Consider the following 224,554-nt stretch of genomic DNA (forward strand, 5'->3'; position numbering starts at 1 on the left):
GGGGCGCTGCTGCGCGTGACGGTGCGCGCGGCGAGGATCTGGTGCACCAGCAGGGCGTCGCGCACGCTGCGCGTCATGGCGCAGGCGGTGTCCAGCGTGTGCGACAGCGGCACCGCGCCGGCCGTGGGCACCAGCCGGGCGGTGCTCTTGAAGCCGACGATGCCGTTGAGCGCCGCGGGGATGCGGATGGAGCCGCCCGTGTCCGAGCCCAGGCCCACGAAGGCGGCGCCCGCAGCGACGGACACGGCTGCGCCCGAGGACGAGCCGCCCGGCACGCGCACCGGACCCTGCAGCGCGCCAAAGCGCGCGTCATGCGCGGCCGGCGTGCCGTAGTGCGGGTTCACGCCCACGCCGGAGAAGGCGAACTCGGTCATGTTGGTGCGCGCGATGAAGGCCGCGCCCGCGGTGCGCAGGCGCGCCACGGCCGGGGCGTCGGCAGCGGCGGGCGGCGCATCGGCCAGCACCACGGAGCCGGCCGGCGTGGGCTGGCCGGCGATGTCGAACAAGTCCTTGACCGACACTGCCAGGCCCGCCAGCGGCAGGCGCGCGGCGGCGGGGTCGGCAGCGCGCGCGCGCGCCTCGTCGAACAGCGTGCGGGTGAAGGCGTGCCGGCAGGCAGGTGCCTGGGCCGCGGCGATGGCGCGCTCCATCTCCAGGGGGGCGCTGGTCTGGCCTGCAAGCAGCATGCGCCGGGTGGTGTCGAGGTCTTGGGCCATGCCTATGCTAGAATCCACAGGTTTTGCCGGGAGTCAATTTTCCCCCGGCGAAATAAATAGCAAACCAGTCCAAACAAGGTGTTGCGCCGTCAGCCAAGCAGCGGCGCAATGGTGGGGCTGGATTTTAGACCCAACCTTCGGAGAATTCTCATGGCAGTTACCATGCGCGAAATGCTGGAAGCCGGTGTCCATTTTGGCCACCAGACCCGCTTCTGGAACCCCAAGATGGCCCCCTACATCTTCGGCCATCGCAACAAGATCCACATCATCAACCTGGAGAAGTCGCTCCCGATGCTCCAGGGCGCTGCCAAGTTTGCCCAGCAACTGTCGGCCAACCGCGGCACCATCCTCATCGTCGGTACCAAGCGCCAGGCACGCGACATCGTCGCCGCCGAGGCGCAGCGCGCCGGTGTGCCCTTCGTCAACCAGCGCTGGCTGGGCGGCATGCTGACCAACTTCAAGACGGTCAAGAGCTCGATCAAGCGCCTCAAGGACATGAAGGCCCAGCAGGAAGCCGGCCTGGACGCCATGAGCAAGAAAGAGCAGCTCATGTTCGTGCGCGAGATCGAGAAGCTCGAAAAGGACATCGGCGGCATCCAGGACATGAACGCCCTGCCCGACGCCATCTTCGTCGTGGACGTGGGCTTCCACAAGATCGCCATTGCCGAGGCGCGCAAGCTGGGCATCCCGCTGATCGGCGTGGTGGACTCCAACCACTCGCCCGAAGGCATCGACTACGTGATCCCCGGCAACGATGACTCGGCCAAGGCGGTCGAGCTGTACGTGCGTACCATCGCCGACGCCATCGTCGAAGGCCGCAACAACGCCGTGGCCGAAGTGGTCCGCGCTGCCGCCGGCGAAGGCACCGACGAATTCGTCGAAGTGCAAGAGTCCGCCGCCTGACGAAGACACCAGGCCTCGCGATCCGTCGCGCAAGAAAAGCGGGGCTCGATCGGCCCCCTTTTTTTATCCCGAACATCTGCAACTGAACTGAATACGGAGAAACGACAATGGCTGCAATTACCGCAAGCATGGTGGCTGAACTGCGCGCCAAGACCGACGCCCCCATGATGGAGTGCAAGAAGGCCCTGACCGAGGCCGATGGCGACATGGCCAAGGCCGAAGAGCTGCTGCGCGTCAAGCTCGGCACCAAGGCCGGCAAGGCCGCCGCCCGCGTGACGGCCGAAGGCGTGGTCGCCAGCTTCATCGACGGCACGAACGGCGCGCTGATCGAAGTCAACAGCGAGACCGACTTCGTGAGCAAGAACGACAGCTTCATCGCCATGGCCAAGGCCGCGGCCGAACTCGTGGTCAAGCACAACCCGGCCACCATCGAGGCGCTGGGCCAGCTCCCCTACGCGCAGGACAGCTTCGGCCCCACGCTGGAAGACGTGCGCAAGGGCCTGATCGGCAAGATCGGCGAGAACATGTCGTTCCGCCGCTTCAAGCGCTTCAGCGGCGCCAACCTGGCCTCCTACCTGCACGGCACGCGCATCGGCGTGGTGGTGGAATTCGACGGCGACGCCGCTGCCGCCAAGGACGTGGCCATGCACGTGGCCGCCATGAAGCCCGTGGCCCTGACCAGCAGCGAGGTGCCCGCCGAGCTGATCGAGAAGGAGCGCTCCGTCGCCACGGCCAAGGCCGCCGAGTCGGGCAAGCCCGCCGACATCGTCGCCAAGATGGTCGAAGGCTCGGTGCAAAAATACCTCAAGGAAGTGTCGCTCGCCGACCAGGTCTTCGTGAAGGCCGCCGACGGCAAGCAGACCGTGGGCCAGATGCTCAAGGAGCGCGGCACCACCGTCAAGGCCTTCACCCTGTACGTGGTGGGCGAGGGCATCGAGAAGAAGCAGGACGACTTCGCCGCCGAAGTGGCCGCCCAGGTGGCCGCCGCCAAGGGCGCTGCCGCCTGATCCTTCCCGCACCGCCGCCGCCGCATTTCCCCCGTCATTTGTTCACACTATGGAGCCTGCCATGACCGCCACCCCAGCCTACAAGCGCATCCTGCTCAAGCTGTCGGGCGAGGCGCTCATGGGCGACGACGCCTTCGGCATCAACCGCGCCACCATCGTGCGCATGGTGCAGGAGGTCGTCGAAGTCACGCGCATGGGGGTGGAGGTGGCGGTGGTGATCGGCGGGGGCAACATCTTCCGTGGCGTGGCCGGCGGTGCCGAAGGCATGGACCGGGCCACGGCCGACTACATGGGCATGCTCGCCACCGTGATGAACGCCCTGGCCCTGGCCGATGCCATGGACAAGCAGGGGTTGACGGCGCGCGTCATGTCCGCGATCTCGATCGAACAGGTCGTCGAGCCCTATGTGCGTCCCAAGGCCCTGCAGTACCTCGAGGAGGGCAAGGTCGTGGTGTTCGCTGCGGGCACGGGCAATCCGTTCTTCACCACCGATACGGCCGCTGCGCTGCGCGGTGCCGAGATCGGCGCGGAGCTCGTGCTCAAGGCCACCAAGGTCGATGGCGTCTACACTGCCGACCCGCACAAGGACCCCACGGCCACGCGCTACGCCAAGCTCAGTTTCGACGAGGCCATGGTGCGCAACCTGGGCATCATGGATGCCACGGCCTTTGCGCTGTGCCGCGACCAGAAGCTGCCCGTGAAGGTGTTCTCGATCTTCAAACCCGGCGCGCTCAGGCGCGTGGTCATGGGCGAGGACGAGGGCACCCTGGTCTACGCCTGACACGGTCACTGTTCCCCGTCTGCCAGAGGAGTCAACATGTCGATTGCCGACACCAAGAAGAACGCCGAAGCGAAGATGGACCAGTCCATCGCCGCCTTCAAGAACCAGTTGGTCAAGATCCGCACTGGCCGTGCCAATGCGGCGCTGCTCGACACCGTGCAGGTGGAGTACTACGGCTCCATGGTGCCGCTGTCGCAGGTGGCCAACGTCTCCGTGCTCGATGCGCGCACGCTGAGCGTGCAGCCCTGGGAAAAGAACATGGGCGCCAAGGTCGAGAAGGCCATCCGCGAGAGCGACCTGGGCCTGAACCCCGCGAGCATGGGCGACCTCATCCGCGTGCCGCTGCCGGCCATGAGCGAGGAGCGTCGCCGCGAGATGACCAAGATCGTGCGCAACGAGGGCGAGGCCGCCAAGGTCGCCGTGCGCAACCTGCGCCGCGACGCCAACGAGGCGGTCAAGAAGATGGTCAAGGACAAGCTCGCCTCCGAGGACGACCAGAAGCGCGCCGAGGCCGACATCCAGAAGGTCACCGACAAGCACATCGCCGAGATCGACGCCCTGGTGACCGCCAAGGAGCAGGAGATCATGGCGGTCTGAAGGCCGCCATGCTCCGTACCGCATCCATGGCCGCCCCTCCGGTGCCACCCCGCCATGTGGCCATCGTCATGGACGGCAATGGCCGCTGGGCGCAGCGCCGTTTCCTGCCGCGCCTGGCGGGCCACAAGCAGGGCGTGGAGTCGCTGCGCCGCTGCGTGCGCGCCTGTGCGCAGCGCGGCATCGGCGTGCTCACGGTCTTTGCCTTCTCGTCCGAGAACTGGAACCGCCCGGCCGAGGAGGTCTCGGGCCTGATGGAGCTGCTGGCCAAGGCGCTCACGCGCGAAGTGCCGCAACTGAGCCAGGAAGGCGTGCGCCTGCATTTCGTCGGCGCGCGTGCGGGCCTGTCGGACAAGGTGCGTGCGGGCCTGGAGCTGGCGCAGAGCCAGACGGCGCACAACACCCGCCTCGTGCTCAATGTGTGCTTCAACTACGGCGGGCGCTGGGACATCGCCCAGGCCGCGGCGCAGCTTGCCGCGCGCGGCGTGCCCATCACCGAGGAGAGCCTGGACCGCGCCCTGGCGCTGGCCCATGTGCCCGACCCCGATCTGCTGATCCGCACCGGTGGCGAGATGCGCCTGAGCAACTTCCTGCTCTGGCAGGCCGCCTACGCCGAACTCTATTTCAGCGAGCGCCTGTGGCCCGACTTCGACGAGGCCGCCCTGGACGAGGCCCTCGCCGCCTACCATGCGCGCGAGCGGCGTTTCGGCCAGACCTCGGAACAGGTACAGGCCTGCGCCTGAAAGCCCCCATGCTCAAGCAGCGCATCCTCACTGCCCTGGTCCTGCTGGCCATTCTGCTGCCCGCCTTGTTCTACCCTGCGCCCGGCCCGTTCACGGCGGTGGTGCTGGTGCTCATGGCGGCCGCGGCCTGGGAGTGGGGCCGCTTGAACGGCTGCGGCGCGCTGGGTTCGGTGCTCGTCGGCGCCGTCTGCCTGGGCTTGTGCGCGGCCTCCTGGGCGCTGGGCCTGGCGCAGCGCCCGCTGGGCGGCCTGTGGCTGGCGGGCGGCGCCTTCTGGGTGCTGGGCAGCGCCTGGCTGCTGCATGCCGGGGTGCCGGGCTGGCCGCGCATTCCTGCGCCGCTGCGGCTCGCAGCAGGCATTGCCGCGCTGTGGCTGGCCTGGCTGGCCGTGGTGCAGGCGCGTGCACTGGGCGTCAATTTTCTGCTGTCGGTGATGTGCCTGGTCTGGATGGCCGACATCGCCGCCTACTTTGCCGGCCGGCGCTTCGGCCGCCGCAAGCTGGCGCCGGCCATCAGCCCGGGCAAGAGCTGGGAAGGCGTCTGGGGCGGTGTGGCCGGCGTGCTGCTGCTCGCCGGGGGCTGGGTGCTGGCCGATGCCCAGGGCCAGGCGCTGCAGCCGAGCTTCTACACGCGCGTGGCGGGCGGCGGCTGGGGGCTGCTGCTTGCCGTGGTGCTGGGCATGACGGCCATGAGCGTCGCGGGCGACCTGGTCGAGTCGCTCATCAAGCGCAGCGCAGGCGTCAAGGACAGCAGCCAGTTGCTGCCCGGCCACGGCGGCGTGCTCGACCGCGTCGATGCGCTGCTGCCCACCCTGCCGCTGGCCCTGATGGTCACCACGCTGCTCACCCCATGAAACAACGCATCACGGTGCTGGGGTCCACCGGCTCCATCGGCACGAACACCCTGGACGTGGTGGCGCGCCACCCCGACCGCTTCGAGGTCTTCGCCCTGAGCGCGGCCACACAGGTCGATGCGCTGCTGGCGCAGTGTGTGCGCTTTGCGCCGCGCTACGCCGTCATGGCCAGCCCGGCCCATGCGCGCCTGCTCGCGGAACAATGCAAGCAAAATGGGCTGGCAACGCAGGTACTGCAAGCGCCAGAAGCTATTGAAACAATAGCATCCCATCCGGACACCGATACCGTTATGGCGGCCATCGTGGGCGCGGCCGGGCTGGCTCCCTGCCTGGCGGCGGCGCGCGCGGGCAAGCGCCTGCTGCTGGCCAACAAGGAGGCGCTGGTGGTGGGCGGCGACGTCTTCCTGCAGGCCGTGCGCGCGGGCGGTGCCACGCTGCTGCCCATCGACAGCGAGCATTCGGCCATCTTCCAGTCCCTGCCCGAAGACCCGGCCACCTGGCAGCGGCGCGTGCACAAGATCATCCTCACGGCATCGGGCGGGCCGTTTCGCCAGCGCGATCCGCGCTCGCTGCGCGCGGTCACGCCGCAAGAGGCCTGCGCCCACCCCAACTGGGTCATGGGGCGCAAGATCTCGGTCGATTCGGCCACCATGATGAACAAGGCGCTGGAGGTCATCGAGGCGCGCTACCTGTTTGGCCTGGCGCCGCGCCAGCTCGACGTGGTGATCCACCCGCAGAGCATCATCCACTCCATGGTGCAGTACACCGACACCTCGGTGGTGGCGCAACTGGGCACGCCCGACATGCGCGTGCCCATCGCCTACGGCCTGGCCTGGCCCGAGCGCGTGGAGTCGGGCGCCGCGGCGCTGGACTTCCACGCCCTGGGCGCCATGACCTTCGAGGCCATCGACAGCCATGGCCACCCCGAGCGCTTTCCCGGCCTGCGCCTGGCCTGGGAGGCGCTGGAGGCGCCCGCCGGCACCACGGCCGTGCTCAATGCGGCCAACGAGGTGGCGGTGGCGCAGTTCCTCGACGGGTGCATACGCTTCGACCAGATCCACGCGCTGAACCTGGAAACTTTGTCCCGGATCCAGGTCTCCAAGCCCGCATCGCTCGGTGACCTGCTGGCGCTGGACCAGCAGGCGCGCCGCCTCGCGCAGCAGATCGCGCAGCAACTGGCCTGAGCGCCGCCTTTTTCAGCCACAGGAACGCGCATGCTCACTCTGGTTGCCTTTTTCGTTGCCCTGGGCGTGCTCATTGCGGTGCATGAGTACGGCCACTACCGCGTGGCCGTGGCCTGCGGCGTCAAGGTGCTGCGCTTCTCGGTGGGTTTTGGCAAACCCCTGCTGCGCTGGCAGCCGCAGGGCTCGCCCACCGAATTCGTGCTCGGGGCCTTTCCGCTGGGCGGCTACGTGCGCATGCTCGACGAGCGCGAGGCCCCGGTGCCGCCGGCAGAGCGCCACCGTGCCTTCAATACGCAGCCCCTGCGGTCGCGCGCGCTCATCGTGGCCGCTGGGCCGGTGGCCAATCTGGTGCTGGCGGTGCTGCTGTATGCGCTCGTCAACTGGCTGGGCGTGCAGGAACCCATGGCCTACCTGGCGCGGCCCGTGCCGGGCTCGGTGGCGCAGCAGGCCGGCCTGCAGGGGGGCGAACTCGTGCGCAGCGCCGCCCTGGGCAACGAAGACGAAGTGCCCGTGCGCTCCTTCGAGGAGTTGCGCTGGCTGCTGGCGCGCGGCGCGCTTGAATCGCAGGCGGTGCGCCTGACGGTCGAGCCCGCGCCGGGCGCTGCCGCGCGCAGCGTGCTGCTGCCGCTGCAGGAGGTCGATGTGCGCGACGCCGACAGCCGGCTGCTGCAGCGCATCGGCATCACCGGGCCCTGGACGCAGCCCGTGATCGGCGAACTCATGCCCGATGGCGCCGCGGCCCGCGCGGGGCTGCAGCCCGGCGACGTGGTGCTGCGCATCGGCACCGTGGAGGTGGGCGACGGCCAGCACCTGCGCGCACTGATCCGCGGCTCGGTGCAGGGCGGCCAGGCGCTGGCGCAGAGCTGGCGCATCGAGCGCGCGGGGCGCGTGCTCACGCTCGACGTGCTGCCCGAGCTGCAGCAGGACCAGGGCGAGACCGTGGGGCGCATTGGCGCCTACGTCGGCGCGCGCCCGCAGTTCGCCACCGTGCAGTACGGGCCGTGGGAGGGCCTGACCAAGGGCGCGCAGCGCACCTGGGAGGTCTCCACGCTCACGCTCACCATGATGGGGCGCATGCTCATCGGCGAGGCGTCGCTCAAGAACATCAGCGGCCCGCTCACCATTGCCGACTACGCGGGGCGCTCGGCCAGCCTGGGCCTGGTGCAATACCTGGGCTTTCTGGCGCTCATCAGCGTGAGCCTGGGGGTGCTCAACCTGCTGCCGCTGCCCGTCCTCGATGGCGGGCACCTGTTGTATTATCTTTGGGAGGGTGTGACGGGCAGGAGCATCTCGGACGCCTGGATGGAGCGCCTGCAGCGCGGTGGCGTCGCCGTGCTGCTCCTGATGATGTCCATCGCACTGTTCAACGATCTCTCCCGGCTATTTGGCTAACCTATCCGCTGCCCGCCGCCGTGCGGGCGCCGCACCGGTTTCATTCATGAAAAAACAACTCCATCGCTTCGGTGCGCGCACCGTGACGGCCGTTGCAGCCATGGTCTTTGCCGCCCAGGCGGCCTGGGCGCTCGACCCCTTTCAGGTCCAGGACATCCGCGTGGAAGGCCTGCAGCGCGTCGAACCCGGAACGGTGTTCGCGTCCATTCCCTTGCGCGTGGGCGACGAATACAACGACGAGAAGGGTGCTGCCGCGATCCGCGCGCTGTTTGCCCTGGGCCTGTTCAAGGACGTGCGCCTGGAGGCCGTGGGCGGCGTGCTCGTGGTCGTCGTCGAGGAGCGCCCGACCATCGCCGACGTGGACTTCGCCGGTGCGCGCGAGTTCGACAAGGACGTGCTCAAGAAGGCCATGCGCGACATCGGCCTGACCGATGGCCGCCCCTACGACAAGGCGCTGACCGACCGGGCCGAGCAGGAGCTCAAGCGCCAGTACATCAACAAGAGCTTCTACGGCGCCGAGGTCGTCACCACCGTCACGCCCATCGAGCGCAACCGGGTGAACCTCACCTTCACCATCACCGAGGGCGAGACGGCGCGCATCAAGGACATCCGCATCGTCGGCAACAAGGCTTTCAGCGAATCCACCCTCAAGGGCCTGTTCGACCAGGACACGGGCGGCTGGCTGAGCTGGTACACCAAGAGCGACCGCTATGCGCGCTCCAAGCTCAACGCCGACCTCGAAACCCTGCGCTCGTACTACCTGCAGCGCGGCTATCTGGAGTTCCGCGTCGATTCCACCCAGGTCGCCATCTCGCCGGACAAGCAGGACATCTCCATCACCGTCAACGTGACCGAGGGCGAGCGCTTCGTCGTCTCGGGCGTCAAGCTCGAAGGCAACTTCCTGGAGCGCGAGGACGAGTTCAAGTCGCTGGTCACCATCCGCCCCGGCGAGCCGTACAACGCCGACCAGGTGGCCGAGACCACCAAGGCCTTTGCCGAGCATTTCGGCAACTTCGGCTTTGCCTTCGCGCGCATCGAGGCCGTGCCCGAGATCGACCGCGAACACAACCGCGTGGCCCTGGTGCTGCAGGCCGACCCGGTGCGCCGCGCCTATGTGCGCCGCATCCAGGTGGCGGGCAACAACCGCACGCGCGACGAAGTGATCCGGCGCGAGTTCCGCCAGTTCGAGGCCTCGTGGTACGACGGCGAGAAGATCCGCCTCTCGCGCGACCGCGTGGACCGGCTGGGCTTCTTCACCGAGGTCAGCGTCGAGACGCAGGAAGTGCCGGGCGCGCCCGACCAGGTCGACCTGGTCGTCAACGTGGCGGAAAAGCCCACGGGCTCGCTGCAGCTCGGAGCCGGTTTCTCCAGCGCGGAGAAGCTCTCGTTCTCCTTTGCCATCAAGCAGGAGAACATCTTCGGCTCGGGCAACTACCTCGGGGTGGACGTGAACACCAGCAAGTTCAAGCGCACGCTGGTGTTCTCCACCACCGACCCGTATTTCACGCGCGACGGCATCTCGCGCACGCTCGACGCCTACTACCGCACCGACAAGCCCTACGACGACCAGGGCGGCAACTACGAGCTCGTCACCACCGGGGCGGGCATCCGCTTCGGCGTGCCCTTCACCGAGACCGACACCGTGTTCTTCGGCGGCAACCTGGAGGCCACGCGCATCAAGTCCGGCACCAACATCCCGGCGGCCTACCTGGCCTACGCCGACCGCTACGGCCGCAGCAATACGGGCGTGCCGCTGACCATCGGCTGGTCGCGCGACGGGCGCGACAGCGCGCTGGCGCCCAACTCCGGCGTGTACCAGCGGCTCAACACCGACTGGTCCATCGCCGGCGATGCCCGCTACGTGCGCGCCAACTACCAGTACCAGCAGTACATACCGCTGAACAAGAAGTTCACCCTGGCCTTCAACGGCGAGCTGGGCTGGGGCAAGGGCATGAACGGGCGTCCGTTCCCCTTCTTCAAGAACTTCTACTCGGGCGGTCTGGGCTCGGTGCGCGGTTTCGACCAGGGCACGCTGGGGCCGCGCGACGTCACTGGGGCGTCACTGGGCGGCCCCAAGAAAATCACCTTCAACACGGAACTCATGGTCCCGTTCCCGGGGGCCGGCAACGACCGCACGCTGCGGCTCTTTACCTTCCTGGACGTGGGCAATGTGTATGGCGACGGCGAGAAAATCCGCATGAACGAAATGCGTGCCTCCGTCGGCCTGGGTCTGAGCTGGATCTCTCCGCTGGGGCCGCTGCGCCTGGCGTGGGCCAACCCGGTGCGCAAGTTCCCGGGCGATAGAATCCAGAAATTGCAATTCCAGATTGGAACGTCCTTCTAATGAAACACCTCTCCCGTTCACTCGCGCTGGCGCTGGTCCTTGGCGGTTTTGCCGCGGCCGTGCCGGCCTATGCCCAGGCCTTCAAGGCGGGCTTCATCCACACCGATCGCGTGTTCCGCGAATCGAGTTCGGCCAAGACGGCGCAGTCCAAGCTGGAACAGGAATTCGCCAAGCGCGACAAGGAAATCACCGAGCAGGGCAATGCGCTCAAGGCCGCCACCGACAAGTTCGAGCGCGATGCGCCCACGCTGTCCGAGAGCCAGCGCCAGGCCCGCCAGCGCCAGCTCGTGGACCAGGACCGTGAATTCCAGCGCAAGCGCCGCGAGTTCCAGGAAGACCTCAACGCGCGCAAGAACGAAGAGCTCAACCTGCTGGGCGAGCGCATCAACAAGGTCGTCAAGCAACTGGCCGAGCAGGAAAAGTACGACATCATCGTGGACCAGGCGGTGTACATCAACCCGCAGCACGACATCACCGACAAGGTGATCAAGGCCCTCAATGGCGCGTCCAAGTAAGCGCGCCGCATCCCTGAAGGGGTGCGTGTGAGCGTGCGCCTGGCCGAGCTCGTCGAGGCACTGGGCGGCACGCTCGAAGGGGATCCGGAACAGCAGATCGACCGGCTTGCGCCGCTGGAGGCCGCTGGTCCGCGGGATCTGAGTTTTCTCAGCCACCCGCGCTACCAGCCGCAACTGGCCGCCTCCCGGGCGGCCTGCGTCATTGTGGCCCCGGCGATGCGCGCGGCTGCGGCGCAGCGCGGCGCCTGCATCGTGGCCGACGATCCCTACGTGTACTTCGCCCGTGCCACCCAATGGTGGCGGCGGCGGCATGCGCCGCCCCCGCCAGCCGGGGTGCACGCCAGTGCCGTCGTCCATCCCGAAGCCGTGGTGGACGCGAGCGCCTGCATCGGCCCGCTGTGCGTGGTCGAGCGCGGGGCGCGCATCGGCGCGGGCACCTGGCTCAAGTCGCGCGTCACCGTGGGCGAGGACTGCCAGATCGGCGCGCGCTGCATCGTGCATGCGGGCGCGGTCATCGGGGCCGACGGTTTCGGCTTTGCGCAGGAGAATGGCGTCTGGGTCAAGATCGAGCAGCTCGGCGCCGTGCGCATCGGTGACGACGTGGAGATCGGCGCCAACACCTGCATAGACCGCGGCGCGCTCGAGGACACCGTCATCGAGGACGGCGTCAAGCTCGACAACCTCGTGCAGATCGGGCACAACGTGCACGTGGGGCGCCACAGCGCCATGGCCGGCTGCGTGGGCATCGCGGGCAGCGCGCACATCGGCGCGCACTGCACCGTGGGCGGGGGCGGCATCGTGCTGGGCCACCTCACGCTGGCCGACCATGTGCACGTCTCGGCCGCCACCACGGTCACGCGCTCGATCCGCCAGCCCGGCCTGTACACGGGGATGTTTCCCATCGACGACAATGCGCGCTGGGAAAAGAACGCTGCCACACTCAAGCAGCTCCACAGCCTGCGCGAACGCATCAAGGCCCTGGAAGACCAGGTTCAGAACAACAAGACGGAACGTGCATGATGGACATTCACGCAATTCTCAAGCAACTGCCTCACCGCTACCCCTTCCTGCTGGTGGACAAGGTAGTGGAGCTCGAGCGCAACCAGCGCATCCAGGCGATCAAGAACGTCACGTTCAACGAGCCCTATTTCATGGGCCATTTTCCGGGCCGCCCCGTGATGCCGGGGGTGCTCATCCTCGAAGCCCTGGCGCAGGCCGCCGGCCTGCTGGCCTTCGACGCCATGGGCCAGGTGCCCGACGAGAACAACATCTACTACTTCGTCGGCATCGACGGCGCGCGCTTCAAGCGCCCCGTGGAGCCGGGCGACCAGCTCATCCTGGACATCACCATCGACCGCGTGCGCGGCGGCATCTGGAAGTTCAACGGCGTGGGCCGCGTGGGCGACGAGGTGGCGTGCGAGGCGCAGCTCATGTGCACCATGCGCCACGTGGGTTGAGGCGCAGGGGCGGGTTCGTGACTTCGGGGCGCAGCAGACCGTGAGCAACATCCATCCCACCGCCGTGGTCGATGCCCGGGCCTGCATCGACGCGGGCGTGGCCATCGGGCCCTATGCCGTGATCGGGCCGCACGTGCGCATCGGCGCGGGCACCACGGTGGGCGCGCATTGCGTGATCGAGGGGCATACGACCATCGGGCGCGACAACCGCATCTTCCCCTTCGCCTCGCTCGGCGCCGCCCCGCAGGACAAGAAGTACGGCGGCGAGCCCACCGAGCTGCGCATCGGCGACCGCAACACCATCCGCGAGTTCTGCACCTTCAACACTGGCACGGTGCAGGACAAGGGCGTGACCACGGTCGGCGACGACAACTGGATCATGGCCTACGTGCACATCGCGCACGACTGCGTGGTGGGCCACCACACCACCATGGCCAACAACGCCACGCTGGCCGGGCATGTGGAGGTGGGCGACTGGTCCACCATCGGCGGCCTGTGCGGTGTGCTGCAGCGCATGCGCATCGGCGCGCACACCATGGTGGGCTTCTCCAGCCACGTGGGCAAGGACGTACCGCCGTACATGGTGGTGGACGGCAATCCGCTGGCCGTGCGCGGCGTCAATCTCGTGGGCCTGCGCCGGCGAGATTTCTCCGACCAGCGCATCAGCGCCATCCGCGAGATGCACAAGCTCCTCTACCGCCAGGGCCTGACGCTGGAGCAGGCGCGCGCGGCCATCCAGCAATTGCCCGCCGCCTACCCCGAGGCGGCGCAGGACGTGGCCCTGATGGAAGCCTTCCTTGCCAGCTCGGCTGCGGGCATCGCCCGCTGAAAGACACAGGCATGGCGGCATCTCCTCGCGTCGCGATGGTGGCGGGCGAGACCTCGGGCGATCTGCTCGCGGGCCTGCTGCTCGATGGGCTGCAGGCCCTGTGGCCGGGCCTGGCCAGCCAGGGCATCGGCGGCCCGCAGATGCAGCAGCGCGGCTTCGAGGCCTGGTGGCCCAGCGAGCGGCTTGCGGTGCACGGCTACAGCTTCGAGCTGCTGCGCCGCCTGGCCGAGATCATCGGCATCCGCAAGCGGCTGCGCGCGCGCCTGCTGCAGGATCGGCCCGACGTCTTCATCGGCGTGGACGCGCCCGACTTCAACCTGGGCCTGGAGGCTGACCTGCGCGCCGCCGGCATCAAGACCGTGCATTTCGTCTGCCCGTCCATCTGGGCCTGGCGCGCCGAGCGCGTGGAGAAGATCCGCCGCGCCGCCGACCATGTGCTGTGCATCTTCCCGTTCGAGCCCGAGCTGCTGGCGCGCCACGGCATCGAGGCCACCTACGTGGGCCACCCGCTGGCGGCCGTGATCCCCCTGGAGCCCGACCGCCGCGCCGCCCGCGCCGCGCTAGGCCTGGACGCGGGCGACGCCGTGCTGGCCGTGCTGCCGGGCAGCCGCTCGGCCGAGGTGCAGTACATTGCTCCCAAGTTTTTTGCCGCTGCAGCGCTCATCCAGCAAGCGCAACCAGCTATCAAAATCGTAGTGCCGGCCGTGCCTGCGCTGCGGGCGCGCGTCGAGCAGGCGGCGCAGGCCGCAGGCCTGGCGGGGCGGGTGCAGATCGTCAGCGGCCAGTCGCACACCGTGCTGGCGGCCTGCGACGTGACGCTGATCGCCAGCGGCACGGCCACGCTGGAGGCCATGCTGTTCAAGCGGCCCATGGTCATCGGCTACCACATGCACCCGCTGAGCTGGCGCCTCATGCGCCGCAAGCAATTGCAGCCCTGGGTGGGCCTGCCCAACATCCTGAGCGGCGCATTCGCCGTGCCCGAGCTGATCCAGGACGCCGCCACGCCGCAGGCCCTGGCCGCCGCCGTGCTCGACTGGTTCGACGCCCTGGGCCACGACCCCGCACGCATGGCCGCGCTGCACCACCGTTTCACTGCGCTGCACGAGAGCCTGCGGCGCGACACCCCGAGATTGGCCGCCGATGCGATCCAGAAAGTCCTTGCCGCACGTGCAGCCTGAGCAGGCCGCGCTCGACTGGCATGCCCCCCAGGGCCTGGTGGCCGGCGTGGACGAGGCCGGCCGCGGCCCCCTGGCGGGCCCGGTGGTGGCGGCGGCCGTGGTGCTCGACGAGCTGCAGCCCATCGCGGGCCTGGCCGATTCCAAGAAGCTCACCGCGCTGCGGCGCGCGCGGCTGTACGACGAGATCCGCGCCAAGGCCCTGTGCTGCAGCATTGCCGAGGCCAGCGTGGAGGAGATCGACCGCCTCAACATCCTGCAGGCCACGCTGCTGGCCATGCGCCGCGCGGTGCAGGGCCTGCGCCTGCGGCCGGCGCTGGTGCTGGTCGACGGCAACCGCCTGCCGGTGCTGGACGTGCCTGCCGAGGCCATCGTCCAGGGCGACGCGCGCGTGGCGGCGATCTCGGCGGCGTCCATCCTGGCCAAGGTGCACCGCGACCGCTGGTGCGCCCAGGTGCATGCGCAGTACCCGCAGTACGGCTTCGACGCGCACAAGGGCTACGGCACGGCGGCGCACCTGCAGGCCCTGCGCGCGCACGGCGCCTGCCCGCTGCACCGCCGCAGCTTCGCGCCCGTGGCCCAATGCCTGGAGGGCCAGCCGTGAGCGTGCCGCCCGTCACCGTGGTGCGTTCGCGCGACAACGCCTTGGCCAAGGACTTGCGCCGTCTGGCGCAGGACAGCACGGCCTACCGCAGGCAGGCCCGCGTGTGGCTGGAGGGCGACCACCTGTGCCGCGCCGCGCTGGCGCGCGGCCTGCGCCCGGCACTGGCGGTGTTTTCAGAGTCTTTTTGGCCTCTGGCGCCCGTGGAATGGGCGCAAGCAGCTACCAAAACGATAGTGCTGGCCGACGCCTTGTTTGCCGAGGTGAGCGCGCTGGAGTCCCCCGCCGCCATGGGCTACGTGCTGGAGCTGCCCGCGCCGGGGGCGCCCGACCCGCTCGCGCCCAGCGTGGTGCTCGACCGGGTGCAGGATGCGGGCAACGTCGGCTCCATCCTGCGCAGCGCGGCGGCCTTCGGCTTCACCCAGGTGCTGGCGCTCAAGGGCACGGCCGCACTGTGGTCGCCCAAGGTGCTGCGCGCGGGCATGGGCGCGCATTTCGGCCTGCGCCTGGTCGAGGGCCTGGACGTGCCGGACCTGGACGCGCTGCAGGTGCCGCTGCTCGTGACCCATGTGCACGGCGGCGCCTCCCTGCACCGCGCCGCGCTGCCCTGGCCCTGCGCCTGGGTGCTGGGGCACGAGGGGCAGGGCGTCTGCGAGGCGCTGCTGGCGCGTGCGCACCAGCGCATCCGCATCGCCCAGCCCGGCGGGGAGGAGTCGCTCAACGTGGCCGCCGCCGCCGCCATCTGCCTGCACGCCAGCGCGGCCGCTCGCGCCTGAGCGCTGGCGCCCGGCGCGGCGCAGAAACGGGGCACGGCCAGGGGTTGGGCGCGGGCCGTGTCAGCGCGCCGCAACCGTCTGCGGGTACAATCAAGGGCTTTCCTCGCAACAGCGTCGCCCGGCCGCAACCAAAGCAATAACCCATCCGAAAGCAGCCGACGCGCCACCCTGGCACCCTGCTGCCGGTGGCCGCACAGGCACCGGGCGACCGTAACCAACCGGAGAACCCAGTGCTTTTGTCTCTACAGGGACGCTTCCCTCCCGCCATCCTGGCGCTCGCAGACGGCACGGTCTTTGTCGGCAGCTCGATCGGTGCCCCCGGCACCACCGTCGGTGAAGTGGTGTTCAACACCGCCATGACCGGCTACCAGGAAATCCTCACGGACCCCAGCTATTGCCAGCAATTGGTGACCTTCACCTACCCGCACATCGGCAACTATGGCGTCAACCCCGAGGATGTCGAGTCCGGCAAGATCCAGGCCGCGGGCCTGATCATCAAGGACCTGCCGCTGATCGCCAGCAACTTCCGCAGCACCGAGACGCTGCCCGCCTACCTCGCGCGCGAGGGCACGGTGGCCATTGCCGACATCGACACGCGCCGCCTCACGCGCCTGCTGCGCAGCCAGGGCACGCAGAACGGCGCCATCGTCGCCCTCGCCGCGGGCGAGAGCGTGACGCAGGCGCACATCGACGCCGCGGTGGCTGCCGCCCAGGCCGCGCCCAGCATGGCGGGGCTGGACCTGGCCAAGGTGGTCAGCACCCCCCAGGCCTACGAGTGGACGCAGACCGAATGGCAGCTCGGCGCAGGCTTCGGCACGCTGCAGGAGCCGCGCTTTCACGTGGTGGCCTACGACTTCGGCGTGAAGAAGAACATCCTGCGCATGCTCTCCAGCCGCGGCTGCCGCGTGACGGTGGTGCCCGCCCAGACCAGCGCCGCCGAGGTGCTGGCCATGAACCCGGACGGGGTCTTCCTCTCCAACGGCCCGGGCGACCCCGAGCCTTGCGATTACGCCATTGCCGCCACGCGCACCCTCATCGACAGCGGCATTCCCCTGTTCGGCATCTGCCTGGGGCACCAGATCATGGCGCTGGCCTCGGGGGCGCGCACCTTCAAGATGGCGCACGGCCACCACGGCGCCAACCACCCCGTCAAGGACCTGGACTCGGGCCGCGTCTCCATCACCAGCCAGAACCACGGCTTCGCCGTCGATCTGGACTCGCTGCCCGCCTGCCTGCGGCCCACGCACGTGAGCCTGTTCGACGGCACGCTGCAGGGCCTGGTGCGCACCGACAAGCCGGCGTTCTGCTTCCAGGGCCACCCCGAGGCGCTGCCCGGGCCGCACGACATCGGCTACCTGTTCGACCGCTTCACCCAGGCCATGCGCGTGGCCAAGGCCTGAACCAGCGAGCAAGGTCCCAGGCCATGAAACTCTTCAGCTTCCCCCAGGCGATGCTCGAGAAGGCGATCCACAAGCGCATGCTCACCCTGCCTGCGCCGCACCGCGAGTGGTTCGCCGAGCGCTGGCAGCAAAAGCCCTACAAGAAGGCCTTTCTGGAAAACAAGGCCATGCCGCTGGTCACCCTCGTGGCCAAGGGCAAGACCTGGGACGAAGCCACCTTCGCCGAGGCGCTGCAGGAGTGGAACGTCACGTTCCACCTTGCCGAGGTCGAGGTGCTGCGCCCCCTGGTGCAAGGCGATGGCCTGCTGCAACTGATGCAGAAGAACCTGCCTGCCGCGCGTGCGCAGGCCCTGCTGGACAAGCTCGATTCCCCCCGCCCTGGCGCGCTCCCCGCTGCCGCCGCCGCGACCGACTGAAACACACCATGCCAAAACGCACAGACATCCACAGCATCCTCATCATCGGCGCCGGCCCGATCATCATCGGCCAGGCCTGCGAGTTCGACTACTCGGGCGTGCAGGCCTGCAAGGCGCTGCGCGAAGAGGGCTACAAGGTCATCCTGATCAACAGCAACCCGGCGACGATCATGACCGACCCGGCCACGGCCGACGTCACCTACATTGAGCCCATCACCTGGCAGACGGTCGAGAAGATCATCGCCAAGGAGCGTCCCGACGCCATTCTGCCCACCATGGGCGGCCAGACCGCGCTCAACTGCGCGCTGGACCTGTGGAAGCACGGCGTGCTCAACAAGTACCGCGTCGAGCTCATCGGCGCCAAGCCTGAATCCATCGACAAGGCCGAGGACCGCCTGAAGTTCAAGGACGCGATGACGCGCATCGGCCTCGAATCCGCGCGCTCGGGCATCGCCCACAGCATGGAGGAGGCCTGGGCCGTGCAAAAGCGCGTGGGCTTTCCCACCGTCATCCGCCCCAGCTTCACGCTGGGCGGCACGGGTGGGGGCATTGCCTACAACCCCGAGGAGTTCGAGACCATCTGCAAGCGCGGCCTGGAGGCTTCGCCCACCAATGAGCTGCTGATCGAGGAGTCGCTGCTGGGCTGGAAGGAGTTCGAGATGGAGGTGATCCGCGACAAGGCGGACAACTGCATCATCGTCTGCTCCATCGAGAACCTCGACCCCATGGGCGTGCACACGGGCGACTCCATCACCGTGGCGCCGGCGCAGACGCTCACCGACAAGGAATACCAGATCATGCGCAACGCCAGCCTGGCGGTGCTGCGCGAGATTGGCGTGGACACCGGCGGCTCCAACGTGCAGTTCGCGGTCAACCCCAAGGACGGCCGCATGATCGTCATCGAGATGAACCCGCGCGTGAGCCGTTCCTCGGCGCTGGCCTCCAAGGCCACGGGCTTCCCGATTGCCAAGGTCGCGGCCAAGCTGGCCGTGGGCTATACGCTCGACGAGCTGCGCAACGACATCACCGGCGGCGCCACGCCGGCCAGCTTCGAGCCCTCGATCGACTACGTGGTCACCAAGGTGCCGCGCTTTGCGTTCGAGAAATTCCCCGCGGCCGACAACCGCCTGACCACGCAGATGAAGAGCGTGGGCGAGGTCATGGCCATGGGCCGCACCTTCCAGGAATCGTTCCAGAAGGCGCTGCGCGGCCTGGAAGTCGGCGTGGACGGCATGAACGAGAAGACCCAGGACCGCGAGCTGCTCGAAAAGGAGCTGGGCGAGCCCGGCCCCGAGCGCATCTGGTACGTGGGCGACGCCTTCGCCATGGGCCTGTCGGTGGACGAGGTGTTCGAGCTCACCAAGATCGACCGCTGGTTCCTGGTGCAGATCGAGCAGATCGTGAAGATCGAGCTGGACATCGACGCGCACACGGCGCAGCACGGTGAGCAGGCGCTCGCCATGCTCTCGAAAGAGGAGCTGCGCGCGCTCAAGGCCAAGGGCTTCTCCGACCGCCGCCTGGCCAAGCTGCTCAAGACCACCGAAGGCGCCGTGCGCGCGGCGCGCCACGCCCAGGGCGTGCGCCCCGTGTACAAGCGCGTGGACACCTGCGCGGCCGAGTTCGCGACCAACACCGCCTACATGTATTCCAGCTACGACGAGGAGTGCGAAGCGGCGCCCACCGGCAAGAAGAAGATCATGGTGCTGGGCGGCGGCCCGAACCGCATCGGCCAGGGCATCGAGTTCGACTACTGCTGCGTGCACGCGGCCCTTGCCATGCGCGAGGACGGCTACGAGACCATCATGGTCAACTGCAACCCCGAGACCGTCTCGACCGACTACGACACCTCCGACCGCCTGTACTTCGAGCCGCTCACGCTCGAAGACGTGCTCGAGATCGTGGACAAGGAAAAGCCGCTGGGCGTGATCGTGCAGTACGGCGGCCAGACGCCCCTGAAGCTGGCCCTGGGCCTGGAGGCCGCGGGCGTGCCCATCATCGGCACCAGCCCCGACATGATCGACGCTGCCGAGGACCGCGAACGCTTCCAGCAACTGCTGCACACGCTGAACCTGCGCCAGCCGCCCAACGCCACCGCGCGCACCGAGCAGGAGGCGCTGGAGAAGGCCGCCGCCCTGGGCTACCCCCTGGTGGTGCGCCCCAGCTACGTGCTGGGCGGCCGCGCCATGGAGATCGTGCACGAGCAGCGCGACCTCGAGCGCTACATGCGCGAGGCCGTGAAGGTGAGCAACGACTCGCCCGTGCTGCTGGACCACTTCCTCTCCAACGCCATCGAGTGCGACGTGGACTGCGTGCGCGACGCCTCCGGCGCCGTGTTCATCGGCGGCGTGATGGAGCACATCGAGCAGGCGGGCGTGCACTCGGGGGACTCGGCCTGCTCGCTGCCGCCGTACTACCTCAAGGCCGAAACGGTGGCCGAGATCAAGCGCCAGACCGCGGCCATGGCCCAGGGCCTGAACGTGGTGGGCCTGATGAACGTGCAGTTCGCCATCCAGGAAACGGAAGCCGGCGACGTGACCTACGTGCTCGAAGTCAACCCGCGCGCCTCGCGCACCGTGCCCTTCGTCTCCAAGGCCACGGGCATCCAGCTTGCCAAGGTGGCGGCGCGCTGCATGGCGGGCCAGACGCTGGCCAGCCAGGGCATCGCCAAGGAAGTGACGCCGCCGTACTTCAGCGTCAAGGAGGCCGTGTTCCCCTTCGTCAAGTTCGCGGGCGTGGACCCCATCCTCGGCCCCGAGATGAAGTCCACGGGCGAGGTCATGGGCGTGGGCAAGACCTTTGGCGAGGCCTTCATCAAGAGCCAGCTCGGCGCCGGCACGCGCCTGCCGTCCTCGGGCAAGGTCTTCCTCACGGTGAAGAACGCCGACAAGCCGCGCGCCGTGGCCGTGGCGCGCGAGCTCGTCGCCATGGGCTTCGAGCTGCTGGCCACCAAGGGCACGGCCGCGGCCATTGCCGCTGCCGGCGTGCCCGTGGCGGTGATCAACAAGGTCACCGAGGGGCGCCCGAACATCGTGGACATGATGAAGAACAACGAGATCGCCATGGTCATCAACACGGTCGAGGAGCGGCGCAACGCCATCGCCGACTCGCGCGCCATCCGCACCAACGCGCTGGCGGCGCGCGTGACGACCTTCACCACCATCTTCGGCGCCGAGGCCGCGGTGGATGGCATGCGCGCCATGGACCAGCAGGGCGTGATCTCGGTGCAGGAGATGCACGCGCAGCTTGCCGCCTGAGCGGCAATTCGCGGCATAATGGCGCCGATCTGAAGACCGCCGCGCGGCAACGCGCGGCGGTTTCCCTTTTGTTGGGGCCGCCTGCCTGCGGCGTGCCCGTTTGATGACCATGGAGACCGACTGTATGGCCACCCTTCCCATCACCAAGCGCGGCGCCGAGAAGCTCAAGGCCGAGCTGCAGCGCCTCAAGACCGTGGACCGCCCGGCAGTGATCAACGCCATTGCCGAGGCGCGCGCGCAGGGCGACCTGAGCGAGAACGCCGAATACGACGCCGCCAAGGACCGCCAGGGCTTCATCGAGGGCCGCATCCAGGAGATCGAGGGCAAGCTCTCGGCGGCGCAGATCATCGACCCCGCCGCCCTCGACGCCGGCGGCCGCGTGGTCTTCGGCGCCACCGTGGAGCTCGAGGACGAGGACACGGGCGACGCCGTGCGCTACCAGATCGTGGGCGAGGACGAGGCCGACCTCAAGCAGGGCCTGATCAACATCGGCAGTCCCATCGCGCGCGCCCTCATCGGCAAGGAGCAGGGCGACACCGCCGAGGTGCAGGCGCCCGGCGGCGTGCGCCGCTACGAGATCGTCGGCGTGCGCTATGTGTGAGAGGCTGCCGGGGGGAGGGCGCCATGCGTGAACGCCTTCCCGTGCTGGCCGCTGCGCTGTGGTGGGGCAGCCTGTCGGCCATCGGCTTTGTGGCGGTGCCGCTGCTGTTTGCGCACCTGCCCACGCCCGCGCTGGCCGGCCAGACCGCGGCGCGCCTGTTCGAGGCGCAGACTTACATTTCGATAGCGTGTTGCGCTTGCCTGCTCTTGCTTTCCAAGCGGAAACATGCTGAAACCGAAGAAAAATGGGCGCGAGAAGCTATGGTTTTCATAGTCCTCGGCCTGCTGCTGGCCCTGCTGGTGCAGTACGGCGTGGCGCCGCGCATCCTCGCGCGGCACAACCTCAAGCTCTGGCACGGCGCGGGTACTGCGATGTATGCGGCGCAGTGGCTGTGCGCCCTGGCCGTGCTGTGGCGCACCGCCAAGCCAGGGACAACACCCCCCTGAGCGGCTGCGCCGCTTCTCTCGCATCGCTTGCGCGCTGCGGGAAGGGGACGACGCCAGCGCGGCGCGGCGTCCCGCTCCAGCGGCCATGGCGCAGCGTATGAAGAACGGACAGGCTCTTATTCGTGCCAGTGCTCGGCCACCCAGGTGGCGGGCCGGATGAAGCGAAAGCGCCGATTGCGCCGGCCTGCCAGGGCGTCGGGCGGATTGCATTCGCCATGGAAGATCACCACGCGCGCGCCCGGGGGCACGAAGGGCGCCTTCCAGTAGTTGCTGGGCCAGCGCGGGATGCTGTGGTACTTGAAACTCGGGCACCAGTCCTTGGGCCAGTAGCGCAGCTTGCCCTGGCGGTGCAGAAAGTCCGACAGGTAGGCCTGCTCGTTGCGAAAGCGCTGGCGGATCTCGGCGAAATGGCCGCGGAAGTACTCCAGCACGTCCGGGTGCGCGCCGAGCTCGAAGCGGTACACCGAGGAGTTGCCCGTGATGCGCCAGGGGCGCTTGTAGTCGTGGATGATGAGGAACTCGCCCGGCTCGGTGAAGAACGGGTCCAGGCTGCCGGTGACGACCACGTCGACGTCCAGGAACAGGGCCGTACCGTGCAGGCCGTGCAGGTCAGCGCTGAAGGTGGCCAGCTTGTTCCAGCCGCGCTCGGGAATGCCCTCGGGCAGGTCCAGCGGCGGGATGGGCAGGCAGCGCACCTCGGGGCGGATGCCGTGGGCGTCGTCGGTGAGGCAGACGAACTGGAACTCGCCGCTCAGGTGGCGGCGCACCATGGCGTAGAGCCGGTTGACGTACTCGGGGCCGTACTTGGTGCCCCACTTCATGCACAGCACATGGCGCTGCGCCGCCTTGCCGGGGGTGTCCTGCATGGCGTCAGCCGTCTTGGCGCTTCTTCACGGACACGGGCTTGCGCTTCTTGGCGCGCTTGACCTGGCCGCCGGGCGTGAGGCGCTGGTTGCCCAGCACGCGCAGGTACTTGACTTCGGGGCGCTGGCCGCCGCGCGGGCTGTTCTTGACCACTTTCACGGTCTTGGGGCCGGGCAGGCGGTCTTCGGCGGCGCTGCGCTGCTTGTCGGGCTGGGGGCGCCACAGCACCAGCAGCTTGCCGATGTGCTGCACGGGCGCGGCGTTCAATTCGGCGGCCAGTTGCTGGTAGATCAGTTCGCGCGCGGCGCGGTCGTCGCTGAAGACGCGGATCTTGATCAGGCCATGGGCGTTGAGGGCGGCGTCCACCTCCTTGCGCACGCCCTCGGTCAGGCCGTCGGCGCCGATGAGCACGACGGGATCGAGGTGGTGCGCCTCGGCGCGGTGGGCCCGGCGCTCGGCCGGGCTGAGTTCGATTTGGGGCATAGCGGCATATTATCCGCCGCCCGGCGACAATGGCGTGCTATGAAAGCCAGGACGCAGAGCAAGAAAGTCAACAAGGCATGGCTGAGCGACCATGTCAACGACCCCTACGTGAAGCTCGCCCAGAAGGAGGGCTACCGCTCGCGCGCCGCCTACAAGCTGCAGGAGATCGATACGCTGTTCGACCTCATCCGCCCCGGCGCCACGGTGGTGGACCTGGGCTGCGCGCCCGGCGCGTGGTGCCAGTATGCGCGCCGCCGGCTCGCTCCCGAGGGCGCGGCCGCGGGGCAGCTCGGCGGCGCCATCATCGGGCTCGACCTGCTGCCCATGGAGCCCATCGAGGGCGTCAGCTTCCTGCAGGGAGATTTCCGCGACCCCGAGGTGCTTGCGCGCCTGGAGGCCGCGCTGGCCGGGCGGCCGGTGGACGTGGTCATCTCGGACATGGCGCCCAATCTGTCGGGCATTGCCGCCGCCGATGCCGCGCGCGCCGCCGACCTCGTGGAACTGGCCGTGGACTTCGCCTGCGCGCACCTGCGGCCCGGGGGGGCGCTGGTGGCCAAGGTCTTTCACGGCAGTGGGTACGACGCGCTCGTGCGCCTGTTCCGCAGCCGTTTCCAGCGCGTCAAGCCGGTCAAGCCCAAGGCCTCGCGTGACAAGTCGGCCGAAACTTATCTGGTGGGCATCGGTCCCATGCAGGATGGCGGCCCGCCTTGAGGCGCCAGGCGTGCGAAAACCCGCGCTTTTTCCATGGGTGAGCCTTGCAAGTCAAGGGGTTATGGATTGAAACGCCTAAAATCGCACCCATCTGGGTTCAGAAACCTTTTTCCGCCCCCTCTCGATCGGAGTCGCGCTTGAACAATCAGTGGTTTTCCAAAGTCGCCGTGTGGCTGGTCATCGCCATGGTGCTGTTCACCGTGTTCAAGCAGTTTGACACGCGGGGGATGAGCGCCGCGGGCCATGTCGGCTATTCCGAATTCCTGGAGGAGGTGCGCAACGGCCGCATCAAGAACGCCACCATCCAGGAAGGCGCGGGCGGCTCCGAAATCGTCGCCATCACGCAGGACGACCGGCGCATCCGCACCACGGCCACCTACCTGGACCGCGGCCTGATCGGCGATCTGATCAACAACAACGTCAAGTTCGACGTCAAGCCGCGCGAAGAAGGCTCGCTGCTCATGACCCTGCTCGTGAGCTGGGGCCCCATGCTGCTGCTGATCGGCGTGTGGGTGTACTTCATGCGCCAGATGCAGGGCGGTGGCAAGGGGGGGGCGTTCAGCTTCGGCAAGTCCAAGGCACGCATGCTCGACGAGAACAACAACACCGTCACCTTCGCCGACGTCGCCGGTTGCGACGAGGCCAAGGAGGAGGTCAAGGAGGTCGTGGACTTCCTGAAAGACCCGCAGAAGTTCCAGAAGCTCGGCGGCCGCATTCCGCGCGGCCTGTTGCTGGTCGGCCCGCCCGGCACCGGCAAGACGCTGCTGGCCAAGTCCATCGCGGGCGAGGCCAAGGTACCGTTCTTCAGCATCTCGGGTTCCGACTTCGTGGAGATGTTCGTCGGTGTGGGCGCGGCGCGCGTGCGCGACATGTTCGAGAACGCCAAGAAGAACGCGCCCTGCATCATCTTCATCGACGAAATCGACGCCGTGGGCCGCCAGCGCGGTGCCGGCCTGGGTGGTGGCAACGACGAGCGCGAGCAGACGCTGAACCAGATGCTGGTCGAGATGGACGGCTTCGAGACCAACCTTGGCGTGATCGTGGTCGCCGCGACCAACCGGCCCGACATCCTCGATGCCGCACTGCTGCGCCCCGGCCGCTTCGACCGCCAGGTCTACGTGACGCTGCCCGACATCCGCGGCCGCGAGCAGATCCTGAACGTGCACATGCGCAAGATCCCCGTGGGCCAGGACGTGAGCCCCGCCATCATCGCGCGCGGCACGCCCGGCATGAGCGGCGCCGACCTGGCCAACCTGTGCAACGAGGCCGCCCTCATGGCCGCACGCCGCAATGCGCGCGTGGTCGAGATGCAGGACTTCGAGAAGGCCAAGGACAAGATCATCATGGGCCCCGAGCGCAAGAGCATGGTCATGCCCGAGGAAGAGCGCCGTAACACCGCCTACCACGAGGCCGGCCACGCGCTCATCGGTAAGCTCCTGCCCAAGTGCGATCCGGTGCACAAGGTCACCATCATCCCGCGCGGCCGCGCCCTGGGCGTGACCATGAGTCTGCCCGAGAAGGACCGCTACTCCTACGACAAGGAGTACATGCTCAACCAGATCGCCATGCTGTTCGGCGGCCGCATTGCCGAGGAAGTGTTCATGCACCAGATGACCACGGGTGCCAGCAATGACTTCGAGCGCGCCACGCACATCGCGCGCGACATGGTCATGCGCTACGGCATGAGCGAGGCCCTGGGCCCCATGGTCTATGCCGAGAACGAGGGCGAGGTGTTCCTGGGCCGCTCGGTCACCAAGACCACCAACATCTCGGAAGAGACCATGCAGAAGGTCGATGCCGAGGTGCGCCGCATCATCGACGAGCAGTACGCCCTGGCGCGCCGCCTGATCGAGGAGCATTCCGACAAGATGCACGCCATGGCCAAGGCCATGCTCGACTGGGAAACCATCGACGCCGAGCAGCTCGACGACATCATGGCCGGCAAGGAGCCGCGTCCGCCCAAGGACTGGACGCCGCGCACGCCCCCGTCCGGCGGTGACGGCCCCAGCGGCGGCACGCCGGCCGTCAAGGCCGATCCCACGCCCACGGCGGCGTAAGATCAGGCCGAACCATTCTGCAACGGGGCCCAGCGCCCCGTTTTTCGTACCCCGGGCCCTTTCCATGCACTGGCAGACCTCCCGCTTTCGCCTCGACCTGTCGCGCCCGCTGGTGATGGGCATCGTCAACGTAACACCTGACTCGTTTTCCGACGGGGGGCGGCATGCCGACACCGCGGCGGCGCTGCGCCATGGCGAGCAATTGCTCAAGGACGGCGCCGACATCCTGGACATCGGCGGTGAATCCACCCGCCCGGGCAGTCCGCGCGTGCCACTGGAGGTGGAGCTGGCGCGGGTGCTGCCCGTCGTGCGCGCGGCCGTGTCCTGGGGGGTGCCCCTTTCGGTGGACACCTACAAGAGCGCCGTGATGCAGCAGGTGTTGGACCTGGGGGCCGACATCATCAACGACATCGCTGCCCTGCGCGAGCCCGGTGCCGCAGAAGCCGTGGCCGCTCACCCGGCCTGCGGCGTGTGCCTGATGCACATGCACCGCGACCCGCAGACCATGCAGGTGCAGCCCATGGCGGGCGATGTGCTCCCTCCGGTGCTCTCGTTTTTGGAGCTGCGGGCGCAGGCTCTGCAAGCGCTGGGGGTCGATAAGGCACGTATCGTGCTCGACCCCGGAATAGGTTTTGGCAAGACCGTGGAGCAGAACTTCGCGCTGCTCGCGCGCCAGGGCGAGCTGCTCGCGGCGGGCTACCCGCTGCTGGCGGGCTGGTCGCGCAAGTCTGCGCTGGGCGCCGTGACCGGACTGGACGCACCGCAGCGCACCATCCCCAGCGTGGCCGCGGCCGTGCTGGCTGCGGAGCGCGGTGCGCATGTGTTGCGCGTGCACGATGTGCGCGAGACCGTGCAGGCCCTGAAGATCCTGGCGGCGGTGCAGGCCGCCGCACCCCGGCCCGGTCCGCCATAGCGTACTAAATCGCTCATGTTTGCTTGCCGCCGGGCAAGGGGAGGAATAGCATGGTTTACCCTTATTTGAAAAAGGTCTTTATCATGCTAATCACCCGGCGACACTGGATGGGAGCTGGCGTAGCAGGTGCCATGAGCGCCCTGGCAGCAGGCTTCGAACTTTCTCCGGTATTCAAGGCCTTTGCGGCAGAGCCGGATGCCGCAGCCGAACTCGCCGCGCTCAAGACCTTCAGCGGCAAGGTGCACCATGCCACGCACTATGGTCCGCTGATCGCCACGGTCGAGCGCGGAAAAATCGTCAAGGTCGAGGCGCAGGCCAGTGACAAGCGCCCCACGCCCATGCTGACGGAAGGGGTTCTGGACCGCACCTACGACAAGACGCGCATCACCGGGCCCATGGTGCGCAAGTCCTACCTGGAGTGGGAGCAAAACGGCCGCAAGGGCAGCAACAAGCCCGAGCTGCGCGGCAAGGACGAGTGGGTGCAGGTGAGCTGGGACACGGCCCTGGGCCTGACCGCCAAGGCCATTCTCGACACCATCGAAAAGTACGGCAACGAAGGCTGCTTCTCCAGCTCCTACGGCGGCTGGTCGCACGCGGGCATCTTCCGGCCCAACGTGCTGCAGGGGCGCTTCTTCAACCTGCTGGGCGGCTCCTCCATCACCACCGGCGACTACTCGGCGGGCGCGGGCCAGCTCATCATGCCGATGGTGATCGGCGACATGGAGGTGTATTCCGCCCAGACGGCGTGGGAACAGTTGCGCGACAACACCGAGCTGGTGGTGTTCATTGGCTGCGACCCGGACAAGAACAACCGCATCGAGTACACGGTGTGCGACCACGAGATGTACGGCGGCTGGGACGCCATCAAGCAGGCGGGCTGTCAGTTCATGTCCATCAACCCGCAGGTGACCACCACGGACGAAAAGATGGGCTCGGAGTGGGTGCGCATCATCCCCAACACCGACACGGCGCTGTTCCTGGCCATGGGCTACCACCTCATCAGCCAGAACAAGCACAACCAAGCCTTCATCGACAAGTACACGGTGGGCTTCGACAAGTACCGCGCCTACCTGGAAGGCAAGGACGGCACGCCGCCCAAGACGCCCGAATGGGCGGCAAAAATCACCGGCATTCCCGCGGCCAAGATCCGCTCCATGGCCGAGCTGATGGCGTCCAAGCGCACGCAGTTGTGCGGCTCCTGGGCCATTCAGCGCGCGCACCACGGCGAGATGCCGTACTGGGCCATCGTCAACTTCGCCTGCATTCTGGGCAACATCGGTCTGCCCGGGCAGGGTGTGGGCTTTAGCTGGCACTACGGCGGCGGCGGCATGCCGCAGTCGGGCGGCACCGCGCCCACGGGCCTGTCGCAGGGGCGCAACCCGGTCAAGAAGATCTGCCCGGCCTCGCGCATCAGCGAGATGCTGCTCAACCCCGGCAAGGAATTCACCTACAACGGCAGCAAGTACACCTATCCCAAGGTCAAGCTGATCTACAACGCCGGCAACAACGTCTTCTCGCACCAGCAGGATCTGAACGAATTCGCCCGTGCCCTGCGCACGGTGGACACGGTGATCTGCCACGAGCCCTGGTGGAATGGCTCTGCGCGCTGGGCCGATATCGTGCTGGCCGCCACCACCACGGTGGAGCGCAACGATATTTCTTCGGCCGGCACCTACAGCATCGACAAGGTGTACGCGATGAAGCAGGTCATCGCGCCGCAGCACGATGCGCTGGACGATTTTGAAATCTTCCGCCGTCTGGCCGAGCTGTGCGGCATCGAGTACGCCTTCACCGAGGGCAAGACGCCAATGGACTACGTCAAGGCAGCCTACGAAGCGAGCTCGGCCGCCAAGGACACACCCTTCGAGAAGTTCTGGGCCGAGGGCATGGCGCGCATTCCGGTGCCGCCCGAGGCGCACAAGTGGGTACGCCATGGTGACTTCCGCGCCGATCCGGTGAAAAACCCGCTGCACACCAACAGCGGCAAGATCGAGATGTATTCCTCCACCATTGCGAAGATGAACATCCCCGACATGCCGCCCATGCCCCAATGGCAGGAACCCGGCGAGTACCTGGGCAATGCGCGCAAGGGCCAGGTGCATGTGGTCAGCCCGCACCCCTACTGGCGCCTGCACTCGCAGCTCAACAACTCCGAATCGCTGCGCAAGCGCTATACCGTGCAGACGCGCGAGCCCTTGACCATCAGCGTCGAGGACGCCAGGGCCCATGGCATCAAGGATGGCGATCTGGTCGAGCTGCGCAACGAGCGCGGCGCGGTGGTGGTGGGTGCGCGCGTGTCCGACAAGATCATGCCCGGCGTGGTCAGCCTGTACGAAGGCGCCTGGCCGCAGCTCGACAGCAAGGGCCGCTGCAACAACGGCCTGATCAACTTCCTGACCTCGAGCCGGCGCGCCAGTGGCCTGACGCAGGCCACCACGGCGAACACCTGCATCGCGTCGATGCGCAAATGCACCGATGCCGACCCGGGCGGTACCAAGGCCTTCGAGCCGCCGAAGATCATCAAGAGCGATATCCGCTTCGACGAGAAGTTCTACGGCGCCGAGCGGGCACAAGTCCTGCGCGAGAAGGCCACGGCCTCGCTCTCGCCTGCCGAGCAGATCTTCTACCAGCGCTGCACGGTCTGCCACGGCCCGCGCGATCCTGGCCAGTTCACCGAGAAACAGTGGCTGGGCATCACCCCCAGCATGTTCCAGCGTGCCGGCCTGACCGACGACGAGCAGAAGGTCGTGCTGGAATTCCTGCTCAAGAACGCCAAGCACTGAGCGCCACGCCCTGACCGAAAAACCCCGCTCTGCGGGGTTTTTTTCGTGGTGCGCCCGGCGCAGTGCGCGCCGCCGGGCGCGGCGCCCGCCGCTGGTAGACTGCCGGGCTTGAGCATCCAGCGCGCAGCGCCACCCAGAATGACACGCCAGTATTTCGGCACCGACGGCATCCGCGGCACCGTGGGCCAGCCCCCCATCACACCCGATTTCGTGCTGCGCCTGGGCCACGCCGTGGGCCGGGTGCTGCGCCGCAGCGAGGAGCGCCCCACGGTGCTCATCGGCAAGGACACACGCATCTCGGGCTACATGCTCGAATCGGCGCTGGAGTCGGGCCTGAACTCCGCCGGGGCCGACGTGGTGCTGCTCGGCCCCTTGCCCACGCCGGGGGTGGCCTACCTCACGCGCGCCCAGCGCGCCAGCCTGGGGGTGGTCATATCGGCCAGCCACAACCCGTATGCGGACAACGGCATCAAGTTCTTCAGCGCCACGGGCTGCAAGCTGCCCGATGCCTGGGAGCAGGCCGTGGAAGCCGCCCTGGGCGAGCCCCCGGTGTGGGCCGATTCCGCCGCCTTGGGCAAGGCGCGGCGCCTGGACGATGCCGCCGGGCGCTACATCGAATTTTGCAAAAGCACCTTCGCCAGCGACCTCACGCTCAAGGGCCTGCGCATCGTCGTCGATGCGGCGCACGGCGCGGCCTACCAGATCGCCCCCAAGGTCTTTCACGAGCTGGGCGCCGACGTGGTCGCCATCGGCTGCGCGCCCGACGGCTTCAACATCAACCACGAGGTCGGGGCCACCCACCCCGATGCACTGGTGCGCGCCGTGCGCGCCAACCATGCGGACTACGGCATTGCCCTGGACGGCGACGCCGACCGCCTGCAAATGGTCGACGCCAGCGGCCGCCTGTACAACGGCGACGAGCTCTTGTACCTGCTGGTGCGCGAGCGCATGGGGCGTGACGAGGTCGTGCCCGGCGTGGTCGGCACGCAGATGACCAATATGGCCGTGGAGCTGGCCCTGCGTGCGCGCGGCGTCCAGCTCGTGCGCGCCAAGGTGGGCGACCGCTATGTGCTCGAAGAGCTGCAGCGCCATGGCTGGCTGCTGGGCGGCGAGGGTTCGGGCCATTTGCTCGCGCTGGACAAACACACCACGGGCGACGGCCTGATCAGCGCGCTGCAGGTGCTGCAAAGCTGCGTGCGCAGCCAGCGAGGCATGGCCCAGCTCCTCGAAGGCGTGGAGCTGTTCCCGCAGGTGCTGGTCAACGTGCGCCTGCGGGCAGGGCAGGACTGGCGCGCCAATGTGCGCCTGGCGCAGGAGACCGCGGCCGTCGAGGCGCAGTTGGGCGATGCGGGCCGCGTGCTCATCCGCGCCAGCGGCACCGAGCCGCTCTTGCGCGTGATGGTCGAGGCGCGCGACCTGGCCCAGGCCAGCGCCAGCGCCGAGCACCTGGCGCGCGTGGCACGCGAGGGCTGAGCGCCCACAGGCTCAGGAGGAGGCCGCAGCCAGCCGCTGGCGCAGGCGCGGCCACAGCAGGTTCAGCGCCAGGCCGCCGATCACCAGGCCCGCGGCCAGCAGCTTCCAGCCGGGCAGCGGCTCGTGCAGCCACAGGGCCGAGCTGCCCATGCCGAACACCGGGATCAGCAGCGCCATGGGCGTGATGGTGGCGGCCGGGTAGCGCACCAGCAGCCAGCCCCAGGCGGCGTAACCGAACAGGCTGTTGCCCACGGCCTGCCAGGCCACGGCGGCCCAGGCGCTGGCGTCGGCGTGCAGCAGCGCGTGGCGCACGGGGCCCCAGCCCTCCTGCCACAGCGTGAGCAGCAGCAGCGGCGGCACGGCAAACAGGCTCGACCACACCACATAGGCCAGCATGTTCACGCGCCCGGCCTGACGCGACACCATATTGCCCCCGGCCCACGACAGCGCGGCCAGCAGGATGAGCGCCAGCCCGCCCGGGGTGGCGCTGCCGTCGGTGTGAAAAACAATGACGCCAATGCCCGCCGCCGCCAGCGCCAGCGACACCCCCTGCACCGGCAGGGCGCGTTCGCCCGAGAGCCACATGGCCAGCCCGATGGTGAAGAACACCTGCGTCTGCACCACCAGCGACGCCAGGCCCGGGGAGATCAGCCCGTTCATGGCCACGTACATCAGCCCGAACTGCCCCACGCCGATAAACAGGCCGTAGGCCGCCAGATTGCGCCAGCGCACCGCCGGCCGGGGAATCAGAAATATGGCCGGCAGCGTCACCGCCACAAAGCGCAGCGTGGCGAACAGCAAGGGCGGCATCTGCCCCAGCCCCAGCTTGATGACCACGAAGTTGCTGCCCCATACAGCCACCACCGCCAGGCCCAGCAGGAAGTGGCGCAGCGACAGGGTGGTGGGCATGGTGTGCGGGAGGGGTGCACACGCGGGGCAGGGCGCGTGCTGCGGGGCAAAAGCGCGAGTGTAACGGGCCTAGGCCCGGTGCGGTGCGCCCAGGGGCGCGGGGCTTTGCAGCAGGGCCAGCATCTCGCGCCCCCAGGTGATCTCGCCCTCTTCGTAGAGGATGCCCTTCTTCAGGATCATGTGCTGTATGGCCTGGGCGCGCGTGAGCGGCCGGCCGGGGGCGAAGTCGTGCGCCTCGATGTGGCGGTAGTGCGCGAGCTGCTGCATGTGCAGGGACAGGTGGCGTTGCAGTTCGGGCGCCAGGTCCACTTCGTCCAGTACCGCATCGGCGCGCAGCTTGACGGTGAAGGCGTCGCGCAAGTCCATGGGCGGCGTGGGCTCGGCCGCCCAGCGCGCCAGCTCCCGGCGGCCTGCGGGCAGCACGCGGTAGTGCTTTTTGCGCGTCTTGCCGGCGTCGGGCGGCACGAAGCCCTCGATCCAGCCCGCGGCCTCCATGCGCGCCAGCTCGCGGTAGATCTGCTGGTGCGTGGCGTGCCAGAAATAGCCGATGGACTTGTCGAAGCGCCTCGCCAGGTCGTAGCCCGAGGTGGTTTTTTCCAGCAGCGAGGTCAGGACGGCGTGCGGCAGCGACATGGCGCGCAGTCTATAGCGGGTATTCCATGACTGCAACCAGTTGCATAGATAAAAGAACGACCGTACACTTTTGTGCAACTGGTTGCATAGTGCGCCGTTACCCCGACCACGCAAAGGACACCCCATGACCACCGCTGCCGCACCTTTTCCCCACATGCTCGCCCCGCTGGACCTGGGCTTCACCACCCTGAAAAACCGCGTGCTCATGGGCTCCATGCACGTGGGGCTGGAGGAGGCGCCCAACGGCTTCGAGCGCATGGCCGCCTTCTACGCCGAGCGCGCGCGCGGCGGCGTGGGCCTGATCGTGACGGGCGGCATCGCCCCCAACGACCGTGCCCGGCCCATGCCCGGCGGCGCAGCCATGACCACGCAGGCCGAGGCCGACAAGCACAAGATCGTGACCCAGGCCGTGCACGAGGCGGGCGGCAAGATCTGCATGCAGATCCTGCACTTCGGCCGCTACGCCTACCACCCCGAGCTGGTGGCGCCCAGTGCCCTCAAGGCCCCCATCAGCCCCTTCCGCCCGCATGCGCTCACGACCGAAGAAGTCAGGCAGACCGTGGAGGACTACGCCAACGCCGCCGTGCTGGCGCAAAGCGCGGGCTACGACGGGGTGGAGATCATGGGTTCCGAGGGCTACCTCATCAACGAATTCATCGCCGCGCAGACCAACCAGCGTGACGACGAGTACGGCGGCAGCTACGAGAACCGCATCCGCTTTGCCCTGGAGATCGTGCGCCGCACGCGCGAGCGCGTGGGCCAGAACTTCATCATCATCTTCCGCCTGTCCATGCTCGACCTGGTCGAGGGCGGCTCCACGCAGGACGAAGTGGTGCAGCTCGCCCAGGCGTTGGAGCAGGCCGGGGTGACCATTCTCAACACCGGCATCGGCTGGCACGAGGCGCGCATCCCCACCATCGCCACCAAGGTGCCGCGCGCGGCCTTTGCCTGGGTCACGCAGCAGCTCAAGGGCAAGGTGGGCATTCCGCTGGTGGCCACCAACCGCATCAACACGCCCGAGGTGGCCGAAGAAGTGCTCGCTAAGGGCCAGGCCGACATGGTGAGCATGGCACGCCCCTTCCTGGCCGACCCGGAGTTCGTCAACAAGGCGGCAGCGGGGCGCTCGCAGGACATCAACACCTGCATCGGCTGCAACCAGGCCTGCCTGGACCACACCTTTGGCGGCAAGATCACCTCCTGCCTGGTCAACCCGCGTGCCTGCCACGAAACCATCCTCGTGCCCCTGCCGCTGCCGCGCAAGGAGCGCGTGGCCGTGGTCGGCGCAGGTCCGGCTGGCCTGGCCTTCGCCACCGAGGCCGCCGGGCGCGGGCTGGACGTGACCCTGTTCGATGCGGCCGGCGAGATTGGCGGTCAGTTCAACGTGGCCAAGCAGATTCCGGGCAAGGAGGAGTTCTACGAGACCCTGCGCTACTTCGGTGAGCGCCTGAAGCAGACCGGCGTGACCGTGAAGCTGGGCCAGCGCGTCAGCGCCGAGGACCTGGTTCAGCAGGGCTTCCAGCAGGTCGTGCTGGCCACGGGCATCACCCCGCGCCTGCCTGAGATCGAGGGCGTCGGCCACCCCAAGGTGCTGGGTTACCTGGATGTGCTGCGGGACAAGAAGCCGGTGGGCAAGACCGTGGCCATGATCGGCGCGGGCGGCATCGGCTTTGACGTGAGCGAATACCTGCTGCACGAGGGCACCAGCCCCAGTCTGGACAAGGCCAAGTTCTTCGCCGAATGGGGCGTGGACACCACCGGCAGCACGCGCGGCGGCCTCAAGCCGGCGCACATCGGCGCAGTGCCGCGCAAGGTCTACCTGCTGCAGCGCAAGACCAGCAAGGTGGGCGAGGGCCTGGGCAAGACCACCGGCTGGATCCACCGCACGGGCCTGAAGAACCGCGGCGTGGAGATGATCCCCGGCGTGCAGTACCGCCGCATTGACGACGCGGGCCTGCACATCACCGTGGGCGACAAGGACATGACCCTGCCGGTGGACAACGTCATCGTCTGCGCCGGCCAGGACCCCAACCGCGAGCTGCAGGCGGCACTCGAAGCGCAGGGCGTGCGCGTGCACCTGATCGGCGGCGCCGACAAGGCGGCCGAGCTGGACGCCAAGCGCGCCATCAAGCAGGGCACCGAGCTGGCCCTGCGCATGGACCTGAGCCCCGCCCCTGCAGCCGCGGCGCAGGCCGCGCCCGCAGCATCGCACCAGGCACCGCCTGCCGTGCAGGCCAGCCTGAAGGCCTGGCACGCCATGGTGGCGGCGGGCGACCTGAGCGAGCTGCCCAGCATCGTGCACCGCAAGGCAGTGTTCCGCTCGCCCATGGCGCACACGCCGTACCCCAGCGCCCAGGCGGTGCAAGTCATCCTGAGCACGGTGGTCCAGGTGTTCGAGGATTTCACCTACCACCGCCAGTACACCAGCGAGGACGGCATGAGCGCCATCCTGGAGTTCAGCGCCAAGGTCAACGGCAAGGAGCTCAAGGGCATCGACCAGATCCGCTTCGACGAGGACGGCAAGATCGTGGACTTCGAGGTCATGGTGCGCCCCATGAGCGGCCTGCAGGCCCTGGGCGAGGAGATGGCCACGCGCCTGGCGCCCTACATCGCCATGATGAAGGGCGCCAAGGGTTGAAAATACTATTGATTTGATAGCTGTTGGCGCTTATCCAGAAAGCGCTGCGGCCCAAAAACACTTGAAATTGGAGTTGCCCATGCCGACCTTTGAAACCCTGAGCGTCACGCTGCAGGACCACATCGCCACCGTGCGCCTGAACCGGCCGGAAAAGGCCAATGCCATGAATACCGCCATGTGGCAGGAGATCCGCCAGGCCTTCGACTGGGTGGACGCCACCCCCGAGGCCCGCGTGGCCGTGCTGCAGGCCGAGGGCAAGTACTTCACGGCTGGCATCGACCTGCAGATGATGATGGGATTGGGCGCCCATGTGGCCGACGACTGCGAAGGCCGCATGCGCGAGAAGCTGCGCCGCCTCATCCTCGACCTGCAGGACACCCTCACCAGCCTGGAGCGCTGCCGCAAGCCCGTGCTCGCCGCCATCCACGGCGGCTGCATCGGCGGCGGCATCGACCTCATCACCTGCGCCGACATGCGCTACGCGAGCAGCGACGCGAGCTTCACCATCAAGGAGATCGACATCGGCATGGTGGCCGACGTGGGCACGCTGCAGCGCCTGCCCAAGCTCATTGGCCAGGGCATCACGCGCGAGCTGGCGTACACCGGCCGCGTCTTCGGCGCCGAGGAGGCGCAGCAGATCGGCCTGGTCAACCGCGTGTTCCCCACGCGCGAGGCGCTCTACGCCGGGGTGCAGGAGATTGCCGCCAGCATCGCCGCCAAGTCGCCGCTGTCCATCCGCGGCACCAAGGAAATGCTCAACTACGCGCGCGACCACAGCGTGGCCGACAGCCTGAACTACATCGCCACCTGGAACGCCGCCATGCTGCAGAGCCAAGACCTCATGCAGGCCATGACGGCCCACATGGCGAAAAAGACGCCGAGCTTCAAGGACTGACCAGCGCTGCACGCGCCGCCTGCTGCACGCACTGGCCCAGGCGCTCCAGCGCGGGCAGGGGCAGGGTGGCCCACTGCCAGTACAGGGGCACGTCCAGCGGGCGGCCCGGCAGCAGCTCCACCAGCCGGCCGCTCTGCAGGTGCCCCTGCACCAGGTGCCAGGGGTTCATGCCCCAGCCGATGCCGGCCAGGCAGGCATCGACAAAGGCCTGGGTCGAGGGCAGGCGGTGCGCCGCCAGCGGCACCTCCTTGCGCACGGCGCGGCGCACCCAGCGCTGCTGCAGGCGGTCGTTGCGGTCGAACACCAGGCTCGGGGCCTGCGCCAGCGCGGCGGGGCTCACGCCCTGCGCAAACCAGCGCTGCACATACGCGGGCGAGGCCGTGGCCAGGTAGCGCAGCCCGCCCAGCTTGCGGCTGCGGCAGCCCTGGATGGGCTGCGCCAGCGAGGTCACGGCGCCCAGCACATGGCCGCGGCGCAGCCAGTCGCCGGTGTGGTCCTGGTCGTCCACGGCCACGTCCACCAGCGTGTGGTCCTCGGCGCTGAAGGCGTCGAGCGCGGTGATGAACCAGGTGGCCAGGCTGTCGGCGTTGATCGCAATGCGCACCGTGGAGCGCACCAGGCCCGCCTCCTGCCCGCCCACCCAGGGCAGGTCGCGGCGCAGCTCGTCCTCCAGCAGCGCCACCGTCTGCGCATGGCGGCACAGGCGCGCGCCCAGCTCGGTGGGCTCGCAGGGCTGGCCGCGCACCACCAGCACCGCGCCCGCGCGGTCCTCCAGCAGGCGGATGCGCTGCGACACCGCCGAGGGCGTGACGTGCAGCACGCGCGCGGCGCGCTCGAAGCTGCCCTCGCGTGCCACGACGGCCAGGGTGGTGAGCAGGGTGGGGTCGAGCATGGCAGCTTGAGAAATGCTTCACCCAGATTAGCAGAATTTGCTGGCAGGGCGCCGTGGGCCTGCCCATACTGCGCGCCATGCTCCCTCCCGCCGTTCCCGACGCCGCTGCGGCCGCCCCCGTCTTCGCCGCGGGCCTGGGCCTGACGCTGTCGCTCATTGCCGCCATTGGCGCGCAGAACACCTACGTGCTGCGCCAGGGTCTGCGCCGCGAGCATGTGGCGCTGGTGGTGGCCGTGTGCGTGCTGCTCGATGGCGCACTCATGGCGCTGGGCATCAGCGGCCTGGCGGCCTTTCTCGTCCGCAGCCCGGCCTTGCTGCGCGCCGTGGGCCTGCTCGGGGCGGCGGCCCTGGCCTGGTACGCCTGGCAGGCCCTGGGCCGCGCGCTGCAGCCCCAGGCCCTGCAGGCGCAGGCGCAAGGCGCGCGGCAGGCTCCGCGCCGCGTGCTGGCGCAGGTGCTGGGCATCAGCCTGCTCAACCCCCATGTGTACCTGGACACGGTGCTGCTGGTCGGCTCCCTGGGGGCGCAGCAGCCGGCGGGCCTGCAGGGCGTGTTCTGGCTGGGGGCGACCAGCGCCAGCGCGCTGTGGTTTGTGGGCCTGGGTTTTGGCGCGCGCTGGCTCGCCCCGGTGTTTGCGCGGCCGCAGGCCTGGCGCGTGCTGGACCTGGGTGTCGCCGCACTGATGGCCTACCTCGCCTGGGGCCTGGCGGCGCCGCTGCTGTGAAGCCGGCCAGGCCCGAGTCACCGGCGGGACAGTGCGCCTTGCCCCGCAGCGCGCAGGCGCGCTAAGGTGCCCGCATGAGCGATACCCCCCGCCCCGAACACCTGCAGCCCACGGCGTGCATCGACAGCGGCCACAGCGCCGTGCAGGCCTTTGCGCGCCAGCACGCCCAGGGCCAGGACGAGCGCGCGCGCGCCGTGGCCCTGTACCTGGCCGTGCGCGACGGCCTGCGTTACGACCCCTACCGCATCGACCTGACGGAGCACGGCATGCGCGCCAGCACCGCGCTGGCCCAGGGCCATGGCTGGTGCGTGCCCAAGGCCGTGCTGCTGGCGGCGGCCTGCCGAGCGGCGGGCCTGCCGGCGCGGCTGGGCTTTGCCGACGTGCGCAACCACCTGAGCACGGAGCGCATGCGCCAGACCATGCAGACCGATGTGTTCATCTGGCACGGCTATACCGACATCTGGATCGATGGGCGCTGGGTCAAGGCCACGCCGGCCTTCAACATCGAGCTGTGCGAGCGCTTCGGCCTCTTGCCGCTGGAGTTCGACGGCCTGAGCGATTCCCTCTACCACCCCTACGACCGCGCAGGCCAGCGCCACATGGAATACCTGCACCAGCGCGGCGCGCACGACGACCTGCCGCTTGCCGCCATCGTGCAGGACTTTGCCCGCGTCTACGGCCCGGGCATGATGGACCCGGCCGCCTGGCAGGGGGCGAGCTTCCAGGCCGACGTGCAGCAGGAGACCGGTGCATGACGACCGCCCCTACGCCGCCCGCCATTCCCCCGGGCTTTGCGCCCTTTCCCGCCGGGGGGCCGTACATGGACATCAACGGCCCGCTGTACCTGCGGCGCCAGGGGAGCGACGTGCGCTTTGGCCTGCGCGTGCAGCAGCGCCACGTCAACCCCATGGGCAACCTGCACGGCGGCATGATGGCCAGCTTTTGCGACATGCTGCTGCCCCTGTCGGTGCACTACCAGAGCGCGGCCCTGGAAAACCGCTTCCTGCCCACCATCAGCCTGCAGATCGACTACCTGGCGCCCGCCCCGCTGGGCTGCTGGCTCGAAGGCACGGCCCAGCTCCTGCGCGCCACGCGCTCCATGGTGTTTGCCCAGGGCCTGGTCACCGCCGACGGCGTGCCCTGCGCGCGTGCCAGCGGCGTGTTCAAGATCGGGCCGCAGCACGCGCCGGACCTGGCCGGGAGCGCGGCGGTCTGAAGTCCAGGGGCCGCAGCCCTTGCAGCGTGACCCCATCGCCGCCACAGGTGGTGCAGATCGATGACGAAGCTTTGCACGGTGGCCCGTTCGCTGGTGGTGGTGCCGCTCCAGCGCTGGATGACGGCGAGGGCGTTGGGGCTCAAGCCCCGCGCTGGGCGTGCTGGCGCAGACAGGCGGCCAAGGCGTCTTCGGCCAGATCGCCTTCGGCGGCGCTGAGCATGGTGAGCGTGGTGTCGGCCAGGTTGAACGGGCGGGCCAAGGCCTCCCTGGGCAGCCTGTGCTCAGGCGTAGGTATTGAGCTGCGTCCCCAGCGTACCGGAGGTGGCGAGCTGAGGCTGGGGCAGGGACTGCGCCATGGCACCCAGCATGGCAGCAGCGGTGGTTTCTTGCATGTCCAGTGCCTTTTTCAGCACGGCGATGTTGACGGCGTCCGAGTTCCTGGCGCTGGCCATGTGGGTGGCAGTCTGGATGATGGCGTTGGAGAGGGCGACGTCCATGGCAATGGTTTTCGGGCAGGCAATGCCTGAGTATCGGCGCTTGCGGCCGATTCTGTAGCGTTTGGGCTCGGTTATTGGACGTTCGGGGCGTCTTGCCAGCCTACGCGGCCCTGGCCGATGTCGTTGATGCGCTGCACAAAAGCGTGGGCCTGGGCTTGTGGCAGGCGCAGTTGCAGGGCGACGAGGCTGCCGTGCTGGACCTGGAGCAGTACGGCATGGGCGGCGTCGATCTCGCGCCGCAGCAGGCCTTCGAGGGAGTAGGGCACCTGGCAGTGCAGCGTGGCCATGCGCTGCAGCGGCACTTTCTGCGCCGTGAGCAGGGCCTGGGCCACGCTGTCGGTGTAGGCGCGCACCAGGCCGCCCGCCCCCAGCTTGACGCCGCCGAAGTAGCGCACCACGGTGGCCAGCACGCCTTCGAGGTCCTGGTGGCGCAGCACGTCGAGCATGGGGCGCCCGGCCGTGCCGCCGGGCTCGCCGTCGTCCACGGCGGCGGACTGGCCGCCCGCCAGCAGCGCCCAGCAGATGTGGGCGGCGCCGGGGTGCTCCTTCCAGAGTGCGTCCACATGGGCCTGGGCGCTGGCGCGGTCCGCCATGGGCTGCACGCAGCCGATGAAGCGGCTTTTCTTGATGATGAGTTCGCTGTGCGCGGGGGCAGCAAGGGTGTCGGGCATGGGGCCGCTAGCTTACTACCCCTGCCCGGATGGATGCCGGGTGCGGCCGGGCCCGGTGCTCAGCGCGGGGCGGCGCCCTGCACGATGGCCCGCACCAGGTTGCGGCTGTGCGCGCCGAAGTGGCGCATCAGGGTGGCGATGCTGCCTTCCAGCGCGGCCTGGGCCTGGGGGCCCTGGCGCGCGACTTCGGCCATGAGGTCGATGCCGCCGGCGTGCACGCCGAAGTCAAAGCCCGGGTCGTCCACGTAGCCCTTGGGCACGGTGGCCACCATTTGCGCGGTCACGGCCTCGCCCAGGCCGTGCGCTTCGCGGGACACGGTGTCGCGCAGGCTGGCGTCGGTCCAGGGGCCGTAGTGCGCGTCGGTGCTGGTGTCGCGCAGGGCCTGCTCCAGGGGGCTGGCCCGGCGCGTGCGGGCGTTGGCCTGGATCATCTGGCTTTCGTAGCGCTCGAGCACGAAGTGGCGGTTGGACAGCAGCACGATCATGTCGTTCTTGCCCCCGGGCAGGCCCATGAGCGCGAGCAACTGGATGGCTATGAGCCGCGCCGGCGAGTAGCCCGGTGCCAGGCTGGCGTGGTAGGGCTGCGTCAGGTCCTGCACGTAGTGCAGCGCCAGCCCCGCAAAGCGCCAGCCCCAGTAGGGGTGGCCGCTCTGGAAGGCCAGCTCCGACAGGCCCTGGTACTGGTGCAGGCGCAGAAGCGGGTAGGTGCGCTTGAGAAAGCCCGCCGCGGCGTAGATCAGCGGCGACTCGTGGTGGTAGGCCATGTGGAAGGGCGCCTGCGTCGCGAAGTCCAGGCTGGGGTTGCCGAAGGGGATCTTGCCGAAGCCGTATTGCGGCCCCCAGGTGGAGGGGCTGTCTTCCCAGAGGTTGAGGTCCATGCCGTAGTCGGGCTCGTCACTGGCCGATGCGAGCACGGCCAGCGGCGCCACGCGCTCGCCGGGCTGCAGGCGCACGAAGCGGTGCTTCTCGCCGTCCTTCTCGCGCAGGGGCAGGGCGTTGACCTCGTCGTGCGCCATGGGCGCGCCCTGCGGCGCGGGGCCCCAGGGGTCGGGCTGCACGTAGAGCGCCAGGCGGCTCTCGGGCGAGACGCGCAGCGCCATCAAAAAGGCCTTGCGCAGCGCCTGCGGGCCCTGGCTGGCCACGGCCGGGTCGAAGCGCAGCGCCGCGGGCAGGGGCGGGTAGTGCGCGATGTGCTGCTGCGCCCAGGCGTCCTGCGCGGCCAGCAACTGGGCAATGGGCTGGGCCTGGGCGGCCAGAAAGGCTTCCAGCGGCTCGGCGGGCACGGCCGGGGCCTGGGCCACCTCGGGCAGCACCTCGAAGGCGCGGTAGGCCGCCAGCGCATGGTTGCTCCAGGCCCATGCGGGGGCGGCGGTGGTCAGGGCCAGCGTGGCGGCAAGCAAAAGGCGTTTCATGGGCGTGTGCGGGTTCAGTCCGTGGAAGGGTAGCCGGTGATGGCGCGGATGTCGCGGTACAGCGGCTGCAGGCGATCGTACATGCGGCAGTACACGCGCCGGTAGAGCTGCTCGTAGGTGTGCGCATGCGCGGGCTCGGGCAGGAACACCTGGCCGGTGCGCGCCATGGCGCGCACGGCGCTGGCAAAGTCGGGGTGCAGCCCCAGGCCCACGCTGGCGATGATGGCCGCGCCCAGGCCGCTGGTTTCGTACAGGTGCGGGCGCTCGCAGGGCAGGTTGAAGATGTTGGCGGTGATCTGCATGGCCGCGTCGCTCTGCGAGCCGCCGCCTGACACGCGCACGCGCTCGATGCGCGCGCCGCCGCGCTTTTCGATGCGCTCCTTGGCCTCGCGCAGCGCGTAGGCCAGGCCTTCGAGAATGGCGCGGTACAGGTGGGCGCGGGTGTGCACGTCGCCAAAACCAATCACGGCACCCTTGGCTTCGGGGCCGGGCACCTTGATGCCGGGGTTCCAGAAGGGCTGCAGCATCAGGCCCTGCGCGCCGGGGGGCACAGCGTTGACCAACTCGTCGAACAGGCTTTCGGGCGGCACGCCGCGCTCCTCGGCCAGGCGCTGCTCATGCTGGCCGAACTGCTCCTTGAACCAGCTCACCATCCAGAAGCCGCGCGTGATCTGCACCTCGGTGTTGTAGTGGCCCGGCACCGCCGCCTGGTAGGGCGGGATGAAGGGCGTGGCCTCCAGGTAGCGCGGCGTGGTGGTGTTGATGGTGGCGGCGGTGCCGTAGGACAGGCAGGCGATCTCGGGCGTGAGGCAGCCCGCGCCGATCACCTCGCAGGCCTTGTCGGCAGCGCCCGCCACGATGGGCAGCCCGGCGGGGATACCGGTGTCCTGCGCGGCCTGGGGCGTGATGGCGCCAATCACCGTGCCCGCAGCCACCAGCTCGGGCAGCATGGACGGGCGCACGGGCAGGGCGTGCCACTTCCAGTCGTGCGGCGGCGCCCAGTGGCCTTTTTTGTAGTCGAACGGCACATAGCCGACCTGCGAGGCCACCGAATCGACCATGCGCCCCGCCAGGCGCCAGTGCAGGTAGCCCGAGAGCAGCAGGAACTTGTCGGTGCGCGCCCACAGATCGGGCTGGTGCTGGGCGATCCAGTTGGCCTCGGCCTCGCGCTGGAAGTGGCGCACCGTGTCGCGCATGCCGATGGCGGCAAATGCCGCCTCCCACCACCAGGGCAGGCGCGGAGCCTGATCGGCGCGGCGCTGATCCAGCCAGATCATGGAGGGGCGCAGCGGCCGCCCGTCAGCGTCCAGCGACACCGTGGTGCCGCGCTGCGTGGTGACGACCACGCCCGCAATCGATTCCTTGGGCACCGAGGAGCTGGCCCACAGGCGCTGGCAGGCCTGGCACAGGGTCTGCCAGAAGGCCTCGGGGTCGTTCTCCATCCAGCCGGGTTGGGGGGACTGGTAGGTGGTGATGGGCACCTGCGCTTTGTCCACCAGGTTGCCGTGCAGATCGAACAGCAGGGCCCGCACGCTCTGGGTGCCGTTGTCGATGGTCAGCAGGTAGGGCTTGGTCATGGGGTCTCCTGGGGTCGGACGCTATTGTTTTGATAGCTTTTTGCGCAATATGGATAAGCGCTAGAGGCCAATTCTGTTTAAATCTGGTAACTGGTAGTGGGTAGTGACCAGTGCGCGGTAGCGACCGATTTCCGTGTCCCAGCGCGCATCGCTCCATCCCAGGTGGGGCGCGCAGAGCTGGCGAATGCGCTCCAGCAGCGCCAGCGCGCCCTGCGGCAGCAGAATGCCCAGCCGCGTGCGGCGCAGCAGCAGGTCGTCCAGGTGCTCCACCGCTTCGTGGCGGGCGGCCAGGGGCAGCTCGATCCACAGCGTCTGCGTGCCGGGAATGCACTCCAGGTCTTGCGCGCGGGCATCCGCGCACAGATCGGCGGCCAGGCTGCCGTAGCGCGCCTGCAGGCGCTGGCGCACGGCGGGGCTCCAAAGGGGAGGCAAGGGCGGGGCGGGGGTGAACAGCGGCGCGTCGCTGCGCGCAAAGGGCTTGCCCACATGTGGCGCGGCCAGGGTCAGCGCGTCTTGCGCCATGGGGCGGAAGGTGGTGAGCTTGCCGCCGGTCAGGGTGATGAGGCCCGCTTCATCGCGCACCACATGGTCGCGCGTGGCCTTGGAGGCATCTTTCTGACCATCGTCGAGCACCGGGCGTACACCGGCGTAGCAGGCGCTGATGTCCGCCGGTGCGAGGCGCGCGCCGGGGAACTGGTCGTTCACGGCGTCCAGCAGATAGCCCACCTCGGCCGGGTTGATGCGTGCCTCGGCGTCCAGCGGCTCGCGGTGGTCCAGGTCGGTGGTGCCGATGAGCGTGGCGCCTTCCCAGGGGTAGAGGAACACTGGCCGCCCGTCGTGCGGGTGCATGAAGCTGATGCTTTGCGCCACCGGCAGGCGCCAGAAGGGCACGACCAGGTGGCTGCCGCGCAGCGGGCGCAGCAGGGGCGGGGCGCCCGTGCCGCTGCGCAGCCGGTCGGCCCAGGCGCCGGTGGCATTGACCACGCAGCGTGCGCGCACGCTGTAGCGCTGCCCGTCCAGGGCGTCTTGCAGCTCCAAGCCTGCCACACGGCCTTGTTCGATCGTCAGCCCCTGGGCCGCCAGGTAGTTGAGTGTGGTGGCGCCCAGCCGCCGTGCCTCCTGCAGCACGCGCAGCACCAGGCGGGCGTCGTCGGTCTTGGCGTCCTGGAAGACGAGCGCGCCGCGCAGGCCAGGGGGCGCCAGGCCGGGCGCCAGCATCTGCGTGGCGGCCAGGTCGGCGTGGAAGTGGCCGCCCCGCGAGCGGCGGTTTCCGGCCATCAGGTCGTACACCACCAGGCCGGTCTGCATGAGCCAGCGGCTGGGCTTGCGGCCCGCGCAGTCCGCAAACAGAAAGCTCTGCGGCTCCACCAGGCCGGGTGCCTCGCGCAGCAGGCGATTGCGTTCGCGCACCGAATGCAGGGTGGTCTTGAGGTCGCCTTCCTTTAGGTAGCGCAGCCCGCCGTGTACCAGTTTGGACGAGCGGCTGGACGTGCCCCAGGCAAAGTCGCGCTGCTCCACCAGCAGTACGCGCCAGCCCTGCGCGGCGGCCTGCTGTGCCACGCCCGCGCCGGTGATGCCGCCGCCGATGACGACCAGATCCCACTCCCGCCCGGAAAGCCCTGCCAGCGCCTGGGCGCGTGGCGGGAAGGCGCCGTTCAGTCCCTCCATGGCCCGCCATCCTGCAAGAGCTTGCCAGGGTTCATGATGCCGTGCGGGTCGAACTGGCGGCACAGCCCGGCCAGCGTTGCCATGCCCAGCGGGCCTTTCTCCTGCGCCAGGTGCGTGGCGTGGTCGCGCCCCACGCCGTGCTGGTGGCTCACGGTGCCGCCGTGCGCGGCAATCTGCGCGGCCACGGCTGTTTTGAGCGCGCGCCAGCGTTCAAAGTTGGGCGCAAAGCCGCCGGGTGCGGTGGGCCACACGTACTGCGCATAGATGCTGCTGCCCTGCGGGTACACATGCGACAGGTGGGTGAAGGCGTGCACCGGGGTGCCGAAGGGCACGAAGGCGTCGCGCGCGGCCTGTTCCATGGCCAGCATCAGCGGCTTGACCTGGGGCCAATCAACGGCGGTTTCGATGGTGTCCACGCTGTAGCCCAGGTCCCACAGGGTGTTGCGCAGGTAGGGGCCACGGAAGCGGTTGGCCGCCCATTTGCTGCCCAGGGCCGGGCCGATGTACACCGCGCCATGCCGCGCCAGCAGCTTGCGCGCGGCGCGCAGCGCGTGGCGTGCGGTGGCGGGGTCGGCGGTCACGCCCAGGGTCAGCAGGCATTTGCCCTGGCCGCAGCCGCGCCAGCCCAGGTAACGCTCCAGCAGGGCGATCTGGCGCTCATGGCCCGCCAGGCGCAGGTTGGTTTCGGTTTCGGTGCCGTTGGACAGGCGCAGCATGGACAGCGGCAGGCGCTGCTGCACCAGCGCGCGCACGGCGGCCTCGGCGGCGTCCCAGTCGGGCAGGAAGAGGGCGTGAAAGCTCTCGTGCCCCGGCAGGGGCGACACGCGCACGGCGGCTTCGGTCAGCACGCCCAAGCGCCCTTCGGAGCCGAGTACGATCTCGCGCAGGTCGGGCCCGGCGCTGGCGGCGGGCAGGGTGGGCAGGGCGAGCGTGCCCACTGGCGTCTCCATGCGGCCGCCGGCAAAAAGCTGTTCGATGCGCCCGTAGCGCAGCGACTGCTGGCCGCTGGAGCGCGTGACCACCCAGCCGCCCACGGTGGAGTATTCGAACGACTGCGGGAAATGCCCCAGCGTATAGCCTTGCGCGCGCAGTTGCGACTCCACCAGCGGTCCTGGCGTGCCCGCGCCGAAGGTGGCGAGCTGGCTGGTCTTGTCCAGGTGCAACAGGCGGTTCATGCGGCCCAGGTGCAGGGAGAGGATGGGCCGATCGCCCGCCGGGCAGTCCAGGTGGCCCGACACGCTGGTGCCGCCCGCGAAGGGAATCACCACCCAGCGCTGTGCATGCGCCAGGTCCAGCAGGGTGCGCACCTGCTCGCCCGACTCCGGGAAAGCCACGCCATCGGGCACCGGCGGCAGGTGGCCCAGGCGCTTGCGGATCCAGTCGGCATAGCTCTCGCCCCAAGCCACGGGGAGACGGGCCTCGGGGCTGCGGTCGATCAGCGGGTGCTCGGGCAGGCGCGAGGGCGGGATGCGCGCCAGCAGGTCTTCGCGTCGTGCGTCCTGCCCGGGGTGGCCCGGGCCGAGCCGCTCGGCCAGCATGGCGCGGGCGCCTTCGCCCAGGTTCATCGCGGTGGCGTCGTCGCCCCAGCCGTTCCAGCGTCGCATGACATACTCCCAACAATGGGCGCTACTGTAGGGATGGGGCGCCCGACTGCCATTCCGCAATGCCGCCAACCGATTGTTCCATCACGCCAAACATGCCCGCGCCCCGGGTCGTGGCGCCCTATGCGCGCACGCTGTGGGACGCCGCGCGCACTGAGGGCGTGCCCGCCGCCGCCCTGGCGCAGGCCCTGGGCCAGCACGCGCCGGGCGAGGACGACATGCCCGTCGCCACCTACCTCGCCCTGCTGCAGCAGGCGCTGGCGCATGCCGGGCCGGGATTTGGCTGGCGCTTGGGGCAAAGTGTCAAGCCCACCACCTACGGCGTCAACGGCATCCTGCTGCTGGCCTGCCCCACGCTGGGCGAGGCGCTGGCGCAGGTGCTGCGGTTCGAGTCGCTGGTGCACGACCTGGGGCGCTCGTCCTTCGCGCGCCAGGGCGACACCGTGGAGTACGCCTGGGCCAACCACTGGCCCGACCACCCGGCGGCGGCTGCGCTGGCCGAGTCGGTGTTCGCGGGCATCCAGACCTGCGCGCAGTGGCTGGTGGGCCAGCCCATCCACGGTTTTGTGCTGGAGTTTGCCCACACACGCGACGAGGCCACGGCCCAGGCCATCGCCCAGGCCAGCGGCGCGCAGCTGCGCTGGGGCGGTGCGGCGCACCGCACCGTCTTTCCCGCCGCGCTGCTGGACCTGCCCATTCCCCAGGCCAACAAGGCCCTGCTGCCGCTGCTGCAAAACCATGCCGACGAACTGCTGCAGGCGCGCCACCCGCGCGACACCGGCATCGTGGCCCAGGTGCGCCAGCGCATCTCGGCCCGGCTGGGGCAGGGTGCCGTCAAGCTGGCCGACGTGGCCGATGACCTGCACCTGTCCACCCGCACCCTGCAGCGCCGCCTGATGGATGCCGGCGTGGCCTACCAGGCCCTGCTGGACGCCACGCGCCATGAGCTGGCCTGCCATTACCTGGCCCATTCGGACATGCCCATCACCGAGGTCGGCTACCTGCTGGGCTATCAGGAGCCCTCGGCGTTCCACCACGCCTTCAAGCAGTGGCAGGGGCAGGGGCCGGGGCAGTACCGCGGCCGGGCGCGGCGGTCGGGCTGAGGCGCGCCATGTGACGTCCGTCACGTCCGGGAGCATCGGGTGGCTGGCGCGGGCGCCTGGAAGCCTGGAGATGTGCGTCCTGTCACATGCCGGTTGGCCTTGCTTTCCTACACTGGACTCCAGCCAGGCACATACGCCGTCGTTCAAGCCCCACTCTGCACTGGAGGACTGTCACCATGTTTGCAAGCCATCTTGTCATGCCGTTCCAGGAGCCACTGACCAGCCACGTGTGGGGCCGGTTCATGGGGCGCACCCTACCGGCAGGCCCGCCGGGCAGCGCCCCGGCCGCAGGCGGTGTCGCCGAGGCCGCGCCCGCGCGGCTGGCGGACGAGGAGCCGGATCTGGCGCAGCGCGTGCGGGAACTGGGCGAGTGGTGAGTCTGCGCCCCGTGCTGGGGCAGCGCAGGCCGGCCCTGCGGGCGCCAGGGGTTCAGGTCTTTGGCGGCTTGCCGGAGGCCATGAAGGCGATCAGCGCCATGCGCATGGCTTCTTCGACGGACATGTCCACCGGCACCGTCCAACTGCGGGGCACAAACACGGTGTACCCGCCGATCATGTAGCCCATGGGCAGATAGACGGCCACCTGGTCGTCCAGAGCGCCCAGGCCCCGGGGCAGGCCCTTCATGCTCTGGCGTGTGACCAGGCCGATGATGCCCAGCTCGTGGCCTGGCATCTTGAGCAGCACGACCTGTTGCGCGTCGTGCTCGTGGGGCGCGAAATAGTCGGCAAAGTTCTTGAGCGACGAGTAAATGCTTTTGACCACCGGCAGGTTGGTGAAAGGCAGCTCCACCCAGGACAGCAGGCGCGAGCTGATCGGCAGCGACACCAGCACGCCCAGCGCCAGGATCAGCATCGCGCCCAGGGCGATGCCCAGACCGGGCAGGTAGAACTCCCCGACGATGGGGCGGATCAGGGCCATGGCCAGGCCTTCGATCCAGGTGACGAAGAGAATCAGCACATAGACCGTGAGGGCAATGGGCAGGAAAGCGATCAGGCCACGGAAGAAGTACTGGGAGATGCGTTTCATGGTGGTTCGGGCGCCGCTGCGGGGGGGTGGATTCCAGCATAGCAGTGGCGCAGGGCCAATAGGGCCGCCATCCCTGCCCGCATGGCCGCCCACCGGCTTTCGCAGGAGCCGTTCTCCAGGCTGATACGGTCCGTGATGGGATAGCGGGCACCGCGCAGCGTTGTGGGGCTTATTCCGCCATGCCCTTGCCCGATGCCACGAACGCGATCAGGGCCGTGCGCAGCGCCGGCTTGTGGTGGGGGCTGATGGACAGGTGCGAGCTCAACCCGAAGACCGGGCCGACGCCGCGGACGAAGTCCTGAGCGGCGGAGGTCGTCAAAAAAGATAGCTGCTTGCGCTTATTCTGAAAGGGATTCAGGTATTTTTGTGTTTGAAAGCCTTGTGTGGCAAGCGGCGGCGACTATCGTTCTCGAACCATGCTGGCCGGTGTCGGCGCGATGAATGGCTCTGGCATGGCTCCATCGGCTGTGGTGCGCCGTCCCAGTGTGGCGCGAAAGAAATAGCCGCATGGCGGTGGACCCATGCAGCCTTGTCAGGAAGCAGATCCATAGGGAGTGAACTGGCTGCGGTTTTCGTCCACGGCGAGAGAGCGCCCCACGTAAGGAAATGCGCGCTGAGGGCAGTTTTCGCGCTCGCAGACCTTGCAGCCCATGCCGATGGGGGTGGCCGCCTCCGGGTCCTGCAGGTCCAGCCCCTGGGCATAGACCAGGCGCTGCGCGTGGCGAATGTCGCAGCCCAGGCCGATGGAGAAGTTCTTGCCCGGTGCGCCGTAGCCGCGCTGGCCGCCCGAGACGGTGCGTGCAATCCACAGGTAGCGCCGCCCGTCTGGCATGGAGGCGATCTGGCGCAACACGCGCTCGGGCTGGCTGAATGCCTCATACACGTTCCACAGCGGGCAGGTGCCGCCGGTGCGGCTGAAGTGGAAGTGCGTGGCCGACTGGCGCTTGCTGATGTTGCCCGCCCGGTCCACGCGCACCAGAAAGAACGGCACTCCCGGTGCGTCGGTACGTTGCAGCGTGGAGAGGCGATGGCAGACGGTTTCAAAGCCTACGCCAAAGCGCTGTTGCAGCAGCTCGATGTCGTAGCGCAGCGACTCGGCGGCGGCAAGAAAAGCGCCATAGGGCAGCAGCAGCGCCCCGGCGTAGTAGTTTGCCAGCCCGACGCGAGCGAGTTTGCGCGCGGGCTCGCCGGCCTGCGCCAGGAAGGGTTCGTCCAGGCAGCGCAGGAAGGTTTCTTCCTGCTCCAGCAGCGCCAGTTGCGTGGCCAGCTCAAAGGCTTGCTGGGCGGGCGTCAAGCCGTCGGCCAGCATCAAGGTGCGCGTGCCGGGGTCGAAGCGGCGTTTGCTGCCCCCTGCCGCGTCGCCGCTTTGCACGCTTACACCGTGGCTGGTGTGCAGGCGCTGCACCAGCCAGGGTGCCAGGGCACCGCTGGCCAGGCGGGGGGCTTGCGCGGCCAGGGCTTCGGCGGCGCGGTCTACGCTGTCCACATAGTTCCTGTGTGCGAAGAAGAAGTCGCGCACCACCTCGTAAGGCATGGCTGGGGCCAGCGCGGCCTGGCTGCGCCCGTCTCCCAGGCGCAGCGCCAGGGTTTCGATGCGCTCCTGGGCCTGCTGGCGTTGCTGCTGGAGCGCCACGATGGCCTGGCCCAGCGCAGGCATTTGCGTTACCACCTGCTGCAGTTCGGGCAGGGGTACGGGGGTGGGGGCGTCGGCCAGAGCCTCGCGCAGGGCAGCCAGCAGGCGCGCCTCCTCGTCTTCGGAGAACTGCTGGATGTCCACTCCCAGCACGCGGTGCAGCTTGAGCAGCACCTGCACGGTCAGCGGGCGCTGGTTCTGCTCGATCTGATTGAGGTAGCTGGGGGAGATTTCCAGCGCTTGCGCCAGCGCCGTCTGCGACAGGCCGCGCTCGGCGCGCAGGCTGCGCAATTTGACGCCCATGAAGATCTTTTTCATTTTTAGATCAAATTGGCCTGAAGGCTTTGTGTGGCAACCGCGGAGAGCTATCGAAAGAGAAGCAAGAGAAAGAACGGCGGCGCTTTCGGGCGGCAGACTTCAAAATGCATTTTATTTGCAAAATTGGCAAGCCCAGCGGTTGCTTTCCCGTCTTTGTATTGATCGAAGAAAGCGAATTTTGCGAAATTATCAGGTTCGCCGCAGTCCCGGCGGCCACCGCCAACTGCATGGGCCGCCTTGCGCACGTCAGCGAGGGGGGGGTAGGGGGCGCGCTCTGAACCCAGACGCTGCGCAGTCCTCTCCATGCATTTGATCCACAGCTCCCAAAAAAACACCATAGGTAGTGATTCGATGATGGGCGAAACACTATATAGTCGGCATGTCGGTAGTTGCTCCATGATCCGGAGTGACTTGAAAAGGGAATCTGGTGCAAGTCCGGAACTGCCCCGCAGCGGTAAGCGGAAACGAAATGTCTCAATGGCACTGGGTCTTCAAGGCCTGGGAAGCGGGGCAAAGTAGGTGTGCCCGAGTCAATCAGGTACGTGTCCGCACAGTCCGAAGACCTGCCGACACACCTGGCAGCCGCTGGTTCGTCTTGTGACGAGATGACGCAGCGCCGCAGGTGCGGGTGCATGCTTTCGCGGGAGAGCGCGCTGCCAGTCCGGAACGGTCCGGTGATGTGCAGTTGCCGCGCGAGTTCACGCTCGGTTGCGAGCTCGTTCTGCAGTACGGCGCGATCGAGCTCGACGTGGATTTCAAGCTCGTCCTGTGCAATTTTCTGGATCGCTTTGCCAATGGGCTGGAACAGGCCCGTGTCGCAAATGGCAAAGGTAATGGCAAAGCTCGCCATGAACTGGATGCGTTCCATGCACAGTAGCGCCACGATGGTCATGAACACCGCGTTGTAGGTGGCTTGGTCATTGGGTAACTGGCCGATCGCGTATTTGTGCGAGGCCTCGTAGCCGACGGCAAAGGCGCGCGCCACTTCGCTCAGGCGGTCGTGTGCTTCCTGAACACGCAGGATCTCATCCAGGATGACACTGGGGTCGTCGAACGAATTGCGCACGATCTCGGAGTAGGTGGCGGCGTGCACCACCTCGTTGTCGGAGATGCGTTGCCAAGCGGCCCAAAGCTCGCTGGACGTGATGAAGGGCGCGAGCACCGGGGCGATGGCGCGCGAAGCCACCGAGTCGGCCTCCCACTGCCAGGCCAGGGTCTTGATCATCATGTCGTAGGTGGCACGTGAGCAGGACTTGAACTCGGCATTGCAGGAGGAGTAGTCGAACTCGTTCTCGTCCCAGTCGAGCGATTTCTGCGCCTTGTACAGCTTCCAGATCTCGGGGTAGTGGCGATTGACGGTATCGAACAGCCCGGGGCGCTGGCCCAGCAGCAGCGAGGGCTTTTGGTAGTCGGTCTTGTCGTAGTTGAAGACGGTATCGGTCATGGTCGTAATCGGTTGGGGATCAGAGGGTGCAGGCTTCGCAATCGCTGTCGGTCGTATCGGCACTGACTGCCGCTTTGGCCGCGGGCATGGCCACGGCCGCCAGATCGGCCACCGCCTTCATGCCGTTGGAGGTCTTCTGGTTCATGTAGTACTTGGACTTCAGGCCCAGCTTGACGCGGTAGAGGTAGTCCTCGATCAGCTCGGTGGTGGCGATGGAGGCGTCACCGATCACCCGGCGGTAGAAGTCCGCCGAGATTCCTTGGTCGGTCCACTTCTGCACGATGGCATAGAGCTCGGTCATGTCGCGTGCAGGAATATCCCAGGCCGACTGGTACTGCCCGGCCAGCGTGTCGCTGTCGGGAGCGGCCCAGTAGTTCACGCGCTGGTTGTCGGTCTTGATGAGCGTGAGCTCGCGCACCGGGTACGGCAGCCTATGTGGGTGACTATGAGGCATTACGCCAGATGCTGAGGACCAGCACTGCACGTGCTTAAGTGGCGGCGTATTCAAGATGGACGCTGAAGCTTGTCTTCACACAGGGTCTTCCTGAAAAAATTCGCTAAATTTGCAAGACAAGGGGGTTTCGCTTTACAGGATTTCGCCTTTTTAACCCTGTTCCTGAGGTGATTTTCTGCGTAAATTGCGAAGCATGACAACACCCCATGGAACCGCAGAAACGCGCGAACTGGTGCTGCCGGCGCAGGCCAACCACCACGGCACCCTGTTTGCTGGGCAGGGCCTGCAACTGATGGCCCAGGCCGCCTTTCTGGCCGCGCGCGGCCTGGCGCAGCGCGAGGTGGTGATGGCCGGCGTGACGGGCGTGGACTTCCTCGCACCTGTGCCGGTCGGCAGCCAGCTCACCTTGCGCAGCTGGGTCAGCCGCGTGGGCCGCAGCTCCATGACCGTGTGCGTGACCGGGCTGGCCGACCAGCCAGGCATTGCGTCCGAAGAGGTGTTGAAAGGGGTGTTCGAGATGGTGGCGGTGGATGCCGCCCGCCGTCCCGTCGCCATCGCATGTTCTTATCGCAACCAGGAGACCCTCACATGAGCATCCCCACCGCCGAGACCGCGGCAGCACCCAAGGTGAAGAAGTCCGTCGCCCTCTCAGGCGTCACGGCTGGCAATACCGCCCTGTGCACCGTGGGCCGCACGGGCAATGACCTGCACTACCGCGGCTACGACATCCTCGACATCGCCGAGGTGTGCGAGTTCGAGGAGATTGCCCACCTGCTGGTGCACGGCAAGCTGCCCACACGCGCCGAACTCAAGGCCTACAAGGCCAAGCTGCGCGCCCTGCGCGGCCTGCCTGGCAGCGTGAAAGCAGCGCTGGAGCAACTGCCCGCCGCCAGCCACCCGATGGACGTGATGCGCACCGGCGTTTCGGCCCTGGGCTGCGCGCTGCCCGAGAAGGACGACCACAACCTGCCGGGCGCGCGCGACATTGCCGACCGCCTGATGGCCAGCCTGGGCAGCATGCTGCTGTACTGGTACCACTTCAGCAATTCGGGCCGCCGCATCGAGGTGGAGACGGAGGACGACTCCATTGGCGGCCACTTTTTGCACCTGCTGCATGGCGAAAAGCCGCCCGCGCACTGGGTGCGCGCCATGCACACCTCGCTCAACCTGTACGCCGAGCACGAATTCAACGCCAGCACCTTCACCGCCCGCGTCATCGCAGGCACGGGCAGCGACATGTATTCGAGCATCTCGGGCGCGATTGGCGCGCTGCGCGGCCCCAAGCATGGCGGCGCCAACGAAGTGGCCTTTGAAATCCAAAAGCGCTACGACAGCCCAGCCGAAGCCGAGGCCGACATCCGCCGCCGCGTGGAGGCCAAGGAGGTGGTGATTGGCTTTGGCCACCCGGTGTACACCGTGAGCGACCCGCGCAACGTCATCATCAAGGGCGTGGCCAAGCGCCTGTCCGACGAGGCAGGCAGCACCAAGATGTACGACATTGCCGAGCGGCTGGAGCAGGTGATGTGGGAGGTGAAAAACATGTTCCCCAACCTCGACTGGTTCAGCGCCGTGAGCTACCACATGATGCAGGTGCCCACCGCCATGTTCACGCCGCTGTTCGTCATCGCCCGCACCAGCGGCTGGGCGGCGCACGTCATCGAGCAGCGCGTGGACAACAAAATCATCCGCCCCAGCGCCAACTACACCGGCCCGCAAGACCAGCAGTTCGTGCCGATCGAAGAGCGCCGTTGAAGCAAAAACCATAGCTGCTAGCGCTTGATCAGCAGGATTTTCAGCCTGTTTTGGTGCTGAAAGTACCGCCAATCAAGCGCAAGCAGCTCATAAAAAAAGAGCAAGCCTGCCCGCCCCATGATGAACACCGCCCACCGCAAACCCCTGCCCGGTACCGCCCTGGATTACTTTGATGCCCAAGCCGCCGTCGAGGCCCTTCAACCCGGCGCCTGGGCCACCTTGCCCTACACCGCCCGCGTCCACGCCGAAAACCTGGTGCGCCGCGCTGAACCGGCGCAATTGAATAGCTACCTGCGCCAGCTCATCGAGCGCAAACGCGACATGGACTTTCCGTGGTTCCCGGTGCGCGTGGTGTGCCACGACATCCTGGGCCAGACCGCGCTGGTGGATTTGGCCGGGCTGCGCGACGCGATCGCCAAAGAAGGGGGCGATCCGGCCGCCGTCAACCCGGTGGTGCCGGTGCAGCTCATCGTGGACCACTCGCTGGCCGTGGAGTGCGGCGGCTTTGACCCCGATGCCTTTGCCAAAAACCGCGCCATTGAGGAGCGCCGCAACGAAGACCGCTTTCACTTCATCGAATGGACGAAGAAGGCTTTCGCCAATGTGGATGTGATCCCGGCGGGCAACGGCATCATGCACCAGATCAATCTGGAAAAAATGTCGCCCGTGGTGGCGGTGCAAGAGGGCGTGGCCTTCCCCGACACCTGCGTGGGCACCGACAGCCACACGCCCCACGTGGATGCGCTGGGCGTGATCGCCGTGGGCGTGGGCGGGCTCGAAGCCGAGAACGTGATGCTGGGCCGCGCGAGCTGGATGCGCCTGCCTGATATTGTGGGTGTGCAGCTCACGGGCCAGCGCCAAAGCGGCATCACCGCCACCGACATTGCGCTGGCCTTGACCGAGTTCCTGCGTAAGGAGAAGGTCGTCGGCGCCTACGTGGAATTCTTTGGCGCGGGCGCCGAGAGCCTCTCCATTGGCGACCGCGCCACCATCTCCAACATGTGCCCCGAGTACGGTGCCACCGCCGCACTGTTCTACATCGACCAGCAGACCACCGACTACCTGCGCCTCACGGACCGCAGCCCCGAGCAGGTGCGCCTGGTGCAAACCTACGCCCAAACCGCCGGCCTGTGGGCCGACACGCTGCGCGAAGTGCAGTACGAGCGCGTGCTGCGCTTTGACCTCTCCAGCGTGGTGCGCAACATGGCCGGGCCCAGCAACCCGCACCGCCGCCTGCCCACCTCGGCGCTGGTGGCGCATGGCATTGCCGGTGCCGTGAAGCTGGAGATGGCCCGCGCCGAGGAGGCCGAGGGCCTGCTGCCTGATGGCGCCGTCATCATTGCCGCCATCACCAGTTGCACCAACACCAGCAACCCGCGCAACGTCATCGCCGCGGGCCTGCTGGCGCGCAACGCCCGCCGCCGGGGTCTGACCCGCAAGCCGTGGGTCAAGACGTCGCTCGCGCCCGGCTCCAAGGCGGTGGAGCTGTATTTGAAGGAAGCGGGCCTGCTGGGTGATCTGGAAGCGCTGGGCTTTGGCATCGTCGCCTTTGCCTGCACCACCTGCAACGGCATGAGCGGCGCACTCGAGCCGAAAATCCAGCAGGAAATTATCGAGCGCGACCTGTACGCCACGGCGGTGCTCTCGGGCAACCGCAACTTTGACGGGCGCATCCACCCCTACGCCAAGCAGGCGTTTTTGGCCAGCCCGCCGCTGGTGGTGGCCTACGCGCTGGCGGGCACGGTGCGTTTTGACATTGAAAACGACGCCTTTGCCGTGGTCGATGGCCAGCCCGTGCGCCTGAAGGACCTGTGGCCCAGCGACGAAGAAATCGATGCCATCGTGGCCCAGGCCGTCAAGCCTGAACAGTTTCGCGCGGTGTACGAGCCGATGTTCGCCATCCGCCCCGACGACGGTGAAAAAGCGGCGCCGCAGTACGACTGGCGTCCCCAGTCCACCTATATCCGCCGCCCGCCGTACTGGGACACCGAGGGCGTGGGCGCGCTGGCGGCCTTCCCGCGCACGCTGAAAAACATGCGCCCACTGGCCCTGTTGGGCGACAACATCACCACCGACCACCTCTCGCCGTCCAACGCCATCTTGGCCGACAGCGCAGCAGGCGAATACCTGGCCCAGATGGGCCTGCCCGAAGAGGACTTCAACTCCTACGCCACGCACCGCGGCGACCACCTCACCGCCATGCGCGCCACCTTTGCCAACCCGCAACTGCTCAACGAAATGGCGGTGGTCGATGGCCAAGTGCAAAAAGGCTCGCTGGCGCGCATCGAGCCCGAGGGCCAGGTGGTGCGTATGTGGGAAGCGATTGAAACCTACCTGAACCGCCGCCAGCCGCTCATCATCATTGCCGGGGCCGACTACGGCCAAGGCTCCAGTCGCGACTGGGCCGCCAAGGGCGTGCGCCTGGCGGGTGTGGAAACCGTGGTGGCCGAGGGCTTTGAACGCATCCACCGCACCAACCTGATCGGCATGGGCGTGCTGCCGCTGGAGTTTCAGCCCGGCGTGAGCCGCCTGACGCTCCAGCTCGATGGCACCGAGACCTACGATGTGCAAGGCGCGCTGCAGCCGCGTGCCGAACTGATGCTGGTGGTGCACCGCCGCAGCGGTGAAACGCTGCAGGTGCCGGTGACCTGCCGCCTGGACACGGCTGAAGAAGTCTCGGTGTACGAAGCGGGCGGCGTGCTGCAGCGCTTTGCGCAAGACTTTTTGGCATCGAATCGGGCCTGAGCCCTTGCTAGACAAGCGCAAGCAGCTATCAAAATGGATATGACCCAGCACCTTCCCCAAATACGCATTCCCGCCACCTACATGCGTGGCGGCACCAGCAAGGGCGTGTTCTTCCGCCTGCAAGACTTGCCCGAAGCCGCGCAGCAGCCTGGCCCGGCGCGCGACAAGCTGCTGCAGCGCGTCATCGGCAGCCCCGACCCCTACGGCGCGCACATTGACGGCATGGGCGGCGCCACGTCCAGCACCAGCAAGTGCGTCATCCTCTCGAAAAGCACGCGGCCCGGGCACGATGTCGATTACCTCTACGGCCAGGTGTCCATCGACCAGGACTTTGTCGACTGGAGCGGCAACTGCGGCAACCTCTCCACCGCCGCCGGGGCTTTTGCCATTCACGCGGGTTTGGTGGATGCCAGCCGCATCCCCGCCAACGGCACCTGCGCCGTGCGCATCTGGCAGGCCAACATCGGCAAAACCATCATTGCCCACGTGCCGGTGACAGGCGGGCAGGTACAGGAAACCGGCGACTTCGCGCTGGATGGCGTGACCTTTGCGGCCGCGGAAATCGTGCTGGAGTTCATGGATCCGTCAGACGATGGCGAGGAGGGCGGTGCCATGTTCCCGACCGGCAACCTGGTCGATACGCTGGAGGTGCCTGGCGTGGGCAGCTTGCCGGCCACGCTGATCAACGCGGGCATTCCCACCGTGTTCATCAACGCGGCCGATCTTGGCTACCAGGGCACGGAGCTGCGCGAGGACATCAACGGCGACGCAGCGCAGCTGGCGCGCTTTGAGCAAATCCGCGTTGCCGGCGCGCTGCGCATGGGCCTGATCCAAACGCCCGAGCAAGCCGTGCAGCGCCAGCACACGCCCAAAATCGCTTTCGTCAGCCCGCCCAAGGACTACACCGCGTCCAGCGGCAAGGCCATCGCGGCGGCAGAGGTGGACTTGCTGGTGCGCGCCCTGTCCATGGGCAAGCTGCACCACGCCATGATGGGCACCTGCGCCGTGGCCATTGGCACGGCAGCGGCCATTCCTGGCACGCTGGTCAGCCAGGCCGCTGGGGGCGCACGCCCGGTGGTGCGCTTTGGCCACCCCTCGGGCCTGCTGCGCGTGGGCGCCGAGGCACGGCAGGTCAACGGCCAGTGGACGGTGACCAAGGCCGTGATGAGCCGCAGCGCCCGCATTCTGATGGAAGGCTGGGTGCGCGTGCCAGGCTAAGGCGCACGGCTGCCTGCCCCATCAAAACTCCTTATTTCATAGCTTCTTGCGCTTGCCAGGCAAGGGCCAGAGGCACTTTTGACCTATTTTTTTCACATGTCCACACGCCAACAACTCAAACAACTCGTCGAGGCCCGCAACGGCCTGCTCGTGCCCGGTGCCTTCAACGCGCTCTCGGCCAAAGTGGTGGCCGACCTGGGCTTTCAGGCCATTTACGTCACCGGCGCGGGCGTGACCAATATGTGGTTTGGCATGCCCGACCAGGGCTTTATGGGCCTGCACGAGATCGCCGAGCACACCGCGCGCATCCGCGATGCGGTGGAGGTGCCGCTGATCGTGGACGCCGACACCGGCTTTGGCAACGCGCTCAACGTCATCCACACCGTGCGCACGCTGGAGCGCGCCGGGGCCGACTGCATCCAGCTCGAAGACCAGGTGGCGCCCAAGCGCTGCGGGCATTTCAACGGCAAAGAGGTCATCAGCACCGCAGAAGCCGTGGACAAGATCAAGGCCGCTGTGGACGCGCGGCGCGACGGTGATTTGCTCATCATGGCGCGCACCGACGCGGCAGCCACCCACGGCTTCGAGGCCGCCGTGGAGCGCGCGCAGCGGTTTGCCGAGGCGGGCGCGGACATTTTGTTCGTCGAGGCCGTGACGCAAGCTGAAGAGGTGCGCGCGCTACCCCAGCGCCTGGCGCCCCCGCAGCTCATGAACATGGTGATTGGCGGCAAAACGCCGCTCTTCAACGCCGACCAACTGGGCGCGCTGGGCTACGGCATCGTGTTGTACGCCAACGCCGCGCTGCAGGGCGCAGTGATGGGCATGCAAAAAACGCTGACCACGCTGCGTGACGCCAAGGAGGTGCGCGAAGACAGCGGCCTGGTGACGCCGTTTGCCGAGCGCCAGCGCCTGGTGGGCAAGCCCGCCTGGGATGCGCTGGAGCAGCGCTACACCTGATCGGCGTTGCAAACCCTGCAGAAAGGGCGCGGGGCCAGCCCGTGCGCTGAACGGCGCTGCGTCAGGCAGGCAAGGGCTGGCGGGCCTGCGCGATAAAGGCCTGCAGGTAGTCGGTGGCCCGGTCCGCCTCGCGCACGCCCAGGTAGATGTGCTTGGCAATACCACGCGGCCCCAGCCGCACGGGCACCACATCCATTTTGCTGGTGTACTCCTGCACCAGCCAGCGCGGCAGTGCGGCCACGCCCCGGCCGCTGGCCACCATCTGTACCATGATGTCCGTGGTTTCGATGGTTTTGTGGCGCTTGGGCAGCACGCCGGCGGGCAGCAGAAACTGGGTGTAGATGTCCAGCCGATCCGTGGCCACCGGGTAGGTGATGAGCACCTCTTGCGCCAACTGGCGGGGATGGACGCAGGGCGCACCCGCCAGCGCGTGGCCGCGCGCCACCACCAGCACCTGCTCGTAATCGAACACCGGTTCAAAGTGCAGGCCCGGCTTGAATACCGGGTCGGGGGTGACCAGCAGGTCGATCTCGTAGCCGTACAAGGCGCCCATGCCGCCGAACTGGAATTTCTGTTTCACGTCCACGTCCACGTCGGGCCAGGCAGCGAGGTAGGGCGACACCACCTTGAGCAGCCATCGGTAGCACGGGTGGCACTCCATGCCGATGCGCAGGCTGCCACGCTCACCCTGGGCGAACTGGCGCAGGCGCTCCTCGGCCAGGTCGAGCTGCGGCAGCACGCGGCCGGCCACCGCCAAAAGGTACTGGCCCGCCTGCGTCAGGCGCAGGCTGCGGCCCTCGCGCAGCCAGATGGCCGTGCCCAACTGCTGCTCCAGCTTCTTCATGCTGTGGCTCAGGGCCGACTGGGTCACGCACAGCTTGTCGGCAGCCGCCGTGAGCGAGCCTTGCTTCTCGACCTCCTGCAGCACGGCGAGATGGATGCGTTCCAGCATGACGTATGAATAAAAGTAATTGGTTGTTGAAATAAGACCATTTTACTTCATCGAAAGCAGTGCCTACCATGCGCCCGATTCCTTCGTTTCCCTCCCATTCACTGCTTTGCTCAACACCGACATGACGACAATCCATAACCTCGGCTTTCCCCGCATCGGCGCCCGCCGCGAACTGAAGTTCGCGCTGGAGTCCTACTGGAAGGGCGCCTCCTCGCGCGATGAACTCACGGCCCTGGGCGCCCAATTGCGCCAGCGGCACTGGCAGGACCAGGCGGGCCTGGACCTCGTGCCCGTCGGCGACTTTTCGTTCTACGACCAGGTGCTGGACATGAGCTTCCTGCTCGGCAACCTGCCCGAGCGTGTGCATGGCTTTCACGGCGACATGCTGGACAACTACTTCCGCGTGGCGCGCGGCCGCTCGGCCCAGGGCCCCGAGAACCGCAGCGCCTGCTGCGGCGGCGTGGCGGCGGGCGAGATGACCAAATGGTTCGACACCAACTACCACTACATCGTCCCCGAGTTCAACGCCGCCACCCCGTTCAAGCTCGACGCCACACGCCTGCTGGCGCAACTGGCCGAGGCCCAGGCCCAGGGGGTGAAGGCCAAGCCGGTCATCATCGGCCCGGTCACTTACCTCGCCATCGGCAAGGCCAAGGACGGCTCGAACAAGCTGGCGCTGCTGGAGCGCCTGTTGCCGGTCTATGCCGAACTGCTCGATACCCTGGCCGCGCAGGGCGTGGAGTGGGTGCAGATCGACGAACCCATCCTGGTGACGGAGCTGGATGCCGATTGGCAGCACGCCTTCAACACCGCCTACCACCACCTCAAGGCGGTCAAGATCAAGATCTTGCTGGCGACCTATTTCGGCCCGTTGCAAGAGAACGCCTACCTGGCTGCCAACCTGCCGGTGGCAGGCCTGCATGTGGATGCCATCAACGACCGCGACGGCGTACAGCCGCTGATCAACCTGCTGCCCACGCACAAGGTGCTGTCGCTGGGCGTCATCAATGGCCGCAATATCTGGAAGACCGACCTCACGGCGGTGCTCGACTGGATCGAGCCGCTGGCCCAGCGCCTGGGCGAGCGCCTGTGGATCGCGCCCTCGTGCTCGCTGCTGCACGTGCCGGTGGACCTGGACAGCGAGCAGAAGCTCGACCCCGAGGTCAAGTCCTGGCTTGCTTTCGCGCTGCAAAAGCTGGGCGAACTGCGCGTGCTCGGCAAGGCGCTGCGCGACGGGCGCGACGCGGTACAGGCCGAGCTGGCGGCCAACGCCGCCGCGCTGGCCGCGCGCCGCGCCTCGCCGCGCGTGCACAACCCGGCGGTGCAGGCGGCGGTGGCACGCATCGGTGCCGGCCTGGGCCAGCGCGAGAGCACCCATGCCCAGCGCGCGGCCCAGCAAGCGGCGCACCTGAAGCTGCCGGCCTATCCGACCACGACCATCGGCTCCTTCCCGCAGACGGCGGAAATCCGCCACGCACGCAGCGAGTTCAAGGCCGGTCGCCTCGACTAGCCCCCTTTAACTACATGTGATTGGGCTGCCCACGTAAAATCCTGCACCCCCAGATTGGCCCGCCTGATGGCCGCACCCCCATGAACGCCTACGTCGACGTCTCGTTTTTCCCGCGTGCGGCCAAGCCGATCACGAGCTACAAGCCCTTCTGGGCCAAGCGCTTCGGTACGGCCCCGTTCCTGCCCACGAGCCGCGCCGAGATGGAGCAGCTCGGCTGGGACAGTTGCGACATCATCATCGTCACGGGCGATGCCTATGTGGACCATCCGAGCTTCGGCATGGCCGTGATCGGGCGCACCCTGGAGGCGCAGGGCTTTCGCGTGGGCATCATCGCCCAGCCGGACTGGCAGAGTGCCGAGCCCTTCAAGGTGCTGGGCAAGCCCAACCTGTTCTGGGGCGTGACGGCGGGGAACATGGATTCCATGATCAACCGCTACACGGCCGACCGCAAGATCCGCAGCGACGACGCCTACACCCCCGGCGCCGAGGGCAACCGCCGCCCCGACCGCGCTGCCATCGTCTACAGCCAGCGCTGCCGCGAGGCCTACAAGGACGTGCCCATCATCCTCGGCGGCATGGAAGGGTCCCTGCGCCGCATTGCGCACTACGACTACTGGAGCGACAAGGTGCGCCGCTCCATCGTGGTGGACGCCAAGTGCGATCTGCTGCTGTACGGCAATGCCGAGCGCGCGCTCATCGAGATCGCCCACCGCCTGGCGCGGCGCGAGCCGGTCGAGCGCATCACGGACGTGCGCGGCACGGCCTTCATCCGGCGCCCGGGCGACCCGACGGCCGAGGGCTGGCTGGAGCTCGACTCCACCGAGGTGGACCGCCCCGGCCCGGTGGAGGCGCACATCAACCCCTACCAGACCACCAGCGAGCAGGCGGCCGGCCAGGGCGCGAGCTGCACCAAGGAGGATGCTACCAATTCGGGAGCTGCTGGCGCTTGTGCTACAAGCGCTGCCGGCCAAAATGATGCAGGAAAACCGCTGCAATTCGTGCCCAACCCGGCGCTGCTGAGCAAAAAAGCCCTGGCGCGCGAGAAGACCGTGATCCGCCTGCCCAGCTACGAGCAGGTGAAAAGCGACCCCGTGCTCTACGCCCATGCCAGCCGTGTGCTGCACCTGGAGACCAACCCGGGCAATGCCCGTGCCCTGGTGCAGGCGCATGGCGAGGGCAGCACGGCGCGCGACGTGTGGATCAACCCGCCGCCCATTCCGCTCACCACGGCAGAGATGGACCACATCTTCGACCTGCCCTACGCGCGCAGCCCGCACCCGCGCTATGCCGACGAAAACGGCCGCCATGACGGCGCGACCAAGATCCCGGCCTGGGAGGTGATCCGCTTTTCCATCAACATCATGCGCGGCTGCTTTGGCGGCTGCACTTTCTGCTCCATCACCGAGCACGAGGGGCGCATCATCCAGAGCCGCTCGGAAGAGTCCATCCTGCGCGAGATCGAGGACGTGCGCGACAAGGTGCAGGGCTTCACCGGCACCATTTCCGACCTGGGCGGTCCCACGGCCAATATGTACCGCCTGGGCTGCCGCACGCCCGAGATCGAGGCCGCCTGCAGGAAGCCCAGCTGCGTCTACCCCGGCATCTGCCAGAACCTGACGACCGACCACGACCCCTTGATTTCCATCTACAAGAAGGGCCGCGCGATCAAGGGCATCAAGAAGATTCTGATCGGCTCGGGCCTGCGCTACGACCTGGCCATCCAGTCGCCCGAGTATGTGAAAGAGCTGGTGCAGCACCATGTGGGCGGGTATCTCAAGATCGCGCCCGAGCACACCGAAGCGGGGCCGCTGACCAAGATGATGAAGCCCGGCATCGGCAACTACGACAAGTTCAAGCTGCTGTTTGAAAAGTACACCGCCGAGGCGGGCAAGAAGCAGTTCCTCATTCCGTACTTCATCGCCGCCCACCCCGGCACCAGCGACGAGGACATGATGAACCTCGCCATCTGGCTCAAGAAGAACGGCTTTCGCGCCGACCAGGTGCAGACCTTCTACCCCAGCACCATGGCCACGGCCACGGCCATGTACCACACGGGCATCAATACGCTCAAGGGCGTGCACCGCGATATGGGTGAGGGCGGGCGCGGCGAGAAGGTGGACGTGGTGCGCGGCGAGAAGCGCCGCCGCCTGCACAAGGCCTTTCTGCGCTACCACGACCCGGCCAACTGGCCGCTCCTGCGCGAAGCCCTCCGGGCCATGGGGCGCGCCGACCTGATCGGCAATGGCAAGCACCACCTCATCCCCACCTACCAGCCCCTGCCGGGCCAGTGCCACAAGGCCGACAAGGCCAAGTACCACGTGATCCCGACCATGGCGCTGGACCAGGCGCGCAAGTCCGCCGCCCAGCCCCGGCCGGGCCAGGTGCTGACCCAGCACACGGGCCTGCCGCCGCGCGCAGGCACCCAGGGCCGCCCCGCCTCGCCCGCCAAGGGCAAGCGCCGCTGAGCGCGCTGCCCCGGGCAGCCGCGGCCCGGGGCGCCGGAGGCCTGGGCATGCAGGGTGCGGTGCCGGGCAGTGCGATCCGGGCAACAGCAGCGCGGCAGCGCAGGTATGCACCCTGTTCAAAGCCCCCTGGCAGTGCTACAACGGCCACAGCCGGTCGCAAAATGTTCTGCAACTTTGCGGCACTGCCGGTGTCCACTCGACAGTGCCGTCACAGGAGGGCCTTATGGATGCCATCAGCAATTTCGCTGCCCGCTACGCGCATGGCCGCGAAGAGGACATGTCCATCGACGAGTACCTCGCCGAATGCAAGCGCAACCCCATGGCCTACGCCACAGCCGCGCAGCGCATGCTTCTGGCCATTGGCGAGCCCGAGATGGTGGACACGCGCGACGACCCGCAGCTCTCGCGCCTCTTCGCCAACAAGGTGATACGGCGCTACCCCACCTTTGCCGAGTTCTATGGCATGGAAGACGCCATCGAGCAGGTGGTGAGCTTCTTCCGCCATGCCGCGCAGGGGCTGGAGGAGCGCAAGCAGGTGCTGTACCTGCTGGGCCCCGTGGGCGGCGGCAAGAGCTCCATTGCCGAGCGGCTCAAGTACCTGATGCAGAAGGTGCCGTTCTATGCGCTCAAGGGCTCGCCGGTCAATGAATCGCCCCTGGGCCTGTTCGACCCCATGGAGGACGGCCCCATCCTCGAAGAGCAGTTCGGCATCCCGCGGCGCTACCTGCAGCGCGTGCTCTCGCCCTGGGCCGTCAAGCGGCTGGAGGAGTATGGCGGCGACATCCGCCGGTTCCGCGTGGTCAAGCGCTTTCCCAGCATCCTGCGGCAGGTGGCCATCGCCAAGACCGAGCCCGGCGACGAGAACAACCAGGACATCTCCAGCCTGGTGGGCAAGGTCGATATCCGCAAGCTCGAGAACTTTGCCCAGGACGATACCGACGCCTACAGCTACAGCGGCGGCCTGTGCCTGGCCAACCAGGGCCTGCTCGAATTTGTGGAGATGTTCAAGGCCCCCATCAAGGTGCTGCACCCGCTGCTCACGGCCACGCAGGAGGGCAATTACAAGGGCACGGAGGGCTTTGGCGCCATCCCGTTCGACGGCATCGTGCTGGCGCACAGCAACGAGAGCGAGTGGAAGGCCTTTCGCAACAACAAGAACAACGAGGCCTTCCTCGACCGCATCTACATCGTCAAGGTGCCCTACTGCCTGCGCGTGAGCGAGGAGGTCCGGATTTACGAAAAGCTGATCCGCGAATCCTCCCTGGCCCAGGCGGTCTGCGCGCCGGGCACGCTCAAGATGATGGCGCAGTTCGCCATCCTCACGCGCCTGAAGGAGCCCGAGAACTCCAGCATCTACAGCAAGATGCAGGTCTACGACGGCATGAGCCTCAAGGACACCGACCCGCGCGCCAAGAGCTACCAGGAGTACCGCGACTATGCCGGGGTGGACGAGGGCATGAGCGGCGTCTCCACACGCTTTGCGTTCAAGATTCTCTCCAAGGTATTCAACTACGACAGCACCGAGGTCGCGGCCAACCCCGTGCACCTCATGTACGTGCTGGAGCAGCAGATCGAGCGCGAGCAGTTCCCCGCCGAGCTGGAGACCAAGTACACCGGCTTCATCAAGGAATACCTCTCGCCGCGCTATGCCGAGTTCATCGGCAAGGAGATCCAGACCGCCTACCTGGAGAGCTACAGCGAGTACGGGCAGAACATCTTCGACCGCTACGTGACGTATGCGGACTACTGGATCCAGGACAGCGAGTACCGCGATACCGACACCGGCGAGGTGTTCGACAGGAATGCGCTCAACGCCGAGCTGGAGAAGATCGAGAAACCCGCGGGCATCGCCAACCCCAAGGACTTCCGCAACGAGATCGTCAACTTCGTGCTGCGCGCCCGCGCCAACAACCAGGGCCGCAACCCGGCCTGGACGAGCTACGAGAAGCTGCGCCTGGTGATCGAGAAGAAGATGTTCTCCAACACCGAGGAGCTGCTGCCCGTCATCAGCTTCAACGCCAAGGCCAGCGCCGAGGACGCGCGCAAGCATGAGGACTTCGTCACGCGCATGGTGGCCAAGGGCTACACGGCCAAGCAGGTGCGCCTGCTGTGCGAGTGGTACTTGCGCGTGCGCAAGAGCAGCTAGGGCGCCGTGCTCCCCAGGGAGGGCAGATGGCAGTGCAGATCATCGACCGCAGGCTCGCCGGCAGGAACAAGTCGGTGGGCAACCGCGAGCGCTTCATCCGCCGCTACAAGCAGCAGATCGCCGAGAGCGTGCGCCGCGCCGTCGCGCAGCGCGACATCCGGAACATCGAGCAGGCCGAGAGCATCTCCATCCCGCAAAAAAGCATCCGTGAGCCGGTGTTCCGCCACGGGCCCGGCGGCATCCGCGACACCGTGCACCCGGGCAATGCCGACTATGTGCGCGGCGACCGCATCGCGCGCCCGCCGGAGGGTGGCAGCGGCCAGGGCGGGCAGGCCAGCGACGGCGGGGAGGGGGAGGATGACTTCACCTTCACCCTCACCAAGGAGGAGTTCATGCAGCTCTTCTTTGAAGACCTGGCCCTGCCGCACCTGCTGCGCACGCACATCGGCGACAACCCGCAGTGGAAGTCGCGCCGCGCTGGCTACAGCCAGGACGGTACGCCGCACAACCTGGCCGTGCTGCGCACCATGCGCGGCGCCCTGGGGCGGCGCATCGCGCTGACCAAGGCCGACCAGCGCGAATCGCAGGCGCTGCAGGCCCAGCTCGAGGCCCTGCGCGCCGCGGGCGATGGCGCCAGCGAAGCCGCCGCCGGGCTGGAGCGCCAGATCGACGCCCTGAGGCAGCGCATGGGCCGCGTGCCCTTCCTCGACCCCATCGACCTGCGTTTTCGTGCGCGCACCCAGGTGCCCGTGCCCAACAGCCAGGCGGTGATGTTCTGCGTCATGGACGTCTCGGGCTCCATGGACCAGGCGCGCAAGGACCTGGCCAAGCGCTTCTTCATCCTGCTGTACCTGTTCCTCACGCGGCACTACGAGACGATCGACATCGTCTTCATCCGCCACCATACCCAGGCGGCCGAGGTGAGCGAGGACGAGTTCTTCCACTCCACCGAGAGCGGCGGAACCGTGGTCAGCAGCGCGCTGGCGCTGCTGGGCGACATCGTGCGCGCGCGCTACCCGGCGCAGGACTGGAACATCTACGTCGCCCAGGCCAGCGACGGCGACAACTTCAGCAACGACAGCGGCAACTGCCGTGACCTGCTGGCCGACCGGATCCTGCCGCTGGTGCGCTACTTTGCCTACGTGCAGGTGGCCGAGGAAGAGCAGAACCTCTGGGAGGAATACAGCCAGTTGCTGCCCCTGTACCCGCACTTTGCCATGCGCAAGGTGGCCCAGCCGGGCGACATCTACCCGGTCTTTCGCGAACTCTTCAAGAAAGAGGGGGTGCAGGTATGAGCATGGTGCACTACCCGGTGCTCGAGCGCCGCGTGGGCGACAACCCCTGGAAGGCAGCCAGCACGGGCGAACGCCGCCAGCGCAGCGTGCCGCGCGAGCCCCTGCCCGCGGGCGCGCGCCCCGCACAGCCCCTGCCGGACCCGAGCGACTGGAGCTTCGAGCTCATCGAGCGCTACCACGCGGCCATTGCCGCCACCGCCGAGCGCTTTGGCCTCGATACCTACCCCAACCAGCTCGAGATCATCACCGCCGAGCAGATGATGGACGCCTACGCCAGCGTGGGCATGCCGGTGAACTACCGGCACTGGAGCTACGGCAAGGCCTTCCTCGCCACCGAGCGGCGCTACCGGCGCGGGCACATGGGGCTGGCCTACGAGATCGTCATCAACTCCGACCCCTGCATCAGCTACCTGATGGAGGAGAACACCACCGCCATGCAGGCGCTGGTGATCGCCCACGCCGCTTACGGGCACAACAGCTTCTTCAAGGGCAACTACCTGTTCCGCATGTGGACGGATGCCTCGTCCATCATCGATTACCTGGTCTACGCGCGCGACTTCGTCGCCCAGTGCGAGCAGCGCCACGGCATGGATGCGGTGGAGCAGGTGCTCGACTCCTGCCATGCGCTGGCCAGCTTCGGCGTGGACCGCTACCGCCGCCCGGTGCGCAAGACGCTGGCGCGCGAACGCCTGGAGCGCGAGCAGCGCGAGCACTACGCCCAGCAGCAGGTCAACGAGCTGTGGCGCACGCTGCCCGCGCGCCCGGGCAAGGACGCCCCCGCCCAGGCGGCCGAGCGCTTTCCCCGGGAGCCGCAGGAGAACCTGCTCTACTTCATCGAAAAGCATGCCCCGCTGCTCGAGCCCTGGCAGCGCGAGATCGTGCGCATCGTGCGCAAGATTGCGCAGTACTTCTACCCCCAGCGCCAGACGCAGGTCATGAACGAAGGCTGGGCCACCTTCTGGCACTACACCTTGCTGGGCACGCTGTACGACGAGGGCTGGCTGACCGATGGCGTCATGCTCGAATGGCTGGGCTCGCACACCAACGTGATCTACCAGCCTCCCGTCGGCCATCGCGCCTACAGCGGCATCAACCCGTACGCGCTGGGCTTTGCCATGTACCGCGACCTGCAGCGCATCTGCCAGCACCCCACCGAGGAGGACCGGCGCTGGTTCCCCGACATCGCAGGCGCACCGTGGCTCCCCACGCTGGACCACGCCATGCGCAACTTCAAGGACGAGAGCTTCGTCGGCCAGTTCCTGAGCCCGCGGCTCATGCGCGACATGCGCCTGTTTTCCGTGCACGACGACGCCAGCGCCAAGGAGCTGGTGGTCAGCGCCATCCACGACGAGGAAGGCTACCGCAGCCTGCGGCAACTGCTCTCGCAGCAATACGACCTGGGCACGCGCGAGCCCAACATCCAGGTCTGGAGCGTCAACCTGCGCGGGGATCGCAGCCTCACGCTGCGCCACACCCCCTACCAGGGCCGCCCCCTGGCCGAAGACACGCGCGAAGTGCTCAGGCACGCCGCCCGGCTGTGGGGCTTTGGCGTGCAGATCGAGAGCGTGGACGGCGAGGGCCGCCCGGTGCAGTTGTACGCAGTGCCTGCGCCGCCGGGCTGAGCGGCGCCGGTGCGCTCGCGCAGGGCGCGCTCATCCGCGGCTCAGGACGCCGCCTGTCCGTGCCGGCCCGCGCCCTGGGCAAAGCGCGCTGCGCCCGCCGCACCTTCCGCTGCCACCATGGGCACGCCCTGGCGGCCTTCCATGCGCAAGGCCTCGTGCAGCGGCAAATCCCACTGCGCATAGCATGCACTGCGGTCGGCCAGCATGCACTGCTGCGGAAAGGCGGCAATCTGCTGCGCCAGCTCCAGCGCCGCCGCCTGCGCGCCGCCCGGGGGCACGACGCGGTTGACCAGCCCCATGGCCAGCGCCTCATCGGCGGCCACCGCACGGCCCGTGAGGATCAGGTCCAGCGCCCGGCCCATGCCCACGATGCGCGGCAGGCGCACCGTGCCGCCGTCGATCAGCGGCACGCCCCAGCGCCGGCAGAACACGCCCAGCGTCGCATCGGCATCGGCCACGCGCAGGTCGGCCAGCAGCGCCAGCTCCAGCCCGCCGGCGACGGCGTAGCCATTGATGGCCGCCACCACCGGCTTGGACAGCGCCATGCGCGTGGGCCCCATGGGGCCGCTGCCGCCGCCCTCGGGGTCGAACTCGTTGCGCAGCTCTGGGTCCCCCACGGCCGCCAGGTCGGCGCCCGCGCAAAAATGCCCACCCGCGCCCTGCAGCACCGCCACGCGCAGCCCCGCGTCGGCCTCGAAGCGCTCAAAAGCCGCCCGCAGCGCCTCGGCCATGGGGCGGTGCACGGCGTTGCGCTTGGCCGGGCGGTTGAGGGTGATCAGGCACACCGGGCCATCGGTGGCGAACAAGACGTCGGACATGGTTCCTCCTGGGGGCTGCATCAGAAGCCATGGTACTGCCGCACAGGCGCGATCATCCGCAGGGCACCCGTAGCCGAAGCCCTGCGCCAGCGTGACGCCGCCGCCCGGCTGGTGCTGGTGCCTGATGTGGGCAAGGAAGAAAGCGCCGCAGAGATTGCCCAGGCCGTAGGGGCTGCCGTTGCCTACATGCCCCAGGGCGAGGCGCAGAACTTCGACGCGAACGACCTTGCCCAGCGTGACGGGTTTGATGTGCTGGCCTGCACGCTGGAAGCTGCGACAGAGCCCCCGAAGCCCGCGCCCCGCTACAAGCTGCTGGGAGCCGATGAACTGCGCGACCTGCCCCCGCTGGCGTGGCGTGTGCGTGGCGTGCTGCCTGCCGTGGGGCTTGCTGCGCTGTATGGCCCGAGCGCATCCGGTAAATCGTTCCTGGCCTTCGACATGGCCGCCGCCATTGCTGAGGGGCAACGCTGGTTTGATTGCCGGGTGGAAGCTGCGCCCGTGGTTTACGCCGCGTTGGAAGGCGAAGCCGGGTTCAAGCTGCGCGCCCAGGCATGGGAAGTAAGCCGGGGCCGTGCGCTGCCTGATGGCCTGCGCATGATGCTGCAACCGTTCAAGCTGACCGATGGGCAGGACGTGCTAGACCTGGCCGCCGTGGTGCCTGCTGGCGCTGTGGTGGTGCTGGACACGCTGAACCGTTCCGCACCGACCGCAGACGAAAACAGTTCACGCGACATGGGCGAGATTCTGGAAGCTGCCAAGACTCTGCAAACCCTGACCCGTGGGCTGGTGCTGCTGGTTCACCACACGGGCAAGAATGCCGCCGCTGGCCTGCGTGGGCACAGTTCGCTATTCGCTGCGATGGATGCCGCAATCGAGGTTTCACGCGAAGGCGACCGCCGGGAATGGAAGGTTGCGAAAAGCAAGGACGGGCAGGACGGAACCGCACACCCGTTCAAGCTGCAAGTGGAAACGCTGGGCGTGGAGGAAACCGGCGAGGCCATTACATCGTGCGTGGTGCTGCGCGACACCGCCGCCCAGGATGTGCGCGCCGTGAAGCTGCCCCAGGGTGGCAATCAAAAGATTGTGCTCACCGCCCTGCGCACCATGTTCAAGGACGGCACTACGGGCAAAGCCGGAGCGCCTGCACTGGCGAAGTGTGTGGAGCTTGAAGCCGCCGTGACGTTTGCCGCATCCGCGCTGCTGGTAGCTCCCGACCGCAAGGCAGAGCGCGCCAGAGAGGCAATCACGGGGCTCGTGGCGCGTGGTGTGCTGGGCTGCAATGAGGGGTGGATATGGCAAGCCTGACGCCCCGAAATTCCCCGTTTTCCCCGTTTTCGGGGATTCCCAGGCCCGAAATTCCCCGCCCCCCCTTTAAGGGGGGAGGTTTTCGGGGGACTTTTTCCGGTGGGGAGGTTTTGCGATGACTGCTGACCTTTTCGGACTGGAACAACAGACACCCCGAACCAACAGCCGCCCCGAAGCTGCCGCCCTGGTGGAAGTCTTGAAGGCACTGAGAACGCATCCCGCCGTGGCATGGGCCGAGCGCATGAACACCGGAGCCGCAAAGGTGGGCAACCGCTTTATCCGTTTCGGCTGGCCGGGCTGCCCTGACGTGCTGGGGCAATTGAAGGATGGCCGCTTTTTGGGTGTGGAAGTGAAAGCCCAGGCCGGACGCCTGCGCCCAGAGCAAGCCCTATTCCTGGCGCGCATCCGTGCCGCTGGTGGCGTGGCCTTTGTGGCGCGTGACCTGCGCGATGTGCGCGAGCAACTGAAAGAAAACAAATGACGTTCGCCTTACTCCACCTTGCCGGGCAGCTACGGCACAAACACACCCGCCGCAGGTTTGTCGAAAAGACCTTGCACCGCTGGGGCATGAGCCGCCGCCAATCCCAAAAAATCTCCCGTCACATCCCATGAAGAAAGACCAGACCATGACCATCGAAGAAGCAATTTTCCAAATCCAGCGACTGACCGAAATTTCCGAGGCAGAAACCGCCCGCATGGCGCTACTGGTCAAAGAAGTGGCGAGGCTTAACGACCGGCTAGACCGCCTGCGCGAACTGGTGAAAAACCTTTAAACGCTGGCGCTTTTTTTCCTATGTGCTACACTCGCGCCCAATGCCGCGATGCAAAAAACATCCGGCAGGCGCCGAGTGATTTTCTCGGGCTGGACAACAGAGTGATTCTGACCCTGCCAGCGAAAAGACACCCAATTGCTGACACCTGCGTGATGCTTGCGATGCGATGGATTTAGGCGACTTCCATCCAACATTGAAAGGCATCATCATGTCCATCGTTCAAGAAGTTCAAGAGGGCATCAAGGCCCTGCAAGACAAACTCAGCGCAGAAATCAAAGCCGCCAAGGCAGAGCAAGATGCAAAGATTGACGCGGCACTGACCGACCTAGCGCAAGGCGGCGTCACCATGAAGTCCATGCCCGGCGGCACTGCTGACAATCTCGGGGCGCAGGTGGCGACGCAGTTCGAGGCCAACCGCGAACTGTTCGGCAAAACCAAATCCCTGCGCCTGGAAATCAAAGCCGCTGCCGACCCTGTGACCACCACATCGGGCCGCAGCATCATCGCGGGCGGCGTGGGTGCCATTCAAGGCGGCATCATGGGCCTGCAAAACGCAATCCCGTCGCGCCGCGTGGCAAGCACTTCCGTTGTTGAGTATTCGCGGTTTACCGGCACGCAAGGCGCGGCAGCGGTTCAAGCTGGCGAAGGCGCTGCGAAGGCTGCAATCCGTCCTGACCACAGCCTCATCACGCAATCCGCTCTGACGGTTGCGGGCTATTGCAAGATGAGCAAACAAGCCCTGGCCGATTCCGAAGAACTCAAACGCGCCGTGGATATCACGCTGATGCGCTCTGTCTCGGCCGGCGTTGACGCGATGCTCTGGGGCGGCAACGTCGCCCCGGCATGGACGGGCCTGGCCACGCTGGCGACGGCGTTCAGCAGCAGCACCTACACCGCCTTGCCCGATGCGATTAGCGCGGGCGTGGCTGACATGCAAAGCGATGGTTTTGTGCCTGATGTTGTCTGCATGTCGCCTACGTCCTGGCTGGCTATCTGCACCGCGAAGGGCACTGCAAACGACCACTATCTATCCGGCTCCTACTTGGGCAGCATCGAGCCGAGCCTGCGCGGTTTGCGTGTGGTGCTGTCTCCCAGCGTGACCGCCGGTTCTGCGCTGCTCATGGATAGCGCACACAGCGAACTTATCGTGAGCGATGGTTTCAGCATCGAGGTCGGCTACGTGAATGATGACTTCACGAAAAACCTTGTGACCATTCTGGGCGAGGTGCGCGTGATTCCTATCTTCCGCACCGCCGGTTCCATGCTGGTCGTGAGCTAAGCGACAAAGAATTGCGGGGGTTAGTTTCACCCCTGGAAAGTGGCCCGTCGAGCCATCGCAATAAATCGACCGTCGGCAGCACTTTTTGCGGGGTGCGTGGCCGACACCTTCACACCCCAAGGGGCCATTCCAGAACGGGGTGCGACCCCACTGGAAACCGGCAAGCTCCCGCTGCGTTGCTAACCCTGTAGTTTCAAGGAGCCGCTATGGCCCGAAAATCCGCCGCCGCACTGGCAACCCCGAGCATTTTCAGCACGAAGCGCCCGCCGCCGCCCGATGGCCTGCCCCCAGGTGCTGCTGCGCTGTGGGTTTCAATCTGCGCCGGGCTTGATGCGAACTACTTTTCGACCGGCGACATGGTGCTGCTCGAGGCGCTGGTGATGGCAGACCACCAAAAGAGGCTTTGCGATGCGATGGTGCTGCGTGACGGGCCTATCACCGGCGATGGCGCAATCAACCCAGCCGCCAAGCTATCGAACCAGTACGCTGCCACGCTGGCCGCGCTATCGGGCAAGCTGCGATTGTGCAAAAGCGCCACGACGCGACCAGAAAGCGCCGGGCTGCGCAAGGCTCTGCACTCCGGGCCGAAGCCGTGGGAATCTAGCCCCGAGATGGCGGAGTATTTCAATGACTGAAACCCAATACGAAGCCATCATGCAAGCCCTGGCCCGGCTGGTGCAAGAGAGCGCGCAACTCAAAGGGTTGATGCTTGATGTGGTGGGCGACGTTGCCGACTTGCAAGCCCGCATCGAGGCCGTGAACATGCGGTTTGATGAGTAGGGGATGGGGCGGTGTCAAAGCCCTGGCAGCCTGAGCGCAAGACACCGCACGTACTCGCATGTGGACTTTAAATTCCCCCTTTTGAAATCAATCAAGTTTCAGCAAATCATGGCAGGACATGGAGGCCGCAGGAAAGGCGCTGGAAGGCCCGCAGGCAGTCGCAACAAGCCGCGCCTGATAGATGACCTGCCTGACACTGCCGACCCGCTGCAATGGCTTTTGGCAGCAATGAACCATGAAGCCCTGCCGCTGCGCCTGCGGGTGAATGCTGCGAAAGCCCTGATGCCGTTCATGCACCCGCCGGGCTGACAGACAAGCCCCAACCGAAGCCCCCGCCGTGGGGCTTTTTTGTTGGCTGCCGCAGGCGCTGCATTCGGGCAACTTGCCTACAGATTGCCTACAAGCCCACAATGGAAAAAGGGTTCACTACTATTTTCATAGCAATGAACCCTTGTCCATATTGGTGCCGGAGAGATGAATCGAACACCCGACCTTCTCATTACGAATGAGCTGCTCTACCGACTGAGCTACACCGGCCTAAGCCTCACATTATATACCATTATGGTAGCTTGTCACCCGCTCGACCTCATTTTTTGAGCCCAGGATGACGCTCACGCGCTCGTGCAGCTGCGTGGGCTGGATGTCCAGGATACGCTGCTTGCCGTTGGTGGCGGCGCCGCCGGCCTGTTCGACCAGCCAGCCCATGGGGTTGGCCTCGTACAGCAGGCGCAGCTTGCCGGGCTTGTGGGGTTCGCGCTTGTCCCACGGATACATGAAGATGCCGCCACGCGTCATGATGCGGTGCACGTCCGACACCATGCTGGCGATCCAGCGCATGTTGAAGTCCTTGCCGCGCGGGCCTTCCTTGCCCTGCAGGCATTCGTCGATGTAGCGCTTGACCGGCTCGTCCCAGTGGCGCATGTTGCTCATGTTGATGGCGAATTCCTTGGTGTCCTCGGGAATGCGCACGTTCTCCTGGATGAGCACGAAGGAGCCCTGCTCGCGGTCGAGCGTGAACATGGCCACGCCGTCGCCCACGGTGAGCACCAGTGTGGTCTGCGGGCCGTAGACGCAGTAGCCGGCGGCCACCTGGCGCTTGCCCGGTTGCAGGAAGTCGCCCTCGTCCACGCCGCGGTCGCCATCAGGCATGCGCAGCACGCTGAAGATGGTGCCGATGCTCACGTTCACGTCGATGTTCGACGAGCCGTCCAGCGGATCGAACAGGAGCAGGTATTCGCCCTTGGGGTAGCGGTTGGGCACGATGTAGATGCCGTCCATCTCCTCGCTGGCCATGGCCGCCAGGTGGCCGCCCCACTCGTTGGCTTCGATCAGCACTTCGTTGGCGATGATGTCGAGCTTTTTCTGCACTTCACCCTGGACGTTCTCGCTGCCGGCCGTGCCCAGCACGCCGCCCAGGGCGCCCTTGTTGACGGCCTGGCTGATGCTCTTGCAGGCGCGCGCCACGACTTCGAGCAGCAGGCGCAGTTCCGAGGGGATGTGGCCATGCACGCGCTGCTGTTCGACGAGAAAGCGCGTCAGGCTGATGCGTTTGGACATGGATGGGGCTCCTTATACGTTGGCCAGTGCGCGTGTGACGACCTCGCGCACGTCGTTGGAGAGGTCGGGCCGGGCGGCGACGCGCGCGATCGCCTCGCGCGCGGCCGTGCGCCAGGGTTCGGCGAGCTTGCTCCAGCGGTCGAGCGCGCGCGCCAGGCGTGCGGCCACCTGGGGGTTGATGGCGTCGAGTTCCATGACGCGCTCGCTCCAGAACACATAGCCCGCGGCGTCCTGGCGGTGGAAGGCGCCGGGGTTGGCGTTGCAGTAGCTGAAGATGAGGCTGCGCGCCCGGTTGGGGTTCTTGAGCGAAAACTGCGGGTGCTGCATGAGCTGGCGCACCAGGGGCAGCACATTGCCGCCGCGGTCGGGGCTGCCGGCCTGCAGCGCGAACCATTTGTCGATGACCAGCGCATCGTCCTTGAACAACTGGTGAAAGCGTGCCAGGGCGGGCTGGGCCAGCGCGTGGCCGCTGGCGACCAGGGCCGACAGGGCGTTGAAGCGGTCGGTCATGTTGCCCGCGTCCTTGAAGCGCTGGTAGGCCTTGCCGGGCCAGACGGTGTCGCCGCTCGCGCGCGCGGCCAGGCACAGCATGGCCAGGGCCAGGCCGGCGAGGGCGCGGCGGCCGGCCGAGGCGGCGTCGGGGCGGTAGGCGCCCGTGTGCTGGTGTTGCTCCCAGGCCCAGGCCCAGTCGGCCTGCAGGGCGGCGGCCAGCTCCTGGCGCATGGCTTCGCGCACGGCGTGCACGCGCTGCGGGTCCACCACGTCGAGCTGCTCGGCGATGTAGGTCTCCGAGGGCAGGGTGAGCACGAGCTCCTTGAAGGCCGCGTCCAGGCCGGGATGGCGCAGCACGCTGCGCATGGCCTCGATGTAGCTGGCAGGCAGGATTTTGGAGTCAATTTGGCCTTCAGCGCCCGTGGACAGTGCGCTGTCAGCTATCGCTTGTGTAGCAATGCGCAGCGCCAGACGCTGGCTGGCCTCCCAGCGGTTGAAGGCGTCGCTGTCGTGCGCGAGCAGGGTGAGCAGCTCGGCGTCGCTGTAGTCGCATTCGAGGATGACCGGCGCGCTGAAGCCGCGCAGGAGCGAGGGCACGGGGGCGCTGGGCACGTTGACGAAGCTCAGCGTCAGGCCGGCCTCCTGCAGCACCACGGTGCGCGAGAGGGTGCCGGGGGCGGCTTCGCCCTCCAGTTGCAGGGGCAGGGCGCTGCCGTCCTGCGCGAGCAGGCCGAGCTCGACCGGGATGACGAAGGGCCGCTTGTCCGGCTGGCCCGGCGTGGCGGGGCAGCTTTGCGTGAGCGTGAGCGTGTAGCGCTGGGTGGCGGCGTCGTAGGCGCCTTCGGCGCGCACGCGCGGCGTGCCGGCCTGGCTGTACCAGCGCTTGAAGCCATCCAGGTGCAGGGCCAGGGGGCTGGCGGGGTTGGCGTCGGCCATGGCCTGGGCGAAGTCGTCGCAGGTCACGGCCTGGCCGTCGTGGCGCTCGAAGTACAGCTTCATGCCGCGCGCGAAGCCCTTGCGGCCCACCAGGTTGTGCTGCATGCGCACCACCTCGGCGCCTTTTTCGTAGATGGTGACGGTGTAGAAGTTGTTGATCTCGACGTAGCTGTCGGGCCGCACCGGGTGGGCCATGGGGCCGGCGTCCTCGGGGAACTGCGCGGTGCGCAGCACGCGCACGTCCTCGATGCGCTTGACGGCGCGCGCGGACGGGCTGCCCGCCATGTCCTGGCTGAACTCCTGGTCGCGAAAGACCGTGAGGCCCTCCTTGAGCGAGAGCTGGAACCAGTCGCGGCAGGTGACGCGGTTGCCCGTCCAGTTGTGGAAGTACTCGTGCCCCACCACGGACTCGATGTGGGCGAAGTCGGCGTCGGTGGCCGTGGCTTCGCTCGCCAGCACGTACTTGGTGTTGAAGATGTTCAGGCCCTTGTTCTCCATGGCGCCCATGTTGAAGTCGCTGGTGGCGACGATCATGAAGCGCTCCAGGTCCAGGCTCAGGCCAAAGCGGGCCTCGTCCCAGGCGATGGAGGCCATGAGCGAGTTCATGGCGTGTTCGGTCTTGCCCAGGTCGCCCGGGCGCACGTAGACCTGCAGCAGGTGCGGCTGGCCCGCGCGGCTGATGATCTGCTGCTCGCGCGCCACCAGCTTGCCCGCCACCAGGGCGAAGAGGTAGCAGGGCTTCTTGTGCGGGTCCTGCCAGCGGGCAAAGTGGCGGCCCTCGGGCAGCGCACCCTGCTCGACGAGGTTGCCGTTGGAGAGCAGCACCGGGCAGGCCGCCTTGTCCGCGCGCAGCAGCACGCTGTAGCTGGCCATGACGTCGGGTCGGTCCAGGAAGTAGGTGATGCGCCGAAAGCCCTCGGCCTCGCATTGGGTGAAGAAGGTGTCGCCGCTCACGTACAGGCCCGAGAGCTGCGTGTTCTTGGCGGGCGCGCAGGTGGTGAAGATCTCCAGCTCGAAGGGCGCATCGCCCTCGGGCAGGTTCTCCAGCACGAGCTGGCCGCCCTCGAGCTTGAACGAGGTGCCTGCGCCATTGACCAGCACACGCGCCAGGTTGAGCTCCTCGCCGTCCAGGCGCAGCGGCTGGGCCGGTGCGTCCGGGTTGCGGCGCACGCGCATCTTGTTCAAGACGCGGGTCTTGGCCGGGTCGAGGTCGAACGTGAGATCCACCGTGTCGATCCAGTACGCCGGCGGGGCGTAGTCCAGACGGTGGATGGCGGTGGCTTGTCCTTCTTTCATCCTGATTCCTTAGCGTGCGTTTACACGCCTTGCTTGAGCGCGGCTTCGATGAACGCATCGAGGTCGCCGTCGAGCACCTTCTGCGTGGCGGAGATTTCGACGTTGGTGCGCAGGTCCTTGATGCGGCTGTTGTCCAGCACGTAGCTGCGGATCTGGTGGCCCCAGCCCACGTCGGTCTTGGTGTCTTCGAGCTTTTGCTGCTCTTCCATGCGCTTGTGCATCTCCAGTTCGTAGAGCTTGGAGCGCAGGCGCTGCCAGGCCACGTCGCGGTTGCTGTGCTGGCTGCGGCCGTCCTGGCACTGCACCACGGTGCCGGTGGGGATGTGCGTCAGGCGCACGGCCGAGTCGGTCTTGTTGATGTGCTGGCCGCCCGCACCGCTGGCGCGGTAGGTGTCGGTGCGCACGTCGGCGGGGTTGATGTCGATCTCGATGGAGTCGTCGATCTCGGGGTAGACGAACAGCGAGGCGAACGAGGTGTGCCGCCCGCCCGAGCTGTCGAAGGGGCTTTTGCGCACCAGGCGGTGCACGCCCGTCTCGGTGCGCAGCAGGCCGTAGGCGTACTCGCCCTCGATGTGGATGGTGGCGCTCTTGATGCCGGCCACGTCGCCCGGGGTCTCCTCATCGACCGTGGCCTTGAAGCCCTTGCGCTCGGCGTACTTGAGGTACTGGCGCAGCAGCATGCTGGCCCAGTCGCAGGCCTCGGTGCCGCCAGCGCCGGCCTGGATGTCGATGTAGCAGTTCAGCGGATCGGCCTCCTTGCTGAACATGCGGCGGAACTCGAGCTCCTCGATCAGCGGGCGCAGCTTGTCGGTCTCGGCCTCGATGGTCAGCAGGCCGGCTTCGTCATCCTCTTCGCGGCTCATCTCGTAGAGCTCGCTGTTGTCGGCCAGCTCGCGCGTGAGCTTTTCCAGCGTGACGACCACGCTGCTGAGTGACTTCTGCTCCTTGCCCAGCTCCTGGGCCTTTTTCGGGTCGTTCCAGACGGCCGGGTCTTCGAGCGAGGCGTTTACCGTGCGCAGGCGTTCAAACTTGGCATCGAAGTCAAAGATACCTCCGTAACTCGGCCGTGCGCGTGGCCAAGTCCTGGAGGGTGTTGCCGATCTGGTTGATGCGTTCTGCTTCCATGGTGTGCGATCCTGGGTTCTATTTGACTGAATAACCTCACATTTTCGCACGTGCGGCCTGTTGCGGGCTTTTCCAGCCGCGCTGCCGCGCACGGGGATGCTGTTGCTATCTTTGTGATAGCTACTGGCGCCCGCTTTACGGGTGCTGGAGGTCTTTCAGGCCGATAGCAGGAAACCTTCGATCAGCGCCGCCACGGCCTGGGGCTGGTCGTGGTGCAGCATGTGGCCTGCGTCCTCGACGCGCGCCGTGCGGCAGTCGGGCACGCTTTGCAGGCGCTGGTGGTATTCCTCCAGCGTGTAGCGGCCCTGCCACCACAGGCCCAGGCTGTCGTCGCTCGCCTCGATGCACAGCGTGGGCGCGGTGATGCTGGCGTAGAGCGCCAGCACCTCGTCCAGGCGAAAGAGCTGCGCGTTGACGATCTTGTGCGCGGCGTCGCCCAGGATCTCCCATTGCCCCTGGGCGTTGGGGCGCGCCCAGTGGCGCGCCAGCCAGGCGGCCTTGTCCTGGGGCAGGCGCGGGTTGGTCTTCATCAGGCGCCGGGCCACGCCGTCTGCGCTGTCGTAGGTCTTGAGGGCCATGTCGCCGCGCTGCAGGGCCTTGAGTTCGTCCATCCACTGGGCGTAGCGCTGCGGGGCCTTGGCGGGCTTGCTCGCGGGCATGCCGAAGCCCTCCAGGTTGACCAGGCGGCGGATGCGCGCGGGGCGCGACCCGGCGTAGAACATGGCCACATTGCCGCCCATGCTGTGGCCCACCAGGTCCACGGGGGTATCGGGCGCGAAGTGGTCGAGCAACTGGTCCAGGTCCGCCAGGTAGTCGGGGAAGAAGTAGTGGTCCGTGGGCACGGGCGGCGCCGTCAGCCCGAAGCCGCGCCAGTCCGGCGCGATGATGCGCCGCCCCTGCACAAAGGCCTGGGAGAAGGCATCGACCACGAACTGGTAGGACGCGGACACGTCCATCCAGCCGTGCACCAGCACCAGGGGCGGCAGCGTAGACGTGTCGGGCCCCCACTGGCGCACGTGGTAGTTCAGGTGCCGGATGGGGACGAAGGCGCTGCGCGCGGTCTGGTGTTCCTGGTACATGGTTTTATTATCACCAAGCAAATGCTTTGTGTATATCTGGGGCAGGGCGGCGGTTTGTCGCGCGGGCGACGCTGCGCTGCAGCACCGTACACTGGGCGGTTTGCGCCATTCACGGTCGCCATACTGCACATGACGAAACTTGCACGGGGCCAGAGCCGCCTGAGCGTCTCGCCCATTTGCCTGGGCACCATGTCCTTTGGCGGACCGGTGGCCGGGCCGTCGGTTTGCCTGCCGTTCCGGCGCGGTGATTTTGGGCAAAATAGGGGTGCAGCGCTTTACCATCAAGCGCAAGCAGCTATCAAAGCAATAGTAAAAATGGCCAAGAAAGAAGGCAAGACCGCGCACGTGAGCGAGACCCCCGCCACGCAGATGCTCAAGGCGCACCGGGTGGAGTTCACCGGTCACCCTTACGAATACGTCGAGCATGGCGGCACGGCCGAGTCGGCGCGTCAGCTCGGCCTGGATGAGCACACCGTGGTCAAGACCCTGGTGATGCAGGACCAGGACGCCAGGCCGCTGATCGTGCTCATGCACGGCGACTGCAAGGTCTCCACCAAGAACCTGGCACGCCAGATCGGCGCCAAGTCGGTCGAGCCCTGCACGCCCGAGGTGGCCCACCGCCACAGCGGGTATCTGGTGGGCGGCACTTCGCCATTCGGCACGCGGCGCGACATGCCGGTCTACATCGAGGAAAGCATCCTGGCATTGCCGCGCATCGCCATCAACGGCGGGCGCCGGGGCTACCTGGTGCAGATCGACCCCCAGGCCTGCGTGCGCCTGTTGAACGCGCGCCCGGTGCAGTGTGCGCTGCGCGATGAACCTGCGGGGGGCGCGTAGTGCGGCCGCAGGGGGCGCGCGGCGCGGGCCCGCGGCGACCGGGGCTGTCGGCGCAGGTGCAGGCCCGCGCGCTTTGCGGCAGGCGCTGACCCATGGGTGCGACCTTCATCGTCGGCATGCTGTGCGTGCACCTGCTGTGCTTCGGCGCCATGTTCCTGCTGATCGGCAGGCGGCTGCAGGGCAGAAGAATGGGCATGGACGTGTTCGCCCTCGGCCACCTCATGCTGGGCTCTGCCTACGTGCTGCAACTGCTGGGCGGGCCGCCGGGCTGGAACCTGATGAGCGTGGTCAACCATACGCTGACCCTGGGCACGCCCGCCGTCTACTGGGTGGGCGCCATGCGCTTCTTCGACCGCCCGGCGCCGCTGTGGCGCCCGCTGCTCGCCCTGGCGCTGGCCTACACGGCCGCGCAGGTGCTGGTGCAGTGGGCGTTGGGGCCGACGGCCCGCTATGCCCTGTTGTCGGGCATGTCGGCGCTGCTGTTCCTGGCCATGACCATCGCCGTGGTGCACGGCGCACGCAGCTTTGCCCGGGATCTGCGCGTCGAAATGCTGCTGTTCGCCGTGCTGATCGGCGGCATCTGCGTGCTCAACGTCCTGAAGTGCCTGCAGATCCTCTCCGCAGGGCTGCAGGCGCTGGACATGGACAGCGCGTTCCAGATGGCGTTCTACGCCTACATGTCCTTCCTGGCGACCGTGCTGGCGCCGTTGCTCATCTGGCTGCTGCTGCGCCGGCTGACGGACGAGCTGCGCGCTGCCGCCGTGCGCGATCCGCTGACGCGCCTGCTGAACCGGCGCGGCCTCACCGAGGGGCTGCAGGCACATTTCCGTGCGCGCACCGCGGGGCCCGCGCAGCTCTTGATCGTCGACATCGACCACTTCAAGCGCATCAACGACACCCACGGTCATGCGGCGGGCGACGCCGTGCTGTGCCAGGTGGCGGATCGCTTGCGCGCCGCGGTGCGCCAGGGGGACCTGGTCTGCCGCATGGGCGGCGAAGAGTTCGTCGTGATCTGCCTGGATACCGAGGACGCGGGGGCGACGCGCCTGGCCGAGCGCCTGCGTGCCGCCGTCGAAAGCATGGCGGTGCCCGTCGGTGGCCGCCCGGAGGCGATACGGTGCACCGTGACCATCGGGGTATCGCAGACGTTCGCCGGCGGCGAGGCGCTCGACCGCGCCCTGCAGCAGGCCGATGCGGCCCTCTATCGCGGCAAGGCCGCCGGGCGCAACCGGGTGGAGCCCAGCGACGAGGCCGCCACGGCCGCTTATCGCGGGGTGGCAGCGGTCTGAGGCCGACGCCGGCCTCCCGCGCCCGCGCCGGCGTCGGCCGCTGGCAGAATGTAGCGCTCCAGAGCGCGTGGGGGGAGACCGCGCGTCACCCAACAACATCCAGTCGTCGAGAGAGTCTTTCGTGTCCATTGTCTATTCCGTCCTGGCGGTCATTGCCGCCTACCTGCTGGGCTCCCTGTCGTTTGCCGTCATCGTCAGCCGCGTGATGGGGCTTTCCGACCCGCGCACCTACGGCAGCAAGAACCCCGGCGCCACCAACGTGCTGCGCTCGGGCAGCAAGGCGGCGGCGGTGGTCACGCTGCTGCTCGATGCCGTCAAGGGCTGGCTGCCCGTGGTGCTGGTGCGCTGGTTTGGCGAGCCCTGGGGGCTGGGGGAGTTCACGCTGGCCCTGGTCGGTCTGGCGGCCTTCCTGGGCCACCTGTGGCCGGTGTTCTTCCGCTTCGAGGGCGGTAAGGGCGTGGCCACGGCGCTGGGGGTGCTGGTGGGCATCAGCGGCTGGCTGGGGCTGGTGCTGGGCCTGCTGTGGCTGGCCGTGGCGGCGGTTTCGCGCTATTCCTCGCTGGCTTCTCTGTCGGCGGCGGTGCTGTCGCCGGTGGTGTACGTGCTGGCTTCGGGCCTGCTGTGGAACGCCGAACGTGCCGTCACCGGCGCCATCGTGGTGATGGCCGCATTGCTGGTCTGGCGCCACAAGGAGAATATCACCCGGCTCATCCAGGGCAAGGAGTCGCGCCTGGGCAGCAAGGGCAAGGACAAGGGCGCGCCTGCCGAAGCAGCAGCGAAGGCGCCGCACAAGAAGCACAAGCGCCACTGAGCGCAGGCACCGCGGTGCTGCGCAGGCCGGGTCACCAGTGGCGCACGCGGCCGGTGTCGATGTGCACGAACTGCTCGCGCGGATAAAAACCCACGCCGCCGCCGCGCAGTGAGCGCGCGGCATCGCGCAGATCGGCCAGGGACACGCCGGGCAGGCGCACATCGATCGCCTTGCCGTCCATGTGCAGGCTGTGCTTGGCCACGCCACCCCCACGCGTGCCGCGCAGCGTGGCGTTGGTGCCGGGGCTGCGGTAGCCGGAAATCACCTGGAAGGGCTGTTCCGTGCCCAGTTCCTGGCGCACCCGGTGCAGCAGGTGGAAGAGCTGCGGGTCCATGGGGCCCACCTCGCCGCTGTAGTGGTCGCGCAGGAAGTGGTTGAGGCTGGTCAGCGCCGGCGCGAGGAAGCTGTCGCCCAGGGCGTACACCAGCGCGATCTGCTCGCGGGTGTGCGTGTGCTCCAGCGCCAGGCTGCGTGCGTCGGGCAGGCTGGCCAGCACAGGGGCAGCCTGCGGCAGGGTCGCGCCGGCTGCCAGCCACCGGGCGCAATGGCCCAGGAAGCGGCGGCGCGGGGAAGGTGGTGGTGGGGTCATGGGGCTTCTGGGTGTCGTTCAGCGGGCCTGGCGCCGCGCCAGGGCGTTGCGGCGCAGCGTCTGGTCGAGCAGCCGGTCGTGGCCGTAGATGTCGGCAAAGAAATAGGGGCGGCCGTTCTTCACGATGGTGGTGCTGTAGGCCAGCACCACGGGCACGGGCCGGGGCAGGCGCACGGTGTGCGACTGGCCCTGGCCCATGGCCTCGCGGATGCGCTCGGGCGTCCAGGCCGGGTCGTCCTGGAGCACGAAGCGGGCCAGTGCCACGGGGTCTTCCACGCGGATGCAGCCGTGGCTGAAGTCGCGCCGCTCGCGCGCAAAGAGCTGGGTGCTGGGCGTGTGGTGCAGGTAGATGTTGCTGTGGTTGGGGAACACGAACTTGATGTCCCCCAGCGCATTGTGCGGGCCGGGCCGCTGGCGCAGGCGCATCTGGCCCTGCAGCACGGCGTTCAGATGGTCTGGCGTGAGGTCGGTGACGGCCTGGCCGCTGCCGTTGACGAACTCGAAGCCCTGCTGCGTGAAATAGGCGCTGTCGCGGCGCAGGCGGGGCACGGTCTCCTCGCGCGCGATCGACGGGGGCACATTCCAGTAGGGGCTGAACTCGATGAAGCGCATGGGCTCGTCGAACAGCGGGGTGTGCGTCTTCACGGACTTGCCGACGATGACCTTCATGCTCAGGGCCACGGTGGTGGCACCGCCATGCACCTCATAGGCGCGCAGCACGAACTCCGGCACGTTGACCACGATCATGCGGGGCGCCAGTTGCAGCGGCGTCCAGCGCAGGTGTTCCATGGCCAGCGTGATCTGCCGCGCGCGCTGGGCGGGCGCCACCTCCAGTTGGGCCAGCGTGCCTTTTCCCACCACGCCATCGGCCGCCAGCGCGTGGCGCTGCTGGAAGGCCTTGACGCCCTCTTGCAGCACAGTGTCGTAGGTCGGTGTGGGCTGCGTGCCTTCCGGCAGGTCGCCCAGTGCCACGAGCCGCTGGGTGAGCTGCGCCAGGCCGGCCCAGGGCTGGCCGGGTTCGAGCTTGCGTTTCCCGGGCAGCGGGGGCAGGGGCGTGGCCCAGGCGGCATGACCGGCCAGCGTGCGGTAATGCGCCAACAGGGCGCGCAGGCTGGCGTAGAGCGGCACACGGGGCGCGGCGGCGCGCAGCGCGTCGGCAAAATGCGGGGTGGCCAGAGCGGCCTGCAGGTAGGCGGCGGGGTCGAAGTCCCGTGCCGGCAAGGCCGTGAACTCTGCATGGATCTGGCGGGGATCGATGCGGCCGGCGTGCAGGTCAGCCAGGTAGCGGTGCAGCGCGGCGGTCAGGGCCGCGTCCAGCCGTGCGGCGCCGGCTTCGTCCAGGGCGGGGCCTTGGGCTGCGCCGGTGACGGCCTGCATCAGGGGCTGTGCGTCGTAATCCTGGGGCTCCAGGCCTTCGGCGTCCGCATCGGCCAGCACCTGGGCGGCCTGCAGTGCGGCGGGGGTGGGGCGCCCCCCGTCAAGGAAAACGCCCGCGCCCGCGGCCTGGCCCAGGCAGGCCAGGCACAGCGCCGTCAGGCCGCGCGCCAGGAGGGAGGGTGCCATGCGGGTGGGAGAAGAACGCATCGTGCGAAGCCGCGCTCACCAGAAGGTGGCGCCGCGTGGGCAACGCACACAAAAAGAAGTTGACGAGCCTTACCCCCGGCACTGGCTCCACAGTTAGGGCTGCTTGGTTCCCCACCTGACCCGGTTGGCCGCTTCACCATGCGGGGAGGCCCGTCAGGATGGGATTCTACCCTCTGAACGGCGGCGCTGTGGAGGATGGTGGACGCAGCACCCCTACCTTGCAGGCCATGGGCCGTAGAATCGTGCGGATGTCCTACCTCGTGCTCGCCCGCAAGTACCGCCCGCGCAACTTCACCGAAATGGTGGGGCAGCAGCATGTGGTGCAGGCGCTGACCAATGCGCTCACGCAGCAGCGGCTGCACCATGCTTATTTGTTCACGGGCACGCGCGGCGTGGGCAAGACCACGGTGTCGCGCATTCTGGCCAAGTCGCTCAACTGCCAGGGGCCTGACGGGCAGGGCGGTATCACCGCCACGCCCTGTGGCGTGTGCCCGGCCTGTACGGACATCGACAGCGGGCGCTTTCCTGACTATACCGAGCTGGACGCAGCCTCCAACCGCGGCGTGGACGAGGTGCAGGGCCTGTTGGAGCAGGCGGTGTACAAGCCGGTGCAGGGGCGCTTCAAGGTCTTCATGATCGACGAAGTGCACATGCTGACCAACACGGCTTTCAACGCCATGCTCAAGACGCTGGAAGAGCCGCCCGAGTACCTCAAGTTCGTGCTCGCCACGACCGATCCGCAGAAGGTGCCGGTCACCGTGCTGAGCCGCTGCCTGCAGTTCAACCTGCGCCCCATGGCGCCCGAGACGGTGCTGGAGCACCTGGCCCAGGTGCTGGCCACCGAGCAGGTGCCGGCCGAGCCGCAGGCGCTGCGCCTGCTGGCGCGCGCCGCGCGCGGCTCCATGCGCGATGCGCTCTCGCTCACCGACCAGGCCATTGCCTTCGGCAGCGGCCGCATCGAGGAAGCCACCGTGCGCCAGATGCTGGGCAGCGTGGACTGCAGCCATGTGCTGCACCTGATCGACGCACTGGCCCAGGCCGATGGGCGCAGCGTGGTGCACACCGTCGAGACCCTGCGGCAGAACGGCCTGTCCGCCGCCTCCACGCTGGAGGAGATGGTGACCGTGCTGCAGCGCATGGCCGTGCTGCAGGCCGTACCCGGCATGGACGCCGGCGCCGCCAGCGACCCCGAGGCCGCCGAGGTGCAGCGCCTGGCCGCGTTGCTGCCCGCGGACGAAACGCAACTGCTCTACAGCATCTGCCTGCATGGCCGCGCCGAACTGGGCCTGGCCCCGGACGAGTACGCTGCGCTCACCATGGTGCTGCTGCGCCTGCTGCCCTTCAAGGCCACCAGCGGTACGGCGGAAAAAAAAACACTGAAACCGGCTGAGGCCCCGCCCGCTGCGGCCGCCGCCCCCGCCGCGCCAGCGCCTGCCGGGCCTGCCCCGCATGCTGCGCCGGCTGCGCTGCAACCAGAGCCAAAAGAGGCTGCAGCGCCCGTGGTGCAAGCGCAACCAGCTATCGAATCCATAGCGGAGCAGACGCCAGCCCCCGCCCCGGAGGCCCCGTTCATGCCGGCCGCTGTGGCAGACGCGCAGCCGGCACCGGCAGAACCTGCCCAGGCCGCCGCCGGCGAACCCGAGGCCGAGCCTGCGCGGCAGGCGGCATCCGCCCGGCTGCGCGCCTTGCCCGTGCGCAGCCCCGAGGCCGCCGCGCCTGTGCCCCAGGCACCGGCCGCGGCGGCGCCCAAGGTGGCTCCCATTCCCGTGCGCGAGCCGCGCCAGGAGGGCGCCCGGCTCCAGCCCCGGCCGGCCGAGGGCGCTGCCGCCCGGCGCCTGGTGCCGACCGCCGAGGGCGAGGCCTGGCAGGCGGCCGTGCAGCAGCTCATCGCCAGCGAGGCCATCACCGCGCTGGTGCGCGAGCTGGCGCTGCAGTCCCAACTGGTGGCGCGCGACGGCGAGCACTGGCTGCTGCGCGTGGAGAGCGAGTCGCTCAACCAGGGCAGTACGCGCGAGCGCCTGCGCGCCGCGCTGGCCGCTGCGGGCCTGGCGCAGCAGATCAGCGTGGAGCTGGGCCCCGTGACGGACAGCCCGGCGCTGCGCAATGCGGCGCGGCAGAACGAACGCCAGCAGCGCGCCCTGGAGATCGTGCAGAACGACCCCTTCGTGCAGACCCTGGTGCGCGAGTTCGATGCGCGCATCGTGCCGGGCAGCGTGCAGCCGCTCTGAACATCCCCTCTTTCTTTTCCCACCCATTCAACGAAAGGTCTATCCATGTTCAACAAAGGACAACTCGCCGGTCTCATGAAGCAGGCCCAGGCCATGCAGGACAACCTGAAGAAGGCGCAGGACGAACTGGGCAGCATCGAGGTCGAGGGCGAATCCGGCGCCGGGCTGGTCAAGGTCGTCATGACCTGCAAGCACGACGTCAAGCGCGTCACCATCGACCCCAGCCTGCTGCAGGATGACAAGGACATGCTTGAAGACCTGGTCGCCGCCGCCTTCAACGCCGCCGTGCGCAAGGCCGAGGAGACCTCGGCCGAGAAGATGGGCAAGATCACCGCAGGCATGCCAGGCCTCCCCGGCGGCATGAAATTCCCTTTCTGATGCTGGCTACTGCGCGGGCGATCCGCGTCGTTGGGCGGTGCTCGCAATCCTCACGACCAGAAAGGTCGTTCCGGTTGCTGCGCTCCGTCCGCCTCGCGGCTCATCCCGCTCGCTACGCCCTGGAGGGCGGGGTATGAACAGCAACCACCATGTCCAACACCCACTCGCTTGACGCGCTGATCCAGGCCCTGCGGCGGCTGCCGGGGGTGGGGGCGAAGTCGGCGGCGCGCATGGCGTTTCACCTGCTGCAGCACGACCGCGCCGGTGCACGCCAACTGGCACAGGCGCTGGAGCAGGCGGTGGACCAGGTGCGCCACTGCGCGCGCTGCCATACCTTTACCGAAGCGCCCGTGTGCGCCACCTGCCTGGATGCGCGGCGCGACGCCACGCGCCTGTGCGTGGTCGAGACGCCCGCCGACCAGTCCGCCATGGAGCGCACCGGCGCTTTCCATGGGCTGTACTTCGTGCTCATGGGGCGGCTGTCGCCGCTGGACGGCGTGGGCCCGCGCGACATTGGCGTGCAGGCCCTGCTCGAGCGCGCCTGCGACGGCGTGGTGCAGGAGGTCATCCTGGCCACGGGCTTCACCGCCGAGGGCGAGGCCACGGCCCACGTGGTGGGCGAGGCGCTGCGCGCGCGCGGGCTGCGCGTCACGCGCCTGGCGCGCGGCGTGCCCGTGGGCAGCGAACTGGAATATGTGGACCTGGGCACCATCGCCCATGCGCTGGCGGATAGGCGATAGGGACAGGGGCCGCACTGCGGCGCAGCAGCCCTGGCCGGGGCTGCGCCACCGTGCGGCGCTGCACGGCCCGTCAGGAGGCGCAGTGGTTTGCGCTATTGGTTTGATAGCTGTTTGCGCTGATTGGTAAAGCGCTGGAGGCATTTTTCATTATGAATACCAATTCCCATCTGGCGCATTTCACCGTGGCCTACTGGTGCGTATTGGTGGCGGTGCTGCTGCCGCTGGCGTGCTCGCTCATCGCCAAGCGTGCGGGCTTTGGCAAGAAGCGTGCGCAGGGCGGCTACGACAACCACCAGCCGCGCGCCTGGCTGGCGCGGCAGACGGGCGCGGCGGCGCGCGCCAATGCGGCGCAGGCCAACAGCTTTGAGGCGCTGCCCTTCTTCATGGGGGCGGTCATCATCGCCCACCAGCTCGGCGCCGGGCAGACGGCGCTGGACCTGCTGGCCCTGCTGTGGGTGCTGCTGCGCCTGTTCTACATCGTCACCTACGTGGCCGACCAGCCGACGGCACGCAGCGCTGTCTGGGGCGCGGCCTTCGTGGTCAACATCGCCATCTTCTTCCTCGGCTGGCGCTGACGGACGGCGCGCGCGCCGGGCCGCTCTACCGGAGCGCGGGTACGTAGATTCCCCCATCGCGTCATCCCTGATGTGCGCAGGCCGTCTCCCGGGCACAATTGCTGCAATGCAACATCGTGGAGGCTGTGCTGTCCGTGTCCTGGCTTATTGAACGCCGCCGTGCGCTGGGCGCGCTGGGCACCCTGGCCCTGGCCGGGCCGGGGCCCTGGGTGCGTGCCGGGGCGCAGGTGCCGCAGGCCATCACCGTGGCCATGGGCGGGGGGGCGATGCACCCGCTGCGCCACCTGCCGCTGGACATCGCCCAGCAGTTGGACTACTTCCGCCAGGAGGGCCTGGACGCCACCCTGCAGGACCATGCCAGCGATGCCCTGGCCCTGCATGCGCTGGCCCGTGGCCAGGCCGACGTGGCTGCCGTGGGCTACGAGCATGCGGTGCAGGCGGCCGCTGCGCCGGGCGCCGGCCTGCGCGCGCTGGTGCTGCAGACGCGCGCGCCCCAACTGGCGCTGGCCGTCTCGCTGCGGGCCTTGCCGCGCTACCGCGACCCGGGCGATCTGCGGCGCAGCCGCATCGGCATCAGCGCCTGGGGCGCGCTGGACCACGCCATGGCCTGCATGGTGCTGGCGCAGGCCGGGCTGGCACCCGAGGAGGTGCAGTTCATCGCCGTGGGCGACGGGCCGCGCGCGCAGGCGGCGCTGCGCGCGGGGCGCGTGCATGCCCTGTGCCAGCCCGATGCGGTGCTGGCGCGCCTGGAGCGCCAGGGCGAGGTGCGCATCGTGGCCGACGCGCGCGGCCTCGATGCCTCGCAGGCCGTGTTTGGCGGCCCCATGCCCGGCACCTGCCTGGTGGCGAGCACGGCCTTTGTCCAGGCCCGGGCGGGGCGTGCGCAGGCCCTGGTGAATGCCGTGGTGCATGCCCTCAAGTGGCTGCGCACCGCCGAGCCGGCCGATGTCGTGCGCCTGGTGCCGCCCGCCGGGCTGCTGGCCGAGCGCAGCCTGTACTTTGCCGCTCTGGCACGTGTGCGCGAGGTCATCTCGCCCGACGGCATGATGCCCGAGGCCGGGCCGGCGACGGCCCTGCGCGCGCTGGCCGTGCTGCAGCCGACGCTGGCGGTGCGCAAGGGCGAGCTGGCGCGCACCTACACGCAGGACTTCGTGCGCCAGGCGCGGCAGAAGTACGGCGTGTAGGGGCCGGGCGCGTTTATGCTTGCAGGCTTTTGCGCCTCGTTCCTGCCATGACGCTTCACCTCAGCCTCGGTCCCCTGATCGCCCTGGTCGCGGGCATTCTGATCCTCGTGTTCCCGCGCCTGCTCTCCACCATCGTGGCGCTGTACCTCATCCTCGTGGGCGTGCTGGGGCTGCTGGGCATGCACCAGTGGCGCCTGTGAGCGCGCTCAGCGGCGGCGCGCCTTGCCCGGCTTGACGGCGCCGCGCCGCACGGGCGTGGTCTTCTTGTCGGCCGTGCGCCTTTCCTTGCTGGCCTTGCGCGTGCCCGCCTTGTCGGTGTGCGCGCGCACGGCGAGGTAGAGCACCACGTCCTGCCCGGCCTTGAAGGCGGCGTTGGCCTTCACGTCGTTCCATTGCGCGAGCTGGGCGGCGGTCACACGGTGGCGCCGCGCCAGGCTGGCCACGGTGTCGCCCTTGCGGGCGCGCACCGTGGTGCGGCGCGTGACGATCTCGGGCGTCAGGGCCACCTTGCCGTTATCGGCCACCTGCTCGGAGACGTCGGCGCGCGCCGTGGTCGAGCGCGGCACGATGAGCGCCGACCCCGCCTTCACCAGCATGCGCGGCGGAATGCCGTTGATGCTGCGCAGGTCGGACTCCTCCATGCCCACGCGGCGCGCGATGTCGGCCACGCTCATGGTCGAGGGCAGGGTCCAGACCGTCCAGCTCGCGTACTGGCCTTCGTTGTAGGCGGCAAAGTTGCGCTCGAAGACCTTGGCGTTGTCCCAGGGCAGCAGGATTTGCGGCGTGCCCGCCGCCAGGATCACGGGCTTGTGCAGCGAGGGGTTGAGCGCCTTGAAGTCCTCCAGCCGCACATCGGCCAGCTTGGCTGCCAGCGCCACGTCGATGTCGCGCGTGATGTCCACGGTCTCGAAGTAGGGGTGGTTGGGGATCAGCGGCAGCTCGGCGTTGAAGGCCTCGGGGCGCGCCACGATGTTCTTCACCGCCTGCAGCTTGGGCACGTACAGGCGCGTTTCGCCAGGCATGGTGAGGTCGGTGTAGCCCGTGCCCAGGCCGGCCTTCTGGTTGCGCGCGATGGCGCGGCCGACGCTGCCCTCGCCCCAGTTGTAGGCGGCCAGCGCCAGGTGCCAGTCGCCGAACATGCCGTAGAGCTTTTGCAGGTAGTCCAGCGCCGCGCGCGTGGAGGCGAGCACGTCGCGCCGGTCGTCGCGGAATGCGTTCTGCTTGAGGTCGAAGTAGCTCCCCGTGGCGGGCATGAACTGCCACATGCCCGCGGCCCGTGCCGAGGACACGGCCTGCGGGTTGAACGCGCTCTCGATGTAGGGCAGCAGCGCCAGCTCGGTGGGCATGCCGCGGCGCTCGAGCTCCTCGACGATGTGGAACAGGTATTTGCGCGAGCGCTCGGTCATGCGCAGCATGTAGTCGGGGCGGCTGGCGTACCACTGCTCGCGGTCCTGCACCAGCGGGTGCTGCAGGTCGGGCATGGCAAAGCCGCGGCGAATGCGGTCCCACAGGTCCGTGGGCGTGAACAGCGGGGCCACGCGCTGGCCATGGGCCTGGGCCTGGGCAATCGGTTGCAGCGGGCCCGGGGGGAGGATGGGGGTGTGCGATGTGGCGGGGGCCTCGCCGGTCTGGGCGGGCGTGGCGGGGGCTCCGGCGCCGGGCAGTTGCGTGGCGCAACCCGTGAGCCAGAGCAGGCCCGCGAGGCAGGCAATGTGCAGCAGTTTCATCAAAAAGCGTTTTTCCAGGCGCGCAGCGTGGCCAGCACGCTGGCCGCATCCTGCGGGTGGGTGGAAGGATCGTGGGCCACGGCTGCCGCCGCCACGTCCGCCTGGCGCGTGCGCAGGAAGGGGTTGATCTCCCGCTCCAGCGCCAGGGTGGACGGCAGCGTGGGCAGGCCTTGCGCGCGCAGGCGCTCGCAGTGGCCCAGGTGGTGGAGCAGCGCGGCATTGCCGGGTTCCACGGCGCGGGCGAATTTCAGGTTGGAAAGTGTGTATTCATGGGCGCAGCACACGCGCGTGCCCGCGGGCAGGGCGGCCAGGCAGTCCAGCGAGTCCTGCATCTGCGCGGCCGTGCCCTCGAACAGGCGTCCGCACCCGGCCGAGAACAGGGTGTCGCCGCAGAACAGCAGCGGGCTGTCACCGGCCGGCGCGGCGTAGTAGGCGATGTGCCCGGCCGTATGGCCCGGCACGTCGAGCACCAGGAAGTCCAGCCCCAGCGCCTGCACCCGGTCGCCCTGCGCCAGCGGCACGAAGGGCTGCGGGATGGCCTCGCGCGCGGGCCCGTACACGGTGGCGCCGGTGGCGGCGCGCAGCGCCTGCACGCCGCCCACGTGGTCTGCATGGTGGTGCGTGACTAGAATCGCCTGCAGGCGCAAGTCCCGCTCCTGCAGGGCCTGCAGCACGGGCTGGGCCTGGCCGGGGTCGACGACCAGCGCCTCGTGCGCGTCGTGCAGCAGCCAGAGGTAGTTGTCGGCAAAGGCGGGCAACGCGAGCAGGTTCATGAGCGATCAACAAAAGATTATAGGTTTGCACCATTGGTTCGAATCCGCCCCCGGGCGCTATCTGCTGGAGTGGGAGCAGGCGTGCTTTGATGCGGCCGTGGCCGACGTGTTCGGCTACCACAGCCTGCAGGTGGGCATGCCGCTGCTCGACGGCCTGCGCGCCAACCGCATGCAGCACCGCTGGCTGGCGCTGGACGAATGGCCCGGCGCCGGCCCGGAGGCGCAGCAGGGCGGCCGGCCCGACCTGCTGGCGCATGCCGTGGCGCTGCCCTTTCCGGACAACAGCCTGGACCTGGTGCTGCTGCCGCACGCGCTGGAGCTCAGCCACGACCCGCACAGCGCGCTGCGCGAGGTGGCGCGCGTGCTCGTGCCCGAGGGGCGCGTGGTCATCACGGGCCTGAACCCGGTGAGCCTGTGGGGCCTGCGCCAGCAGCGCCAGCGCCTGTACCGCCGCCTGGCGGGCGGGCGGGGGCGCCTGTTCCTGCCCGACCTGGGAGAGTTCATCGCTCCCTGGCGCATGCGCGACTGGCTCAAGCTGCTCAATTTTGAACTGGGCGCCATGCAGTACGGCTGCTGGCGCCCCGCGGTGCGCACGCAGCACTGGCTGGACCGCTACGCCTGGATGGACGGCGTGGGCGCCCGGCTGTGGCCCATTCTGGGCGCGGCGTATTTCATCGTGGGCATCAAGCGCGTGCATGGCATGCGCCTGCTCGAGCCCGCCTGGCGCAGCGCGCGTGCGCACACCGGCGCCACCGTGCCGCTGGTGCGCCGGGGCGCAAAAAACCACCATTGCACAGGACACATGGAGTGAACAAGGTACAGATTTACACCGACGGCGCCTGCAAGGGCAACCCCGGCCCGGGCGGCTGGGGCGTGCTGCTGCGCTCGGGCGTAGTGGAGAAGGAGCTGTTCGGCGGCGAGCCCAACACGACCAACAACCGCATGGAGCTGATGGCGGTGATCGAGGCGCTCTCGGCCTTGAAGCGCCCGTGCGACGTCACGCTCTGGCTCGACAGCGAATATGTGCGCAAGGGCATCACGGAATGGATCCATGGCTGGAAGGCCAAGGGCTGGCGCACTGCCGCGCGCCAGCCGGTGAAGAACGCCGAGCTCTGGCAGCGCCTGGACGCGCTGGTCGAGCAGGGCGGCCACCGCATCGACTGGCGCTGGGTGCGCGGCCATTCGGGCGACCCTGGCAACGAGCGCGCCGACGCCCTGGCCAACCGCGGCGTGGAGCAGGCCCTGGGGCGCTGAGCCCGGAAGGTAAAGCTGCGGTAAAACCCGGGCGCGCCGCAGGGGGCACGTGCGGCGCGGCACGGGCGCCGCGCCGGGGCGCTGTTACATTCCAGGGCCTATCCGGTACGTTTCTTATGGCTTCTTCCAGAACAGCAACTTGGATTCTTGCGGCCCTGGGGCTGGTGGCGGCAGGCACGGCCGCCTGGTGGCTGCAAAGGCCTGGCGCCGGCACGCAGGCCGCCGCTCCCGCGCAGGTCGCGCAGGGGCAGGGCAAGGCCGCTGGGGCGCAGGCCCCCGGCGTGGAGGCCGCCGCCGTGCGCCGCATGGCCCTGAGCGACGAGGCCCAGGCCGTGGGCAGCCTGCGTTCGCGCCGCAGCGTGGTGTTGCGGCCCGAGGTGAGCGGGCGTGTCACGCACATCCATTTGCGTGACGGCGCGCGCGTGCGCCAGGGGCAGGTGCTGGTGCAGTTCGACGACCAGTTGCCGCGTGCCCAGGTGCAGCAGGCGCGGGCTGAGCTGTCCATCGCCCAGGCCAACCACCAGCGCAACCAGGAGCTGGTGGCGCAGGGTTTCGTGAGCCAGCGCTCGCTCGACGAGAGCGCCGCCAGCCTGCAGGTGGCGCAGGCCAAGCTCGCGCTGGCCGAGGCGACGCTCGCGCGCCTGCGCATCGTCGCGCCGTTCGACGGGGTGGCGGGCATCCGCAATGTGCACGTGGGCGACTACCTCAAGGATGGTGCGGACATCGTCAATCTCGAGGACATCGACGGCATGGTCGTGGACTTCCGCCTGCCCGAGCGCTACCAGACCCTGCTGCGCACCGGCCAGCGCGCGCGCGTCGAGCTCGACGCGCTGCCCGGCCAGACGTTCGAGGCCCAGGTGCTCGCCGTCGACCCGCAGATCGACGCCAACGGCCGCTCGGTGGCCGTGCGTGCGGGCCTGGACAACCGCGGCGGGCCGCTGCGTCCGGGCATGTTTGCGCGCGTCACGGCCGTGTTCGGCGCACCGGTGCAGGCGCTGGTGGTGCCCGAGGCGGCCATCGTGCCCCAGGGCGCGGGCAACTGGGTCTGGCGGCTCGAACCCGGCGCTGCCGGCCAGGACACGGTGGCGCGCCGGGTGGACGTGCAGCTTGGCCTGCGCCGGGCGGGCCTGGTGGAAGTGCGCTCGGGTCTGGCCGAGGGCGACCAGGTGGTCACAGCGGGCCACCAGCGCCTGCAGCGTGACGGCGCGCCCGTGCGCATCGTGATGCAGCAGCCGCAGGCGGCGGCGCCCGCGGCTCCGGCCAGCCAGGGCGCCGCGCGCTGAAGTCCCGGGAGCCCGCCGCATGCAACTGGCCGAAGTCTCCATCCGCCGCCCGGTGCTGGCCACCGTGCTCTCGCTGCTGGTGCTGCTCGTCGGCGCCGTGAGCTTCACGCGCCTGTCGGTGCGCGAGTACCCGCGCATCGACGAACCCGTGGTCACCGTGAGCGTGCGCTACGCGGGTGCCTCGGCCGAGGTCATGGAGTCGCAGGTCACCAAGCCGCTCGAAGACTCCATCGCCGGCATCGACGCGGTGGACGTCATCACCTCCATCAGCCGCGCCGAGCAAAGCCAGATCAGCGTGCGCTTCCGGCTCGAGAAGGACGCCGACAACGCCGCCGCCGAGGTGCGCGACCGCACGGCGCGCGTGCGCGGCCGCCTGCCCGACGAGGTCGACGAACCCGTGATCGCCAAGGTCGAGGCCGATGCCGTGCCCGTGATGTGGCTGGCCTTCAGCAGCGACACGCGCACGCCGCTGCAGATCAACGACCTGCTCAACCGCATCGTCAAGCCGCGCCTGCAGACCGTCAGCGGCGTGGCCGACGTGCCGATCTACGGCGAACGCCGCTACGCCATGCGCGTGTGGCTGGATCCGCAGCGCATGGCGGGCTACCGCCTGACCACGCAGGACGTGGAGGACGCCATCCGGCGCAGCAACCTGGAGCTGCCCGCCGGGCGCATCGAGTCGCTCGAGCGCGAGTTCAGCGTGACCTCGCAGACCAACCTGCTGCGCGCGTCCGAGTTTGCGCAGATCGTGGTGCGCAACGTCAACGGTTTTGCCGTGCGCCTGGCGGACGTGGCGCGTGTGGAGGAGGGCCCGGCCAGCGACCGCAGCCGCGTGCGCCTGAACGGGCGCGAGGCCATCTCGGTGGGCGTGATCCGCCAGACCACGGCCAACCCGCTGGAGATCTCCGACGGTGTGCGCGCCATGCTGCCCGTGCTGAAGGCCGACCTGCCGCCCGACGTGTCCATCGATATCGCCAACGACAACTCGCGCTTCATCGACCGCTCCGTCAAGAGCGTGTACCAGACCATCGCCGAGGCCGTGGTGCTGGTGGCGCTGGTGATCTTCGTGTTCCTGCGCACGGTGCGCGCGTCCATCATCCCCATCGTCACCATCCCGGTGAGCCTGATCGGCAGCTTCGCCCTCATGCACCTGGCGGGCTTCTCCATCAACACGCTCACGCTGCTGGCGCTGGTGCTGGCCATCGGCCTGGTGGTGGACGACGCCATCGTCATGCTGGAGAACATCTTCCGCCATATCGAGGAGGGGCTGGACCCGTTCTCTGCCGCCATCCGCGGCGCGCGCGAGATCGGCTTTGCCATCGTCGCCATGACGCTCACGCTGGTGGCGGTGTACGCGCCGCTGGCCTTCACGCCCGGGCGCACGGGGCGGCTGTTCGTGGAATTCGCGCTCGCGCTGGCCGGGGCGGTGCTGGTGTCGGGCTTCGTGGCGCTCACGCTCTCGCCCATGATGTGCTCGCTGCTGCTGCGCCACAATCCGCAGCCCGGCTGGTTCGACCGCAGCATGGAGCGCTGGCTCACGGCGCTGGCGGACGGCTACGGCCGCCTGCTGCGCTGGGTGCTCACGGCGCGCGCCGGCGCGCTCCTGCAGGCGCGCTGGCTGGTGCTGGCGCTGATGCTGGCCTGCGCCGCGGCGATTGCGCTGATCTGGCCCACCATGCGCCAGGAACTCTCGCCGCTGGAAGACCGCGGCACCATCCTGGCGAGCATCACGGCGCCCGACGGCGCCACGCTGGACTACACCGACCGCTACGCGCGCGAGCTCGAGAAGATCGGCAAGGACTACCCGGAGTTCGACCGCATCTTTGCCAACATCGGCAACCCCACCGTCTCGCAGGGCAGCGTGGTCTACCGCGCGGTGGACTGGGAGCAGCGCCAGCGCAGCACCCTGCAGCTGGCGCGCGAGATGCAGGGGCGCATTGCCAGCCTGCCGGGGGTCAACGCCTTTCCCATCACGCCGCCCTCGCTCGGGCAGGGCTTTCGCTCGCGCCCGCTGCACTACGTGATCCAGACCTCCGAGAGCTACGAGGACTTGTACGCCACGGTCAACCGCTTCATGGCCGAGGTGGCGAAAAACCCCGGCATCGTCTCGCCCGACGTGGACCTGCGCCTGAACAAGCCCGAGCTGCGCATCGAGGTGGACCGCGAGCGCGCTGCCGACCTGGGCGTGGGCGTGGACGTGGTGGCCCGCGCCGTCGAGACCATGCTGGGCGGGCGCACCGTCACGCGCTACAAGCGCGATGCCGAGCAGTTCGACGTGATCGTGCAGACGGCGGACGCGGACCGGCGCACGCCCCAGGACATCGACGGCATCTACGTGCGCGGGCGCGGCGACGCCATGATCCCGCTCTCCAGCCTGGTGCGCGTGCACGAGAGCGTGAGCCCGCGCGAGCTCAACCACTTCGGCCAGCGGCGCTCGGCCACCATCACGGCCAACCTGGCGAGCGACTACTCGCTGGGGCAGGCGCTGGCCTTCATGGACCGCACGGCGGCCCAGGTGCTGCGGCCGGGCTACACCACCGAGCTCAACGGCATCTCGCGCGAGTTCAAGAGCTCGCAGGGGGCGCTGGTGGTCGTGTTCGTGCTGGCGCTGGTGTTCATCTACCTGGTGCTGTCGGCGCAGTTCGAGAGTTTTCTCGACCCGCTGGTCATCCTGCTCTCCGTGCCGCTGTCCATGGTGGGGGCGCTGCTGGCCCTGAAGTGGAGCGGCGGCTCGCTCAACGTGTACTCGCAGATCGGCCTGATCACGCTCGTGGGCCTGATCACCAAGCACGGCATCCTGATCGTCGAGTTCGCCAACCAGTTGCGCGCCCAGGGCCTGGAGATGGTGGACGCGCTCGTCAAGGCGTCCAGCCAGCGCCTGCGCCCCATCCTCATGACCACGGGCGCCATGGTGCTGGGCGCCATCCCGCTGGCGCTGGCCGAAGGCGCGGGCGCCGAGACGCGCACGCAGATCGGCTGGGTCATCGTCGGCGGCATGAGCCTGGGCACGCTGCTGACCATCTTCGTCGTGCCCACCATGTATGCCCTGCTGGCGCGCCGCGCCGTGCCCGGCCCGCGCGCCCAGCCCGCGCAGGCAGCGCACGGTGCGCCGCATTGATGCTCCATTTTTGATAGCTGCTGGCGCTTGTCGGCATTGCCCTGCAGCCTTTTTTGAGCCTTGGATTGCGCTCGGGCGCGGGCGGCGGCGCACCGCCGCCGTGACGCAGATCAACCACGACCGTGCGCGCCGCTGGGGCATGGGCGGCGCGCGCCGGCAGCGCGCCTATGATGTGTCTGGCAGGAGGATGGCTGCATGAATCCGGTGTTCGACCTGTTGCGTTTGTCCACGGTCTCGCTCGACGTGCTGGTCGCCCAGCGCGGCAGCCGCGCGGGCCTGGCGCAGCGCCAGCGCAGCCGGCTTGCACTCTTGCTCGACGCCGCCCTGCGCGGCTCGCCCCTGTACCGTGAATGGCTGGGCCCCGGCGCGCATGCAGGCATGGCGCTGGAGCAGTTGCCGGTGGTCACGCGCGGCGCGCTCATGGCACGCTTTGACGACTGGGTGACCGACCCGCGCCTGCGCCTGGACGAACTGCGCGCCTTCATGGCCGAGCGCGAACGCATCGCCGATCCCTGGCTGGGGCGCTACATGGTGTGGGAGAGCTCGGGCACGTCGGGCCAGCCGGGCATCTTCGTGCAGGACGGCCATGCCATGGCCGTGTACGACGCGCTGGAGGCCCTGCGCCGCAGCGCACCGCGCCCGCTGGTGCACTGGATGGACCCGCTGCACCTGGCCGACCGGCATGCCTTCGTGGGCGCGATCGGCGGGCATTTCGCAAGCATCGTCTCGCTGCAGCGCCTGCGCAGCATCAACCCCTGGATCGCGGCCACCACGCGCAGCTTCGCCATCGAGGCGCCGGTCGCCGAGCTGGTGCAGGCGCTCAACGCCTACGACCCCACCGTGCTCATCACCTATCCCACGGCGGCGGCGCTGCTGGCGCAGGAGGCGCTGGAGGGGCGCCTGCGCATCCGCCCGCGCGAGGTCTGGACCGGCGGGGAGACGCTCAGCCCCGTGGTGCGCGCGCACATCGAGCACGGCCTGGGCGGCGTGCTGCGCAACAGCTATGGCGCCTCGGAATTCCTGGCCATGGGCTGGGAATGTGCGCATGGCCACATGCACCTGAACGCCGACTGGGTGATCCTCGAACCCGTGGACGAGCACCACCGCCCGGTGCCCGCCGGGGCGCCTTCGTGCAGCGTGCTGCTGACCAACCTGGCCAACCACGTGCAGCCGCTGATCCGCTGCGAGCTGGGCGACCAGGTCACGCTGCACAGCGAGCTGTGCACCTGCGGCTCGCCCCTGCCGCTGATGGAGGTGTGCGGCCGCCAGGACGATGCGCTGCGCATGGCCACGCAGGACGGCGGCACGGCGACGCTGCTGCCGCTGGCGCTCTCCACCGTGCTGGAGGACGGGGCGGGCGTATTCGACTTCCACCTGCGCCAGCTCGACGCGCGCACCCTGCTGCTGCGCCTGCCGCAGCAGGGCGCCGCGGGGCGTGCCGCCGCCGCACGCTGCCGCGCCGTGCTGCAGCGCTGGGCGGCCAGCCAGGGGCTGGCGCCCCTCACGGTGCGCACCGAGCTGGGCCACGCCGTGCCGCGCGGGCGCAGCGGCAAGGCGCGCCGCATCGTCGCTTGCTCGCCGGATGAGGTCGCGCCTTCTCAGGGCATGGATGACACGTAGGCCACCACGGCCTCGATGTCCGGGTCCGTGAGGTAGCGCGTATTGGCGGTCATGATGGAATTGCTGCGCACATCGACCCCGTCGCGGTAGCGGCGCAGCGTGGTGCGCAGGTAGTCGGGCTGCTGGCCGGCGATGCGCGCGATCTGCGCGCTGCCGCGGCCCTCGCTGCCGTGGCAGCGTACGCAGTTCTTGTTGAACTGGGACTGGCCCTTGAGCACCAGCGCCTGGTCGGCCGCGGGCTGGGGGCGCACGTCCTGGTCGGCGTAGAACAGCACCATGCCGATCTTCTCGTCGGCGTTCATGGCGCGGATCATGCCCTCCATGAATTCGTTGCGGCGCCGGCCATCGGCGAACTGGCGCAACTGCTCGAGCAGGTAGGCCGGGTTCTGGCCCGCGAGGTTGGGAATCGACGGCTTGGTGCTGTTACCGCCGTCGCCATGGCAGTGCGCGCACACGGCAGCCACCTTGCGGCCCAGGCGGTACAGCTCGCCGGCCAGTGCCGGCGTGGCCTGCACCTCCTGGAAGCGGGCGTCCAGGTCCACATGCGCCGTGGCACGCGCCTTGGCCGGCTGCGCCAGCGCCGGCGGCATGGCGCAAACGGCTGCCAGGCAGGCCAGCACCCATCCCCGCACGATCCCTTTCCACATGTTTTGACCCTTTTCCGAAAATGGTCATTCTAGAGGCTGGCGCCGCGGCGGGCGCGGGATTTTGCTTGATGGATATCAAGCCTTGGCGTCACCGGGGGCGCCGGCCAGGTGCTGCAGCTCGGTCAGGGTGTTGATGTTGGCAAAGGCCCGGGGGTCGTCGCCCGGCCGGTCGAAGGCCGCCTGCGCACAGGCGTGCTGCGCTGCCCAGGCGCCCACCTTGTGGCCGCCCGCCGCCACGAAATCCGCCAGGCTGTGCCGCAAGGCGCTGCGCAGCAGGCAGAACACGGGCTGGGGGCGCAGCGGCGCCGGGGCGCCGGGGCCATCGGGCGCCAGGGCGATGGCGAGGTCCGCGCCCTGCGCCTGGGCGGCTGTGGCCAGGCGCGCCGCCAGGTCGCTGGGAAAGAAGGGGCTGTCGCAGGGCACGGTGAGCATCCAGGGCGTGCGGCAGCGCTCCAGCCCGGCCAGAAAGCCCGCCAGCGGTCCGGCGAAGCCGGGCAGGGTGTCCGGGCAGACCGGGGCGCCCCAGGCCTGGTAGGCGGCCAGGTGGCGGTTGGCGTTGACGAGCACGGTACCGACCTGCGGCGCCAGCCGGCGCAGCGCGTGCAGCGCCAGCGGCACGCCGTGCAGCGGCTGCAGGCCTTTGTCCACGCCCCCCATGCGCGTGCCCTGGCCGCCGGCCAGCACCAGGCCCGTGATGTCTGCAGGGGCAATGGCGGGCATGTCAGTCATTCCTGGTGCGGAGGTCCGCCCTGTCGCGTGCCAGGGGCGCAGCCCAAGGCCAGGGCAGCCGCGCAAGGGCCGCCCCGCCGCCGCTCAGGGGGTGTTTCCATATCATCCGCCGATGTAGCTCATCTCGATGCGGCGCTTGCCTGTGCCCGGCTCCGCGGGCAGGCTGCTGCGCAGCTCGGAGTAGCGGTCGCTGCGGCCTTGCCAGATCGCGCCCAGCGCGCTGGCGATGGCATCGTCGCTCGCGCCCGAGCGCAGCAGGCTGCGCAGGTCGTAGCCTTTGTCGGCGAACAGGCACAGGTACAGGCGCCCTTCGGTCGAGAGGCGCGCGCGGTTGCAGTCGCCGCAGAAGGCCTGGGTCACGCTGCTGATCACGCCCACCTCGCCCAGCGCGGGGTCGTGCCGCCCCTGCGCGTCGGCATAGCCCCAGCGCTGGGCCGTCTCGCCCGGTGCCGTCGGCTCCAGCGGCACCAGCGGCAGTTCGGCGCGCAGCCGCGCGATGACCTCGCGCGAGGGCAGGACTTCGTCCATGCGCCAGCCGTTGGTGGCGCCCACGTCCATGAATTCGATGAAGCGCAGGATGACGCCTGTGCCGCGGAAATGCCGCGCCATGGGCAGGATTTCGTGCTCGTTGGTGCCGCGCTTGACCACCATGTTGACCTTGACCGGCGCCAGGCCGGCCGCGCGTGCGGCGGCAATGCCGGCCAGCACCTCGGCCACGGGGAAGTCCACGTCGTTCATGCGCCGGAACACCGCGTCGTCCAGGCCGTCCAGGCTCACGGTCACGCGCTGCAGCCCGGCCTGGCGCAGGGCAGGGGCCTTGCGCGCCAGCAGCGAGCCATTGGTGGTGAGGGTGATCTCGGGCGGCTGGCCGTCGGTGGTGCGCAAGGCCGCGAGCTGCGCCACCAGGCCCTCGATGTTGCGGCGCAGCAGCGGCTCGCCGCCCGTGAGCCGGATCTTGCGCACGCCGTGGCGCAGGAAGATGGCGGCCAGGCGCGTGATCTCCTCGAAGCGCAGCAGGTCGGCGTGCGGCAGGTAGGGGTAGTCCTTGCCGAAGACTTCCTTGGGCATGCAGTAGTTGCAGCGGAAGTTGCAGCGGTCCGTCACGCTGATGCGCAGGTCGCGCAAGGGCCGGCCCAGTGTATCGGCCAGCAGCCCCGTGGCTGGCACCGGCGTGGTGGGCAGGGGCACCGCCAACGCGGCGCTGCGCTGGTCCACCAGGGGAATCACGCGTTCAGACATGGGGCGATTGTGCCCCACGGCGCGCTGCGCCGGCGGTACCAATGTGCCCGTCAGGGGCGTCCAAGGCGCTGCTGCCCGCAGGGGATTGATCTACCTCAGTGGAGCCTCGGGTGCAGGCGCGCAGAATTCATTCTCATTTCCCATGTGATGGCAATCCATGAAAACCCTTGACTGCTCCGTTGCCCGTACTTCTTCCCGCCGTGCCCTGATCCAGGGCGCGGCGGCGGTCGCGCTCTATTCCGTGCTCACGCCGGCGCAGGCGCAACTGGCCATGTCCACCGCCATCAACCGGGCGGCGCGCAACCGCGCGCTGTCGCAGCGCATGGCCAAGGCCTATTGCCAGATCCTGCTGGGCGTGCTGCCCGAGGAGTCCGCGCGCACCCTGGCCGATGCGCGCAAGCAGGTGCGCCGCGGCTTTGACGACCTGGCCAAGGTGCCCTGGCCCGCGGACCTGGCCCGGCATGTGATGGACATCCAGAAGCATGCGGACACCACCGAGTCCCTGTTGGTCATCCCCGCCACGCGCGAGTCGGTGGCCGCCGTGGCCCAGCAGTCCGACCGCATGATGGCGGCGGCGCAGTCCGCCACCGAGGCCTTCGAGAAGGCCGCCAGGATCAACACCGCCAAGCTCGTGAACACCGCGGGCCGCCAGCGCGCGCTCTCGCAGCGCATGGCGCGCGACTACTTCCTCGCGGCGGCCCGGCTCGACGGCAAGGGCCTGCGCGAGCAGATGAAGGCCGACGCCACCGAATTCCGCCTGGCCCTGGACGCCCTGGCGGCCGCGCCCATCAGCACGCCGGCCATCCGCAACGAGCTCGAGCTGGGCCGGGGCCAGTGGCTGTTCTTCGAGGCGGCCCTGCAGCGCAAGCCCGACGACAAGGGCATGGAAACCCTGGCCACCACCAGCGAGCGCCTGCTGGAGGTGATGGACAAGCTCACCGACCTGTACGACGCCGCGCTCAAGGAAGTGCTGGGCTGAATCGCCCCCGGGTTTGCCGCTACAGTGGGGCCTGCCGGAGACCCTGCCATGTACCTGCCCGCCCAGTTCCAAAGCCTCGACGGCGCGCATGCCGACGCCCTCATGCGTGCCCACCCGCTGGCCAGCCTCGTCTCCACCGACGACGAGGGCTTTCCGTTCATCACCCACCTGCCCCTGCACCTGCAGGTGCGCGGCTCGCAGCGCGTGCTGCTGGGCCACTGCGCGCGCGGCAACCCGCACTGGCGCTACCTGCAGCAGCGCCCCGAGGCGCTGGTGGCCTTTCTCGGGCCGCATGCCTACCTCTCGCCCGCGGTGTACCCGGACCGCGAGCGCGTGCCCACATGGAACTACCTGGCCGTGCACTGCCGCGTGCGCACCGTGTTCGTCGAGGAGCCCGCCGCCAAGGATGCCCTGCTCAAGGCGCTGATCGGCGACCATGAGCCGCCCTATGCCGAGCAGTGGCGCGCCCTGGGCGAGGGCTTTGCGCACAAGATGCTGGCGGGCATCGTGGCCTTCGAGCTGCACGTGAGCAGCCTTCAGTGCAAGCTCAAGCTCAACCAGCACCGCAGGGAATCGCACGCCGCCATGTATGCGGCCTACCGTGCGGGCGATGCGGGCGCCCAGGGCCTGGCCCAGTGGATGCAGACCCTGGGCATGGTGGCGGACTGAGGCAGCTTGGCCGCGCGGGTGCAAATGGGCATGAAAATGGCCTCTGGCGCTTGCTCGCCAAGCGCAAGCAGCTACTGAAAAAATAGCAAATACCACGATATGACGGTGCACGACGACACCCACTGGATGCGCCTGGCCCTGGCCGAGGCTGAGGCCGCGGCGCACGCGGGCGAGGTGCCCGTGGGCGCAGTGCTGGTGCATGAGGGCCGCGTGCTGGCCACCGGGCGCAACGCCCCCGTGGCGGGGCACGACCCCACGGCGCACGCCGAAATCGTCGCCCTGCGCGCGGCAGCGCAGCAGCGCGGCAACTACCGGCTGGAGGACTGCACGCTCTACGTCACGCTGGAACCCTGCGCCATGTGCAGCGGCGCGCTGCTGCACGCGCGCCTGCCGCGTGTGGTGTACGGCGCGCCCGACCCCAAGACCGGCGCCGCGGGCTCGGTGGTGGACTTGTTTGCCCAGCCCCTGCTCAACCACCACACGCAGGTGCAGGGCGGGGTGCTGGCCCAGGAGTGCGGCGCGCTGCTGGCGGCGTTCTTCCGCACGCGGCGCAGCCAGCAGCGTGCCCAGGCGCTGGCCGCGCACCCGCTGCGCGAGGATGCGCTGCGCACGCCCGCTAAGCGCTTTGCCGATCTGCCCGGCTACCCCTGGGCGCCGCACTACCTGAGCGACCTGCCCGCGCTCGGCGGCCTGCGCCTGCATTACCTCGACGAAGGCCCGCGCGCCGCGCCGCTCACCTGGCTGTGCCTGCACGGCAACCCCACCTGGAGCTATGTGTACCGGCGCATGCTGCCCGTGTTCACGCAGGCCGGCCACCGTGTGGTCGCGCCCGACCTGATCGGCTTCGGCCAGAGTGACAAGCCCAAGAAGGAGGACGCACACAGCTTTGCCTGGCACCGCCAGGTGTTACTCGAACTGGTGCAGCGCCTGGACCTGCGCAACGTGGTGCTGGTGGTGCAGGACTGGGGCGGCATCCTGGGACTGACGCTGCCCATGGAGATGCCCGGGCGCTTTGCCGGCCTGCTGGCCATGAACACGCTGCTGGCCACGGGCGATGCGCCGCTGTCGCAGGGTTTTCTGGACTGGCGTGCGATGTGCGCGCGCCAGCCCTTGTATGGCGTGGGGCGCCTGCTCGCGCGCGGCAACCCGCACCTGAGCGCGGCCGAGTGCGCCGCCTACGATGCGCCCTTCCCCGACGCGGGCCACCGCGCCGCGCTGCGCGCCTTCCCGCGCCTGGTGCCCGAGCATCCGCAGGCCGCCGGTGCCGCGCTCGCGCGCGCCGCCCGTGATTTCTGGCAGCACGCGTGGACGGGCCGCAGCCTGCTCTTTGCCGGCGCGGCCGACCCCGTGCTGGGCGTGCCTGTCATGCAGCAACTGCAGCAGAGCGTGCGCGGCGCCGCCCCGCTCGTGGTGCTGCCGCACGCGGGCCACTTCGTGCAGGAGCAGGGCGAGCCGGTGGCGCGCCAGGCTGTGGAATACTTCGTGCCCTAGCCACCATGGAGCGGGCCGCACCGGGCCCGGACGCCTTGCCTTCCGACCACGACGACCACGCACACTGCGGCTGCGGCCATGCGCACGGCCCCAAGCACATCTACATCTATTCGCCGTCGAGCGCCGTGCGCGACAAGGCGGCCTTTCGCCGCGGCGTCAAGCGCCTGCAGGCCCTGGGGCACGAGGTCGAGATCGACCCCGACGCCCTGGCCCAGCACACGCGCTTTGCCGGCGACGATGCCACGCGCCTGGCGGCCATCCACCGCGCCGCCGCCAGCGGCGCCGACGTGGCGCTGATCTCCCGCGGGGGCTACGGCCTCACGCGCATCCTGCCCGGCATCGACGGCGCGGCCGTGGCGCGTGCGGTGGAGGGGGGGACGCAGTTCGTGGGCATCAGCGACTTCACGGCCCTGCAGTGCGCCGTGCTGGCGCGCGCGGGCGCGGTCACCTGGGCCGGCCCCGTGCTGGGCGCCGATTTCGGCGTGCAGGGCGTGCCCGACGACATCATGGAGGCCTGCTTCGACGACCTGCTCAGCGGCCATGGCGAGGGCGCCGGCTGGCGCCTGCCCAAGGAGCGGCGTGCGGCCGGCGCGCCCGAGCTGCCGCTGCCGGAGCTGGACATCGCCGGCGCCACGCTGTGGGGCGGCAATCTCGCCGTGCTGTGCGCGCTCGTGGGCACGCCGTATTTCCCGCAGGTCGATGGCGGCATCCTGTTCGTCGAGGACGTGAACGAGCACCCGTACCGCATCGAGCGCATGCTCACGCAACTGCTGCACGCCGGCGTGCTGGCGCGGCAGAAGGCGCTGCTGCTGGGCCAGTTCACCAACTACCGGCTCGCGCCGCACGACAAGGGCTTCAAGCTGCAGAGCGTGGTGGACTGGCTGCGCAGCCAGGTGGGCATTCCGGTGCTCACGGGCCTGCCCTACGGCCATGTGGCCACCAAGGTACTGCTGCCCGTGGGGGCCCGGGTCGATCTGTCGGTGCGGGGGCGCGACGCCCTGATCTACTGGGGGCATTGAGGGAGTAGGGCACACCCCCCCTGAGCGGCTGCGCTGCTTCCCCCCGCTTTCGCAGCGCGGCGGCGCTCAGAGGCCTGCGGGCTGCGTGGCCAGGTACTGGCGCGGCTGGGCGGCGTACAGGCCCAGGCGCACCATGGCGCGGTGGTTCAGGTCCACCGTCACCGCGTTGCGCGCCAGGGCGGACTGCACGCGCGGCGGGCCTTCGGCCGTCTGGTGCAGGCGCGGCGCGCTCAGCACCTTGTCCCCGCGCTCGACGACGCTGGCCACCAGCGGTAGATTGGGCTTTTCGCTGCGGCGCAGCACCACGGCGATGTCGCCATTGTCCAGGCGCACGAAGGTGCCGGGCGGGCACAGGCCCACGGTGCGCACCAGCATCAGGCCGACCTCGTCGCGCTCCTGCACGTCCTTGCCCACCAGCTCGCGCACCGAGTCCGTGGCGCTGCGCCCCGGGCGCGACTTGCGCGGACTGATCATGGCCGCGTAGCGGTCGATGGTGCCCAGGATGCGCGTGAGCCGGTCCACCGGGCTCAGTTGCTGCAGGGGCGTGCGTTCGGGCAGGCGCTGGTGGTGCTGGGCGACCAGGTCCAGCCACAGGTCGTTGGTGATGTCCAGCTCCTCGAGCAAGGCCTGCGATTGCACAGGGTGGCTGCCGATCATCTCCTTTTGCGCGGCGTTGGGCTGCTCGCGCTGCACGGCCAGTTCGTCCTGCATGCGCGTCATGGCGATGTTCATGGTGAGCGCGGCGCGCACCAGGGCGTTGCGCTCGTTCTCCGGCAGGCCGAATTCGCGCGCCATGATGTGGCACAGCGTGCCGCACACCAGGGCGTGCGAGGCGCTGTAGCCCACGGTGGAGGTCGCCGCGAGCTGGAACATCAGGTACAGCGAGCCGTCGATGTCGTGCGTCACCAGGTCCTGCAGCCATTGGTCGAACTGGCGCACCTTGGCGGCAAAGTCCTGCGCCTGGCGCGGGCGGGCGAGCAGCACCGACAGGCCTGCCTCCAGGTCGCTCCAGAGGCTGAGCAAGTCCTCGTACTCGTCGTCCTGGGCGTGGAGCAGGGGGGCGGGGGCAGTCATGGTCAATTGCGCTTTTCCAGCACCATCTGGTCGTTCGTGCGCGTCATCTGGAACTGGCCCAGAAAGCTGTTGCCCAGCAGCACGTAGGGCATGGCCTGCGGGGTGACGATGGCATCGACCTGGAAGACCTCCACGTCGCCGATGCGCACCGAGTCCAGCCGCAGGCGCCAGCCTTGCGTGGCGCCGTTGGCGGTGTTGAGCATCACGGCCTGGCCTTTCTGGTAAGGCAGGCCCATGCGCTCGGCATCGGGCCGCCCTATGGCCACGGTGGTTGCGCCTGTGTCCACCATGAACTGCATGACACGCCCGTTGATGAGGCCTTGCTGGATGAAGTGCCCGCGGCTGTCGCCCTGGAGCACGATGCGCTGGCCCATGCCGCTGCGCCGGCCCACGCTCACCGGGGCCTCGCCCACGCGCAGCGTGCTCTGCCGGCCGTCGATTTCGATCACGGCCTCGTCGCGCGCGACGGACAGCACCTTCACGCCCAGGTGTGTCTGGCCGGGGGCCACGCCCTTGGGCGGGCTGCCGTCGACCACGAGCAGGGCCTTGCCGCCCAGCATGCCCGCCAGGGTGACGGCCGGGGCGGCCCAGGCGCTGCCGCAGGCCGCTGCGGCGCAGGCAAGCGCCCAGGCGAGGGCGCGCAGGGAGGGGGTGTGCTGCAGCATGGCGGCGGGCCCGCGGGGGCAGGGGGCTAGTCGCGGAAGTTGTTGAACGACAGCGGCATGTCGGCGATCTCCTTGCGGATCAGCGCCATCACGGCCTGCAGGTCATCGCGCTTGGCGCCGGTGACGCGCACCTTCTCGTCCTGGATGGCGGCCTGCACCTTGATCTTGCTGTCCTTGACGAGCCGCTGGATCTTCTTGGCCAGCTCGCTGTCGATGCCGTTGCGCACCTTGACGGTCTGCTTGAGCTTGTCGCCGCCGATCTTCTGCGGCTTGCCCACGTCGAGAAAGCGCACGTCCACGCCGCGCTTGGCCAGCTTGTTGCGCAGCACGTCCTCGACCTGGGTGAGCTGGAAATCGGCGTCGCCGAACAGCGTGATCTCCTTGTCCTTGAGTTCGATGGCGGCAGAGGTGCCCTTGAAGTCGAAGCGCGTTCCGATCTCCTTGGCCGTGTTGTCCACGGCGTTTCTCACTTCGACGAAGTCGGCTTCACAGACGGTATCAAAAGACGGCATGGCGGGGTGTTTCTCCAGAAAGGCGGGCCGCCCGGCGGGGCCCGGTGCGACAATCTGGCCAATGGTAGTCGAGAAAAACGTGTCGCTGCAGCCCTACAACAGCTTTGGCATCGCCGCGCGTGCCCAGACGCTGGTGCGCGTGCGTTCGGTCCAGGACCTGCAGGCGTTGCGGGCCGACCCCGTGCTCGGGCGCCGGCCGGTGTTCGTGCTCGGCGGCGGCAGCAATGTGGTGCTGACCGGGGACGTCGAGCGCGTGGTCCTGAAAATGGAGATCCGCGGCCGCCGCCTGGTGCAGGAGGGGGCCAGGGCCTGGACCATCGAGGTCGGCGCGGGCGAGTCCTGGCACGAGACCGTCGCCTGGACGCTCGCGCAGGGCTGGCCCGGGCTGGAGAACCTGGCGCTCATCCCCGGCACCGTGGGCGCGGCGCCGGTGCAGAACATCGGCGCCTACGGCGTGGAGCTGCAGGACCGTTTCGAGTCGCTCGACGGCTTCGACCTGGCGACGGGCGAGACCTTCACCCTCGATGCCGCGCAATGCGCCTTCGGCTACCGCGATTCGGTGTTCAAGCACGCGCCCGCCTTGCCCGGTGCGCCGGGCAGCGCGCCGCGCGGCATGGGGCTGGCGGGGCGGGCCATCATCACCCATGTGCGCCTGCGCCTGCCGCGCCCCTGGGTGCCCCAGCTCGGCTACCTCGACCTGGAGCGAAAGCGCGCCGAGGCCGGCGTGGCGCACCCCAGCGCGCAGCAGATCTTCGACTGGGTGTGCGAGATCCGCCGCGCCAAGCTGCCCGACCCGGACACGCTGGGCAATGCGGGCAGCTTCTTCAAGAACCCCACCGTCACGCCCGAGCAGTGCCAGGACATCATCGCGCGCGAGCCCCGGATCGTGCACTACCCCATGCCCGACGGCAGCGTCAAGCTCGCGGCGGGCTGGCTCATCGACGCCTGCGGCTGGAAGGGCAAGACCGTGGGCCGTGCCGGCGTGTACGACAAGCAGGCCCTGGTGCTGGTCAACCGCGGCACGCCCGAGGACAGCGTGACCGGCGGCGAGGTCATGACCCTGGCCAAGGCCATACAGACCAGCGTGTACGAGCGCTTCGGCATCCGCCTGGAGCCCGAGCCGGTGGTGGTCTGAAGGCCGGAGCGTCTCGCACTACTTTTTTGATAGCTGCTTGCGCTTGCTGCACAAGCGCTGAAGGCCCAAAACACCTGAAATCGCTGTGGCGGGCGGGCGCCGCCATCCGCTACAATCGCGCCCCGGCACTTTCGCCAGCATGGGTTCCCTCGCCCCCATTCACCAAAAAGGACTGCCATGAGCACCATCCAGGCGCCGCCGTCGCGCGTGCCGCTGTACCTCTCCCTCCTGGTGGCGTTCCACATCGCCATCGTCATCGCCAGCAACTACCTGGTGCAACTGCCCATCATGCTGCTGGGCTTTCACAGCACCTGGGGCGCGTTCAGCTTCCCGTTCATCTTCCTCGCCACGGATTTGACGGTGCGTCTGATCGGCAAGCCCCAGGCGCGCCGCGTCATCACGCGCGCCATGCTGCCGGCGCTCGTCGCCTCCTACGTCGTGGGCGTGCTGTTCCATGAAGGGCGCTTCAACGGCTGGGAGTCGCTGGGCGCGTTCAACACCTTCGTGTTCCGCATCGCCTTCGCCAGCTTCGCCGCCTACGTGCTGGGGCAGCTCTTGGACATCCAGGTGTTCGACCGCATCCGCCAGACGAGCCGCGCCTGGTGGCTCGCGCCCGCGGCGGCCTCGGTGTTCGGCCAGGCGCTGGATACGGCGGCGTTCTTCTCCATCGCCTTCTGGCGCAGCCCCGACGCGTTCATGGCCGCGCACTGGGTGGAGATCGCCTGGGTGGACTACGCCATCAAGCTGGCGGTGAGCCTGCTGCTGTTCGTGCCCGCCTACGGCGTGCTGCTGGCGGCCATCGTGCGCACCATGCGCACGCCACCCGCGCCCCCCGCGGTGGCCGCGCCCTGACGGCTCACACGCTGCGCATCAGCCCGCCATCGACCCGGATGTTCTGCCCCGTGATGTAGGCCGCGCCCTCGCTGGCCAGGAAGGCCACCGTCGCGCCGACTTCCTCGGCCGTGCCGTAGCGCTGCAAGGGCACCGACCGGCGGCGCTCCTCGGTCTGCGGCAGGCTGTCGATCCAGCCGGGCAGCACGTTGTTCATGCGGATGTTGTGCGCGCCATACTCGTCGCAGAAGATCTTGGTGAACGCTGCCAGCCCCGAGCGCGCCACGGCCGAGGTGGGAAACAGCGCCGCGGGCTCGAACGCCCAGGCCGAGGAGATGTTAATGATGCTGCCGCCGCCCTGGCGCTGCATGATGGGCGCCACCAGCCGCGTGGCGCGCACCACGTTGAGAAAATAGACCTCCAGGCCGCGCACCCAGTCCGCGTCGCTGATCTCCAGCAGCCGGCCCTTGGGGCCGTGGCCCGCGCCGTTGACCAGCACGTCGATGCGGCCCCAGCGCTGCATCACGGCGTCCACCAGCGTCTGCAGGTCGGCCACGTTCTGGTTCGAGCCCGTCACGCCCACGCCGCCCAGTGCATGGGCCAGCGCCTCGCCCTTGCCGGAGGACGAGAGGATGCCCAGGGCAAAGCCCGCTGCATGCAGCTTGCGCGCGGCGGCAGCGCCCATGCCGCTGCCGCCCGCCACCACCATGGCCACCCGTTGCTGTTCGCTCATTTGCTTCTCTTTCGATAGCTGCTTGCGCTTGCCCATCAAGCGCTGGAGGCCATTTTGGCCCTGATTGCGCGGCCCGCCCGGGGCGCCTGCGCCGCCTGCGCGGCGCGCAGGCCTCAGAGCAATTCGGCGCGCAGTTGCTCGGCGCTCTTGGGCGAGAGCAGGCCCGGGGGCACGTCGAACACCGTCTTGCAGCCGTACTGGCCGGCCTGCTGCAGGCGGTGCACGGCGCGCGCGTAGGCCACGAGCACGCTGGCGGTGAACTCGGGGTTGCTGTCGAGTTGCAGGCGGTACTCGATGACCTGCTGGCTGCCGGCCGAGGTGTTGCCGCTGCGGATCACGAAGCCGCCGTGCGGCATGGCGCCGTGCGCGCGCGCGAGCTCCTCGGCGCTGATGAAGTGCACCGTGGTGTCGTACTCGTCGAAGTAGTGCGGCATGTGCACGATGGTGTGGCGCACGGTCTCGGCGTCGGCGCCGGCCTGCAGCACCACGTAGCATTCGCGCCGGTGCTTCTCGCGCGTGCTGAGCTGGGGGCGCACGCCGCTGCGCACCTTGTCCACGGCCTCGGGCACGGGAATGGTGTACTGCACGCCGCCGGCCACGCCGGGCACGCGGCGGATGGCGTCGGAGTGGCCCTGGCTCAGGCCCTTGCCCCAGAAGGTGTAGGTCGCGCCGTCGGGCAGCAGGGCCTCGCCCATCAGGCGGTTGAGCGAGAACATGCCGGGGTCCCAGCCCGCGGAGATCAGCGCCGTCGTGCGGCCGGCCTGCGCTGCGGCATCGACGGCCGCGAAATGCCCGGGAATGCGGGCGTGGGTGTCGAAGCTGTCCACCAGGCTGAAGTGGCGCGCCAGCTCGGGGCTTTGGCGCGGCAGGTCGTCCTTGGAGCCGCCGCACAGGATGAGCACGTCGAGCCGGTCGCGGTGGCCGGGCAACTCGTCCAGGCCGTGCACGGCCACGCCGGCGCCCAGGGGCTGGAGCTGCGCCGGGTCGCGCCGCGTGTAGATGGCGGCGGTGGCCATGTCCGGGTTCTTGGCGATGGCGGCTTCCACGCCACGGCCCAGGTTGCCGTAGCCCACGATGCCGACGCGGATGGGGGAGAGGGGGGCTTGCATGCGCTGCGCCTGGGGCTTACTTGCGGGGGCCGGCGTCTTCGAGCTGTGCCAGCGCGGCATTGCCGCCCAGCGACAGCAGGCCGGCGCGCGCGTACACGCCCAGCTTGTCGCGCGTGTCGGAGATGTCGAGGTTGCGCATGGTGAGCTGGCCGATGCGGTCCAGCGGGCTGAACGGCGCGTCCTCCACCTTCTCCATGGACAGGCGCTCGGGCGCGTAGGTCAGGTTGGGCGATTCGGTGTTGAGGATGGAGTAGTCGTTGCCGCGGCGCAGCTCCAGCGTCACGGTGCCGGTGACGGCGCGCGCCACCCAGCGCTGGGCGGTCTCGCGCAGCATGATGGCCTGCGGATCGAACCAGCGGCCCTGGTACAGCAGGCGGCCGAGCTTGAGGCCGTTGACGCGGTACTGCTCGATGGTGTCCTCGTTGTGGATGCCGGTGACCAGGCGCTCGTAGGCGATGTGCAGCAGCGCCATGCCGGGGGCCTCGTAGATGCCGCGGCTCTTGGCTTCGATGATGCGGTTCTCGATCTGGTCGCTCATGCCCAGGCCGTGGCGCCCGCCGATGCGGTTGGCCTCCAGGAAGAATTCGACCGGGTCGGCAATCTCCTTGCCGTTCAGGGCCACGGGCTGGCCTTCCTCGAAGGTGACGGAGACCTCCTCGGCCAGCACCTCGACCTCGGGCTTCCAGAACGCCACGCCCATGATGGGGTTGACGATGCGGATGCCGCTGTTGAGGAACTCCAGGTCCTTGGCCTCGTGCGTGGCGCCCAGCATGTTGCTGTCCGTGCTGTAGGCCTTCTCGGCACTCATCTTGTAGCCAAAGCCTTCCTGGGTCATGAAGGCCGACATCTCGGCGCGCCCGCCGAGCTCGTCGATGAAGGCCTGGTCCAGCCAGGGCTTGTAGATCTTGAGCGCCGGGTTGGTCAGCAGGCCGTAGCGGTAGAAGCGCTCGATGTCGTTGCCCTTGAAGGTGGAGCCGTCGCCCCAGATGTGCACGTCGTCCTCCTTCATGGCGGCCACCAGCATGGTGCCCGTGACGGCGCGGCCCAGCGGCGTGGTGTTGAAGTAGGCGATGCCGCCGGTGCTGATGTGGAAGGCGCCGGACTGGATGGCGGCGATGCCCTCGTGCGCCAGTTGCGTGCGGCAGTCGATCAGGCGCGCTGCCTCCGCGCCGTATTCCATGGCCTTGCGCGGGATGGCCTCGTAATCCTGCTCGTCGGGCTGGCCCAGGTTGGCCGTGTAGGCGTAGGGCGACGCGCCCTTTTTCTTCATCCAGCGCAGCGCCGCGCTGGTGTCCAGGCCGCCCGAGAAGGCGATGCCGACCTTCTGGCCGACGGGGAGGTGTTGCAGGATGGTTGCCATGGAGTTTCTTTCAAAAATGATAGCTGCTGGCGCTTGGCTGGTAAGCGCTGGAGGCCAAAAAAGCGCTTGACTTCAGCCGAAGTGGCAAATGTAGTGGTAGGCCTCGGTCACGCGGATGTCGAAGCTCGAATGCGCGGGAACGCTGAAGCGCTCGCCCGGGCCCACGTGCTGCCAGGTGTCCGTGCCCGCCAGGCGGTACTCGCAGGCGCCGGCCACGCATTCCATCACCTCGGGCGCGCTGGTCTTGAAAGTCAGCGTGGCGGGCAGCACCACGCCCACGGATTTTTTCGTGCCGTCGGCCAGGGTGATGCCGTGGCTCACGCACTTGCCCTCGAAATACACGTTCGCCCGGGTGGTGACGGACACGCCGTCGAGTTGTTCGGTGGTCATGGAAATACGCAGAGGAGCAGGTCAAACGGGCGATTTTAGGCGACCGGCCTGGCTCCCGCCGCAGGCCGCGCGGCAAAAGCGGCGGGCAAAAAAAGAGGAGGGCCCGGCCGGGCCCTCCAGGAGGTGCGCTGCGCCGCCTCAGCGGTCGTAGGGGTTGTTGTTGTAGTACCGGTGCGGGTGGCGGCGGCGGTAGTAGGGGTCGCCCTCGTAGCCGTACTCGATGATGGTCACGCCCGGCTGCGGCGGGGCCGCGTAGGGCGAGGTGACCACGCCGGGCTGCACATAGCTGCCGTAGGGGACGGGGCCGTTCACGGGTTGCACCTGCACGTTGATGTAGCGGCCCGGGTCGGTGGCCGTCTGCGTGGTGTACTGCCGCCCGGCGTATTCGTACACCACGGTGTAGCCCACGGTGCGGTTCTCGTAGTAGGTCTCGGTGCCGCAGCGCTGCACGGTTTCGTACTGCGGCTGGCCCTGGCCCTCGATGTGGTTGCCGAGCACGGCCCCGCCGATCACGCCGATGGCCGTGGCCGCAGCGCGGCCGCTGCCCTTGCCGATGGCGTTGCCCGCTGCGCCGCCGGCGATGGCGCCCAGCACCGCGCCGCCGCCCGAATTGCGCTGGCCGGTGTACACGGTTTCGTTGGTGCACACCTGGCGCGGCGTGGCCACCTGCTGCACGATGGGCGTGGCCGAGAGCACGCGCGCCTGCTCCTGGGCGTGGGACAGCGCCGCCGTGGCAGCCAGGACCGAGAAGGCAATCGCTTTTTTCATCATGGACGGTTTCCTATAAAGCCGGTGCGCTTTTAACGCGCCGCATGGGGAAAAAGTTTATCGGTCCCCTGCTGCGCGCGCGCTCTGCGCGGGTAAAGATGCGTAAACAAATGTGCGGTTTCCTACGCTTTGGCCCATTCGGCCCACAGCACCGCATCGAAGCCCACCGTGGCGCGCGGCTGCCCACCCTGCTGCGGCCACTCGGCCACGGGGCGCTTGATGACGCTGGGGTGCGTCTGCATCAGCGCCATGGCGCTGGCCGCGTCCTGCACGCGCTCCTGCTCGCCCGGCGGGAGCTTGCGCCAGGTGGTGCCGCGGCGGTTGAGCAGCGCCTCCCAGCCCAGTTGCTGCACCCACAGGGCCAGGTGCTCGGGCGGCACGCCCTGTTTGCCGAAATCGTGGAACACGCAATCTTGGCCCTGGGCCGCCAGCCAGGCCCGGGCCTTGCGCACCGTATCGCAATGTGCAATGCCAAACAATGTCAGGGGTGTGTGTTTCATGGCGCCCATGATGCGCCAGAACGGGCCTGCGCGACAATCGCGCTCCGTATGCAAAGCAAAATCCACACCCTGGAAGGCTGGCTTGCCCACTGCGAGCGCCTGCACCCCCAAACCATCGCCCTGGGCCTGGAGCGCGTGGCCGAGGTCGCGCGCCGCATGGCGCTGCGCCTGCAGTGCCCCGTGATCACCGTGGCGGGCACCAACGGCAAGGGCTCGACCTGCGCCATCATCGAGGCCGTGGCCCTGCAGGCCGGCTACCGCACCGGCGTGTACTCCTCGCCGCACCTGGTGCATTTCCAGGAGCGCTGCCGCATCCACGGCGAAATCGTGGCCCCCGAGAGCCTGCTGGAGCATTTCGAGGCCGTGGAGCAGGCGCGCACCGCGGGCGGCGAGGAGGTGCCGCTCACCTATTTCGAGTTCACCACCCTGGCCATCCTGCGCCTGATGAGCCACAGCCTGCTGGACCTGGCCATCCTGGAAGTGGGCCTGGGCGGGCGGCTGGATGCGACCAACATCATCGACGCCGACTGCGCCGTGATCACCAGCATCGACCTGGACCACACCGAGTTCCTCGGCCCGGACCGCGAGAGCATCGGCCGCGAGAAGGCCGGCATCATGCGCACGGGCCGCCCCGTGGTGGTGAGCGACCCCATGCCGCCACAGAGCGTCATCGACCATGCGTGCGAGATCGGCGCCGAGCTCTGGCGCTTCGGGCAGGACTTCAACTACGCGGGCGACCGCCAGCAGTGGAGCTGGGCGGGCCGGGGGCGGCGTTACGCGGGGCTGGCCTACCCGGCGCTGCGCGGCGCCAACCAGCTCGTCAACGCCGCGGGCGCGCTGGCCGCCCTGGTGGCGCTGCGCGAGCGCGTGCCGGTCACGGCGCAGGCCGTGCGCAACGGCCTGGCCATGGTGGACCTGCCGGGGCGCTTCCAGGTGGTGCCGGGCCAGCCCGCGCTGGTGCTCGACGTGGCGCACAACCCGCATTCGGTGGCGGCGCTCACGGCCAACCTGGACGCCATGGGCTACTTCCCGGTCACGCACGCCGTGTTCGGCGCCATGGCCGACAAGGACCTGGCGCCCATGCTGGAGCGCATCGCGCCCATCGTGGACCGCTGGTATTTCACCGACCTGCCCACGCCGCGCGCCGCCACGGCCGCGAGCCTCGCAGAGCGCTGGGCCGCGCTGCCACGGGCGGGCGCGGGCGCGCGCAGCGCCACCTGCAGCACCCACCCCGGCCCGGCCGAGGCCCTGCAGGCCGCCATGGCGCAGGCGAACCCCGCTGATAGAATCATCGTCTTTGGCTCCTTCCATACGGTGGGCGGCGTGCTGCAGGGCGGCATACCGCGGTTGCAGGCCAAGCACCTGGCCTGACACCGGTTCCATTCAAGTCCATGGCTTTTTTCAAGTTACGCTGGCCCGGCCAGAAGGGGCAGGACAGCAAGGCCAAGGCGGGCCGCGCCGCGCGCGCGGCACCGGCCGAGAGCATCGAGGTCATGCGCCGGCGTGCGCGCCACCGGCTGATCGGCGCGGCCGTGCTGGTGCTGCTGGGCGTGGTGGGCTTTCCCGTGCTGTTCGACTCCCAGCCCCGGCCGATTCCGGTCGATATCCCCATCGAAATCCCCGACCGCGAGCGCGTGGCGCCCCTGCCGGCGTCTGCGGCCCCCGCACCGGCCGCCCAGGCCCCTGAGCCGGCACCGGCCGAGACCGTGGCGCACGCAGCCAGCACCGCGCGGGCAGCGCCCGCCGCCGCGTCCGCACCGGCGCCCGCACCCGCACCCGCACCCGCGCCCACACGCCCGGCTGCCGCGCCGGCCTTTGTGGCGGCTTCGGCCGCCGCGCCGCCGCGCGCCGACACCCGCCCTGCCGCCGAGCCGCGCGCTGCAGAGCCGCGCGCTGCAGAGCCGCGCAGTGCCGAGCCGGCGCGCCGCGATGCCGACGCCGAGGCTGCGCGCGCGCGCGCCCTGCTCGAAGGCCGCAGCGCCGACAAGCCCGCTGCCGCGCCGGCGGCCGGCCGCTACATCGTGCAGATCGGCGCCTACGCCGAAGTCGAGAAGGCGCGCGAGGTGCGCCTCAAGCTCGAACGCGCCGGCATCAAGACCTACACCCAGGTGGTCGAGACGCCCCAGGGCAAGCGCATCCGCGTGCGCGTGGGCCCCTTCGAGGGGCATGCCGAGGCCGACAAGACGGCGGCGCGCATCAAGGCGCTGAGCCTGCCCGTGTCCGTGCTGCAGCTCTGACGCGTGGCCCATGATGGCAACCCTGGACTGGATCTTCGCCGCCGTGCTGCTGGCCTCCATGCTGCTGGGGGCCTGGCGCGGCCTGGTCTACGAGGTGCTCTCGCTGCTGGCCTGGGTGGCCGCGTTCATGCTGGCCCAGTGGCTGGCCCTGGACGCCGCGGCGCTGCTGCCGCTGCAGGAACAGTCGGAGACGCTGCGCTACGCGGCCGGCTTCATCACCGTGTTCCTGGTCGCGGTGTTCGCCTGCAGCTTCGTGGCCTGGCTGGGCAAGAAACTGGCGCAGGCCCTGGGCCTGCGGCCCGTGGACCGTGTGCTGGGGGCCGTGTTCGGCGCCCTGCGCGGGGTGCTCGTGATTCTCGTGGCGGTGTTCGTCGCCGGGCTGACCCAACTGGACCGGGCGCCCTGGTGGCAGGAGGCGCGCAGCGCCGTCCTGCTCTCTGAATGGGTCAAGAACGACCTGCGGCCGCTGCTGCCGCAGGACCTGGGCAGTTATTGGCCCGCCTAGCGGGCCTTCTGGATGGAAAGCAACTCTTATGTGTGGAATCGTCGGCGTCGTCAGCCGCGCCCCTGTCAATCAACTGATTTATGACGCCCTGCTGCTGCTGCAGCACCGGGGCCAGGATGCCGCCGGCATCGTCACCCAGGAAGGGCGCAAGTTCTTCATGCACAAGGCCAAGGGCATGGTGCGCGACGTGTTCCGCACGCGCAACATGCGCGCGCTGCCCGGCAGCGTGGGCCTGGGCCAGGTGCGCTACCCGACGGCGGGCAACGCCGCCAGCGAGGAAGAGGCGCAGCCCTTCTACGTGAACGCGCCGTTCGGCATCGTCATGGTGCACAACGGCAACCTCACCAACGCGCGGCAGTTGCGCGCCGAGCTGGCCGACACCGACCACCGCCACACCAACACCGAGAGCGACTCCGAGGTGCTGCTCAACGTGCTGGCGCACGAGCTGGCGCGTGCTAGCAGCGGTGCGCCGCTGCGCAGCGCGGACGTGTTCGCCGCCGTGCGCGCCGTGCACGGGCGCATCAAGGGTTCGTATGCCGTGATCGCGCTGATCGCCGGCTACGGCCTGCTGGCCTTCCGCGACCCGTTCGGCATCCGCCCGCTGTGCATGGGCCATGGCAGCGACGGCAGCACCATGCTGGCGAGTGAGTCCGTGGCGCTGGAGGGCACGGGCCATGTGCTGGACCGCGACATCGCCCCGGGCGAGGCGGTGTTCGTGCACACCGACGGCCGCGTGGAGACGCAGCAGTGCGCCGAGCACGCGCAACTGCACCCCTGCATCTTCGAGTACGTGTACCTTGCGCGCCCCGATTCGGTGATGGACGGCATCTCGGTCTACCAGGCGCGCCTGAACATGGGCGAGACGCTGGCCAAGCGCGTCATCTCCACCGTGCCGCCGAACGAGATCGACGCCATCATCCCCATCCCCGAATCCAGCCGCCCCAGCGCCATGCAGCTTGCGCAGCTGCTGGGTATCCCGTACCGCGAGGGCTTCGTGAAGAACCGCTACGTGGGGCGCACCTTCATCATGCCGGGCCAGGGCGTGCGCAAGAAGTCCGTGCGCCAGAAGCTCAACGCCATCAGCAGCGAGTTCAAGGGCCGGCGCGTGCTGCTGGTGGACGACTCCATCGTGCGCGGCACCACCTCCAAGGAGATCGTGCAGATGGCGCGCGACGCCGGCGCCACCAAGGTGTACCTCGCCTCGGCCGCCCCGCCGGTGCGCTACCCCAACGTCTACGGCATCGACATGCCCACGCGCTCCGAGCTCATCGCGCACGGCCGCACGGTCGAGGAGATCCGCGAGTGGATCGGCGCCGATGCGCTGATCTACCAGGACGTGCAGGCCATGAAGCAGGCCGTGGGCAAGGTCAACCCGCAGGTGCAGGGCTTCGAGGCCTCGTGCTTCGACGGCGTCTACATCACGGGCGACATCTCCGAAGCGCAGGTCACCGCCCTGAACGAGGGCCGCAACCGCGGCGGCGAGGACGAGGCCGACACCTCGCGCCTGGCCCTGCCCAACACCTCGGATGCGCCGGACGCCTGAACCGGGCGGCGGCGCTGTACCTTGGCAAAAAAGTGAGCACCTCGCGCTTGTCCAGATTGGTTTTCAACATAAAAATCATCTGAAATCCTCTGTTTTCAAGCGCCACCAGCTATCGTTTTTGAATTGAAAGCCGCACCGTGACCGAACCGACCCTGCCCCCGGGCCTGCACCCCGACACGCTCGCCGTGCGCGAGGCCGTCGCACGCAGCCAATGGGGCGAACACAGCGAGGCGCTGTACCTCACCAGCAGCTTCGTGCAGAGCGACAGCGCCAGCGCCGCGCGGCGCTTTGCCAACCAGGAAGAGGGCTACACCTACAGCCGCACGGGCAACCCCACGGTCACCAGCTTCGAGCGCCGCCTGGCCGCCATGGAAGGCACGGAATGCGCCGTGGCCACCACCACCGGCATGGCGGCCATCCTGCTCGTGGCGCTGACCATGCTCAAGGCGGGCGACCACGTGGTGTGCTCGCAATCCATGTTCGGCTCCACCATCCGGCTGCTGGGCACCGAGATGGCGCGCTTCGGCGTGGAGACCAGCTTCGTGGCGCAGACCGACGTGGCCGCCTGGCAGGCCGCCATGCGCCCCAACACCAGGCTGCTGTTCGCCGAGACGCCGACCAACCCGCTCACCGACCTGTGCGACATCGCCGCGCTCGCCGACCTGGCGCACCGCCATGGCGCGCTGCTGGCCGTGGACAACAGCTTCGCCTCGCCCGTGCTGCAGCGCCCGGCGCAGTTCGGCGCCGACCTGGTCGTGCACTCCGGCACCAAGCTGCTCGACGGCCAGGGCCGCGTCATGGCCGGGGCCGTGTGCGGCTCGCTGGCCCTGGTGGACAAGGTCATGGGCACCTTTCTGCGCAGCGGCGGGCTCAACCTCGCGCCGTTCAACGCCTGGGTGGTGCTCAAGGGCCTGGAGACCCTGGCCCTGCGCGTGAACGCGCAAAGCGCCGCGGCGCTGGAGCTGGCGCGCTGGCTGGAGGCCCACCCCAAGGTGGCGCGCGTGTACTACCCCGGCCTGCCCAGCCACCCCCAGCACCAGCTCGCCATGCGCCAGCAAAACGGCCTGGGCGGCCCGGTGCTGTCCTTCGACGTGGCGGGGCAGGGCGCCGAGGCCCTGCGCGCCCATGCCTTCCACGTCATCGACAGCACGCGCGTGTGCTCCATCACCGCCAACCTGGGCGACGTCAAGACCACCATCACCCATCCGGCCAGCACCTCGCACGGCCGCCTCACGGAAGAACAGCGCCAGGCGGCTGGCATCGGCCAGGGCCTGGTGCGCGTCTCCGTGGGCCTCGAACACCTGGGCGACCTGCAGACCGACCTCGCCCGCGGACTGGATACCCTGCCATGACCACCACGACCACCAAAGTACGCACCCGATTCGCCCCTTCGCCCACGGGCTTCATCCACCTGGGCAACATCCGCTCGGCGCTCTACCCCTGGGCCTTTGCGCGTGCCCACGGCGGCGACTTCATCCTGCGCATCGAGGACACCGACCAGGAGCGCTCCACCCAGGCGGCCGTGGACGTCATCCTCGAAGGCATGGCCTGGCTGCAGCTCGACATCGACGAAGGCCCGTACTACCAGATGCAGCGCATGGACCGCTACAAGGCCGTGCTGGCGCAGTTGCAGGCGAGCGGCCATGTCTACCCTTGCTACATGAGCGTGCAGGAGCTCGACGCGCTGCGCGAGCGCCAGACCGCGAACAAGGAAAAGCCCCGCTACGACGGCACCTGGCGCCCCGAACCCGGCAAGCAGTTGCCGCCCGTGCCCGCCGGCGTGCAGCCCGTGCTGCGTTTCAAGACGCCCCAGGGCGGCGTGGTCGGCTGGGACGACCAGTGCAAGGGCCGCATCGAGTTCCAGAACAGCGAGCTCGACGACCTGGTGATCGCCCGCCCCGACGGCACGCCCACCTACAACTTCTGCGTCTGCGTGGACGACATGGACATGGGCATCACCCACGTCATCCGCGGCGACGACCACGTGAACAACACGCCGCGCCAGATCCACATCTTCGAGGCCCTGGGGGCCCAGGTGCCCGTGTTTGCCCACCTGCCCACGGTGCTCAACGAGCAGGGCGAGAAGATGAGCAAGCGCCACGGCGCCAAGCCCGTGACCTGGTACCGCGACGCGGGCTACCTGCCCGACGCCATGGTCAACTACCTCGCGCGCCTGGGCTGGAGCCACGGGGACGACGAAATCTTCAGCCGCGCGCAATTCCTGCAGTGGTTCGACCTCGACCACCTGGGCCGCAGCGCCGGCCAGTTCGACGAGGCCAAGCTGCGCTGGGTCAACGCCCAGCACCTCAAGGCCCTGGACGATGCAGCCCTGGCCGCGCTGGTCACGCCCTTCGTGGTCCAGGCCGGCGTGCCGGCCGCCGACCTCGACGCGCGCCTGCCGCGCCTGTGCGCGCTGTTCAAGGACCGCTGCGACACCCTGGTCGACCTGGCCGCCTGGATCCGCCTGTTCTACGTGGACGCCATCGAGCGCAACGCCGCCGACCTGGCGCAGCACGTGACGCCCGCGGCCGAGCCCCTGCTGGAGGCCTTTGCCAGCGCCATCGCCACGGTGCAGTGGAGCAAGGAGGCCATTGCCGCCACGCTCAAGGACGTGCTCAAGGCGCAGGGCGCCAAGATGCCGCAACTGGCCATGCCCGTGCGCGTGCTCACGCTCGGGACGGCGCACACGCCCTCGGTCGATGCGGTACTGGAACTGCTCGGACGCGAAAAAATCCTCGCACGTTTGAAAACACGCTGAAAATCTGTCTATAATGCGAGGCTCAGGTGATGACGGCAGTGAAGTGATTCACAGCCCGAATCCAAGGGGGGTATAGCTCAGCTGGGAGAGCGCTTGCATGGCATGCAAGAGGTCAGCGGTTCGATCCCGCTTACCTCCACCAACCTGAATACAATCTAGGTTTTGACCCTATCGTCTAGAGGCCTAGGACACTACCCTTTCACGGTAGGTACCGGGGTTCGAATCCCCGTAGGGTCGCCAAGTTTTGTCGCACTTGACTCGCAAGAGTGTAAAAGCGGCACCGACGCGGAGTGGTAGTTCAGTCGGTTAGAATACCGGCCTGTCACGCCGGGGGTCGCGGGTTCGAGTCCCGTCCACTCCGCCATTTGTTTGCTAGGTTTGGGGGTATAGCTCAGCTGGGAGAGCGCTTGCATGGCATGCAAGAGGTCATCGGTTCGATCCCGTTTACCTCCACCAAAACAGTCGGTTGTTTTTCGTCCAGGTTTTGACCCTATCGTCTAGAGGCCTAGGACACTACCCTTTCACGGTAGGTACCGGGGTTCGAATCCCCGTAGGGTCGCCAAGTTTTGTCGCACTTGACTCGCAAGAGTGTAAAAGCGGCACCGACGCGGAGTGGTAGTTCAGTCGGTTAGAATACCGGCCTGTCACGCCGGGGGTCGCGGGTTCGAGTCCCGTCCACTCCGCCAACCATCAAAAGCCCTGTGAATCATTGATTCACAGGGCTTTTTCTTTGGGCGCGCTGCACTGGCGGGCAGCGCAGATGCGCCGCAGCGCTCAGTGCGCGCCGCCCGCATCCGCCGCGCCCTGGCCGGACGCGGGCTGCGGGCGGCGCGTGAGCCAGATGAGCCCGATCAGCAGCAGGAAGATGTACGCCGAGGCCAGGAAGATGTCGTCCGCCGCGCGCGTGTAGGCCTGCTGGTCGATCAGGCGGTTGATCTGCGCCAGCGCCTGGGCCTGGCTCAGGCCCGTGGCCGTGAGCATGTCCAGGGTGTGCGCAAAAACGCCCTGGCCCTGCACCAGGCCTTCGGTCAGGCGTGCGTGGTGCAGGGCGGCGCGGCTCTCCCACAGGGTGGTGGCGATGGACGTGCCCATGGCCCCGGCCGTGATGCGCACGAAGTTGGACAGGCCCGCGGCCGACGGGATGCGCGTGTGCGGCAGGCCCGAGAGCGTGATGGTCGTCAGGGGAATGAAGAAGAAGGCCATGGCCGCGCCCTGGATGACGGTGGGCACCATGATGTGCACGAAGTCCGTCTGCGTGGTGAACTGCGAACGCATCCACAGCACCAGGCTGAACACGATGAAGGCCCCCGTGGCCATGCGGCGCGGGTCCCACTGGCCGACCTTGCGCCCCACCAGCGGCGTGAGCACGATGGCGAGCACCCCCACGGGCGCCAGCGCCATGCCGGCGCTGGTGGCGGTGTAGCCCAGCCACTGCTGCAGCCACAGCGGCAGCAGCACCACGTTGCCGAAAAACAGGGCGTAGGCCACCGACAGCGCGAGCACGCCAAACGCGAAATTGCGCTGGCCGAACAGCCGCAGGTCCACCACGGGGTGCGCGTCCGTCAGCTCCCAGACCAGGAACACGGCAAAGCCCACCACCGCGACGATGGCCAGGGCCGTGATCTCGCCCGAGGCGAACCAGTCCAGCTCCTTGCCCTTGTCGAGCATGAGCTGCAGCGCACCCACCCACAGCACCAGCAGCGACAGGCCCACGCTGTCGATGGGGAGCTTGCGCACCGGCGTCTCGCGCCGCCGGTAGATGCCCCAGGTGAGCGCCGCGGCGAGCAGGCCCACGGGCACGTTGATGTAGAAGATCCAGGGCCAGGAGATGTTGTCCGTGATCCAGCCGCCCAGCAGCGGCCCGACCACGGGCGCGACCAGCGTGGTCACGCCCCACAGCGCCAGGGCCGTGCCCGCGAGCGCGGGCGGGTAGCTCGCCAGCAGCAGGGTTTGCGACAGCGGGATCATGGGCCCGGCGACCAGGCCCTGCAGCACGCGGAAGAACACCAGCGCCTCCAGCGAGGAGGCAAAGCCGCACAGCCAGGAGGTGAGCACGAACAGCAGCACGCTGACGGTGAACAGGCGCACCGCGCCGAAGCGCTGCGTGAGCCAGCCCGTGAGCGGCACCGAGATGGCGTTGGCCACGCCGAAGCTGGTGATGACCCAGGTGCCCTGCGCCGGGCTCACGCCCAGGTCGCCCGCGATGGCGGGAATGGAGACGTTGGCGATGGACGAGTCCAGCACGTTCATGAACGTGGCCAGCGACAGCGACAGCGTGCCCAGCAGCAGCGCCGTGCCCTGCAGCGGCGGGTGCGCCGCCGGGGCCGGCGGCGGGGTGCGCGGCGCGGCCGGCGCCGGTGCGGCGCCGTCGCGCGGGGGGAGGGAGGCGGCGGAGCCCATGCGTCAGCGGACCGTGGCCGGGGCGCCGGCGCGTGGCTGCGCCGCCTTGCGCCCGAGGTGGGCGGCGATGATCTGGCGCACCTGGGCGTCGGCGGCCTGCAGTTGTGCGTCGTACACCGTGGTGGAGGCCACGGGCGCGCTGCGCGGGGCGTCGGCCAGGGCCTTGCCGCTGGTGTCGCGCACGTCCACCTCGGCGAGCATGGACAGGCCCACGCGCAGCGGGTGCGCGGCCACTTCGTCCGCGTCCAGGGCGATGCGCACGGGCACGCGCTGCACGACCTTGATCCAGTTGCCCGTGGCGTTCTGCGCGGGCAGCAGGGCGAAGGCGGCGCCCGTGCCCGCGCCCAGGCCGGTCACGGTGCCGTGGTAGCGCACCTTGTCGCCGTACACGTCGGCCGTCAGCACGGCGCTCTGGCCGATGCGCAGGCGCTGGAGCTGGCTTTCCTTGAAGTTGGCGTCCACCCACAGCTCGGCCAGCGGCACGACGGTCATCACCGGCGCGCCAGCGGGCACGCGCTGGCCCAGCTGCACGCCGCGCTTGGCCACGTAGCCGTCGATGGGGGCGAGCAATTGCGCGCGCCCTGCGGCCAGGAAGGCCTCGCGCACGCGCGCGGCGGCGCGCTGCACGCTGGGGTGCTGCTCCACGCTCAGGCCCTCGGTCTGCGTCTGGCTGGCGGCCCACTGCTCCTGCGCCGCGAGCACGGCCGACTGCGCGGCGGCCACGCTGCTGCGCGCCGCAGCGAGCTGGCTGCTGGCGTGCTGGAATTCCTCCTTGCCCACGGCGCCGCTGGCCGTCAGCGGGGCGCGGCGGTCCACGTCGTCCTGCAGGCGCGCCTGCTCGGCCTGGGCGCGGGCCAGTTCCGCTTTGCGCAAGGCCACCTGGGCCTGCAGCGCCGTGCTGTTGGCGTAGAGCTGGCGCACCTCGCGCACGGTCTGTGCGAGCTGCGCCTCGGCCTGCTCCAGCGCCACGCGCGCATCGGCCGGATCGAGCTGTACCAGCACCTGGCCGCGCTGCACGCGGTCCGTGTCGTCGGCGCCGATGGCCACCACGGTACCGCCCACCTGGGGCGTGATCTGCACCACATTGCCGGCGACGTAGGCGTTGTCCGTGGTTTCGTAGTGGCGCGCGTGCATCCAGTGCCAGCCGCCCCAGCCGGCGCCGGCCAGGGCCACGGCCAGGGCGATCAGGGTCAGGCCGCGGCGGCGCGCGCTGCTGGCGGCATGGGAGGTCAGGGGTTCGCTCATGGCGGGGTCTTTCGCAATGGGATCGTGAGGGGTGTTCGGCCTGCGGGTGCGGAGCTCACTGGGGCGCTGCGGCCAGGGCGGCGGTGTCGTCCTGCCAGCCACCGCCCAGGGCCTTCATCAGGGCCACGTGCGTGTCGAGCCGGCGCGCCTGCAGGTCCACGGCCTGGCGGCGCTGGGCGAGCACCTGGCTTTCCGCCGCCAGCACGCTGAGGTAGCTGCCCAGGCCCGCGCGGTAGCGTTCCTGCGCCAGGCGCCAGGCCTGCTCGGCACCGGCCGCGGCCTGGTCCTGCTGCGCCTGCTGGCGCGTGAGCGACTGCAGCGACGCGATGGCGTCGCCCGCTTCGCGCGCGGCGTCGAGCACCGCGCCGTTGTACTGGGCGATGGCGGCGTCCAGCTCGGCCTGGCGGCTGCCGAGCTGGGCGCGCAGGCGCCCGCCGTCGAACAGCGGCAGGCGCAGCGCCGGGGCCACGCCGAACTGGCGCGAGCCCGCCTGGAACAGCCGGTCCAGCCCGAGCGCATTCAGGCCCACGAAGGCCACGAGGTTGATGTTCGGGTAGAACTCGCCACGCGCGGCGGCCACGCCCTGCGTCGCCGCCTCGATGCGCCAGCGCGCGGCCACCACGTCGGGGCGGCGGCCCAGCAGGTCGGCGCCCAGTTGCGGCGGCACCGGCAGGGCCTGCAGACGCGCCAGCGCCGGATCAAGGGCGGCCAGGGCGGAAGGCGCCTGGCCGCTGAGCGTGGCGAGCTGGCGGCGTGCCAGCGTGATCTGCTCGTCCAGCGCCTCGATCTGCGCGCGGGCATCGGGCACGGCGGCCTGCGCCTGGGCGAGCTCGACCTGGCTGTCCAGCCCCGCCTGCACGCGCTCGCGCGTGAGGGCCCATTGCTCCTGGCGCTGGGCGTGGGCGCGCTCGGCCACGGCCCGCTGGGCCTGCAGGCGGGCCAGCCCCACGTAGCCGCGCGCCACCTGCGCGGCCAGCAGGTTGGCGGCGGCCGCGGCGTCGGCCTGCGCTGCGCGCGCCTGGCCCAGCGCCGCCTCCAGTTCGGCCGCGTGCTGGCCGAAGAAGTCGGGCGCCCAGGCCAGCGTGGCCTGCAGGTTGCCCGTGGAATAGACATGGCCCGCCACGGGCGCCGGGATCAGCCCCTGCGCGGTGTAGTGCTGGCGCGCCAGGTCCGCGCCCAGCGTGGCCTGCGGGCCATTGGCGGCCTCGCGCACCTGGCTCAGCGCCACGGCCTGGGCCAGGCGCGCACGCGCCACGGCCAGGCTGGGGTTGCCCTGCAGGGCCTGTTCGATGAGGGTGTCGAGCGTGGGGTCGCCAAGCTGGCGCCACCACTGCGCCGGGGCCAGGGCTTGCTGCGGTGGGGCGCTGGCCAGGCCCGCGGCCTGGGCGGTGGTGGCGGCCAGGGGCTCATGGGCCGGGCCGGGGCTGGCGCAGGCGGCCAGCAGCCAGGCGCCGGCCAGCGCCGTGGTCTGCAGCCGCCAGCGCCGGGCGCGTGCCGCCAAGGGGTTGCCTGTGGGTGTCATGGTGCAAGAAGGTGAAAGAGCGGAATCAGGCGCTGCCGTTGGCCAGCATGCGGCGCAGCAGGCGCAGGAGCAGTTGCCATTCCTCGTGGGTGAAATCGCTCAGGTGGGCGTTGAGCACGCTGGCCAGCACGGGCGGCACCTGCGCCGCCATGGCCTGTCCGGCCGGGGTGAGGGCCAGTTGCACCACGCGGCGGTCGTGCGTGGCGCGCTCGCGCCGCACCAGGCCCTTGGCCTCCAGGCGGTCGAGCACGCGGGTCATGGCCGCGGGGTCGGTTTCGAGCTCGCGCGCCAGGCCGGCCACGGTGGTGGAGGTCTGGCACAGCGAGAGCTTGAACAGCGGCAGCCACTGGGTGTAGGTCAGGCCGTGCGCCGCCAGCCCGGCATCGACCTGCGAGCGGATGGACGTAATGACCTTGCGCATGAGGTAGCCCACGCTGTCCTCGGGAGCGAGGTGGGTGGCGTCGTAGAACGGCGGGGCAGGGGGCGGGGGCGTACCGGACATGGCGCGGATTTTAATTGTCTAGTCAATGATTGTCTAGACAATCATTTTGCGGCCGCAGCAGGGCTCTACTTCGGTTTTGATAGCTTGTCGCGCTTGGCTGGCAAGCCCTGGAGCCGTTTTTTGCACCTGAATGCAGAGTTCGCGGCAGGCGGTGCCCCGGGGCGGGCAGGCACGGTATCATTTGCGGCTGTCCTGCCCTGGGCCGCCCTGCCGCGCGCCGCCACCCACTGCCAGCCCCGTGCGACTCAATTCGATCAAGCTCTCCGGCTTCAAGTCCTTCGCCGAACCCACCAACTTCATGCTCCCCGGCCAACTGGTGGGCGTGGTGGGGCCCAATGGCTGCGGCAAGTCCAACATCATGGACGCCGTGCGCTGGGTGCTGGGCGAGAGCAAGGCCAGCGAGCTGCGCGGCGAGAGCATGCAGGACGTGATCTTCAACGGCACGACCAGCCGCAAGCCCGCCAGCCGGGCGAGCGTGGAGCTCACCTTCGACAACGGCGACCACCGCGCGGGCGGCCAGTGGAGCCAGTTTGCCGAGGTCGCCGTCAAGCGCGTGCTCACGCGCGACGGCAACAGCAGCTACTACATCAACAACCAGCCCGTGCGCCGGCGCGACGTGCAGGACGTGTTCCTGGGCACGGGCCTGGGGCCGCGCGCCTACGCCATCATCGGCCAGGGCACGATCAGCCGCATCATCGAATCGCGCCCCGAGGAACTGCGCCTGTTCCTGGAGGAAGCGGCGGGCGTCTCCAAGTACAAGGAGCGCCGGCGCGAGACGGAAAACCGCCTGCACGACACGCGCGAGAACCTCACGCGCGTGGAGGACATCCTGCGCGAGCTGAACGCCAACCTCGACAAGCTCGAAAAGCAGGCCGAGGTGGCCGCGCGCTACAACGCGCTGCAGGCCGACGTCACGCTGCGCCAGCACCAGTTGTGGTACCTCAAGCGTGCCGACGCCGAAGCCGATCAGGCCCGTGTGCGCGCCGAGGGCCTGCAGGCCGTCAACGACCTGGAGGCGCGCATGGCCGACCTGCGCCATGTCGAGGCCGAGCTCGAGACCGTGCGCCAGGCGCACTACGCCGCGGGCGACGCCGTCAACCAGGCGCAGGGCCAGCTCTACGAGGCCACGGCCGAGGTCGGCAAGCTCGAGGCCGAGATCCGCTACGTCGTCGAAGGGCGCCAGCGCGTGGAGCAGCGCCTGGCACAACTGGCCGAGCAGATCGCCCAGTGGGCCGCGCGCAAGCAGGAGGCGGCCGCCGAGATGGAGAGCCTCGAAGGCGCGGGCCTGGACGCCGAGGAGCAGGCCGAGATCCTCGCCGCGCAGGTGCAGGAGCAGGAGCTGCGCCTGCCCGACCTCGAAGAAGCCCTGCGCCAGGCGCAGGCGCGTGCCAGCGAGCAGCGCGCCGCCGTGGTGCAGGTGCAGCAGCAGATCCAGGTGCTTGCCGCCGAGCAGCGCAGCATGGACGAGCAGACGCGCCAGCAGGAGGCGCGCAGCGAGCGCCTGCGCCTGGACCAGGGCGCCCTGGCCATGCCCGACGAGGCGCGCCTGCAGCAGTTGCAGGAGCAGCTCGCCGCGGCCAGCGAGGCCGCCGAAATGGCCGAGGCCGTGCTGTTCGAGCTGCAGGAGACCGTGCCCCGGCTCGATGAGGAGCGCCGCCAGCGCCAGCAGGCCGTCAACGACGAGCGCGCGCGCCAGGCCGACCTGTCGGCGCGCATGGAGGCGCTCAAGGCGCTGCAGGACAAGGTCAAGGTCTCGGGCAAGCTCCAGCCCTGGCTGGCACGGCACGGGCTCGACGGCCTGCAGGGCCTGTGGACGCGCATCCACGTCGAGCAGGGCTGGGAGAACGCCCTGGAGGCCGCGCTGCGCGAGCGCATGGGCGCCCTCGAGGTGGGTCGCCTGGACCTGGTGCGCGGCTTCCTCGGCAGCAGCGCGCAGGACGCGCCGCCCGCCCGCCTGGCCTTCTACAGCAAGGCCGCCGCCACCGCCGCGCCCGAGCCCGCGGCGCGCCTGCCGCGCCTGTCCGGCCTGCTGCGCGTGGGCGACGAAGGCCTGCGCGCCCTGCTGCTGGACTGGCTGCAGGGCTGCTACACCGCCCCCAGCCTGGACGAGGCCCTGGCCCAGCGCAGCCAATTGCAGCCCGGCGAGACCATTTACGTGCCCAGCGGCCACGCCGTGGGCCTGCACAGCGTGGCCTTCTACGCGCAGGACTCCGAACAGGCGGGCCTGCTGGCGCGTGCGCAGGAGATCGAGCACCTGGACAAGGAGCTGCGCGCCCAGCAGCTCATCGGCGACGAGGCGCGCAGCGCCCTGCTCAAGGCCGAGGCGGCCTACCAGGACGCCTCCGCGCGCCTGGTGAGCGCGCGGCGCGAGGCCAGCGAGGCCCAGGGCCGCGCGCACGAGCTGCAGGTCGAGACCCTGCGCCTGGCGCAACTGGCCGAGCAGGCGCGCGTGCGCAGCCAGCAGATCGGCGCCGACCTGGACGAAGTGCACGCCCTGCTGGCCGAGCTGCAGGAGCGGCGCGTGGCGGCCGAGGCGCGCTTTGAAGAGCTGGACATGCAACTGGCCGACAGCCAGGAGCGCGAGGCGCAGCTGGGCGACCGCGTGATCGAGGCCGAGCGCCGCCTGCACGAATGCCGCGAGCAGCAGCGCCAGCTCGAGCGCCAGGCGCAGGAGGCGCAGTTCTCGCAGCGCAGCCTCACGGCGCGGCGCGCCGAGCTCGCGCGCACCCTGGAGACCGCCGACAGCCAGGCCCGCGCGCTGCAGGACGAGCAGCAGCGCGCGCACGAGGAGCAGTCGCGCCTGTCCGCCGCTGCCGCCCAGGGCGGCCTGCAGGACGCGCTGAACCTGAAGATGGAGCGCGAAAAGGCCCTGGGCGAGCGCCGCAGCCAGTACGACGGCCTCACCGCCCAACTGCGCGCCAGCGACGAGCGCCGCATGCAGCTCGAGCGCGCCCTCGAGCCGCTGCGCCAGCGCATCACCGAACTGCAGCTCAAGGAGCAGGCCGCGCGCCTGGGCCTGGAGCAGTACAGCCAGCTCCTGGAGGAGGCGCAGGCCGACCTCGAGGCCGTGGCCCAGTCCATCGCCGCCGGCCAGGTGCGCCTGCAGGGCCTGCAGGGCGAGATCGACCGCCTGCACCGCGAGATCGCCGCGCTGGGCGCGGTCAACCTCGCGGCGCTCGACGAGCTCGCCCTGGCGCGCGAGCGCAAGACCTTCCTGGACGCGCAGACCGAAGACCTCACGCTCGCCATGAACACCCTGGAGGCCGCGATCCAGAAGATCGACGCGGAGACGCGCCAGTTGCTTTCGGGCACCTTCGAGACCGTCAACGCGCACTTCGGCCGCATGTTCCCCGAGCTGTTCGGCGGCGGCCAGGCGCGGCTCATCATGACGGGCGAGGAAATCCTCGACTCCGGCGTGCAGGTCATGGCCCAGCCGCCGGGCAAGAAGAACCAGACCATCCACCTGCTCTCGGGCGGCGAGAAGGCGCTTACCGCCATCGCCCTGGTGTTCGCCATCTTCCAGCTCAACCCCGCGCCGTTCTGCCTGCTCGACGAGGTGGACGCGCCCCTGGACGATGCCAACACCGAGCGCTATGCCAAACTCGTCACGGCCATGAGCAAACAGGGCACCCAGTTCCTGTTCATCAGCCACAACAAGATCGCCATGGAAATGGCCGAACAACTCATCGGCGTGACCATGCAGGAACAGGGCGTCTCGCGCATCGTCGCGGTGGACATGGAGTCCGCCCTGTCCATGGCCGACGCCTGAACCTCCCACATACCACCATGAGCTCCCTGCAAATCAGCCTGGCCATCATCGGGGGCGTGCTGCTCGCCCTGGTCGTCGCCTGGAACGCCTGGACCACGCACCGCAACGCCCCGCGCAAAGCCCTGCCGCTCGAGCGGGACGCGCCGCCCGAGCCGCCGCGCCGCCTGGAGCCCGCGCTGGACGACCTCGACGGCGCGCCCGACCCGTTCTCCGCCGTGCACGGCCTGGAGCGCGGCCCCGAGCCCGCCATCCACGGCGTCGATGCCGCCGAGGCGCTCTCCATGCCCGTGCCTGCGGCCGCGCATGCCGCCGCCGAGCGCAGCTATGCGCTGGACCCGCTGATCGACGCCATCGCCGCCATCGTCCCCGAGCAGACCGTGCCCGGCGAGGCCGCGCTGGCGCAGTTGCCGCCCACGCGGCGTGCGGGCAGCAAGCCCTTCGCCATCGAGGGCCAGAACGACGCCACCGGGCAATGGGAATTTCCGCAGCCCGGCCAGCGCTACCGCGCCTTCCAGGCCGGGGTGCAGTTGGCCAACCGCCTGGGCGCGCTCAACCAGATCGAGTTCTCCGAGTTCGTCATGAAGGTCCAGGCCTTTGCCGACGCGCTGGGTGCCGCCCCCGAGTTCCCCGACATGCTGCACGAGGTGGCGCGCGCGCGCGAGCTCGACCAGTTCGCCACCGAGCACGACGCGCAGCTTGCCTTCAGCCTCGTGGCGCGCCAGGCCGCCTGGAGCCCCGGCTACGTGCAGCAGAACGCCGCGCGCCTGGGCTTCGTGCCCGGGTCGCTGCCCGGCCGCCTCGTGCTGCCCGGCGCCCAGCCGGGCCAGGCGCCGCTGCTGAGCCTGGGCTTTGACACCCAGGCCGCGCTGTCCGACGACCCCGAGCAGTCCGCCATCCGCGAGCTCGCGCTTAGCCTGGACGTGGCCCATGTGCCGCGCACCGAGCAGCCCTTTGCGCGCCTGCGCGAAGTCGCCGCCGCGCTGTGCCAGAGCATGGACGGCGTGCTGTGCGACCAGAACGGCCAGCCCCTGCCCGCCATGGCCATGGACCCCATTGCCGCCGACCTGGAGCAGCTCTACGACCAGCTCGACGGCCGCGACCTCTCGGCCGGATCGCCCCAGGCGCGGCGCGTGTTCAGTTGACGGGGGCCTGCCACCCATGACCGAAAACTTGGAGCTTTTTTCGGCCCCAGGGCATGATGGGAAAGCGCAAGCAGCTATCGAAATCGAAGCGCTGCGCGAGCAGCTCAACCGCTGGGCGCACGAGTACTACGTGCGGGACGCCCCCAGCGTGCCCGACGCCGAATACGACCGCGCCTTCCTGCGCCTGCAGGCCCTGGAGGCCGAGCACCCCGAGCTGGTCACCCCCGATTCGCCCACGCAGCGCGTGCTCGGCGCCGTGATGGAGGGCCTGGCCCCCGTGCGGCACGCCGTGCCCATGCTCAGCATCCGCACCGAGACCGACACCGAGGCCAGCGGCGCCGAGGCCTTCGACGCGCGCATCCGGCGCGAACTCAAGCTCACGCCGGATGACCCGCCCGTCGAATACGTGGTCGAGCCCAAGTTCGACGGCCTGGCCATGAGCCTGCGCTACGAGCAAGGCAAACTGGTGCAGGCCGCCACGCGCGGCGACGGCGAGGTGGGCGAGGACGTCACGCACAACATCCGCACCATCCGCCAGATTCCCCTGGCGCTGCCGGCCGATGCGCCGCCCGTGCTGGAAGTGCGCGGCGAGGTCTACATGGCCCGCGCCGACTTCGACGCCCTGAACGAGCGCCAGCGCGCGCAGGGCGGCAAGACCTTCGTCAACCCGCGCAACGCCGCCGCGGGTGCCGTGCGCCAGCTCGACTCGGGCATTGCCGCGCAGCGGCCGCTGTCGTTCTTTGCCTACGGGCTGGGCGAGGTGCAGGGCGCGCAGTTCGCCACGCACCACGCGGTACTGCAGCAGCTCAAATTGTGGGGTTTTCCGGTGGCAGCGCAGGCGGGCATTGCGCTAGGTGCTTCTGAATTAATAGCATTCCACCAGCGTATCGGCGCCGCGCGCGACGCGCTGCCCTACGACATCGACGGCGTGGTCTACAAGGTCAACAGCCTGGCGCTGCAGCAGCAGCTCGGCTTCGTCACGCGCGAGCCGCGCTGGGCGGTGGCGCACAAATACCCTGCGCAGGAAATGGCCACGCGCGTCGAGGCCATCGACGTGCAGGTGGGCCGCACCGGCAAGCTCACGCCCGTGGCGCGGCTGGCGCCGGTGTTCGTGGGCGGCGTCACCGTCACCAACGCCACGCTGCACAACCTGTTCGAGATCCGCAAGAAGGGCGTGCGCGTGGGCGACACCGCCATCGTGCGCCGCGCGGGCGATGTGATTCCCGAAGTGGTGGGCGTGGTGCCCGGCCAGCGCGCCGGCTACGTGCCCAACTTCCGCATGCCCGCGCAGTGCCCCGTGTGCGGCAGCGCCGTGGTGCGCGAAAAGGGCGAGGCCAACCACCGCTGCACCGGCGGCCTGTTCTGCCCGGCGCAGCGCAAGGAAGCCATCCTGCACTTCGCCGCGCGCCGCGCCATGGACATCGAGGGCCTGGGCGACAAGCTGGTGGACCAGTTGGTGGACCAGGGCGTGATCCGCACGCTGCCCGACCTCTACCGCATGGGCCTCACGGCGCTCATCACCCTGGAGCGCATGGCCGAAAAATCGGCGCAGAACGTGCTGGCCGCGCTGGAAAAGTCCAAGCGCACCACGCTGCCGCGCTTTTTGTTCGGCCTGGGCATCCGCCACGTGGGCGAGGCCACGGCCAAGGACCTGGCGCGCCACTTCGGCGGGCTCGACGCCATCATGGACGCCACCGTCGAGCAGCTCCTGCAGGTGAACGACGTGGGCCCCGTGGTGGCCGAAGCCATCCACACCTTCTTCGCCCAGCCGCACAACCGCGAGGTGGTCGAACAACTGCGCGCCTGTGGCGTGGCCTGGGAAGAGGGCGCCCCGGCCGAGCGCGCCACGCTGCCGCTGGCGGGTAAGACGGTGGTGCTCACCGGCACCTTGCCCACGCTGAGCCGCGACGCTGCCAAGGACCTGCTGGAGGCCGCCGGCGCCAAGGTGGCCGGCTCGGTCAGCAAGAAAACGCACTACGTTGTGGCGGGCGAGGAGGCTGGCAGCAAGCTCGCCAAGGCCCAGGAGCTGGGCGTGCCCGTGCTCGACGAGGCCGGCATGCTGACGCTGCTGGCGGGTTCCACCCCGGCGGGGCAGCAGCCATGACCGCCCCGCGCAAACCCGTCATCGGCCTGGCCCTGGGCAGCGGCTCGGCGCGCGGCTGGGCGCACATCGGCGTGATCCGCGCGCTGCAGCAGGCGGGCATCCAGCCCGACCTGGTGTGCGGCGCCTCCATTGGCGCCGTGGTGGGCGCGGCCTACGCGCTGGGCGAGCTGGACCGCTTCGAGCAATGGGCGCGCGGCCTGACCGGGCGCACCGTGTTCTCGTTCATGGACTTCAAGCTCGCGGGCGGCATGCTCAAGGGCGAGCGGGTGATCGAATTCTTCCGCAGCCGCTTCTCCGACCGCCCCATCGAGGCGCTGGACATCCCCTTCGCCGCCGTGGCCACGGGCCTGCATTCGGGCAGCGAGGTGTGGCTGCGCACCGGCTCCACGGCCGACGCCGTGCGCGCCTCCATGGCCTTGCCCGGCCTGTTCACCCCCGCGCAGCGCGACGGGCGCCTGCTGGTCGATGGCGGGCTGGTCAACCCCGTGCCCGTGTCGCTGGCCCGCGCCATGGGCGCCGACATCGTGATCGCCGTGGACCTGAACGCCGACATCCTGGGCCGCCACCTGCGCAAGCCCGGCGCCAACGGCCCGGCCAAGCCGCCCGCCGAGGCACCGGAGGACGATGAGGACACCGCTGGCTGGCTCAGCCGCCTGCAGGGCGGCTTGGCGGCCCTGCGGCCCACCCCCGACCCGGACCGCGTCCCCGCGCCCTCGCTGCTGGAAGTGGTGCTGGCCAGCGTCAACATCATGCAGGTGCGCATCACCCGCAGCCGCATGGCCGGCGACCCGCCCGAGGTGGTGATTGCGCCGCAACTGGCGCACCTGGGGCTGATGGACTTTTACCGCGCCGAAGAGGCCATTGCCGAGGGGCAGCGGGCGGCGGAGAAGACGTTGCCGTTTTTGCAGCAGTTGGGGTTGGGGGCGGCGGCGTAGCGCCAGTTTCCTTCACCACGTGCGACGGATTGGATCAACCACTATGGCGTATGCAATGTGTTGCGATGCGGTGACAACGCCGCAGACCGCCCGAGTCCGCAGATGCACACGGCGCGATGATTCGTGCAGAGGCTCCTTAGGCTTTGGCCGCAAGTGAGGTATAAATCCTCTGTCACAACAAGTTACAGGGAGCCCGCACGTGCAGTTCATTCCAGCGATTTGTCCACAATGCTCAGGGAAGCTGCAGGTGCCCGAAGGCAAGGATTCCGTGCAGTGCGAGTTCTGCGGTACCGACGTCTTCTTGCGTGAGTCTGAGAAGACCGCTGCTAGCAAAGTTGTTCACCTGCTTGAGCTTGCCCAAGCGGCTGAGACTGCAGGCAACCACACAGAGGCGTTCGGGTACTTCACAAGCGTGCTTGAGATTGACAGCAAAAACGTTTGGGCATGGGTGGGCAAAGGAACAAGTGCCGGCTATCTCTCGACGCTTGCGCATTCGCGGATACCTGAAACCATCGAGTGCTACCGCACAGCAGTGCGGCTTGCGGGTGACGACGATGCAATCACGACAGTTGTGAGCATGGACTGCGCTGTCGCAGCTGTTCTCATTGCGAACGCTTATTTCCAGACCTCGCTGCAGCACACGATGCAGTTCATCTCTGTGCCCGACACGCCGTACGAGCACGCCACACGCTGCGTGGAAGCAGTAAAACTTTGCGAGTTTGCGCTATCGCTAGACCCGAACGTGCCTGGCGCCGCTTCATTTATCCATGACGTCGCTTCGCGGACGTTGAATGTCGGTAAGCTGTCTGCAGATGAGAAGGCATTTCTTGAAGGTGAGAGGAGCAAACACGCTAGTGCAGCGCCAAAACCGGCTACTACCGGCCCGGCAGTAGCGGGGACAGATGCGGGCAGCACGGGCGTTATGGTTGGTGTGTTCGGAGCTGCCTACGTTGCTTCGTACTTCATTCTGAAAGCGATGGGTGTACAGACGACGTTCTGGGCACTTTTTTGGGCGCTGTGGCTGTGCATCCCTATCGGTGGCGCGGTGGGAATCGGCTGCATCCTGGCAATGGCAAAGTTCGCTCACAAGAAAACCTAAGAGGTCCAGTCGCTAAGGATACTCTGCACGAATCCCTGCGAGGCGTGACGGGGCGTGCTTGAAACCAAGACAATACCGGTATGAAGCAAAGCAGCCTGGGCCTGAGCAACACCGTCAAGCGCCCCCGCAAGCGCGAGTTCCTCGATGCCATGGAGTTGGTGGTACCTTGGGCCGAGCTGGTCGCGCAGATCGAGCCGTATGCCCCCGTGAAGAGCTTCCCTAACACCAGCGCCATTCTAGGCAATCATCTCGAAGCCGCCTCGGCAGCTACAACCCCACACCACAATCCCCGCCGATTGGCGGTATGACTGCTCACCTCCCGCCCTCCAAGCGGTGGGGCCTGCAAGCCATCCATCCCGCCTGCAGAACTCCAAATTTGATAGCTGCTAGCGCTTTACTATCAAGCGTTTGAGCCACTTTTTACCCCAAACCCCATGTCTTTCCCCGCTTTCCTGCGCACGCGCTGGACCGCGCTGCAGCCGGCAATGGCGCGCGTGCTGCGGCGGCCCGAGAAGCTGCTGTCGCTGCACAGCCTGCTCTGGGCGCTGATGGCGGGCGGGCTGGTGCTGATTCCGTTCACGCCGGGCATTCGCGATAGCCGCAAGGCCAAGACGGAGCAGCCGGCGCAGTTGGTAGCGGCGGATGGCAAGTTCTTTGCCGAGTACCGCTGGGTGAAACTGGGGCCTGGACTGGCGGCGCACGGCGTCGGCGCTGCTGATGCGTGTCCGTGACGGTTAACCCGTCAGCCTGCTGCGCCTGACACCAGTGGAAACGAGGACGGGTTGCGAATGGACTGCACCGACAGGTCGATGTCCAACATTGGCCAGTAAAGATGGTCAGGGCTCGGCCACTGAACTTCGGAAATCTGTTCGATCGTCCCCTTTCGGAACCAGGGGAATTGATCAAAGGGGACGAGCAGTTCCTCGTCGGCAAGCAGCAGCCAAAAACCGTGCTTTGAAATATGGGTGACTTCAGCCGCCAAAGTGGTGGGTCCAGGCATTTTGGATCTCCTTCAGGTGTGCATTCACAACGGCTTGCGCTTGCCGAAGTTGGGTCTCGGAAAGACCCGTATGGTTGGCCAGAGCCACCTGTGGTGTCAGCCAGAACTTCGCTTCACCGTCCACGTGTGAGACATGCACATGAATGCGTGTCTCTTCCCGCGAAAAAAAGAAGAGACGAAAGGGGCCGTCACGAACAATGGTGGGTGCCATGGCGGTACTGTAACCAACACCGATCGCGGCGTGGATGCGCACCCGTCGCAAATTACGCATCCCGTGGCAGTCTTCGCCGCTACAACCCCACACCGCAATTCCGGGCGATTGGCGGTATAACTGCGCACCTCCCGCCTGCCATGCGGAGGGGCCTGCAAGCCATTCACTCTGCCTGCAAGACTCCCAATTTGATAGCTTCTAGCGCTTACCCATCAAGCGTTTGAGCCACTTTTGACTCCAAACCCCATGTCTTTCCCTGACTTCCTGCGCACGCGCTGGGCCGCGCTGCGGCCGGTGTGGGCGCGTGCGTTGCAGCGGCCCGAGAAGCTGCTCTCGCTGCACAGCCTGCTCTGGGCGCTGATGGCGGCCGGGCTGGCGCTGCTGCTGTATGTGCTGGTGCTGATTCCCTTCACGCCGGGCATCCGCGACATCCGCAAGGCCAAGACGGAGCAGCCGGCGCAGTTGGTGGCGGCGGATGGCAAGCTGCTGGCCGAATACCGCTGGGTGAACCGAGCGTGGGTGCCGCTTGCCGAGATCGCCCCGCCGGTGGTGGACGCGCTGATCGCCACCGAGGACCACCGTTTCTACAAGCACTGGGGCCTGGACTGGCGGCGCACGGCGTCGGCGCTGGTGCGCACGCTGGGGGGCGACAAGCAGGGCGGCTCCACCATCACGCAGCAGTTGGCGCGCAACCTGTACCCCGAGGACATTGGCCGGGCGCCCACGCTCACGCGCAAGATCAAGGAGGCGATCACGGCGCTGAAGATCGAGGCGCTGTACTCCAAGGACGAGATTCTGGAGACCTACCTGAACACCGTGCCCTTCCTCTACAACGCCTACGGCATCGAGATGGCGGCGCGCACCTATTTCGACAAGTCGGCCGACGAGCTCAACGTGCTGGAGAGCGCCACGCTCATCGGCATGCTCAAGGGCACGGCCTATTACAACCCGGTGCTCAACCCCGAGCGCGCCCAGGCCCGGCGCAACACCGTGCTGGCGCAGATGAAGAAGCGCGGCAAGCTGGCCGAGGCGGAATACGCCGCGCTCAGCAAGCGCCCGCTGCGCATCCGCTTCGAGCGCCAGGTGGAAACGGCCGGCCCCGCGCCGCACCTGGCGCAGCAATTGCGCAAGCAGCTCATCGACTGGGCCGACCGCAATGGTTACAGCCTGTATGCCGACGGGCTGGTGATCCGCACCACCATCGATTACCGCCTGCAGCAACTGGCCAACCAGGCCGTGGCGCGCCAGGGCCGGGCGCTGCAGGGCGTGGCCGACGGGGCCTGGGCCGCGCGCAACGCCTGGAACCCCAAGAACCCGCTGGTGCAGCAACTGGTGCGCGAATCGGCGCGCTACGAAGCCGCCGTGGCCAAGGGCGCGGCGCCCGAGGATGTGCTGAAGGATCTGCTGGGCGACCCCGCCTTCCTGCGCACGCTGCGGCAAGAGAAGACGCGCGTGCAGGCCGGCTTCATGGCCATGGACCCGCGCACGGGCGAGGTGCGCGCCTGGGTGGGCAGCCGCGACTTCGCGCAAGACCCGTTCGACCACGTCCAGGCCGCGCGCCGCCAGCCGGGTTCCACCTTCAAGCCCTTTGTGTACGGCGCCGCGTTCGACCAGGGCCTGCTGCCCAGCGACACGCTGATGGACACCGCGGTGGAAATCCCGCTGGGCAACAAGCAGGTGTGGCGCCCCACGGACGGCAACAGGCCGCCCAGCGACATGCCCATGACGCTGAGCGACGGCCTGGCGTTTTCCAAGAACACCATCACCGCGCAGCTCATGCAGCAGGTGGGCCCCATGCGCGTGGCGCAACTGGCGCGGGCCATGGGCGTGCGCGAATCCAAGCTGGACGTGGTGCCCTCGCTGGCCCTGGGCACCAGCCCGGTCACGCTCAAGGAAATGGTGGCGGCCTACGGCGCCATTGCCAGTGCCGGCAGCTACCGCGCGCCCCGGGTCATCACGCGCATCGAGGACAAGAACGGCAAGGTGCTGGAAGACTTTGCCCCCGCCGCGCCCGAGCGCGTGCTGGGCCTGACGGCCGCCCAGCAACTGCGCGACGCCATGCGCGGCGTGGTGGACAAGGGCACGGGCGTGGCCATCCGCGGCCGCTACGGCATCAGCGCCGACGTGGCCGGCAAGACCGGCACCACGCAGGACAACACCGACGGCTGGTTCATCCTGATGCACCCGCAGCTCGTGGCGGGCGCGTGGGTGGGCTTCAACGACGGGCGCATCACCCTGCGCAGCGACTACTGGGGCCAGGGCGCGCACAGCGCGCTGCCCATGGTGGGCGAGGTGTTCCAGCAGGCGCTGCGCGCCAAGCTGATCGACACCAACGAACGCTTCATCGACGAGGAGGAAAGCAGTTGGGTGGGCACCGCCGTGGCCGGTGTGCGCAACTGGGTGTACGACCTGTTCGGCCGCCGCACGGGCGGGCCCGATGCCCCCGACCGCGCCACCGGCGCCGCGCCGGTGCCGGGCCCGGCACCCGCCGCGCCGGTCCCCGCCGCAGCGGAGCGGCCCGAGATCACCGAAGCGCCGCTGCTGCCGCTGGAAAATGCCACGCCCCAGGCGCAGCCTTTTCCGCCAGGCTCCTACGGCAACGTTCCCGAGGCCGCAGACCCCGGCGCACCGCCTGAGCCGCAGCCGGGCACCGTGGTCACGGCGCCGGTGCAGCGCGGCGTGGTGGTGCCCGCGCCGGCAGCGGTGCAGAGCAATGTGCCGTTCTTTGTGGAATCGCGCCCCTGAACGGGCGCGCGCGGCGCGGCCTGGCAGTGGCGCCGCCCGGGGGCGCTGCTACTCGATGTCCACGCAGTGCATGCCGAAGTGGCCCGCGCGCCGGTCGGCGAACCAGCGCCGCAGCGTCTCGCGCACGGTGCGAAAGGCCAGTTCGTCCCAGGGCACCTCGTCTTCGGTGAACAGGCGCGCCTCGATGGTCTCGTGCCCCGGGTGGAAGGCCTCGCTCAGCAGCGTGGCGCGGTAGAACAGGTGCACCTGGCCCACCTGGCGCACGTTGAGCAGGGCGAACAGCGGGCCCATTTCGATCTGTGCGCCGGCTTCCTCGTCGGTCTCGCGCGCGGCGCCCTGGGCCGTGGTCTCGTTCAGCTCCATGAAGCCCGCGGGCAGCGTCCACTTGCCCCAGCGCGGCTCGATGTTGCGCTTGCACAGCAGCACGCGCCCGTCGGCCAGCACGGGGATGGTGCCCACCACGTTCAGCGGGTTCTCGTAGTGCACCGTGCCGCACTGCGGGCAGATGGCGCGCTCGCGCGTGTCGCCATCGTCGGGCAGGCGGTACACCATGGCGGTGCCGCAGGCGCGGCAGTGTCGGATGGGGCTGCGCAGGTACATGCAGGTCTTGAGGTCAAATCGGGCTGCAGCGCTTTCGGAATGAGCGCGAGCAGCTCCTGAAACAATAGCGGCTGGGCGCGCGGCTCATACCACCTGCAGCGCGATGGGCTGCAGCCCATCGACCCCGGCCTCGATGCGGTCGCCGCGCACCACGGCGCCCACGCCCTCGGGCGTGCCGGTGAAGACCAGGTCGCCCGGTTGCAACTCCCAGGCGGCCGAGAGGTGCTGCAGCGTCTCGGCAATGTTCCAGATCAGCTTGTGCACATGGCTGTGCTGGCGCTGCTGGCCGTTCACGCGCAGCCAGAGGGCCGCCTGGTCCACGGCCCCGGCCTCGCTGGCCGGGGTGATGGGGCCGATGGGCGCGCTGTGGTCGAAGCCCTTGGCAATGCTCCAGGGCCGGCCCTGCTTCTTCATCTCGGCCTGCAGGTCGCGGCGCGTCATGTCCAGGCCCACGGCGTAGCCGTACACATGCTCCAGGGCGCGGGCGGCCGGAATGTCGCGCCCGCCCTTGCCTATGGCCACCACCAGCTCCACCTCGTGGTGCAGGTTGTGCGTCAGGCTGGGGTAGGGCAGGCGGGCGGTCTCGCCGGCCTCCACGGGCAGCAGCGCGTCGGCGGGCTTGAGGAAGAAGAACGGCGCCTCGCGCTCGGCAAAGCCCATTTCCTTGGCGTGCTCTTCGTAGTTGCGCCCCACGCAGTAGATGCGCCGCACGGGAAAGCGGCTGGCCGTGCCCAGCACGGGCACGGTGGGGACGGGCGGCGGAGCGAAGACGGTGGCCATGGCAGTGCAATGCGAAAGAACAGGGCGCCAGTGTGCCATGGCGCCGATACACTGGCGCGCATGTCCCAGATGCCCCTTGACTGGCTGCAGCCGGCCTGGCCCGCCCCGGCCCATGTGCATGCGCTGTGCACCACGCGCCATGGCGGCTGCAGCCTGCCGCCCTTCGACAGCATGAACCTGGGCGACCACGTGGGCGACGACCCGCGCGCCGTGGCGGCCAACCGAGCGCGCCTGCAGGCCGTGCTCCAGGCGGCCACGCCGGGCGCGCGCGCGGTGTTCCTGCAGCAGGTGCATGGCACGCAGGTGGCCGTGCTGGCGCCGGGCATGGTCGACGGCGGGCGCTTTGACGCCTGCGTGAGCACGCAGCGCGGCCTGGCCTGCACCATCATGGTGGCCGACTGCCTGCCGCTGCTGCTGACCGACACCGCAGGCCGCGTGGTGGCCGCCGCCCATGCGGGCTGGCGCGGGCTGGCGGGGCAGGGCGGCGTGGGGGTGATCGAAGCGGTCTACCAGCAATTTTCGGCCCTGGCGCTCTCCCATGCTGCGCCGGCAGCTACGGAAAATGTAGCGCCGGAGGGCGTGCACGCTGCGGCCGCACGCACCCTGGCCTGGCTCGGGCCGTGCATCGGGCCGCAGGCCTTCGAGGTCGGGCCCGAGGTGCGCGCGGCCTTTTGCGCGCACGATGCGGCTGCCGTGCAGCACTTTCGCCCCCAGGGCGCGGGCAAGTACCTGGCCGACCTGGCGGCGCTGGCGCGCCAGCGCCTGCAGGCCCTGGGCATCACGCAGATTTACGGCAACGACTCGGGCAGCGCCTGGTGCACGGCCACGCAGGCCTCACGGTTCTTCTCGCACCGGCGCGACGGCGCCGCCCTCGGCGGCAGCGGGCGCATGGCCGCCTGCATCTGGCTGGGCTGAGGCCGGGCCCGCGGCCTGGCGCACCGCTGCCTCCTCGGCCTGGGCGCGGGCGCGCAGCGCGCGCTTGCGCGCGGGCGTGCCCAGGATATAGCCCACGATGCCCATGGGCAGCAGCCCGTAGAGCACGAAAGTGACCACGGCGCCGAGCACCGAGCCCGCGGGGCTGGTGGCCTCGGCCAGGGCCATGAGCAGGGTGACGTAGAACCAGGCGATGAGGACGAGGTACATGGCTGCGAGCGGTGGAATTCAGGCCGGTGCAAGGTAAGGAGCGTTACCATACCAGCACCGTCCCGCAGGGGATGCGCAACATGGCTGACGGCGCTGCCCAGGCAGCGTGCGCGGCCGCACAGGAGTCAGCATGGACCAGGATTCTCTCTGGGCGCAGGGCGCCCAGCAGTGGCAGAAAATGTGGGGCGAGGGCTGGGCGCAGGCCCTGCAGACGCTCCAGGCAGCGCCGCCCGGCCCGGTGCCGGCCCCGGTGCCGGAAATCCGCTTTGCCCCCGACAAGCTCCAGGCCCTGCACCAGGAATACCTGCAGGAGGCCGCCCGGCTGTGGCAGCAGGGCCTGCGCGGTGCGCCACAGGCCGCCGCGGCCGACAAGCGCTTCACCGGCGAGGGCTGGGCGTGCAACCCCGTGGCCGCCTACACGGCGGCGGCCTACCTGCTCAACGCGCGTACCCTCATGGGCCTGGCCGACGCCGTGCAGGCCGACCCCAAGACGCGCGCGCGCATCCGCTTTGCGGTGGAGCAGTGGATCGCCGCCATGGCGCCGAGCAACTTCCTCGCCTTCAACCCCGATGCGCAGAAGAAAGCCATGGAGACCCAGGGCGAGAGCATTGCCCTGGGCGTGGCCAACCTGCTGCACGACCTGCGCCAGGGCCATGTGTCGATGACGGATGAAAGTCTGTTCGAGGTGGGCCGCAACGTCGCCACGACCGAGGGCGCGGTGGTGTTCGAGAACGAGCTGTTCCAGCTCATCGAGTACAAGCCGCTCACCGCCAAGGTGCACGAGCGGCCCTTCCTGCTCATCCCGCCGTGCATCAACAAGTTCTACATCCTCGACCTGCAGCCGGAGAACTCGCTGATCCGCTACGCGGTCGAGCAGGGCCACCGCACCTTTGTGGTGAGCTGGCGCAACCCCGATGAATCCCTGGCGCGCAAGACCTGGGACGACTACGTCGAGGACGGCGCCATCCGCGCCATCGAGACGGTGCGCCAGATCGGCGGCGCCGAGCAGATCAACGCGCTGGGCTTTTGCGTGGGCGGCACCATCCTGGGCACGGCGCTGGCCGTGCTCGCCGCGCGCGGCGCGCAGCCCGTGGCGAGCGGCACCTTCCTGACCACGCTGCTGGACTTCACCGACACGGGCATCCTCGATGTGTTCATCGACGAGGCCATGGTGCAGTTCCGCGAAATGCAGATGGGCCAGGGCGGCCTGATGAAGGGCCAGGACATGGCCTCCACCTTCAGCTTCCTGCGCCCCAACGACCTGGTGTGGAACTACGTGGTGGGCAATTACCTCAAGGGCGAGACGCCGCCGCCCTTCGACCTGCTCTACTGGAACAGCGACAGCACCAACCTGCCGGGCCCGTTCTACGCCTGGTACCTGCGCAACACCTACCTGGAGAACAATCTCATCAAGCCCGGCAAGCTCACGGTGTGCGGGCAGAAGATCGACCTGGGCCGCGTCACGCTGCCCGTGTACATCTACGGCTCGCGCGAGGACCATATCGTGCCGGCGCGTGCGGCCTACGCCTCCACCCAGGTGTTGCCGGGCGACAAGCGCTTCGTCATGGGCGCCTCGGGCCATATCGCTGGCGTCATCAACCCGCCGGCCAAGGGCAAGCGCAGCCACTGGATCCGCGCCGACGGCCAGCTCCCCGCCACGCTGGACGCCTGGCTCGAAGGCGCCACCGAGCACAAGGGCAGCTGGTGGCCCGACTGGGCCCAGTGGCTCCAGGCCCACGCAGGCAAGCTGGTGGCCGCGCCCAAGGCCTATGGCAAGGGCGCCCGATTCAAGGCCATCGAGCCCGCGCCCGGGCGCTACGTCAAGCAAAAGGCCTGAGGCCCGGCCGCCCCCATTTTTTCATTTCACTGCACAAAGGACACACCATGGAAGACATCGTCATCGTTTCGGCCGCCCGCACGGCCGTGGGCAAGTTCGGCGGCGCGCTCGCCAAGACGCCCGCCACCGAGCTCGGCGCCATCGTCATCAAGGAGGCCCTGGCCCGCGCCCGCGTGGGCCTGGACCAGGTGGGCGAGGTCATCATGGGCCAGGTGCTGGCCGCGGGCGTGGGGCAGAACCCTGCGCGCCAGGCCATGATGAAGGCCGGCATCGCCAAGGAAACCCCGGCCCTGACCATCAACGCCGTGTGCGGCTCCGGCCTCAAGGCCGTGATGCTGGCCGCCCAGGCCATTGCCACGGGCGACAGCGAGATCGTCGTCGCCGGCGGGCAGGAGAACATGAGCCTCTCGCCCCACGTGCTCAATGGCTCGCGCGACGGCCAGCGCATGGGCGAGTGGAAGATGCAGGACACCATGATCGTCGATGGCCTGTGGGACGTGTACCACCAGTACCACATGGGCATCACCGCCGAGAACGTGGCCAAGCAGTACGGCATCACGCGCGAGATGCAGGACGCCCTGGCCCTGGCCAGCCAGCAAAAGGCCGCCGCCGCGCAGGATGCCGGCCGCTTCGCCGATGAAATCGTGGGCGTGAGCCTGCCGCAGAAAAAGGGCGATCCCCTGCTGTTCAACGCCGACGAATACCTCAACCGCAAGACCAGCGCCGAGGCCCTGGCCGGCCTGCGCCCCGCCTTTGACAAGGCGGGCAGCGTGACGGCGGGCAACGCCTCGGGCATCAACGACGGCGCCGCCGCCGTGGTCGTGATGAGCGCGAAGAAGGCCGCCGCCCTGGGCCTGACGCCCCTGGCGCGCATCGCCGCCTACGCCACCAGCGGCCTGGACCCGGCGACCATGGGCATGGGCCCGGTGCCGGCCTCGCGCAAGGCGCTGGCGCGTGCGGGCTGGAGTGCCGCGGACGTGGACCTGTTCGAGCTCAACGAAGCCTTTGCCGCCCAGGCCTGCGCCGTGAACCAGGAGCTGGCCCTGGACCCCGCGCGCGTCAACGTCAACGGCGGTGCCATCGCCATCGGCCACCCCATCGGCGCCTCGGGCTGCCGCATCCTCGTCACGCTGCTGCACGAGATGCAGCGCCGCGGCGCGAAGAAGGGCCTGGCGGCGCTGTGCATCGGCGGCGGCATGGGCGTCTCGATGGCGCTGGAGCGCTGAAGCGCCCGCCGCAGCGCGCCTCTCAGTGTTTACCTGGGCGGGCGCCTGCACCAAACTTGGGTAGAGTGGAAGCGCAATCGTTTGAAACCGTCAAGGAGCACAGGAGATGAGTCAGAAAGTAGCGTATGTCACAGGCGGCATGGGGGGCATAGGCACCGCCATTTGCCAGCGCCTGCACAAGGACGGGTTCAAGGTGATCGCGGGCTGCGGCCCCACGCGCGACTACCAGAAGTGGCTCGATGAGCAAAAGGCGCTCGGCTACACCTTCTACGCCTCGGTGGGCAATGTGGGCGACTGGGATTCCACCGTGGAAGCCTTCACCAAGGCCAAGGCCGAGCACGGCAGCATCGACGTGCTGGTGAACAACGCCGGCATCACGCGCGACCGCATGTTCGTCAAGATGACGCGCGAGGACTGGGACCAGGTGATCGAGACCAACCTCAACAGCATGTTCAACGTCACCAAGCAGGTGGTGGCCGACATGGTGGAAAAAGGCTGGGGGCGCATCATCAACATCAGCTCGGTCAACGGCGAGAAGGGCCAGGCCGGGCAGACCAACTACTCGGCGGCCAAGGCCGGCATGCACGGCTTTTCCATGGCGCTGGCGCAGGAGCTGGCCACCAAGGGCGTGACGGTGAACACCGTGAGCCCGGGCTACATCGGCACCGACATGGTCAAGGCCATACGCCCGGACGTGCTGGAGAAGATCGTCGCCACCGTGCCCGTCAAGCGCCTGGGCGAACCCAGCGAGATCGCCTCCATCATCGCCTGGCTGGCCTCCGACGAGGGCGGCTACGCCACCGGGGCCGATTTCTCGGTCAACGGCGGCCTGCACATGGGCTGATCCGCCCGCCGGCTACAAAAAAACCCCGCGGCTGCGGGGTTTTTTGTGGGGGCTCTTGCCGGCCCCGGGCGTTGGCCGGAACGTGGCTCAGAGGCGTGCGGGGGCACGCTTGCGGTCGCGCTCGTCTTCGGGCCAGGCGTTCAGGGTGAAAAAGGTGTTCATGGCAAAAAGCTCCGTTGATGGCTCTACAACGCAGCGCCGTGCGCAGCCGTTGACAGCCCGGCAGGCTTTTTTTGCACGTCTCGTGCCGCCCATTTTGCTCCTGAAAGCGTAGCTGCCAGCGCTTGCTGCAAAAGCCCTGGAGGCCAAAAACACCCGAAATTCAGCACGGCCGCGGTGCGCGTGCCGGCTTTTTCAGGCGCTTGCGCTGTCGATCTCGCTGGAGAGCTCCAGCCAACGCTCTTCGAGCGCGGCCGTCTCGTCGTTTGCCGCTTTGAGGCGGCGGCCGCAGTCGGCGATGTCGGCGCTCACCAGGGGCTCGGAGAGACGCTGCTCCAGCGTGCTGCGCTCCTGGGCCAGCTCGGCCAGGCGGCGGTCGATGCGCTCGAGCTCCTGCTTGAGCGGGCGCAGCTTTTGCGCCAGCGCCTGGCGCGCCTGGGCCTCCTGGCGGCGCTGCTCGCGCGGGTCGCGGGCGGCGGCCGGCGTTTCAGGCGCTTTTTGCCCCTCAGCGCTTGCTGGCTGCGCGCTGGCAGCTACGGATTTTGCCGTCGATGATGCGCTGCCAAGCTCTGCCGCCAGGCCTGCGGCGCGGGCCTGCTCGCGCAGGCGCCGGGCCTCGTCGAGCAGGTAGCGCTGGTAGTCGTCCAGGTCGCCGTCGAACGGGCCCACCGCGCCGCGGCCCACGAGCCAGAACTCGTCGCACACGGCGCGCAGCAGGGCGCGGTCGTGGCTCACCAGCATGACGGTGCCCTCGAACTCGTTGAGCGCCACCGACAGCGCATCGCGCGTGGCCAGGTCCAGGTGGTTGGTGGGCTCGTCGAGCAGCAGCAGGTTGGGGCGCTGCCAGACGATCATGGCCAGCACCAGGCGCGCCTTTTCGCCGCCGCTCATGCTGCCCACGCTTTGCTTGACCATGTCGCCCGTGAAGTTGAAGCTGCCCAGGTAGTTGCGCAGGTCCTGCTCGCGGCTGGGTTCGCGCGCCTCGGCGCCGAGCTCGCGCGCCAGGCGGATCATGTGCTCCAGCGGGTTGTCGGCGGGGCGCAGCACGTCCAGCTCCTGCTGCGCGAAGTAGCCGATGGCCAGGCCCTTGCCCTCGGTCACGCGGCCTGCCAGCGGCGCCATCTGCCGGGCAATGGTCTTGACCAGGGTGGACTTGCCCTGCCCGTTGGCGCCCAGAATGCCGATGCGCTGGCCTGCCATCACGCTGCGCTGCACATGCTGCAGGATGGTGGTGGGCGTGCCGTCCTCGGCGCGGTAGCCGAAGCTGGCGTCGTCGATCACCAGCATGGGGTTGGGCAGATTGCTGGGCTCCTTGAATTCGAAGGTGAATTCGGCCTCGGCGAGCACGGGGGCGATGCGCTCCATGCGCTCGAGCGCCTTCACGCGGCTTTGTGCCTGGCGCGCCTTGGTGGCCTTGGCCTTGAAGCGGTCGATGAACTTCTGCAGGTGCGCGATCTTCTCCTGCTGGCGCGCGTAGCTCGCCTGCTGCAGTTCGAGTTGCTGCGCGCGCAGCTCCTCGAAGCGGCTGTAGTTGCCGCCGTAGCGCGTGAGCCGGGCGTTCTCGATGTGCAGGGTGACGTTGGTCACCGCGTCGAGGAACTCGCGGTCGTGGCTGATGACGACCAGCGTGCCGCTGTAGCGCTGCAGCCAGGCTTCGAGCCACACCAGTGCGTCCAGGTCCAGGTGGTTGGTGGGCTCGTCGAGCAGCAGCAGGTCGCTGGGGCACATGAGCGCGCGCGCCAGTTGCAGGCGCATGCGCCAGCCGCCGGAAAAGCTGTTGACCGGCTGCTGCAGCTCACCCACCTTGAAGCCCAGGCCCAGGATCAGCGCCTGCGCGCGTGCCAGGGCGTCGTGCGCGCCGGCGTCGTGCAGGTCGCTGTGTGCCTGGGCAATGGCCATGCCGTCGTCACCTGCCTCGGCCAGCGCCAGCCGGGCCTGGGCCTCGGCCAGCCGCGTGTCGCCGGCGACGACGAAATCGCTGGCCGACTCCTCCGTCTCGGGCATGTTCTGCGCCACCTGCGCCATGCGCCAGTGCGCCGGCAGCTCGAAGTCGCCACCGTCCTCATGCAGGGAGCCATTGAGCAGGGCAAACAGGCTGGACTTGCCGGCGCCATTGCGCCCCACCAGCCCCACGTGTTCGCCGGGGTTGATGGTGGCGCTGACGCCGTCCAGCAGCACCTTGGCGCCGCGGCGCAAGGTGATGTTCTTGAGATTGATCATTCAGGAAGGGAAAAGCAGGAGAGGGCCGCACGCTCCACCAGCAGCACCTGGTCCTCGCCGGCGCTGGTGTCCAGCCAGAAGACGGGCAGTTGGGGAAACGCAGCCTCGAAGTGCGCGCGCTCGTTGCCGATCTCCAGTACCAGCACGGCGTGTTCGCTCATGCGGGCCGGGGCGGCGTGCAGCAGGCGGCGGATGAAGTCCATGCCGTCCGTGCCCCCGGCCAGGGCCAGGGTGGGCTCGGCGCGGTATTCCGGTGGGAGCTGCGCCATGCTGGCGGCGTTGACGTAGGGCGGGTTGCACAGGATCAGGTCGTAGGGGCCGGGGCAGGCGGCCAGCCCGTCGCTGTGCAGCAGGCGGATGCGGTGCTGCAGGCCGTGGCGCTCGACGTTGATGCGGGCCACGGCGAGGGCGTCGTCGCTGATGTCGGCGGCGTCGATGTGGATCTCGGGCCAGGCCATGGCGGCGAGCACGGCAAGGCTGCCGTTGCCCGTGCACAGGTCGAGCACGCGCTGCGTGTGTGCGCCCAGAAAATCGTCGAAGCCGCCGTCAGCGATCAGCTCGGCGATCAGGCTGCGCGGCACGATGGCGCGCTCGTCCACGTAGAAGGGCACGCCCTGCAGCCAGGCCTCGCGCGTGAGGTAGGCGGCGGGCTTGCGGCTGCGGATGCGTTCTTCAAAAAGTGTAGCTACCAGCGCTTGATCGGCGGGCGCTACAGGCCTGTCTTCTATGGAGCCGGGGTCTTCGCCCAGGGGGCTGTCGAGCGGCAGGCCCAGGCGCCAGAGCACCAGCCAGGCGGCTTCGTCGCGGGCGTTGGTGGTGCCGTGGCCGAAGGACACGCCGGCGGCTTCGAGCAGGCGCGCGCCGGCGGCGACGAGCGCGCCCACGGTGGCGCCTTGCAGCGCCGGCAGGGCGGTGGGGCTGGCGCTGCTCATGCCGGGGCGCCTGTGCGGGCCAGGGTGCTCAGGTGGGCAAGCGTGCGCCGGTAGATGTTCTTGAGCGGCTCGATGTCGGCCAGCGCGATGTGCTCGTCGATCTTGTGGATGCTGGCGTTGGGCGGGCCCAGTTCGATCACCTGCGGGCACAGCGTGGCGATGAAGCGCCCGTCGCTGGTGCCGCCCGTGGTGGACAGTTCGGTGGCCAGGCCGGTTTCCTCGGCGATGGCCTGCTGCACGGCCTGCACCAGCTCGCCGGGCGTGGTGAGGAAGGGCTCGCCGCCCAGGGTCCACTGGAGTTCGTATTCGAGCTCGTGGCGGTCGAGCACCGCCAGCAGGCGCTGCTTGAGGTCTTCGGCCGTGGATTCGGTGCAGAAGCGGAAGTTGAAGTCGATGACCACCGCACCGGGGATGATGTTGCTCGCGCCCGTGCCGCCGTGGATATTGCTCACCTGCCAGCTCGTGGGCGGGAAATGGGCGTTGCCTTCGTCCCAGCGCATGGCGACGAGCTCGGTCAGCGCCGGGGCCACCTGGTGGATGGGGTTGCGCGCCAGGTGCGGGTAGGCGATGTGGCCCTGGATGCCGTGCACGGTGAGCTTGCCGCTCAAGGTGCCGCGGCGGCCGTTCTTGATCATGTCGCCGGTCTGGCGCACGGAGGTGGGCTCGCCGACGATGCACCAGTCCAGCCGCTCGCCGCGCGCGCGCAGGCGCTCGACAACGATCTTGGTGCCGTCCACGGAGGGGCCTTCCTCGTCGCTGGTGAGCAGCAGGGCGATGTCCATGCCGGGATCGGGTGTGGCAGCGAGGAATTCCTCCACCGCGACGATGAAGGCGGCGATGGAGGTCTTCATGTCGCTGGCGCCGCGCCCGTAGAGCTTGTCGCCCCGCACGGTGGGGGTGAAAGGCGGGCTGCCCCATTGCTCCAGCGGGCCGGTGGGCACCACGTCGGTGTGGCCGGCAAATACTATGGTTTTGATAGCTGCTTGCGCTTGATGGGCAGGCGCTGCACTGCGTTTTGCCCATAAATTGCTGACGCGGAAACTGTCCGGCCCGCTGTCCATGCGTTCGCAGACAAAGCCCAGGGCCTGCAGGCGTTCGGTGATCAAGTCCAGGCAACCGGCGTCGCTGGGGGTGGTGGAGGGCCGGGCGATGAGCGCCTGGGCCAGTTGCAGGGTGGAGGACATGGAAGAGGGGTGGGGAATCAGGCGCCGGGCTTGATGTCGAGCACGATTTCGGTGAAGGAGGGAGCGTCGTCCTGCGCCTGCGCCTCGCGCGCTTCCTTGTGCGCCTGCGCGGCCTTGGCGGCGAGCGAGAAGTCGTTCTGCAGGCGCCACATCAGGTTGGTCGGCGAGTCGGCGTAGGCCAGGCCTTCCTTGCGGTCGATGCGGTTTTCCATGATCAGGCGCGCCAGGTCTTCCTCGAAGGTCTGCGAGCCCTCGGCCATGGACTTTTCCATGGCTTCGCGCACGCCGGAGAAGTCGCCCTTCTCGATCAGCTCGGCCACGAGCTTGGTGTTGAGCATGACCTCGACGGCGGGCAGGCGCTCGCCAGCGGCGGTGCGCACCAGGCGCTGCGAGATGATGGCCTTGAGGGCCGAGGACAGGTCGCCCAGCAGCGTGGGGCGCACCTCGACGGGGTAGAACGACAGGATGCGGTTGAGCGCCTGGTAGCTGTTGTTGGCGTGCAGCGTGGCCAGGCACAGGTGGCCCGACTGGGCGTAGGCAATGGCGGCGGACATGGTCTCGCGGTCGCGGATCTCGCCGATCAGGATCACGTCCGGCGCCTGGCGCAGGGCGTTCTTCAGCGCAATCTGCAGCGACTGGGTGTCGCTGCCGACCTCGCGCTGGTTGACGATGGACTTGCGGTTGCGGAACTGGTATTCCACCGGGTCCTCGATGGTCAGGATGTGCCCGGACATCAGGCTGTTGCGCTTGTCGATCATCGCCGCCAGCGAGGTGCTCTTGCCCGAGCCCGTGGCGCCCACCACCAGGATCAGGCCGCGCTTTTCCAGGATCAGGTCACCCAGCACGGGCGGCAGGCTCAGCTCGCTGAGCTCCGGCACCTGCTGGCTGATGAAGCGGATCACCACGGCGTAGCTGCCGCGCTGGCGCATGGCGCTGACGCGAAAGCGCCCCACGCCCGTGAGGGGCACGCCCATGTTGAGCTCGCCGGTTTCCTCCAGCTCCTCGATGCGGTCGGGGGGGACGATCTCGGCGAGCAGGTTCTTGGGCGCTTCGGGCGGCAGGATCTGGCTGTTGATCTGCACGCATTCGCCGTTGATCTTGATGAGCGCCGGTGCGTTGGCCGAGAGGTACACGTCCGAGGCCTTCTTCTCGGCCATCAGGCGCAGGATGCGTTCCATCGTGCTCATGCTGTCTCCCTCCGTGGTGGTGCTGCGCTGGCGCGGGTGGTGCGGCTCAATCGCGCAGCAGGTCGTTGATGCTGGTCTTGGCGCGCGTCTGCGCATCGACGCGCTTGACGATGATGGCCGCGTACAGGCTGTAGCGCCCGCCGTCCTTGGGCAGGCTGCCGCTGATGACCACCGAGCCTGCCGGAATGCGCCCGTAGCTGACCTCGCCCGTGGCACGGTCGTAGATGGGGGTGCTCTGGCCGATGTACACGCCCATGCTGATGACGGAGTTCTCCTCGACGATCACACCCTCGACGATCTCCGAGCGCGCGCCGATGAAGCAGTTGTCCTCGATGATGGTCGGGTTGGCCTGCAGGGGTTCGAGCACCCCGCCCAGGCCCACGCCGCCCGAGAGGTGCACATGCTTGCCCACCTGCGCGCACGAGCCCACGGTGGCCCAGGTGTCCACCATGGTGCCCTCGTCCACGTAGGCGCCGATGTTCACGTAGCTGGGCATGAGGATGGCGCCGCGCCCGATGAAGCTGCCGCGGCGCGCCACCGCGGGGGGAACGACGCGCACGCCCGTGGCCGCCAGGGCCTCGGCGCCGAGGCCGCCGAACTTGGTCGGCACCTTGTCGTAGAAGCCCAGGTCGCCCGCCTGGATGGGTACGTTGTCTTGCAGCCGGAAGGACAGCAGCACGGCCTTCTTGATCCACTGGTGCACGCTCCACTGGCCCACGCCCTCGCGCGTGGCCACGCGCAGGCGGCCGCTGTCGAGTTCGGCGAGCACGTGCTCCACGGCCTCGCGCACGTCGGCAGGGGCGGAGGCGGCGGAGAGGCTGGCGCGCTGCTCCCAGGCGCTTTCGATGGTGTTCTGGAGTTGTTGGCTCATGATTGCCGGGATGGGTGGGATTGGATGAACTGGGCGATGCGCTCGGCAGCCTGCACGCACTCGGCGGTTTCGGCCACCAGCGCCATGCGCACGCGGCCCGCGCCCGGGTTGACGCCGCCCGATGTGCGTGCCAGGAAGCTGCCGGGCAGCACCGTGACATTGTATTGAGCCAGCAGGGCGCGCGCGAATTCGGTGTCGCTCATGCCCAGGTGCGGGGGCACGCCCGCCCAGAGGTAGAAGCCGGCATCGGGCAGGCGCACGTCCATCAGGGGAGCGAGCAGGGGCGTGACCTGGGCGAACTTGGCGCGGTACAGGGCGCGGTTGTCCACCACATGCTGTTCGTCGTTCCAGGCGGCGATGCTGGCCGCCTGCACCGCCGGGCCCATGGCGCTGCCGTGGTAGGTGCGGTAGAGCAGAAAGTCCTGGACGAGCCGCGCATCGCCCGCCACGAAGCCGCTGCGCAGGCCTGGCACGTTGCTGCGCTTGGACAGGCTGGTGAAGGCCAGCAGCCGGCGAAAGTCGCTGCGCCCCAGGCGCGCGGCCGCCTCCAGGCCGCCCAGCGGGGGCTCGCCCTGGAAGTAGATCTCGCTGTAGCACTCGTCCGAGGCGATCACGAAGCCATGGCGGTCGGACAGGGCGAACAGCTTTTCCCACTCGGCCAGCGGCATCACGGCGCCCGTGGGGTTGCCCGGGGAGCAGACGAACAGCAGTTGCGTGCGCTCCCACACGGAGGCCGGAACGCTGTCCCAGTCCACGGCGAAATTGCGCGCCGGATCGCTGGGGGCGAAGTAGGGCGTGGCCCCGGCCAGCAGCGCCGCGCCCTCGTAGATCTGGTAGAAGGGGTTGGGGCACACGACCGTGGGCTGCGGGGCGCCGGCGTCGATGACGGTCTGCGCAAAGGCGAACAGGGCCTCGCGCGAGCCGTTGACGGGCAGCATCTGCGTGTCGGGGTCCAGCGCCAGGCCGTAGCGGCGCTGCAGCCACCCGGCAAAGGCCTGGCGCAGGCGCGGCTCGCCCAGCGTGGAGGGGTAGCGGGCCAGGCCCTCCAGGCCGGCCACCAGGGCGTCCTGGATGAACGGCGGCGTCGCGTGGCGCGGCTCGCCGATGCCCAGGCTGATCGCACGGTGCTGGGGAGAAGGGGTGACGGAGGCGAAAAGCTGGCGCAGCCGCTCGAACGGATAGGGCTGCAGCCGGGAGAGCAAGGGATTCATGGTGCGCCATTATGAAAGATGGCGCGGCCCCGGCACGGCGCCGCCCGGGCCGGCGTGTAAGTTCAATGAAGGCTGGAGTTTCGACAATGGCCCACCCTTGCCGCCAGTGGCCCGCTCCCCGCCCCGCGCCACTGCCCTGCCGACATCACACCAAAGGATTGCCCATGGAGACTCATGATGCGCCCGCGCTGCTGCGGCCGGGGCTGTGGCTCATGCGCCGGTTCCGCCTTGCAGGGCAGTTGGCGCTGGTGGGGGTGGCGGTGCTGGGCCTGCTCGCCTTGCTGGCGCTGCTGGATCTCGCGGGCGCTGGCAGTGCCTGGTTCTGGCTGGTGCGCGGCGGCGGTGCGCTGGTGCTGCTGTACCTGCTGTGGTCCCTGCACGCCAGCCTGCACGGCGGGCTGCGGCAACTGGCGCAGCACATGGAGCGCTCGGCGCGCGGCGACCTGTCGGTGCACGTGGCCAGCCAAGGGCAGGACGAGGTGGCCGAGCTCATGCGCCTGCTCGACCGCATGGTGCAGACCCTCTCGGCCATGGTGGCCGACATCCGCAGCAACGCCGCACTGGTCGCCCAGGCCGGGCAGACCCTGGGGCGCGACAGCCGCGCGCTGTCCGAGCGCACCGAACAGCAGGCCGCCAACCTGGAGCAGACCGCCGCCAGCGTGGAGCAGATGGTGGGCACGGTGCAGGGCAATGCGCAGAGCGTGCGCGCTGCCGACGAGCGCGCCGCCCGCGTGAGCAAGGACGCCGCCGAGGGCGCGCGCGCCATGGAGCTCGCCGTGCAGTCGGTGCAGGCCATCCAGCAGAGCGCACGGCGCATGAACGAAATCATCGGCGTGATCGACGGCATCGCCTTCCAGACCAATATCCTGGCCCTCAATGCCGCCGTGGAAGCCGCGCGCGCCGGCGAGCAGGGCCGCGGCTTTGCCGTGGTCGCCTCCGAGGTGCGCACCCTGGCAGGGCGCTCGGCCGAGGCGGCGCGCGAGATCCGCAACCTCATCGGTGCCTCGGTCGGGCAGGTGGAGACCAGCGCCGGCCTGATCGGCTCGGCCGGCCAGGGCATGGCCCAGATGAACGACGCCATCCGCTCGCTGGCCGGTACCCTGTCCGAGATCGCCTCGTCCGACACCGAGCAGAGCACGGGCCTGCAGGAAATCGCCACGGCGGTGCGCCAGCTCGACCACATCACCCAGCGCAATGCCCAGATGGTCGAGCACGCCGTGGCGCATGCGGCGGCGCTGGAGGGGCGCGCCAGCACCCTGGCGCGCGCGGTGGAGAGCTTTCGCCTGCAGCAGGGCACGGCCGACGAGGCCATGGCGCTGGTCGCCCAGGCGGCCGACCTGCACCGCCGGGTGGGGCGCGAGCAGTTCCTGCGCACGCTCACCGACCCCGCCCAGCCCTACCACGACCGCGACATGTACGTCTTCGCGCTCGATACCCAGGGCACCTACCTGGCCTTTGGCGGCAACCCGGCCAAGGTGGGCACGCGGGTGCGCGACATTCCCGGCATCGAGGGGGACCGGCTGGTGCACGACATCATCGCCCAGGCCGACCGCGAGCCCGGCTGGGTGGAGTACGGCATCCAGAACCCGGCCACGGGCACGGTGCAGACCAAGATGTCCTACGTCTGCCTGCTGGGCGACCTGTACGTGGGCTGCGGCGTCTACAAGACCCTGGCCGGCCGCTGAATAAGGCGGACTCTGCTGCGGCGGCCGCGTTCAGGCGGCGCCGCGCAAGGCCCGGGCGCGCGCCAGGGCCGCGGCTATGGCCGCCTGGCGTGCGCCGGCGTCGGTGGCGGGGGCCGGCTGGGGCTCCTGCGGCGTGGGTGGGGCCGGCTCTGCCACGGCGGGCGCCGGCGGCGGCGGCGGTGGCTCTGGCGCGGCCAGGCGGGCGCTGCGGCGCGCATAGCGCTCGCGCGCTTGTTCGGCCTGGGCGGGCGACCAGGCCGCCCAGCCCGTGGCCGTGCCGCTGGCGTTGTAGGGAATGATGCAGTCGACCGGACAGGCGGGGATGCACAGCTCGCAGCCCGTGCAGTCCTGGGGCAGCACGGTGTGCATGTATTTGCTGGCGCCCACGATGGCGTCGACCGGGCAGGCCTTGATGCACAGCGTGCAGCCTATGCACCAGTCTTCGTCGATGCGCACCAGGCTGCGCGGGCCTTCGTTGCCGCAGGCCGGGTCCAGGGGTAGCACCGGGCGGCCGGTGAGGGCGGCGAGCTGCTGCACGCCCTGCGCCCCGCCCGGCGGGCAGCGGTTGATGGCCGCTTCGCCTGCGGCCATGGCCTGGGCGTAGGCCGCGCAGTCGGCATAGCCGCAGCGCTGGCACTGGGTCTGGGGCAGGGCGTCCAGCAGGCGCTCGGCCAGGGAGGCCGCAGGCGGCCGGCCGGGCGCTGGCGCGCGCGCGCTCATGGGGTCTTGGCGGGCCGCTTGCGCGCGGGGGGGGCCGCGGGGGCCTCGGCCGTGGCGGCCGGTGCCGGGGCGGTGGCCGCCTGGTGTTCGCGGATGAAGTCGCGCACCTGCGGATATACCAGCTCGCGCCAGCGCCGTCCGCTGAAGATGCCGTAGTGGCCCGCGCCCGGCACCTCGAGGTGGCGCTGCTCCTTGCTGGCCAGGCCGGTGCACAGCTCGTGCGCGGCGCTGGTCTGGCCTATGCCGGCGATGTCGTCGAGCTCGCCCTCGATGGTGAGCAGGGCGCTGTGCGTGATGTCCTGCGGGCGCACGCGCTCGAGCTGACCCTCGGGCGAGCGCACATCCCAGGTGCCGTGCATCAGGCGGAATTCCTGGAACACCGTCTTGATGGTTTCCAGGTAGTAGTGGGCGTCCATGTCGAGCACGGCGTTGTATTCGTCGTAGAACTTGCGGTGCGATTCGGCGCTGCTGTCGTCGCCCTTGATCAGGTTCTTGAAGTAGTCGTAGTGGTTCACCGCGTGGCGGTCCGGGTTCATGGCCACGAAGCCCGCATGCTGCAGAAAACCGGGGTACACGCGCCGGCCGGCGCCGGGGTAGTTCTCGGGCACGCGGTAGATCACGTTGTTCTCGAACCACTCGTAGCTGCGCTCGATGGCCAGGTTGTTCACGGCGGTGGGGGTTTTGCGCGCGTCGATGGGGCCGCCCATCATGGTCAGCGACAGGGGCGTGGTCTCGCCGCGGCTGGCCATGAGGGAGACGGCCGCGAGCACCGGCACCGTGGGCTGGCACACGCTCACGACGTGGCAATTGCCGTAGATGCCCTGCAGGTGGCGGATGAAGTCCTGCACATAGTGCACGTAGTCGTCGAGGTGGAAGTCCCCTTCGGACAGCGGCACCATGCGCGCGTTCTTCCAGTCGGTGATGTAGACCTTGTGGTCGCTGAGCATGGTGCGCACGGTATCGCGCAAGAGCGTGGCGTAGTGGCCCGACAGCGGCGCCACGACCAGCACCACGGGCTGGGTCTTGAGCAGCTCCAGCGTCTTGGGATCGTCGGAGAAGCGCTTGAAGCGCCGCAGTTCGCAAAACGGCTTCTCGATCTCCACGCGCTCATGGATGGCCACCTCCACGCCGTTGACCGGCACCGTCTTGATGCCGAACTCGGGCTTCTCGTAGTCCTTGCCCAGGCGGTAGAGCAGGTCGTAGGCGGCGGAAATGCGCTGCGCCAGCGGCAGTTTCTGGAAGGGCGACAAGGGGTTGCTGTAGAACTTCGAGGCTGCGCGCGCAAAATCGGCAAAGGGCTCCATGAAGGAGCGCTGGGTTTCGAAAATCTGGTAGAGCATGGAAAAATCTCTTATGTTGCAGTGCAATATAGCAGCATTTGTTTACGTTTGCAGGCCGTGAAACCCCGGGGATGGCGTCGCCGGCGTGACAGAGGTCAAGATGCACTCTGCGCTCTCCAACCGGTAGTGCTATTGGAATGAGAGCTGCTGGCGCTTGATGGTTAAGCGTTTGAGCCTGTTTTGGCATCAATTTCTCACGGCCAGGCGCCCGCCGCGGCGCAGCGCGCGCGGCCGGTGGGCGCAGGCGCCAGCGCAGGCTGCGGCGCTCCGACCATAATGGGCTCTGGCGTTTCTCTTTTTCTGTATTTTCCCGCACCGCTGCGCGGCCCATGGTGGTGCCGCTACCGGCGCGAACCCGCCCTTTTGCATGTCTCCAAGCCCTGCCTCAGCCGCCGAACTGCCGCCCGCCGCCGCGGGCCGCTGGGGCCGCCCCGGCTGGACGGCGGCCATGCTCACGGCGGTGCTGCTGTGCCTCACCCTGGCCTACTGGTACGCCGAGACCCAGGCCGAGCGCAGCCGCCGGCAGCAGGCCTTCACCCAGGCCGTGGACCGGATCGCCTTCAGCATCAAGGGCCGCATCGACACCTACCAAATGGTGCTGCGCGGCGTCAAGGGCTACTACGACGGGTCGGAGCAAATCGACCCGCACGAGTTCCACGCCTACGTGGATGCCCTGAACCTGCAGGACGCCTTGCCAGGCCTGCAGGGCATCGCCTACATCCGGCGCTTCACACCGGAGCAGGCGCAGGCCCTCACCGACCTGCGCATCCAGCCCGGCGGAGAGCGGGCGCAATACCTGCTCATCACGCACATCGAGCCGAACGACGACATCAACCGCCGGGCGCTGGGCTATGACGTCTCCACGGTCCCCGGCGCACTGGAGGCCCTGGAGCGCGCGCGCGACACGGGCGAGCTGGCGCTGACCGCGCCCATCCCCCTGCGCCAGTACACCGCGGCCAGTGAGCGCCTGGGCATGGTGATGTACCTGCCCCTGTACCAGGGGGGCGTGCTGCCCGGCTCGGTGCCCGAGCGGCGCGCGCGCATCGTGGGCTGGGTGTCGGCGCCGTTTCGCATGCAAGAACTGTTGCAGGGCATGCGTCCGCAACTGGACCGCGACATCGACCTGGCCATCTACGAGGGCGACACCCTGGACCCCGCGCGGCGCCTGACCCCGCCGGCCAGCCTGCCCGACACCGATCTGCAGGAGACGCGCTGGATGGAGCTGGGCGGGCGCCGGTGGACCCTGGTGATGCGCCCGCTGCCCGGCTTCGAGGAGCGCCTGCAGGACAGCTCCGGACCGGGCATGGCCGCCCTGCTGGGCGCGGTGCTGAGCCTGCTGGTGGGCGGCCTGGCCTGGGTGCTGGCCACCGCGCGCGAGCGCGCCGTGGCGCTGGCGCTGCGCATGACCGACACCCTGCGGCGCACGCGCGACGACCTGCAGGGCACGCTCAACGCCATCCCCGACCTGCTGTTCGAGCTCGGCCCCGATGGCCGCATCCACCACTGCCGGCCGGGCAGCGCGGCGCAGTCCCTGCCGGTCGCCGGCCTGGTCGGCCGGCGGCTGCAGGACGCTGTGGCCGAGGGCGATGCCGCTGCCTGCCGTGCGGCGCTGGAGGAGGCGGCGCGCAGCGGGCATGCGAGCGGCCAGGCCTTGCGCCTGGAGCTGGCCGGCCAGGCGCACTGGTTCGACCTGTCCGTGGCGCGCAAGGCGGCCGGGGCGCCGGGCCAGGAGGCGCAGCTCATCGCCCTGGCGCGCGACATCACCGAGCGCAAGCAGGCCGAGGCGCGCACCCACCAATTGGTCTATTTCGACACGCTCACGGGTCTGCCCAACCGGCGCATGCTGCTCGACCGGCTGGCCCACGCCCTGGCGTGGGCGCGCAGCGCGCACGAGGTGGGCGCCCTGCTGTTCATCGACCTGGACAACTTCAAGCAGATCAACGACGCGCGCGGCCACCGCTTCGGCGACATGCTGCTGAACCAGGTCGCGCAGCGGCTGGGCGGCCTGCTGCGGCCCGGCGACACGCTGGCGCGGCTGGGGGGCGACGAATTCGTGCTGCTGCTCAACGACATCGCGCCCGATATGGAGAACGCCGGCCGCGGTGCCCTGCTGAGCGGGGAGCGCGTGCGCGCCGCGCTGGAGGAGCCCTACAGCATCGAGGCGCACGCCTACAGCAGCACGGCCAGCATAGGCATCACCCTGTTTCCCAAGCACGGCGAGGGCGTGGAGGACCTGCTGCGCGAGGCCGACACGGCCATGTACCGTGCCAAGGACCTCGGGCGCAACCGCATCTGCTTCTACGAGGAGGCCATGCAGGCCGACGTGCAGGAGCGCCTGGCGCTGGAGCAGGACCTGAAGAAGGCCGTGGGCGCGGGGGAACTGGCGGCCTACATCCAGCCCCAGGTGCGGCCCGACGGCACGGTGGAGGGCGGCGAACTGCTCATGCGCTGGAGCCACGCAGTGCGCGGCCCGGTGCCGCCTGCGCGCTTCATCCCGGTGGCCGAGTCTTCGGGCCTGATCCTGCGCATGGGCGACTGGATGCTGCAGCAGGCCTGCGAAACCCTGGCCCGCTTGCAGACCGCCGGGCGCCTGGTGTCGATTTCGGTGAACGTGAGCCAGCGCCAGTTCCGGCAGGAGGATTTCGTCGAGCGCCTGCGCGCCATGCTGGAGCTGACGGGCGCGCCGCCCGACCACTTGATCCTGGAGGTGACCGAGAGCCTGCTGATCGACGACCTGGACAACACCATCGCCCGCATGACCGAGCTGGTGCGCATGGGCCTGCGCTTTTCCATCGATGACTTCGGCACCGGCTACTCCAGCCTGGCCTATCTCAAGCGCCTGCCGTTGTACGAGCTCAAGATCGACCGCAGCTTCGTGCAGGACGCGCCGGACGACCCCAACGACACGGCCATCGTGCAATCCATTCTGTCGGTGGCGCGCCACCTCAAGCTGCGCGTGGTGGCTGAAGGGGTGGAGACGCAGGCGCAGGCCGACTTCCTCACCGCCAGCCACTGCGACGGCCTGCAGGGCTACCTGTTCGGCCGGCCCGAACCCCTGGGCGCCTGGCTGCAGCGGCAGCTCGCATCCTGAGGATCACCGCGCGCTGTGCCGGGGGCGGTGCGCACGTGCCGTGCGCCCTCAGGCGCGCAGGGTGCAGGCGGCGCGCGCCTGGGCAGCCACTTCGCGCGCCGGCAGGTCCTTGAGGCGGTGGTCGCTCCACACCTGGCGCCAGCGCCGGGCGCCGCTCAATCCGTGGCGCAGGCCCAGCATGTGGCGCGCGATGGCGTACCAGGGCGTGCCGTACTGCGCGGCTTCGCGCTCCATGTAGTCCACCATGGCGTCTTCCACGGCTTCCACGCTGAGCTGGCGCTCGGGTGCGCCAAAGTACAGAGTGTCCCAGCGCGCCAGCCACCACGGGTTGTGGTAGGCCTCGCGGCCCACCATCACGCCATCGACCTGTTGCAGTTGCGCCTGCACGGCCTCATCGGTGCAGATGCCGCCGTTGACGGCAATGGTCAGGTGCGGGAAGTCCTGCTTGAGCCGGTGCACCACCGCGTAGCGCAGCGGCGGGATGTCGCGGTTTTCCTTGGGCGAGAGACCCTGCAGCCAGGCATTGCGCGCATGCACGATGAACACCTGGCAACCGGCGTCCTGTACGGTGCCGATGAAGTCGCGCACGAAAGCGTAGCTCTCCTCCTTGTCGAGCCCGATGCGGTGCTTGACCGTCACGGGCACCTGCACCACGTCCACCATGGCCTTCACGCAGTCGGCCACCAGGGAGGGCGCTTTCATCAGGCTGGCGCCAAAGGCGCCGCGCTGCACCCGGTCGCTGGGGCAGCCGCAGTTGAGGTTGATCTCGTCGTAGCCCCATTGCTCGCCCAGGCGCGCGGCCTGGGCCAGTTTGCCGGGCTCGTTGCCGCCCAATTGCAGGGCCACGGGGTGTTCTTCGGCGTTGTAGCGCAGGTGCCGCTCGGTACCGCCAAACAGGATGCCGCCCACATTGACCATCTCGGTGTACAGCAAGGTGTGGCGCGTGAGCAGACGATGCAGGTAGCGGCAGTGGCGGTCGGTCCAGTCCATCATGGGCGCGACGGACATGCGCCAGGGGCTGGCGCCCGGCGCGGTGGTAGGTGGCTGCATCAGAGGTCGTCGCGCAAGGGATAGGGCAGGGTGCCCAGGGTCAGTGCGGGGCCGGCGGGTGCGCCCGCATGCAGGTCACCCGCCTCGGCCGCGGCGATCTGCAGCGCAACGATGGCGTCCCAACCGCCGCCGGGCGCTGCGGCCGCCTGCACCACGGTGCCGCAGGCCTGCTCGGCGTCCTGCGCGCTGAACACCTCGGCGCCCACGGCCAGCGGCGCATCGGCATGGGCGATATAGGCGCGGCGCTTGATGGCGCCGCGGAACTGGCTGCGCGCCACGACCTCCTGGCCCGGGTAGCAGCCCTTCTTGAAGCTCACGCCATCGACCGATTCGTAATTGAGCATCTGCGGCACGAAGGCGTCGATCAGCGGCGCGCTCAGCGTGGCCACGCCGCTCTGCACCTCGCCCCAGGCCCACAGCGCCGGGTCGAGCGCGGCGCCGGCGGGCAGGGGCTCGTTGGCCGGGCCCACCCACAGCGCGCGCGCCTGGCCCGCCGCCGCGGGCAGGTGCACCAGGCTGGCAGGGCCCAAATCGGCCTTGGCCCACATGGGCTGTACGCCACCAGCTATCGATTGAATAGCATCACCGGCCAGGCCGGCAACGCGCAGCTCGGCGCTGGCGTCGCTCAGGCGCAGCTTGGCGCGCAGCACGAACATGGACAGGCGCTTGAGTGTGGCGGCCAGCAGGTCGCGGCTGCAGACCAGCCACACCTCGGTGGGGCTGCGCTTGAAGCCGATGAAGCTCGCCTGCATGCGACCCTTGGCCGAGAGGAAGGCGCACAGGCGCGCATGCGCCAGGTCGAGCAGGGCAAAGTCGTGGGTGAGCTGGCCGTGGAGGAATTTGGCGGCGTCTTCGCCTTCGGCACGGATGACGCCCAGGTTTTCGAGGGGGGCTACGCCCTGGAGCATGGCTGACATGGCTCCATTATGATGCCCGGTTCCTCACTCCTACTCGCATCAGGGTTGTGCGCCGATTCCTTCTTCTGGCACTGATGGTGGCCGTCGGGCTGGGCGCCGTGGCCTGGGGCTGGCTGCACGCGCCGCTGCCCATGGGCAGCGAACCGCTGGAGCTCGCCATCGAGCCTGGCACGCCGCCGCGCAGCATCGCGCGCGACCTCGAGCGCGCGGGCGTGCGCGTGGATGCGCGGCTCTTGTTCGCCTGGTTCCGCCTCTCGGGCAAGGTGCGCGAGATCCGCGCGGGCAACTACGAAATCCCGCCGGGCACCACGCCCCTCACCCTGCTCGACAAGCTGGTGCGCGGGGAGGAGTCGCTGCGCAGCCTCACGCTGGTGGAGGGCTGGACCTTCCGCCAGGTGCGCGCCGCGCTGGCGCGCGAGGAGCTGCGGCGCGACACTGCCGACCTGGACGACGCCGCCATCATGCAGCAGCTCGGGCGCCCGGGCGTGCCCCCGGAGGGGCGCTTCTTCCCCGACACCTACGCCTACGCCAAGGGCTCCAGCGACCTGGCCGTGCTGCGCCGCGCCCTGCACGCCATGGACCGCCACCTGGAGGCCGCCTGGGCGCAGCGCAGCGCCGACACGCCGCTCAAGAGCGCCGACGAGGCGCTCATCCTGGCCAGCATCGTCGAGAAGGAGACCGGCCAGGCGGCCGACCGCGGGCAGATCGCCGGCGTCTTCGTCAACCGGCTGCGCGCCGGCATGCTGCTGCAGACCGACCCTACCGTGATCTACGGCCTGGGCGAGAAGTTCGACGGCAACCTGCGCAAGCGCGACCTGCAGGCCGACACGCCCTGGAACACCTATACCCGCGCGGGCCTGCCGCCCACGCCCATCGCCATGCCGGGCAAGGCCGCGCTCATGGCGGCGGTGCAGCCGCAGGCGACGCGCGCCCTGTACTTCGTGGCGCGCGGCGACGGCAGCAGCCATTTCAGCGCCACGCTCGACGAGCACAACCGCGCCGTCCAGCGCTACCAACTGCAAAAGAAATGACCCCAGGCCTGTTCATCACCTTCGAGGGCATCGACGGCGCGGGCAAGTCCTCGCACATCGAGGCGCTGGCCGCGGCCCTGCGCGGCGCGGGGCGCAGCGTCACCGTCACGCGCGAGCCCGGCGGCACCCCGCTGGCCGAGAAGCTGCGCGCCCTGCTGCTGGGCGAGCCCATGGACGCGCTCACCGAGGCGCTGCTGGTGTTTGCCGCCCGGCGCGACCACCTGCGCCAGGTCATCGAGCCCGCGCTGGCACGGGGCGACGTGGTGCTGTGCGACCGCTACACCGACGCCACTTTCGCCTACCAGGGCGGCGGGCGCGGCTTCGATTGGGATTTGCTATCAATATTGGAGCGCATGGCGCAGACTGGGCTTGCCCTGCAGCCCGATTTGATGCGTGAACCCGATCTCACCTTGTGGTTCGATCTGCCCCCGGCCATGGCCGCGCAGCGCCTGGCCACGGCGCGCGCGCCCGATCGCTTCGAGTCGCAGGACGAGGCCTTTTTCACGCGCGTGGCCCAGGCCTATGCCCGGCGCGCCCAGGCCGCGCCGCAGCGCTTCGCGCGGCTGGACGCCGCCCAGCCGCGCGAAGCGGTGTGGGCCGAGCTGCGGCAGGTGCTGGCGCAGCGCGGCTGGCTGCCAGCCGCAGTAGCCCAGGGAGGCGGCGCGTGAGCGCGCACGCTGCAGCGCCGGCCCCCTGGATTGCGGCGCAGCGCACGCAACTGCTCGCCCAGCGCGGCCATGCCTGGCTGCTGCACGGGCCCTCGGGTCTGGGGCAGTTCGCGCTGGCGCTGGAGCTGGTGCGCGCCTGGCTGTGCGAGGCGCCCGCCGGGGACGGCGCGGCCTGCGGGCAGTGCGCCAGTTGCCACGCCATCGACGTGCACACCCATGCCGACCTGTGCGTGCTCATGCCCGAGCAGGACATGCTCGCCCAGGGCTGGCCCCTGCCCGAGAAGGCGCAGACCGAGATCGACGAGAAAAAGCGCAAGCCCAGCGCCGAGATCCGCGTGGAGGCCATGCGCGACGCCGTGGAGTTTGCCCAGCGCACCAGTGCGCGCGGCCGGGGCAAGGCCGTGCTGGTGTACCCGGCCGAACAGATGAACCACGTCACCGCCAACGCCCTGCTCAAGACCCTGGAGGAGCCGCCCGGCGACGTGCGCTTCGTGCTGGCCAGCGAGGCGGCGCACCAGTTGCTGCCCACCATCCGCAGCCGCTGCCTGGGCCATGCCATGGACTGGCCCGGCGCGCAGCCCATGCAGGCCTGGCTGGCCGCGCAGGGCGTGCCCGGCCCGGCGGCCGAGGCCTGGCTGCGCGCCGCCGGGGGGCGGCCCCATGATGCGCTGCACCTGGCGCGCAGCGGCCTGGCGCCCCAGGCCTGGGCGCAGTTCCCCAAGGCCTTGCTGCAGGGCACGCCGGCCATGCTGGCCGAGGCCCGCCCGGCGCAGGCCATCACCGCGCTGCAAAAGCTCTGCCATGACCTCATGGCCTGCAGCGTGGGCGCCGCGCCGCGCTACTTTGCCGCGGCCGACTTGCCGCCCGCGCCACCGCTGGCCGCCCTGGCGCGCTGGTCGCGCGCGCTCATGCAGGCCGCGCGCACGGCCGAGCACCCGTACAACACCGGCCTGCTGCTCGAGGCGCTTGTCGCGCAGGCGCGAAACGTCCTACACTCGGCCACTGCCATACCGCCCGCACGATCATGAGCTCCCCGTCCACTGCACCCCGTCCCAGCGTCATGCAGCTGGCGATCAAGGAAAAAGGCGCCCTGCATGCCGCCTACATTCCGTTCTTCGTCGAAGGCGGCATCTTCGTGCCCACCACGCGCGAGTACCGCCTGGGCGACGACGTGTACGTGCTCCTGACCCTGCCCGAGGACACCCAGCGCTACCCCGTGGCGGGCCGGGTGGCCTGGGTGACGCCCGCGCGCGCGGGCGGCAACCGCACGCAGGGCGTGGGCATCCAGTTCCCCAAGGACGAGAAGTCGGCCCAGCTCAAGGTCAAGATCGAGCAGATCCTGGGCGCTGCCCTGGGTTCGGACCGCCCCACGCAGACGATTTGACGCGCCCGCCGCGCCGCTGCCGGTCCGCGCCCGTGCGGATCGGCATTTTTCTTGGTTCGCCATGTTCACCGATTCGCACTGCCACCTGTCCTTTCCGCCGTTGTCGGAGCAACTGCCTGCCATCCGCGCCGCCATGCAGGCCGCCCAGGTGGGGCGCGCCCTGTGCATTTGCACGACCATGGAGGAATTCCCCGCGGTGCACGCGCTGGCCCTGCGCTACGACAACTTCTGGTGCTCCGTGGGCGTGCACCCGGACAACGAGGGCGTCGCCGAACCCACGGTGCAGGAGCTCGTCGAGCGCGCCGCCTTGCCGCGCGTGGTCGCCATCGGCGAGACCGGCCTGGACTACTACGGCATGGAAGACCGCAAGGGCGGGCGCAGCATCGCCGACCTGGAATGGCAGCGCGAGCGCTTTCGCACCCATATCCGCGCGGCGCGCGCGGCCGCCAGGCCGCTGGTGATCCACACGCGCAGCGCCTCGGCCGACACCCTGGCCATCCTGCGCGAGGAGGGCGAGGACGGCGGCAGCGCGAGCGCCGGCGGCGTGTTCCACTGCTTCACCGAGACGGCCGCGGTGGCGCGTGCCGCGCTCGACCTGGGGTATTACATCTCCTTCTCCGGCATCATCACCTTCAAGAACGCGCAGGACCTGCGCGACATTGCCGCCTTCGTGCCCCTGGAGCGCATGCTCATCGAGACGGACAGCCCCTACCTGGCCCCCGTGCCCTACCGCGGCAAGACCAATACCCCCGCCTATGTGCCCGAGGTCGCGCGCCAGATCGCCGCTGTGCGCGGCCTGGCCGTCGAGGCGGTGGCCGAGGCCACGGAGCGCAACTTCGAGCGCCTGTTCCCGCAGGTGGTGGCCGCATGAGGGGCGCGCCCCTGGCCCGCCGCGCCCTGCTGCTGCTGGCCCTGGCAGGCAGCCTGCCGGCCCGCGCGGGCTCGTACGAGGATTTTTTCGCGGCCATCGCGCGCGACGATGCGGGCACCATCGCCGCGCTGCTGCAGCGCGGCTTCGACCCGAACACGCGCGACCCCAAGGGTCAGCCTGGCCTGATCCTGGCGCTGCAGGCGGGCGCGCTCAAGGCGTTCGACGCCCTCATGCAGGCGCGCGATCTGCAGGTCGAGGCGCGCAACGCCCAGGGCGAGAGCGCGCTCATGATGGCGGCGCTGCGCGGCCATGTGCAGGCGGTGCGCGCGCTGATCGCGCGCGATGCCGACGTGAACAAGCCCGGCTGGACGCCGCTGCACTACGCGGCGACCGGAACCACACCGCAGCAGGCCGAGATCATTGCGCTGCTGCTGGAGCACCATGCCTATATCGACGCCGCCTCGCCCAATGGCACCACGCCGCTCATGATGGCGGTGCACTACGGCACGCGCGAGGCGGCCGAGCTGCTGCTGCGCGAGGGCGCCGACCCGGCGCTGCGCAACCAGTTGCGCCTGAGCGCCGCCGATTTCGCGCTGCGCGCGGGGCGCCAGGACATGGTGGAGCTGGTCGCCGCGGCCATCCGCCGGCGCCAACCCCAGCGCGGCCGCTGGTAGGCCGCAGGAGAGCGCTCAAGCAGGTTCCCCGGCGTCTGCCGGGCGCGCCTGCAGGCGTGCGTACAGGCCGCCGCGGGCCAGCAAGGCGGCGTGCGTGCCCTGTTCCACGATGCGCCCGCGCTCCATCACGACCACGCGGTCCGCGTGCTCGATGGTCGAGAGCCGGTGCGCCACCACCAGCGTGGTGCGCCCCTGCATGAGCCGCTGCAGCGCGTCCTGCACCAGGCGCTCGGACTCGGTGTCCAGCGCCGAGGTGGCCTCGTCGAGGATCAGGATGGGGGCGTCCTTGTAGAGCGCGCGCGCAATCGCCAGGCGCTGGCGCTGCCCGCCCGAGAGCTGCATGGCGTTGTGCCCCACCACGGTGTCCATGCCCTGGGGCAGGGCCGCCACGTGGTCCGCGAGGTTGGCCGCCGCCAGGCAGGCCTGCACGCGCTGGCGGTCCACGGCCTGGCCCAGGGCCACGTTGGCGGCGATGCTGTCGTTGAACATCACCACGTCCTGGCTCACCAGCGCAAACTGCGCGCGCAGGGCTGCCAGGTCCCAGTCCTCGATGGCGTGGCCGTCGAGCAGCACCTCGCCCGCACTGTGCGCCACGAAGCGCGGCAGCAGGTTCACCAGCGTGGTCTTGCCCGCCCCCGAGGGGCCCACCAGGGCCACGACCTCGCCGGGGCGCACGTCCAGGTCCACGCCCGCCAGGGCCGGCGCCTGGTCGGCGGCGAAGGCCACGCGCACCCCGCGCAGCGCGATCGCGCCGCGTGCGCGCCCCGGCGCATGGCGGCCGCCTTGCTCGGCGGGCGTGTGTCCCAGCAGGTGCAGTCCGCGTTCGAGCGCCGCCACACCGCGCGTGATGGGGTTGGCCACGTCGGCCAGGCGGCGGATGGGGGCAATGAGCATCAGCATGGCGGTGATGAAGGCCACGAAGCCGCCCACGGTCACGTCGTGCGCGCTGCCCGCGGTGCTGCGGCCCTGCCACAGCGCCACGCAGATCACCGCCGAGAGCGCCGCCGCGGCGAGCAATTGCGTCAGCGGGGTCATGGCCGACGAGGCGATGGTCGACTTGATGGCCAGGCTGCGCAGCCTGCGGCTGAGGGTCTCGAAGCGGCTGGCCTGTGCCGCCTGGGCCGCATGCAGGCGCACCATGCGGTGCGCGAGCACGTTTTCCTCCACCACGTAGGCGAGTTCGTCGGTGGCCTGCTGCCCGCTCTTGGTCAGGCGGTAGAGGCGGCGCGAGAGCGTCTTCATGATCCAGGCCACGCCGGGCACCACCACGGCCACGATCAGCGTGAGCTGCCAGTTCAGGTACAGCAGGTAGGCCAGCAGGGCCACGAGGGTGAAGCCGTCGCGCGAGATGCCCAGCAGCGCCTGCACGAGCAGCGTGGCGCCGGTCTGCACCTCGTAGACCACGGTGTTGGACAGGGTGCTGGCCGACTGGCGCGCAAACAGGCCCATGTCCGCCGCCAGCAGGCGCTCGAACAGGCGGCTGCGCAGCAGCAGCATGCCTTCGTTGGCGATGCGTGCGAGCGCGTACTGCCCGACGAACTGCGCCAGCCCACGCACGAGGAACACGCCCATGATGGCCAGCGGCACCATCCACAGCTGCAGCGAACCCTCGGAAAACCCCTGATCGAGCAAGGGCTTGAGCAGGGCCGGGATCAAGGGTTCGGTGATGGCGCCCACCAGCGTGGCCAGAATCGCACCCGCCCAGGCCAGGCGGTGCTGCAGGCCGAAGTACACCGCCAGGCGGGACAGGCGCGCGCGCAGGGGCTGTGCGGGTGGTTCGGCAGGGGAGGGGGGGGCGCCGGGCGGGCCGTTGTCGGGGGCTTGCATGCGGTCGCGATTCTACTTTTCCGGCCGAGTCCAACAGTTTGTGACAGGGAGGGCGCTCCCGAGTGTGTAACATTCTCACCCTGACAAGCGGCTATCGCCCGTTTGCTGCCCATCGCGCATGACGACACAACGCCTACCCGCATCCTCCTCCCCCGTCCCCACGTCCCCCTTCACGCGCCGCCAGTGCCTGGCGGCATTGGGCGCGCTGGCCAGCCTGCCGGCCGCGGCGCAGTTCCGCGTCGAAGTCACGGGCGTGGGCATGACGCAATTGCCCATTGCCATCGCGCCCTTCCGCGATGAGGCGCAGTCGCCGCAGAAGATCTCCGCTATCGTGCAGGCGGACCTGGAGCGCAGCGGCCAGTTCCGCGGCGTCGATACCGCCGGCATGCGCCTGGACGAGACCACCCGCCCGGACCTGGCCCTGTGGCGCCAGAAGAGTGCGGATTCGCTGGTCTCGGGCAGCGTCGTGCGCCTGGCCGATGGCCGCTACGACGTGCGCTTTCGCCTGTGGGACGTGGTGCGTGGCCAGGACCTCGGCGGCCAGAGCTACGTGGTGGTGCAGGCCGACCTGCGCCTGGTGGCGCACCGCATCGCCGATTTCGTGTACGAAAAGCTCACGGGCGTGCGCGGCGTGTTCTCCACGCGCATCGCCTACGTCACCAAGGCGGGCAATCGCTACAGCCTGTGGGTCGCCGACTCCGACGGCGAGAACGCCCAGGCGGCGCTCGCCAGTCCCGAACCCATCATTTCCCCGGCATGGTCGCCTTCGGGCGGGCAGTTGGCCTATGTGTCCTTCGAGTCGCGCAAGCCCGTGGTGTACGTGCACGACGTGGCCAGCGGCCGGCGCCGCCTGGTGGCCAATTTCAAGGGCTCGAACAGCGCCCCCGCATGGTCGCCCGACGGGCGCACCCTGGCCATCACCCTGAGCCGCGACGGCAACTCGCAGCTCTACACCATCGACGCCAATGGCGGTGAGCCGCGCCGCCTCATGCAAAGCAGCGGCATCGATACCGAACCGGCCTTCTCGCCCGATGGGCGCTTCATCTACTTCGTGAGCGACCGCGGCGGGGCACCGCAGATCTACAAGGTGGCGAGCAGCGGCGGCAATGCCGAGCGCGTGACCTTCAGCGGCAGCTACAACATTTCGCCCGCCATCAGCCCGGACGGCCGCTGGCTCGCCTATGTCTCGCGCGTGAACGGCGCCTTCAGGCTGCACGCCATGGAGCTGGCGACCGGCGCCGCCACGGCCTTGACCGACACCAGCGCCGACGAGCGCCCGAGCTTTGCGCCCAACAGCCGCCTCATCGTCTACGCCACCCAGCAGCAGGGCCGCGAGGCGCTGATGACCACCACGCTGGACGGCAAGATCAAGGCCCGGCTGGCGGGGCAGGGCGGCGACATCCGCGAGCCCGATTGGGGCCCCTACCAGTTCCAGTGAACTTTTTCCATCTTTTGGTTTCAGCCATGCAGGAGCTTTTCATGATCAAACGTATTGCCTATGTCGTTGCCGCTGCCGCCCTGGTCGCGGGTTGCAGTTCGGGGGTGGATCTCGACAACGTTCCCGTCGAGGACAAGAGCGGAGCCCCGCTCTCCAGCCAGGGCTCGCAGTCGGGCAACGCCGGGCAGAGCGGCGTGCAAGGGGTGGATTTGTCGCAATCGGCGGCCGACAAGGCCGGCCCGGTGGGCGTGAGCCGCGTGGTGTACTTCGATTTCGACAGCTACGTCATCAAGCCCGAGTTCCAGGCCGTCATCGAGGCGCATGCGCGTTTCATCAAGGCCAGCCCCGCACGCCGTGCCGTCATCGAAGGCCACACCGACGAGCGTGGCGGCCGGGAATACAACCTGGCCCTGGGCCAGCGCCGCGCCGAGGCCGTGCGCCGCGCCCTGGGCTTGCTGGGCGTGTCGGACAACCAGATCGAGGCCGTGAGCTTCGGCAAGGAAAAGCCGGCCATGCAGGGCTTCAGTGAAGAGGCCTACGCCAAGAACCGCCGCGCCGAGATCTCCTACCGTTGAGCGGCCAGCCCATGCGCAGCTTGATGCCCCCCCTGCGCCGCGCGCCCCTGCTGCTGGCCCTGGCGCTGGCGTGTGCCTACGTGCCGCAGGGCCGCGCCGCGCTGTTCGAGGACAGCGAAGCGCGCCGTGCGATCCTGGAGATGCGCCAGCGTGTCGATGCGCTGCAGCAATCCGGTCAGCGCGCCGGCGAGGACAACGCACAATTGCGCCGCAGCCTGCTGGATCTGCAATCGCAGATCGATGCCCTCAAGGCCGAGGTCGCCGGCCTGCGCGGCCAGAACGAACAGCTCGGGCGCGAAGTGGCCGAGCTGCAGCGCCGCCAGAAAGACATCGCCCAGGGGGTGGACGAGCGCCTGCGCCAGTTCGAACCCGTGCAGGTCAGCATCGACGGCCAGCAGTTCCAGGCCGACCCGGGCGAGAAGCGCGATTTCGAGGCCGCGCTGGCGCGTTTCCGCGAAGGCCGCTACGCCGATGCGCAGGGTCTGTTTGCCACTTTCCTCAAGCAGTACCCGGGCAGCGGCTACCTGCCTTCGGCCCGCTTCTGGCTGGGCAATGCGCAGTACGCCACGCGCGACTACAAGGAAGCGGTCCAGACCTTCCGCGCCCTGCTGGCGGCAGCGCCCCAGCATGCGCGTGCGCCCGAGGCCATGCTGTCCATCGCCAACTGCCAGATCGAACTCAAGGAAGTGCGCGGCGCGCGCAAGACCCTGGAGGACTTGCTGCACGCCTATCCGCAGTCCGAAGCTGCACCGGCAGCCAAGGAACGCCTGGCACGGCTCAAGTGAGGCCGGGCGCTCATACGTGGTCCCGCAAGTCCTTCCGCCTCCCGGTCCCTCCGAATCTGCTGCGCTGGAGCGCCGCTTCGGCGGGCTCGACCGTCTCTATGGCAAGCCCGGCGCAGCGCGCATCCGCGCTGCGCATGTGGTGGTGGTGGGCGTGGGCGGCGTAGGCTCCTGGGCCGCTGAGACCTTGGCGCGCAGCGGCGTAGCGCGCCTGACGCTCATCGACCTGGACCACGTGGCCGAGTCCAACATCAACCGCCAGATCCACGCGCTCGACGGCACCCTGGGTCAGGCCAAGGTCCAGGCCATGCGCGAGCGCATTGCCCAGATCCACCCCGGCTGCGGGGTGCAGGCCATCGAAGAATTCGTGGAGCCCGGCAATTGGCCGCATATCCTCCCGCCCGGCGTCGATGCCGTCATCGATGCCTGCGACCAGATGCCCGCCAAGACCGCCATGGCTGCGTGGGCGCGTGACCGGCGGACGCAGGCGCTGTTCATCACCGTCGGTGCGGCCGGCGGCAAGCGCCTGGCCCACAAGGTCGATGTCGATGATTTGTCGCAGGTGACCCACGACCCGCTGCTGGCGCAATTGCGTTACCGCCTGCGCAAGCACCACGGTGCGCCGCGGGACGGCAAGAAAATGGGCGTGCAGTGCGTGTTCAGCCGCGAGGCCGTGGCCCCGCCGGACGCCTCCTGCGCCGTGCAGGGGGACGGCAGCCTCAATTGCCATGGCTACGGCTCGGTGGCGGCTGTCACGGCCACCTTCGGCCAATGCGCGGCCGGCTGGGTGCTCGATGCATTGGCCCGGCAAGCCCGAGGTTGATGCGGCACTGCATCCGCCGGATGGCGATTTTTTCATGCTAGAATCCAAGGCTTCACGGCGTTTCGCACTGCGGTGTGGCCGTCGCGTGATGGGTCGTTAGCTCAGTCGGTAGAGCAGCGGACTTTTAATCCGTTGGTCGCAGGTTCGAATCCTGCACGACCCACCAAAGATACAGAGGGACTGGCTGTCATGGTCAGTCCCTTTTCTCATTTGGCGTAGCCAAAGCGTAGCCAAGCACATTATCGAGCCGACTTGCAGCGACCTGCAAGCCTTCTGGCGCTACGTGTGCGTACCGCTCCACCATTGAGATCGTTTTCCATCCGCCCAGTCTTTGAAGCTCATGCGTCGGCGTGCCCGCCAGCCGATGCCAGGTCGCGAAGGTGTGCCGTAGGTCGTGCCATCGAAAGTTTTCGATCCCAGCCAGTTCCAAGCCCTTCCACCAAGCCTTGGTCGATACGTTGGCGATAGGGTGACCACGGTACGAGAAAACGTGCGTTGGGTGTTTTCCGATCTGCTTTTGCAGCACGGCCATGGCCATGTCGTTTAGCGGCACCGCGTGTGCTCTGCCGTTCTTGTACTGCTCGGGGGCGATCCAGGCGTGGCGCAGTTCCAGATTGATCTGGCTCCATGTCAGCCCACGCACATTGCCTTGCCGCAGGCCAGTAGCGACCGAGAAGATCGCCATGTCGGCCAAGTGGGGTGGGAGGTGCTGCAGCAGCCTCGCGAATTCAGCGGGTGTGAGTGAGCGGATGCGCCCTTCTCTTTCGCGATAGAGCGACACCTTCGGAACGCGCTCGATCCATTCCCATTCATGGTAAGCCTTGCGCAGAATGGTACGGATCAATGCCAGGTAGCGATTGGCCGTGCTTTGCGTCGCAATCTTCGCTCGCGTTGCCTTGATGTGGTCAATCGTTGCGCGGTCGATTTCATCGAGGTATCGGCCGCCGAGGTAGTCATCCAGCCAGCGCAGGATCGACTTATCGCGTTCGTGCGTACGCTTGTGGGCGGTTTCTTCCAAGAACTTCAGCACGGCTTCCTCCCACGTACGACGTGGTTTGGCGCCGAGCTTGTCTTGCTCCCATCGTTCGACTTTCAGCCGATCATGGAATTCTTGGGCCTTCCGTTTGTCGGCAGTCCCAGTGCTGACCTGTAGAGGGCCAGATTCGCCCCGGATTGCCGGGAGTTTGACCCACCAAAAGGACGAGTCTTTTCTTCTGTAGAGCGACATTCAGTTTCTTCCTGAGTACCGGCTACAGACACACGCAACGTCGATTGTGTCACCAAGTACTCGATCAGCAAAGATTCAACGAACACCCAGGCGCGACCGACCTTGCATCCAGGTATGACGCCCGAGCGAGCGCGGGTCATGAGCGTTTGCGGGTGGATGTGCAGTAGAGACGCTGCCTCGTCCACATTCAGGGTGCGCAATGTCATGACGAGCCAGCATGAAGCGCTGCGCAATCTATGGACGAATAGGGGCCGTCAGACCATCGCGCAGGTAGTGGGCCATTGGGGTACAAGCGCATACCGGAAGGGTGGAAAACGCGTCGGTACATGGCTTCAAGAATTTCCCCCGTTGCGCGCACCACACGACGACCCGCCATGGTTTGGAGCTCTCCCACACCGAATCGCTGTTTGCACCAGCTGGGCAAATTAAGCCAACTGCAAATGCTGCGGGCCTGCTGGGTGAGTCCTCCGAGGCCATAGAGTCGTACTCCCTTGGGAAACTGGTGGAAAGGAGAAATCTTGGACAGGTACTTCATGAGGTACCCGACGGCGTTCTTTGCAATGACACGCTGGGTCATCCCATGGGGCCACCACCCTTGTTTGTCGAACATGGGCAGCTGTAGGCGCTTGGGCAGCCAGATTGCCAGGTGGTAGTGCAGGGCGCCACGCTGCTGCAGCTCGGCAACCCAGAGGTACCTGAAAGGAACCCCGCGCAGGTGACACCAGCGGCGTGCGGCCTTGAGGCATTTGGAAATGTGGCGCGGTTGCCAGTCATGCACCCCGCGATAGGTCAGGGTGACGAACCAGACGTTTTCACGCACGCCGTTTGGTGCACCGAAGCGCTGGAGATGACCACCCGCCCAGACTTGGCGACGCAGGCGCTTGACGCGCCGCTCCATGACGAGTTTTTGTGAAAACCCAACATCCAGAAATGAAGGGCCACTTGTTTTAGATGAGACAAGCCCGGCGGCTTCGCCGCCCGCGGGCGCGCAGCTCGCCGCTTGCCCACCCACGGGCAGCAAATCCGCTGCCTGGACTGCATAGGAAAAAGAAAGTGATGCAGGTAACCGCATGCGAACTCCAGAAGTTGGAAATTCGCGACAGGCGCGGTATGTATGTGAACGGGAAATTGGCTCCTACGGTAGCTCCTGCTTTCTACCGCAACCCCGATGCTCGGGGCGACCCAGTGTCGGTGTCAGAAATAGCCTGAAATCAAGCTGTCGCAGCCAAAAGTCTAATGTGGATTGGCGTAGACCTCAAGTGGCGAAGCTGACATGACGAGCGCCGCTTGACCACAAGCCCCCACAGGTTCCCCGGCTCCCACCCCCTGTTCGTCGCAAGCGACGGGGGGTCGCCGGGCCTTCGGCCTGTGGGTTTTGTGGACAAGCTCAGTGGTCTATGCGGAGCGTGGTTGCGTACACCGTTCCAGCATTTTTGCCTCAGGTGCGTAGTCGCCAACGCCGATTGAATGAGCCTCGGCCTTGACACGCAGATCAAAGAAGTGCGTCATGCAATCAGCAAAGGTTTCCCGGTCAGCGTAGGGCCGCCCATCAGCGCCGAGAAATTTCTCCCCCTTGGGGGCCTTGACATTGTTGCAGGCCCAATAGAACGCGGCGAGTGCATGTCTCACCACGTCCTCGGGCCTGATCCAGTCCCAACAATCAGAGGCCTTGACTGGCGCGGCAAAGGTGTATTTTTGGTTGCTCATAAAACGTAGCTCCAACGTAGCTGCAGACAGCAAAATTTGGCTACGTTTGGCACCCGGTGACATGGTGCGTGCGTCTGAAAGCCGTGGTTTTGGAATCGAAAAAAAGGCCAGACAGCCTCTTTTAATCCGTTGGTCGCAGGTTCGAATCCTGCACGACCCACCACAAATACCGCGTTATCGCTCGAAAGCCCGCTATATCCACCGTAGCGGGCTTTTCTGTTTTGCGGCGCGCCAGGGCGCCGTTTTCGTGCGGGGCTTGCGGTGATGCCCAAGCCGCAGTGCCATGCTCGGAGCGGGCGCGGCAGCCGGTCAGGGGCTGTGCGGCGCTGGGCCGGAGGGGGCCGGGCCCAGGGCCTGTGCCAAGGCGCGGCGCAGCATCCACACCAGGAACAGGGCGGTACACGCCAGCGCTGCGGCGCTTGCGCCCCAGAAGGGCGTGGGTGACGGTGTGGGCGCGATGGGGCCGAGGCCCTGGTAGGCCAGCAGATAGCCGCCGCCCAGGCCTGCGCCCCACAGCAGAATGCCGTAGACGGCCAGGGGCGCGAGCGTGATGCGGTAGCAGCGCAGCAGGAAAATGCTCAGGGTCTGCATGGCATCGGGCAGGTGGTAGAGCGCCACCCAGGGCAGCAGGCGGGCGGCGGCGGCCACCACCTCCGGGTCGCGCGAATAGACCGCGGCCATGCTGTCTTTCGCTATGAATAGTAGAGCTGCCAGCGTACAACTGGCAAGCCCTAGAAGCCAAAAACCTATATGGGCGGCGTGCTGGGCGCGGTGTTCCTGGCCGGCGCCGCGCCAATAGCTCACCCGGGCGCTGGTGGCAATGGCCAGCGACAGCGGCAGCATGTAGAGCACCGCGGCCATGTTGGCGGCAATCTGGTGCGCGGCAGCGGCCAGGCTGCCCTGGCGCGCGATGAACAAGGCCATCAGGGTGAACGAGGTCACCTCGACCGTGACGGCCAGCGCCGATGGCACACCCAGCCGGGCGAAGGCGGCGAGCTGGCGGCGGTCCGGTGGCTCGATGCGGCGCCACAGCTGCAGGGGGGTGTACAGATCCTGCGTGCGCAGCAGCCACAGGGCCAGTACGAGCATGCTGTAGTTGACGGCCAGGGTGGCCCAGCCGCAGCCCTCCAGGCCCAGCGCGGGCAGGCCGGCGCCGCCGAAGGTCCACCAGATCGAGAGCGGGATCTTCACCAGCAGCGATGCCAATTGCAGCCAGGTCACGAGCTGCGGATGGCCCAGCGCCTGGTTCAGGGTGCTGAACACGCGAAACAGCAGGGCGGGCGGCAGCGCCCAGGCCAGCACGCCGAGGTAGCCTTGCACGGTGGGGCGCAGCTCCAGGGGCACGTCCGTCCAGGCCAGCACCGGCCCGGGGTTGAGCAGCAGGGCCATGCCCAGCAGGGCAGCCAGGGCGCAGAGGTAGAGCGACTGGCGCAGGGATGCGCCAATGGCCTGCGGTGCGCGTGCGCCGCGCTGCTCGGACCAGATCGGCAGCAGGGCCTGCAGCATGCCCAGCAAGGCGACGTAGACGCTGATGTAGATGGCCGAGCCGATGGAGAGCGCGGCCAGCGAAGCCTGGCCATGGCGGCCTGCGACGATGGTGTCGGTCACGCCAAAGGCCATCACCGCCAATTGGCCGACGAGCACAGTGCCCGCGTGGCGCGCGATCAGGGAGATGTCGCTCATTCGCGCTGCGCGTCGCGCTGGTAGAGCTCCAGCACGTCGTTGCGGCCCGTGGGGCGGTCTACGGTGTGGCGCAGGGTCCAGCCGCTCAGGTCCGGTGCGGGCAGGGGCGCCGGCGCATTGGGTGCAGGCGCGGGGTCGGGCGGGGCCAGCACCAGCCAGCCGCAGGAGGCGTCCGCCTGCAGCGGCATCAGGCGCAGCTTGCCGTGCCATTGCAGGGCAGCGATCTGGTTGCGGTCCAGCCCATGCATGTGCATGCAGGCGGGCTCACCGGCCAGGCGTGCCACGGCGCGCATCTGCGGCGCATCGCTGCGCGCATAGTCGAGCATGGGCAGCCACAGGCTCATGAGCAGCAGCCAGCAGAGCGTGGCCCCGGCGGCGGGCAGCACCAGGCTTTTCCAGATGGCGCTGCGGTGGCGGCCGGCGCGCCACGCCACCAGCGCGCACCACGCCAGCGTGGCGGCCAGGGCGATGGCCAGTGCGGCCAGGGAAAACTCGGGGACGAAACCGCGCGCCAATTTGGCCACGTTCGCCGCCGGTTTGGCGGGAACGCCGGTCTGGGTGGAGAGCCAGATCACCCAGATCGCGATGGCCGAGATGCTGAAGAACAGCAGCGTGAACCAGTCGATCAGCGCGGCCATGCTGCGGCGCAGGGTGGGCAGGGCAAATGCCGCCAGGGCCGCCAGGGCCGGCAGGCTGAGCAGCAGGGCCCGGTCGGCCGGCTGGGTGGCGGCGGTGGTCACCAGGGAAATCAGCACGAACCACAGGGGCAGCAGCAGGTGGCGCTGCGGCCGGCGGTGCAGGATGTGCCGGCGCCAGCGCCACAGCGTCCAGAGCGCCAGCGGCCAGGCGGGCCAGGTGAACCAGGCCAACAGGCGGGCCAGGGCGAGCCATTCCTTGTCCTGGTCCTGCGGCCACGCCAGGCGCCAGCGCCACATGTCCAGCCACCATGCCAGCAGTGCGGCGACCAGGGCCACGGCGAGCGCCAGCACGGGCCAGGGCCTTGTTGCGCGCGAAGTGTTGTCGTCGGCCTCGTGCGCATCGGCGCAGACCAGCGACAGCACGGCAGCGCCCAGGGGGTAGAGAACGGCCAGTGCCGGGGCGCCGCTGAGCACCAGCCCCACCGACCCCGCAGCCAGTGTGGCTCCGGCGCTGGCGCCCTGCAGGGGCGCGGCCGCCAGGCCGTGGAACACCAGGGCGGTACAGCACAGCTGCACCAGGTAGGAGGTGGTTTCGTGCGAGGGCTGGGCCAGGCCCAGGCAGGCCAGCAGGGCCAGCAGGCCGCCGTCGGCCATGGCGCGCGCATAGTCGGCCGGCTGGGCCTCACCGCCGAAGGCAAAGGCCACCGGCTGCGCGCCCGGGTTGCGTGCCAGGGCGTAGATGCCGTACCAGGTGGCCACCAGGGTCAGCACCAGCAGCAGCACGAAGGGGATGCGCGCAGCCTGTTCCATGGGCAGGGCGGGTGACAGCAGGCCCATGGCCCAGGCGCCCAGCCAGTAGGGGAGCAGGCCGTCGGTCTCGGGGGGCATGCCGCCCAGCAAGGGCGCCATCCATGGGGTATGGCCCTGGGCCAGTTCCAGCATGTAGCCCAGGGCCGTCATATCGGCCCCGCGCCAGGGGGTGCGGCCCACGAAGCCGGGCACCATGTACGCCGTGCACAGCAGCAGCAGCGCCCACCGGGGCAGTCTTTGCACGGCGTTCTGGGCAACGATGGCGGGGCTGGGCTGGTTCACGCGGAGGTCTCGCGGCAGGCAGGGTGGGGGTGTCCGGGAGCAAACAAAAAGGCAGCGCGGTCTCCCGGGCTGCCTTGGCAAGCAAAAAACGCTGGTTTACTTGGCAGCCGTCTTGCCGAAGCGGTTGCGGAAGCGCTCCACGCGGCCACCCATGTTGTCCACCGACTTCTGCGTGCCGGTGTAGAAGGGGTGCGACTCGCTCGAGGTGTCGAGCTTGAACAGCGGGTATTCCTTGCCCTCGAAGGTGTCGGTTTCCTTCGTGTTCACGCAGGAGCGGGTCACGAACTTGAAACCGTTGGACAGGTCCACGAACAGCACTTCGCGGTAGTTGGGGTGGATGCCTTCTTTCATGGTGTCTTCTTTCCTGGTCAGCGGGAGCCGCACCGGCCTATTCCAGTGTACTTTCCGCAAAAAGCCCTCAATTATCGCACAACAACGGCTTATCCGCCGCGGCGCATGGCCTCGAAGAATTCCACGTTGGTCTTGGTTTCCTTCATCTTCTTGATCATGAGCTCCATGGACTCGATCTCGTCCATGTTGTACATGAACTGGCGCAGGATGCGCGTCTTCTGCAGGATCTCGGGCGCCAGCAGCAGCTCTTCGCGGCGCGTACCGCTCTTGTTGAGCTCGATGGCGGGGAACACGCGCTTTTCATAGAGGCGGCGGCTCAGGTGGATTTCGCAGTTGCCCGTGCCCTTGAATTCTTCAAAGATCACTTCGTCCATGCGGCTGCCGGTATCGACCAGGGCCGTGGCGATGATGGTCAGCGAGCCGCCTTCCTCGACCTTGCGCGCCGCGCCGAAGAAGCGCTTGGGGCGCTGCAGCGCGTTGGAGTCCACGCCGCCCGAGAGCACCTTGCCGCTGGAGGGCACCACATTGTTGTAGGCACGCGCCAGGCGCGTGATGGAGTCCAGCAGGATCACCACGTCCTTCTTCAGCTCCACGAGGCGCTTGGCACGCTCGATCACCATCTCGGCCACGTGCACGTGGCGCGCGGCGGGCTCATCGAAGGTGGAGGCGATGATCTCGCCCTTGACCGAGCGCTGCATCTCCGTCACTTCCTCGGGGCGCTCGTCCACCAACAGCACCATCAGGTGCACGTCGGGGTTGTTGGCCGTGATGGCGTGGGCGATGTGCTGCATCATCACCGTCTTGCCGCTCTTGGGGGGCGCGACGATGAGCGCGCGCTGGCCGCGACCGATGGGCGCGATGATGTCGATGATGCGGCCGGTGATGTTTTCCTCGGACTTGATGTCGCGTTCCAGGCGCATCTGTTCCTTGGGGAACAGCGGCGTGAGGTTCTCGAACATCACCTTGTGCTTGTTCTGCTCGGGTGCCAGGCCGTTGACCGTGTCGAGCTTGGTCAGTGCGAAATAGCGCTCGCCGTCCTTGGGGATGCGCACCTCGCCCTCGATCATGTCGCCGGTGTGCAGGTTGAAGCGCCGCACCTGGCTGGGGCTGATGTAGATGTCGTCGGTGCTGGCGGTGTAGCTGGTGTCGGGGCTGCGCAGGAAGCCGAAGCCATCGGGCAGGATTTCGAGCACGCCGTCGGCAAACACCTGTTCACCGGCCTTGGCGCGCTTCTTGATGATGGCGAACATCAGCTCCTGCTTGCGCATGCGGCTGCCGTTCTCGATTTCCAGGGCTTCGGCCTGCTTCAGGACTTCAGACACGTGCAGTGCCTTGAGCTCGTTAAGGTGCATGAATGACTCCTCAGGCGGAGTGGATTGTCTTGGTGTGAGGGGATGGGCCGCGGACCGTGCAGGCCACGGGTGGTGGCGGACGGAGCGTGCCTGGGATCGGCTGCCTGCCGCTGCAGGATGGATGCGGCGCGGCGATCAGGGAGTGATTATGACAGGAAAAAAAGGAGCGCCAGGCGGGCTTTGGGCGCGGCGCGTGCCCGGCCGGCCGCATGGGGCGCGGCCGGTGGGACGGGGCTCAGGCCAGTTGCTGGTCGATGAAGGCGGTGAGCTGGGCCTTGCTCATGGCGCCGACCTTGGTGGCGGTGAGCTCGCCGTTCTTGAACAGCATGAGCGTGGGGATGCCGCGGATGCCGAACTTGGCCGGAACCTCGCGGTTGTCGTCCACGTTCATCTTGGCCACGGTGAGCTTGCCCTGGTAGGCGGTGGCGACCTCGTCGAGGATGGGGGCGATCATCTTGCAGGGGCCGCACCACTCGGCCCAGTAGTCCACCAGCACCGGGGTGCTGGCCTTGAGCACGTCGGCTTCGAAACTGGCGTCAGAGAGTTGTTTGATCAGATCGCTGGCCATGGGGATTTCCTTGCGTATTGGCAGATGGGAGTGCGGTTAAATTGGGGCCATTGTGACAGAAACCGAACTCCCATCCGGCGGTGTGCCCACTCTGCCAGATGCTATGACAGTCATAGCGAAAACCGATATGCGCCGGCCGGCGCAGCCCGCTCCCATGCCCCTGTGGCAGCAGGTGTTCCAGGCCGTGCAGGCCCACGCGCAGCACTGCGGCGCCCACCTGGCGCGCACCGTGGTGCTCGTGCCCTACGCCCAGCTCATGGCCGAGGCCCAGCAGCAGTGGGCGCTGCATGCGCCCGATGGCTTCGTTCCGCGCCTGGAGACCACGCGCAACTGGGCGCAGCAGCTGGGCGGCTTTGTGCCGCAGGGCCTGGACCTGGCGCTGGATGTGGCGCGCGACAGCTTCACCGCGGCGGCGCTGCTCGAGCGTGCGGGGCTGGGTGCACAGGCCGCCATGCTCACCGCTCCGCTGCTGGAGGCGGCCACGCAGCTCGCGCCGGTGGTGGCCGCGCTGGCGCCTGCCGCGCGCCCGGCCTGGGCCGGGCAGCAGCGTGCGGCGCTGGGCCTGGCGGGTGAGGGCGGCGCTCTGCGCTACGAGGCGGCCCTGGCGCGCATCGCGCTGGAGTGGGTGGTGGCCTCGCGCCACGCCAGCGATGTGCTGTTCGAGCCCGGCGTGCGCCAGGCCGTCGATGCCCTGGTGGTGCTCGAAGGCTTCCAGGCAGACCCGCTGGCGGCTGCGCTGTGCGCTGCCTGGGGCGCGCGCGCCTTGCGCTTGCCGCTATGGCAGGAGGCGCAGGACCAGGGGGCGTTGCATGCGGCCAGCGGCCCGCCTGTGCGCCTGCACCCCGCGCTGGACGCCGAGGACGAAGCCCAGCGCGCCGCCGCCTGCGTGCTTGCGCAGGTGCAGGCGGGCCGCGTGCCCGTGGCCCTGGCCAGCACCGACCGCGCCCTGGTGCGCCGCATCAGTGCTTTGCTCGAAGGCTGCGGCCAGAGCGTGCGCGACGAAAACGGCTGGACGCTCTCGACCACGCGCGCTGCCGCCCAGGTCATGGCGGCCCTGCGCGCCTGCGCCTGGAATGCCAGCACCGATGCCGTGCTCGCCTGGCTCAAGCACCTGCCCGTGCTGCCCGAGGGCGCGCTGCGCGCGCTCGAGCGCTGGCTGCGCCGCAGCGCCCTGGGGCAGTGGTCGGCCGCGCTGGCCGCGCCGCCGCAGCCCGCCCGCCCGGAACTTGCCGGCACGCGCGACCAGGTCGAGGCCCTGCGCCGCCTGCTGCGCGGCGACCGCCCGCTGGCGGCCTGGCGCGCGGCCTTGCGCGAATTGCTGCAGGCCAGCGGCCAGTGGCCGCTGCTCGAAGCCGACCCGGCCGGGGCGCGCGTGCTGCTGGAGCTGCACCTGCTTGATGCGCAAGACGCCTTCCTCGATGCTGCCGAGGGCGCGGGCCGGCGCCTGTCGCTGGCCGAGTTCACGCGCTGGGCCGACGACGTGCTCGAAGCCGCGCGCTACAAGCCGGCCACGCAGGCCGGGCGGGCGGCCGAGGTGGTGGTGCTGCCGCTGCCGCAGTTGCTTGCGCGCCCCTTTGCCGCGCTGGTGCTGCCCGGCTGCGACGAAAAGCGCCTGCAGGCCGCCCCCGAGCCCGCCGGCATCTGGACACCCGCGCAGCGCCAGGCCCTGGGCCTGCCCACGCGCGCGGCGCTGGAGGCCGCGCAGCGCGCCGCATGGGCCTGCGCGCTGCGCCAGCCCTCGGTGGACCTGCTGTGGCGCGGCAGCGACGAGGGCGGTGAGCCCCTGCTGGCCAGCCCGCTGGTGCAGGCCCTGCCGGCAGCCCGGTGCGCGCCGGCAGCGACCGACCCGCGCGTGCCGCGCAGCGTGGCGCCCGCCCCCGTGGCGCGCCCGCAGCCGCAGGCTGCGGCGCTGCTGCCGACGCAGCTCTCGGCCTCGGCCTATGCCGATCTGCGCCACTGCCCCTACCGCTTCTATGCGCTGCGCCTGCTGGGCCTGCAGGAGGTGGAGGAACTCGAGACCGAAGTGGACAAGCGCGACTTCGGCACCTGGCTGCACGCCGTGCTGCAGCAGTTCCATGACGCGCTGCAGGCCGCGCCCACGCCCGACCTGGCGCAGCGCCGCCGCCTGCTCGATGCGGCCGCCCAGCAGGCGCAACAGGCGCTGGCGCTGGCCGAGGCCGATTTCCTGCCCTTTGCCGCCGGCTGGCCGCAGGTGCGCGAGGGCTACCTGGCCTGGCTTGCGGCGCACGAGGCCGCGGGCGCGCAGTTCGCCCAGGCCGAGGTGCCGGCACGCCAGCCGCTGGCGCTGGCGCACGGCGCGCTGGAGCTGGTCGGCCGGATCGACCGCATCGACACCGCCACCACCGCGCAGGGCCGCAGCGCCACGCTGCTGCTCGACTACAAGACCGAGGGCAGCAGCAAGACCCGGGAGCGCGTGAAAGACGGCACCGAGGACACCCAGCTCGCCTTCTACGCCGCCCTGGTGCAGGGCGGCGGCCCAGACAGCGCGCTGCGCGCCGCCTATGTCAACGTGGGCGAACGCGGCGAGACGCAGATGCACGAGGCGCCGGACGTGGCTGCGCTGCGCGCGGCGCTGCTCGCCGGCATCCGCGAGGATTTCGACCGCCTGGCGCAGGGCGCGCACCTGCCGGCGCTGGGCGAGGGCAGCGTCTGTGACTGGTGCGCCGCACGCGGCCTGTGCCGCAAGGATTTCTGGAATGCCTAGGAACACTGCCTGGAGCGGCCGCACGGCATCCCGCACCTGGGTGAGGGACGGGAAATGACGCAGCAAGCTGCCTACGAATGGAATGGCCGGCCGGTGTCGCGCGCGGCCTTCTACGCCATCGCCTGCGACCCGCAGCGCAGCGTGGCCGTGGAGGCCTGTGCGGGCGCGGGCAAGACCTGGATGCTGGTCTCGCGCATGCTGCGCGCGCTGCTCGAGGGCTGCGCGCCGCACGAGATCCTGGCCATTACCTTCACCAAGAAAGCCGCGGGCGAGATGCGCCAGCGCCTGCAGGAATGGCTGGCGCAGTTCGCCCAGGCCGCGCCCGAGGATCTGGACAAGGAGCTGATTGCACGCGGAATCGACCCGCAGCGCGCTCTGGAGCTGCGCGAGCCGCTACAACAATTGCAGCAAAAGCTGTTTGCCAGCGGCCGGCCGCTGCAGATCCGCACCTTCCACAGCTGGTTTGCCGCGCTGCTCTCCACGGCCCCGCTGGCCTTGCTGCAGGACAGCGGCCTGCCCGCGCACTACGATCTGCTCGAAGACGACGCGCAGGCCAAGGCCGAGGTCTGGCGCCCCTTCCTGCAGGCCGTGGCCCAGGATGCGCCGCTGCGCGCCGACTACGAGGCCTGCATCGCCGCGCATGGCCGCAGCAATACGCACAAGGCGCTGGAGGCGGCGCTGGACAAGCGCGTGGAATTCCTGCTGGCGGACGCGGCCGGTACCGTCGATGCGTCGGTGCCGCCGTTCGGCGCGGTCTACCCGCGCCTGGCCGGGCTCGATTCCCCCGTGCAGGCCCTGGCCGGTGCGGCCGCCGCCGAGCGCTGGCAGGCGTGGGCGCGGCTGCTGGACGCCGAAAGCAACAAGACGCCGCAAAAGGCCGCGGCCGCCATCGTCGATGCCTTCGCCCAGGACGGCCTGGAGCAGCGCCTGGCCCTGCTGCGCAAAGCGCTCTTCGTCGCCACGGCCGACCGGCTGAGCAAGAACCTCGAGAAATACCCGGCCGCCCAGGAGGCCGAGGCCGAACTGCAGCCGCTCCTGGCCGCGTGCGCGCAGCACCAGGCCTGGCTGCACCAGCAGCGCATGGCGCGGCTGGCACGCGCGCTGTGCGCGCAGTACGCGCAGCTCAAGCGCGCGCGTGGCTGGGTGGACATGAACGACGTCGAGCGCATGGCCCTGACCATGCTGGCCGACCCCGTGCTCGGCGGCTGGGTGCAGGAGCGGCTGGACGCGCGCGTGCGCCACCTGCTGGTCGACGAATTCCAGGACACCAACCCGCTGCAATGGCAGGCCCTGCAGGCCTGGCTGGCGGGTTACGCGGGCGCGGGCGGCGGCCTGCAGGCCCCCAGCGTGTTCATCGTGGGCGATCCCAAGCAGAGCATCTACCGTTTCCGCCGCGCCGAGCCGCAGGTGTTCCTGGCGGCGCAGGACTTCGTGCGCACGGCCCTGGGCGGCGACCTGCTGGCCTGCGACCACACGCGGCGCAATGCACGGGCCATCATCGCCACCGTCAACGCCGCCATGCAGGCCGCGCAGTCCGACGGCGCATACCGCGGCTACCGCAGGCACACCACCGAGTCGCAGTCCGCCGGCGCGCTCTTGCGCCTGCCGCCCATCGTGCCGGAGCCGGCCGCCCCCGGTGCGGACGCGGACGATGCGGCTCTGCCGGCGTGGCGCGACAGCCTCGCCACGCCGCGCCATGAGGCCGAGGAAACCCTGCGCATGCGCGAATGCGCCCAGGCGGCGCGCTGGGTGGCGGCGCAGATGGCGCAGGGCGTGCCGGCGCAGGACATCATGGTGCTGGCGCGCAAGCGCGAGCGCCTGGCCCAGATGCAGGAGGCGCTGCGCGCCCTGCACATCCCCTGCGTGCAGCCCGAGAAGACCGACCTGGCCGAAGCCCCCGAGGTGCAGGACCTGGCCGCCCTGCTCGATGCGCTGGTCTCGCCCGGGCACGACCTGGCGCTCGCGCGTGCCTTGCGCTCGCCGCTGTTCCATGCGCCCGACGCCTTGCTCACCCACCTGGCCCTGCTGCGCCGCCAGCCCGGGCATGAGCACCTGGGCTGGTTTGATTTGCTACAAAAAACAGAGCTGCTCGCGCCCGAATACCAAGCGCTAGGGGCCGATTTGGCACTTTACCGCTCCTGGGTGGAGCAACTGCCGCCGCACGATGCGCTGCAGGCCATTTACCAGCACGCCGACGTGCCCGCGCGCTTTGCCGCGGCCGCGCCGGCGCCGCAGCGCGCCAGCGTGCTGGCCAACCTGCGCGCGCTGCTGGCTTGCGCGCTGCAGCAGGACGGCGGGCGCTACCTCACCCCCTACGCCTTCGTGCGTGCCCTGAAGAAAGGCGGCCTGCGCGCGCCCAGCCGCGCCGACGCCCAGGCCGTGCGCCTGCTCACCGTGCACGGCGCCAAGGGCCTGGAGGCGCACAGCGTGCTGCTGCTCGATACCGATGCGCGCGGCAAGCGGGCCGAGACCATGGCCGTGCTCGTGGACTGGCCGGGCGAGCAGGCCGCGCCGCGGCGCTTCATCTTCCTGGCCAGCGAAGCGAACCCGCCGCCCAGCGCCGAGGACACCCTGGCCGCCGAGCTGGCCGAGCGCCAGCGCGAGGAGCTCAACACCCTCTACGTCGCCGCCACGCGCGCCAAGCAGTGCCTGGTGCTGTCCTGCGTGCAGTCCAGCAGCGCCAACCCGGGGAGTTGGTGGGCGCGCCTGGCGCCGCTGATGGAGCACGACGCCGACCCGCAGGCCCTGGCTGCCCTGGCCCCGGGCCCGGCCCTGCAGGACGCCGCTTTCACCCTGTGGGAGCTGCCCGCGCCGCGTCCCGCCGCCCCGCCGGCCACACCGCCTGCGCCCCCCGAGGACGACCTGCCCGCGCGCCAGGGCCGCGCCATGCACGCGCTGCTCGAGCAGGTGGGCGTGGCCGGCCTGCCGCTGGAGCAGGCGCGCGACCAGGGCTGGAGCGATCTGCAACTGGCGCAACTGGCGCGCGAATACGCCTTGCCCCGGGCGGCGGCCGAGGCCGCTGCCGCCTTGGCCCGCAGCATCCTGCAAGGCGAGGGCGCCTGGGCCTGGGACCAGGCCGCCGTGGCGCTGGCCGTGAACGAGGCGCCGCTGCTGCACCAGGGCCAAAGCCTGCGCCTGGACCGCCTGGTGTGCCTACACCAGCCGCGTGCGGGCGCGCGCTGGTGGGTGCTGGACTACAAAAGCGCGCTGCAGCCCGAGCGCCAGCCCGAGCTGCTGGCGCAATTGCAGCGCTACCGCGCCGCCGTGCAGGCCCAGGTGCCGGGCGAAGCGGTGCACGCGGCCTTTCTGAGTGGCGACGGGCGGCTGGTGCGGCTGTAGGCGGGCATGCAGCGGCGCCCGGTGGCATGATTGCTCCATGCCTGTCGCTTCTGCCGCCTCCCCCGCCGCTTCCACCGCCGCCTCCGTCTCCCCTGCCGCTTGCGCCCCCTCCCTGCATTGCGACGCGGCCCTCATCGGCGCCGGCCCGGCCGGCCTCATGGCCGCCGAGGTGCTCGCCCAGGCGGGCCATGCCGTGCATGTGTTCGACGCCATGCCGTCCGCGGGGCGCAAGTTTCTGCTGGCAGGCAAGGGCGGGCTCAACCTCACGCACTCCGAGCCTTTCGCCGCCTTTGCCGCGCGCTTTGGCACGCGCCGCGCGCAGCTCACACCGCTGCTGGAGCGCTTTGGCGCCGAGTCCCTGCGCGCCTGGGCGCTGGGTCTGGGGGTGGAGACCTTCGTGGGCAGCTCCGGCCGCGTGTTTCCCACCGGCATGAAGGCAGCGCCGCTGCTGCGCGCCTGGATGCACCGGCTGCGCGGCATGGGCGTGCAGTTCCACATGCGCCACCGCTGGCTCGGATGGGCGCCGGACGGGGCCTTGCGCTTTGCTGCGCCGCAGGGCGAATGCCTGGTGCACGCGCGCGCCACGGTGCTGTCCCTGGGCGGCGCGAGCTGGCCGCGCCTGGGCTCCGATGCCGCCTGGGTGCCGCTGCTGGCCGCACGCGGCGTGCCCATCGCGCCGCTGCAGCCGGCCAACTGCGGCTTTGACGTGGCGCGCGTGGACGCGCCGCTGGGGGAGACGCGGCGCGCCTTCCTGCGCGAGCTCATCGGCCGTGGCAGCGCGCCCGCCGTGGGGTGGACGCCGCATTTCACCGAGCGCTTCGCGGGCCAGCCGTTCAAGTCCGTGGCCCTGTCGTTCACCGACAGCCAGGGCCGCCATTTCGCGCGCCGCGGCGAGTTCGTGGCCACGGCCACGGGGGTGGAGGGCAGCCTGATCTACGCCGTCTCCAGCCTGCTGCGCGACGAGATCGCCGCCCATGGGCACGCGACCTTCCTGCTCGACCTGCTGCCCGACCACACGCCCGAGCGCGTGCTGGCCGAGGTGCGCCACCCGCGCGGCGCGCGCAGCCTCTCCAGCCACCTCAAGGGGCGTTTGGGGCTCGAAGGCATCAAGGCCGCCATCCTCTATGAGCAATTGGGCAAGGACGGCATGCAGGATGCGGCGCGCCTGGCGCAGGCCATCAAGCAGCTGCCCGTCACCGTGCTGGCGCCGCGGCCGCTGGCGGAGGCGATCAGCACGGCCGGCGGCGTGGCCTTCGAGGCGCTGGATGCGCAGCTCATGCTCCAGGCCCTGCCCGGCGTGTTCTGCGCGGGCGAGATGCTCGACTGGGAAGCACCCACCGGGGGCTACCTGCTCACTGCCTGCTGCGCCACCGGACGCGCCGCCGGGCAGGGCGCTGCGCGCTGGCTGCAATCCGCATCGGGCGGGCATGCCCCGCCGCGGGTTGCAGGTTGATACACTGCAAGCCACCCCATCCGCAAACCGGCGCATTGTTCCCATGAGCTCCATCTCGACGGTGATCTTTGCTGACCTCACAGGCAGCACCGGACTCTACGAGTCCCTTGGCAATGAACGTGCGGCGGCCATTGTTCTGCGCATGACGCAGTGGATCGGCGATGCCATCCAGTCCCATGAGGGGCGTGTGGTGAAAAACCTCGGCGATGGCGTGCTGGGCGTGTTTGCCAGCGCCCATGAGGCCGTGTCCATGGCGGGGGAACTGCAGCGTGCGCACCAGGTGAACCTGCAGCGCTGGCCCGGCCCCATGCACACGGAGATCCGCATCGGCGTGGCCTGCGGCGAGGTTCTGGAGGTCGAGGGCGATACCTATGGCGATGCCGTGAACGTGGCCTCGCGCCTGTGCGAGAAAGCCGGCCCCAGCGAGGTCTGGGTGAACGACGTCGCCGCCGTGGACGCCGGGATCGTGCCCGGCGTGCGCTTTCGCAAGCTCGGCATGTTCGAGATCCGCGGCAAGTCCGAATCGCAGATGGTGTTTCTCGCCGAGTGGCGCGACGGCGAGGACGCCGGCGATATGCTGACCATGCAGGCCGGGCTGCCGAGCACGGTGACGCCGCTCGATTCCCTGCTGGGCAGCATCCGCATCCACTGGCCTGGGGGCGAGCGGGAGTTTTCCTCCAGCCAGATGCCGGTGCAGATCGGTCGCTCCAGCGAGATGCCGCTGTGCGTGCCCGATCCGCGCGTCTCGCGCGTGCACGCGCGCATCGAGTGGCACCATGGCCGTTTCGCCCTCACCGACCAGAGCAGCTACGGCACCTGGGTGTGGTTCGAGGGCAGCGAGACGGCCGTGCCGCTGCGCCGCGACACCTGCCTGTTGCACGGCACGGGGCGCATTGCCCTGGGCATGCCCTTCGAGGACGGCGCGCCCGTGCTGCACTTCGAGGTCTCGGGAAGCAGCATGCGCCTGTCGCGCTAGCCGCCTTCCGTGCGCGGCCTGCGGCGGGTGCCTGTGGTTGTTATTCCATCTCTGTGAAAGGAGCGCCATGCTCGACGGTTTGCGCAAAGCCCTGGGCCTGGGCCCCCACCCGGCGGCGGTGCCCCCGGGCGTTGTCACGCCGGCCCAGCTGGCACACTGGGCCGCGGCGCGTGGCTGGCGCTATGCCGCAGCAGACGGCGAGGGCGGCTACACGCTGGAAGGGCGTCTGGGCGAACACGCCTGGCAGCTCGAGAGCGGCACGCCCACGCGCGACTACATGCAGGGCGCAGAGCTGCGTCTGCGCGCCGAGCTGCCCATAGACCCCGGCGCCAGCGTGATGCTGATGAACCGCGCGCTCAAGGAAGAGCTGGAGGTGCGGGCCTACGGTGCCATCACCCAGGATGTGCAGACCACGGTGACCGAGAGCCTGCCGCAGGAGCTGCGCTGGCTGTCCATTCTCGAAGAAGTGAGCGTGCCGCACTGGCCGGCCTCGTTCCGCCAGGCCTTTGCCGTGCTCGGCAGCCGCGCGCGCGATGCACGCCAGTGCGTGCACGCGGCGGTCGTGGCCCAGGCCATGCACGAAGGCCAGGCGGCTGCGCCCGGCCAGGTGCCGCTGGTGCTCATGCTGGACGAAGGTGGCCTGCTGCTGCGCATGCAGACCCTGCCCAGCCACCTGCCGGACCTGGAGTACGCGCTGGCGCTGTTCCTCATGGTGGCCCAGGTGGCCATGCACCATCTGCCGCCGCCTGCGCCGGAGGCGGCCGCCCCGGCAGCGCCGCCGGCCGCCTGAGGGCGCGCGCGGCGCTGCCGGGTGTGCCCGCTCAGTGGGCGGGCTTGACGGGCATGTGCTTGCCCAGCTCCCACTTGGCGATGGCGTTGCGGTGCACTTCGTCCGGGCCGTCGGCAAAGCGCAGGGTGCGCGCCTGGGCGTAGCTGAAGGCGAGCGGGAAGTCGTCGCTCACGCCGCCGCCGCCGTGCACCTGCATGGCCCAGTCGATCACCTGGCAGGCCATGCTGGGCGCCACCACCTTGATCATGGCGATCTCGGTCTTGGCGACCTTGTTGCCGGCCACGTCCATCATCCAGGCGGCCTTGAGCGTGAGCAGGCGCGCCATGTCGATCTTGCAGCGCGCCTCGGCGATGCGCTCCTGCGTCACGGTCTGCTGGGCAACGGCCTTGCCGAAGGCCACGCGCGCGACGGCGCGCTTGCACATGAGTTCGAGCGCGCGCTCGGCTAGGCCGATCAGGCGCATGCAGTGATGGATGCGGCCGGGGCCCAGGCGGCCCTGGGCGATCTCGAAGCCGCGGCCCTCGCCCAGCAGGATGTTGGCGGCCGGCACGCGCACGTTCTCGAAGATCACCTCGGCGTGGCCGTGGGGCGCGTCGTCGTAGCCGAACACGTTGAGGCCGCGCACGATCTTCACGCCCGGGGTGTCGGCGGGCACCACGATCATGCTCTGCTGCGAGTGCTTGGGCGCCTCGGGGTCGGTCTTGCCCATGGTGATGAGCACCTTGCAGCGCGGGTCCATGGCACCCGAGGTCCACCATTTGCGGCCGTTGATGACGTAGTCGTCGCCCTGGCGCTCGATGCGCGTGGCGATGTTCGTGGCGTCGCTCGATGCCACGTCGGGTTCGGTCATGGCGAAGCCCGAGCGGATCTTGCCTTCGAGCAGGGGTTTGAGCCAGGCGGCCTTGATGGGCTCGGAGCCATAGCGGGCGATGGTCTCCATGTTGCCGGTGTCGGGCGCGGAGCAGTTGAACACCTCGCTGGACCACAGCACGCGGCCCATGATCTCGGCCAGGGGGGCGTATTCGGCGTTGGTCAGCCCGGCGCCGTGGTAGCCCGAGGCCTGGGCCGTGTCCACCGGCAGGAACAGGTTCCACAGGCCGGCGGCCTGGGCCTTGGGCTTGAGGTTTTCGATGGTCTGCAGCGGCGTCCAGCGCTTGCCCGCCGCCGTGTTGGCGGCCAGCTCGGCGGCGTACTCGGCCTCCGCCGGATAGATGTGGTCGTCCATGAACTTCAGCAGCTTGGCCTGCAGTTCCTTGGTTTTGGGCGAGTAGTCGAAGTCCATGGGTTCTCCTAGATGAACAGTGGGAAAGTGGGAGCGGGTTCAGCCGCGCTGCGCGAACGACCAGGCGAGCTGCGCGAGGGGCCGCGCGCCTTCGCCCGAGGCCTTGGCCTGGGCGCTGGACGCCGTACCCATCTCGACGCGCTTGGCGATGCCCTGCAGGATGGCGGCCAGGCGGAACAGGTTGTAGGCGAGGTAGAAGTTCCAGTCGGCGGCCAGCTCCTCGGGCGTGGCCAGGCCGGTGCGCTCGCAGTACTTGCGGATGTAGTCCTGCTCGGACGGAATGCCCAGCGCTGGCAGATCCAGTCCGCCGATGCCGCGGAAATGCCCGGGCGGTATGTGCCAGGCCATGCAGTGGTAGCTGAAGTCGGCCAGCGGGTGGCCCAGCGTGGACAGCTCCCAGTCCAGCACGGCGATGACGCGCGGCTCGGTGGGGTGGAACATCAGGTTGTCCAGGCGGTAGTCGCCATGCACGATGGAGACGCGGCCCTCGTCGCGTGCGCTCGCCGGCATGTGGGCGGGCAGCCAGGCCATGAGCTGGTCCATCTCGGGGATGGGCTGCGTGATCGAGGCGACGTACTGCTTGCTCCAGCGGCCGATCTGGCGCTCGAAGTAATTGCCCGGCTTGCCGTAGCCCGCCAGGCCCTGCTCGGCGAACTTCACCGTGTGCAGGGCGGAGATGACGCGGTTGGTCTCGTCGTAGATGGCGGCGCGCTCGGCGGGCGTCATGCCGGGCAGGGATTGGTCCCACAGCACGCGGCCCTGCATGAACTCCATCACGTAGAAGGCGCGGCCGATGACGGACTCGTCCTCGCACAGTGCGTACATGCGCGGCACGGGCACGGAGGTAGCAGCCAGGCCGCTCATCACGGCGAACTCGCGCTCGATGGCGTGGGCCGAAGGCAGCAGCTTGGCCACCGGGCCGGGCTTGGCGCGCATCACGTAGCTCTGGCCCGGCGTGATGAGCTTGTAGGTGGGGTTGGACTGGCCGCCCTTGAACATCTCCACGCTCAGGGGGCCCTGGAAGCCGTCGAGGTGCTTTTCCAGCCAGGCGCTCAAGGCGGCGGTGTCGAAGGCGTGCTGTTCGGAGACGGCGCGGGTGCCGATGAAGTGATCGAAGTTGCTCATGGAGGGGCGGGTTCAGTGGTCGGTGTCTACGATGTGCATGAGGGCGTCGCGGTCGCGCACGACCAGGCCGCCCGGCTCGATGCGGATGATGTCCTCACGCTCCATGGCCTTGAGCTCCTGGTTCACGCGCTGGCGCGAAGCACCCAGCAGTTGCGCCAGCTCTTCCTGCGCCAGTTGCAGGCCGATGCGGATCTCGTCGCCATGCGCCAGGCTGGGAATGCCGTAGCTGCGCATCAGGTGCAGCAACTGCTTGGCCAGGCGCGCGCGCAGCGGCAGGGTGTTGAGGTCTTCCACCAGGCCGTAGAGCTGGCGGATGCGCCGTGCGTGCAGGCGCAGCATGGCTTCGTACAGCTCCACGTGCTGGGCGAGGATCTTGCGGAAGTCGGCCTTGGCCACGCCCAGCACGGTGGTGTCGCCATGGGCATAGGCATCGTGCGTGCGCCGGTCGCCGTCGAAGATGGCCACGTCGCCGAACCAGATGCCCGGCTCCACGTAGGTCAGCGTGATCTGCTTGCCCGAGATCGAGGTCGAGCTCACGCGCACCGCGCCCTTGGCGCAGGCGATCCACTCCTCGGGCGGATCGCCGCGTGCGGCGATCAGGTCGCCGTCCTTGTAGCGTTTGACGTAGGCGCATCGCAGGATGTCGTGCCGCAGCGAAGGTGAAAGGGATGAAAACCAGCGACCGGAGTTGATTGCTGAGCGTTCATCGATGGTAAGAATCGGATCGTCCATGGTCTGTCTTTTGGGTGACTGGCAACGCGGACATTGTCGCGTGCGGGACCGCTGGGGGGGAGGGGGGTTGTCACCTGCGCGTCTGCGCGCTGCCCGGGCACGGCGGGCAGAGGGGTTTTCTAGATTGGAAATGGCTGTAGCGCGCGCACCTGTTGCGCGAGCAGCTATCAGAAAAATAGCTGACCGGCGTCCGCAGCGTGCCCGGTGCGAACGGCGCGGCGCGCGCCTCAGCGGTACTGCGGCGGGCGCTTCTGCAGGAAGGCGGCCATGCCCTCGCCCGCGTTGGCGTGCAGCAGGTTGCGCAGGAAGTGCGCGCGCTCGAGGTCGAGCTGGGCGCTGAGCGGCTGCTGCTCGGCCTCGGCCAGCAGCTCCTTGGTGCTGGCCAGCGCATTCGGTGCGCCCGCGGCCAGGGTGTCGGCCAGGGCGAGCGCGGCCTCCAGGGCGCTGCCCGGGTCGGCCAGGCGGTTGACCACGCCGAGCGCGTGCAGGCGCTCGGCCGCCACGCTCTCGCCGCACAGCAGCAGCTCGGCGGCCAGCGTGCGGGGCAGGGCGCGCGCCAGGGACCAGCTCGCACCGCCGTCGGGCGAGAGGCCCACGCGCGTGTAGGCCATGGCAAAGCGCGCGTTGCGTGCGGCCACGATCAGGTCGCAGGCGAGCGCGAGCGAAAACCCCGCGCCCGCGGCCGCGCCCTCCACGGCGGCAATCACCGGTTTGGGCCAGGTGCGTATGGCCTCGATCCAGTGGTGCAGCGCGCGGATGCTTTCCTCCGGCGCCTGCAGGCCTTGCGCGCGCTGGGCCTGCAGGCGCTGCAGGTTGCCACCGGCGCTGAACGTGCCCTGTGCGCCGGTGATGACGGCGCAGCGCACGTCCGGGTTGCGCTCGGCGCTGCCCAGGGCCTCGATGCCCGCGGCGTAGATGGACGGCTCCAGCGCGTTGCGCAGTTCGGGGTGGCTGATGGTCAGGACCAGGGTGGTGCCGTGGCTGGTGCTGCGGAGTTCTGCGGGCATGGTGGCGGGGGGGGAGGGGGGCTCAGGGCCGGGGCGGCGAAGGCGTCATTCTTCCACGTGCAGCAGGCTCAGGCCGATGGCGCCGCGCCGGCGCAGCCAGGGGCTGGGGCGGTAGCGCGGGTCGCCGTACACGGTTTGCAGGTTGAACAGCACCTCCAGCACGTTCGTCGGGCCCCAGCGGTCGCCCAGGGCCAGCGGGCCCAGCGGGTAGCCCAGGCCCAGGGTGACGGCGGTCTCCAGGTCGGCCGGGGTGCAGATGCGCCGCTGGCACATGTCGGCCGCGATGTTGACGATGTGCGCCACCACGCGCTGCGTGACGAAGCCCCCGCCGTCGCGCAGCACGCTCACGGCCTTGCCGTCGCGCGCCAGCAGCGCATGGGCGGCGTCACGCATGTCGCGGCGCGTGGCGGGGTTGGTGGCGAGCACGCGGCGCCGGGTGCTGGCGTCGTCCACGAACATGTCGATGCCCAGGGTGCGCGACGGGTCCAGGCGCTCGACCACGGCGACCGTGGTGACATCGAAGCCCAGCGGTGCCACGAGGATCAGCGCCCCGGCCGAGGGCGTCGCGCCGGTCTCGATGTCGGCGCCCAGGCGCTTGAGCAGTTGGTAGATCTCGGGCCTGCGCGCGGCGCGCGGCGAGACCCACACCGGCGGAACGCGCTCGACCTGCGGCACCGGGGCGTCGGCCGGCATCTGGGCCACGCCTTCGGCATAGCGGTAAAAGCCTTCGCCGCTCTTGCGCCCCAGCAGGCCGCCGGCCAGGCGCTGCGCCGTGGTCACGCTGGGGCGAAAGCGCGGCTCCTCGTAGAACTGGTGGTAGATCGACTCCATCACCGGGTGCGAGACATCGAGCCCCGTGAGGTCGAGCAGCTCGAACGGCCCGAGCCGGAAGCCCGCCTGCTCGCGCAGGATGCGGTCCACGGTGGCGTAGTCGGCCACGCCTTCCTCGACGATGCGCAGCGCCTCGGTCGTGTAGCCGCGGCCGGCGTGGTTGACGATGAAGCCCGGCGTGTCCTGCGCGCGCACGGGCGTATGGCCCATGGCGCGCACCAGGGCCGCCAGCCGCTCGCACACGCTCGCTTCGGTGCGCAGGCCGGGGACGATCTCCACGAGCTTCATCACCGGCGCCGGGTTGAAGAAGTGCAGGCCCGCAAACCGCCCGGGGCGCTGCATGCGTGCGGCCAGCGCCGTGACCGACAGCGAGGAGGTGTTGGTGGCGAGCACGGCGTCGGGACCGAGCAGGGCCTCGAGTTCGGCCAGCAGGGCCTGCTTGGCGTCCAGCCGCTCGACGATGGCCTCCACCACCAGCGTGCAGCCGGCCAGGGCCTGCAGCTCCTGCACGGCCTGCAGTCGCGCGGACCAGGCCGCGGCCTGGTCGGCGCTGATGCGCTCCTTGGCCGCCATGTGTTGCCACTGTGCGACAACGGCCGCCTGCGCCGCCGTGGCCGCTCCGGCCTGGGCGTCGAGCAGCCGCACCTGGCAACCCGCCTGCACGGCCAGTTGCGCGATGCCGCGGCCCATGGCGCCGGCACCTACCACGCCCACGGTGGCAAATGGGGAATCTGTCGAGTATGTCATGTGGTAATCGTGATCACCATTCCGATAGATGTTGTGCAAGAATCCGGAACTGGCTTGAAAAAGAATGTAAACGTGATTGTCCGCCATGTCCTGATCGCTTTTTGCCTCGGAGCCGGCGCCGGTTCGGCGGCGGCGCTCACGCTCGGTGCCGCCCGCGGGCAGGTGGTGCTGGGGCGCCCGGTCGATGTGTCGTTCGAGGTGATCGCCGATCCGGGCAAGACCCTGGAAGACTCCTGCCTCAGCGCCGAGGTGGTCTCCGGCGAGCGGCCGCTGACGCGCGTGCGCGTGCTGCCCTTGCCCGCGCTGGCGGGTCGGCCGGGCATGGTGCGCGTGCTGAGCGCCGAGGCGGCCGACGAACCCGTGCTCGGCGTCACGCTCTCGGCGGGTTGCACGGGCAAGATCACGCGCAGCTACACCTTTCTGGTCGATCCCCCGGCCCCCGGCGCGCTCGAGCGCGCCGCCGCACCGGCGCTGCCGGCGCCCGCGCGGCCTGGGGCCTCCGGGGCGGGCAGCGCAACCACCGGCCTGCCCGCGCAGGCAGGCCCGCTGCCCAGCGCCGCCGCCACGCCCCCGCGCCGCGCCGCCGCCGCCCCGCTGCCGCGCCCCGAGCCAACGCCGCCCCAGGCGCGGCCCGAGCGCGTGGCACGCGCCAAGCCCAAGGCGGTGCGTCCGCAGCCCGCACCGGCCCAGCCCGCGCCGGCTGCGCGCCTGGTCATGGAACCGCTGGAAGACTGGCTGGACGACACCGCCCCTTTGCCCCTGCGCCTGAGCACGCAGATGCAGGCCACCCAGGAGGACGCCGCGACGCCCGAGCGCCGCGCCCAGTGGCAGGCGCAGTGGAAGGCGCTGAACATGGACGCGCAGGAGCTGCTGCAGGAGGGCGCGCGCAGCGCCGCGCAGCAGCAGGAGCTGGCCCTGGCGCGCGGCCAGGCCGAGCAGGAGCGCCGCCTGGCCCAGGATCTGCAGCGCGAAGTGCAGGAGCGCTTTCCCGCCAGCGTGGTCTATGCCCTGGGCGCTTTGGCGCTGGCAGCCCTGGCGGCCATGGGCTGGCTGCTCTGGCGCATGCGCCTGCAGGCGGACCAGGCCCGCCGGGACTGGCACCAGGCCGTGGCAGCCCAGGCGCCCGCCGGTGGCACCACCGCCCCGGCACCGCTGCAGCCGCCCGCGCCTGCGGAAGACCAAGAGCCGGTCGTGGCGCCGCCGCCGCCCGCCGCCGCACCGGCGCCCATTTCCGTGCCCGAGCCCGAGCACCTGGAGCCCACCGATTCGCTGCTGGTCGCGCTGGGGCATGCGCCCCAGCCGCCCGCCGCGCCGGCGGCGCTGCAGGCCGCGCCCCAGCCGGCGCTGCTCATCAACCCCGAGGAGCTGTTCGACCTGCAGCAGCAGGCCGAATTCTTCGTTTCCGTGGGCGAGCACAGCCAGGCCATCGAGGTGATGAAGAAATACATCGCCGCCAACGCCACCACGGCGCCAGCGGCCTACCTGGACCTGCTGCGCCTGTACCGTTCGCTCAGCCGGGTGGACGACTTCAACCAGTTGCGCGCGCAGTTCCACGAGCACTTCAACGCCCAGGTGCCCGAGTTCGGCGCGTTCAACCAGCCGGGCCGCACCCTGTTCGCCCACCCGGAGGCCCTGGCGCGCATCGAGGCCGTGTGGAGCGACGAATCCGTTCTGCCCCTGCTCGAGGGCCTGCTGTTTCGCCGCGACGCCACGGCGCATGCGCGTTTCGAGCTCGAAGCCTACGACGACCTGCTGCTGCTGTACGCGATCGCTCGCACCACGCCCGCCTCGGCGCGCGGCGCACCGCCGCCGCGCGCGCGCACCACGCCGCAGGCCGCTGCGCCGCTGGCAGGCGCTGCCCCGGAGCCTGCTGCGCCGCAGCCGCCCGAGGACGGCGACTTCGAGGACAGCCTGCTGGAATTCGACTCTGCCTGGCTCAACGACCCGCCGACCAGCGGCGCGGCGCCGCAGGCCGCTCCGTCCGCCACGCAAAGCGTGGATTCGGGCATGTCCATCGACTTCACGATGACCGACCCCGGCCCCTTGCCCGGTGAGCCCCTGCCGCCCCTGGCGCCCCTGGCGTCGGGCGATGTGCCCACCGTGCAGCCGTCCACCCCCCCGGCACCGGGCCAGGTGGTGGGCTTTGGCGCCAACAGCGATCGCTTCGAGGCGCGCCTGGACCCGTCCCTGCGCAAGCCTTGAGTGCTATATAAAATATAGCTGCTCGCGCTTGCCCAGAGGGCGCTGGAGGCCAAAAAGACTCAGAATTGCATGGCGCGCAGCAATTGCGCGGCTGCGGCCTGCGGGTCGGGCGCGGCGACCAGCGCACGCACCACGGCGATCGAGCCCACCCCCGTGGCCAGCACGGCCGGGAAATGCTCCAGCGCAATGCCGCCAATGGCCACCAGCGGGTAGGCCTGCATCAACTGCGCATAGGCGGCCAGGCGCGCCAGGCCCTGGGGCGCCGTCGCCATGCGCTTGAGCGTGGTCGGAAACACCGCTCCCATGGCGATGTAGCTGGGCCCCACGGCGTCGGCGCGCAGCATCTCGGCATAGCCGTGCGTGCTCACGCCCAGGCGCAGGCCGCTGGCACGCAGCTCCTGCAGCGCCGCGGCGGGCAGGGCGTCCAGGTCTTCCTGGCCCAGGTGCACGCCGTAGGCGCCGGCGTCCAGGGCGGCGCGCCAGTGGTCGTTGATGAACAGCAGCGCGCCCGTGCCCTGCACGGCCTGCACGGCGGCGCGCACCTCGCGGTCAATGGCCGCCGGGTCTTCGGACTTGAAGCGCAGTTGCACCGTGGGCACGCCGGCGCGTGCCATGCGGCCCACCCAGTCGGCGTCGGGCAGCACGGCGTACAGGCCCAGGGCGTGCGGGCAGGGGGCGAAGGCCTGGGCGCGCGGCAGCGCCTGCAGGCCGAAGTCGCGCGCGTCGCAGGGCCAGCTGGCGGCGTCGAAGCCGCCGGTGCGCTGCGTCTGCGCCTGCCAGGCGCGGGCCAGGGCCAGCGCGTCCGGGCCAATGAAGCCCAGGCGGCTGCAGGCCTGCAGCGCGGCCTGGAACACGGGACCAGCGTCGTGCGCTGCGGGCACGGGCTGGGGCGTGCAGGGCGCAAAGCGTGCGGCATGCGCATGCACGATGGCGTCGGCCAGGGCCGCGGTGTCGGTGGCGGTGCTCATGCCTGGTGCCAGAACGGTGTGCCCAGCACGGGGGTGCTGGGCTGGGCGGCCTGCTGCGGCTCGATGGCGCCGGCACGGTACGCGGCGCGCCCGGCCTGCACGGCGTCGGCAAAGGCGCCGGCCATGGCCACGGGGTCCTGGGCCTGGGCCACGGCGGTGTTGAGCAGCACGCCGTCGTAACCCCATTCCATGACCTGGCAGGCGTGCGAGGGCAGGCCCAGCCCGGCGTCCACGAGCAGCGGCACATCGAGGCGCTCGCGCAGCAGTTGCAGGGCGTAGGGGTTCATGGGGCCGCGGCCGGTGCCTATGGGCGCGGCCCAGGGCATGACGGCCTGGCAGCCCACGTCCACCAGGCGCTGGCACAGCACCAGGTCGTAGGTGGTGTAGGGCAGCACGTAAAAGCCCTCGCGCACCAGCTTCTCGGCGGCGGCCACCAGGTTGAGCGTGTCGGGCTGCAGGGTGTAGTCGTCGCCGATCACTTCGAGCTTGATCCAGGGCGTGCCGAACACCTCGCGCGCCATCTGCGCCGTGGTGATGGCCTCCTGCACGCTGTGGCAGTTGGCGGTGTTGGGCAGCACGGGCACGTTCAGGCTGGAGAGCAGCTCCCAGAAGCCCTGGCCGCTCTCGGCCGGGTTGCTGCCCTGGCGCCGCAGCGAGGCGGTGACCATGGCCGGGCGCGCGCGCTGCACGGCGGCCTGCAGGGCGGTGGGCGAGGGGTAGCGCGCCGTGCCCAGCAGCAGGCGGCTGGAGAAGGTCTGGCCGTACAGGACCAGGCTGTCGTTGGAGGAGGTGGCGTTGTGCATGGTGTTAGCCCCCGGTGACGGGGGAGATGACTTCCACCCGGTCGCCTGCCTGCAGGCGGTGGTGCGGGTGTTCGGTGGCAGGGACGAAGACCGTGTTCACGGCCACGGCATAGGGCGGGCGGGCCTGCATCGCGGCCAGTGCGTCGGCCACGGTGGCGCCCTCGGGCAGGTCGAAGGCCTGCTGGTTGATCAGGACGTGCATGGGGCCGGGGCGGTTCACAGCAGTTCCATGGCGAGGTCGAAGCGGCTGCCCAGCGCCGAGGCGCCCTGGTCCAGCAGCTCCAGCACCACGTCGTGCAGCGCGGGCGCGATCATGTAGCCGTGGCGGTACATGCCGTTGATCTGCAGGGTGCGCGGGGCCACCTGGCGGATGGCGGGCAGGTTGTCGGGCAGGGCGGGGCGGCACTGCACGGACGACTCGAGGATGCGCGCCTCGGCAAAGCCCGGGTGCACGGCGTAGGCTGCGCTCAGCAGCTCCAGGGTGGAGCGCACGCTCACCGGCGACAGGTCCTCGGATTCGATCTCGGTGGCGCCGATGACGAACACATGGTTCTCCTTGGGCGCGATGTAGGCGGGGTAGCGCGGGTGCAGGAGGCGCGTGGGGCGCTGCAGCGTGACCTCGGGGGCATGGATGCGGATGACCTCGCCGCGCACGCCGCGCAGTTGCGGCCATTCGCCGCGCGCGCCCAGGCCGCGGCAGTCGAGCAGCCAGCCGGTGTGGCCGCTGCCGAAGGCGGCGAGCTCGCGCGGCGTGTTCCAGTGCACCTGCACGCCCAGGCGTTCCATCTCCTGGGCCAGGGAGGCGAGCAGTTGGCGGTTGTCGAGCTGGCCTTCGCCGGGCAGGTACATGCCCTGGGCAAAGCGCGGGGCCAGCGCCGGCTCGATGCGCGCCATGCCCTCGGCGTCGAGCCATTCCATGGCGGGCAGCTCGGGGATGTGCGCGCGCGTGGCATCGAGCTGCTGGCGCATGTGCGCGGCCTGCGGCGCGTCCTGGCGGTGCCAGACGAGCAGCGTGCCTTCCTGCTGGAAGTACACCGGCATGGCCAGGGGCGCGAGCAGCTCGGGCCAGCGCGCGAGCGCGTGGCGCCCCATGCGCACCACGCCGTGTTCGGCCACGGCCGACTCGGCCAGGGGCGCGAGCATGCCGCCGGCCACGCGCGCGGCAGAGTGCTCGCCCAGCGGGCCGCCCTTGTCGTAAATGCTCACGGTGTGGCCCTGGCGGGCCAGGGTGACGGCCAGGAGCCGCCCGAGCAGGCCGGCACCCAGGATGGTGAAGGAGGTGGTTGCGCGCGTCATGTGTGTCCGTTCGAGAAAGGCCCGGGGACAAAACAGGTGGCGCCTGCACTGGAAACTCCCCACGCCAGCATGATCTGGATCGGGTAACGGGGCGTGCTGCCCCAGGGTGTTTCTCAGTCCGCATCCACTGCAGTGGCGGGACACCCCTGTTTCGTCCGCAAAAGGCGATTACAGCACAAGCGGCTTGTCCCTGATTTGATGTGGCGCATGCATAATTTTGCGGCCATGACATCTTCGCTGCCTTCTTCTGCGCCTTCCACCGCACCTGCACCGCGCTACGTGCGCGTGCTCTCCATCGCCGGCTCCGACAGCGGAGGCGGCGCGGGCATCCAGGCCGACCTCAAGACCTTCGCAGCGCTGGGCTGCTACGGCATGACGGCCATCACCGCCATCACCGCGCAGAACACGCAGGGCGTGCGCGCCATCCACGGCGTGCCGCCCGAGATCCTGCGCGCGCAGATCGACGCCGTGGTCGAGGACATCGGCGTCGATGCCGTGAAGATCGGCATGCTGCACAGCCCCGACGTGGTGCGCGTGGTGGCCGACGCCATCCGCCGCTACCGCCTGCCGCATGTGGTGCTCGACCCCGTGATGGTCGCCACCAGCGGCGACCGCCTGAGCACGCAGGAGACGGTGCAGGTGCTGGTGCGCGAGCTGTTCCCGCTGGCGGCAGTCGTCACGCCCAACCTCGACGAGGCCGCGCTGCTGCTGGGGCGCCCCCTGGCCGGGCTGGACGACCTCGATGCCGCGGCCCAGGCGCTGCTGCAACTGGGCGCGCCGGCAGCCCTGCTCAAGGGCGGGCACCTGCCCGGCGATGAGGTGGTGGACGTGCTCGCCGAGCCAGGCGGCCGCTGCACGCGCCTGTCCTCGCAGCGCATTGCCACGCACAACGGGCATGGCACGGGGTGCACGCTGTCCTCGGCCATCGCCGCCCAACTGGCCCAGGGCCTGCCGCTGGCGCAGGCGGTGGCACAGGCGCGTGCCTACATCCTGGGCGCCATTGCGGCTGGGGCAGGGGTGCACACCGGGCAGGGGCATGGCCCGCTGAACCACGGCTACGCGCCCGTGGCGCAGCGCATCGTGAGCGCCTGATTTTTTGTGCCGGGCCTGCACCGGCGGCGGCTTGGCGGGTTATCGTCGGGACGCTACCCTGCGGGCCGGGCGGGGAGCAGGCGCTGCGCGGCGCGCGCGCCGGCCGCCGTGCTGTCAGCCGCCCCCGGTCCGGGCGGCTGGCTGGCGGTCGCATGCCCCAGGGCGCGGCCCAGGAGGAGCGCCATGCCCGTCGTGCGGTTCAGGGATGTTTTTGCGACCTTTCTGCGGGTGCGGCGCATGGGCCGCCATTTCCGCCGCCGGTTGCTGCCGGAGTCCCTGCCGGCGGCAGGCGCAGGCCGCGAACTGCCCGCGCCGCTGGGCCAGGCCTTGGCGGCCAGCGCTGCCAGCGCCCCCGAGGCCCTGCTGGCGCGCCTGGGCAGCCGCACCGCAGGCCTCACCGAGGACGAGGCGCGCACCCTGCGCGCGCGCGTGGGGCCCAATGAGGTCGGGCACGAAAAGCCCCTGCCCTGGTGGCTGCACCTGTGGCATTGCTACCGCACCCCCTTCAGCCTGCTGCTGAGCGTGCTGGCGGCCGTCTCCCTGCTCACCGACGACCTGACCGGCGCCCTCACCATCGGTGCGATGGTGCTGCTCTCCACGCTGCTGCGCTTCTGGCAGGAGGGCAAGTCCAACCGGGCGGCCGATGCGCTCAAGCACATGGTCAGCAACACGGCCACCGTGCTGCGCCCGCGTGCCGCGGACGGCCTGGCCGAGCGCGCGGAGCTGCCGATCCGCCTGCTGGTGCCGGGCGATGTGATCGCCCTGTCGGCGGGCGACATGGTGCCGGCGGACTGCCGCGTGCTCACGGCCAAGGACTTGTTCCTGGCGCAGGCCGCCATGACGGGCGAGTCCCTGCCGGTGGAGAAGTTCGCCACCCAGCGCGATGCCGCGGCGGCCAGTCCCCTGGAGCTGGAGAACATTCTCTTCATGGGCACCAACGTGGTCTCGGGCGCCGCCACCGCCGTGGTGCTGGCCACGGGCAACGGCACCTGCCTGGGAGTGCTGGCCGGTTCCGTGGCAGTGGCCGAGCGCGCGCCCACGGCCTTCCAGGTGGGCGTCAACCAGGTGAGCTGGCTGCTCATCCGCTTCATGCTGGTGATGGTGCCGCTGGTGTTCCTGCTCAACGGTTTCACCAAGGGCGACTGGCTGCAGGCGCTGCTGTTCGCGCTGTCCGTCGCCGTGGGCCTGACGCCCGAGATGCTGCCCATGATCGTGACCTCCACCCTGGCCAAGGGGGCGGTGTTCCTCTCGCGCAAGAAGGTCATCGTCAAGCGCCTCGATGCCATCCAGAACTTCGGCGCCATGGACGTGCTGTGCACCGACAAGACGGGCACGCTGACGCAGGACAAGATCTTTCTGGCGCGCCACGTCGATGCCTGGGGTGCGGAGTCCGCGGAAGTGCTGGAACTCGCCTACCTCAACAGCTACTACCAGACGGGGCTGAAGAACCTGCTCGACGTGGCCGTGCTGGAGCATGCCGAGGTGCACCGCGACCTCGAACCGCTGCACAATTTCCACAAGATCGACGAGATTCCCTTCGACTTCACGCGCCGGCGCATGTCCGTCATCGTGGCCGAGCGCGCGGCCGGCCACCGGCTCATCACCAAGGGCGCGCTGGACGAAGTGCTGGCCGTGTGCACGCAGGTGCGCCGCGGCAGTGCCACCGAGCCGCTGGCACCGGACGCGCTCGAGCGCATCCGCAGCGTGGCCGCCGCGCTCAACGGCGAGGGCCTGCGCGTTGTGGCCGTGGCCGCCAAGGACGCCGCCCCCGGGCAGCACACCTACGGCCTGGCCGACGAATGCGGCCTGACCCTGATCGGCTACGTGGCCTTCCTCGACCCGCCCAAGGAGACCACGGCCCCCGCGCTGCAGGCGCTGGCCGGGCACGGCGTGGCCCTCAAGGTGCTGACCGGCGACAACGAGCGCGTGACGGCCAAGATCTGCCACGAGGTGGGCCTGGAGAGCCGCGGCGTGCTGCTGGGCGGCGAGGTCGAGCAGATGGACGGGCCGGCCCTGGCCGAGGCGGTGGAGCGCCACAACGTCTTTGCCCGGCTCACGCCCGCGCACAAGGAGCGCATCGTGCGCCAGCTCAAGGCCAATGGCCACGTGGTCGGCTTCCTGGGCGACGGCATCAACGACGCGCCGGCCCTGCGCGCCGCCGACATCGGCATCTCGGTCGATTCGGCCGTGGACATCGCCAAGGAGGCGGCCGACCTCATCCTGCTGGAGAAAAGCCTCATGGTGCTCGACGAGGGCGTGGTCGAGGGGCGGCGCACCTTCATCAACATGCTCAAGTACATCAAGATGACGGCGAGCTCCAACTTCGGCAACGTGCTCTCGGTGCTGGTGGCCTCGGTGTTCATCCCCTTCCTGCCCATGCTGCCCATGCACCTGCTGGTGCAGAACCTGCTCTACGACATCTCGCAGATCGCCATTCCCTTCGACCATGTGGACGAGGGACTGCTGCGCGCGCCCCAGCACTGGCGGCCGGGCGACATCGGCCACTTCATGCTGTATTTCGGGCCCATCAGTTCGGTGTTCGACCTGCTGACCTTTGCGCTCATGTGGTTCGTGTTCGGCGCGCAGACGCCGGCGCAGCAAACGCTGTTCCAGTCCGGCTGGTTCACGGTGGGCCTGCTCACGCAGACACTGATCGTGCACATGATCCGCACGCCCCAATGGCCCTTCGTCCAGAGCCGCGCGGCCGCGCCGCTGCTGGTGATGACGGGTCTGATCATGGCCGTGGGCGTGTTCCTGCCCATGGGGCCGCTGGCGGGCGCCTTCAAGCTGCAGCCGCTGCCGCCGCTGTACTTCGCCCTGCTGCCCCTGCTGCTGCTGGGCTACCTGGGCCTGACGCAGGCCATGAAGGGCTACTACCGCCGCCGCTGGGGCTGGCAGTAGCCGGCGGGCGGCGCGCTCAGGCCCGCGGCCGCGTGGCCCAGGCCAGGACGAAGCTCAGCGCCAGCGCCGGCAGGGCCGAGCCCAGCGCCGGGGCGAGCTGCGGCAGCAGGTGGTACAGCGCCACGCCGGCCAGCCAGATGGCGATGGGCGCGGCATGCGCCCTGCCGGCGCGCTGCAGCAGCGCGTGGGCATCGGCGCCAAAGGCCAGGCGCCCGAGGATGACGCCGAACAGCGGCACGAACACCGAGCTGAGCAGCAGCAGGAAGGGCTCCAGGCTGTGCATGGGCAGCACCAGGGCCAGCAGCGTGCACACCACGGCCAGCAGCATGCCCCAGCGGCGCACGCTCCAGCGCGGCAGCAGGCTGTGGCTGGAGACGGCGCCCGAGTAGGCGTCGCCATAGGCGTTGTCCACCTCGTCGATGAGGATGAGCGAGAGCGCGATCAGGCCGCCCTGGGCCAGCAGCAGCGCGGTCACCAGGTCCTGGCTGGGCAGGGTGAGGGCCACCAGCACGCCCAGCGCGTAGCACCAGATGTTGGCCACGGCATAGCCGGCCCAGGCGCCGCGCAGCGCGCCGCGACCGCTCTGGCCATGGCGCGCGTAGTCGGCCACCAGCGGCAGCCACGAGATGGGCATGGCGATGACCAGGTCCAGCGCCGCCATCACGCCCATGCCGCCCTCGCCGCGGCGCTGCCACAGGTCGGCCAGCCCCTGCTCCTGCGCCAGCACCAGGAACTGCCAGGACAGCCACAGCAGCGAGAGCACGACCAGCGGCAGCGCCACGCGCGCGATCACGCGGCGCACCAACTGCACCATGGAGCCGCTGATGAGCAGCAGCACCACGCCGCCCCACAGCAGCGTGGCGGCCACGGGCCAGGCTGCGCCCTCGAGCATGCCGCCCTGGCGGGCGATGGCCACGCTGGCGTCGCGCATCACCACCAGCTCGAAGGTGCCCCAGCCCACGAGCTGAACGATATTGAGCGCAATGGGCAACTGCGCGAACTGGCGGCCGTACACGGCGTGCATGAGGCCGGCGCTGGCCAGGCCGCTGTCGCAGCCGATCTTGGCCACCCAGCCGAGCAGCCCGGCGCCCAGGATGGAGCCGGCGACGATGGCGAGCAGGGCTTCCTGCGTGCCCAGCGCGGGCATGAGGTAGGCGCCCACCTGCATGACGAGCAGGCCGACGCCCAGGCTGAACCAGAGCGAGGCGTGGTCGTGCCAGCGAAAGACGCGTGCGCCCTCGGCGACCGGGGTCAGCGCCTCATTGGTGGATGTGGTGGTGTGCATGCAATGGCCTCCTTGCCATGCCGTGCAGGAAGGCCGCCCGGCGCGCGTGCGGTACGGCGTGCCATGGCGTGCGGGCTTCCCTGCGCGAGGATGATCTCAATCAGGTTCAAAGGGACTCTCTCAGCCCGCGCGCCTGAAGCGGCGCGGGGCACCCCCAGCGGTATGCCGCGCCTTGCGGAACGGCGTGGGGATTCTAGTCGGCCGGCAAAGACCTGGGGCTGCCAGGGGGGAGCGGCGCGGGCGGCGTGGCGCCGCGCAGCCGGTGGGCGGGGAAGGTGGCGCTGAATTCCGCTCCCTGGCCCGGCGTGCTCGCGATGCCCAGCACGGCCTCGTGGCGCTGCAGCACATGCTTGACGATGGCCAGGCCCAGGCCGGTGCCGCCCGTGTCGCGCGAGCGGCTGCGGTCCACGCGGTAGAAGCGCTCGGTCAGGCGGGGCAGGTCTTCGGGGGCGATGCCGGCGCCGGTGTCGCGCACGGCAAAGCGCGCGCGCCCGTCCTCCAGCGGCTGCCATTGCACGGTGATGCTGCCGCCCGCGGGCGTGTAGCGCACGGCGTTGCCGATGAGGTTGGACAGCGCGCTGTGCAGCTCGGCCGGGTTGCCCGCGATCTCGCCGCAGGCGCGCTGGAAGTCCGCCGGGGGGAACTGCAGGTGCAGCGGCGGCGCGCCCGCGGGCGTGACCATGAGCGCGAGTACGCGCGCCTCCTCCTCGCAGCGCTGCAGCAGGCTGTGCACGCTGGTCCATGCGCCGTGCCCCGGCGGCGGGCTGCCTTCGAGGCGCGAGAGGGTGAGCAGGTCCTGCACCAGGTGCTGCATGCGCGTGGCCTGCTGCGCCATGAGGGCGAGGTAGCGCGCGCGCTCCTCGGCGTTCAGCGGCAGGGTCTGCAGGGTCTCGATGAAGCCCGCGAGCACGGTGAGCGGCGTGCGGATCTCGTGCGAGACGTTGGCCACGAAGTCACGCCGCATGGCCTCGGCCTGCTCCAGGGCGGTGACGTCGCGCGAGAGCAGGAGCTTGCGCCCGTCGCCGTAGGGGTGCAGGCGCGCGGCGATGCGCACGGGCCGCGAGGGCGTGCTCTCGCGCCCGGTCAGCAGCACGTCGTGGTCATAGTCCTGCGCGGCCTGGTAGGCGCTGAAGCCGGGGTCGCGCAGCAGGTTGCCTATGGACTGCAGCAGGTCGCGCGCGGGGTCCAGCCCGAAATGGCTGGCCGCCATCTGGTTGCACCATTCGATGCGGCCCTGGGCGTCGAGCAGGGTCACGCCGTTGGGCGAGGCCTGCAGCGCCGCCAGGATTTCCTGCAGGCGCGCGTCGCTGGCCTGTTCGCGCTGCTGGCTCTGGCGCAGCAGGCGGCGCATGCGGTCGGCCGCCTCGCCCCACAGGCCGTGCAGGCGCGGCGTGTGCGCCAGGTCGCCCGCGCGCAGCCAGGCCAGCACGCGGGCGCTGTTCCAGACTTCGCCCGCCCACCACAGCAGTGCGCCCGCGCTGGCGCCCGCCGCGCCCGCCCAGGGCCCGGCCAGCCACCAGCCGAGTGCGCCGCCCGCCCAGGGGAAGGCAAAGAAGATCAGGATTCGCAGCAGCATGGTGGCTAGGGGCTGGGGGAGTGGGTAGCTATTATTTAGATAGCTGCTGGCGCTTTATGAATAAGGCTTTGCAAAAGAAATAATGCTGAATGGCTCTTGCAGAAAGCGCTGGAAGCTATTCTTTTGCTAGCGCTGCGCTCGCTGGCGCCGGCGCCGGCGCTGCCGTGAGGCGGTAGCCGGTGCCGCGCACCGTCTCGACCATGGTGCTGGCCGCGCCCAGGGCTTCGCGCAGGCGCTTGATGTGCACGTCCACCGTGCGCTCTTCGATGACCACATGGTCGCCCCAGACCCTGTCGAGCAGTTGCGTGCGGCTGTGCACGCGCTCGGCGTGCTTCATGAGGTAGTGCAGCAGCTTGAATTCCGTGGGTCCGAGCTTGAGCGGCTGGCCGGCGTGGCTCACGCGGTGCGTGGCGGCGTCGAGCTCCAGGGCGCCGATGGCGATGCGTTCGCTCGCCTGCTCGGGCGTGTGCCGGCGCAGCACGGCGCGGATGCGCGCGAGCAGCTCCTGCGTGGAGAAGGGCTTGGTGATGTAGTCGTCGGCACCGGCGTCCAGCCCGGCCACCTTGTCGGGCTCGTCGCCGCGCGCGGTGAGCATGAGGATGGGCACGCCCTTGCTGCGCGCGTCCTGGCGCCACTTGCGTGCCAGTTGCAGGCCGCTCTGGCCGGGCAGCATCCAGTCGAGCAGGATGGCGTCGGGCAGCAGGGTGTCGAGTTCGCGCTGCGCGGCGTCGCCGTCCTCGGCCCAGATGGGCGTGAAGCCGTTGTGCCGCAGGTTCACGGCGACGAGCTCGGCGATGGCCGGTTCGTCCTCGACGATGAGGATGCGGGGTCGTTTCTTCATGGCCGTGCCGCCCCCCGGTGGCCCAGCCAGCGCGCTGCGGGTGGAGGCATATTCATTGCACCACCGTCTCGATGTCGGCCAGCGCCTGGTGGCGCACGTCGCGCCCCTCGACCAGGTAGATGATGAGCTCGGCGATGTTCTTCGAGTGGTCGCCGATGCGTTCGATGGCCTTGGCCAGGAACAGCAGGTCCAGGCTGGCGGAGATGGTGCGCGGGTCTTCGACCATGTAGGTGATGAGCTTGCGCACGAAGCCGTCGAACTCGTGGTCGATCAGGTCGTCCTCCTTGAGGATGTCCACCGCCGCCTTGGTGTCCAGCCGGGCGAAGGCGTCCAGCGCCTTGCGCAGCAGGCCCGAGGCCAGGTCGGCCGCCACGCGCAGGTCGCTGGTCGGCAGCGAGCGTGCGGCGCCGCTCTCGATGATGGAGCGCACCATGCGCGCCATGCGCGTGGCCTCGTCGCCCATGCGCTCGAGGTTGGCCGTGGCCTTGGAGAAGGCCATGAGCAGGCGCAGGTCGCGTGCCGTGGGCTGGCGCCGCGCAATGATGGTGGTGAGTTCGTGGTCGATCTCCACCTCCATGCTGTTGACGCGGCTCTCCAGCGTCTCCACCTGGGCGGCAGACTCCAGGCTGAACTGCGACAGCGCCTGGATGGCGTGGCGGATCTGCGACTCCACCAGCCCGCCCAGCTCCATGACGCGGGCGGAGACGCTGTTGAGTTCGCTGTCGAATTGCGTGGAAAGGTGTTTGTCGGTCATCCAAATCTCCCGGTGATGTAGTCCTCGGTCTCCTTGCGCTGCGGCTTGAAGAACATCTGCTCGGTCGCGCCGAACTCGACCAGGTCGCCCAGGTACATGTAGGCCGTGTAGTCGCTGCAGCGCGCGGCCTGCTGCATGTTGTGCGTCACGATGACCACGGTGTAGTCGTTCTTGAGTTCGGCGATCAGCTCTTCGATCTTGGCGGTGGAGATCGGGTCCAGCGCCGAGCAGGGCTCGTCGAGCAGCAGCACCTCGGGCAGCACGGCAATGCCGCGCGCAATGCACAGGCGCTGCTGCTGGCCGCCCGAGAGGCCCGAGCCGCTCTGGTGCAGCTTGTCCTTCACCTCGGTCCAGAGGGCGGCCTTGCGCAGCGCCCATTCCACGCGCTCGTCCATGTCGGTGGCGCCCAGGTTCTCGAACAGCTTCACGCCGAAGGCGATGTTGTCGTAGATCGACATGGGGAAGGGCGTGGGCTTCTGGAACACCATGCCCACTTTGGCACGCAGCAGGGCCACGTCCTGGCGGCTGGCGAGCAGGTTCTCGCCGTCGAGCAGGATCTGGCCCTCGGCGCGCTGCTCGGGGTAGAGCTCGAACATGCGGTTGAAGGTGCGCAGCAGCGTGGATTTGCCGCAGCCCGAGGGGCCGATGAAGGCCGTGACCTTCTTCTCCGGGATGTCGAGCTGGATGTTCTTGAGCGCGTGGAACTTGCCGTAGTAGAAGTTCAGGTCGCGCACGGCGATCTTGGCCGGAACGGGGGAGGCAGTGGAGTGCATGGGAGTCTTCCAGGGAATCGGTTTACTTTTGGCGCGTGAGCACCCGCGCCAGGATGTTGAGGCCCAGCACCGCCACGGTGATGAGGAACACGGCCGCCCAGGCGAGCTGCTGCCAGTTCTCGTAGGGGCTCATGGCGAACTTGAAGATGGTCACGGGCAGGCTGGCCATGGGCTTGGAGAGGTCGCCGTTCCAGAACTGGTTGTTCAGCGCGGTGAACAGGAGCGGCGCCGTCTCGCCCGCGATGCGCGCCACGGCCAGCAGCACGCCGGTGATGACGCCCGCGCGCGCCGCGCGCAGCGTGATCATGGTGATCACCTTCCATTGGGGCGCGCCCAGGGCGTAGGCGGCCTCGCGCAGGCTGGCGGGCACCAGCAGCAGCATGTTCTCGGTCGTGCGGATGACCACCGGGATCACGATCAGCGCCAGCGCCAGGATGCCGGCGTAGCCCGAGAAGCTCTTGAAGCGCGCCACCACCACGGTGTAGACGAACAGGCCGATGACGATGGAAGGGGCCGAGAGCAGGATGTCGTTGACGAAGCGCGTGGCCGACGCCAGCCAGCCGCTCTTGCCGTATTCGGCCAGGTACACCCCGGCCATGATGCCTATGGGCGTGCCCACGAAGGTGGCCAGAGCCACCATGGTGGCCGAGCCGAACAGCGCATTGGCCAGGCCGCCGGCCTCGTTGGGCGGCGGCGTCATCTGCGTGAACAGGGTCAGCGACAGGCCGCCCAGGCCCAGGCGCAGTGTCTCCCACAGGATCCACACCAGCCAGAACACGCCAAAGGCCATGGCCGCCAGCGAGAGACCCAGCGCCACCTGGTTGACGCGCTTGCGCGCCGCATAGCGCGCGCGGCGCGCCTGCGCCAGCTCGGCGGCGGAAATCAGTTTCTGCGAGGTGCTCGTGCTCATGTGCGGGCTCCTTCGCCCTTTTGCAGGCGCGACAGCAGTATCTTGGACAGCGCCAGCACCACGAAGGTGATGAAGAACAGCACCAGCCCCAGGTAGATCAGCGAGGCCTGGTGCAGGCCCTCGCCCGCTTCGGCGAACTCGTTGGCCAGGGCCGAGGTGATGCTGTTGGCCGCCTCGAACACCGAGAGCGAGTTCAGTTGGTTCATGTTGCCGATGACGAAGGTCACCGCCATGGTCTCGCCCAGGGCGCGGCCCAGGCCCAGCATGATGCCGCCGAGCACCCCCGTCTTGGTATAGGGCAGCACCACCTTCCAGACCACCTCCCAGGTGGTTGCGCCCAGGCCGTAGGCCGACTCCTTGAGCAGGGCGGGCGTCACTTCAAACACGTCGCGCATCACCGAGGCGATGAACGGGATGATCATGATGGCCAGGATGATCCCGGCCGACAGAATGCCTATGCCCACCGGCGGGCCCGACACCAGCGCGCCCAGGTAGGGCATGCCCTTGAACAGGGTTTGCAGCGGCTGCTGCACCCAGGTGGCCAGCAGCGGGCCGAAGACCATCAGGCCCCACATGCCGTAGACGATGGAGGGCACGGCGGCCAGCAGTTCGATGGCCGTGCCCAGCGGGCGCTTGAGCCAGGCGGGCGAGAGCTCGGTGAGGAACAGCGCAATGCCGAAGCTCACCGGCACGGCGATCAGCAGCGCGATGAACGAGGTCATCAGCGTGCCGTAAATCATCACCAGGCCGCCGTATTCGTTCTGCACCGGGTCCCACGCGCTGCGCGTGAGGAAACCCAGGCCGTATTCGGCGATGGACGGCCAGGCGCCGATCACCAGGGAAACGAGGATGCCCAGCAGCAGGGCCAGCGTGAGGAAGGCCGCCGCACGGGCCAGCCAGGCAAACAGGCGATCCGCCAGGCGGCCGGACAGGAGCGGCGGGCGGGCGGGCGGAAGGGTCTGGCCGGAGCCCGAGAGCTGCGGCGGCAGCGCGACCGGGTGGGCGGGCAGCGTGGTGGACACAGGAGGGCCTTTGTCTTGCATGGTACGGCGGCGGGCGCGGTATGCGCACCCGCCGCGGGCCGATTATTTCAGCGCAATGGGCTTGCCTGCGCTGTCCTTGATCTCACCCCAGGACTTGACGATCACGCTCTTGACCTTCTCGGGCATGGGCACGTAGTCCAGGTCGGCGGCGGTCTTGTCGCCCGTCTGGTAGGCCCACTCGAAGAACTTGAGCGAGGCGCCAGCCTGCTGGGGCTTGTCCTGGTTCTTGTGCATCAGGATGAAGGTGGCACCGGTGATGGGCCAGGAGGCCTTGCCCGGCTGGTTCGTGAGGATCTGGTAGAAGCTCTTGTTCCAGTCGGCGCCGGCGGCTGCGGCCTTGAAGGCCTCGTCATCCGGGGCCACGAAGGCGCCCTCGGCGTTCTGCATCTGCACGTAGGTCATCTTGTTCTGCTTGACATAGGCGTACTCCACGTAGCCGATGGAGTTGGCCAGGCGGCCGACGAAAGCGGCCACGCCCTCATTGCCCTTGCCGCCCGCGCCGATGGGCCAGTTCACGGCCGTGCCTTCGCCCACCTTGGCCTTCCACTCGGCATTCACCTTGGAGAGGTAGTTGGTGAAGATGAAGCTGGTGCCCGAGCCGTCGGCGCGGCGCACCGGGGCGATGGCGGCGTCGGGCAGGACCACACCGGGGTTGAGCGCGGCGATCGCCGGGTCGTTCCACTGCGTGATCTTGCCCAGGTAGATGTCGCCCAGCACCTGGCCGCTGAGCTTGAGCTGGCCCGCGCCGATGCCCTTGATGTTGACCACCGGCACCACGCCGCCGATCACGGTGGGGAACTGCACCAGGCCCTTCTTGGCCAGGTCTTCGTCCTTGAGCGGCGCGTCGGAGGCGCCGAAGTCCACCGTCTTGGCCTCGATCTGGCGCAGGCCGGCGCCCGAGCCCACGGACTGGTAGTTGATCTTCACGCCCGTGGCCTTGTGGTAGTCGGCGGCCCACTTGGCGTACAGCGGCGCGGGGAAGCTGGCGCCGGCGCCCGTGGCCTCTTGCTGGGCCATGGCGTGGGGCAGGGCCGCAGCGGCCAGCAGGGTGGCGACGAACACGCGGGAAAGGGACTTTTGCATGACAAAACCTCTGGAGGTTGTGGAAGGGATGCCGCCGACTGTAGGAGCGCTGTGTGACATGCACGTGACAGCGCAAAAGACTGTCACACCTGCGCTGCAGGGGGCGGGCGGCGTCACCGACCTGTCACTGCCCTGTCACGCGCGCCCCCTAGTCTGGCGCCCGTTCTCATCCACTTGCGATTGTCACCATGTTTCTGTCCACCCTGCGCCGCCGCCAATGGCTGCAACTCGGTGCTGCCGCCAGCCTTGCGCCCTGGGGCGCTGCCCACGCCCAGGCCCGGCCGGGGCGCATGCCCGACGGCGCGCCCCTCGTGGTCGCGCAGATTGCCGACATGTCTCCCGGCCAGCAGGACGTGAGCCGCGACTTCGTGGTCGGCGCGCGGGCCGCATGGCAGGAGATCAACGCCCGCGGCGGCATCCGCGGGCGCGCGGTGGAACACCGCACCATCGAAGTCCAGGGCACCGGGGCCGCTCTGCAGGCTGCCTGGCGCAGCGTGGTGGACGATCCCGCCTGCATCGCCCTCTCGGGCTGCGTGGGCGACGGCGCCGCCGCGGCGCTGGCAGCGCTGGCCCGCACGCAACCGCCGGCCCAGCCCATCGCCCAGGTAGCCCCCTGGCTGCATCACCCGGACGCCGCCTCGGCCGGCGACACGCTGTTCGGCATCTTTCCCGGCTACCAGGAGCAGATTGCCCATGCGCTGCAAAGCCTGGCCATCATGGGCGTGCAGGAGCTGGGCGTGGTCTACGCCTCGGCCGCCGTGCGCACCCAGGCGCAGGAGAACATCGCCCAGGCCGCCCAGGCCCTGGGCCTGCGGGTGCAGGCCCTGCCCCTGCCCGGCAGCAGCGCGCAGGCCGACCGGCAACTGGCCACGCCCGCGCAGGTCATTGTGCTGTTTGCCGGCGGCACGCCCGAGCTGCACGACTTCGTGCGCCGGCTCAAGCTCCCGCCCGGGCGCCTGTGCTACATCGTGGCGCTGGCCGACGTGAACCTGCAGGTGCTGGCGCAGATGGGCGTGGCCCAGCGCAACGTTTCGGTGATTGCCACGCAGGCCGTGCCGCTGGTGACGGCGGGCCTGCCGGTCGTGCGCGCCTACCGCCAGGCGTTGGGGCGCTTTTTCGACGAACCGCCATCGCCCCTGGGCCTGGCGGGCTTCGTCGCCGCGCGCTGCCTGGCCCAGGTGCTGCAGGGCATGGGCGGGGAGATCACGCGCGCGGCGGTGCTCGCCGCCCTGCGCGAGCGCCAGGACATGGACCTGGGGGGCTTCACGCTGGCCTTCCACGGGCGCCGGCGCAGCCGCGCCTACGTGACGCAGAGCATGCTCACGGCCGACGGGCGCATCGTCGGCTGAACGCGCACGGGCCGCGCCATCCCATTTGGTATGCTGCGCCGCCCGCACACTCGCGCCTGACCCGCATGCAAGAAGGAACCCTGCTCGCTGCCGTGGACCTGGGGTCCAACAGCTTCCGCCTGGAGATCGGCCGCTACGGCCATGGCCACATCCAGCGCGTCGACTACCTCAAGGAGACCGTGCGCCTGGGCGGGGGGCTGGATGCCGAGCGCCATCTCTCGCCCGCCGCCATGCAGCGCGGCTGGGACTGCCTGGCGCGCTTTGCCGAGCGCCTGGCGGGATTTGCCCACGCCCAGGTGCGCGCCGTGGCCACGCAGACCCTGCGCGAGGCGCGCAACAGCGCCGCCTTCATCGAGCGCGGCAGCGCCCTGCTGGGCTACCCCATCGACGTGGTCTCGGGCCCCGAGGAGGCGCGCCTGATCTACCAGGGCGTCTCGCGCCTGCTGCCGCCCTCGGACGAGCGCCGCCTGGTCGTGGACATCGGCGGGCGCTCGACCGAACTGATCCTGGGCCGCCAGTACCAGGCGCAGGCGGTGACCTCGCTGCGCCTGGGCAGCGTGGCCTGGTCCACGCGCCACTTTGCCGACGGCGCGCTCACGGCCGCGGCCTTCGAGGCGGCAGGCGTGGCCGCCCGGGCGGTGCTGGAAGAGGCGCTGCCCGTGTTCCACCGCGGCGCCTGGGACGTGGCCTACGGGTCCTCGGGCACCATCGGCGCGGTGGGCGAGATCCTGGCCGCTGCCGGCCAGCCCGCGGGGCGCATCACGCGTGCGGGCCTGGACGGGCTGGTGCAGCGCCTGCTGCGCGCCGGCCACGCCAGCCGCGTGCGCCTGGAAGGGCTCAAGGACGACCGGCGCGCGGTGATCGGCGGCGGCGTGAGCGTGCTGCGCGCGCTCTTCGACCTGCTGGACCTGCAAGAGCTGCACGTGGCGCAGGGGGCCCTGCGCCAGGGCGTGCTGTACGACCTGCTGGCGCGCGAGACCGTGGAGACGGACCTGCGCAGCGCCGCCGTCACCGGCCTGCTGCAGCGCTTTGGCGCCGATGCCGCCCAGGCGCAGCGCGTGGCGCGCGTGGCCGGCGCCCTGTTCGCGCAGGCCGGTGCGCCCGGGGGCGAGCAGGCGCAGCGCGTGCTCGGCTGGACGGCGCAATTGCACGAAATCGGCGTGCGCATCGCGCACAGCGGCTACCACCGCCATGGCGCCTACATCCTGGAGAACACCGACACGCCCGGCTTTGCCCAGCCCGAGCTGCTGTACCTGGCCCGGCTGGTGCGCGCCCACCGCGGCAAGCTGCGCAAGCTCGACATCGACTGGAGCGATGCCGTCTGGGTGCTGCAACTGGCCTGCCTGCGCCTGGCGGTGGCGCTGTGCCACGCGCGGCGCGACCCGGAGCTGGACGGCATCCGGCTCGAGCGCGCGGGCCCGCGCCTAGTGCTGCACGGGCGCGCGGACTGGGCGGCCGCGTGGCCGCAGTCGGCCTACCTGCTGCGCGAGGAATGCCTGGACTGGCAGCGCACGCCCTGGGAGCTGGCGCTGGCCTGGCGTTGAGGTCGCAGGCGCCGGCATGCTTCCAAAAGCATAGCTGCTTGCGCACGCTGCAAGAGCGCTGCAGCCGGAAAACCTAGAGAAAATCTGGCGCCATCACCGTGAGCAGCACGGTCTGGCTCTGGTCCATGCGCTGGCGCTGGCGCAGCCACCAGACCGCGCCCTTGCGGATGGCGCAGCCCGCCGGGTCCATGCCCAGCAACTGGGCGGCGGTCTGCCCGAGCAGCGGCTGGTGCCCGACCACCAGCACTGCGCCGCGTGCGCGCGGCCATTGCACCAGTTCCAGCAGCTCGGCCGGCTGGCCGTGGGGCAGCAGCTCGGCGCGCAGCTTGAACTTGCGCCCCAGGGCCTGGGCCGTCTGTTCGGCGCGCCGGGCGGGGCTGCAGAGCACGCGCAGGCCGTCGGGCAACTGCTTTTCCAGCCAGGCGGACATGCGTGCGGCCTGCTTTTCGCCGCGTGCGGTGAGCGTGCGCGCCAGGTCGTCCTGGCCCTCGGCGCCCGGGTGCGCCTCGGCATGGCGCCACAGGATCAGGTCCATCATGCCTTCCTCCGCTGGGTGGGTGCGGCAGCGGCCGGGCGGCGGTAGCGGGCCATCAGCGCCGCCTGGGCGCCCGCGCCGTCCAGCGGCCGGGCGGGGGGGCGGTAGCTGCCGTCGGGCTGCTGCGTCCAGGCGCCCTGCTCGTCGTGCAGGTAGGCGAGCAGGCATTCGTCGATGATGCGCTGGCGCAGGGCGGGGTCGGTCACCGGCCAGGCCAGTTCCACGCGGCGCAGCATGTTGCGGTTCATCCAGTCGGCGCTGGAGAGGTACAGGTCCTCCTGCTCCCCGGCGCCGAAGTAGAACACGCGCGTGTGCTCCAGAAAGCGCCCGATGACCGAGCGCACGCGGATGCGCTCGGTCAGGCCGGGCTGCTGCGCGGGCAGGATGCAGGCGCCGCGCACGATCAGGTCGATGCGCGCGCCCTGCTGGCCCGCACGCACCAGGGCGCGCACCAGGGCCTCGTCGGTCAGCGCGTTCATCTTGGCGACGATGCGTGCGTACTGCCCGGCCTGCGCCGCCTGCCCGACCTGCTCGATCTTCTCCAGCAGGCGCTGGTGCAGGTGGAACGGGGCGAGCAGCAACTGGCGCAGCCGCGGCGGGCGGTTCTGGCTCGCCAGGTGGTTGAACACGCCGTCCATGTCGGCGGTGAGGTCCTCGCTGGCCGTGAAATAGCTCAGGTCGGTGTACAGGCGCGCCGTGCGCGGGTTGTAGTTGCCCGTGGACAGGTGGCCGTAGCGGCGCAGGCGCCGCCCCTCGCGCCGCGTGACGAGCAGCATCTTGGCGTGCGTCTTGAGGCTCACCACGCCGTAGACGACCTGCGCGCCAATGGATTCCAGCGCCTCGGCCCAGTTGATGTTGGCCTCCTCGTCGAAACGCGCCTTGAGCTCGACCACGGCCATCACCTCCTTGCCCTTGCGCACGGCCTCGCGCAGCAGGTCCATGAGCGCCGAGTCCGCGCCCGTGCGGTAGATGGTCTGCTTGATGGCGAGCACCTGCGGGTCGTTGACGGCTTCGCGCAGGAAGGCGAGCACCGCGTCGAAGCTCTCGAACGGCTGGTGCACGAGCACATCGCGTTCGCGCAACTGCGCCAGGAACGAGCGGCCCGGATCGACGGTGTGCGGCCAGGCGGGCTGCCAGGGCGGGAACAGCAGCGCCGGGTCGTCCACCAGCTCCACCAACTGGGCCAGGCGCACCAGGTTCACCGGCCCGGGCACGCGAAACAGTGCGGCCGCCGGCAGGGCGAACTGCGCCTGCAGGAAGTCGGCGAGCAGGCGCGAGCAGTGCGCCGACACCTCCAGGCGCACGGCCTGGCCGAAATGGCGCTGCTGCAGGCCCTGGCGCAGCGCGGTGCGCAGGTTGTCCACGTCCTCCTCGTCCACGGCCAGGTCCGAGTGGCGCGTGACGCGGAACTGCGAGAACTCCGTCACCTCGCGCCCGGGGAACAGGTCGTGCAGGTGTGCGCGCACCACGCTGGACAGGAGCACGAACATGGCGCCCTGCGGCGCCACGCGCGCGGGCATGCGGATCACGCGCGGCAGCGCGCGCGGCACGCGCACGATGGCGATCTCGTTGCTGCGGCCGAAGGCATCGGCGCCCTTGAGGCGCACGATGAAATTCAGCGACTTGTTGGCCACCAGCGGGAAGGGGTGGGCCGGGTCCAGCCCCACGGGCACGAGCAGCGGGCGCACCTCGCGCTGGAAGTAGTCCCTGACCCAGCGTCTCTGGGCACTGCTGCGCGCACCGTGCGAGACCACGCGCACGCCCTGCGCCGCAAAGGCGGGCACCAGCGCCTCGTTGTAGAGCGTGTACTGGCGCGCCACGAGGTCCTGGGCCTGGGCCATGAGCGCGGCAAACGCCGCAGCCTGCGGCCCGGGGCCGGCGGCTTCGCCCTGCGCGGCCGTGAGGCGCGGGGCCACGCGCACCTCGAAGAATTCGTCGAGGTTGGATGAAACGATGCACAGGTAGCGCAGGCGTTCGAGCAAGGGCACGTCGCTGCGCTGCGCCCAGTCGAAGACGCGCTCGTTGAAGGCGAGGATGCTGCGGTCGCGGTCGAGCAGCGGAGCGGCGGCCTGCGTCCCGGCGCCAGCGGGCACGGCCTGGGTGCCGGTGGGGAGCGGGGTGGGCGCAGCGTCTGCAGGCGAGGCCGGGGCAGGGGAGAAAGAAGGCATGGAATGGCTGCAGTGGGCAACCACCTCAGTATTTGGCGATTCGGTGACAGCGTGATGACAGCCGCCCGGGCGCGCCCCCCGGCACGGGCGCTGGGGCGCGCGCGCCGCGCTACACGCCCAGCAGGCGCTGCAGGCGTTCGCTGCTGGTCGTGTATTCCAGCGGCAGGCTGTGCCCGGCCAGCCATTCGGCGGCGCCGAAGGCGGCGAGCGTGGCTTCGTGGAAGCCGCTCACGATGAGCTTGCGTTTGCCGGGGTAGGTGATGGCGTCGCCCACGGCGTGGATGCCGGGCACGCTGGTGGCCATGGTGGCGGGGTCCACCACGAGCTGCTTGCGCTCGAGCTGCAGGCCCCAGTCGGCCAGGGGCCCCAGGCGCGGCACCAGGCCCAGGCGCACCACGAGCATGTCCAGCGGCAGGCGCTGCAGATCACCCGCGGGCGTGGTGAGCTCCAGCGCCGCCAGGCGCCCCTGCTCCTGCACGATGCCGCCGGCCACGCCGATGGCGACCGCGATGCGCCCGGCCGCACGCAGGGCCTGCAATTGTGCGAGCAGGGCGGGCGGGGCGTCGAACACGTCGCGCCGGTGCTGCAGGGTGATGCGCGCGGCGCGCCGCGCCTCGGGCGCCGTGGCGCAGGCCACGGCCTGCGCCACGGCCGCTTCATCGCCGCCATGCACGACCACGTGCAACCCGGCCAGGCAGGCGTTGTCGTCCAGGCGGTAGTGCAACTGCGTGCCGGTGAACACCTCCAGCCCGGGCAGCTTGAGCGTGCGCGGCACGAAGGCGCCCACGCCGCTGGCGATGAACACGGCGCGCGCCTGCAGCAGCGCGCCCTGCGCCGTACCGACGACAAAGCCCGCGCCGGGCTGGGCCTGCAGCGTCTCCACCGGCTGGCCCAGGTGGAAGGTGGGGGCAAAGGGCGCGATCTGCGCCCGCAGGCGCTGCACCAGCTCCTGCCCGGTGCAGGACGGGAGGGCGGGGATGTCGTAGATGGGCTTGTCGGCGTACAGCTCGGCGCACTGGCCGCCGGCGTGGGGCAGGGCGTCGATGACCTGCGCGCGCAGGCCCTGCAGGCCGAGCTGGAAGACCTGGAACAGGCCCACCGGCCCCGCGCCAATGACGATGGCGTCGGTGCTGAGCATTCCAGAACTCAACGATCCAAGCGGCCGCCGCAACTGGCGGGGCGCAGGCCAGGGCCGCCGTGCAAGGGCCGCCCCGCAGCACTGGCGGCGTCCCCCTTCCCGCGAAGCATGGCTTTGCGAGAGAAGGGGGAAGGCGCGCAGCGCCACAGGGGGTTGTGCATTACCGCTGCAGTTCCTTGACCTTGCCGGGCTGGCCGTTCCACTCGTCGGCGTCGGGCAGGGCGGCCTTGCGCTTGGTGATGGGCTTCCAGCCGGGGGCGTTGGTCAGCTCGGCGTTGATCTTGATGAAGGCCTGCTCGGCGGCGGGCAGGTCTTCCTCGGCAAAGATGGCATTGGCCGGGCATTCGGGCACGCAGACGGCGCAGTCGATGCACTCGTCCGGGTTGATGACCAGCATGTTCGGGCCCTCGACGAAGCAGTCGACCGGGCACACGTCCACGCAATCGGTGTATTTGCACTTGATGCAGTTTTCGGAAACGACGTGGGTCATGATCAGTATTGTTCTGGAATCGGGAATACCCCAATTTTAGGCTGGGCGGGGAAGGTCAGCGCCCCGGCCCTTCCCGGGCAGTGGGCAAATCGCTGACCTGGCTCAATGGACGAGGACTGCGCCTGCGGTTTTGTGGCTCGCGGTATCGACCAGGATCAGCGCCCCCAGCACGCGCGCCTGGGCAAACGGCGCCGCGGGCAGGCTCTCCTGCAGCAGCAGCTCCACATGGCCGATGGCATTGGGTTCGAGCTGGGCGGCCTCTTCCTCGGCCAGGGTGTGGATGTCCAGCCGGTGCACCACGCGGCGCACCTTGGCCTTGACCCAGCGGTGGCCGTGCAGCGCCCAGTACACGCGGCCCGCCACCAGGGGTTCGTCGTCCATCCAGGCGATGGTCGCCGCCAGCTCGCGCCGGCCGGGCCAGGCGGGCGCGGCGGCGGGGGTGTCGAAGTCGTCCTCGGCGGCGGCTGCGGCCGGCGCGGGCGCGGCCACGATCCAGTCGCCGCGCGAGACGTCCACCTCGCGGTCGAGGATGATGCCGGCGCTCTGGCCCGCATGCACGCCCAGGGGGCGGCGCGCATGGTCCAGCACCTGGGCCACGCTGGCGCTCTGGCCGCTGGGGAAGATCTGCACAGCCATGCCGGGCTGCACGTGGCCCGCGGCCACGCGGCCCCAGAACACGCGCCGGCCCTGGCGCGTGTCGCTGGAGGAGGAGAACTTCTCCACCCATTGCACCGGAAAGGCCAGCGGCAGGTGGGTGTCGGCCGGGGTGTTGGGCAGCCGCTCCAGGATTTGCAGCAGGCAGGGGCCTGCGTAGCCGCACCAGCCGGGCTGGGGCGTGACCACGTTCCAGCCCTTGAGCGCCGAGACGGGCAC

199 protein-coding genes, 8 tRNA genes, 1 other RNA gene, 5 pseudogenes and 1 riboswitch (2 of these 214 only partly in view) are annotated in these 224,554 nt (G+C 69.2%); of the genes and pseudogenes, 119 read left to right on the forward strand and 94 right to left on the reverse strand.

Going from position 1 to position 224,554, the window contains the following annotated elements; genetic code table 11:
- Window positions 1–716 carry the 5' portion of an amidase gene (locus CGR01S_RS06095; protein WP_042423844.1) on the reverse strand. 643 nt of this gene lie to the left of the window's left edge, so the window shows 716 of its 1,359 coding nt (coding positions 1–716); its start codon is at window positions 714–716; the stop codon falls past the left edge of the window.
- Between the two features lie 150 nt (window positions 717–866).
- Here CGR01S_RS06095 and rpsB point away from each other — a divergent pair, with 150 nt between their 5' ends.
- The 21 genes from rpsB (at window position 867) to CGR01S_RS06200 (ending at window position 21,985) form a co-directional block, all read left to right on the forward strand.
- Window positions 867–1,619, forward strand: coding sequence for a 30S ribosomal protein S2 (gene rpsB / locus CGR01S_RS06100; protein ID WP_042423846.1), 753 nt, complete (start codon window positions 867–869; stop codon window positions 1,617–1,619).
- A gap of 107 nt (window positions 1,620–1,726) precedes the next feature.
- Window positions 1,727–2,626: a translation elongation factor Ts gene (gene tsf, locus CGR01S_RS06105; RefSeq protein WP_042423849.1), complete on the forward strand. Its 900-nt coding sequence runs from the start codon at window positions 1,727–1,729 to the stop codon at window positions 2,624–2,626.
- 61 nt (window positions 2,627–2,687) lie between these two features.
- Window positions 2,688–3,407, forward strand: a complete 720-nt coding sequence (gene pyrH, locus CGR01S_RS06110) for a UMP kinase (protein WP_042424600.1) — start codon at window positions 2,688–2,690, stop codon at window positions 3,405–3,407.
- A gap of 36 nt (window positions 3,408–3,443) precedes the next feature.
- Entirely contained in the window at window positions 3,444–4,004 is a 561-nt protein-coding gene (gene frr, locus CGR01S_RS06115; protein ID WP_042423852.1) for a ribosome recycling factor, read from the forward strand.
- Between the two features lie 26 nt (window positions 4,005–4,030).
- Window positions 4,031–4,744 (forward strand): polyprenyl diphosphate synthase, encoded by a 714-nt coding sequence (uppS, locus tag CGR01S_RS06120; RefSeq protein WP_042423855.1) that lies wholly within the window; start codon window positions 4,031–4,033, stop codon window positions 4,742–4,744.
- An 8-nt stretch (window positions 4,745–4,752) separates the two neighbouring features.
- Window positions 4,753–5,595: a phosphatidate cytidylyltransferase gene (locus CGR01S_RS06125; protein ID WP_042423858.1), complete on the forward strand. Its 843-nt coding sequence runs from the start codon at window positions 4,753–4,755 to the stop codon at window positions 5,593–5,595.
- A complete protein-coding gene (gene ispC, locus CGR01S_RS06130; protein WP_042423862.1) occupies window positions 5,592–6,779 on the forward strand; it encodes a 1-deoxy-D-xylulose-5-phosphate reductoisomerase in 1,188 nt (395 codons plus the stop codon). The genes CGR01S_RS06125 and ispC overlap by 4 nt, the downstream gene beginning before the upstream one ends.
- Window positions 6,780–6,809: 30 nt before the next feature.
- A complete protein-coding gene (rseP, locus tag CGR01S_RS06135; protein WP_042423865.1) occupies window positions 6,810–8,171 on the forward strand; it encodes an RIP metalloprotease RseP in 1,362 nt (453 codons plus the stop codon).
- A gap of 46 nt (window positions 8,172–8,217) precedes the next feature.
- The gene (gene bamA / locus CGR01S_RS06140; protein ID WP_042423868.1) at window positions 8,218–10,515 is read left to right on the forward strand and encodes an outer membrane protein assembly factor BamA; all 2,298 of its coding nucleotides are present in this window, start codon (window positions 8,218–8,220) and stop codon (window positions 10,513–10,515) included.
- On the forward strand, window positions 10,515–11,030 hold the full coding sequence (locus tag CGR01S_RS06145) for an OmpH/Skp family outer membrane protein (protein WP_042423870.1): 516 nt from the start codon (window positions 10,515–10,517) through the stop codon (window positions 11,028–11,030). The genes bamA and CGR01S_RS06145 overlap by 1 nt, the downstream gene beginning before the upstream one ends.
- A 27-nt stretch (window positions 11,031–11,057) precedes the next feature.
- On the forward strand, window positions 11,058–12,050 hold the full coding sequence (lpxD, locus tag CGR01S_RS06150; RefSeq protein WP_042423873.1) for a UDP-3-O-(3-hydroxymyristoyl)glucosamine N-acyltransferase: 993 nt from the start codon (window positions 11,058–11,060) through the stop codon (window positions 12,048–12,050).
- Window positions 12,047–12,487 (forward strand): 3-hydroxyacyl-ACP dehydratase FabZ, encoded by a 441-nt coding sequence (gene fabZ, locus CGR01S_RS06155; protein ID WP_042423875.1) that lies wholly within the window; start codon window positions 12,047–12,049, stop codon window positions 12,485–12,487. The genes lpxD and fabZ overlap by 4 nt, the downstream gene beginning before the upstream one ends.
- A 40-nt stretch (window positions 12,488–12,527) precedes the next feature.
- Window positions 12,528–13,316 carry an acyl-ACP--UDP-N-acetylglucosamine O-acyltransferase gene (gene lpxA, locus CGR01S_RS06160; RefSeq protein ID WP_042423879.1) on the forward strand — a complete coding sequence of 263 codons (789 nt, stop codon included), beginning with the start codon at window positions 12,528–12,530 and terminating at the stop codon, window positions 13,314–13,316.
- Window positions 13,317–13,327: 11 nt separating this feature from the next.
- Window positions 13,328–14,494 (forward strand): lipid-A-disaccharide synthase, encoded by a 1,167-nt coding sequence (gene lpxB, locus CGR01S_RS06165; RefSeq protein WP_042423881.1) that lies wholly within the window; start codon window positions 13,328–13,330, stop codon window positions 14,492–14,494.
- Entirely contained in the window at window positions 14,457–15,095 is a 639-nt protein-coding gene (gene rnhB, locus CGR01S_RS06170) for a ribonuclease HII (protein WP_042423884.1), read from the forward strand. The genes lpxB and rnhB overlap by 38 nt, the downstream gene beginning before the upstream one ends.
- A complete protein-coding gene (locus CGR01S_RS06175) occupies window positions 15,074–15,868 on the forward strand; it encodes a TrmH family RNA methyltransferase (protein ID WP_042423887.1) in 795 nt (264 codons plus the stop codon). The genes rnhB and CGR01S_RS06175 overlap by 22 nt, the downstream gene beginning before the upstream one ends.
- Window positions 15,869–16,098: 230 nt before the next feature.
- Complete coding sequence (carA, locus tag CGR01S_RS06180; protein ID WP_042423891.1) at window positions 16,099–17,268, forward strand: glutamine-hydrolyzing carbamoyl-phosphate synthase small subunit; 1,170 nt, start codon at window positions 16,099–16,101, stop codon at window positions 17,266–17,268.
- A 23-nt stretch (window positions 17,269–17,291) separates the two neighbouring features.
- Window positions 17,292–17,684: a hypothetical protein gene (locus CGR01S_RS06185; RefSeq protein WP_042423894.1), complete on the forward strand. Its 393-nt coding sequence runs from the start codon at window positions 17,292–17,294 to the stop codon at window positions 17,682–17,684.
- 8 nt (window positions 17,685–17,692) lie between these two features.
- Complete coding sequence (carB, locus tag CGR01S_RS06190) at window positions 17,693–20,938, forward strand: carbamoyl-phosphate synthase large subunit (protein WP_042423897.1); 3,246 nt, start codon at window positions 17,693–17,695, stop codon at window positions 20,936–20,938.
- Window positions 20,939–21,062: 124 nt separating this feature from the next.
- On the forward strand, window positions 21,063–21,539 hold the full coding sequence (gene greA, locus CGR01S_RS06195) for a transcription elongation factor GreA (protein WP_042424602.1): 477 nt from the start codon (window positions 21,063–21,065) through the stop codon (window positions 21,537–21,539).
- Between the two features lie 23 nt (window positions 21,540–21,562).
- Window positions 21,563–21,985 (forward strand): DUF4149 domain-containing protein, encoded by a 423-nt coding sequence (locus CGR01S_RS06200; RefSeq protein WP_042423900.1) that lies wholly within the window; start codon window positions 21,563–21,565, stop codon window positions 21,983–21,985.
- 116 nt (window positions 21,986–22,101) lie between these two features.
- Here CGR01S_RS06200 and CGR01S_RS06205 read toward each other — a convergent pair whose 3' ends face one another.
- Together CGR01S_RS06205 and CGR01S_RS06210 are read right to left on the reverse strand one after the other, a co-directional pair.
- Window positions 22,102–22,851 carry a hypothetical protein gene (locus tag CGR01S_RS06205; RefSeq protein WP_042423903.1) on the reverse strand — a complete coding sequence of 250 codons (750 nt, stop codon included), beginning with the start codon at window positions 22,849–22,851 and terminating at the stop codon, window positions 22,102–22,104.
- Window positions 22,852–22,855: 4 nt separating this feature from the next.
- A complete protein-coding gene (locus CGR01S_RS06210; RefSeq protein ID WP_042423907.1) occupies window positions 22,856–23,332 on the reverse strand; it encodes a YhbY family RNA-binding protein in 477 nt (158 codons plus the stop codon).
- A gap of 39 nt (window positions 23,333–23,371) precedes the next feature.
- Here CGR01S_RS06210 and CGR01S_RS06215 point away from each other — a divergent pair, with 39 nt between their 5' ends.
- From CGR01S_RS06215 to glmM, 5 genes are all read left to right on the forward strand, one after another.
- The gene (locus CGR01S_RS06215) at window positions 23,372–24,043 is read left to right on the forward strand and encodes an RlmE family RNA methyltransferase (RefSeq protein ID WP_042423911.1); all 672 of its coding nucleotides are present in this window, start codon (window positions 23,372–23,374) and stop codon (window positions 24,041–24,043) included.
- 137 nt (window positions 24,044–24,180) lie between these two features.
- The gene (gene ftsH, locus CGR01S_RS06220) at window positions 24,181–26,100 is read left to right on the forward strand and encodes an ATP-dependent zinc metalloprotease FtsH (RefSeq protein WP_042423914.1); all 1,920 of its coding nucleotides are present in this window, start codon (window positions 24,181–24,183) and stop codon (window positions 26,098–26,100) included.
- 64 nt (window positions 26,101–26,164) lie between these two features.
- Entirely contained in the window at window positions 26,165–27,013 is an 849-nt protein-coding gene (gene folP / locus CGR01S_RS06225) for a dihydropteroate synthase (RefSeq protein WP_042423917.1), read from the forward strand.
- Window positions 27,014–27,144: 131 nt separating this feature from the next.
- Window positions 27,145–29,796, forward strand: coding sequence for a molybdopterin-dependent oxidoreductase (locus tag CGR01S_RS06230; protein ID WP_217997527.1), 2,652 nt, complete (start codon window positions 27,145–27,147; stop codon window positions 29,794–29,796).
- Window positions 29,797–29,934: 138 nt separating this feature from the next.
- Window positions 29,935–31,269 (forward strand): phosphoglucosamine mutase, encoded by a 1,335-nt coding sequence (gene glmM, locus CGR01S_RS06235; RefSeq protein ID WP_042423923.1) that lies wholly within the window; start codon window positions 29,935–29,937, stop codon window positions 31,267–31,269.
- Window positions 31,270–31,281: 12 nt separating this feature from the next.
- Here glmM and CGR01S_RS06240 read toward each other — a convergent pair whose 3' ends face one another.
- The gene (locus CGR01S_RS06240; protein WP_042423927.1) at window positions 31,282–32,178 is read right to left on the reverse strand and encodes an EamA family transporter; all 897 of its coding nucleotides are present in this window, start codon (window positions 32,176–32,178) and stop codon (window positions 31,282–31,284) included.
- Window positions 32,179–32,247: 69 nt separating this feature from the next.
- A complete protein-coding gene (locus tag CGR01S_RS06245; protein WP_042423931.1) occupies window positions 32,248–32,811 on the reverse strand; it encodes a PadR family transcriptional regulator in 564 nt (187 codons plus the stop codon).
- A gap of 124 nt (window positions 32,812–32,935) precedes the next feature.
- On the opposite strand from CGR01S_RS06245, the pseudogene CGR01S_RS06250 reads away from it, so the two are divergent.
- From CGR01S_RS06250 to CGR01S_RS06255, 3 genes and pseudogenes are all read left to right on the forward strand, one after another.
- Window positions 32,936–34,957: pseudogene (locus CGR01S_RS06250) on the forward strand (oxidoreductase); the annotation flags it as partial.
- Between the two features lie 6 nt (window positions 34,958–34,963).
- Window positions 34,964–35,446: a nuclear transport factor 2 family protein gene (locus CGR01S_RS17060; RefSeq protein WP_281174255.1), complete on the forward strand. Its 483-nt coding sequence runs from the start codon at window positions 34,964–34,966 to the stop codon at window positions 35,444–35,446.
- Window positions 35,447–35,525: 79 nt separating this feature from the next.
- Window positions 35,526–36,341 (forward strand): crotonase/enoyl-CoA hydratase family protein, encoded by an 816-nt coding sequence (locus CGR01S_RS06255; RefSeq protein ID WP_042423936.1) that lies wholly within the window; start codon window positions 35,526–35,528, stop codon window positions 36,339–36,341.
- Here CGR01S_RS06255 and CGR01S_RS06260 read toward each other — a convergent pair.
- A complete protein-coding gene (locus CGR01S_RS06260; RefSeq protein WP_042423939.1) occupies window positions 36,331–37,233 on the reverse strand; it encodes a LysR family transcriptional regulator ArgP in 903 nt (300 codons plus the stop codon). The two genes, CGR01S_RS06255 and CGR01S_RS06260, sit on opposite strands and share 11 nt — an antisense overlap.
- Before the next feature lie 77 nt (window positions 37,234–37,310).
- On the opposite strand from CGR01S_RS06260, the gene CGR01S_RS06265 reads away from it, so the two are divergent.
- The 3 genes from CGR01S_RS06265 (at window position 37,311) to CGR01S_RS06275 (ending at window position 39,171) form a co-directional block, all read left to right on the forward strand.
- Window positions 37,311–37,955 (forward strand): LysE/ArgO family amino acid transporter, encoded by a 645-nt coding sequence (locus CGR01S_RS06265; RefSeq protein WP_042424605.1) that lies wholly within the window; start codon window positions 37,311–37,313, stop codon window positions 37,953–37,955.
- A gap of 74 nt (window positions 37,956–38,029) precedes the next feature.
- Window positions 38,030–38,710 carry a transglutaminase-like domain-containing protein gene (locus tag CGR01S_RS06270; RefSeq protein ID WP_042423943.1) on the forward strand — a complete coding sequence of 227 codons (681 nt, stop codon included), beginning with the start codon at window positions 38,030–38,032 and terminating at the stop codon, window positions 38,708–38,710.
- Window positions 38,707–39,171 (forward strand): PaaI family thioesterase, encoded by a 465-nt coding sequence (locus tag CGR01S_RS06275; RefSeq protein WP_042423946.1) that lies wholly within the window; start codon window positions 38,707–38,709, stop codon window positions 39,169–39,171. The genes CGR01S_RS06270 and CGR01S_RS06275 overlap by 4 nt, the downstream gene beginning before the upstream one ends.
- Before the next feature lie 281 nt (window positions 39,172–39,452).
- Here CGR01S_RS06275 and CGR01S_RS06285 read toward each other — a convergent pair whose 3' ends face one another.
- The 6 genes from CGR01S_RS06285 to CGR01S_RS06310 all read right to left on the reverse strand — a co-directional run bounded on the left by CGR01S_RS06285 (window position 39,453) and on the right by CGR01S_RS06310 (window position 46,600).
- Entirely contained in the window at window positions 39,453–39,668 is a 216-nt protein-coding gene (locus CGR01S_RS06285) for a YjfB family protein (protein ID WP_042423954.1), read from the reverse strand.
- 71 nt (window positions 39,669–39,739) lie between these two features.
- Window positions 39,740–40,339, reverse strand: coding sequence for an IMPACT family protein (locus tag CGR01S_RS06290; protein WP_042423956.1), 600 nt, complete (start codon window positions 40,337–40,339; stop codon window positions 39,740–39,742).
- A 59-nt stretch (window positions 40,340–40,398) separates the two neighbouring features.
- Window positions 40,399–41,751 carry a phospholipase C/P1 nuclease family protein gene (locus CGR01S_RS06295; protein WP_042423958.1) on the reverse strand — a complete coding sequence of 451 codons (1,353 nt, stop codon included), beginning with the start codon at window positions 41,749–41,751 and terminating at the stop codon, window positions 40,399–40,401.
- A 14-nt stretch (window positions 41,752–41,765) separates the two neighbouring features.
- Entirely contained in the window at window positions 41,766–43,328 is a 1,563-nt protein-coding gene (locus CGR01S_RS06300; protein ID WP_042423960.1) for an FGGY-family carbohydrate kinase, read from the reverse strand.
- A gap of 60 nt (window positions 43,329–43,388) precedes the next feature.
- Window positions 43,389–44,996, reverse strand: coding sequence for a glycerol-3-phosphate dehydrogenase/oxidase (locus tag CGR01S_RS06305; RefSeq protein WP_042423961.1), 1,608 nt, complete (start codon window positions 44,994–44,996; stop codon window positions 43,389–43,391).
- Window positions 44,984–46,600, reverse strand: coding sequence for an FAD-binding oxidoreductase (locus CGR01S_RS06310; RefSeq protein ID WP_042423963.1), 1,617 nt, complete (start codon window positions 46,598–46,600; stop codon window positions 44,984–44,986). The genes CGR01S_RS06305 and CGR01S_RS06310 overlap by 13 nt, the downstream gene beginning before the upstream one ends.
- A 92-nt stretch (window positions 46,601–46,692) precedes the next feature.
- On the opposite strand from CGR01S_RS06310, the gene CGR01S_RS06315 reads away from it, so the two are divergent.
- Together CGR01S_RS06315 and CGR01S_RS06320 are read left to right on the forward strand one after the other, a co-directional pair.
- Window positions 46,693–47,700 carry an AraC family transcriptional regulator gene (locus CGR01S_RS06315; protein ID WP_052382510.1) on the forward strand — a complete coding sequence of 336 codons (1,008 nt, stop codon included), beginning with the start codon at window positions 46,693–46,695 and terminating at the stop codon, window positions 47,698–47,700.
- Between the two features lie 176 nt (window positions 47,701–47,876).
- On the forward strand, window positions 47,877–48,077 hold the full coding sequence (locus tag CGR01S_RS06320) for a hypothetical protein (RefSeq protein WP_042423968.1): 201 nt from the start codon (window positions 47,877–47,879) through the stop codon (window positions 48,075–48,077).
- A gap of 52 nt (window positions 48,078–48,129) precedes the next feature.
- Here CGR01S_RS06320 and CGR01S_RS06325 read toward each other — a convergent pair whose 3' ends face one another.
- From CGR01S_RS06325 to CGR01S_RS16625, 4 genes are all read right to left on the reverse strand, one after another.
- Complete coding sequence (locus CGR01S_RS06325; RefSeq protein WP_042423970.1) at window positions 48,130–48,726, reverse strand: DUF502 domain-containing protein; 597 nt, start codon at window positions 48,724–48,726, stop codon at window positions 48,130–48,132.
- Window positions 48,727–48,895: 169 nt separating this feature from the next.
- Window positions 48,896–49,045: a hypothetical protein gene (locus CGR01S_RS16620; protein ID WP_156967508.1), complete on the reverse strand. Its 150-nt coding sequence runs from the start codon at window positions 49,043–49,045 to the stop codon at window positions 48,896–48,898.
- 213 nt (window positions 49,046–49,258) lie between these two features.
- Complete coding sequence (locus tag CGR01S_RS06330; RefSeq protein WP_042423971.1) at window positions 49,259–50,677, reverse strand: short-chain fatty acyl-CoA regulator family protein; 1,419 nt, start codon at window positions 50,675–50,677, stop codon at window positions 49,259–49,261.
- Window positions 50,678–50,724: 47 nt separating this feature from the next.
- On the reverse strand, window positions 50,725–51,015 hold the full coding sequence (locus tag CGR01S_RS16625; RefSeq protein WP_156967509.1) for a hypothetical protein: 291 nt from the start codon (window positions 51,013–51,015) through the stop codon (window positions 50,725–50,727).
- A gap of 28 nt (window positions 51,016–51,043) precedes the next feature.
- A riboswitch (cobalamin riboswitch) is annotated at window positions 51,044–51,262 on the forward strand.
- A 43-nt stretch (window positions 51,263–51,305) separates the two neighbouring features.
- Here CGR01S_RS16625 and CGR01S_RS17065 point away from each other — a divergent pair.
- The gene (locus CGR01S_RS17065) at window positions 51,306–51,554 is read left to right on the forward strand and encodes a hypothetical protein (protein ID WP_245616763.1); all 249 of its coding nucleotides are present in this window, start codon (window positions 51,306–51,308) and stop codon (window positions 51,552–51,554) included.
- Here the strand turns inward: CGR01S_RS17065 and CGR01S_RS17255 are convergent.
- A pseudogene (locus tag CGR01S_RS17255) lies at window positions 51,459–52,121 on the reverse strand (ribonucleotide-diphosphate reductase subunit beta); the annotation flags it as partial. The gene CGR01S_RS17065 and the pseudogene CGR01S_RS17255 sit on opposite strands and share 96 nt — an antisense overlap.
- Window positions 52,122–52,140: 19 nt before the next feature.
- Window positions 52,141–52,539, reverse strand: a complete 399-nt coding sequence (locus CGR01S_RS06340; protein WP_042423973.1) for a ribonucleotide reductase barrel domain-containing protein — start codon at window positions 52,537–52,539, stop codon at window positions 52,141–52,143.
- Window positions 52,540–52,768: 229 nt separating this feature from the next.
- On the opposite strand from CGR01S_RS06340, the gene CGR01S_RS06345 reads away from it, so the two are divergent.
- The 5 genes from CGR01S_RS06345 (at window position 52,769) to CGR01S_RS06365 (ending at window position 59,247) form a co-directional block, all read left to right on the forward strand.
- The gene (locus tag CGR01S_RS06345) at window positions 52,769–53,167 is read left to right on the forward strand and encodes an acyl-CoA thioesterase (RefSeq protein ID WP_042423975.1); all 399 of its coding nucleotides are present in this window, start codon (window positions 52,769–52,771) and stop codon (window positions 53,165–53,167) included.
- A complete protein-coding gene (gene prpC / locus CGR01S_RS06350; protein WP_042423977.1) occupies window positions 53,164–54,327 on the forward strand; it encodes a bifunctional 2-methylcitrate synthase/citrate synthase in 1,164 nt (387 codons plus the stop codon). Before CGR01S_RS06345 ends, prpC begins: the two co-directional genes overlap by 4 nt.
- Window positions 54,328–54,447: 120 nt before the next feature.
- Window positions 54,448–57,072 (forward strand): Fe/S-dependent 2-methylisocitrate dehydratase AcnD, encoded by a 2,625-nt coding sequence (gene acnD, locus CGR01S_RS06355; RefSeq protein WP_042423979.1) that lies wholly within the window; start codon window positions 54,448–54,450, stop codon window positions 57,070–57,072.
- A 33-nt stretch (window positions 57,073–57,105) separates the two neighbouring features.
- Window positions 57,106–58,290: a 2-methylaconitate cis-trans isomerase PrpF gene (prpF, locus tag CGR01S_RS06360; protein ID WP_042423982.1), complete on the forward strand. Its 1,185-nt coding sequence runs from the start codon at window positions 57,106–57,108 to the stop codon at window positions 58,288–58,290.
- Window positions 58,291–58,386: 96 nt separating this feature from the next.
- The gene (locus tag CGR01S_RS06365) at window positions 58,387–59,247 is read left to right on the forward strand and encodes an isocitrate lyase/PEP mutase family protein (protein WP_042423985.1); all 861 of its coding nucleotides are present in this window, start codon (window positions 58,387–58,389) and stop codon (window positions 59,245–59,247) included.
- A 61-nt stretch (window positions 59,248–59,308) separates the two neighbouring features.
- On the opposite strand, the gene CGR01S_RS06370 is transcribed toward CGR01S_RS06365, so the two are convergent.
- On the reverse strand, window positions 59,309–60,199 hold the full coding sequence (locus CGR01S_RS06370) for a LysR family transcriptional regulator (RefSeq protein WP_042423988.1): 891 nt from the start codon (window positions 60,197–60,199) through the stop codon (window positions 59,309–59,311).
- 121 nt (window positions 60,200–60,320) lie between these two features.
- On the opposite strand from CGR01S_RS06370, the pseudogene metE reads away from it, so the two are divergent.
- The 5 genes and pseudogenes from metE to CGR01S_RS06395 form a co-directional block, all read left to right on the forward strand.
- A pseudogene (metE, locus tag CGR01S_RS06375) lies at window positions 60,321–61,706 on the forward strand (5-methyltetrahydropteroyltriglutamate--homocysteine S-methyltransferase); the annotation flags it as partial.
- Window positions 61,707–61,789: 83 nt separating this feature from the next.
- On the forward strand, window positions 61,790–64,174 hold the full coding sequence (locus CGR01S_RS06380; protein ID WP_042423991.1) for a YgiQ family radical SAM protein: 2,385 nt from the start codon (window positions 61,790–61,792) through the stop codon (window positions 64,172–64,174).
- Between the two features lie 223 nt (window positions 64,175–64,397).
- On the forward strand, window positions 64,398–66,320 hold the full coding sequence (locus CGR01S_RS06385; RefSeq protein WP_042423994.1) for a PrkA family serine protein kinase: 1,923 nt from the start codon (window positions 64,398–64,400) through the stop codon (window positions 66,318–66,320).
- 26 nt (window positions 66,321–66,346) lie between these two features.
- Window positions 66,347–67,615: a YeaH/YhbH family protein gene (locus CGR01S_RS06390; protein WP_042423997.1), complete on the forward strand. Its 1,269-nt coding sequence runs from the start codon at window positions 66,347–66,349 to the stop codon at window positions 67,613–67,615.
- A complete protein-coding gene (locus tag CGR01S_RS06395; protein ID WP_042424000.1) occupies window positions 67,612–69,237 on the forward strand; it encodes a SpoVR family protein in 1,626 nt (541 codons plus the stop codon). Before CGR01S_RS06390 ends, CGR01S_RS06395 begins: the two co-directional genes overlap by 4 nt.
- Window positions 69,238–69,278: 41 nt before the next feature.
- Here the strand turns inward: CGR01S_RS06395 and CGR01S_RS06400 are convergent, their stop codons facing one another.
- Complete coding sequence (locus tag CGR01S_RS06400) at window positions 69,279–70,055, reverse strand: crotonase/enoyl-CoA hydratase family protein (RefSeq protein ID WP_042424003.1); 777 nt, start codon at window positions 70,053–70,055, stop codon at window positions 69,279–69,281.
- Between the two features lie 126 nt (window positions 70,056–70,181).
- Here CGR01S_RS06400 and CGR01S_RS06405 point away from each other — a divergent pair, with 126 nt between their 5' ends.
- The 7 genes from CGR01S_RS06405 (at window position 70,182) to CGR01S_RS16640 (ending at window position 74,501) form a co-directional block, all read left to right on the forward strand.
- Entirely contained in the window at window positions 70,182–71,360 is a 1,179-nt protein-coding gene (locus CGR01S_RS06405) for an AAA family ATPase (RefSeq protein WP_245616764.1), read from the forward strand.
- Between the two features lie 115 nt (window positions 71,361–71,475).
- Window positions 71,476–71,841, forward strand: coding sequence for a VRR-NUC domain-containing protein (locus tag CGR01S_RS06410; RefSeq protein ID WP_042424005.1), 366 nt, complete (start codon window positions 71,476–71,478; stop codon window positions 71,839–71,841).
- Window positions 71,842–71,986: 145 nt separating this feature from the next.
- Window positions 71,987–72,133: a hypothetical protein gene (locus tag CGR01S_RS16630; RefSeq protein ID WP_156967511.1), complete on the forward strand. Its 147-nt coding sequence runs from the start codon at window positions 71,987–71,989 to the stop codon at window positions 72,131–72,133.
- A gap of 208 nt (window positions 72,134–72,341) precedes the next feature.
- Complete coding sequence (locus tag CGR01S_RS06415; RefSeq protein WP_217997528.1) at window positions 72,342–73,412, forward strand: phage major capsid protein; 1,071 nt, start codon at window positions 72,342–72,344, stop codon at window positions 73,410–73,412.
- Window positions 73,413–73,618: 206 nt separating this feature from the next.
- Window positions 73,619–74,047 carry a hypothetical protein gene (locus tag CGR01S_RS06420; RefSeq protein ID WP_156967512.1) on the forward strand — a complete coding sequence of 143 codons (429 nt, stop codon included), beginning with the start codon at window positions 73,619–73,621 and terminating at the stop codon, window positions 74,045–74,047.
- On the forward strand, window positions 74,040–74,192 hold the full coding sequence (locus CGR01S_RS16635; protein WP_156967513.1) for a hypothetical protein: 153 nt from the start codon (window positions 74,040–74,042) through the stop codon (window positions 74,190–74,192). The genes CGR01S_RS06420 and CGR01S_RS16635 overlap by 8 nt, the downstream gene beginning before the upstream one ends.
- Window positions 74,193–74,252: 60 nt before the next feature.
- Window positions 74,253–74,501, forward strand: coding sequence for a hypothetical protein (locus tag CGR01S_RS16640; RefSeq protein WP_156967514.1), 249 nt, complete (start codon window positions 74,253–74,255; stop codon window positions 74,499–74,501).
- 152 nt (window positions 74,502–74,653) lie between these two features.
- Here CGR01S_RS16640 and CGR01S_RS06425 read toward each other — a convergent pair.
- The 5 genes from CGR01S_RS06425 to CGR01S_RS06445 form a co-directional block, all read right to left on the reverse strand.
- Window positions 74,654–74,729: transfer RNA gene (locus CGR01S_RS06425), tRNA-Thr, on the reverse strand.
- 12 nt (window positions 74,730–74,741) lie between these two features.
- Entirely contained in the window at window positions 74,742–75,749 is a 1,008-nt protein-coding gene (locus CGR01S_RS06430) for a class 1 fructose-bisphosphatase (RefSeq protein ID WP_042424017.1), read from the reverse strand.
- Between the two features lie 12 nt (window positions 75,750–75,761).
- Window positions 75,762–78,473: an aminopeptidase N gene (gene pepN, locus CGR01S_RS06435; RefSeq protein WP_042424020.1), complete on the reverse strand. Its 2,712-nt coding sequence runs from the start codon at window positions 78,471–78,473 to the stop codon at window positions 75,762–75,764.
- A gap of 20 nt (window positions 78,474–78,493) precedes the next feature.
- Window positions 78,494–79,598, reverse strand: a protein-coding gene (gene prfB, locus CGR01S_RS06440) for a peptide chain release factor 2 (protein ID WP_156967515.1) whose coding sequence is annotated in 2 segments (ribosomal slippage) — window positions 78,494–79,516 and window positions 79,518–79,598 — 1,104 coding nt in all. Because the reading frame shifts where the segments join, the coding sequence is not laid out codon by codon here.
- Between the two features lie 155 nt (window positions 79,599–79,753).
- On the reverse strand, window positions 79,754–80,677 hold the full coding sequence (locus tag CGR01S_RS06445) for an alpha/beta fold hydrolase (protein ID WP_042424026.1): 924 nt from the start codon (window positions 80,675–80,677) through the stop codon (window positions 79,754–79,756).
- A 315-nt stretch (window positions 80,678–80,992) separates the two neighbouring features.
- Here CGR01S_RS06445 and ybaK point away from each other — a divergent pair, with 315 nt between their 5' ends.
- The 3 genes from ybaK (at window position 80,993) to plsY (ending at window position 83,614) form a co-directional block, all read left to right on the forward strand.
- Complete coding sequence (ybaK, locus tag CGR01S_RS06450) at window positions 80,993–81,514, forward strand: Cys-tRNA(Pro) deacylase (RefSeq protein ID WP_042424028.1); 522 nt, start codon at window positions 80,993–80,995, stop codon at window positions 81,512–81,514.
- Window positions 81,515–81,606: 92 nt separating this feature from the next.
- On the forward strand, window positions 81,607–82,803 hold the full coding sequence (locus CGR01S_RS06455; RefSeq protein ID WP_042424031.1) for a GGDEF domain-containing protein: 1,197 nt from the start codon (window positions 81,607–81,609) through the stop codon (window positions 82,801–82,803).
- Window positions 82,804–82,924: 121 nt separating this feature from the next.
- Window positions 82,925–83,614: a glycerol-3-phosphate 1-O-acyltransferase PlsY gene (gene plsY, locus CGR01S_RS06460; RefSeq protein ID WP_042424033.1), complete on the forward strand. Its 690-nt coding sequence runs from the start codon at window positions 82,925–82,927 to the stop codon at window positions 83,612–83,614.
- A gap of 31 nt (window positions 83,615–83,645) precedes the next feature.
- On the opposite strand, the gene mepK is transcribed toward plsY, so the two are convergent.
- The 3 genes from mepK to ffs form a co-directional block, all read right to left on the reverse strand.
- On the reverse strand, window positions 83,646–84,203 hold the full coding sequence (mepK, locus tag CGR01S_RS06465; protein WP_042424036.1) for a peptidoglycan L,D-endopeptidase MepK: 558 nt from the start codon (window positions 84,201–84,203) through the stop codon (window positions 83,646–83,648).
- 18 nt (window positions 84,204–84,221) lie between these two features.
- Window positions 84,222–85,766, reverse strand: coding sequence for a L,D-transpeptidase family protein (locus tag CGR01S_RS06470; protein ID WP_042424040.1), 1,545 nt, complete (start codon window positions 85,764–85,766; stop codon window positions 84,222–84,224).
- A 79-nt stretch (window positions 85,767–85,845) separates the two neighbouring features.
- Window positions 85,846–85,942: signal recognition particle sRNA small type (ffs, locus tag CGR01S_RS16380), an RNA gene on the reverse strand.
- 93 nt (window positions 85,943–86,035) lie between these two features.
- On the opposite strand from ffs, the gene dnaX reads away from it, so the two are divergent.
- From dnaX to CGR01S_RS16385, 6 genes are all read left to right on the forward strand, one after another.
- Window positions 86,036–88,015 (forward strand): DNA polymerase III subunit gamma/tau, encoded by a 1,980-nt coding sequence (dnaX, locus tag CGR01S_RS06475; RefSeq protein ID WP_042424043.1) that lies wholly within the window; start codon window positions 86,036–86,038, stop codon window positions 88,013–88,015.
- Between the two features lie 45 nt (window positions 88,016–88,060).
- Window positions 88,061–88,393, forward strand: a complete 333-nt coding sequence (locus tag CGR01S_RS06480) for a YbaB/EbfC family nucleoid-associated protein (protein WP_042424047.1) — start codon at window positions 88,061–88,063, stop codon at window positions 88,391–88,393.
- Window positions 88,394–88,542: 149 nt separating this feature from the next.
- Window positions 88,543–89,133 (forward strand): recombination mediator RecR, encoded by a 591-nt coding sequence (gene recR, locus CGR01S_RS06485; RefSeq protein ID WP_042424050.1) that lies wholly within the window; start codon window positions 88,543–88,545, stop codon window positions 89,131–89,133.
- 149 nt (window positions 89,134–89,282) lie between these two features.
- Window positions 89,283–89,708, forward strand: coding sequence for an MAPEG family protein (locus CGR01S_RS06490; RefSeq protein WP_042424052.1), 426 nt, complete (start codon window positions 89,283–89,285; stop codon window positions 89,706–89,708).
- Between the two features lie 134 nt (window positions 89,709–89,842).
- Complete coding sequence (locus CGR01S_RS06495) at window positions 89,843–90,892, forward strand: ABC transporter substrate-binding protein (protein WP_042424617.1); 1,050 nt, start codon at window positions 89,843–89,845, stop codon at window positions 90,890–90,892.
- A 47-nt stretch (window positions 90,893–90,939) separates the two neighbouring features.
- On the forward strand, window positions 90,940–91,092 hold the full coding sequence (locus tag CGR01S_RS16385) for a DUF3096 domain-containing protein (RefSeq protein WP_084690580.1): 153 nt from the start codon (window positions 90,940–90,942) through the stop codon (window positions 91,090–91,092).
- A 6-nt stretch (window positions 91,093–91,098) separates the two neighbouring features.
- On the opposite strand, the gene CGR01S_RS06500 is transcribed toward CGR01S_RS16385, so the two are convergent.
- Together CGR01S_RS06500 and gloB are read right to left on the reverse strand one after the other, a co-directional pair.
- Window positions 91,099–92,619 carry a transglycosylase SLT domain-containing protein gene (locus CGR01S_RS06500; protein ID WP_042424054.1) on the reverse strand — a complete coding sequence of 507 codons (1,521 nt, stop codon included), beginning with the start codon at window positions 92,617–92,619 and terminating at the stop codon, window positions 91,099–91,101.
- Window positions 92,619–93,392 carry a hydroxyacylglutathione hydrolase gene (gene gloB / locus CGR01S_RS06505; RefSeq protein WP_042424057.1) on the reverse strand — a complete coding sequence of 258 codons (774 nt, stop codon included), beginning with the start codon at window positions 93,390–93,392 and terminating at the stop codon, window positions 92,619–92,621. The genes CGR01S_RS06500 and gloB overlap by 1 nt, the downstream gene beginning before the upstream one ends.
- Between gloB and CGR01S_RS06510 the strand changes: the two genes are divergently transcribed.
- The 5 genes from CGR01S_RS06510 (at window position 93,391) to CGR01S_RS06530 (ending at window position 100,667) form a co-directional block, all read left to right on the forward strand.
- The gene (locus tag CGR01S_RS06510) at window positions 93,391–94,203 is read left to right on the forward strand and encodes a class I SAM-dependent methyltransferase (protein WP_052382513.1); all 813 of its coding nucleotides are present in this window, start codon (window positions 93,391–93,393) and stop codon (window positions 94,201–94,203) included. The two genes, gloB and CGR01S_RS06510, sit on opposite strands and share 2 nt — an antisense overlap.
- Window positions 94,200–94,646: a ribonuclease HI gene (gene rnhA, locus CGR01S_RS06515; protein WP_042424061.1), complete on the forward strand. Its 447-nt coding sequence runs from the start codon at window positions 94,200–94,202 to the stop codon at window positions 94,644–94,646. Before CGR01S_RS06510 ends, rnhA begins: the two co-directional genes overlap by 4 nt.
- A 116-nt stretch (window positions 94,647–94,762) precedes the next feature.
- Window positions 94,763–95,929 carry an efflux RND transporter periplasmic adaptor subunit gene (locus CGR01S_RS06520; protein WP_084690581.1) on the forward strand — a complete coding sequence of 389 codons (1,167 nt, stop codon included), beginning with the start codon at window positions 94,763–94,765 and terminating at the stop codon, window positions 95,927–95,929.
- A 19-nt stretch (window positions 95,930–95,948) separates the two neighbouring features.
- The gene (locus tag CGR01S_RS06525; protein ID WP_042424064.1) at window positions 95,949–99,047 is read left to right on the forward strand and encodes an efflux RND transporter permease subunit; all 3,099 of its coding nucleotides are present in this window, start codon (window positions 95,949–95,951) and stop codon (window positions 99,045–99,047) included.
- Between the two features lie 195 nt (window positions 99,048–99,242).
- Window positions 99,243–100,667: a phenylacetate--CoA ligase family protein gene (locus tag CGR01S_RS06530; protein ID WP_042424072.1), complete on the forward strand. Its 1,425-nt coding sequence runs from the start codon at window positions 99,243–99,245 to the stop codon at window positions 100,665–100,667.
- Here the strand turns inward: CGR01S_RS06530 and CGR01S_RS06535 are convergent.
- From CGR01S_RS06535 to moaA, 3 genes are all read right to left on the reverse strand, one after another.
- The gene (locus CGR01S_RS06535; protein ID WP_084690582.1) at window positions 100,646–101,314 is read right to left on the reverse strand and encodes a c-type cytochrome; all 669 of its coding nucleotides are present in this window, start codon (window positions 101,312–101,314) and stop codon (window positions 100,646–100,648) included. The genes CGR01S_RS06530 and CGR01S_RS06535 overlap by 22 nt on opposite strands.
- A gap of 75 nt (window positions 101,315–101,389) precedes the next feature.
- Window positions 101,390–102,034 (reverse strand): molybdenum cofactor guanylyltransferase MobA, encoded by a 645-nt coding sequence (gene mobA, locus CGR01S_RS06540; protein WP_042424074.1) that lies wholly within the window; start codon window positions 102,032–102,034, stop codon window positions 101,390–101,392.
- A gap of 111 nt (window positions 102,035–102,145) precedes the next feature.
- Entirely contained in the window at window positions 102,146–103,282 is a 1,137-nt protein-coding gene (moaA, locus tag CGR01S_RS06545; protein ID WP_042424081.1) for a GTP 3',8-cyclase MoaA, read from the reverse strand.
- A gap of 157 nt (window positions 103,283–103,439) precedes the next feature.
- Between moaA and CGR01S_RS06550 the strand changes: the two genes are divergently transcribed.
- The 4 genes from CGR01S_RS06550 to CGR01S_RS06565 all read left to right on the forward strand — a co-directional run bounded on the left by CGR01S_RS06550 (window position 103,440) and on the right by CGR01S_RS06565 (window position 107,440).
- Window positions 103,440–104,261, forward strand: coding sequence for a type IV pili methyl-accepting chemotaxis transducer N-terminal domain-containing protein (locus CGR01S_RS06550; protein ID WP_042424083.1), 822 nt, complete (start codon window positions 103,440–103,442; stop codon window positions 104,259–104,261).
- A gap of 48 nt (window positions 104,262–104,309) precedes the next feature.
- The gene (locus CGR01S_RS06555; RefSeq protein ID WP_042424090.1) at window positions 104,310–104,930 is read left to right on the forward strand and encodes an FMN-binding negative transcriptional regulator; all 621 of its coding nucleotides are present in this window, start codon (window positions 104,310–104,312) and stop codon (window positions 104,928–104,930) included.
- Window positions 104,931–105,029: 99 nt separating this feature from the next.
- The gene (tadA, locus tag CGR01S_RS06560; protein ID WP_042424095.1) at window positions 105,030–106,421 is read left to right on the forward strand and encodes a tRNA adenosine(34) deaminase TadA; all 1,392 of its coding nucleotides are present in this window, start codon (window positions 105,030–105,032) and stop codon (window positions 106,419–106,421) included.
- A gap of 5 nt (window positions 106,422–106,426) precedes the next feature.
- Window positions 106,427–107,440, forward strand: coding sequence for an LD-carboxypeptidase (locus CGR01S_RS06565; protein ID WP_084690583.1), 1,014 nt, complete (start codon window positions 106,427–106,429; stop codon window positions 107,438–107,440).
- A 66-nt stretch (window positions 107,441–107,506) separates the two neighbouring features.
- On the opposite strand, the gene CGR01S_RS06570 is transcribed toward CGR01S_RS06565, so the two are convergent.
- Genes CGR01S_RS06570 through CGR01S_RS06580 form a run of 3 tightly spaced genes read right to left on the reverse strand, consistent with a single transcriptional unit; the run spans window position 107,507 to window position 109,691 of the window.
- The gene (locus tag CGR01S_RS06570; protein ID WP_042424098.1) at window positions 107,507–108,514 is read right to left on the reverse strand and encodes an HD-GYP domain-containing protein; all 1,008 of its coding nucleotides are present in this window, start codon (window positions 108,512–108,514) and stop codon (window positions 107,507–107,509) included.
- A gap of 2 nt (window positions 108,515–108,516) precedes the next feature.
- Window positions 108,517–109,179, reverse strand: a complete 663-nt coding sequence (locus CGR01S_RS06575; protein WP_042424100.1) for a retropepsin-like aspartic protease family protein — start codon at window positions 109,177–109,179, stop codon at window positions 108,517–108,519.
- A gap of 26 nt (window positions 109,180–109,205) precedes the next feature.
- Window positions 109,206–109,691, reverse strand: a complete 486-nt coding sequence (locus CGR01S_RS06580) for a YajQ family cyclic di-GMP-binding protein (protein ID WP_042424103.1) — start codon at window positions 109,689–109,691, stop codon at window positions 109,206–109,208.
- Window positions 109,692–109,752: 61 nt separating this feature from the next.
- Here CGR01S_RS06580 and murB point away from each other — a divergent pair, with 61 nt between their 5' ends.
- Complete coding sequence (murB, locus tag CGR01S_RS06585) at window positions 109,753–110,826, forward strand: UDP-N-acetylmuramate dehydrogenase (protein WP_042424105.1); 1,074 nt, start codon at window positions 109,753–109,755, stop codon at window positions 110,824–110,826.
- A gap of 177 nt (window positions 110,827–111,003) precedes the next feature.
- Window positions 111,004–111,678 carry a 7-cyano-7-deazaguanine/7-aminomethyl-7-deazaguanine transporter gene (locus tag CGR01S_RS06590; protein WP_042424107.1) on the forward strand — a complete coding sequence of 225 codons (675 nt, stop codon included), beginning with the start codon at window positions 111,004–111,006 and terminating at the stop codon, window positions 111,676–111,678.
- A 4-nt stretch (window positions 111,679–111,682) separates the two neighbouring features.
- Here CGR01S_RS06590 and CGR01S_RS06595 read toward each other — a convergent pair whose 3' ends face one another.
- From CGR01S_RS06595 to CGR01S_RS06620, 6 genes are all read right to left on the reverse strand, one after another.
- Window positions 111,683–112,390, reverse strand: coding sequence for an SDR family oxidoreductase (locus CGR01S_RS06595; protein WP_042424628.1), 708 nt, complete (start codon window positions 112,388–112,390; stop codon window positions 111,683–111,685).
- Window positions 112,391–112,503: 113 nt separating this feature from the next.
- Window positions 112,504–113,499, reverse strand: a complete 996-nt coding sequence (locus CGR01S_RS06600) for a diaminopimelate dehydrogenase (protein ID WP_042424631.1) — start codon at window positions 113,497–113,499, stop codon at window positions 112,504–112,506.
- Between the two features lie 16 nt (window positions 113,500–113,515).
- Window positions 113,516–114,859 carry an argininosuccinate synthase gene (argG, locus tag CGR01S_RS06605; protein ID WP_042424110.1) on the reverse strand — a complete coding sequence of 448 codons (1,344 nt, stop codon included), beginning with the start codon at window positions 114,857–114,859 and terminating at the stop codon, window positions 113,516–113,518.
- A 72-nt stretch (window positions 114,860–114,931) separates the two neighbouring features.
- Window positions 114,932–115,249, reverse strand: coding sequence for a pyrimidine/purine nucleoside phosphorylase (gene ppnP / locus CGR01S_RS06610; protein ID WP_042424114.1), 318 nt, complete (start codon window positions 115,247–115,249; stop codon window positions 114,932–114,934).
- 138 nt (window positions 115,250–115,387) lie between these two features.
- Window positions 115,388–116,017, reverse strand: coding sequence for a glycine zipper 2TM domain-containing protein (locus tag CGR01S_RS06615; protein WP_042424633.1), 630 nt, complete (start codon window positions 116,015–116,017; stop codon window positions 115,388–115,390).
- Between the two features lie 122 nt (window positions 116,018–116,139).
- Window positions 116,140–116,517, reverse strand: coding sequence for an arsenate reductase (locus CGR01S_RS06620; protein ID WP_042424636.1), 378 nt, complete (start codon window positions 116,515–116,517; stop codon window positions 116,140–116,142).
- A 48-nt stretch (window positions 116,518–116,565) separates the two neighbouring features.
- Here CGR01S_RS06620 and folC point away from each other — a divergent pair, with 48 nt between their 5' ends.
- The 12 genes from folC to CGR01S_RS06680 all read left to right on the forward strand — a co-directional run bounded on the left by folC (window position 116,566) and on the right by CGR01S_RS06680 (window position 124,246).
- Complete coding sequence (gene folC, locus CGR01S_RS06625; protein WP_042424117.1) at window positions 116,566–117,888, forward strand: bifunctional tetrahydrofolate synthase/dihydrofolate synthase; 1,323 nt, start codon at window positions 116,566–116,568, stop codon at window positions 117,886–117,888.
- Between the two features lie 20 nt (window positions 117,889–117,908).
- Complete coding sequence (locus CGR01S_RS06630) at window positions 117,909–118,754, forward strand: SPOR domain-containing protein (protein ID WP_042424120.1); 846 nt, start codon at window positions 117,909–117,911, stop codon at window positions 118,752–118,754.
- Between the two features lie 13 nt (window positions 118,755–118,767).
- On the forward strand, window positions 118,768–119,259 hold the full coding sequence (locus CGR01S_RS06635; RefSeq protein ID WP_042424639.1) for a CvpA family protein: 492 nt from the start codon (window positions 118,768–118,770) through the stop codon (window positions 119,257–119,259).
- 28 nt (window positions 119,260–119,287) lie between these two features.
- Window positions 119,288–120,802 (forward strand): amidophosphoribosyltransferase, encoded by a 1,515-nt coding sequence (gene purF, locus CGR01S_RS06640; RefSeq protein WP_042424121.1) that lies wholly within the window; start codon window positions 119,288–119,290, stop codon window positions 120,800–120,802.
- A 137-nt stretch (window positions 120,803–120,939) separates the two neighbouring features.
- Window positions 120,940–122,154 carry an O-succinylhomoserine sulfhydrylase gene (locus tag CGR01S_RS06645; RefSeq protein ID WP_042424124.1) on the forward strand — a complete coding sequence of 405 codons (1,215 nt, stop codon included), beginning with the start codon at window positions 120,940–120,942 and terminating at the stop codon, window positions 122,152–122,154.
- Window positions 122,151–123,560, forward strand: a complete 1,410-nt coding sequence (gene gltX, locus CGR01S_RS06650) for a glutamate--tRNA ligase (protein WP_042424127.1) — start codon at window positions 122,151–122,153, stop codon at window positions 123,558–123,560. Before CGR01S_RS06645 ends, gltX begins: the two co-directional genes overlap by 4 nt.
- Before the next feature lie 66 nt (window positions 123,561–123,626).
- Window positions 123,627–123,702, forward strand: a tRNA-Ala gene (locus CGR01S_RS06655).
- A 22-nt stretch (window positions 123,703–123,724) separates the two neighbouring features.
- A tRNA-Glu gene (locus tag CGR01S_RS06660) sits at window positions 123,725–123,800 on the forward strand.
- A gap of 47 nt (window positions 123,801–123,847) precedes the next feature.
- Window positions 123,848–123,924, forward strand: a tRNA-Asp gene (locus CGR01S_RS06665).
- A 16-nt stretch (window positions 123,925–123,940) separates the two neighbouring features.
- Window positions 123,941–124,016, forward strand: a tRNA-Ala gene (locus CGR01S_RS06670).
- Between the two features lie 30 nt (window positions 124,017–124,046).
- A tRNA-Glu gene (locus tag CGR01S_RS06675) sits at window positions 124,047–124,122 on the forward strand.
- A gap of 47 nt (window positions 124,123–124,169) precedes the next feature.
- Window positions 124,170–124,246, forward strand: a tRNA-Asp gene (locus CGR01S_RS06680).
- Between the two features lie 88 nt (window positions 124,247–124,334).
- Here the strand turns inward: CGR01S_RS06680 and CGR01S_RS06685 are convergent.
- From CGR01S_RS06685 to CGR01S_RS06700, 4 genes are read right to left on the reverse strand one after another with little or no spacing between them, the layout of a single operon-like run.
- Window positions 124,335–125,960 carry a DHA2 family efflux MFS transporter permease subunit gene (locus CGR01S_RS06685; RefSeq protein WP_042424129.1) on the reverse strand — a complete coding sequence of 542 codons (1,626 nt, stop codon included), beginning with the start codon at window positions 125,958–125,960 and terminating at the stop codon, window positions 124,335–124,337.
- A gap of 3 nt (window positions 125,961–125,963) precedes the next feature.
- A complete protein-coding gene (locus CGR01S_RS06690; RefSeq protein ID WP_042424131.1) occupies window positions 125,964–127,205 on the reverse strand; it encodes an HlyD family secretion protein in 1,242 nt (413 codons plus the stop codon).
- Between the two features lie 55 nt (window positions 127,206–127,260).
- A complete protein-coding gene (locus tag CGR01S_RS06695; RefSeq protein ID WP_042424132.1) occupies window positions 127,261–128,727 on the reverse strand; it encodes an efflux transporter outer membrane subunit in 1,467 nt (488 codons plus the stop codon).
- Between the two features lie 25 nt (window positions 128,728–128,752).
- Window positions 128,753–129,229 carry a MarR family winged helix-turn-helix transcriptional regulator gene (locus CGR01S_RS06700; protein WP_042424136.1) on the reverse strand — a complete coding sequence of 159 codons (477 nt, stop codon included), beginning with the start codon at window positions 129,227–129,229 and terminating at the stop codon, window positions 128,753–128,755.
- Window positions 129,230–129,467: 238 nt separating this feature from the next.
- Between CGR01S_RS06700 and smc the strand changes: the two genes are divergently transcribed.
- The 7 genes and pseudogenes from smc to CGR01S_RS06725 all read left to right on the forward strand — a co-directional run bounded on the left by smc (window position 129,468) and on the right by CGR01S_RS06725 (window position 139,009).
- Window positions 129,468–132,998 (forward strand): chromosome segregation protein SMC, encoded by a 3,531-nt coding sequence (smc, locus tag CGR01S_RS06705; protein WP_042424139.1) that lies wholly within the window; start codon window positions 129,468–129,470, stop codon window positions 132,996–132,998.
- A gap of 17 nt (window positions 132,999–133,015) precedes the next feature.
- On the forward strand, window positions 133,016–134,140 hold the full coding sequence (locus CGR01S_RS06710) for a cell division protein FtsZ (RefSeq protein ID WP_042424143.1): 1,125 nt from the start codon (window positions 133,016–133,018) through the stop codon (window positions 134,138–134,140).
- A gap of 16 nt (window positions 134,141–134,156) precedes the next feature.
- Window positions 134,157–136,244 carry an NAD-dependent DNA ligase LigA gene (gene ligA, locus CGR01S_RS06715; RefSeq protein WP_042424146.1) on the forward strand — a complete coding sequence of 696 codons (2,088 nt, stop codon included), beginning with the start codon at window positions 134,157–134,159 and terminating at the stop codon, window positions 136,242–136,244.
- Entirely contained in the window at window positions 136,241–137,179 is a 939-nt protein-coding gene (gene rssA / locus CGR01S_RS06720) for a patatin-like phospholipase RssA (RefSeq protein WP_042424148.1), read from the forward strand. The genes ligA and rssA overlap by 4 nt, the downstream gene beginning before the upstream one ends.
- A gap of 199 nt (window positions 137,180–137,378) precedes the next feature.
- Complete coding sequence (locus tag CGR01S_RS16645) at window positions 137,379–138,278, forward strand: tetratricopeptide repeat protein (RefSeq protein ID WP_156967516.1); 900 nt, start codon at window positions 137,379–137,381, stop codon at window positions 138,276–138,278.
- Between the two features lie 80 nt (window positions 138,279–138,358).
- Window positions 138,359–138,484 (forward strand): annotated as a pseudogene (locus CGR01S_RS16650) (IS5/IS1182 family transposase); the annotation flags it as partial.
- A 228-nt stretch (window positions 138,485–138,712) separates the two neighbouring features.
- A complete protein-coding gene (locus tag CGR01S_RS06725; protein ID WP_042424150.1) occupies window positions 138,713–139,009 on the forward strand; it encodes a hypothetical protein in 297 nt (98 codons plus the stop codon).
- A gap of 11 nt (window positions 139,010–139,020) precedes the next feature.
- Here CGR01S_RS06725 and CGR01S_RS16395 read toward each other — a convergent pair whose 3' ends face one another.
- On the reverse strand, window positions 139,021–139,278 hold the full coding sequence (locus CGR01S_RS16395; protein ID WP_084690585.1) for a DUF2442 domain-containing protein: 258 nt from the start codon (window positions 139,276–139,278) through the stop codon (window positions 139,021–139,023).
- Window positions 139,250–139,489, reverse strand: a complete 240-nt coding sequence (locus CGR01S_RS16400) for a DUF4160 domain-containing protein (protein ID WP_084690599.1) — start codon at window positions 139,487–139,489, stop codon at window positions 139,250–139,252. Before CGR01S_RS16400 ends, CGR01S_RS16395 begins: the two co-directional genes overlap by 29 nt.
- Before the next feature lie 246 nt (window positions 139,490–139,735).
- On the opposite strand from CGR01S_RS16400, the gene CGR01S_RS06730 reads away from it, so the two are divergent.
- Window positions 139,736–142,234 carry a penicillin-binding protein 1A gene (locus tag CGR01S_RS06730; protein ID WP_042424151.1) on the forward strand — a complete coding sequence of 833 codons (2,499 nt, stop codon included), beginning with the start codon at window positions 139,736–139,738 and terminating at the stop codon, window positions 142,232–142,234.
- Between the two features lie 48 nt (window positions 142,235–142,282).
- On the opposite strand, the gene CGR01S_RS06735 is transcribed toward CGR01S_RS06730, so the two are convergent.
- On the reverse strand, window positions 142,283–142,834 hold the full coding sequence (locus CGR01S_RS06735; protein ID WP_042424152.1) for an NUDIX hydrolase: 552 nt from the start codon (window positions 142,832–142,834) through the stop codon (window positions 142,283–142,285).
- Between the two features lie 84 nt (window positions 142,835–142,918).
- Window positions 142,919–143,614, reverse strand: a complete 696-nt coding sequence (locus tag CGR01S_RS06740) for a fumarylacetoacetate hydrolase family protein (RefSeq protein WP_042424154.1) — start codon at window positions 143,612–143,614, stop codon at window positions 142,919–142,921.
- Between the two features lie 60 nt (window positions 143,615–143,674).
- Here CGR01S_RS06740 and CGR01S_RS06745 point away from each other — a divergent pair, with 60 nt between their 5' ends.
- Entirely contained in the window at window positions 143,675–144,529 is an 855-nt protein-coding gene (locus CGR01S_RS06745) for a purine nucleoside phosphorylase YfiH/LACC1 family protein (RefSeq protein WP_042424642.1), read from the forward strand.
- Here the strand turns inward: CGR01S_RS06745 and CGR01S_RS06750 are convergent.
- Window positions 144,449–144,757, reverse strand: a complete 309-nt coding sequence (locus CGR01S_RS06750; protein ID WP_042424155.1) for a hypothetical protein — start codon at window positions 144,755–144,757, stop codon at window positions 144,449–144,451. The genes CGR01S_RS06745 and CGR01S_RS06750 overlap by 81 nt on opposite strands.
- 130 nt (window positions 144,758–144,887) lie before the next feature.
- Between CGR01S_RS06750 and CGR01S_RS06755 the strand changes: the two genes are divergently transcribed.
- From CGR01S_RS06755 to phbB, 3 genes are all read left to right on the forward strand, one after another.
- Window positions 144,888–146,594 carry a PHA/PHB synthase family protein gene (locus tag CGR01S_RS06755; RefSeq protein ID WP_042424160.1) on the forward strand — a complete coding sequence of 569 codons (1,707 nt, stop codon included), beginning with the start codon at window positions 144,888–144,890 and terminating at the stop codon, window positions 146,592–146,594.
- Between the two features lie 47 nt (window positions 146,595–146,641).
- On the forward strand, window positions 146,642–147,820 hold the full coding sequence (locus CGR01S_RS06760; protein WP_042424163.1) for an acetyl-CoA C-acetyltransferase: 1,179 nt from the start codon (window positions 146,642–146,644) through the stop codon (window positions 147,818–147,820).
- Between the two features lie 106 nt (window positions 147,821–147,926).
- Window positions 147,927–148,664: an acetoacetyl-CoA reductase gene (phbB, locus tag CGR01S_RS06765; protein WP_042424164.1), complete on the forward strand. Its 738-nt coding sequence runs from the start codon at window positions 147,927–147,929 to the stop codon at window positions 148,662–148,664.
- Between the two features lie 354 nt (window positions 148,665–149,018).
- Here phbB and CGR01S_RS06770 read toward each other — a convergent pair whose 3' ends face one another.
- Genes CGR01S_RS06770 through dapC form a run of 6 tightly spaced genes read right to left on the reverse strand, consistent with a single transcriptional unit; the run spans window position 149,019 to window position 156,428 of the window.
- Complete coding sequence (locus CGR01S_RS06770) at window positions 149,019–151,043, reverse strand: ABC-F family ATP-binding cassette domain-containing protein (protein ID WP_042424167.1); 2,025 nt, start codon at window positions 151,041–151,043, stop codon at window positions 149,019–149,021.
- Window positions 151,040–151,975: a 50S ribosomal protein L3 N(5)-glutamine methyltransferase gene (gene prmB / locus CGR01S_RS06775; protein ID WP_042424169.1), complete on the reverse strand. Its 936-nt coding sequence runs from the start codon at window positions 151,973–151,975 to the stop codon at window positions 151,040–151,042. The genes CGR01S_RS06770 and prmB overlap by 4 nt, the downstream gene beginning before the upstream one ends.
- Window positions 151,972–153,159: a succinyl-diaminopimelate desuccinylase gene (dapE, locus tag CGR01S_RS06780; RefSeq protein ID WP_042424172.1), complete on the reverse strand. Its 1,188-nt coding sequence runs from the start codon at window positions 153,157–153,159 to the stop codon at window positions 151,972–151,974. The genes prmB and dapE overlap by 4 nt, the downstream gene beginning before the upstream one ends.
- A gap of 17 nt (window positions 153,160–153,176) precedes the next feature.
- Window positions 153,177–154,346, reverse strand: a complete 1,170-nt coding sequence (locus tag CGR01S_RS06785) for a PilT/PilU family type 4a pilus ATPase (protein WP_042424175.1) — start codon at window positions 154,344–154,346, stop codon at window positions 153,177–153,179.
- Window positions 154,347–154,392: 46 nt separating this feature from the next.
- Complete coding sequence (gene dapD / locus CGR01S_RS06790) at window positions 154,393–155,217, reverse strand: 2,3,4,5-tetrahydropyridine-2,6-dicarboxylate N-succinyltransferase (RefSeq protein ID WP_042424177.1); 825 nt, start codon at window positions 155,215–155,217, stop codon at window positions 154,393–154,395.
- Entirely contained in the window at window positions 155,214–156,428 is a 1,215-nt protein-coding gene (gene dapC, locus CGR01S_RS06795; protein ID WP_042424179.1) for a succinyldiaminopimelate transaminase, read from the reverse strand. Before dapC ends, dapD begins: the two co-directional genes overlap by 4 nt.
- A gap of 164 nt (window positions 156,429–156,592) precedes the next feature.
- Here dapC and CGR01S_RS06800 point away from each other — a divergent pair, with 164 nt between their 5' ends.
- On the forward strand, window positions 156,593–158,113 hold the full coding sequence (locus CGR01S_RS06800) for a methyl-accepting chemotaxis protein (RefSeq protein ID WP_042424182.1): 1,521 nt from the start codon (window positions 156,593–156,595) through the stop codon (window positions 158,111–158,113).
- Between the two features lie 30 nt (window positions 158,114–158,143).
- On the opposite strand, the gene CGR01S_RS06805 is transcribed toward CGR01S_RS06800, so the two are convergent.
- Window positions 158,144–158,833 carry an RnfABCDGE type electron transport complex subunit B gene (locus CGR01S_RS06805; protein WP_042424186.1) on the reverse strand — a complete coding sequence of 230 codons (690 nt, stop codon included), beginning with the start codon at window positions 158,831–158,833 and terminating at the stop codon, window positions 158,144–158,146.
- The gene (locus CGR01S_RS06810) at window positions 158,830–160,173 is read right to left on the reverse strand and encodes a polyhydroxyalkanoate depolymerase (RefSeq protein ID WP_042424188.1); all 1,344 of its coding nucleotides are present in this window, start codon (window positions 160,171–160,173) and stop codon (window positions 158,830–158,832) included. Before CGR01S_RS06810 ends, CGR01S_RS06805 begins: the two co-directional genes overlap by 4 nt.
- A 367-nt stretch (window positions 160,174–160,540) precedes the next feature.
- On the opposite strand from CGR01S_RS06810, the gene CGR01S_RS17190 reads away from it, so the two are divergent.
- A complete protein-coding gene (locus CGR01S_RS17190) occupies window positions 160,541–163,264 on the forward strand; it encodes a bifunctional diguanylate cyclase/phosphodiesterase (RefSeq protein WP_042424190.1) in 2,724 nt (907 codons plus the stop codon).
- Window positions 163,265–163,312: 48 nt separating this feature from the next.
- Here CGR01S_RS17190 and dusA read toward each other — a convergent pair whose 3' ends face one another.
- Both dusA and ygfZ read right to left on the reverse strand, forming a co-directional pair.
- On the reverse strand, window positions 163,313–164,314 hold the full coding sequence (gene dusA / locus CGR01S_RS06820; protein WP_042424194.1) for a tRNA dihydrouridine(20/20a) synthase DusA: 1,002 nt from the start codon (window positions 164,312–164,314) through the stop codon (window positions 163,313–163,315).
- The gene (ygfZ, locus tag CGR01S_RS06825; RefSeq protein WP_042424196.1) at window positions 164,314–165,231 is read right to left on the reverse strand and encodes a CAF17-like 4Fe-4S cluster assembly/insertion protein YgfZ; all 918 of its coding nucleotides are present in this window, start codon (window positions 165,229–165,231) and stop codon (window positions 164,314–164,316) included. Before ygfZ ends, dusA begins: the two co-directional genes overlap by 1 nt.
- A 74-nt stretch (window positions 165,232–165,305) precedes the next feature.
- Here ygfZ and mltG point away from each other — a divergent pair, with 74 nt between their 5' ends.
- The 6 genes from mltG (at window position 165,306) to CGR01S_RS06855 (ending at window position 169,859) form a co-directional block, all read left to right on the forward strand.
- The gene (mltG, locus tag CGR01S_RS06830) at window positions 165,306–166,262 is read left to right on the forward strand and encodes an endolytic transglycosylase MltG (protein WP_156967517.1); all 957 of its coding nucleotides are present in this window, start codon (window positions 165,306–165,308) and stop codon (window positions 166,260–166,262) included.
- Window positions 166,259–166,930, forward strand: coding sequence for a dTMP kinase (gene tmk, locus CGR01S_RS06835; protein WP_042424197.1), 672 nt, complete (start codon window positions 166,259–166,261; stop codon window positions 166,928–166,930). The genes mltG and tmk overlap by 4 nt, the downstream gene beginning before the upstream one ends.
- Entirely contained in the window at window positions 166,927–167,958 is a 1,032-nt protein-coding gene (locus CGR01S_RS06840; RefSeq protein WP_042424199.1) for a DNA polymerase III delta subunit-related protein, read from the forward strand. Before tmk ends, CGR01S_RS06840 begins: the two co-directional genes overlap by 4 nt.
- Window positions 167,955–168,314, forward strand: coding sequence for a PilZ domain-containing protein (locus CGR01S_RS06845; protein WP_042424201.1), 360 nt, complete (start codon window positions 167,955–167,957; stop codon window positions 168,312–168,314). The genes CGR01S_RS06840 and CGR01S_RS06845 overlap by 4 nt, the downstream gene beginning before the upstream one ends.
- 61 nt (window positions 168,315–168,375) lie before the next feature.
- The gene (locus CGR01S_RS06850) at window positions 168,376–169,185 is read left to right on the forward strand and encodes a TatD family hydrolase (protein ID WP_042424203.1); all 810 of its coding nucleotides are present in this window, start codon (window positions 168,376–168,378) and stop codon (window positions 169,183–169,185) included.
- Window positions 169,182–169,859: an ankyrin repeat domain-containing protein gene (locus CGR01S_RS06855; protein WP_042424209.1), complete on the forward strand. Its 678-nt coding sequence runs from the start codon at window positions 169,182–169,184 to the stop codon at window positions 169,857–169,859. The genes CGR01S_RS06850 and CGR01S_RS06855 overlap by 4 nt, the downstream gene beginning before the upstream one ends.
- Window positions 169,860–169,874: 15 nt before the next feature.
- Here CGR01S_RS06855 and msbA read toward each other — a convergent pair whose 3' ends face one another.
- Window positions 169,875–171,686, reverse strand: a complete 1,812-nt coding sequence (gene msbA / locus CGR01S_RS06860; protein ID WP_042424212.1) for a lipid A export permease/ATP-binding protein MsbA — start codon at window positions 171,684–171,686, stop codon at window positions 169,875–169,877.
- A gap of 118 nt (window positions 171,687–171,804) precedes the next feature.
- On the opposite strand from msbA, the gene tolB reads away from it, so the two are divergent.
- The 5 genes from tolB (at window position 171,805) to CGR01S_RS06885 (ending at window position 175,470) form a co-directional block, all read left to right on the forward strand.
- On the forward strand, window positions 171,805–173,124 hold the full coding sequence (gene tolB, locus CGR01S_RS06865) for a Tol-Pal system beta propeller repeat protein TolB (RefSeq protein WP_042424214.1): 1,320 nt from the start codon (window positions 171,805–171,807) through the stop codon (window positions 173,122–173,124).
- Between the two features lie 41 nt (window positions 173,125–173,165).
- Window positions 173,166–173,699 (forward strand): peptidoglycan-associated lipoprotein Pal, encoded by a 534-nt coding sequence (gene pal / locus CGR01S_RS06870; RefSeq protein WP_042424647.1) that lies wholly within the window; start codon window positions 173,166–173,168, stop codon window positions 173,697–173,699.
- A 23-nt stretch (window positions 173,700–173,722) separates the two neighbouring features.
- The gene (gene ybgF, locus CGR01S_RS06875) at window positions 173,723–174,484 is read left to right on the forward strand and encodes a tol-pal system protein YbgF (protein ID WP_245616765.1); all 762 of its coding nucleotides are present in this window, start codon (window positions 173,723–173,725) and stop codon (window positions 174,482–174,484) included.
- Window positions 174,485–174,500: 16 nt separating this feature from the next.
- Window positions 174,501–175,304 (forward strand): tRNA threonylcarbamoyladenosine dehydratase, encoded by an 804-nt coding sequence (locus tag CGR01S_RS06880; RefSeq protein WP_042424220.1) that lies wholly within the window; start codon window positions 174,501–174,503, stop codon window positions 175,302–175,304.
- Window positions 175,305–175,394: 90 nt separating this feature from the next.
- Window positions 175,395–175,470 (forward strand) — tRNA-Lys (locus tag CGR01S_RS06885).
- A gap of 27 nt (window positions 175,471–175,497) precedes the next feature.
- Here CGR01S_RS06885 and CGR01S_RS16405 read toward each other — a convergent pair.
- From CGR01S_RS16405 to trxA, 9 genes and pseudogenes are all read right to left on the reverse strand, one after another.
- Entirely contained in the window at window positions 175,498–176,532 is a 1,035-nt protein-coding gene (locus CGR01S_RS16405) for a site-specific integrase (RefSeq protein WP_084690586.1), read from the reverse strand.
- Window positions 176,533–176,597: 65 nt separating this feature from the next.
- Window positions 176,598–176,738: pseudogene (locus CGR01S_RS17290) on the reverse strand (helix-turn-helix domain-containing protein); the annotation flags it as partial.
- On the reverse strand, window positions 176,735–177,604 hold the full coding sequence (locus CGR01S_RS16655; RefSeq protein WP_156967518.1) for a rolling circle replication-associated protein: 870 nt from the start codon (window positions 177,602–177,604) through the stop codon (window positions 176,735–176,737). The pseudogene CGR01S_RS17290 and the gene CGR01S_RS16655, both read right to left, overlap by 4 nt.
- Window positions 177,605–177,927: 323 nt before the next feature.
- Window positions 177,928–178,239 (reverse strand): hypothetical protein, encoded by a 312-nt coding sequence (locus CGR01S_RS16660; protein WP_156967519.1) that lies wholly within the window; start codon window positions 178,237–178,239, stop codon window positions 177,928–177,930.
- 309 nt (window positions 178,240–178,548) lie between these two features.
- Window positions 178,549–179,922 carry an MATE family efflux transporter gene (locus tag CGR01S_RS06900; protein ID WP_042424227.1) on the reverse strand — a complete coding sequence of 458 codons (1,374 nt, stop codon included), beginning with the start codon at window positions 179,920–179,922 and terminating at the stop codon, window positions 178,549–178,551.
- Window positions 179,919–181,652: a membrane protein gene (locus CGR01S_RS06905; protein ID WP_042424230.1), complete on the reverse strand. Its 1,734-nt coding sequence runs from the start codon at window positions 181,650–181,652 to the stop codon at window positions 179,919–179,921. Before CGR01S_RS06905 ends, CGR01S_RS06900 begins: the two co-directional genes overlap by 4 nt.
- A 96-nt stretch (window positions 181,653–181,748) precedes the next feature.
- Entirely contained in the window at window positions 181,749–182,003 is a 255-nt protein-coding gene (locus CGR01S_RS06910; RefSeq protein WP_013519305.1) for a type B 50S ribosomal protein L31, read from the reverse strand.
- An 89-nt stretch (window positions 182,004–182,092) separates the two neighbouring features.
- Window positions 182,093–183,355 carry a transcription termination factor Rho gene (gene rho, locus CGR01S_RS06915; RefSeq protein WP_042424233.1) on the reverse strand — a complete coding sequence of 421 codons (1,263 nt, stop codon included), beginning with the start codon at window positions 183,353–183,355 and terminating at the stop codon, window positions 182,093–182,095.
- A 235-nt stretch (window positions 183,356–183,590) separates the two neighbouring features.
- Window positions 183,591–183,923 (reverse strand): thioredoxin TrxA, encoded by a 333-nt coding sequence (gene trxA / locus CGR01S_RS06920; protein WP_042424236.1) that lies wholly within the window; start codon window positions 183,921–183,923, stop codon window positions 183,591–183,593.
- A 103-nt stretch (window positions 183,924–184,026) separates the two neighbouring features.
- On the opposite strand from trxA, the gene CGR01S_RS06925 reads away from it, so the two are divergent.
- The 5 genes from CGR01S_RS06925 to CGR01S_RS06945 all read left to right on the forward strand — a co-directional run bounded on the left by CGR01S_RS06925 (window position 184,027) and on the right by CGR01S_RS06945 (window position 193,206).
- A complete protein-coding gene (locus CGR01S_RS06925; RefSeq protein WP_042424239.1) occupies window positions 184,027–186,648 on the forward strand; it encodes a PD-(D/E)XK nuclease family protein in 2,622 nt (873 codons plus the stop codon).
- 54 nt (window positions 186,649–186,702) lie between these two features.
- Window positions 186,703–189,987, forward strand: coding sequence for a UvrD-helicase domain-containing protein (locus CGR01S_RS06930; protein WP_042424242.1), 3,285 nt, complete (start codon window positions 186,703–186,705; stop codon window positions 189,985–189,987).
- A gap of 37 nt (window positions 189,988–190,024) precedes the next feature.
- Window positions 190,025–191,440 carry a TIGR03862 family flavoprotein gene (locus CGR01S_RS06935; protein ID WP_042424246.1) on the forward strand — a complete coding sequence of 472 codons (1,416 nt, stop codon included), beginning with the start codon at window positions 190,025–190,027 and terminating at the stop codon, window positions 191,438–191,440.
- A 43-nt stretch (window positions 191,441–191,483) separates the two neighbouring features.
- Window positions 191,484–192,416, forward strand: coding sequence for an adenylate/guanylate cyclase domain-containing protein (locus tag CGR01S_RS06940; protein ID WP_042424248.1), 933 nt, complete (start codon window positions 191,484–191,486; stop codon window positions 192,414–192,416).
- Between the two features lie 67 nt (window positions 192,417–192,483).
- Window positions 192,484–193,206: a hypothetical protein gene (locus CGR01S_RS06945; protein WP_042424251.1), complete on the forward strand. Its 723-nt coding sequence runs from the start codon at window positions 192,484–192,486 to the stop codon at window positions 193,204–193,206.
- Between the two features lie 31 nt (window positions 193,207–193,237).
- On the opposite strand, the gene CGR01S_RS06950 is transcribed toward CGR01S_RS06945, so the two are convergent.
- The 5 genes from CGR01S_RS06950 to CGR01S_RS06970 all read right to left on the reverse strand — a co-directional run bounded on the left by CGR01S_RS06950 (window position 193,238) and on the right by CGR01S_RS06970 (window position 198,930).
- Window positions 193,238–194,488 carry an acyl-CoA dehydrogenase family protein gene (locus CGR01S_RS06950; RefSeq protein ID WP_042424253.1) on the reverse strand — a complete coding sequence of 417 codons (1,251 nt, stop codon included), beginning with the start codon at window positions 194,486–194,488 and terminating at the stop codon, window positions 193,238–193,240.
- 39 nt (window positions 194,489–194,527) lie between these two features.
- The gene (locus tag CGR01S_RS06955; protein ID WP_042424256.1) at window positions 194,528–195,613 is read right to left on the reverse strand and encodes a phosphotransferase; all 1,086 of its coding nucleotides are present in this window, start codon (window positions 195,611–195,613) and stop codon (window positions 194,528–194,530) included.
- Window positions 195,614–195,625: 12 nt separating this feature from the next.
- Complete coding sequence (locus CGR01S_RS06960) at window positions 195,626–196,345, reverse strand: Crp/Fnr family transcriptional regulator (RefSeq protein ID WP_042424259.1); 720 nt, start codon at window positions 196,343–196,345, stop codon at window positions 195,626–195,628.
- Window positions 196,346–196,572: 227 nt separating this feature from the next.
- Window positions 196,573–197,352: an oxepin-CoA hydrolase, alternative type gene (locus CGR01S_RS06965; RefSeq protein WP_042424262.1), complete on the reverse strand. Its 780-nt coding sequence runs from the start codon at window positions 197,350–197,352 to the stop codon at window positions 196,573–196,575.
- 45 nt (window positions 197,353–197,397) lie between these two features.
- A complete protein-coding gene (locus tag CGR01S_RS06970; RefSeq protein ID WP_042424266.1) occupies window positions 197,398–198,930 on the reverse strand; it encodes a 3-hydroxyacyl-CoA dehydrogenase in 1,533 nt (510 codons plus the stop codon).
- Window positions 198,931–198,984: 54 nt separating this feature from the next.
- On the opposite strand from CGR01S_RS06970, the gene CGR01S_RS06975 reads away from it, so the two are divergent.
- Complete coding sequence (locus CGR01S_RS06975) at window positions 198,985–201,132, forward strand: hypothetical protein (protein ID WP_052382516.1); 2,148 nt, start codon at window positions 198,985–198,987, stop codon at window positions 201,130–201,132.
- A 59-nt stretch (window positions 201,133–201,191) separates the two neighbouring features.
- On the opposite strand, the gene CGR01S_RS06980 is transcribed toward CGR01S_RS06975, so the two are convergent.
- From CGR01S_RS06980 to thiO, 4 genes are read right to left on the reverse strand one after another with little or no spacing between them, the layout of a single operon-like run.
- A complete protein-coding gene (locus tag CGR01S_RS06980) occupies window positions 201,192–202,100 on the reverse strand; it encodes a thiamine phosphate synthase (RefSeq protein WP_042424270.1) in 909 nt (302 codons plus the stop codon).
- Entirely contained in the window at window positions 202,097–202,903 is an 807-nt protein-coding gene (locus CGR01S_RS06985) for a thiazole synthase (RefSeq protein ID WP_042424273.1), read from the reverse strand. Before CGR01S_RS06985 ends, CGR01S_RS06980 begins: the two co-directional genes overlap by 4 nt.
- Window positions 202,904–202,907: 4 nt before the next feature.
- Window positions 202,908–203,105 carry a sulfur carrier protein ThiS gene (gene thiS / locus CGR01S_RS06990; RefSeq protein WP_042424660.1) on the reverse strand — a complete coding sequence of 66 codons (198 nt, stop codon included), beginning with the start codon at window positions 203,103–203,105 and terminating at the stop codon, window positions 202,908–202,910.
- 14 nt (window positions 203,106–203,119) lie between these two features.
- Complete coding sequence (gene thiO, locus CGR01S_RS06995) at window positions 203,120–204,199, reverse strand: glycine oxidase ThiO (protein WP_042424277.1); 1,080 nt, start codon at window positions 204,197–204,199, stop codon at window positions 203,120–203,122.
- Between the two features lie 225 nt (window positions 204,200–204,424).
- Here thiO and thiD point away from each other — a divergent pair, with 225 nt between their 5' ends.
- Window positions 204,425–205,291, forward strand: a complete 867-nt coding sequence (thiD, locus tag CGR01S_RS07000; protein ID WP_042424663.1) for a bifunctional hydroxymethylpyrimidine kinase/phosphomethylpyrimidine kinase — start codon at window positions 204,425–204,427, stop codon at window positions 205,289–205,291.
- Window positions 205,292–205,344: 53 nt separating this feature from the next.
- Here the strand turns inward: thiD and CGR01S_RS17195 are convergent, their stop codons facing one another.
- Window positions 205,345–205,476 carry a hypothetical protein gene (locus CGR01S_RS17195; protein WP_281174254.1) on the reverse strand — a complete coding sequence of 44 codons (132 nt, stop codon included), beginning with the start codon at window positions 205,474–205,476 and terminating at the stop codon, window positions 205,345–205,347.
- Between CGR01S_RS17195 and mgtA the strand changes: the two genes are divergently transcribed.
- A complete protein-coding gene (mgtA, locus tag CGR01S_RS07005; protein WP_042424281.1) occupies window positions 205,475–208,192 on the forward strand; it encodes a magnesium-translocating P-type ATPase in 2,718 nt (905 codons plus the stop codon). The two genes, CGR01S_RS17195 and mgtA, sit on opposite strands and share 2 nt — an antisense overlap.
- Before the next feature lie 16 nt (window positions 208,193–208,208).
- On the opposite strand, the gene CGR01S_RS07010 is transcribed toward mgtA, so the two are convergent.
- The 8 genes from CGR01S_RS07010 to pstS form a co-directional block, all read right to left on the reverse strand.
- The gene (locus tag CGR01S_RS07010; RefSeq protein WP_042424284.1) at window positions 208,209–209,477 is read right to left on the reverse strand and encodes a purine-cytosine permease family protein; all 1,269 of its coding nucleotides are present in this window, start codon (window positions 209,475–209,477) and stop codon (window positions 208,209–208,211) included.
- Between the two features lie 193 nt (window positions 209,478–209,670).
- Window positions 209,671–211,053 carry a phosphate regulon sensor histidine kinase PhoR gene (gene phoR, locus CGR01S_RS07015; protein ID WP_042424287.1) on the reverse strand — a complete coding sequence of 461 codons (1,383 nt, stop codon included), beginning with the start codon at window positions 211,051–211,053 and terminating at the stop codon, window positions 209,671–209,673.
- A gap of 115 nt (window positions 211,054–211,168) precedes the next feature.
- Entirely contained in the window at window positions 211,169–211,894 is a 726-nt protein-coding gene (gene phoB / locus CGR01S_RS07020; RefSeq protein WP_042424291.1) for a phosphate regulon transcriptional regulator PhoB, read from the reverse strand.
- 52 nt (window positions 211,895–211,946) lie between these two features.
- Complete coding sequence (gene phoU, locus CGR01S_RS07025) at window positions 211,947–212,648, reverse strand: phosphate signaling complex protein PhoU (protein ID WP_042424293.1); 702 nt, start codon at window positions 212,646–212,648, stop codon at window positions 211,947–211,949.
- Complete coding sequence (pstB, locus tag CGR01S_RS07030) at window positions 212,645–213,421, reverse strand: phosphate ABC transporter ATP-binding protein PstB (RefSeq protein ID WP_042424296.1); 777 nt, start codon at window positions 213,419–213,421, stop codon at window positions 212,645–212,647. The genes phoU and pstB overlap by 4 nt, the downstream gene beginning before the upstream one ends.
- Before the next feature lie 22 nt (window positions 213,422–213,443).
- Window positions 213,444–214,331, reverse strand: a complete 888-nt coding sequence (gene pstA, locus CGR01S_RS07035; protein WP_042424298.1) for a phosphate ABC transporter permease PstA — start codon at window positions 214,329–214,331, stop codon at window positions 213,444–213,446.
- Window positions 214,328–215,374, reverse strand: a complete 1,047-nt coding sequence (gene pstC / locus CGR01S_RS07040; RefSeq protein ID WP_439644737.1) for a phosphate ABC transporter permease PstC — start codon at window positions 215,372–215,374, stop codon at window positions 214,328–214,330. The genes pstA and pstC overlap by 4 nt, the downstream gene beginning before the upstream one ends.
- A gap of 42 nt (window positions 215,375–215,416) precedes the next feature.
- A complete protein-coding gene (pstS, locus tag CGR01S_RS07045) occupies window positions 215,417–216,457 on the reverse strand; it encodes a phosphate ABC transporter substrate-binding protein PstS (protein ID WP_042424301.1) in 1,041 nt (346 codons plus the stop codon).
- Between the two features lie 188 nt (window positions 216,458–216,645).
- On the opposite strand from pstS, the gene CGR01S_RS07050 reads away from it, so the two are divergent.
- A complete protein-coding gene (locus tag CGR01S_RS07050; protein WP_042424304.1) occupies window positions 216,646–217,806 on the forward strand; it encodes an ABC transporter substrate-binding protein in 1,161 nt (386 codons plus the stop codon).
- A 65-nt stretch (window positions 217,807–217,871) separates the two neighbouring features.
- A complete protein-coding gene (locus CGR01S_RS07055; RefSeq protein ID WP_042424307.1) occupies window positions 217,872–219,350 on the forward strand; it encodes a Ppx/GppA phosphatase family protein in 1,479 nt (492 codons plus the stop codon).
- A 73-nt stretch (window positions 219,351–219,423) separates the two neighbouring features.
- Here the strand turns inward: CGR01S_RS07055 and sixA are convergent, their stop codons facing one another.
- The 5 genes from sixA to CGR01S_RS07080 form a co-directional block, all read right to left on the reverse strand.
- Complete coding sequence (gene sixA, locus CGR01S_RS07060; RefSeq protein WP_042424310.1) at window positions 219,424–219,888, reverse strand: phosphohistidine phosphatase SixA; 465 nt, start codon at window positions 219,886–219,888, stop codon at window positions 219,424–219,426.
- The gene (ppk1, locus tag CGR01S_RS07065; protein ID WP_084690590.1) at window positions 219,885–222,053 is read right to left on the reverse strand and encodes a polyphosphate kinase 1; all 2,169 of its coding nucleotides are present in this window, start codon (window positions 222,051–222,053) and stop codon (window positions 219,885–219,887) included. Before ppk1 ends, sixA begins: the two co-directional genes overlap by 4 nt.
- A 109-nt stretch (window positions 222,054–222,162) precedes the next feature.
- Window positions 222,163–223,191, reverse strand: coding sequence for an NAD(P)/FAD-dependent oxidoreductase (locus tag CGR01S_RS07070; protein WP_042424313.1), 1,029 nt, complete (start codon window positions 223,189–223,191; stop codon window positions 222,163–222,165).
- Between the two features lie 160 nt (window positions 223,192–223,351).
- On the reverse strand, window positions 223,352–223,681 hold the full coding sequence (gene fdxA / locus CGR01S_RS07075) for a ferredoxin FdxA (RefSeq protein ID WP_042424316.1): 330 nt from the start codon (window positions 223,679–223,681) through the stop codon (window positions 223,352–223,354).
- Between the two features lie 102 nt (window positions 223,682–223,783).
- On the reverse strand, window positions 223,784–224,554 hold the 3' portion of the coding sequence (locus tag CGR01S_RS07080) for a sulfate adenylyltransferase subunit 1 (protein WP_042424319.1). Its footprint extends 594 nt past the window's final position; the window shows 771 of its 1,365 coding nt (coding positions 595–1,365); its start codon lies off the right edge, out of view; it ends in the stop codon at window positions 223,784–223,786.

The organism is Comamonas granuli NBRC 101663 (genome assembly GCF_000739995.1).
GTDB classification, from domain to species: Bacteria; Pseudomonadota; Gammaproteobacteria; order Burkholderiales; family Burkholderiaceae_C; genus Simplicispira; species Simplicispira granuli.

Coding starts and splice junctions, on each gene's coding strand:
- thiO (WP_042424277.1), bottom strand. CDS start 204,199: ATGACGCGCGCAACCACCTCCTTCACCATCCTGGGTGCCGGCCTGCTC.
- sixA (WP_042424310.1), bottom strand. CDS start 219,888: ATGATGGACCTGATCCTGTGGCGCCATGCCGAGGCGCACCCGGGCGCC.
- carB (WP_042423897.1), top strand. CDS start 17,693: ATGCCAAAACGCACAGACATCCACAGCATCCTCATCATCGGCGCCGGC.
- CGR01S_RS06710 (WP_042424143.1), top strand. CDS start 133,016: ATGAGCTCCCTGCAAATCAGCCTGGCCATCATCGGGGGCGTGCTGCTC.
- CGR01S_RS06550 (WP_042424083.1), top strand. CDS start 103,440: ATGAAAACCCTTGACTGCTCCGTTGCCCGTACTTCTTCCCGCCGTGCC.
- CGR01S_RS06200 (WP_042423900.1), top strand. CDS start 21,563: ATGCGTGAACGCCTTCCCGTGCTGGCCGCTGCGCTGTGGTGGGGCAGC.
- ybgF (WP_245616765.1), top strand. CDS start 173,723: ATGCCCCCCCTGCGCCGCGCGCCCCTGCTGCTGGCCCTGGCGCTGGCG.
- CGR01S_RS06565 (WP_084690583.1), top strand. CDS start 106,427: ATGGAGCGGGCCGCACCGGGCCCGGACGCCTTGCCTTCCGACCACGAC.
- CGR01S_RS06305 (WP_042423961.1), bottom strand. CDS start 44,996: ATGGAGGGACTGAACGGCGCCTTCCCGCCACGCGCCCAGGCGCTGGCA.
- CGR01S_RS06315 (WP_052382510.1), top strand. CDS start 46,693: ATGCCCGCGCCCCGGGTCGTGGCGCCCTATGCGCGCACGCTGTGGGAC.
- CGR01S_RS06620 (WP_042424636.1), bottom strand. CDS start 116,517: ATGAAACACACACCCCTGACATTGTTTGGCATTGCACATTGCGATACG.
- CGR01S_RS06230 (WP_217997527.1), top strand. CDS start 27,145: ATGAGCGCCCTGGCAGCAGGCTTCGAACTTTCTCCGGTATTCAAGGCC.
- CGR01S_RS06480 (WP_042424047.1), top strand. CDS start 88,061: ATGTTCAACAAAGGACAACTCGCCGGTCTCATGAAGCAGGCCCAGGCC.
- CGR01S_RS06805 (WP_042424186.1), bottom strand. CDS start 158,833: ATGAGCGCGCGCGCGCCAGCGCCCGGCCGGCCGCCTGCGGCCTCCCTG.
- gltX (WP_042424127.1), top strand. CDS start 122,151: ATGACCACCACGACCACCAAAGTACGCACCCGATTCGCCCCTTCGCCC.
- CGR01S_RS06520 (WP_084690581.1), top strand. CDS start 94,763: ATGGCTTCTTCCAGAACAGCAACTTGGATTCTTGCGGCCCTGGGGCTG.
- phoU (WP_042424293.1), bottom strand. CDS start 212,648: ATGACCGACAAACACCTTTCCACGCAATTCGACAGCGAACTCAACAGC.
- CGR01S_RS06330 (WP_042423971.1), bottom strand. CDS start 50,677: ATGAAAAAGATCTTCATGGGCGTCAAATTGCGCAGCCTGCGCGCCGAG.
- CGR01S_RS07050 (WP_042424304.1), top strand. CDS start 216,646: ATGTTTCTGTCCACCCTGCGCCGCCGCCAATGGCTGCAACTCGGTGCT.
- phoR (WP_042424287.1), bottom strand. CDS start 211,053: ATGCTGCTGCGAATCCTGATCTTCTTTGCCTTCCCCTGGGCGGGCGGC.
- CGR01S_RS06695 (WP_042424132.1), bottom strand. CDS start 128,727: ATGACACCCACAGGCAACCCCTTGGCGGCACGCGCCCGGCGCTGGCGG.
- uppS (WP_042423855.1), top strand. CDS start 4,031: ATGGCCGCCCCTCCGGTGCCACCCCGCCATGTGGCCATCGTCATGGAC.
- CGR01S_RS06950 (WP_042424253.1), bottom strand. CDS start 194,488: ATGGACTTCGACTACTCGCCCAAAACCAAGGAACTGCAGGCCAAGCTG.
- CGR01S_RS06145 (WP_042423870.1), top strand. CDS start 10,515: ATGAAACACCTCTCCCGTTCACTCGCGCTGGCGCTGGTCCTTGGCGGT.
- CGR01S_RS06185 (WP_042423894.1), top strand. CDS start 17,292: ATGAAACTCTTCAGCTTCCCCCAGGCGATGCTCGAGAAGGCGATCCAC.
- pal (WP_042424647.1), top strand. CDS start 173,166: ATGATCAAACGTATTGCCTATGTCGTTGCCGCTGCCGCCCTGGTCGCG.
- tolB (WP_042424214.1), top strand. CDS start 171,805: ATGACGACACAACGCCTACCCGCATCCTCCTCCCCCGTCCCCACGTCC.
- CGR01S_RS06925 (WP_042424239.1), top strand. CDS start 184,027: ATGACAGTCATAGCGAAAACCGATATGCGCCGGCCGGCGCAGCCCGCT.
- CGR01S_RS06390 (WP_042423997.1), top strand. CDS start 66,347: ATGGCAGTGCAGATCATCGACCGCAGGCTCGCCGGCAGGAACAAGTCG.
- dapD (WP_042424177.1), bottom strand. CDS start 155,217: ATGAGCCAACAACTCCAGAACACCATCGAAAGCGCCTGGGAGCAGCGC.
- pstC (WP_439644737.1), bottom strand. CDS start 215,374: ATGCAAGACAAAGGCCCTCCTGTGTCCACCACGCTGCCCGCCCACCCG.
- CGR01S_RS06240 (WP_042423927.1), bottom strand. CDS start 32,178: ATGCCCACCACCCTGTCGCTGCGCCACTTCCTGCTGGGCCTGGCGGTG.
- CGR01S_RS06210 (WP_042423907.1), bottom strand. CDS start 23,332: ATGCCCCAAATCGAACTCAGCCCGGCCGAGCGCCGGGCCCACCGCGCC.
- CGR01S_RS06365 (WP_042423985.1), top strand. CDS start 58,387: ATGTCCACACGCCAACAACTCAAACAACTCGTCGAGGCCCGCAACGGC.
- CGR01S_RS06380 (WP_042423991.1), top strand. CDS start 61,790: ATGAACGCCTACGTCGACGTCTCGTTTTTCCCGCGTGCGGCCAAGCCG.
- CGR01S_RS16405 (WP_084690586.1), bottom strand. CDS start 176,532: ATGTCGCTCTACAGAAGAAAAGACTCGTCCTTTTGGTGGGTCAAACTC.
- CGR01S_RS07055 (WP_042424307.1), top strand. CDS start 217,872: ATGCAAGAAGGAACCCTGCTCGCTGCCGTGGACCTGGGGTCCAACAGC.
- tmk (WP_042424197.1), top strand. CDS start 166,259: ATGACCCCAGGCCTGTTCATCACCTTCGAGGGCATCGACGGCGCGGGC.
- CGR01S_RS06415 (WP_217997528.1), top strand. CDS start 72,342: ATGTCCATCGTTCAAGAAGTTCAAGAGGGCATCAAGGCCCTGCAAGAC.
- CGR01S_RS06850 (WP_042424203.1), top strand. CDS start 168,376: ATGTTCACCGATTCGCACTGCCACCTGTCCTTTCCGCCGTTGTCGGAG.
- CGR01S_RS06470 (WP_042424040.1), bottom strand. CDS start 85,766: ATGGCACCCTCCCTCCTGGCGCGCGGCCTGACGGCGCTGTGCCTGGCC.
- acnD (WP_042423979.1), top strand. CDS start 54,448: ATGAACACCGCCCACCGCAAACCCCTGCCCGGTACCGCCCTGGATTAC.
- CGR01S_RS06980 (WP_042424270.1), bottom strand. CDS start 202,100: ATGAGCACCGCCACCGACACCGCGGCCCTGGCCGACGCCATCGTGCAT.
- prpC (WP_042423977.1), top strand. CDS start 53,164: ATGAGCATCCCCACCGCCGAGACCGCGGCAGCACCCAAGGTGAAGAAG.
- CGR01S_RS06755 (WP_042424160.1), top strand. CDS start 144,888: ATGGACCAGGATTCTCTCTGGGCGCAGGGCGCCCAGCAGTGGCAGAAA.
- CGR01S_RS06985 (WP_042424273.1), bottom strand. CDS start 202,903: ATGCACAACGCCACCTCCTCCAACGACAGCCTGGTCCTGTACGGCCAG.
- CGR01S_RS06345 (WP_042423975.1), top strand. CDS start 52,769: ATGACAACACCCCATGGAACCGCAGAAACGCGCGAACTGGTGCTGCCG.
- CGR01S_RS06960 (WP_042424259.1), bottom strand. CDS start 196,345: ATGGACGATCCGATTCTTACCATCGATGAACGCTCAGCAATCAACTCC.
- CGR01S_RS06740 (WP_042424154.1), bottom strand. CDS start 143,614: ATGGCCACCGTCTTCGCTCCGCCGCCCGTCCCCACCGTGCCCGTGCTG.
- CGR01S_RS06615 (WP_042424633.1), bottom strand. CDS start 116,017: ATGAAAAAAGCGATTGCCTTCTCGGTCCTGGCTGCCACGGCGGCGCTG.
- CGR01S_RS06800 (WP_042424182.1), top strand. CDS start 156,593: ATGGAGACTCATGATGCGCCCGCGCTGCTGCGGCCGGGGCTGTGGCTC.
- CGR01S_RS06400 (WP_042424003.1), bottom strand. CDS start 70,055: ATGTCCGACGTCTTGTTCGCCACCGATGGCCCGGTGTGCCTGATCACC.
- ygfZ (WP_042424196.1), bottom strand. CDS start 165,231: ATGTCAGCCATGCTCCAGGGCGTAGCCCCCCTCGAAAACCTGGGCGTC.
- CGR01S_RS16625 (WP_156967509.1), bottom strand. CDS start 51,015: ATGGTGTTTTTTTGGGAGCTGTGGATCAAATGCATGGAGAGGACTGCG.
- mgtA (WP_042424281.1), top strand. CDS start 205,475: ATGCCCGTCGTGCGGTTCAGGGATGTTTTTGCGACCTTTCTGCGGGTG.
- CGR01S_RS06500 (WP_042424054.1), bottom strand. CDS start 92,619: ATGAAACTGCTGCACATTGCCTGCCTCGCGGGCCTGCTCTGGCTCACG.
- mepK (WP_042424036.1), bottom strand. CDS start 84,203: ATGACCCCACCACCACCTTCCCCGCGCCGCCGCTTCCTGGGCCATTGC.
- pstA (WP_042424298.1), bottom strand. CDS start 214,331: ATGAGCACGAGCACCTCGCAGAAACTGATTTCCGCCGCCGAGCTGGCG.
- CGR01S_RS06205 (WP_042423903.1), bottom strand. CDS start 22,851: ATGCAGGACACCCCCGGCAAGGCGGCGCAGCGCCATGTGCTGTGCATG.
- CGR01S_RS06730 (WP_042424151.1), top strand. CDS start 139,736: ATGTCTTTCCCTGACTTCCTGCGCACGCGCTGGGCCGCGCTGCGGCCG.
- CGR01S_RS16635 (WP_156967513.1), top strand. CDS start 74,040: ATGACTGAAACCCAATACGAAGCCATCATGCAAGCCCTGGCCCGGCTG.
- CGR01S_RS16655 (WP_156967518.1), bottom strand. CDS start 177,604: ATGCGGTTACCTGCATCACTTTCTTTTTCCTATGCAGTCCAGGCAGCG.
- CGR01S_RS06575 (WP_042424100.1), bottom strand. CDS start 109,179: ATGCTGCAGCACACCCCCTCCCTGCGCGCCCTCGCCTGGGCGCTTGCC.
- argG (WP_042424110.1), bottom strand. CDS start 114,859: ATGGCAACCATCCTGCAACACCTCCCCGTCGGCCAGAAGGTCGGCATC.
- tadA (WP_042424095.1), top strand. CDS start 105,030: ATGACGGTGCACGACGACACCCACTGGATGCGCCTGGCCCTGGCCGAG.
- greA (WP_042424602.1), top strand. CDS start 21,063: ATGGCCACCCTTCCCATCACCAAGCGCGGCGCCGAGAAGCTCAAGGCC.
- CGR01S_RS06635 (WP_042424639.1), top strand. CDS start 118,768: ATGGCAACCCTGGACTGGATCTTCGCCGCCGTGCTGCTGGCCTCCATG.
- rnhB (WP_042423884.1), top strand. CDS start 14,457: ATGCGATCCAGAAAGTCCTTGCCGCACGTGCAGCCTGAGCAGGCCGCG.
- CGR01S_RS06770 (WP_042424167.1), bottom strand. CDS start 151,043: ATGATCAATCTCAAGAACATCACCTTGCGCCGCGGCGCCAAGGTGCTG.
- CGR01S_RS06580 (WP_042424103.1), bottom strand. CDS start 109,691: ATGCCGTCTTTTGATACCGTCTGTGAAGCCGACTTCGTCGAAGTGAGA.
- phbB (WP_042424164.1), top strand. CDS start 147,927: ATGAGTCAGAAAGTAGCGTATGTCACAGGCGGCATGGGGGGCATAGGC.
- CGR01S_RS06265 (WP_042424605.1), top strand. CDS start 37,311: ATGCTCCCTCCCGCCGTTCCCGACGCCGCTGCGGCCGCCCCCGTCTTC.
- ybaK (WP_042424028.1), top strand. CDS start 80,993: ATGGCCAAGAAAGAAGGCAAGACCGCGCACGTGAGCGAGACCCCCGCC.
- ppk1 (WP_084690590.1), bottom strand. CDS start 222,053: ATGCCTTCTTTCTCCCCTGCCCCGGCCTCGCCTGCAGACGCTGCGCCC.
- ppnP (WP_042424114.1), bottom strand. CDS start 115,249: ATGACCACCGAACAACTCGACGGCGTGTCCGTCACCACCCGGGCGAAC.
- CGR01S_RS06395 (WP_042424000.1), top strand. CDS start 67,612: ATGAGCATGGTGCACTACCCGGTGCTCGAGCGCCGCGTGGGCGACAAC.
- CGR01S_RS06930 (WP_042424242.1), top strand. CDS start 186,703: ATGACGCAGCAAGCTGCCTACGAATGGAATGGCCGGCCGGTGTCGCGC.
- CGR01S_RS06935 (WP_042424246.1), top strand. CDS start 190,025: ATGCCTGTCGCTTCTGCCGCCTCCCCCGCCGCTTCCACCGCCGCCTCC.
- CGR01S_RS06445 (WP_042424026.1), bottom strand. CDS start 80,677: ATGTACCAGGAACACCAGACCGCGCGCAGCGCCTTCGTCCCCATCCGG.
- CGR01S_RS06725 (WP_042424150.1), top strand. CDS start 138,713: ATGTCTTTCCCCGCTTTCCTGCGCACGCGCTGGACCGCGCTGCAGCCG.
- CGR01S_RS06940 (WP_042424248.1), top strand. CDS start 191,484: ATGAGCTCCATCTCGACGGTGATCTTTGCTGACCTCACAGGCAGCACC.
- CGR01S_RS06325 (WP_042423970.1), bottom strand. CDS start 48,726: ATGAAACGCATCTCCCAGTACTTCTTCCGTGGCCTGATCGCTTTCCTG.
- CGR01S_RS06750 (WP_042424155.1), bottom strand. CDS start 144,757: ATGTACCTCGTCCTCATCGCCTGGTTCTACGTCACCCTGCTCATGGCC.
- CGR01S_RS06430 (WP_042424017.1), bottom strand. CDS start 75,749: ATGTCCAAACGCATCAGCCTGACGCGCTTTCTCGTCGAACAGCAGCGC.
- CGR01S_RS06685 (WP_042424129.1), bottom strand. CDS start 125,960: ATGGGCTCCGCCGCCTCCCTCCCCCCGCGCGACGGCGCCGCACCGGCG.
- thiS (WP_042424660.1), bottom strand. CDS start 203,105: ATGCACGTCCTGATCAACCAGCAGGCCTTCGACCTGCCCGAGGGCGCC.
- rssA (WP_042424148.1), top strand. CDS start 136,241: ATGACCGCCCCGCGCAAACCCGTCATCGGCCTGGCCCTGGGCAGCGGC.
- fdxA (WP_042424316.1), bottom strand. CDS start 223,681: ATGACCCACGTCGTTTCCGAAAACTGCATCAAGTGCAAATACACCGAT.
- CGR01S_RS06745 (WP_042424642.1), top strand. CDS start 143,675: ATGTCCCAGATGCCCCTTGACTGGCTGCAGCCGGCCTGGCCCGCCCCG.
- CGR01S_RS06535 (WP_084690582.1), bottom strand. CDS start 101,314: ATGTGGAAAGGGATCGTGCGGGGATGGGTGCTGGCCTGCCTGGCAGCC.
- CGR01S_RS06255 (WP_042423936.1), top strand. CDS start 35,526: ATGCCGACCTTTGAAACCCTGAGCGTCACGCTGCAGGACCACATCGCC.
- CGR01S_RS16400 (WP_084690599.1), bottom strand. CDS start 139,489: ATGGCACCCACCATTGTTCGTGACGGCCCCTTTCGTCTCTTCTTTTTT.
- CGR01S_RS06630 (WP_042424120.1), top strand. CDS start 117,909: ATGGCTTTTTTCAAGTTACGCTGGCCCGGCCAGAAGGGGCAGGACAGC.
- fabZ (WP_042423875.1), top strand. CDS start 12,047: ATGATGGACATTCACGCAATTCTCAAGCAACTGCCTCACCGCTACCCC.
- CGR01S_RS16385 (WP_084690580.1), top strand. CDS start 90,940: ATGACGCTTCACCTCAGCCTCGGTCCCCTGATCGCCCTGGTCGCGGGC.
- thiD (WP_042424663.1), top strand. CDS start 204,425: ATGACATCTTCGCTGCCTTCTTCTGCGCCTTCCACCGCACCTGCACCG.
- CGR01S_RS16660 (WP_156967519.1), bottom strand. CDS start 178,239: ATGAGCAACCAAAAATACACCTTTGCCGCGCCAGTCAAGGCCTCTGAT.
- CGR01S_RS16395 (WP_084690585.1), bottom strand. CDS start 139,278: ATGCCTGGACCCACCACTTTGGCGGCTGAAGTCACCCATATTTCAAAG.
- msbA (WP_042424212.1), bottom strand. CDS start 171,686: ATGCAAGCCCCCGACAACGGCCCGCCCGGCGCCCCCCCCTCCCCTGCC.
- ligA (WP_042424146.1), top strand. CDS start 134,157: ATGACCGAAAACTTGGAGCTTTTTTCGGCCCCAGGGCATGATGGGAAA.
- moaA (WP_042424081.1), bottom strand. CDS start 103,282: ATGTCTGAACGCGTGATTCCCCTGGTGGACCAGCGCAGCGCCGCGTTG.
- frr (WP_042423852.1), top strand. CDS start 3,444: ATGTCGATTGCCGACACCAAGAAGAACGCCGAAGCGAAGATGGACCAG.
- CGR01S_RS17190 (WP_042424190.1), top strand. CDS start 160,541: ATGTCTCCAAGCCCTGCCTCAGCCGCCGAACTGCCGCCCGCCGCCGCG.
- pepN (WP_042424020.1), bottom strand. CDS start 78,473: ATGAAAGAAGGACAAGCCACCGCCATCCACCGTCTGGACTACGCCCCG.
- CGR01S_RS06275 (WP_042423946.1), top strand. CDS start 38,707: ATGACGACCGCCCCTACGCCGCCCGCCATTCCCCCGGGCTTTGCGCCC.
- CGR01S_RS06310 (WP_042423963.1), bottom strand. CDS start 46,600: ATGCGACGCTGGAACGGCTGGGGCGACGACGCCACCGCGATGAACCTG.
- folP (WP_042423917.1), top strand. CDS start 26,165: ATGCACTGGCAGACCTCCCGCTTTCGCCTCGACCTGTCGCGCCCGCTG.
- tsf (WP_042423849.1), top strand. CDS start 1,727: ATGGCTGCAATTACCGCAAGCATGGTGGCTGAACTGCGCGCCAAGACC.
- trxA (WP_042424236.1), bottom strand. CDS start 183,923: ATGGCCAGCGATCTGATCAAACAACTCTCTGACGCCAGTTTCGAAGCC.
- pstB (WP_042424296.1), bottom strand. CDS start 213,421: ATGCACTCCACTGCCTCCCCCGTTCCGGCCAAGATCGCCGTGCGCGAC.
- CGR01S_RS06690 (WP_042424131.1), bottom strand. CDS start 127,205: ATGAGCGAACCCCTGACCTCCCATGCCGCCAGCAGCGCGCGCCGCCGC.
- pyrH (WP_042424600.1), top strand. CDS start 2,688: ATGACCGCCACCCCAGCCTACAAGCGCATCCTGCTCAAGCTGTCGGGC.
- CGR01S_RS06855 (WP_042424209.1), top strand. CDS start 169,182: ATGAGGGGCGCGCCCCTGGCCCGCCGCGCCCTGCTGCTGCTGGCCCTG.
- CGR01S_RS06385 (WP_042423994.1), top strand. CDS start 64,398: ATGGATGCCATCAGCAATTTCGCTGCCCGCTACGCGCATGGCCGCGAA.
- CGR01S_RS06295 (WP_042423958.1), bottom strand. CDS start 41,751: ATGAAACGCCTTTTGCTTGCCGCCACGCTGGCCCTGACCACCGCCGCC.
- recR (WP_042424050.1), top strand. CDS start 88,543: ATGTCCAACACCCACTCGCTTGACGCGCTGATCCAGGCCCTGCGGCGG.
- CGR01S_RS06590 (WP_042424107.1), top strand. CDS start 111,004: ATGAGCACCATCCAGGCGCCGCCGTCGCGCGTGCCGCTGTACCTCTCC.
- CGR01S_RS06900 (WP_042424227.1), bottom strand. CDS start 179,922: ATGAGCGACATCTCCCTGATCGCGCGCCACGCGGGCACTGTGCTCGTC.
- CGR01S_RS06945 (WP_042424251.1), top strand. CDS start 192,484: ATGCTCGACGGTTTGCGCAAAGCCCTGGGCCTGGGCCCCCACCCGGCG.
- CGR01S_RS06285 (WP_042423954.1), bottom strand. CDS start 39,668: ATGGACGTCGCCCTCTCCAACGCCATCATCCAGACTGCCACCCACATG.
- CGR01S_RS06735 (WP_042424152.1), bottom strand. CDS start 142,834: ATGTACCTGCGCAGCCCCATCCGACACTGCCGCGCCTGCGGCACCGCC.
- CGR01S_RS06525 (WP_042424064.1), top strand. CDS start 95,949: ATGCAACTGGCCGAAGTCTCCATCCGCCGCCCGGTGCTGGCCACCGTG.
- CGR01S_RS06700 (WP_042424136.1), bottom strand. CDS start 129,229: ATGTCCGGTACGCCCCCGCCCCCTGCCCCGCCGTTCTACGACGCCACC.
- dapC (WP_042424179.1), bottom strand. CDS start 156,428: ATGAATCCCTTGCTCTCCCGGCTGCAGCCCTATCCGTTCGAGCGGCTG.
- CGR01S_RS06510 (WP_052382513.1), top strand. CDS start 93,391: ATGAGCGATCAACAAAAGATTATAGGTTTGCACCATTGGTTCGAATCC.
- CGR01S_RS06910 (WP_013519305.1), bottom strand. CDS start 182,003: ATGAAAGAAGGCATCCACCCCAACTACCGCGAAGTGCTGTTCGTGGAC.
- CGR01S_RS06595 (WP_042424628.1), bottom strand. CDS start 112,390: ATGAGCGAACAGCAACGGGTGGCCATGGTGGTGGCGGGCGGCAGCGGC.
- pstS (WP_042424301.1), bottom strand. CDS start 216,457: ATGCAAAAGTCCCTTTCCCGCGTGTTCGTCGCCACCCTGCTGGCCGCT.
- CGR01S_RS06420 (WP_156967512.1), top strand. CDS start 73,619: ATGGCCCGAAAATCCGCCGCCGCACTGGCAACCCCGAGCATTTTCAGC.
- CGR01S_RS06260 (WP_042423939.1), bottom strand. CDS start 37,233: ATGCTCGACCCCACCCTGCTCACCACCCTGGCCGTCGTGGCACGCGAG.
- mltG (WP_156967517.1), top strand. CDS start 165,306: ATGGTGGCCGTCGGGCTGGGCGCCGTGGCCTGGGGCTGGCTGCACGCG.
- CGR01S_RS07070 (WP_042424313.1), bottom strand. CDS start 223,191: ATGCTCAGCACCGACGCCATCGTCATTGGCGCGGGGCCGGTGGGCCTG.
- CGR01S_RS06300 (WP_042423960.1), bottom strand. CDS start 43,328: ATGACCAAGCCCTACCTGCTGACCATCGACAACGGCACCCAGAGCGTG.
- gloB (WP_042424057.1), bottom strand. CDS start 93,392: ATGAACCTGCTCGCGTTGCCCGCCTTTGCCGACAACTACCTCTGGCTG.
- CGR01S_RS06955 (WP_042424256.1), bottom strand. CDS start 195,613: ATGAGCAACTTCGATCACTTCATCGGCACCCGCGCCGTCTCCGAACAG.
- prpF (WP_042423982.1), top strand. CDS start 57,106: ATGGATATGACCCAGCACCTTCCCCAAATACGCATTCCCGCCACCTAC.
- CGR01S_RS06600 (WP_042424631.1), bottom strand. CDS start 113,499: ATGCAAGCCCCCCTCTCCCCCATCCGCGTCGGCATCGTGGGCTACGGC.
- CGR01S_RS06490 (WP_042424052.1), top strand. CDS start 89,283: ATGAATACCAATTCCCATCTGGCGCATTTCACCGTGGCCTACTGGTGC.
- CGR01S_RS06555 (WP_042424090.1), top strand. CDS start 104,310: ATGTACCTGCCCGCCCAGTTCCAAAGCCTCGACGGCGCGCATGCCGAC.
- CGR01S_RS06290 (WP_042423956.1), bottom strand. CDS start 40,339: ATGCCCGACACCCTTGCTGCCCCCGCGCACAGCGAACTCATCATCAAG.
- prmB (WP_042424169.1), bottom strand. CDS start 151,975: ATGAGCAGCGCCAGCCCCACCGCCCTGCCGGCGCTGCAAGGCGCCACC.
- phoB (WP_042424291.1), bottom strand. CDS start 211,894: ATGAAGAAACGACCCCGCATCCTCATCGTCGAGGACGAACCGGCCATC.
- CGR01S_RS06455 (WP_042424031.1), top strand. CDS start 81,607: ATGGGTGCGACCTTCATCGTCGGCATGCTGTGCGTGCACCTGCTGTGC.
- CGR01S_RS06175 (WP_042423887.1), top strand. CDS start 15,074: ATGCCTGGAGGGCCAGCCGTGAGCGTGCCGCCCGTCACCGTGGTGCGT.
- glmM (WP_042423923.1), top strand. CDS start 29,935: ATGACACGCCAGTATTTCGGCACCGACGGCATCCGCGGCACCGTGGGC.
- CGR01S_RS06810 (WP_042424188.1), bottom strand. CDS start 160,173: ATGCTCTACCAGATTTTCGAAACCCAGCGCTCCTTCATGGAGCCCTTT.
- CGR01S_RS06410 (WP_042424005.1), top strand. CDS start 71,476: ATGACTGCTGACCTTTTCGGACTGGAACAACAGACACCCCGAACCAAC.
- CGR01S_RS06215 (WP_042423911.1), top strand. CDS start 23,372: ATGAAAGCCAGGACGCAGAGCAAGAAAGTCAACAAGGCATGGCTGAGC.
- CGR01S_RS16630 (WP_156967511.1), top strand. CDS start 71,987: ATGACCATCGAAGAAGCAATTTTCCAAATCCAGCGACTGACCGAAATT.
- lpxB (WP_042423881.1), top strand. CDS start 13,328: ATGGCGGCATCTCCTCGCGTCGCGATGGTGGCGGGCGAGACCTCGGGC.
- CGR01S_RS07010 (WP_042424284.1), bottom strand. CDS start 209,477: ATGCACACCACCACATCCACCAATGAGGCGCTGACCCCGGTCGCCGAG.
- rseP (WP_042423865.1), top strand. CDS start 6,810: ATGCTCACTCTGGTTGCCTTTTTCGTTGCCCTGGGCGTGCTCATTGCG.
- mobA (WP_042424074.1), bottom strand. CDS start 102,034: ATGCCCGCCATTGCCCCTGCAGACATCACGGGCCTGGTGCTGGCCGGC.
- dnaX (WP_042424043.1), top strand. CDS start 86,036: ATGTCCTACCTCGTGCTCGCCCGCAAGTACCGCCCGCGCAACTTCACC.
- CGR01S_RS06785 (WP_042424175.1), bottom strand. CDS start 154,346: ATGAGCACGATGGAACGCATCCTGCGCCTGATGGCCGAGAAGAAGGCC.
- bamA (WP_042423868.1), top strand. CDS start 8,218: ATGAAAAAACAACTCCATCGCTTCGGTGCGCGCACCGTGACGGCCGTT.
- CGR01S_RS06760 (WP_042424163.1), top strand. CDS start 146,642: ATGGAAGACATCGTCATCGTTTCGGCCGCCCGCACGGCCGTGGGCAAG.
- dapE (WP_042424172.1), bottom strand. CDS start 153,159: ATGTCCTCCACCCTGCAACTGGCCCAGGCGCTCATCGCCCGGCCCTCC.
- CGR01S_RS06965 (WP_042424262.1), bottom strand. CDS start 197,352: ATGCCCGCAGAACTCCGCAGCACCAGCCACGGCACCACCCTGGTCCTG.
- CGR01S_RS06270 (WP_042423943.1), top strand. CDS start 38,030: ATGAGCGATACCCCCCGCCCCGAACACCTGCAGCCCACGGCGTGCATC.
- CGR01S_RS06530 (WP_042424072.1), top strand. CDS start 99,243: ATGAATCCGGTGTTCGACCTGTTGCGTTTGTCCACGGTCTCGCTCGAC.
- murB (WP_042424105.1), top strand. CDS start 109,753: ATGGTAGTCGAGAAAAACGTGTCGCTGCAGCCCTACAACAGCTTTGGC.
- CGR01S_RS06125 (WP_042423858.1), top strand. CDS start 4,753: ATGCTCAAGCAGCGCATCCTCACTGCCCTGGTCCTGCTGGCCATTCTG.
- CGR01S_RS06245 (WP_042423931.1), bottom strand. CDS start 32,811: ATGTCGCTGCCGCACGCCGTCCTGACCTCGCTGCTGGAAAAAACCACC.
- CGR01S_RS17060 (WP_281174255.1), top strand. CDS start 34,964: ATGGACCTGAGCCCCGCCCCTGCAGCCGCGGCGCAGGCCGCGCCCGCA.
- purF (WP_042424121.1), top strand. CDS start 119,288: ATGTGTGGAATCGTCGGCGTCGTCAGCCGCGCCCCTGTCAATCAACTG.
- dusA (WP_042424194.1), bottom strand. CDS start 164,314: ATGCAGCCACCTACCACCGCGCCGGGCGCCAGCCCCTGGCGCATGTCC.
- CGR01S_RS17195 (WP_281174254.1), bottom strand. CDS start 205,476: ATGGCGCTCCTCCTGGGCCGCGCCCTGGGGCATGCGACCGCCAGCCAG.
- CGR01S_RS06320 (WP_042423968.1), top strand. CDS start 47,877: ATGTTTGCAAGCCATCTTGTCATGCCGTTCCAGGAGCCACTGACCAGC.
- CGR01S_RS06845 (WP_042424201.1), top strand. CDS start 167,955: ATGAGCTCCCCGTCCACTGCACCCCGTCCCAGCGTCATGCAGCTGGCG.
- CGR01S_RS06370 (WP_042423988.1), bottom strand. CDS start 60,199: ATGCTGGAACGCATCCATCTCGCCGTGCTGCAGGAGGTCGAGAAGCAA.
- CGR01S_RS06970 (WP_042424266.1), bottom strand. CDS start 198,930: ATGACATACTCGACAGATTCCCCATTTGCCACCGTGGGCGTGGTAGGT.
- ispC (WP_042423862.1), top strand. CDS start 5,592: ATGAAACAACGCATCACGGTGCTGGGGTCCACCGGCTCCATCGGCACG.
- rpsB (WP_042423846.1), top strand. CDS start 867: ATGGCAGTTACCATGCGCGAAATGCTGGAAGCCGGTGTCCATTTTGGC.
- rho (WP_042424233.1), bottom strand. CDS start 183,355: ATGCACCTTAACGAGCTCAAGGCACTGCACGTGTCTGAAGTCCTGAAG.
- CGR01S_RS06570 (WP_042424098.1), bottom strand. CDS start 108,514: ATGACTGCCCCCGCCCCCCTGCTCCACGCCCAGGACGACGAGTACGAG.
- folC (WP_042424117.1), top strand. CDS start 116,566: ATGCAAAGCAAAATCCACACCCTGGAAGGCTGGCTTGCCCACTGCGAG.